This window comes from Streptomyces curacoi, assembly GCF_001513975.1.
In the GTDB taxonomy this organism is placed as follows: Bacteria; Actinomycetota; Actinomycetes; order Streptomycetales; family Streptomycetaceae; genus Streptomyces; species Streptomyces curacoi.
On sequence record NZ_KQ947989.1, the window covers coordinates 1 to 228905 of the forward strand.

At 71.7% G+C, this 228905-nt stretch carries 198 protein-coding genes and 6 pseudogenes (1 of these 204 running past the window's edge); 110 read left to right on the forward strand and 94 right to left on the reverse strand.

Annotated elements, in window-relative coordinates:
• From AQI70_RS20235 to glgB, 4 genes are all read left to right on the forward strand, one after another.
• On the forward strand, positions 1-328 hold a 328-nt coding region (locus tag AQI70_RS20235; protein ID WP_244181751.1), incomplete at its 5' end, for an alpha-glucosidase C-terminal domain-containing protein.
• A gap of 5 nt (positions 329-333) precedes the next feature.
• A complete protein-coding gene (gene treS, locus AQI70_RS20240; protein ID WP_062152048.1) occupies positions 334-2052 on the forward strand; it encodes a maltose alpha-D-glucosyltransferase in 1719 nt (572 codons plus the stop codon).
• A 41-nt stretch (positions 2053-2093) separates the two neighbouring features.
• The gene (locus AQI70_RS20245) at positions 2094-3455 is read left to right on the forward strand and encodes a maltokinase N-terminal cap-like domain-containing protein (protein WP_062152050.1); all 1362 of its coding nucleotides are present in this window, start codon (positions 2094-2096) and stop codon (positions 3453-3455) included.
• 4 nt (positions 3456-3459) lie between these two features.
• Positions 3460-5673 carry a 1,4-alpha-glucan branching enzyme gene (gene glgB, locus AQI70_RS20250; protein ID WP_062152053.1) on the forward strand — a complete coding sequence of 738 codons (2214 nt, stop codon included), beginning with the start codon at positions 3460-3462 and terminating at the stop codon, positions 5671-5673.
• A 17-nt stretch (positions 5674-5690) separates the two neighbouring features.
• On the opposite strand, the gene AQI70_RS20255 is transcribed toward glgB, so the two are convergent.
• The gene (locus AQI70_RS20255; protein WP_062152056.1) at positions 5691-5960 is read right to left on the reverse strand and encodes a DUF6480 family protein; all 270 of its coding nucleotides are present in this window, start codon (positions 5958-5960) and stop codon (positions 5691-5693) included.
• Between the two features lie 151 nt (positions 5961-6111).
• Here AQI70_RS20255 and AQI70_RS20260 point away from each other — a divergent pair, with 151 nt between their 5' ends.
• Positions 6112-8019: an AMP-dependent synthetase/ligase gene (locus AQI70_RS20260; protein WP_062152059.1), complete on the forward strand. Its 1908-nt coding sequence runs from the start codon at positions 6112-6114 to the stop codon at positions 8017-8019.
• Positions 8020-8025: 6 nt separating this feature from the next.
• On the opposite strand, the gene AQI70_RS20265 is transcribed toward AQI70_RS20260, so the two are convergent.
• Both AQI70_RS20265 and AQI70_RS20270 read right to left on the reverse strand, forming a co-directional pair.
• A complete protein-coding gene (locus tag AQI70_RS20265; RefSeq protein ID WP_062152063.1) occupies positions 8026-8577 on the reverse strand; it encodes a fibronectin type III domain-containing protein in 552 nt (183 codons plus the stop codon).
• A 10-nt stretch (positions 8578-8587) separates the two neighbouring features.
• Positions 8588-9184: a hypothetical protein gene (locus AQI70_RS20270; RefSeq protein WP_244181752.1), complete on the reverse strand. Its 597-nt coding sequence runs from the start codon at positions 9182-9184 to the stop codon at positions 8588-8590.
• A 330-nt stretch (positions 9185-9514) separates the two neighbouring features.
• Here AQI70_RS20270 and AQI70_RS20275 point away from each other — a divergent pair, with 330 nt between their 5' ends.
• The 4 genes from AQI70_RS20275 to AQI70_RS20290 all read left to right on the forward strand — a co-directional run bounded on the left by AQI70_RS20275 (position 9515) and on the right by AQI70_RS20290 (position 14242).
• Positions 9515-10900, forward strand: a complete 1386-nt coding sequence (locus AQI70_RS20275) for an NAD(P)/FAD-dependent oxidoreductase (RefSeq protein ID WP_062152070.1) — start codon at positions 9515-9517, stop codon at positions 10898-10900.
• A gap of 69 nt (positions 10901-10969) precedes the next feature.
• The gene (locus AQI70_RS20280; RefSeq protein ID WP_208607406.1) at positions 10970-13213 is read left to right on the forward strand and encodes an FUSC family protein; all 2244 of its coding nucleotides are present in this window, start codon (positions 10970-10972) and stop codon (positions 13211-13213) included.
• Between the two features lie 36 nt (positions 13214-13249).
• The gene (locus AQI70_RS20285) at positions 13250-13471 is read left to right on the forward strand and encodes a hypothetical protein (RefSeq protein WP_062152073.1); all 222 of its coding nucleotides are present in this window, start codon (positions 13250-13252) and stop codon (positions 13469-13471) included.
• A 315-nt stretch (positions 13472-13786) separates the two neighbouring features.
• Positions 13787-14242, forward strand: a complete 456-nt coding sequence (locus tag AQI70_RS20290) for a cyclic nucleotide-binding domain-containing protein (protein ID WP_062152076.1) — start codon at positions 13787-13789, stop codon at positions 14240-14242.
• 3 nt (positions 14243-14245) lie between these two features.
• Here the strand turns inward: AQI70_RS20290 and AQI70_RS20295 are convergent, their stop codons facing one another.
• Positions 14246-14491: a hypothetical protein gene (locus AQI70_RS20295; RefSeq protein ID WP_062152078.1), complete on the reverse strand. Its 246-nt coding sequence runs from the start codon at positions 14489-14491 to the stop codon at positions 14246-14248.
• 8 nt (positions 14492-14499) lie between these two features.
• Positions 14500-15114 carry a LysE/ArgO family amino acid transporter gene (locus AQI70_RS20300; protein WP_062152081.1) on the reverse strand — a complete coding sequence of 205 codons (615 nt, stop codon included), beginning with the start codon at positions 15112-15114 and terminating at the stop codon, positions 14500-14502.
• Between the two features lie 104 nt (positions 15115-15218).
• Here AQI70_RS20300 and AQI70_RS20305 point away from each other — a divergent pair, with 104 nt between their 5' ends.
• Complete coding sequence (locus tag AQI70_RS20305; RefSeq protein WP_062152083.1) at positions 15219-16130, forward strand: LysR family transcriptional regulator ArgP; 912 nt, start codon at positions 15219-15221, stop codon at positions 16128-16130.
• 51 nt (positions 16131-16181) lie between these two features.
• Here AQI70_RS20305 and AQI70_RS20310 read toward each other — a convergent pair whose 3' ends face one another.
• A complete protein-coding gene (locus AQI70_RS20310) occupies positions 16182-16880 on the reverse strand; it encodes a TetR/AcrR family transcriptional regulator (RefSeq protein ID WP_062152085.1) in 699 nt (232 codons plus the stop codon).
• Positions 16881-16990: 110 nt separating this feature from the next.
• Between AQI70_RS20310 and AQI70_RS20315 the strand changes: the two genes are divergently transcribed.
• Positions 16991-18208, forward strand: coding sequence for a saccharopine dehydrogenase family protein (locus AQI70_RS20315; protein WP_062152088.1), 1218 nt, complete (start codon positions 16991-16993; stop codon positions 18206-18208).
• Positions 18209-18314: 106 nt separating this feature from the next.
• Positions 18315-18566 (forward strand): WhiB family transcriptional regulator, encoded by a 252-nt coding sequence (locus AQI70_RS20320; protein ID WP_062152091.1) that lies wholly within the window; start codon positions 18315-18317, stop codon positions 18564-18566.
• Positions 18567-18637: 71 nt separating this feature from the next.
• Here the strand turns inward: AQI70_RS20320 and AQI70_RS20325 are convergent, their stop codons facing one another.
• The 4 genes from AQI70_RS20325 to AQI70_RS20340 all read right to left on the reverse strand — a co-directional run bounded on the left by AQI70_RS20325 (position 18638) and on the right by AQI70_RS20340 (position 22465).
• Positions 18638-19087 (reverse strand): DUF6098 family protein, encoded by a 450-nt coding sequence (locus tag AQI70_RS20325; RefSeq protein WP_062152094.1) that lies wholly within the window; start codon positions 19085-19087, stop codon positions 18638-18640.
• Positions 19088-19174: 87 nt separating this feature from the next.
• Complete coding sequence (locus AQI70_RS20330) at positions 19175-20989, reverse strand: sensor histidine kinase (RefSeq protein ID WP_062152097.1); 1815 nt, start codon at positions 20987-20989, stop codon at positions 19175-19177.
• A complete protein-coding gene (locus AQI70_RS20335; protein WP_062152100.1) occupies positions 20986-21690 on the reverse strand; it encodes a response regulator transcription factor in 705 nt (234 codons plus the stop codon). The genes AQI70_RS20330 and AQI70_RS20335 overlap by 4 nt, the downstream gene beginning before the upstream one ends.
• A gap of 28 nt (positions 21691-21718) precedes the next feature.
• On the reverse strand, positions 21719-22465 hold the full coding sequence (locus AQI70_RS20340) for a hypothetical protein (protein WP_062152103.1): 747 nt from the start codon (positions 22463-22465) through the stop codon (positions 21719-21721).
• Between the two features lie 79 nt (positions 22466-22544).
• On the opposite strand from AQI70_RS20340, the gene AQI70_RS20345 reads away from it, so the two are divergent.
• Complete coding sequence (locus AQI70_RS20345) at positions 22545-22895, forward strand: DUF488 domain-containing protein (protein WP_062152106.1); 351 nt, start codon at positions 22545-22547, stop codon at positions 22893-22895.
• Between the two features lie 30 nt (positions 22896-22925).
• On the opposite strand, the gene AQI70_RS20350 is transcribed toward AQI70_RS20345, so the two are convergent.
• Both AQI70_RS20350 and AQI70_RS20355 read right to left on the reverse strand, forming a co-directional pair.
• Positions 22926-24599 (reverse strand): FAD-binding dehydrogenase, encoded by a 1674-nt coding sequence (locus AQI70_RS20350; protein ID WP_062152109.1) that lies wholly within the window; start codon positions 24597-24599, stop codon positions 22926-22928.
• 16 nt (positions 24600-24615) lie between these two features.
• Positions 24616-25242: a TetR/AcrR family transcriptional regulator gene (locus tag AQI70_RS20355; protein ID WP_062152111.1), complete on the reverse strand. Its 627-nt coding sequence runs from the start codon at positions 25240-25242 to the stop codon at positions 24616-24618.
• Between the two features lie 116 nt (positions 25243-25358).
• Between AQI70_RS20355 and AQI70_RS20360 the strand changes: the two genes are divergently transcribed.
• The 4 genes from AQI70_RS20360 to AQI70_RS20375 all read left to right on the forward strand — a co-directional run bounded on the left by AQI70_RS20360 (position 25359) and on the right by AQI70_RS20375 (position 29344).
• A complete protein-coding gene (locus tag AQI70_RS20360) occupies positions 25359-25988 on the forward strand; it encodes an alpha-ketoglutarate-dependent dioxygenase AlkB (RefSeq protein WP_062152114.1) in 630 nt (209 codons plus the stop codon).
• 108 nt (positions 25989-26096) lie between these two features.
• On the forward strand, positions 26097-27272 hold the full coding sequence (locus tag AQI70_RS20365) for an acyltransferase family protein (RefSeq protein WP_107117046.1): 1176 nt from the start codon (positions 26097-26099) through the stop codon (positions 27270-27272).
• Positions 27273-27320: 48 nt separating this feature from the next.
• Entirely contained in the window at positions 27321-28067 is a 747-nt protein-coding gene (locus AQI70_RS20370; protein WP_062152120.1) for an MBL fold metallo-hydrolase, read from the forward strand.
• A 41-nt stretch (positions 28068-28108) separates the two neighbouring features.
• Positions 28109-29344, forward strand: coding sequence for a DUF4032 domain-containing protein (locus AQI70_RS20375; protein ID WP_062152123.1), 1236 nt, complete (start codon positions 28109-28111; stop codon positions 29342-29344).
• Position 29345: 1 nt separating this feature from the next.
• Here the strand turns inward: AQI70_RS20375 and AQI70_RS20380 are convergent, their stop codons facing one another.
• Entirely contained in the window at positions 29346-30218 is an 873-nt protein-coding gene (locus AQI70_RS20380; RefSeq protein ID WP_062152126.1) for a universal stress protein, read from the reverse strand.
• A 62-nt stretch (positions 30219-30280) separates the two neighbouring features.
• On the opposite strand from AQI70_RS20380, the gene AQI70_RS20385 reads away from it, so the two are divergent.
• The 5 genes and pseudogenes from AQI70_RS20385 to AQI70_RS37595 all read left to right on the forward strand — a co-directional run bounded on the left by AQI70_RS20385 (position 30281) and on the right by AQI70_RS37595 (position 35575).
• The gene (locus AQI70_RS20385; protein WP_062152129.1) at positions 30281-30634 is read left to right on the forward strand and encodes a VOC family protein; all 354 of its coding nucleotides are present in this window, start codon (positions 30281-30283) and stop codon (positions 30632-30634) included.
• Positions 30635-30797: 163 nt separating this feature from the next.
• Complete coding sequence (locus AQI70_RS20390; RefSeq protein WP_062152132.1) at positions 30798-32474, forward strand: NAD(P)/FAD-dependent oxidoreductase; 1677 nt, start codon at positions 30798-30800, stop codon at positions 32472-32474.
• Positions 32471-33916, forward strand: coding sequence for an ATP-binding protein (locus tag AQI70_RS20395; RefSeq protein WP_062152134.1), 1446 nt, complete (start codon positions 32471-32473; stop codon positions 33914-33916). The genes AQI70_RS20390 and AQI70_RS20395 overlap by 4 nt, the downstream gene beginning before the upstream one ends.
• Positions 33913-34266: a UBP-type zinc finger domain-containing protein gene (locus AQI70_RS20400; protein ID WP_062152136.1), complete on the forward strand. Its 354-nt coding sequence runs from the start codon at positions 33913-33915 to the stop codon at positions 34264-34266. The genes AQI70_RS20395 and AQI70_RS20400 overlap by 4 nt, the downstream gene beginning before the upstream one ends.
• 108 nt (positions 34267-34374) lie before the next feature.
• A pseudogene (locus AQI70_RS37595) lies at positions 34375-35575 on the forward strand (AAA family ATPase).
• A 16-nt stretch (positions 35576-35591) separates the two neighbouring features.
• Here the strand turns inward: AQI70_RS37595 and AQI70_RS20415 are convergent.
• Genes AQI70_RS20415 through AQI70_RS20430 form a run of 4 tightly spaced genes read right to left on the reverse strand, consistent with a single transcriptional unit; the run spans position 35592 to position 42266 of the window.
• On the reverse strand, positions 35592-36788 hold the full coding sequence (locus tag AQI70_RS20415) for an SGNH/GDSL hydrolase family protein (protein ID WP_062152142.1): 1197 nt from the start codon (positions 36786-36788) through the stop codon (positions 35592-35594).
• Complete coding sequence (locus AQI70_RS20420; RefSeq protein ID WP_062152144.1) at positions 36785-39148, reverse strand: glycosyl hydrolase family 95 catalytic domain-containing protein; 2364 nt, start codon at positions 39146-39148, stop codon at positions 36785-36787. Before AQI70_RS20420 ends, AQI70_RS20415 begins: the two co-directional genes overlap by 4 nt.
• Positions 39149-39189: 41 nt before the next feature.
• On the reverse strand, positions 39190-41055 hold the full coding sequence (locus tag AQI70_RS20425; RefSeq protein WP_062152147.1) for an alpha-galactosidase D: 1866 nt from the start codon (positions 41053-41055) through the stop codon (positions 39190-39192).
• 32 nt (positions 41056-41087) lie between these two features.
• Positions 41088-42266, reverse strand: a complete 1179-nt coding sequence (locus AQI70_RS20430) for an ROK family transcriptional regulator (protein ID WP_062152149.1) — start codon at positions 42264-42266, stop codon at positions 41088-41090.
• 196 nt (positions 42267-42462) lie between these two features.
• Between AQI70_RS20430 and AQI70_RS20435 the strand changes: the two genes are divergently transcribed.
• From AQI70_RS20435 to AQI70_RS20465, 7 genes are all read left to right on the forward strand, one after another.
• Positions 42463-43707, forward strand: coding sequence for a serine hydrolase domain-containing protein (locus tag AQI70_RS20435; protein ID WP_079051391.1), 1245 nt, complete (start codon positions 42463-42465; stop codon positions 43705-43707).
• 118 nt (positions 43708-43825) lie between these two features.
• Positions 43826-45265, forward strand: a complete 1440-nt coding sequence (locus AQI70_RS20440; RefSeq protein WP_062152150.1) for a CAP domain-containing protein — start codon at positions 43826-43828, stop codon at positions 45263-45265.
• Positions 45266-45329: 64 nt separating this feature from the next.
• The gene (locus AQI70_RS20445) at positions 45330-46007 is read left to right on the forward strand and encodes an AIM24 family protein (RefSeq protein ID WP_062152151.1); all 678 of its coding nucleotides are present in this window, start codon (positions 45330-45332) and stop codon (positions 46005-46007) included.
• 194 nt (positions 46008-46201) lie between these two features.
• Entirely contained in the window at positions 46202-47266 is a 1065-nt protein-coding gene (locus AQI70_RS20450; protein ID WP_062152153.1) for a tetratricopeptide repeat protein, read from the forward strand.
• A complete protein-coding gene (locus AQI70_RS20455; protein WP_079051392.1) occupies positions 47263-48342 on the forward strand; it encodes a polyprenyl synthetase family protein in 1080 nt (359 codons plus the stop codon). Before AQI70_RS20450 ends, AQI70_RS20455 begins: the two co-directional genes overlap by 4 nt.
• A gap of 138 nt (positions 48343-48480) precedes the next feature.
• Complete coding sequence (locus AQI70_RS20460) at positions 48481-49440, forward strand: threonine/serine dehydratase family protein (protein ID WP_062152155.1); 960 nt, start codon at positions 48481-48483, stop codon at positions 49438-49440.
• 156 nt (positions 49441-49596) lie between these two features.
• Complete coding sequence (locus AQI70_RS20465) at positions 49597-51195, forward strand: serine/threonine protein kinase (RefSeq protein WP_062152157.1); 1599 nt, start codon at positions 49597-49599, stop codon at positions 51193-51195.
• On the opposite strand, the gene AQI70_RS20470 is transcribed toward AQI70_RS20465, so the two are convergent.
• Positions 51196-52632: a serine hydrolase domain-containing protein gene (locus tag AQI70_RS20470; protein WP_062152159.1), complete on the reverse strand. Its 1437-nt coding sequence runs from the start codon at positions 52630-52632 to the stop codon at positions 51196-51198.
• Positions 52633-52744: 112 nt separating this feature from the next.
• On the opposite strand from AQI70_RS20470, the gene AQI70_RS20475 reads away from it, so the two are divergent.
• Both AQI70_RS20475 and AQI70_RS20480 read left to right on the forward strand, forming a co-directional pair.
• The gene (locus AQI70_RS20475; protein ID WP_062152161.1) at positions 52745-53716 is read left to right on the forward strand and encodes an LLM class F420-dependent oxidoreductase; all 972 of its coding nucleotides are present in this window, start codon (positions 52745-52747) and stop codon (positions 53714-53716) included.
• Positions 53717-53833: 117 nt separating this feature from the next.
• Positions 53834-54868, forward strand: a complete 1035-nt coding sequence (locus AQI70_RS20480; RefSeq protein ID WP_062152163.1) for a hypothetical protein — start codon at positions 53834-53836, stop codon at positions 54866-54868.
• A gap of 22 nt (positions 54869-54890) precedes the next feature.
• On the opposite strand, the gene AQI70_RS20485 is transcribed toward AQI70_RS20480, so the two are convergent.
• Positions 54891-55397, reverse strand: coding sequence for a DUF6328 family protein (locus AQI70_RS20485; protein WP_062152165.1), 507 nt, complete (start codon positions 55395-55397; stop codon positions 54891-54893).
• Positions 55398-55495: 98 nt separating this feature from the next.
• Positions 55496-56479: an aldo/keto reductase gene (locus AQI70_RS20490; protein WP_062152167.1), complete on the reverse strand. Its 984-nt coding sequence runs from the start codon at positions 56477-56479 to the stop codon at positions 55496-55498.
• Between the two features lie 137 nt (positions 56480-56616).
• Between AQI70_RS20490 and AQI70_RS20495 the strand changes: the two genes are divergently transcribed.
• The gene (locus tag AQI70_RS20495) at positions 56617-58308 is read left to right on the forward strand and encodes a cholesterol oxidase substrate-binding domain-containing protein (protein WP_062152169.1); all 1692 of its coding nucleotides are present in this window, start codon (positions 56617-56619) and stop codon (positions 58306-58308) included.
• Positions 58309-58315: 7 nt separating this feature from the next.
• Here AQI70_RS20495 and AQI70_RS20500 read toward each other — a convergent pair whose 3' ends face one another.
• Positions 58316-59527, reverse strand: a complete 1212-nt coding sequence (locus tag AQI70_RS20500; protein WP_062152171.1) for an FAD-dependent monooxygenase — start codon at positions 59525-59527, stop codon at positions 58316-58318.
• Positions 59528-59873: 346 nt separating this feature from the next.
• Between AQI70_RS20500 and melC1 the strand changes: the two genes are divergently transcribed.
• Both melC1 and melC2 read left to right on the forward strand, forming a co-directional pair.
• Positions 59874-60245, forward strand: coding sequence for an apotyrosinase chaperone MelC1 (gene melC1, locus AQI70_RS20505; RefSeq protein ID WP_062152173.1), 372 nt, complete (start codon positions 59874-59876; stop codon positions 60243-60245).
• A 34-nt stretch (positions 60246-60279) separates the two neighbouring features.
• Entirely contained in the window at positions 60280-61104 is an 825-nt protein-coding gene (gene melC2, locus AQI70_RS20510; RefSeq protein WP_062152175.1) for a tyrosinase MelC2, read from the forward strand.
• 21 nt (positions 61105-61125) lie between these two features.
• On the opposite strand, the gene AQI70_RS20515 is transcribed toward melC2, so the two are convergent.
• Together AQI70_RS20515 and AQI70_RS20520 are read right to left on the reverse strand one after the other, a co-directional pair.
• Positions 61126-61818, reverse strand: coding sequence for a ribonuclease H family protein (locus AQI70_RS20515; RefSeq protein WP_062152177.1), 693 nt, complete (start codon positions 61816-61818; stop codon positions 61126-61128).
• Positions 61819-61848: 30 nt separating this feature from the next.
• A complete protein-coding gene (locus AQI70_RS20520) occupies positions 61849-62649 on the reverse strand; it encodes a VOC family protein (RefSeq protein ID WP_062152179.1) in 801 nt (266 codons plus the stop codon).
• A gap of 151 nt (positions 62650-62800) precedes the next feature.
• Between AQI70_RS20520 and AQI70_RS20525 the strand changes: the two genes are divergently transcribed.
• From AQI70_RS20525 to AQI70_RS20545, 5 genes are all read left to right on the forward strand, one after another.
• Complete coding sequence (locus AQI70_RS20525) at positions 62801-63808, forward strand: zinc-binding alcohol dehydrogenase family protein (protein ID WP_208607417.1); 1008 nt, start codon at positions 62801-62803, stop codon at positions 63806-63808.
• 189 nt (positions 63809-63997) lie between these two features.
• Positions 63998-65440: a family 2B encapsulin nanocompartment shell protein gene (locus AQI70_RS20530; RefSeq protein ID WP_062152182.1), complete on the forward strand. Its 1443-nt coding sequence runs from the start codon at positions 63998-64000 to the stop codon at positions 65438-65440.
• A gap of 16 nt (positions 65441-65456) precedes the next feature.
• On the forward strand, positions 65457-66503 hold the full coding sequence (locus AQI70_RS20535; RefSeq protein ID WP_062152184.1) for a family 2 encapsulin nanocompartment cargo protein terpene cyclase: 1047 nt from the start codon (positions 65457-65459) through the stop codon (positions 66501-66503).
• 50 nt (positions 66504-66553) lie between these two features.
• Positions 66554-67432 carry a geranyl diphosphate 2-C-methyltransferase gene (locus AQI70_RS20540; protein ID WP_062152186.1) on the forward strand — a complete coding sequence of 293 codons (879 nt, stop codon included), beginning with the start codon at positions 66554-66556 and terminating at the stop codon, positions 67430-67432.
• Positions 67433-67684: 252 nt separating this feature from the next.
• On the forward strand, positions 67685-68593 hold the full coding sequence (locus tag AQI70_RS20545; protein WP_062152188.1) for an SGNH/GDSL hydrolase family protein: 909 nt from the start codon (positions 67685-67687) through the stop codon (positions 68591-68593).
• A 7-nt stretch (positions 68594-68600) separates the two neighbouring features.
• On the opposite strand, the gene AQI70_RS20550 is transcribed toward AQI70_RS20545, so the two are convergent.
• Positions 68601-69083, reverse strand: a complete 483-nt coding sequence (locus AQI70_RS20550; protein WP_062152190.1) for a VOC family protein — start codon at positions 69081-69083, stop codon at positions 68601-68603.
• Between the two features lie 124 nt (positions 69084-69207).
• Between AQI70_RS20550 and AQI70_RS20555 the strand changes: the two genes are divergently transcribed.
• From AQI70_RS20555 to AQI70_RS20565, 3 genes are all read left to right on the forward strand, one after another.
• Complete coding sequence (locus tag AQI70_RS20555) at positions 69208-70413, forward strand: epoxide hydrolase family protein (RefSeq protein ID WP_062152192.1); 1206 nt, start codon at positions 69208-69210, stop codon at positions 70411-70413.
• Positions 70414-70593: 180 nt separating this feature from the next.
• The gene (locus tag AQI70_RS20560; RefSeq protein WP_062152194.1) at positions 70594-71232 is read left to right on the forward strand and encodes a ClpP family protease; all 639 of its coding nucleotides are present in this window, start codon (positions 70594-70596) and stop codon (positions 71230-71232) included.
• Position 71233: 1 nt separating this feature from the next.
• The gene (locus tag AQI70_RS20565) at positions 71234-71836 is read left to right on the forward strand and encodes a ClpP family protease (protein WP_062152196.1); all 603 of its coding nucleotides are present in this window, start codon (positions 71234-71236) and stop codon (positions 71834-71836) included.
• A gap of 15 nt (positions 71837-71851) precedes the next feature.
• Here the strand turns inward: AQI70_RS20565 and AQI70_RS40685 are convergent, their stop codons facing one another.
• Positions 71852-72364, reverse strand: coding sequence for a helix-turn-helix domain-containing protein (locus AQI70_RS40685; protein ID WP_062152198.1), 513 nt, complete (start codon positions 72362-72364; stop codon positions 71852-71854).
• Between the two features lie 295 nt (positions 72365-72659).
• Complete coding sequence (locus tag AQI70_RS20575; protein ID WP_062152200.1) at positions 72660-73115, reverse strand: ATP-binding protein; 456 nt, start codon at positions 73113-73115, stop codon at positions 72660-72662.
• 166 nt (positions 73116-73281) lie between these two features.
• Here AQI70_RS20575 and AQI70_RS20580 point away from each other — a divergent pair, with 166 nt between their 5' ends.
• A complete protein-coding gene (locus AQI70_RS20580; RefSeq protein WP_425264623.1) occupies positions 73282-74601 on the forward strand; it encodes a streptophobe family protein in 1320 nt (439 codons plus the stop codon).
• Positions 74602-74740: 139 nt separating this feature from the next.
• On the opposite strand, the pseudogene AQI70_RS40250 reads toward AQI70_RS20580, so the two are convergent.
• Positions 74741-74851 (reverse strand): annotated as a pseudogene (locus AQI70_RS40250) (FHA domain-containing protein); the annotation flags it as partial.
• Positions 74852-74892: 41 nt separating this feature from the next.
• Complete coding sequence (locus AQI70_RS20585) at positions 74893-75303, reverse strand: hypothetical protein (RefSeq protein WP_062152204.1); 411 nt, start codon at positions 75301-75303, stop codon at positions 74893-74895.
• Between the two features lie 338 nt (positions 75304-75641).
• Between AQI70_RS20585 and AQI70_RS20590 the strand changes: the two genes are divergently transcribed.
• Together AQI70_RS20590 and AQI70_RS20595 are read left to right on the forward strand one after the other, a co-directional pair.
• A complete protein-coding gene (locus tag AQI70_RS20590; protein WP_062152206.1) occupies positions 75642-76043 on the forward strand; it encodes a nuclear transport factor 2 family protein in 402 nt (133 codons plus the stop codon).
• 71 nt (positions 76044-76114) lie between these two features.
• A complete protein-coding gene (locus AQI70_RS20595; RefSeq protein WP_062152208.1) occupies positions 76115-76402 on the forward strand; it encodes a DUF1905 domain-containing protein in 288 nt (95 codons plus the stop codon).
• Here the strand turns inward: AQI70_RS20595 and mgrA are convergent.
• On the reverse strand, positions 76392-77387 hold the full coding sequence (gene mgrA / locus AQI70_RS20600; protein ID WP_062152210.1) for an L-glyceraldehyde 3-phosphate reductase: 996 nt from the start codon (positions 77385-77387) through the stop codon (positions 76392-76394). The genes AQI70_RS20595 and mgrA overlap by 11 nt on opposite strands.
• Positions 77388-77534: 147 nt before the next feature.
• Here mgrA and AQI70_RS20605 point away from each other — a divergent pair, with 147 nt between their 5' ends.
• Entirely contained in the window at positions 77535-78425 is an 891-nt protein-coding gene (locus AQI70_RS20605) for a LysR family transcriptional regulator (RefSeq protein ID WP_062152212.1), read from the forward strand.
• Between the two features lie 139 nt (positions 78426-78564).
• Entirely contained in the window at positions 78565-79074 is a 510-nt protein-coding gene (locus AQI70_RS20610) for a mycothiol transferase (RefSeq protein WP_159042686.1), read from the forward strand.
• A 14-nt stretch (positions 79075-79088) separates the two neighbouring features.
• Here AQI70_RS20610 and AQI70_RS20615 read toward each other — a convergent pair whose 3' ends face one another.
• Both AQI70_RS20615 and AQI70_RS20620 read right to left on the reverse strand, forming a co-directional pair.
• The gene (locus AQI70_RS20615; protein ID WP_062152216.1) at positions 79089-80159 is read right to left on the reverse strand and encodes an adenosine deaminase; all 1071 of its coding nucleotides are present in this window, start codon (positions 80157-80159) and stop codon (positions 79089-79091) included.
• Positions 80160-80246: 87 nt separating this feature from the next.
• Positions 80247-80633, reverse strand: coding sequence for a VOC family protein (locus tag AQI70_RS20620; RefSeq protein WP_062152218.1), 387 nt, complete (start codon positions 80631-80633; stop codon positions 80247-80249).
• Between the two features lie 151 nt (positions 80634-80784).
• Here AQI70_RS20620 and AQI70_RS20625 point away from each other — a divergent pair, with 151 nt between their 5' ends.
• Positions 80785-81243 (forward strand): pyridoxamine 5'-phosphate oxidase family protein, encoded by a 459-nt coding sequence (locus AQI70_RS20625; RefSeq protein ID WP_062152220.1) that lies wholly within the window; start codon positions 80785-80787, stop codon positions 81241-81243.
• Between the two features lie 122 nt (positions 81244-81365).
• On the forward strand, positions 81366-82352 hold the full coding sequence (gene sph / locus AQI70_RS20630) for a sphingomyelin phosphodiesterase (RefSeq protein WP_062152222.1): 987 nt from the start codon (positions 81366-81368) through the stop codon (positions 82350-82352).
• 19 nt (positions 82353-82371) lie between these two features.
• Here sph and AQI70_RS20635 read toward each other — a convergent pair whose 3' ends face one another.
• Complete coding sequence (locus AQI70_RS20635) at positions 82372-83277, reverse strand: aldo/keto reductase (RefSeq protein WP_062152223.1); 906 nt, start codon at positions 83275-83277, stop codon at positions 82372-82374.
• Positions 83278-83448: 171 nt separating this feature from the next.
• On the opposite strand from AQI70_RS20635, the gene AQI70_RS20640 reads away from it, so the two are divergent.
• A complete protein-coding gene (locus tag AQI70_RS20640; protein WP_062152225.1) occupies positions 83449-85044 on the forward strand; it encodes a glycoside hydrolase family 43 protein in 1596 nt (531 codons plus the stop codon).
• Here AQI70_RS20640 and AQI70_RS20645 read toward each other — a convergent pair.
• The 5 genes and pseudogenes from AQI70_RS20645 to AQI70_RS37605 form a co-directional block, all read right to left on the reverse strand.
• A complete protein-coding gene (locus tag AQI70_RS20645) occupies positions 85035-86006 on the reverse strand; it encodes an aldo/keto reductase (protein WP_062152227.1) in 972 nt (323 codons plus the stop codon). The two genes, AQI70_RS20640 and AQI70_RS20645, sit on opposite strands and share 10 nt — an antisense overlap.
• A 160-nt stretch (positions 86007-86166) precedes the next feature.
• The gene (locus AQI70_RS20650; protein ID WP_062152229.1) at positions 86167-87186 is read right to left on the reverse strand and encodes a LacI family DNA-binding transcriptional regulator; all 1020 of its coding nucleotides are present in this window, start codon (positions 87184-87186) and stop codon (positions 86167-86169) included.
• A gap of 59 nt (positions 87187-87245) precedes the next feature.
• A complete protein-coding gene (locus AQI70_RS20655) occupies positions 87246-87542 on the reverse strand; it encodes a GNAT family N-acetyltransferase (RefSeq protein ID WP_062153069.1) in 297 nt (98 codons plus the stop codon).
• 183 nt (positions 87543-87725) lie between these two features.
• Positions 87726-87902, reverse strand: a complete 177-nt coding sequence (locus tag AQI70_RS39630; protein ID WP_167358909.1) for a hypothetical protein — start codon at positions 87900-87902, stop codon at positions 87726-87728.
• A 16-nt stretch (positions 87903-87918) separates the two neighbouring features.
• Positions 87919-88676: pseudogene (locus tag AQI70_RS37605) on the reverse strand (pirin family protein); the annotation flags it as partial.
• A 56-nt stretch (positions 88677-88732) separates the two neighbouring features.
• On the opposite strand from AQI70_RS37605, the gene AQI70_RS38620 reads away from it, so the two are divergent.
• Positions 88733-88951, forward strand: coding sequence for a DoxX family protein (locus AQI70_RS38620; protein ID WP_107117047.1), 219 nt, complete (start codon positions 88733-88735; stop codon positions 88949-88951).
• A 72-nt stretch (positions 88952-89023) separates the two neighbouring features.
• On the opposite strand, the gene AQI70_RS20675 is transcribed toward AQI70_RS38620, so the two are convergent.
• Complete coding sequence (locus AQI70_RS20675) at positions 89024-89491, reverse strand: MarR family winged helix-turn-helix transcriptional regulator (protein ID WP_062152237.1); 468 nt, start codon at positions 89489-89491, stop codon at positions 89024-89026.
• Between the two features lie 226 nt (positions 89492-89717).
• Here AQI70_RS20675 and AQI70_RS20680 point away from each other — a divergent pair.
• Positions 89718-91529 (forward strand): annotated as a pseudogene (locus tag AQI70_RS20680) (RICIN domain-containing protein); the annotation flags it as partial.
• 378 nt (positions 91530-91907) lie between these two features.
• On the opposite strand, the gene AQI70_RS20685 reads toward AQI70_RS20680, so the two are convergent.
• The 4 genes and pseudogenes from AQI70_RS20685 to AQI70_RS20700 all read right to left on the reverse strand — a co-directional run.
• On the reverse strand, positions 91908-93008 hold the full coding sequence (locus AQI70_RS20685; RefSeq protein ID WP_244181754.1) for a PP2C family protein-serine/threonine phosphatase: 1101 nt from the start codon (positions 93006-93008) through the stop codon (positions 91908-91910).
• 224 nt (positions 93009-93232) lie between these two features.
• On the reverse strand, positions 93233-94231 hold the full coding sequence (gap, locus tag AQI70_RS20690; protein ID WP_062152243.1) for a type I glyceraldehyde-3-phosphate dehydrogenase: 999 nt from the start codon (positions 94229-94231) through the stop codon (positions 93233-93235).
• Positions 94232-94333: 102 nt separating this feature from the next.
• Positions 94334-95290, reverse strand: coding sequence for a GlxA family transcriptional regulator (locus tag AQI70_RS20695; RefSeq protein WP_079051394.1), 957 nt, complete (start codon positions 95288-95290; stop codon positions 94334-94336).
• Between the two features lie 182 nt (positions 95291-95472).
• A pseudogene (locus AQI70_RS20700) lies at positions 95473-95897 on the reverse strand (LysR family transcriptional regulator); the annotation flags it as partial.
• Between the two features lie 149 nt (positions 95898-96046).
• Between AQI70_RS20700 and AQI70_RS20705 the strand changes: the two are divergent.
• Positions 96047-97369 carry a cytochrome P450 gene (locus AQI70_RS20705; protein WP_244181756.1) on the forward strand — a complete coding sequence of 441 codons (1323 nt, stop codon included), beginning with the start codon at positions 96047-96049 and terminating at the stop codon, positions 97367-97369.
• Between the two features lie 3 nt (positions 97370-97372).
• On the opposite strand, the gene AQI70_RS20710 is transcribed toward AQI70_RS20705, so the two are convergent.
• The 6 genes from AQI70_RS20710 to AQI70_RS20735 all read right to left on the reverse strand — a co-directional run bounded on the left by AQI70_RS20710 (position 97373) and on the right by AQI70_RS20735 (position 105265).
• Positions 97373-99487, reverse strand: a complete 2115-nt coding sequence (locus AQI70_RS20710; protein WP_062152247.1) for a beta-galactosidase — start codon at positions 99485-99487, stop codon at positions 97373-97375.
• Between the two features lie 26 nt (positions 99488-99513).
• Complete coding sequence (locus AQI70_RS20715; protein WP_079051395.1) at positions 99514-100440, reverse strand: carbohydrate ABC transporter permease; 927 nt, start codon at positions 100438-100440, stop codon at positions 99514-99516.
• On the reverse strand, positions 100437-101339 hold the full coding sequence (locus AQI70_RS20720; protein WP_062152249.1) for a carbohydrate ABC transporter permease: 903 nt from the start codon (positions 101337-101339) through the stop codon (positions 100437-100439). Before AQI70_RS20720 ends, AQI70_RS20715 begins: the two co-directional genes overlap by 4 nt.
• 2 nt (positions 101340-101341) lie before the next feature.
• Positions 101342-102730, reverse strand: coding sequence for an ABC transporter substrate-binding protein (locus AQI70_RS20725; RefSeq protein WP_062152251.1), 1389 nt, complete (start codon positions 102728-102730; stop codon positions 101342-101344).
• A 298-nt stretch (positions 102731-103028) separates the two neighbouring features.
• The gene (locus AQI70_RS20730) at positions 103029-104156 is read right to left on the reverse strand and encodes a LacI family DNA-binding transcriptional regulator (protein WP_062152255.1); all 1128 of its coding nucleotides are present in this window, start codon (positions 104154-104156) and stop codon (positions 103029-103031) included.
• A gap of 257 nt (positions 104157-104413) precedes the next feature.
• Entirely contained in the window at positions 104414-105265 is an 852-nt protein-coding gene (locus AQI70_RS20735) for an NmrA family NAD(P)-binding protein (protein WP_244181757.1), read from the reverse strand.
• Here AQI70_RS20735 and AQI70_RS20740 point away from each other — a divergent pair.
• Both AQI70_RS20740 and AQI70_RS20745 read left to right on the forward strand, forming a co-directional pair.
• Entirely contained in the window at positions 105252-105479 is a 228-nt protein-coding gene (locus AQI70_RS20740; RefSeq protein WP_062152258.1) for a hypothetical protein, read from the forward strand. The genes AQI70_RS20735 and AQI70_RS20740 overlap by 14 nt on opposite strands.
• Before the next feature lie 196 nt (positions 105480-105675).
• Complete coding sequence (locus tag AQI70_RS20745) at positions 105676-106089, forward strand: hypothetical protein (protein WP_159042687.1); 414 nt, start codon at positions 105676-105678, stop codon at positions 106087-106089.
• Positions 106090-106134: 45 nt separating this feature from the next.
• Here AQI70_RS20745 and AQI70_RS20750 read toward each other — a convergent pair whose 3' ends face one another.
• The 3 genes from AQI70_RS20750 to AQI70_RS20760 form a co-directional block, all read right to left on the reverse strand.
• Positions 106135-106845: a chitinase gene (locus tag AQI70_RS20750; protein WP_062152263.1), complete on the reverse strand. Its 711-nt coding sequence runs from the start codon at positions 106843-106845 to the stop codon at positions 106135-106137.
• Positions 106846-107146: 301 nt separating this feature from the next.
• On the reverse strand, positions 107147-108340 hold the full coding sequence (locus AQI70_RS20755) for an RNA polymerase sigma factor (RefSeq protein ID WP_062152265.1): 1194 nt from the start codon (positions 108338-108340) through the stop codon (positions 107147-107149).
• Positions 108337-108690, reverse strand: coding sequence for a YciI family protein (locus tag AQI70_RS20760; RefSeq protein ID WP_062152266.1), 354 nt, complete (start codon positions 108688-108690; stop codon positions 108337-108339). Before AQI70_RS20760 ends, AQI70_RS20755 begins: the two co-directional genes overlap by 4 nt.
• Positions 108691-108927: 237 nt before the next feature.
• On the opposite strand from AQI70_RS20760, the gene AQI70_RS20765 reads away from it, so the two are divergent.
• On the forward strand, positions 108928-109368 hold the full coding sequence (locus tag AQI70_RS20765; protein ID WP_062152268.1) for an SPW repeat protein: 441 nt from the start codon (positions 108928-108930) through the stop codon (positions 109366-109368).
• A 241-nt stretch (positions 109369-109609) separates the two neighbouring features.
• On the forward strand, positions 109610-110251 hold the full coding sequence (locus tag AQI70_RS20770) for a hypothetical protein (RefSeq protein WP_062152270.1): 642 nt from the start codon (positions 109610-109612) through the stop codon (positions 110249-110251).
• 77 nt (positions 110252-110328) lie between these two features.
• On the opposite strand, the gene AQI70_RS20775 is transcribed toward AQI70_RS20770, so the two are convergent.
• Positions 110329-111069 (reverse strand): phosphotransferase family protein, encoded by a 741-nt coding sequence (locus AQI70_RS20775; RefSeq protein ID WP_062152272.1) that lies wholly within the window; start codon positions 111067-111069, stop codon positions 110329-110331.
• Between the two features lie 164 nt (positions 111070-111233).
• On the opposite strand from AQI70_RS20775, the gene AQI70_RS20780 reads away from it, so the two are divergent.
• Positions 111234-111497 carry a GlsB/YeaQ/YmgE family stress response membrane protein gene (locus AQI70_RS20780; protein WP_062152274.1) on the forward strand — a complete coding sequence of 88 codons (264 nt, stop codon included), beginning with the start codon at positions 111234-111236 and terminating at the stop codon, positions 111495-111497.
• A gap of 102 nt (positions 111498-111599) precedes the next feature.
• Here the strand turns inward: AQI70_RS20780 and AQI70_RS20785 are convergent, their stop codons facing one another.
• A complete protein-coding gene (locus AQI70_RS20785) occupies positions 111600-112562 on the reverse strand; it encodes an NAD-dependent epimerase/dehydratase family protein (RefSeq protein WP_062153075.1) in 963 nt (320 codons plus the stop codon).
• Between the two features lie 57 nt (positions 112563-112619).
• Positions 112620-113396 carry a GNAT family N-acetyltransferase gene (locus AQI70_RS20790; RefSeq protein ID WP_062152276.1) on the reverse strand — a complete coding sequence of 259 codons (777 nt, stop codon included), beginning with the start codon at positions 113394-113396 and terminating at the stop codon, positions 112620-112622.
• Between the two features lie 176 nt (positions 113397-113572).
• Here AQI70_RS20790 and AQI70_RS20795 point away from each other — a divergent pair, with 176 nt between their 5' ends.
• A complete protein-coding gene (locus AQI70_RS20795; RefSeq protein WP_425264624.1) occupies positions 113573-117895 on the forward strand; it encodes an aminotransferase class I/II-fold pyridoxal phosphate-dependent enzyme in 4323 nt (1440 codons plus the stop codon).
• Entirely contained in the window at positions 117892-118620 is a 729-nt protein-coding gene (locus AQI70_RS20800) for a hypothetical protein (RefSeq protein WP_062152278.1), read from the forward strand. Before AQI70_RS20795 ends, AQI70_RS20800 begins: the two co-directional genes overlap by 4 nt.
• On the opposite strand, the gene AQI70_RS20805 is transcribed toward AQI70_RS20800, so the two are convergent.
• Both AQI70_RS20805 and AQI70_RS20810 read right to left on the reverse strand, forming a co-directional pair.
• A complete protein-coding gene (locus tag AQI70_RS20805; protein WP_062152280.1) occupies positions 118617-119471 on the reverse strand; it encodes a GNAT family N-acetyltransferase in 855 nt (284 codons plus the stop codon). The genes AQI70_RS20800 and AQI70_RS20805 overlap by 4 nt on opposite strands.
• A gap of 490 nt (positions 119472-119961) precedes the next feature.
• Positions 119962-120615 carry a chaplin gene (locus tag AQI70_RS20810; RefSeq protein ID WP_062152282.1) on the reverse strand — a complete coding sequence of 218 codons (654 nt, stop codon included), beginning with the start codon at positions 120613-120615 and terminating at the stop codon, positions 119962-119964.
• Between the two features lie 271 nt (positions 120616-120886).
• Between AQI70_RS20810 and AQI70_RS20815 the strand changes: the two genes are divergently transcribed.
• Complete coding sequence (locus tag AQI70_RS20815; protein ID WP_062152284.1) at positions 120887-122479, forward strand: alpha/beta hydrolase; 1593 nt, start codon at positions 120887-120889, stop codon at positions 122477-122479.
• A 76-nt stretch (positions 122480-122555) separates the two neighbouring features.
• The gene (locus AQI70_RS20820) at positions 122556-123653 is read left to right on the forward strand and encodes a baeRF3 domain-containing protein (protein ID WP_062152286.1); all 1098 of its coding nucleotides are present in this window, start codon (positions 122556-122558) and stop codon (positions 123651-123653) included.
• 46 nt (positions 123654-123699) lie between these two features.
• Here the strand turns inward: AQI70_RS20820 and AQI70_RS20825 are convergent, their stop codons facing one another.
• Positions 123700-124113 carry an SsgA family sporulation/cell division regulator gene (locus AQI70_RS20825; RefSeq protein WP_062152289.1) on the reverse strand — a complete coding sequence of 138 codons (414 nt, stop codon included), beginning with the start codon at positions 124111-124113 and terminating at the stop codon, positions 123700-123702.
• A 431-nt stretch (positions 124114-124544) separates the two neighbouring features.
• Here AQI70_RS20825 and AQI70_RS20830 point away from each other — a divergent pair, with 431 nt between their 5' ends.
• A complete protein-coding gene (locus tag AQI70_RS20830) occupies positions 124545-125975 on the forward strand; it encodes a PP2C family protein-serine/threonine phosphatase (RefSeq protein WP_062152291.1) in 1431 nt (476 codons plus the stop codon).
• A 56-nt stretch (positions 125976-126031) separates the two neighbouring features.
• On the opposite strand, the gene AQI70_RS20835 is transcribed toward AQI70_RS20830, so the two are convergent.
• Positions 126032-127525, reverse strand: coding sequence for a DNA-binding protein NsdB (locus tag AQI70_RS20835; RefSeq protein ID WP_062152293.1), 1494 nt, complete (start codon positions 127523-127525; stop codon positions 126032-126034).
• Positions 127526-127770: 245 nt separating this feature from the next.
• Between AQI70_RS20835 and AQI70_RS20840 the strand changes: the two genes are divergently transcribed.
• Together AQI70_RS20840 and AQI70_RS20845 are read left to right on the forward strand one after the other, a co-directional pair.
• Complete coding sequence (locus AQI70_RS20840) at positions 127771-128913, forward strand: aminoglycoside phosphotransferase family protein (protein ID WP_062152296.1); 1143 nt, start codon at positions 127771-127773, stop codon at positions 128911-128913.
• Positions 128914-129142: 229 nt separating this feature from the next.
• On the forward strand, positions 129143-131110 hold the full coding sequence (locus AQI70_RS20845; RefSeq protein ID WP_062152298.1) for an N-acetylmuramoyl-L-alanine amidase: 1968 nt from the start codon (positions 129143-129145) through the stop codon (positions 131108-131110).
• Between the two features lie 17 nt (positions 131111-131127).
• Here AQI70_RS20845 and AQI70_RS20850 read toward each other — a convergent pair whose 3' ends face one another.
• The 8 genes from AQI70_RS20850 to AQI70_RS20885 form a co-directional block, all read right to left on the reverse strand.
• Positions 131128-133362 carry a glycoside hydrolase family 95 protein gene (locus AQI70_RS20850; RefSeq protein WP_062152301.1) on the reverse strand — a complete coding sequence of 745 codons (2235 nt, stop codon included), beginning with the start codon at positions 133360-133362 and terminating at the stop codon, positions 131128-131130.
• A 230-nt stretch (positions 133363-133592) separates the two neighbouring features.
• Complete coding sequence (locus tag AQI70_RS20855; RefSeq protein WP_062152303.1) at positions 133593-134090, reverse strand: hypothetical protein; 498 nt, start codon at positions 134088-134090, stop codon at positions 133593-133595.
• 385 nt (positions 134091-134475) lie between these two features.
• Complete coding sequence (locus tag AQI70_RS20860) at positions 134476-135381, reverse strand: universal stress protein (RefSeq protein WP_062152305.1); 906 nt, start codon at positions 135379-135381, stop codon at positions 134476-134478.
• Positions 135382-135559: 178 nt separating this feature from the next.
• Positions 135560-135802 (reverse strand): DUF397 domain-containing protein, encoded by a 243-nt coding sequence (locus AQI70_RS20865; protein ID WP_004003905.1) that lies wholly within the window; start codon positions 135800-135802, stop codon positions 135560-135562.
• A gap of 117 nt (positions 135803-135919) precedes the next feature.
• Entirely contained in the window at positions 135920-137086 is a 1167-nt protein-coding gene (locus tag AQI70_RS20870) for a thiolase domain-containing protein (RefSeq protein ID WP_062152307.1), read from the reverse strand.
• Entirely contained in the window at positions 137083-138132 is a 1050-nt protein-coding gene (locus AQI70_RS20875) for a thiolase domain-containing protein (RefSeq protein ID WP_062152309.1), read from the reverse strand. Before AQI70_RS20875 ends, AQI70_RS20870 begins: the two co-directional genes overlap by 4 nt.
• The gene (locus AQI70_RS20880; RefSeq protein ID WP_062152311.1) at positions 138129-139100 is read right to left on the reverse strand and encodes a Zn-ribbon domain-containing OB-fold protein; all 972 of its coding nucleotides are present in this window, start codon (positions 139098-139100) and stop codon (positions 138129-138131) included. The genes AQI70_RS20875 and AQI70_RS20880 overlap by 4 nt, the downstream gene beginning before the upstream one ends.
• A gap of 13 nt (positions 139101-139113) precedes the next feature.
• Positions 139114-139914 carry a crotonase/enoyl-CoA hydratase family protein gene (locus AQI70_RS20885; protein ID WP_062152314.1) on the reverse strand — a complete coding sequence of 267 codons (801 nt, stop codon included), beginning with the start codon at positions 139912-139914 and terminating at the stop codon, positions 139114-139116.
• Positions 139915-140091: 177 nt separating this feature from the next.
• Between AQI70_RS20885 and AQI70_RS20890 the strand changes: the two genes are divergently transcribed.
• Both AQI70_RS20890 and AQI70_RS20895 read left to right on the forward strand, forming a co-directional pair.
• Complete coding sequence (locus AQI70_RS20890) at positions 140092-141747, forward strand: acyl-CoA synthetase (RefSeq protein ID WP_062152316.1); 1656 nt, start codon at positions 140092-140094, stop codon at positions 141745-141747.
• 95 nt (positions 141748-141842) lie between these two features.
• A complete protein-coding gene (locus AQI70_RS20895; protein ID WP_062152318.1) occupies positions 141843-143681 on the forward strand; it encodes an alkaline phosphatase family protein in 1839 nt (612 codons plus the stop codon).
• A 61-nt stretch (positions 143682-143742) separates the two neighbouring features.
• On the opposite strand, the gene AQI70_RS20900 is transcribed toward AQI70_RS20895, so the two are convergent.
• On the reverse strand, positions 143743-144606 hold the full coding sequence (locus AQI70_RS20900; RefSeq protein ID WP_062152320.1) for an alpha/beta fold hydrolase: 864 nt from the start codon (positions 144604-144606) through the stop codon (positions 143743-143745).
• Positions 144607-144873: 267 nt separating this feature from the next.
• Between AQI70_RS20900 and paaK the strand changes: the two genes are divergently transcribed.
• Positions 144874-146181: a phenylacetate--CoA ligase PaaK gene (gene paaK / locus AQI70_RS20905; protein ID WP_062152322.1), complete on the forward strand. Its 1308-nt coding sequence runs from the start codon at positions 144874-144876 to the stop codon at positions 146179-146181.
• A gap of 63 nt (positions 146182-146244) precedes the next feature.
• Here paaK and AQI70_RS20910 read toward each other — a convergent pair whose 3' ends face one another.
• On the reverse strand, positions 146245-147744 hold the full coding sequence (locus tag AQI70_RS20910) for an acyl-CoA synthetase (protein WP_062152324.1): 1500 nt from the start codon (positions 147742-147744) through the stop codon (positions 146245-146247).
• A gap of 120 nt (positions 147745-147864) precedes the next feature.
• Here AQI70_RS20910 and AQI70_RS20915 point away from each other — a divergent pair, with 120 nt between their 5' ends.
• The 4 genes from AQI70_RS20915 (at position 147865) to AQI70_RS20930 (ending at position 156196) form a co-directional block, all read left to right on the forward strand.
• Entirely contained in the window at positions 147865-150303 is a 2439-nt protein-coding gene (locus AQI70_RS20915) for a penicillin acylase family protein (protein ID WP_062152326.1), read from the forward strand.
• A 204-nt stretch (positions 150304-150507) separates the two neighbouring features.
• Entirely contained in the window at positions 150508-151983 is a 1476-nt protein-coding gene (locus AQI70_RS20920) for a cytochrome P450 (RefSeq protein WP_079051398.1), read from the forward strand.
• The gene (locus tag AQI70_RS20925; protein ID WP_244181759.1) at positions 151967-152974 is read left to right on the forward strand and encodes a (-)-alpha-amorphene synthase; all 1008 of its coding nucleotides are present in this window, start codon (positions 151967-151969) and stop codon (positions 152972-152974) included. Before AQI70_RS20920 ends, AQI70_RS20925 begins: the two co-directional genes overlap by 17 nt.
• 312 nt (positions 152975-153286) lie before the next feature.
• A complete protein-coding gene (locus AQI70_RS20930; RefSeq protein WP_062152327.1) occupies positions 153287-156196 on the forward strand; it encodes an ATP-binding protein in 2910 nt (969 codons plus the stop codon).
• Positions 156197-156242: 46 nt separating this feature from the next.
• Here AQI70_RS20930 and AQI70_RS20935 read toward each other — a convergent pair whose 3' ends face one another.
• Both AQI70_RS20935 and AQI70_RS20940 read right to left on the reverse strand, forming a co-directional pair.
• A complete protein-coding gene (locus tag AQI70_RS20935) occupies positions 156243-157796 on the reverse strand; it encodes an acyl-CoA synthetase (RefSeq protein WP_062152330.1) in 1554 nt (517 codons plus the stop codon).
• Positions 157793-158902, reverse strand: coding sequence for an NAD(P)H-dependent flavin oxidoreductase (locus AQI70_RS20940; RefSeq protein ID WP_062152331.1), 1110 nt, complete (start codon positions 158900-158902; stop codon positions 157793-157795). The genes AQI70_RS20935 and AQI70_RS20940 overlap by 4 nt, the downstream gene beginning before the upstream one ends.
• A gap of 197 nt (positions 158903-159099) precedes the next feature.
• Here AQI70_RS20940 and AQI70_RS20945 point away from each other — a divergent pair, with 197 nt between their 5' ends.
• On the forward strand, positions 159100-160875 hold the full coding sequence (locus tag AQI70_RS20945; RefSeq protein WP_062152333.1) for a serine hydrolase domain-containing protein: 1776 nt from the start codon (positions 159100-159102) through the stop codon (positions 160873-160875).
• 119 nt (positions 160876-160994) lie between these two features.
• Here AQI70_RS20945 and AQI70_RS20950 read toward each other — a convergent pair whose 3' ends face one another.
• The 6 genes from AQI70_RS20950 to AQI70_RS20975 all read right to left on the reverse strand — a co-directional run bounded on the left by AQI70_RS20950 (position 160995) and on the right by AQI70_RS20975 (position 167800).
• The gene (locus AQI70_RS20950) at positions 160995-161186 is read right to left on the reverse strand and encodes a DUF2795 domain-containing protein (protein WP_062152335.1); all 192 of its coding nucleotides are present in this window, start codon (positions 161184-161186) and stop codon (positions 160995-160997) included.
• 70 nt (positions 161187-161256) lie between these two features.
• Complete coding sequence (locus tag AQI70_RS20955) at positions 161257-162834, reverse strand: phytoene desaturase family protein (RefSeq protein WP_208607407.1); 1578 nt, start codon at positions 162832-162834, stop codon at positions 161257-161259.
• 54 nt (positions 162835-162888) lie between these two features.
• Positions 162889-165129 carry a serine/threonine-protein kinase gene (locus AQI70_RS20960; RefSeq protein ID WP_062152339.1) on the reverse strand — a complete coding sequence of 747 codons (2241 nt, stop codon included), beginning with the start codon at positions 165127-165129 and terminating at the stop codon, positions 162889-162891.
• Positions 165130-165192: 63 nt separating this feature from the next.
• Positions 165193-166035 carry an oxygenase MpaB family protein gene (locus AQI70_RS20965; RefSeq protein ID WP_062152341.1) on the reverse strand — a complete coding sequence of 281 codons (843 nt, stop codon included), beginning with the start codon at positions 166033-166035 and terminating at the stop codon, positions 165193-165195.
• Positions 166036-166044: 9 nt separating this feature from the next.
• Positions 166045-167223: an acyl-CoA dehydrogenase family protein gene (locus tag AQI70_RS20970; RefSeq protein ID WP_062152343.1), complete on the reverse strand. Its 1179-nt coding sequence runs from the start codon at positions 167221-167223 to the stop codon at positions 166045-166047.
• A gap of 202 nt (positions 167224-167425) precedes the next feature.
• Entirely contained in the window at positions 167426-167800 is a 375-nt protein-coding gene (locus AQI70_RS20975; RefSeq protein WP_004003864.1) for a four-helix bundle copper-binding protein, read from the reverse strand.
• Between the two features lie 126 nt (positions 167801-167926).
• On the opposite strand from AQI70_RS20975, the gene AQI70_RS20980 reads away from it, so the two are divergent.
• The 4 genes from AQI70_RS20980 (at position 167927) to qcrB (ending at position 170816) form a co-directional block, all read left to right on the forward strand.
• On the forward strand, positions 167927-168331 hold the full coding sequence (locus tag AQI70_RS20980) for a ChaB family protein (protein WP_062152346.1): 405 nt from the start codon (positions 167927-167929) through the stop codon (positions 168329-168331).
• Between the two features lie 37 nt (positions 168332-168368).
• Positions 168369-168731 carry a DUF6479 family protein gene (locus AQI70_RS20985; protein ID WP_062152348.1) on the forward strand — a complete coding sequence of 121 codons (363 nt, stop codon included), beginning with the start codon at positions 168369-168371 and terminating at the stop codon, positions 168729-168731.
• 85 nt (positions 168732-168816) lie between these two features.
• Complete coding sequence (locus AQI70_RS20990; protein WP_062152350.1) at positions 168817-169167, forward strand: DUF8129 domain-containing protein; 351 nt, start codon at positions 168817-168819, stop codon at positions 169165-169167.
• A gap of 41 nt (positions 169168-169208) precedes the next feature.
• Positions 169209-170816 carry a cytochrome bc1 complex cytochrome b subunit gene (gene qcrB, locus AQI70_RS20995; RefSeq protein WP_062152352.1) on the forward strand — a complete coding sequence of 536 codons (1608 nt, stop codon included), beginning with the start codon at positions 169209-169211 and terminating at the stop codon, positions 170814-170816.
• On the opposite strand, the gene AQI70_RS21000 is transcribed toward qcrB, so the two are convergent.
• Positions 170750-171202 (reverse strand): cytochrome c oxidase subunit 4, encoded by a 453-nt coding sequence (locus tag AQI70_RS21000; protein WP_062152354.1) that lies wholly within the window; start codon positions 171200-171202, stop codon positions 170750-170752. The genes qcrB and AQI70_RS21000 overlap by 67 nt on opposite strands.
• Complete coding sequence (ctaD, locus tag AQI70_RS21005; RefSeq protein ID WP_062152356.1) at positions 171199-172869, reverse strand: aa3-type cytochrome oxidase subunit I; 1671 nt, start codon at positions 172867-172869, stop codon at positions 171199-171201. The genes AQI70_RS21000 and ctaD overlap by 4 nt, the downstream gene beginning before the upstream one ends.
• Positions 172870-173018: 149 nt before the next feature.
• Between ctaD and ppk2 the strand changes: the two genes are divergently transcribed.
• Positions 173019-173822, forward strand: coding sequence for a polyphosphate kinase 2 (ppk2, locus tag AQI70_RS21010; RefSeq protein WP_062152359.1), 804 nt, complete (start codon positions 173019-173021; stop codon positions 173820-173822).
• Between the two features lie 111 nt (positions 173823-173933).
• Here ppk2 and AQI70_RS21015 read toward each other — a convergent pair whose 3' ends face one another.
• Positions 173934-174857 (reverse strand): carbamate kinase, encoded by a 924-nt coding sequence (locus tag AQI70_RS21015; RefSeq protein ID WP_062152361.1) that lies wholly within the window; start codon positions 174855-174857, stop codon positions 173934-173936.
• Positions 174858-175061: 204 nt separating this feature from the next.
• Positions 175062-175940 carry a universal stress protein gene (locus AQI70_RS21020; protein ID WP_062152363.1) on the reverse strand — a complete coding sequence of 293 codons (879 nt, stop codon included), beginning with the start codon at positions 175938-175940 and terminating at the stop codon, positions 175062-175064.
• A 180-nt stretch (positions 175941-176120) separates the two neighbouring features.
• On the opposite strand from AQI70_RS21020, the gene AQI70_RS21025 reads away from it, so the two are divergent.
• Entirely contained in the window at positions 176121-176987 is an 867-nt protein-coding gene (locus AQI70_RS21025) for a universal stress protein (protein ID WP_062152365.1), read from the forward strand.
• 41 nt (positions 176988-177028) lie between these two features.
• On the opposite strand, the gene AQI70_RS21030 is transcribed toward AQI70_RS21025, so the two are convergent.
• Genes AQI70_RS21030 through AQI70_RS21040 form a run of 3 tightly spaced genes read right to left on the reverse strand, consistent with a single transcriptional unit; the run spans position 177029 to position 181046 of the window.
• Positions 177029-179398, reverse strand: coding sequence for a glycoside hydrolase family 65 protein (locus AQI70_RS21030; RefSeq protein WP_062152367.1), 2370 nt, complete (start codon positions 179396-179398; stop codon positions 177029-177031).
• Positions 179395-180174, reverse strand: coding sequence for an HAD family hydrolase (locus AQI70_RS21035; protein WP_062152369.1), 780 nt, complete (start codon positions 180172-180174; stop codon positions 179395-179397). The genes AQI70_RS21030 and AQI70_RS21035 overlap by 4 nt, the downstream gene beginning before the upstream one ends.
• Positions 180171-181046 (reverse strand): universal stress protein, encoded by an 876-nt coding sequence (locus tag AQI70_RS21040; protein WP_079051399.1) that lies wholly within the window; start codon positions 181044-181046, stop codon positions 180171-180173. The genes AQI70_RS21035 and AQI70_RS21040 overlap by 4 nt, the downstream gene beginning before the upstream one ends.
• 898 nt (positions 181047-181944) lie before the next feature.
• Here AQI70_RS21040 and AQI70_RS21045 point away from each other — a divergent pair.
• The 6 genes from AQI70_RS21045 to AQI70_RS21070 all read left to right on the forward strand — a co-directional run bounded on the left by AQI70_RS21045 (position 181945) and on the right by AQI70_RS21070 (position 187980).
• The gene (locus AQI70_RS21045) at positions 181945-183174 is read left to right on the forward strand and encodes an NAD(P)/FAD-dependent oxidoreductase (RefSeq protein ID WP_079051400.1); all 1230 of its coding nucleotides are present in this window, start codon (positions 181945-181947) and stop codon (positions 183172-183174) included.
• Positions 183175-183335: 161 nt separating this feature from the next.
• Positions 183336-184757, forward strand: a complete 1422-nt coding sequence (locus AQI70_RS21050) for a rhodanese-like domain-containing protein (protein ID WP_062152373.1) — start codon at positions 183336-183338, stop codon at positions 184755-184757.
• 78 nt (positions 184758-184835) lie between these two features.
• Positions 184836-185420 carry a rhodanese-like domain-containing protein gene (locus AQI70_RS21055; RefSeq protein ID WP_062152375.1) on the forward strand — a complete coding sequence of 195 codons (585 nt, stop codon included), beginning with the start codon at positions 184836-184838 and terminating at the stop codon, positions 185418-185420.
• Positions 185417-186310, forward strand: coding sequence for a sulfite exporter TauE/SafE family protein (locus AQI70_RS21060; RefSeq protein ID WP_062152377.1), 894 nt, complete (start codon positions 185417-185419; stop codon positions 186308-186310). The genes AQI70_RS21055 and AQI70_RS21060 overlap by 4 nt, the downstream gene beginning before the upstream one ends.
• 70 nt (positions 186311-186380) lie before the next feature.
• Positions 186381-186668: a metal-sensitive transcriptional regulator gene (locus AQI70_RS21065; RefSeq protein ID WP_037891627.1), complete on the forward strand. Its 288-nt coding sequence runs from the start codon at positions 186381-186383 to the stop codon at positions 186666-186668.
• A gap of 286 nt (positions 186669-186954) precedes the next feature.
• On the forward strand, positions 186955-187980 hold the full coding sequence (locus AQI70_RS21070; RefSeq protein ID WP_062152379.1) for a 6-phosphofructokinase: 1026 nt from the start codon (positions 186955-186957) through the stop codon (positions 187978-187980).
• A 30-nt stretch (positions 187981-188010) separates the two neighbouring features.
• On the opposite strand, the gene AQI70_RS21075 is transcribed toward AQI70_RS21070, so the two are convergent.
• On the reverse strand, positions 188011-188910 hold the full coding sequence (locus AQI70_RS21075; RefSeq protein WP_062152381.1) for a universal stress protein: 900 nt from the start codon (positions 188908-188910) through the stop codon (positions 188011-188013).
• A 126-nt stretch (positions 188911-189036) separates the two neighbouring features.
• Positions 189037-189891, reverse strand: a complete 855-nt coding sequence (locus AQI70_RS21080; RefSeq protein WP_062152383.1) for a LysR family transcriptional regulator — start codon at positions 189889-189891, stop codon at positions 189037-189039.
• Between the two features lie 68 nt (positions 189892-189959).
• On the opposite strand from AQI70_RS21080, the gene AQI70_RS21085 reads away from it, so the two are divergent.
• Both AQI70_RS21085 and AQI70_RS21090 read left to right on the forward strand, forming a co-directional pair.
• Complete coding sequence (locus tag AQI70_RS21085) at positions 189960-190907, forward strand: EamA family transporter (protein ID WP_244181761.1); 948 nt, start codon at positions 189960-189962, stop codon at positions 190905-190907.
• A 407-nt stretch (positions 190908-191314) separates the two neighbouring features.
• The gene (locus AQI70_RS21090; protein ID WP_062152387.1) at positions 191315-191884 is read left to right on the forward strand and encodes a DinB family protein; all 570 of its coding nucleotides are present in this window, start codon (positions 191315-191317) and stop codon (positions 191882-191884) included.
• 69 nt (positions 191885-191953) lie between these two features.
• Here AQI70_RS21090 and AQI70_RS21095 read toward each other — a convergent pair whose 3' ends face one another.
• On the reverse strand, positions 191954-193387 hold the full coding sequence (locus AQI70_RS21095) for an MFS transporter (protein WP_062152388.1): 1434 nt from the start codon (positions 193385-193387) through the stop codon (positions 191954-191956).
• A 162-nt stretch (positions 193388-193549) separates the two neighbouring features.
• Between AQI70_RS21095 and AQI70_RS21100 the strand changes: the two genes are divergently transcribed.
• The 5 genes from AQI70_RS21100 to AQI70_RS21120 all read left to right on the forward strand — a co-directional run bounded on the left by AQI70_RS21100 (position 193550) and on the right by AQI70_RS21120 (position 201128).
• Entirely contained in the window at positions 193550-194200 is a 651-nt protein-coding gene (locus AQI70_RS21100) for a TetR/AcrR family transcriptional regulator (protein WP_062152391.1), read from the forward strand.
• Positions 194201-194375: 175 nt separating this feature from the next.
• Positions 194376-197132 carry a class III lanthionine synthetase LanKC gene (lanKC, locus tag AQI70_RS21105; RefSeq protein WP_062152393.1) on the forward strand — a complete coding sequence of 919 codons (2757 nt, stop codon included), beginning with the start codon at positions 194376-194378 and terminating at the stop codon, positions 197130-197132.
• 60 nt (positions 197133-197192) lie between these two features.
• Positions 197193-197303, forward strand: a complete 111-nt coding sequence (locus AQI70_RS21110; protein WP_004003840.1) for a SapB/AmfS family lanthipeptide — start codon at positions 197193-197195, stop codon at positions 197301-197303.
• 100 nt (positions 197304-197403) lie between these two features.
• The gene (locus AQI70_RS21115; protein WP_062152395.1) at positions 197404-199146 is read left to right on the forward strand and encodes an ABC transporter ATP-binding protein; all 1743 of its coding nucleotides are present in this window, start codon (positions 197404-197406) and stop codon (positions 199144-199146) included.
• Positions 199146-201128: an ATP-binding cassette domain-containing protein gene (locus AQI70_RS21120; protein WP_062152397.1), complete on the forward strand. Its 1983-nt coding sequence runs from the start codon at positions 199146-199148 to the stop codon at positions 201126-201128. The genes AQI70_RS21115 and AQI70_RS21120 overlap by 1 nt, the downstream gene beginning before the upstream one ends.
• Here the strand turns inward: AQI70_RS21120 and AQI70_RS40255 are convergent.
• Positions 201054-201632: pseudogene (locus AQI70_RS40255) on the reverse strand (LuxR C-terminal-related transcriptional regulator); the annotation flags it as partial. The gene AQI70_RS21120 and the pseudogene AQI70_RS40255 sit on opposite strands and share 75 nt — an antisense overlap.
• 291 nt (positions 201633-201923) lie before the next feature.
• Between AQI70_RS40255 and AQI70_RS21125 the strand changes: the two are divergent.
• The 3 genes from AQI70_RS21125 (at position 201924) to AQI70_RS21135 (ending at position 207506) form a co-directional block, all read left to right on the forward strand.
• Positions 201924-203063 carry a DUF475 domain-containing protein gene (locus tag AQI70_RS21125; protein ID WP_062152399.1) on the forward strand — a complete coding sequence of 380 codons (1140 nt, stop codon included), beginning with the start codon at positions 201924-201926 and terminating at the stop codon, positions 203061-203063.
• 280 nt (positions 203064-203343) lie between these two features.
• Complete coding sequence (locus AQI70_RS21130; protein WP_062152401.1) at positions 203344-206199, forward strand: carbohydrate binding domain-containing protein; 2856 nt, start codon at positions 203344-203346, stop codon at positions 206197-206199.
• A gap of 179 nt (positions 206200-206378) precedes the next feature.
• Positions 206379-207506 carry a LacI family DNA-binding transcriptional regulator gene (locus AQI70_RS21135; RefSeq protein ID WP_079051403.1) on the forward strand — a complete coding sequence of 376 codons (1128 nt, stop codon included), beginning with the start codon at positions 206379-206381 and terminating at the stop codon, positions 207504-207506.
• 35 nt (positions 207507-207541) lie between these two features.
• On the opposite strand, the gene AQI70_RS21140 is transcribed toward AQI70_RS21135, so the two are convergent.
• Complete coding sequence (locus AQI70_RS21140; RefSeq protein ID WP_062152404.1) at positions 207542-208876, reverse strand: alpha/beta fold hydrolase; 1335 nt, start codon at positions 208874-208876, stop codon at positions 207542-207544.
• A gap of 68 nt (positions 208877-208944) precedes the next feature.
• On the opposite strand from AQI70_RS21140, the gene AQI70_RS21145 reads away from it, so the two are divergent.
• From AQI70_RS21145 to AQI70_RS21190, 10 genes are all read left to right on the forward strand, one after another.
• A complete protein-coding gene (locus AQI70_RS21145) occupies positions 208945-209562 on the forward strand; it encodes a TetR-like C-terminal domain-containing protein (RefSeq protein ID WP_062152406.1) in 618 nt (205 codons plus the stop codon).
• Between the two features lie 306 nt (positions 209563-209868).
• The gene (locus tag AQI70_RS21150; RefSeq protein WP_062152409.1) at positions 209869-210708 is read left to right on the forward strand and encodes a DUF1206 domain-containing protein; all 840 of its coding nucleotides are present in this window, start codon (positions 209869-209871) and stop codon (positions 210706-210708) included.
• Between the two features lie 28 nt (positions 210709-210736).
• Positions 210737-211171, forward strand: coding sequence for a hypothetical protein (locus AQI70_RS21155; protein WP_062152411.1), 435 nt, complete (start codon positions 210737-210739; stop codon positions 211169-211171).
• 140 nt (positions 211172-211311) lie between these two features.
• Complete coding sequence (locus AQI70_RS21160; RefSeq protein ID WP_062152413.1) at positions 211312-211875, forward strand: dihydrofolate reductase family protein; 564 nt, start codon at positions 211312-211314, stop codon at positions 211873-211875.
• A 95-nt stretch (positions 211876-211970) separates the two neighbouring features.
• A complete protein-coding gene (locus tag AQI70_RS21165) occupies positions 211971-212693 on the forward strand; it encodes a VanZ family protein (RefSeq protein ID WP_062152415.1) in 723 nt (240 codons plus the stop codon).
• A gap of 67 nt (positions 212694-212760) precedes the next feature.
• Complete coding sequence (locus tag AQI70_RS21170) at positions 212761-213456, forward strand: response regulator transcription factor (protein WP_062152417.1); 696 nt, start codon at positions 212761-212763, stop codon at positions 213454-213456.
• The gene (locus AQI70_RS21175; protein ID WP_062152419.1) at positions 213449-214528 is read left to right on the forward strand and encodes a sensor histidine kinase; all 1080 of its coding nucleotides are present in this window, start codon (positions 213449-213451) and stop codon (positions 214526-214528) included. The genes AQI70_RS21170 and AQI70_RS21175 overlap by 8 nt, the downstream gene beginning before the upstream one ends.
• Positions 214529-214733: 205 nt before the next feature.
• Positions 214734-215726 (forward strand): dihydroxyacetone kinase subunit DhaK, encoded by a 993-nt coding sequence (dhaK, locus tag AQI70_RS21180; RefSeq protein WP_062152421.1) that lies wholly within the window; start codon positions 214734-214736, stop codon positions 215724-215726.
• 49 nt (positions 215727-215775) lie between these two features.
• On the forward strand, positions 215776-216375 hold the full coding sequence (dhaL, locus tag AQI70_RS21185; protein WP_062152424.1) for a dihydroxyacetone kinase subunit DhaL: 600 nt from the start codon (positions 215776-215778) through the stop codon (positions 216373-216375).
• Positions 216368-216787 carry a PTS-dependent dihydroxyacetone kinase phosphotransferase subunit DhaM gene (locus AQI70_RS21190; RefSeq protein ID WP_062152426.1) on the forward strand — a complete coding sequence of 140 codons (420 nt, stop codon included), beginning with the start codon at positions 216368-216370 and terminating at the stop codon, positions 216785-216787. Before dhaL ends, AQI70_RS21190 begins: the two co-directional genes overlap by 8 nt.
• A gap of 154 nt (positions 216788-216941) precedes the next feature.
• Here the strand turns inward: AQI70_RS21190 and AQI70_RS21195 are convergent, their stop codons facing one another.
• The gene (locus AQI70_RS21195) at positions 216942-217580 is read right to left on the reverse strand and encodes a TetR/AcrR family transcriptional regulator (protein ID WP_062152428.1); all 639 of its coding nucleotides are present in this window, start codon (positions 217578-217580) and stop codon (positions 216942-216944) included.
• A gap of 160 nt (positions 217581-217740) precedes the next feature.
• On the opposite strand from AQI70_RS21195, the gene AQI70_RS21200 reads away from it, so the two are divergent.
• Positions 217741-218502, forward strand: a complete 762-nt coding sequence (locus AQI70_RS21200; RefSeq protein ID WP_062152430.1) for an SDR family NAD(P)-dependent oxidoreductase — start codon at positions 217741-217743, stop codon at positions 218500-218502.
• A gap of 51 nt (positions 218503-218553) precedes the next feature.
• Here AQI70_RS21200 and AQI70_RS21205 read toward each other — a convergent pair whose 3' ends face one another.
• A complete protein-coding gene (locus tag AQI70_RS21205; RefSeq protein ID WP_062152432.1) occupies positions 218554-219249 on the reverse strand; it encodes a glycoside hydrolase family 75 protein in 696 nt (231 codons plus the stop codon).
• A 386-nt stretch (positions 219250-219635) separates the two neighbouring features.
• On the opposite strand from AQI70_RS21205, the gene AQI70_RS21210 reads away from it, so the two are divergent.
• Both AQI70_RS21210 and AQI70_RS21215 read left to right on the forward strand, forming a co-directional pair.
• Positions 219636-220613 carry a fibronectin type III domain-containing protein gene (locus tag AQI70_RS21210; RefSeq protein ID WP_062152434.1) on the forward strand — a complete coding sequence of 326 codons (978 nt, stop codon included), beginning with the start codon at positions 219636-219638 and terminating at the stop codon, positions 220611-220613.
• 168 nt (positions 220614-220781) lie between these two features.
• Positions 220782-221324 (forward strand): hypothetical protein, encoded by a 543-nt coding sequence (locus tag AQI70_RS21215; protein WP_037891620.1) that lies wholly within the window; start codon positions 220782-220784, stop codon positions 221322-221324.
• A 42-nt stretch (positions 221325-221366) separates the two neighbouring features.
• Here AQI70_RS21215 and AQI70_RS21220 read toward each other — a convergent pair whose 3' ends face one another.
• Positions 221367-221918, reverse strand: coding sequence for a PadR family transcriptional regulator (locus AQI70_RS21220; protein WP_004003823.1), 552 nt, complete (start codon positions 221916-221918; stop codon positions 221367-221369).
• A gap of 31 nt (positions 221919-221949) precedes the next feature.
• Positions 221950-223965: an NADPH-dependent 2,4-dienoyl-CoA reductase gene (locus tag AQI70_RS21225; RefSeq protein WP_062152436.1), complete on the reverse strand. Its 2016-nt coding sequence runs from the start codon at positions 223963-223965 to the stop codon at positions 221950-221952.
• A 119-nt stretch (positions 223966-224084) separates the two neighbouring features.
• Between AQI70_RS21225 and AQI70_RS21230 the strand changes: the two genes are divergently transcribed.
• Complete coding sequence (locus AQI70_RS21230; RefSeq protein ID WP_062152438.1) at positions 224085-225245, forward strand: M20 family metallopeptidase; 1161 nt, start codon at positions 224085-224087, stop codon at positions 225243-225245.
• 6 nt (positions 225246-225251) lie between these two features.
• On the opposite strand, the gene AQI70_RS21235 is transcribed toward AQI70_RS21230, so the two are convergent.
• Together AQI70_RS21235 and AQI70_RS21240 are read right to left on the reverse strand one after the other, a co-directional pair.
• Positions 225252-225620: a hypothetical protein gene (locus tag AQI70_RS21235; RefSeq protein WP_062152440.1), complete on the reverse strand. Its 369-nt coding sequence runs from the start codon at positions 225618-225620 to the stop codon at positions 225252-225254.
• 123 nt (positions 225621-225743) lie between these two features.
• Complete coding sequence (locus AQI70_RS21240) at positions 225744-226616, reverse strand: hypothetical protein (protein WP_062152442.1); 873 nt, start codon at positions 226614-226616, stop codon at positions 225744-225746.
• Positions 226617-226884: 268 nt separating this feature from the next.
• Between AQI70_RS21240 and AQI70_RS21245 the strand changes: the two genes are divergently transcribed.
• Positions 226885-228905, forward strand: partial view of a SpoIIE family protein phosphatase gene (locus tag AQI70_RS21245; protein ID WP_062152444.1) — the 5' portion only. 58 nt of this gene lie beyond the right edge of the window; the window shows 2021 of its 2079 coding nt (coding positions 1-2021); its start codon is at positions 226885-226887; its stop codon lies beyond the right edge, outside the window.

Sequence of the window (228905 nt, forward strand, 5' to 3'; positions counted from 1 at the left end):
CAGGAGCCACCCCGCCCTCCACCGGCTCCGGAACCTCCGCTTCCACCACACCGACAACGACGCGCTCATCGCGTACAGCAAACGCACGGGCCCGGACACGGTGCTGGTGGTCGCGAACCTTGATCCTCACCACACCCAGGAGGCCACGGTCTCGTTGGACATGCCGCAACTCGGCCTGGACTGGGATGCCTCCCTGTCCGTGCACGACGAACTGACGGGTGAGACCTACCGCTGGGGCAGAACCAACTACGTCCGCCTGGCGCCCGGCAGGGCGCCCGCGCACGTGCTCCACGTCCAGGCATCGCCACCCCAGATCGGAGGGTCCTGAGCGTCATGACCGTCAACGAGCCCGTGCCGGACACCTTCGAGGACACTCCCGCCAAGGACCGCGACCCGGACTGGTTCAAACGCGCCGTCTTCTACGAGGTCCTGGTCCGCTCCTTCCAGGACAGCAACGGCGACGGCGTCGGCGACCTCAAAGGCCTGACCGCCAAACTCGACTACCTGCAATGGCTCGGCGTCGACTGCCTGTGGCTGCCGCCCTTCTTCAAATCACCCCTGCGCGACGGCGGCTACGACGTCTCCGACTACACCTCCGTCCTGCCCGAGTTCGGCGACCTCGCCGACTTCGTGGAATTCGTCGACGCCGCCCACCAGCGCGGTATGCGCGTCATCATCGACTTCGTCATGAACCACACCAGCGACCAGCACCCGTGGTTCCAGGAGTCGAGGAAAAACCCCGACGGCCCCTACGGCGACTACTACATGTGGGCCGACGACGACAAGGCATACGCCGACGCCCGCATCATCTTCGTCGACACCGAAGCCTCCAACTGGACCTTCGATCCCGTCCGCAAGCAGTACTTCTTCCACCGCTTCTTCTCCCACCAGCCCGACCTCAACTACGAGAACCCGGCCGTGCAGGAGGAGATCCTGGCCGCCCTCCGTTTCTGGCTGGACCTGGGAATCGACGGCTTCCGGCTCGATGCCGTGCCCTATCTCTATGCGGAAGAAGGCACGAACTGCGAGAACCTGCCCGCCACCCATGAATTTCTGAAACGCGTCCGCCGAGAGATCGACGCGATGTACCCGGACACGGTGCTGCTGGCGGAGGCCAACCAGTGGCCGGAGGACGTGGTCGACTACTTCGGCGACTTCCAGTCCGGCGGCGACGAGTGCCACATGGCCTTCCACTTCCCCGTCATGCCGCGGATCTTCATGGCTGTCCGACGGGAATCGCGCTACCCGGTCTCGGAAATCCTCGCCAAGACCCCGGCCATTCCCTCCGGCTGCCAATGGGGCATCTTCCTGCGCAACCACGACGAGCTGACCCTCGAAATGGTCACCGACGAGGAACGCGACTACATGTGGGCGGAATACGCCAAGGACCCCCGCATGCGCGCCAACATCGGCATCCGCAGGCGGCTCGCCCCGCTGCTGGACAACGACCGTCACTCGATCGAGCTCTTCACCGCCCTGCTGCTCTCCCTCCCGGGCAGCCCGATCCTCTACTACGGCGACGAGATCGGCATGGGCGACAACATCTGGCTCGGCGACCGCGACGCCGTCCGCACCCCCATGCAGTGGACCCCGGACCGCAACGCCGGCTTCTCCACCTGCGACCCGGGACGGCTGTATCTGCCGACCATCATGGACCCGGTCTACGGCTACCAGGTCACCAACGTCGAGGCCTCCATGGCCTCCCCGTCCTCGCTCCTGCACTGGACCCGCCGGATGATCGAGATCCGCAAGCAGAACCCGGCCTTCGGACTCGGCTCCTACACCGAGCTGCACTCCTCCAACCCGGCGGTCCTCGCCTTCCTGCGCGAGTACGAGGACGACCTGGTGCTGTGTGTGAACAACTTCGCGCGCTTCGCGCAGCCCACCGAGCTCGACCTGCGTGAGTTCAGCGGACGTCACCCGGTCGAGCTGTTCGGCGGGGTCCGTTTCCCGGCCATCGGCGAACTGCCGTATCTGCTGACCCTCGGGGGCCACGGCTTCTACTGGTTCCGGCTCACCCGAGTCGCATCCCGCATCGGCCGACGACTTTGAGCGTGAGCTTCGAGCGTGTGCCGAGGAAAGGACGCGTCACCATGCAGAAGACCGCATCTCCCCGACCGAGCCGTACGGTCGACGCCAGCCCGATGGCCTCGCTCGCCGGACTGCTGCGCGAATGGCTGCCACGGCAGCGCTGGTTCGCGGGCAAGGACCGGCCCGTCACGGACCTCGCGCTGCTGTCGATGACGGAGCTGTTCCCGGGCTGTCTGCATCTGCTGGTGCACGCCGGTCACTCGGCGGTCCCCGCGCCGGGTGGCGCTCCGCCCACCGGTGACTGCTACCAGCTGGTGCTCGGCGTGCGGCAGCACCTGTCGCCGCGGCTCGGCCGGGCGCTCATCGGGCGGGCGGAGGAGGGGCCGCTGGCCGGTCTGACGATCTTCGACGCGTTGCAGGACCCCCGGTCGGCCCAACTGCTCCTGGAACGGCTGCGGCACCCCGGGGCGGCGGGCCCGCTGCGCTTCGAGGCGGACCCGTCCGTGCCGGTGCCGGCCGGGCTCGTGCCGCGGCTGCTGGACGCCGAGCAGTCCAACTCCTCGCTGGTGTACGGAGACACGTTCATCCTGAAGCTCTTCCGGCGCATCCAGCCCGGCGTCAACCCCGACCTGGAGCTGTCCGGCGCGCTCGCCGGGCAGGGCTGCCGTCGCGTCCCGGCCCCGGTGGCCTGGTTCCGCACGACGCACCCCTGGGAGGCGACGCTCGGCGTACTGCAGCCGTTCCTGCGGGACGCCTCCGACGGCTGGACGCTGGCGCTGGACGCGCTGGCCTCGGGTGCCGACTTCACGGCGGAGGCCCGTCAGCTGGGGCGGGCGACGGCGGAGGTGCACCTGGCACTGGCATCCGCCTTCCCCTCCCTGTCCCGTGGCGAGAACGGCCGTACGGCGGCGGCGATGACCGAGCGCCTGGAGATCGCCGCGCACTTCGTCCCGGCGCTCCAGCCGTACGTCCCCGGCCTGCGCACCGCCTTCGGCGCGCTCGCCACCTGCGATCCCGGGCCGCCCGCCCAACGCATCCACGGCGACCTGCACCTGGGTCAGGTGCTGCGGGCCGGCCGTGAGTGGTTCGTCATCGACTTCGAGGGCGAGCCGTCCCGCCCGCTCGCCGAGCGGCGCGGTGTCCACTCGCCGGTGCGGGACATCGCCGGCATGCTGCGCTCCTTCGACTACGCCGCCCGGCAGCGCCGCCCGTGGCGTCCGGAGTGGGCGCGCCGCTGCCGGGAGGCCTACTGCGCGGGCTATGCCTCCCTCGCCGGATGGGATCCCCGCAAGAAGCACGGGTTGCTGCGTGCGTACGAGACGGACCGCGCCGTGTACGAGGTCCTGTACGAGGCCCGGCACCGACCCGACTGGTTGCCCGTACCTATGGCGGCGATCGAACGCCTCGCCGTGAGAGGAAGTTGACCCGATGGCCCTGCACGAGACCTCGCCCCCCGAGCCGGCCGGACCCGGCCGGTGCGCCACCGCGCCCGCCCTCGACCCGGCCGACCGTGAGCGCCTGCTGGCGGGCGCCCACCACGATCCGCACGCGCTGCTCGGCGCGCATCCGGTCCCGGGCGGCATCGCCTTCCGGGCGCTGCGCCCGTTCGCGCGTGCGGTGAGCGTCGTGGTCGGCGGCGAGCGCACCCGGCTCGTGTCGGAGGGCGGCGGCCTCTTCTCCGGCGTTCTTCCGCTGGCCGCGATCCCGGCGTACACGCTGCTGGTGGCGTACGCCGAGGACGAGTCCGACGAGCGCGAGGTCCACGATCCCTACCGCTTCCTGCCGGCCCTCGGCGAGCTCGACCTCCATCTCATCCGCGAGGGCCGGCACGAGCAGCTGTGGAAGGCGCTCGGCGCCGAGCCGATGACCCACCAGGGCGTGACCGGCACCCGGTTCACGGTCTGGGCGCCGAACGCCCGGGGCGTGCGGGTGGCCGGGGACTTCTGCCACTGGGACGGCACGGCGTTCCCGATGCGGTCCCTCGGGGCGTCCGGTGTGTGGGAGCTGTTCCTGCCGGGGATCGGCGAGGGCACCCGGTACAAGTTCGAGATCACCTCCCGGTACGGCGGCCGGTTCCTGAAGGCCGACCCGATGGCCCGCCGTGCGGAGGTCCCGCCGGACACGGCGTCGATCGTGCACGCCTCGCACTACGAGTGGGGCGACGAGCAGTGGATGGCGCACCGGGGCGACGTCGCGGTGCACCAGGCCCCCTTCTCGGTCTACGAGGTCCATCTCCCGTCCTGGCGACCCGGACTGACGTACCGTCAACTGGCCGAACAGCTTCCGGCCTACGTGAAGGACCTCGGCTTCACCCATGTCGAGTTCATGCCGGTGGCGCAGCATCCCTTCGCCGGTTCCTGGGGCTATCAGGTCACCGGTTTCTACGCGCCCATGGCCCGCCTCGGCACGCCCGACGACTTCAAGTACCTGGTCGACGCCCTGCACCGGGCCGGCCTCGGCGTGATCATGGACTGGGTGCCGGCCCATTTCCCCAAGGACGACTGGGCGCTGAGCCGGTTCGACGGGGACCCGCTGTACGAACCCGGGGACGCGCGGCGGGCCGAGCACCCGGACTGGGGGACGTACGAGTTCGACTACGGACGTACCGAGGTGCGCAACTTCCTCGTCGCCAACGCCACGTACTGGTGCGAGGAGTTCCACATCGACGGGCTGCGGGTGGACGCCGTCGCCTCGATGCTCTACCTGGACTACTCGCGGGAGTCCGGCCAGTGGGCGCCGAACGCCTACGGTGGGCGCGAGGACCTGGACGCGATGCGGTTCCTGCAGGAGATGAACGCGACCGTGTACCGGCGCAACCCCGGGGTCGTCACGATCGCGGAGGAGTCGACCGCCTGGGGCGGGGTGACCCGGCCGACCGACAGCGGCGGGCTGGGCTTCGGGCTGAAGTGGAACATGGGCTGGATGCACGACTCGCTGGAGTACATCGCCAAGGAGCCGGTGCACCGCAAGTACCACCACAACGAGATGACCTTCTCGATGGTGTACGCCTACAGCGAGAACTACGTCCTGCCGATCTCCCACGACGAGGTGGTGCACGGCAAGCAGGCGCTGGTCTCCAAGATGCCCGGCGACTGGTGGCAGCGACGTGCCAACCACCGCGCCTACCTGGGCTTCATGTGGGCCCACCCCGGCAAGCAGCTGCTGTTCATGGGGCAGGAGTTCGCGCAGGGTGCCGAATGGTCGCAGGCGCACGGGCCCGAGTGGTGGCTGCTGGATCCGGGGTACGCGTCCGCGGGCGACCATCGGGGTGTGCAGGACCTGGTCCGTGACCTCAACACGCTCTACCGGGCGACCCCGGCCCTCTGGGAGCGGGACACCGACCCCGGCGGCTTCCAGTGGTCCCTCGGGGACGCGGCCGACGACAACGTCTTCGCCTTCCTGCGGTACGACGCCGAGGGCGACGCCCTGCTGTGCGTCTCCAACTTCTCCCCCGTCGTCCGCCACGACTACCGCCTCTGGGTGCCGGACCACGTCAACGCCTGGCAGGAGACCCTCAACACCGACGCCGCGCGCTACGGCGGCAGTGACGTCACCAACCCCGATCCGGTCAAGCCGGAGGACGGCCGCGTTCGCCTGACGTTGCCTCCGCTGGCCACGGTGTACCTGTCCCCCTGCCCCTGATGTGCCCGGGCAGGGGCTCAGACGATCAGGACGATGGCGTAGATCAGGAAGAACGCGGCGATCACGACCACGAGGAGGAGGATCAGGGTCAGGGGCGCCTTGGCCCAGCCCGTGGGCGGGTTGTGCGTCTCGCGGGGGCCCGCGCCGGGCATGCTGCTCTCCGCGGGCGGGGTCTCGCCCGGGGGTACGCCGCCGCCGGGTTCCAGGCCGGTGGTGCTGTCCGGCTCCGGATCGGGGTTCGGACGGCGGTCCGGGTCGGCATTCGGATCAGGGTTCGGGTACGTCATGCCTCCCGGGTTCCCCCATGGCGCCGAGATCACCAAACGAGGTCAATTGTCAGTTCCCGGCACCGGGCGCTCGCAGCTGGGTTAGATTCGGGCACCGCCGATAACCGTACTCATCGGTGATGTCACACCCGGTACACATCAGGAGCAGCGCATGCGCGACCTCGGCCTCGCTCCCCGGACCGTCACGCCGCTGAGCGGCGGGCTCGCCGACAGCGTCTTCGAGACGGCGGCCCTCCATCCCACGCTGCCGATGCTCGCGCGCCGCCCCGATCCCTCCGCCGGCACGTGGGAGGAGGTGACCGCCGTGGAACTGCGCGACGAGGTGACCGATCTGGCCAAGGGGCTGATCGCCTCCGGGATCTCTCCGGGTCGGCGCGTGGCCATCATGGCGCGCACGCGCTACGAGTGGACGGTGCTCAGCTACGCGCTGTGGGCGGTGGGCGCGGAAGTGGTCCCCATCTATCCCACGGCCTCGCGCGACCAGGTCGAGTGGATCCTGCGGGACGCCGAATGCGTGGCCGTGGTGGTCGAGGACGAGCAGGCCGTCATGACGGTGGGCTCCGTGTGCGGATCGCTGCCGCAACTGCGCCATGTGTGGCAGCTGGACGCGGGCGGGCTCGGGCAGCTCGTGGAGCGGGGCGAGTTCGTGCCGCTCACCACGGTCGAGTCGCTGCGCCGTATCGTGCTGCCGGACTCCACCGCCGCCGTCATGTACACCTCCGGCACCACCGGCCGTCCCCTGGGCTGCGCGCTGAGCCACCGCAATCTGGCGAGCCCCTGCGACACGCTCCTGGCGGGCTGGGGCCACCTGGTGATCCCGCCCGGCCGGCAGCAGGGATCGCTGCTCGCCTTCCTGCCCTTCTCCCATGTGTACGGTCTCCTGGTCCAGACCCTGTGCGTCCGCGGCGGAATCCTGATGGGGCACGAGCCCGACCTGAGCGAGACGGCGCTGTCGTCGGCCCTGCGCACCTTCCGCCCGACCTATATCTGTGCCGTACCGTCGATCTTCGAGAAGATCTACAAGAACTTCCTGCGTACGGCTCAGCAGGCGGGCCGCGGCGCGCTGTTCCAGCGGGCCGCCGACACGGCGCGGGACTTCGCGGCGGCGCTGGAACGGCAGCGGCAGGGCGGCGGGGCCGGGCCCGGCTTCGATCTGCGGCTGCAGCACGCCCTGTACGAGCGGACGGTGTACCGCAAACTGCGGGCCGCGCTGGGCGGCAGGGTGATGTACGCGACGTCCGGCGGCTCGTCCCTGAACCGTGAACTCTGCCTGTTCTACGAGGGGATCGGCATCTATGTGAACGACGGATACGGCCTCACCGAGACCTGCGGCGCGGTCACGGCGCAGCCGGTGGGCCGGGAGCTGTCGGGGACGGTCGGCCGGGCGCTGCCGGGCGTGGACATCCGGGTGGCCGACGACGGGGAGATCCTGGTGCGGGGGCCGTCGGTGTTCCAGGGCTACGTCAACGACGAGGCCGCGACACGGGCGGCGCTGCGCGGCGGCTGGCTGGCCACCGGGGACCTCGGGCGGCTGGACTCCGACGGCTATCTGACGATCACCGGCCGCAAGAAGGACGTCATCATCACGAGCAGCGGCAAGAGCGTCTCCCCGGCGCTGCTGGAGCAGCGGCTCCGGATGCATCCGCTGGTCCACCAGGCGGTGGTGGTGGGTGACAACCGGCCCTGTGTCGGGGCGCTGATCACGCTGGACCCGGACTTCCTGGCGTACTGGCGCGAGGGTCTCGCGGTGCGCAGCAACGCGCGGGTCCGGGAGGCACGGGAGGAGAACGCGCTGCGGGAGGAGATCGCCCGGGCCGTGGCCGCCGCCAACAGCGCGGTGTCGCGCTCGGAGTCCATTCGCGTCTTCCGCGTGCTGCCCGAGCCGTTCGACATGGCCAGGGGCTTGCTGACGCCGTCGATGAAGCTGCGCCGGGACGCGATCGTGCGGCACTACGCGCCGCAGATCGACGCGATGTACCAGGCTCGCTCGCGCGCGTCCCGGGAGCATGTGTCGGAGGAGTCGGCACTCTGGGACGACGCGGACAACGTCTTCGGCTGAGCGCGCCTACTCGCCCGTGGTGAGGCGTACGACGTTGGAGTGCTCGCCCAGGACGAAGGCGCGGATCCGGAAGGAGGCGCGCTTCTCACCGGGCAGGGTGACCAGTGTGGTGGCGGTGATGTCCGGGCCGGCCACGGCGACGGGTTCGTATCCGGTGCTGTCCGCCGTGCGCATCTCCAGAAGGAATCCGTCCTCGTCGGATGAGCGGTCGGTCCAGGTGAAGCGGATGCCGTCCGGCCGGTCGGCCCGGGCCGGACGGACGGTTGGACCTCGGTAGGACCGCAGCCTGTAGTGGAAGGTGGTGTGCGGCATGAGGTCGGGGTGGCGGTAGTGCGTCACGTGCGGGGCGAGGTACTGCAGGACGGTGTAGGGCCCGCCCGCCTCGGTCGCGAACTCCAGGACATGGCCGGCGACCTCGTTCCCGGCGTCCCGCCAGTGCAGATCGATGTCGGTGGGTGTCGTGAGGACGCCTCGTAGGGGCTGTCCGGTGTCGGCCGAGCAGGCCGGCAGCGCCAGGATCAGCGCTGCCGACGCCGCGATGCGTGCTCTGCCTCGCATACGGCGGCCGCTACTTGCGCCAGAAGCGGATGTTGCTCCACTCCACGGTGGCCGGTCCGCTGCCGCTGTTGGTGCGATAGGCGCCGAACTTGTCGTAGAAGCTGCCACCGGGGCTGGCGTAGGTGTGCTTGAGGGAGCCGTTGATGTAGGTGCGGTGCTCGGCGCCGACCTGGTGGACCGTGTTGACGCGCACGGTCGCTCCGACGGTTCCGGCGTGGGAGAGGGTCGCGCCGCCGTGCACCGCGTACAGCCTGCCGCCGCGCTCGACGGCGAGCATGAAGTAGGGACCGGGGGCGGACTCGTGGAACGTCTGCTTGAGGCTGATCCGGGTGCCGGTGAGGCTGGTGATGCGGAAGTAGCCCTCGAACTGGCGCGTTCCTCCGGTGTAGGTGGCATAGCGCCGTTCAGCCCGTTGGTCGCCGCCGGCGGTGGAGCAGGTGAGCCGGAAGGTCAGTCCGTCGACCTGGCCGCAGCCCCGCTCCTGCACGGTGTGTCCGGGGGACACCGACTGCCAGCCGCCGGGCTCGACTTCGGCGAAGGCGTGCGGGGCGGCGAGCAAGGACGTGGCGCACAGCGCCGTGGTGACGGTGAAGGTGCGCAGGCGCATGAGCATCCGGCCTCCTGTCGGCTGTGGGGGGGTGGACCGCACGCACGCACAAATGGTCACGTACATGAACTGCGGCCCCTGATCTGGGCGAGCGACTCGGACGCTAGGTCCAGACCAATAAACCGTCAAGAGATCGCGCGTACACGTCTTTCACTTCCGAACCGGTGTGCCCACGCGGCCGTTGGGGCAGGGTGGCTCACGACGGGTTCATCTGCCTGCTGCTCCCGGCTGGCGGAACGACCGGTGGCGCGGTGGGATCGATGCGTGCGAAGCAGCGATCCAGGGGCAGGCGAACGACGTCGAGGCAGACCGCCTGGAGCCGCAGAAGGGATGATCACCGTGACACGACCCAGGATCCTGGTGGTTGGCGCAGGCTTCGCCGGAGTCGGCTGCGTTCGCCGGCTGGAACGCAGACTCTCCCCCGACGAGGCCGAGATCACCTTGGTGACGCCGTCCTCCTACCAGCTCTACCTGCCGCTGCTGCCCCAGGTCGCCTCCGGCGTCCTGACGCCTCAGTCGATCGCTCTGTCGCTGCGCCGCAGCCGCAGGTACCGCACCCGGATCATCCCGGGCGGCGCCATCGGTGTGGACCTCGCGGCCAAGGTCTGCGTGGTGCGCACCATCACCGACCGGATCGTGAACGAGCCGTACGACTACATCGTGCTGGCCCCCGGCAGCGTCACCCGCACCTTCGACATCCCCGGACTCGTCGACAACGCGTACGGCATGAAGACGCTCGCGGAGGCCGCCTACCTCCGCGACCACGTCATCTCCCAGCTGGACCTCGCCGACGCGAGCCAGGATCCGGCCGAGCGCGCCGCGCGGCTGCAGTTCGTGGTGGTCGGCGGCGGTTACGCGGGCACGGAGACCGCCGCGTGTCTGCAGCAGCTGACCCACAACGCGGTCAAGCGCTATCCGCGGCTCGACCCGAGCCTCATCAAGTGGCATCTGATCGACATCGCGCCGCGGCTGATGCCCGAGCTCGGCGAGAAACTGGGCCGGGACGCCCAGGAGATCCTGCGCAGGCGCGGCATCGAGATCTCCCTGGGGGTGTCCATCGCGAAGGCGGGTCCCGAGGAGGTCACCTTCACCGACGGGCGGGTGATTCCCACCCGCACGCTGATCTGGACCGCCGGCGTCGTCGCCAGCCCGCTGATCGGCACGCTCGGCGCCGAGACGGTCCGCGGGCGGCTCGCGGTCACCGCCGAGATGAACCTGCCCGGGAACGACGGCGTGTTCGCGCTCGGCGACGCCGCCGCCGTCCCCGACCTGGCCAAGGACGAGGAGGGCGCCATCTGCCCGCCCACGGCCCAGCACGCCATGCGCCAGGCCAAGGTCGTGGCCGACAACGTCATCGCGACCCTGCGCAACCAGCCGCTGCGGCCGTACGAGCACAAGGACCTCGGGCTGGTCGTCGATCTCGGCGGCCGCGACGCCGTCTCCAAGCCGCTCGGCATCGAGCTGAAGGGCCTGCCCGCCCTGGCCGTCGCCCGCGGCTACCACTGGGGGGCGCTGCGCACCAACGTCGCCAAGACGCGCGTCATGACGAACTGGCTGCTCAACGCCGTCGCCGGGGACGACTTCGTGCGCACCGGATTCCAGTCCCGCAGTCCCGCCAAGCTGAAGGACTTCGAGTTCATCCACGCGTATCTGACGCCGGAGCAGCTGCGGGCGCACGTCGCCGGGCAGGACGGGCCCGCGGGGACGGCCGAGTGAGGTGACGGCCTCGGGCGGGCCGGGCCGGGGGCGCGAACGGGGACGGAGCGGGAGAGAGAGTACGACGGCGTGAGGGCAGCGGGACGGCCGGTCCGGGCGCGGCTGCGGGACCGGGTCGCGGCGTCGGACCCCGGGCTGCTGCGGCTGACCGCCGGGCTGCGGACGGCGGGCGCGATCGCCCTCGCGGTCGCCGTGCTCGCGCTGCTGGGGACCGATGTGGCCCACCTGGTGGCGGGGGCCATGGCGGCGATGGTCGCCACCTTCGCCATCCGGGAGAAGCAGCGCGGGCAGCAGGCCGTCACGCTCGCCCTGGGCCTGCCGGTGGCGCTGGCCGCCATGAGCCTGGCGGCGCTGCTGCACCGCCATCTGGTGGCCGGCGACCTGTTCTTCGTCGCGCTCATCTTCTGCGCCGTCTACGGCCGCAGGTTCGGCGACCGCGGCACCGCGCTCGGGCTGATCGGCTTCCAGATCTACTTCGTGTCCCTCTTCGTCGGCGCCACCGTCGCCGACCTGCCCGAGCTGTGCGGTGCGGTCGCCGTGGCCTTCGTCTGCAGCGCGCTGGTGCGTTTCGCCGTCGTGCCCGAGACGCCGACGGGAGTGCTGCGGCGGCTGCGCGCGGCCTTTCGCGCCCGGCTGGCCCAGCTGCTGTCCGCGCAGCTCGACCTGCTGGACGCCGGTCCCGAGGAGGCCGACCGGGCGCTGGAGCGTGTGCGCGAGGGCACCGCGCGCCTGCACGAGACGGCCCTGCTGATCCAGGGCCGGCTGGCGGAGGGGACCACCGACGAGGCGGTGGCCCGGCTCGTCCAGCGGCGCGTCGCGGACGCCGAGATCGCCGCCGAGCGTCTGGGGCTGGCGCTGCTGCGCGCCCGCGGCGCCGAGCGGGCGGACACGCTGGCCCTGCATCTGCCGGGCGCGCCCGTGCCCGCGGGCGGGCGGCTGCCCGTACGGGACGAGGCGACCGTCGCGCTGCGCCGTGATCTCAGGGCGCTGCGCCTGCTCGTCCTGCGTCCCGTCGGCCGGGCGCCCGGGGCCGCGCTGTCCCATGTCCGCAACCGGCTCCTCGGCTATCGCGACGAGGAGAGTCTGCCGGACGCGTCGCCCGCCGTGCAGGACGTCTTCCGGGGCATCGGCGAGGCCGCCCGCGCGGTCCTCGGGCTGCGGATCGCGCTCGACGGGCCGCAGGACGAGTCGGACGACACCCCCGCCACGGCACGCTCGCGCGAGGAGCTGGACGCCGAGGACGCCGTCCTCGACGCCGACGAGGAGGAGCCTCCGGAGGAGCCCACGGGGCTGCGGCGGCCCACCACGCGGGCCGCGGTGCAGGTCGCCGTGGGGTCGTCGCTGGCGATCGTCGGCGGTGAGCTGCTGTCCCGGGACCGCTGGTACTGGGCGGTGCTGACCTGCTGGATCGTGTTCCTCAACACCGCTTCCACGGGCGAGATCCTGGTCAAGGGCTATCGCCGTCTGCTGGGCACCGTGCTCGGCGTCCTGGCCGGCATCGTGCTGGCGGGCGCCGTCGGCCGCCACACCTGGACGGCCTTCGCGCTGGTCCTGCTGTTCGTCTTCGCGATGTTCTACTCGGCGCCGCTCTCCTACACGCTGGTGTCCTTCTTCGTCACCGCGGCGCTGGGGCTGCTCTACACCCTGCTGCACACCTACAGCCTCTCGGTACTCGTGCTGCGCATCGAGGAGACGGCGCTCGGCGCGGCCTGCGGGGTGATCGCGGCCGCGTTCGTGCTGCCGGTGCGGACGGACCGCCGTACGAACGAACTCCTCGCCACCGTCCTGGACCGGCTCGGCGAGGTCACCCGCGGCGCCGTGGACCAGCTCAGCGGCGGGGCGCCCGTCGATCTGCTGGAGCAGGCCCGCGACCTGGACCAGGCGCTGGCCGATCTGCGGGCCGCCACGCAGCCGCTCACCCATCCGGTGACGCCGCTGCGGGCCCGGCGGGAGACCGCCCGCTATGTCGTCGCGCTGCTGGAGACCTGCGCGTACCACGCGCGTGCCCTGGCCGCGACCGCCGAGCTGCTGCCCACACATCCCTCGATCGCGGCGGACCCCCGGCTGCGCCGGGCCGCCGGGCGCATCGCGCACAACATCGAGGCGATCGCCGCCCATGTCACCGACGAGCACGCCACGGCCCGGATCGAGACGGGGCCGAGCATCGCCTCGCTCCTGGGACGGGCCGTCCCGGGCGCGCCGCGCTACGGCCGGGTCACCGACCGGGTCCTGCGGCATCTGCAGCGCCTGGACGAGGGGGTGGCCGGTCTGGCCCGTCCCCTGGAGGTGCCCGTGAAGCCACTGGACAAGTGACGGCACATCGGGGCGATACCGGGGTACGCGGAAGTCATGACCGATGTCGTGGACTCAGACGAACTGCTGCGGCGCATGCAGCGCGCCCGGGCCTGTGCCCGGCAGGAGGAGCGGATATGGCGGGCGCGGAGCGAGAAGCTGAGGTCGGCCGACCCCGAGGGGGCCCGCGACGCCGCCGTACGGACAGTGGCCTACGAAGCCGTGCTCACGGTGCTGGAGGAGATCCTCACCCCGGGCAAGCACTACGAGGAGGCCTGAGGGGCGGTGAAACACGGAGCGGAGTGAAACCGGTCACGTACCCCGCTCTCAGCTACGCACAATCCCCGTAGATGGTTTACCGTTCATCCATACGTGGTCACGGGGTGGACCGGATTCGTCCCCCGTGCACCACCACCTACGGCCCTGGCTGGTCTCCCCCGTCCAGCCAGGGCTTTTTCATACCCTCGGCGACGCGCCGCCCGCAGATCCCCGGCGGAAACCGCCCTCCGCCGAGGTGCTCAGCGCGGCGGCAGCGGCTGAAATGGACGCAGGGAAAGCCCCGGAACCCCAGTCGCCGGCGAGGAGCCCCGTGTCATGACCAAAGCGATCAAACTGCTCACCGCCCTTCCGCCGCCTCAGCGCGAGCGCCTGATGTCGCTGGCCCGGGAGGTCGCCTTCCCCGAGGACGCCCGGATCTTCGAGGCGGGCGGCACGGCCGACCGCTTCTGGGTCATCCGCTCGGGCGCCGTCTCCCTCGACCAGCGCGTGACGTCCCTGCAGCGGGTCACGGTCGCCAGCCTCGGCGCGGGGGACCTGCTCGGCTGGTCCTGGCTGTTCCCGCCGTACCAGTGGGACTTCGGCGCCGAGGCCTTCAGCCCGGTACGCGCCTACGAGTTCGACGCGGCGGCGGTGCGCCGGCTGTGCGAGGAGGAGCCGGCGCTCGGACTGTCGCTCGTGCGGCACGTCGCCGAAATCCTGGCGCACCGGCTGGAGATGACCCGGGGCAGGCTGATGGAGCAGTACGGCCAGAATCGGCGCAGTGTGCTCTGAGGCTCAGACGCGGTAGCGGCGCAGGGCCGGCACCGCGGCGGCCAGGCCCAGCATGAGGACGACGACCAGCAGCCCGCCGCCCACGGTCGCCGTACGCGCGCCGAAGGCCGAACCCGCCGTGCCGTGCAGCACGTCGGCGAGGCGCGGCCCGCCCGCGACCACGACCATGAAGACGCCCTGCATTCTGCCGCGCATCTCGTCGTCGGCGGCGGACTGCAGGATCGCCCCGCGGAAGACCGTCGAGACCATGTCGGCGATCAGGCGCCCGCGATGAGCATGACGCCGAGCGCGATCATGGTCGCGGCGACCAGCCCGTCCAGGACGCGCCAGGCGGCGGGCTTCGCGAGGTGGCGGCTGAGCAGCCGCGCCCCGAAGCCGAGCGCGGTGAACCAGCACACGCTGGCGAGCACGGCGCCGAGGCCGAACGTCCAGCGCAGCGGGCCGCGGTCGGCGGCGACGGTGCCCAGCAGGAACACGGTGTCGAGGTAGACGTGCGGGTTGAGCCAGGTCATCGCGAGACAGGTCAGCACCGCCCGCCGCCGGGACCCCGCCGCCTCGCCGTCCGTCAGCAGGGCGCCGCCCGGCCGGAACACCCGGCGGGCGGCGAGCGCGCCGTAGCAGAGCAGGAACGCCCCGCCGACCCACGCGACCGCCGTCAGCACCCCGGGCCACGCCACGACCACCGCGCCGACGCCGGCCACGCCCAGGGCGATCAGGAGCGCGTCGGACAGGGCGCAGATGCCGACGACGGCGAGGACCGCGTCGCGGCGGATCCCCTGGCGCAGGACGAAGGCGTTCTGGGCGCCGATGGCGACGATGAGCGAGAGGCCGGTGCCGAATCCGGCGGCCGCGGCGGTCAGGGCGTTGGTCATGGCATCGACGCTAAGGAAACGATCACTGCGAGTACAGCTAAAGATTCTTACGTATCCTTAGCGCTCGTGAAGAACTAGGGCTTGTGAAGACAGGGACGGCAGGGATGGCGCGGACCGAGCTGACGGAGCTCCCCCTCGACCAGGTGCGGACGCTGCTCGCGGTGGTGGACGAGGGCACCTTCGACGCGGCAGCCGCCGCGCTGCATGTGACGCCGTCGGCGGTGAGCCAGCGGGTGAAGGCGCTGGAGCAGCGCACGGGGCGGGTGCTGCTGGTGCGGACGAAGCCGGTGCGGCCGACGGAGTCGGGCGAGGTCGTCGTCCGGTTCGCCCGCCAGCTGGCCCGGCTGGAGCGGGATGCGCGGGCCGAGCTCGGCATGAGCGGCGAGGGGGAGGCGACCCGGGTGTCGATCGCCGTCAACGCCGACTCGCTGGCGACCTGGTTCCTGGCGGCCCTCACCCGCGTACCGGAGGAGCCGCGGCTCGCCTTCGAGCTGCGGCGGGAGGACGAGAGCCGTACGGCGACGCTGCTGCGGGAGGGCCTGGTGATGGCCGCGGTGACCTCCTCGCCGGAGCCCGTGGCGGGGTGTTCCGTGCGTCCGCTGGGGCGGATGCGGTATCTCGCCGCGGCGAGCCCGGAGTTCGCGGAGCGGTATGCCGGCGGCTCGCTGCGGGACGCGCTCGTGCGGGCGCCGGTGCTGGTCTTCGACCGGAGCGACGACCTCCAGGACGCGTTCGTGCGCAGGCTGCGGCACGGGCGGACCGGCGCGAGCGCGGTACGGCACCACGTCCCCACCTCGGAGGGCTTTCTGTCGGCCGTGGCCGCCGGACTGGGCTGGGGCTTGATCCCTGAAGTGCAGGCGGAACCGCTCCTCGGGGACGGCCGCCTGGTGCAGCTCGCCCCGCAGCGGCCGGTCGACGTGCCGCTGTACTGGCAGCAGTGGAAGCTGGACTCCCCGGCGCTGGCCGCGGTGACGGAAGCGGTGACCGCCACGGCCGCCGAGGCACTGCGGGTCTGAGCGGATCGGGGCGGCTCGGCAGCGCTCCCAAGGGCGCGGGAACGCGGAGCACTAGGCCGCAAGCTGGGCGGCCACGCTGTCCAGCAGCATCTCCAGCGCGGTCGGATAGGCACTGGTCACCATCCGGGTCGCCAGGAGGGGCGCCGCCTCGGCGATCCGGGGATAGGTGCTGCGGGGCAGCCGCGCGTAGGTCGAGCGCCACATGTCCTCGTCGGCGCGCAGCGACGCGCTCGGCAGCGCCAGCGACGCGGCGTCGAGCGCGGCGAAGGCCAGCGTCTGGTCGATGAAGGCGTGGTAGACGCGCACGGTGTCCGGCAGCGGGAGTCCGGCCGTGCGCAGGATGTCCAGCACGGCCTCGTCGGCGGCGAGTTCGTTGGCCCGGCCGGTGACGCGGCTCGTCGTCAGTACGGCGGCTTGCGGATGGGAGACGTAGGCGCCGTGGATGCGCAACCCGACCTCGCGCAGGTCCGCCCGCCACTCCCCCGTCGGCTCCCAGCCTTCCAGCGCCCGGCCGATGAGGGCGTCGCCGATGGCGAGGGTGAGGTCGTCCATGCCGCGGAAGTACCGGTACAGCGTGCTCGGGTCGGCGTCGAGGGCCAGGCCGAGGCGGCGGGCGGTCAGGCCGGCGCTGCCGTGTTCGCGCAGCATGCGCAGCGCCGTCTCGACGATGAGCCGCTCCGACAGCACGGTGCCGCTCTTGGTGGGACGGCGGCGTCGCCGCTTCTCCTCCGGAACGACCGGTTTCGGCACCCTGCCCTCCCACGCTTATGCCAACGCCATTGACCTTACGGGAACGGGCGGCGTTGTATCTCCGGCGGGGCCCCACCACGTCGTAGACCTTCAGCCGAGGGAGTCTTGTCATGCGTGTACTGCTCGTGGGCGCCGGCGGGGTGGGTACCGCCGTCACCCGGATCGCGGCCCGGCGGCCGTTCTTCGCGGCGATGGTGGTGGCGGACCACGACCTCGGGCGCGCCGAGGCGGCGGTGGCGGCCCTCGGCGGCGACGCCCGGTTCCGGGCCGAGCGCGTCGACGCCGGGGATGAGGCGGCGGTGACCGCGCTGCTGGAGCGGCACGCGTGCGACGTGCTCCTGAACGCCACCGACCCGCGGTTCGTGATGCCGCTGTTCCGGGCCGCGCGCACGGCCGGGGCCACGTATGTCGACATGGCGATGTCGCTGTCGCGGCCGCATCCGGAGCGGCCGTACGAGGAGTGCGGGGTCAAGCTGGGCGACACCCAGTTCGCGCAGGCGGCCGACTGGGAGAAGGCGGGGGCGCTGGCCCTCGTCGGCATGGGCGTGGAGCCGGGTCTGTCGGACGTCTTCGCCCGGCACGCGGCCGACGAACTCTTCGACGAGATCGAGGAGATCGGCGTCCGCGACGGCGCGAACCTCACCGTGGACGGCTACGACTTCGCGCCGTCCTTCAGCATCTGGACCACGATCGAGGAGTGCCTCAATCCGCCGGTGGTCTACGAGGCCGGGCGCGGCTGGTTCACCACCGAGCCCTTCAGCGAGCCCGAGGTGTTCGATTTCCCCGAAGGCATCGGCCCGGTCGAGTGTGTGAACGTGGAGCACGAGGAGGTGCTGCTGGTCCCGCGCTGGGTCGACGCGCGCCGGGTGACGTTCAAGTACGGGCTGGGCGAGGAGTTCGTCCGCACCCTGAAGACGCTGCACCTGCTGGGCCTGGACCGCACCGAGCCGGTGACCGTGCCGAGCCCGGCGGGACCGGTGCGGGTGTCGCCCCGGGACGTGGTCGCCGCGTGTCTGCCGGACCCGGCGACGCTGGGCGAGCGGATGCACGGCAGGACCTGCGCGGGCACCTGGGTGCGGGGCGTCAAGGACGGGAGGCCGCGGGAGTTGTACCTGTACCACGTGGTCGACAACCAGTGGTCCATGGCGGAGTACGGCTGCCAGGCCGTGGTGTGGCAGACCGCGGTGAACCCCGTCATCGCCCTCGAACTCCTCGCCACCGGTGCCTGGTCGGGCGCGGGCGTGCTGGGGCCGGAGGCCTTCCCCGCCCGGCCCTTCCTGGATCTGCTCACCGCGTACGGCTCCCCGTGGGGCATGCGGGAACAGTGACCGAATTCGCCGGGATCCCACGGGGTTTCACTCGCGCATCGACAGGCGACTCGCAAACGAGTAATGCATCCACCGAGGGCACGTACGACGATCGCAGGTGACTTTGATGGACGACTGGCGAGACCACTCGGCCTGCCGCCATGAGGACCCCGACCTCTTCTACCCGATCGGCACCTCCGGCCCGGCCCTGCTGCAGACCGAGCAGGCCAAGGCCGTGTGCCGGCGCTGCCCCGTTCAGGAGCAGTGCCTCGACTGGGCGCTGGACACGGGGCAGTCCATCGGTGTCTGGGGCGGGACGAGCGAGACGGAGCGGCGCGCTCTGCGGCGACGCACGGCCGCCGGGCGCCCCTGGGGCTGACCTTCCCGCCGGCCCGCACGGAGCTTCGGGACCCTGGCCGGGCCCCGGTGCCCGTGCGGCCGGCCCGGGCTTCAGCGGCCGCTGCGGCGCAGCGGCCCCCACGGGTTCTCCTGCCGGGACACCTCCGCCTTCGCCTCGTCGATCACCTGCTGGTCGATCCAGCACATCGGCCGGGCGTCGGTGACCAGCGGCTCGTTGTCGGGTCCGCGGGCGGTCTCCTTGCCCGCGAGCACCCAGGGCAGCACCCCGGGCCCCTTCTCGTGCGGCAGATGGGCGTAGTCGTGCAGGCGGCGGGCCACCCACACGTGGACGGGGCGGTCCTCCCACCACTCCTCGACATCGAGCGGGTTGGCGGACAGTCCCGGCATGGGCACGCCCGTGAGGTCGTCGGTGCTGGAGACGTCGGGGAGATCGGTCTCCGGGCCGCGCGACCAGCGGACGTACAGGCCCTGGTGCCGTTCGACGAGCTCGGTGAGTTCGGCGAGTGTGCGCACCACCGGCAGGTCGTCCGATCGGCTCATGACGTGACCTCCCTGTTCGCCTCGTGCCTCGTGCGTTGCGCGCAGACGGGGTACCCGTACGGCGGGAAGGGAATCGGACCGCCCCGGTCACTCCCGGGCCCCGGGCAGCCGCAGCGTGAAGACGCTGCCGGTGCCGGGCTCGCTGACGGCGCGGGCCGTGCCCCCGTGGGCGGCGACCAGGTGGCGGACGATCGGCAGGCCCAGGCCGCTGCCGCCGGTGCGGCGGCTGCGGGACTTCTCCGCCCGCCAGAACCGGTCGAAGACGTGCGGCAGGTCCTCGGGTGCGATACCGGTGCCCGTGTCGGTGACCTCCAGCAGCACGTCATCGCCGTCGCGGCGCGCGGACAGCGTGACCGTGCCGCCGGCCGGCGTGTGGCGCAGCGCGTTGGAGACCAGGTTGCCGAGTGCCTGCCGCATGCGCACCGGGTCGGCGTCCAGGCAGGGTGTCCCGTCCACCGTCGTGCGCAGGGTCACCCCTGCCGCGTCGGCGGCGACCCGGTGGGCCGCGGCGACCTGGGCGAGGATCTCGTCGCACCGCACCGCCTCCCGGTGCAGGCGCAGGGTGCCGGCGTCGGCGTCCGCGAGGTCGCGCAGGTCGTCGATGACGCGCTGGAGGAGGAGCGCCTCTTCGTGGAGGGCGGCGAGCAGGTCGGGGTCCGGGTCGACGACGCCGTCACGGACGACTTCCAGCCAGCCACGGATGTTGGTGAGCGGGCTGCGCAGCTCATGGGCGATGTCGCTGACCATCGCCTTGCGCTGGGCCTCCAACCGCTCGCGCCGCTCGGTCAGTTCGTTGAAGGCGGCGGCGAGGATGCCGGTCTCGTCGCGGGTGGTGACGGGGACGCGCACATGCAGCTCGGGCGGCTGCTGGGCCGCCGCCGTCAGCGCCCGCAGCGGCCGGACGAGCCGGGTGGCGACCACGGCGGTCACGGCCACGGTGACGGCCAGGACGAGCCCGGCGGCCCCGACGACCTTGGCCTTGTTGGCCGGGGACATGTCGAACCGTACGGCGGTGGTGTCCCCGACGCCCAGAAAGAGTTCGGCCACGGGGGCGACGTAAGGGTCCAGTTGGGCGCGGCGCGCGGCGTCGACACAGCTCTCGGCCTCGCGTACGGACCCGCTGTCGCCCGGTCTGAACTTGCCCATGAGGTACCGGGTGCCGAGGCGCTGCTCGGTCACGTCGACCGCGACGAAGGGTGTCACGCCGGTGCTCAGGCCGTGCCGGTCCAGGCAGGCGCGGGAGCGCTCGGCCAGTTCGGCCAGGGCCTTCTCCTCGGTGGGCGTCGGGGTGTTGAGCAGCCCGTCGGCGCACTCTTCGGGCACCTGGCCCGCGGAGACGGGGCCGTCGTGGTCCGTGACGACGGGGCGGCCGCTCGGAGTCTGGACGACGTCGGCCTCGTAGCCGTTGCGGGCGAAGCACTTCTGCCGGATCAGGGCGAGCTTGTCCAGCCGGGCCCGCTCCTTGTCCGTCACCCGGTACGGGCCCACCACGCGCGGATCGATGCCGCTGCGCTGTGCCCCACGCTCGGTGTAGGTGTCGGTGCGCAGGGGGTCCACCGTGGCGGCGGCGCGCGGCGGCAGGGCGGTGCCGGACGGCGCGGAGTCGGCGATGGTCCTGCGCTCCGGGGTCGTCAGGGCGATACGGCGCCCGGTCCGCTCGGACAGCGCACGGACGGTCTTCTCGACTCCCGTCCAGTCGGAGTGGGTCGCGGCGTAGCCGCTGAGCCGCGCGAGGACGTCCATGTCCTCCGCGAGGACCTGCCCCTGTTCCTCCCGCAGCGCCCGGGTGGTGGTCTCCACGGCCAGCCAGGCCGTCGCCGCCACCGAGCACACGGCGATCAGCACCGTCGCGATCAGCAACCTGACCAGGAGGCGCTTGCGCAGCGGGATGCGCCGGCTCATCCGCGGCCGCCACTGAGCTTGTAGCCGACGCCGAACACGGTCAGCAGCCGCACGGGCCTGCGCGGGTCGGTCTCGATCTTCTTGCGCAGGTTCATGATGTGGACGTCGACGGCCCGTTCGGTGGAGGCCCGGTCGGTGCCCCGGGTGCACTCCAGCAACTGCCGCCGGGAAAAGACCCGTTCGGGTTCGGCGGTCATGGCCAGCAGGATCTCGAACTCGGCCGGCGTGCACTCCACGGGCGCCCCGTCGCACCGCACCTCGTGCCGCACGGGGTCGACGGCGATCCCGGCGGCGCGTACGACGGGGTCCTCGCGCCGGTCGGCGGTGCGTCCGCTGCGCCGCAGCACCGTGCGGATGCGGGCCATCAGCTCGCGCGGGCTGTACGGCTTGGTCATGTAGTCGTCGGCGCCGAGTTCGAGGCCGAGCAGGACGTCGTCCTCCGTCGACCGGGCCGTCAGCATCAGCACGGGGATGTCTGGATCTTCGGGGTTCCGGCGCAGCACCCGGCACACCCCGAGGCCGTCGATCACGGGCAGCATCAGGTCGAGCACGACGAGGTCGGGCCGTTGCCGCCGGACCGCGTCGAGGGCGGCCGGCCCGTCGTGGACGACGGTGGCGGTGTGTCCCTCCGACAGCAGGGAGCGGCGTATGAGTTCGGCCTGCATCTCGTCGTCCTCGGCGACCAGCACATGTGCGCACACGCGGCGGATCCTAAGCGGTCGGGGAATTTCAGCGGGCCAGCGACTTGGCGTCGCCCATGACGACTACGGGGTGGAGGTCCGGGTTCAGCGCCAGCAGCAGTTCCTTCATGTGCTCCTTCGCGATGCTGACACAGCCCTGTGTCGGCCCGTCGTGGTCGACGTGCAGCCATATCCCGCCGCCGCGTCCGGCGCCGAGCGGGCGGGTCCAGTCGAGGGGTGTGGTGCCGGGCTTACGGTTGTAGTCGATGGCGATCACGTAGTCGAAGGAGCCCGCGAGGGGCTCGCCCTCGAAGCCGGTGCCGGTGGCGGTGAAACCGGAGCCGTGGTCGTACGGCAGCCTGGTGCCGGGGTCGCGGAGCAGGCCTCCGGCGTCGGTGAGCGTGAAGACCCCGATGGGTGAGCGCAGATCGCCGGCGCGATGGTGGTCGGTCCAGCCGCGCACGGCGTTGTGGGCGGGCCAGGTGTCGCCGGCCTCCCAGCCGACGTCGCTGCGCTCGTACAGCACGACCGTGGACTGCGAGGAGTTCTTGCCGCTTCCGGTCACGACGACGGCCTGCCGGGCGTCGGACGGCACCTGGGCCCAGGTCTTGGGTCCCAGGCCGGGGAGTTGCTGTGGGGCCACTTCGAGGGGGATCTCGGGTGTGGGGGTGCTCGTCGTCGCCGTGGCCGCGGCCGACTCAGGTGCGTGGCCCGCCGTGGCCACGGCGCCACCGCCGCATCCGGTCAGCAGCAAAGAGGCGGCCAGGAACGCGACACGAGGTCTGTGCGTGATCATGCCTCGACCTTGGCGGACACTTGTGAGGAACTCGTCAGGTTCCACGAGGTGCCGCCCGTCGCGTGAGAAAGGCCCGGCCATGAGCGTCCGAATCCGTCGCGTCTACGAAGCCCCCGAGCCCGAGGACGGTGTGCGCGTCCTGGTCGACCGGCTGTGGCCGCGCGGTCTGGCGAAGGACGCGGCCCGCGTGGACGAGTGGCCGAAGGCGATCACGCCGTCGACGGAGCTGCGCCGCTGGTACCACGCGGGTGAGGGGTCGTACGAGGAGTTCGCCGACCGCTACGAGGCGGAGCTGGCCGCGCCCGAGGCGGCCGAACTCCTGGATCATGTGCGGGAGTTGGCGGGCAAGGGCGACGTGACCCTGCTGACCTCGTCGAAGTCCCCCGAGCAGAGTCACGCCGCCGTGCTGGCCCGTCTCCTGCGGGCCTGACGCCTTCGTCGCGCCCGCGGGAGACGACCGTCAGTCCGTCTGCCGCGCCGCGGCCCGTCCGGCCGCCCGGCCGGAGAAGAGACAGCCGCCGAGGAAGGTGCCCTCCAGGGCGTTGTAGCCGTGGACGCCGCCGCCGCCGAAACCGGCGACCTCGCCGGCCGCGTACAGACCGTCGATGGGCGTCCCGTCGGTGGCGAGGGCGCGCGCGTCCAGGTCGGTCTGGATGCCGCCGAGGGTCTTGCGGGTCAGGATGTGCAGCTTGACACCGATCAGGGGCCCGGCCGCCGGGTCGAGGATGCGGTGCGGGGTGGCCACCCGGCCGAGGCGGTCGCCGATGTAGCGGCGGGCGTTGCGGATGCCCTGCACCTGGGCGTCCTTGCTGTAGGGGTTGGCGATCTGCAGGTCGCGGGCCTCGATCTGGCGGCGGATGCCGTCCGCGTCCAGGAGCGGCTTGTCCGTCAGCTGGTTCATTTTCTCGACCAGTTGCCCCAGGTTCGGGGCGGTCACGAAGTCCGCGCCGTTGCGCAGGAACGCCGCCACGGGTCCGGGGGCGCCCTTGCCGAGCACCCGTTCCTTCAGGAAGCCCACGCGGTCCTTGGCGGTGATGTCGGGGTTCTGCTCGGAGCCCGACAGCGCGAACTCCTTCTCGATGATCTTCTGGGTGAGGATGAACCAGGAGTGGTCGTAGCCGGCGATGTCCGCGTCGGTGCGCAGGTACTTGAGGGTGTTCAGGGTGTCGTAGCCCGGCAGGCACGGGTCGGGCAGGCGGCGGCCGAGGGCGTCGAACCACATCGAGGACGGTCCGGGCAGGATGCGGATGCCGTGACCGGGCCAGATGGGGTCCCAGTTCCGCAGGCCCTCGGTGTAGTGCCACATGCGGTCGCGGTTGACCAGGCGTACACCCGCCTGAGCGCTGATGTCGAGCATCCGGCCGTCGACGTAGGCGGGGACGCCGGTGACCATCTCGGTGGGCGGGGTGCCGAGGCGTTCGGGCCAGTAGCGGCGCACTATGTCGTGGTTGGCGCCGATGCCGCCGGTGGTGACGACGACGGCCTGCGCGGTGAGTTCGAACTCGCCCACACGGTCGCGGTTGGAGGCGACACCGCGGGGCGAGTTGTCCTCGGCCAGGACGGTGCCGCGCACGCCGCGCGCCGCGCCCTGCTCGATGACCAGTTCGTCGACCTGGTGCCGGTGGTAGAAGGTGAGCAGCCCGTCACGCGCGGCCTGCTTGGCGTACCGCGCGAACGGCTCCACCACGCCCGTGCCCGTGCCCCACGCGATGTGGAACCGGGGCACGGAATTGCCGTGGCCGTGGGCGCGCAGGTCACCGCGCTCGGCCCAGCCCACCGTGGGCAGGAACTTGATGCCGTGCCCGTCGAGCCAGGACCGCTTCCCGCCGGCCGCGAACTCGACGTACGCGCGCGCCCAGCGCACCGCCCAGGAGTCCTCGTCGTCCACCCGGTCGAACTGGGCGCTGCCCTGCCAGTCGCTCCAGGCGAGGTCGAAGGAGTCCTTGATGCCCAGGCGCCGCTGCTCCGGGGAGTCGACGAGGAACAGCCCGCCGAAGGACCAGAACGCCTGTCCGCCGAGGTTGGCGGCGTTCTCCTGGTCCACCAGCGCGACCCTGCGGCCCCGGCTGGTCAGTTCGTGCGCGGCGACCAGGCCCGCGAGTCCCGCTCCGACGACGATGACGTCGGCATCCATGGCGACCTTCCCTTCCTCATTCGGTGGTGTCGCTGCCGTCGGTGAGCAGCGCGGTGAGCAGTTGCTTCAGCCAGCCGCGGGCGTGCTCGACGTCCTTGTCCAGCAGCAGTTGGGTGGTGACTCCGTCGTACGCGGCGACCACAGCGTGGGCGGCGCCGTCGATGTCGCCGAGCACGGCGGGCAGTGCGGTGTGCCCCCGGGCCCGGGCGAGCCGGTCGGCGATCGCCCCGCGCAGGCGGGCGCGGTGTTCCAGCAGGGTCTGTGCGACGGCCGGGTCACGGGCGGCGTGGACCAGGAAGTCCGTCTTGACCAGGAGCCAGTCGTGGTCCAGGAGCAGCACTTCGGTGACGCGGTCCACGGCGGCGGGTACGTCGAGGTCGGGTCCGTCGACGGCGAGCGCTCCGGACACCTGCTCCGCGATCAGGTCCGCGCGCTGCCGGTACAGGGCGAAGAACAGTTCGTCCAGGCTGTCGAAGTTGGAGTAGAAGGCGCCTCTGCTGTATCCGGCGGCCTCGCAGATCTCCTCGATCGAGACCCGGCCGAAGCCCTTGGCGGCGAACACCTCGAACGCGGCGTCGAGGAGATTGGCCCGGGTGCGCACCCGGCGCCTGGTGACGCGCCTGGTCGTTCCCTCCACCGCCATGTCCGGACCTCCGTTCGATACAGAAATGTATCCGATACATGAGTGTATCCAAAGGGCTAGGGCGAAGATCCCAATCCAATGGGAACAGGCATTCGATTCAGGGGTACGCTGGAACCATGACCAGGCACCTCCAGGGCTCCCTGTTCGACCAGACGGACGAGGTGCGGCTCGGGTCCCTCGCCGGGATCCGCCGTACCCAGCTGGGCCTCGGCGCCTGGATCGACGTCCTGCCCGGCTGGCTCAGCGGGGCCGACGTCCTGTTCGAACAGCTGGTCGCGGAGGTGCCGTGGCGTGCGGAGCGGCGCACGATGTACGACCACGTGGTCGACGTCCCCCGGCTGCTCGCCTTCTACGGCGCGGACGACCGGCTCCCCCACCCCGTGCTGGCACAGGCGCGCGACGCGCTGTCCGCGCACTACGCCGGGGAACTGGGCGAGCCGTTCACCACGGCCGGGCTCTGCTACTACCGCGACGGCCGGGACAGCGTCGCCTGGCACGGGGACCGGATCGGGCGGGGCGCGCGCGAGGACACGATGGTGGCCATCCTCTCCGTGGGCGCGCCCCGGGATCTGCTGCTGCGCCCGATGCGGGGCGGCGGCGGGACGGTTCGCCGTCCGCTGGGGCACGGCGACCTCATCGTGATGGGCGGCTCCTGCCAGCGGACCTGGGAGCACTCGATACCGAAGACGACCCGTGCCACGGGACCGCGCATCAGCATCCAGTTCCGCCCGCACGGCGTGCAGTGAGGCTTTCGAGGCGACCGCTTCGGGTGCGCGCGGGCCGTCTCCGGGTGACGGCGCCGGAGGCGGCGCTTCCTCTGGGCGCGGGTCCGTGGTGCCTCCACACTGGGGCGGGTGAGCGCGGAACCGCAGGCCACGGCTCCCCGGCGCGGCGAGCTGGACGCGCTCCGGGTCTTCGTCGTGGTTGGGCTGGTCTTCTTCCACTCGGGCCTCGTCTTCGCGCCGGAGGACGACTTCTACGTCAAGAACGCGCAGACGAGCGACGCCGTGACCGTGCTCGCCGGGTTCGGGGTCGTGTGGGCGATGCCCATGCTGTTCCTCGTCGCCGGGCTCGGCTCCCGGTACTCGATCCGCCGGCGGGGGCCCGCCCGCTTCAGCCGTGAGCGCCTGGTACGCCTGGGTGTTCCGCTGGTCTTCGCGACGCTCGTCCTGTGCCCACTCCCCCAGTGGCTGCGGCTGCGGGCCGCCGATCCCGGATACGACGAGTCGTACTGGCGCTTCTGGCCCCGCTTCCTCACCGTCCGCCCGGACGCGGCCGACTTCCCCTTCGTCCTCGAAGGGGAGCATTTCGAGACCGGCCACCTGTGGTTCGTCGTACTGCTCCTCGTCTTCAGCCTGTTCCTCGCCCCGGTCGCGGCGCCGTTGGCGGCTTGGGCGGAGCCCGTGGGACAGGCGGTGGCGCTGCACCCGGCCCTGCTGCTCCTGCCCGCCCTGCCGCTCGCCGCGATCAACGCGTTCCTGGGCATGGAGGAGGGCTTCGCCGGCTGGAACCGCTGGGCCTACCTGGTGTTCTTCCTCTTCGGTTACGCCCTCGCCGACGACGGACGCGTCCGTGCCGCGCTGCGCGGACTCGCCGTTCCGGTGGGCGTGTTCGGGCTCGTCCTGTTCGCGGGGACCGCGCCCGGGTTCCTCTCCCTGGACGACCCGTTCACCGAGTGGGCCCCGTTCGCCCTGGTGACCCGGGCGGTGTTCGGCGCCGCGGGCCGGTGCTGGGTGGTGGCGATCCTCGGGCTGCTGGACCGGCCGCGCGCGGCCCGGCCGCCGTCACGCACGATGGTGTACCTCGGGCTTGCCGCCCTGCCGCTGTACGTGCTCCACCAGCCGGTCGTGGTCGCGCTCGCGTACGGCGTGGTGGGCCGGCCGGCGCCGATCGTGATCAAGTACGTGGTGATCGTGGCCGGTTCACTGGCGGTGCTCCTCCTGCTGTACGAGTTCGTGGTGCGCAGAACCCGCTTGACGCGGTTTCTGTTCGGGATGCGCTCCGACCCGCCCGTCGGGCCCGCCTCCTGATCTGCTTTGCTGTGTCCGTCGGGCACGGACCCACCACGCGGGACGATCATGCGGGCAGATGTGCAGCAAGTCGCGGACGGCACCTATCTGGTGCACGGCAGCAACACCAACTGGGTGATCCTGACCGAGGGGGACGCGGCCACGCTGGTGGACACCGGCTATCCCGGGGACCGGGCCCTGCTGCTCGCCTCGCTCGCCCAGGTGGGGAGTTCACCGGAGGCGGTCAAGGCCGTACTGATCACGCACGCGCACACCGACCACCTGGGCAACGCCGAGCATCTGCGCGCCACGTACGGCACGCCGATATACCTGCACGAGGCCGAAGTGCCGCACGCCCGGCGGGAGTTCCTGCACCAGGTGAACGTGGGGACGGTCCTGAGGAACGGCTGGCGGCCGGGCGTCCTGCCCTGGGCGATACACGCGCTCCGCTCCGGCGGCACCGCGCACGTCCCCGTCACCGCCCCCGAGCCGTTCCCGTCGCAGGGCCCGCTCGACCTGCCGGGCCGGCCCGTCCCGGTGCACACCCCCGGCCACACCGACGGCCACTGCGCCTACCATCTCCCGGAAGCCGGGGTGGTGATCGCGGGCGACGCCCTGGTCAGCGGGCACCCCACCTCGCGCATCAAGGGGCCGCAGCTGCTGCCGGACATGTTCCACCGCGAGCGGACCCGCGCCGTGGCCTCCCTGGACGTCCTCGAAGGCCTCAAGGGCGATGTGCTGCTGCCCGGGCACGGACCCGTGCACCAGGGCTCGGTGCCGGACGCTGCTCTTCAGGCCCGGGAGCGCGCGCTCTAAGGTGAGGTGACGATCACCGGCTAGGCGAGGACGAACGGCCCATGGCACTGCAGATCAGCGCGACGAATCCGGAGCACCCCGCGCTCCTGCTGGAGCTGCCCTGGCATGTGCCCCTGGAGGAGTGGCCGGAGAAGGTCCTGGTCCCGCTGCCGCGCGGTATCTCCCGGCACGTGGTGCGCTACGCCCGAGCCGGCAGCGAGGTGATCGCGGTCAAGGAGCTCGCCGAGCGCCCCGCGCTGCGTGAGTACGAGCTCCTGCGCGACCTGGACCGCCTCGGCATCCCGGCGGTGGACCCGCTGGCCGTGGTCACCGGACGCACCGACGCCGACGGCGGCCCGCTGGAGTCGGTCCTGGTCACCCGGCACCTGCGCGGCTCGCAGCCGTACCGCTCGATGTTCGAGACGACGATGCGCCCGGCGACCATGCACCGTCTGATGGACGCGCTGGCCGTGCTCCTGGTCCGCCTCCACCTCGCCGGTTTCGCCTGGGGCGACTGCTCGCTGTCCAACACGCTGTTCCGGCGCGACGCGGGCGCGTACGCCGCGTATCTGGTGGACGCCGAGACCGGCGACCTGCATGACCGGCTGAGCGACGGCCAGCGCGACTACGACCTGGACCTCGCCCGGGTCAACATCAGCGGCGAGCTGCTGGACCTGGAGGCGTCCGGGGCGCTGCACCCGTCGGTGGACCCGATCGACTTCGGCACCGAGATCTGCGCCCGCTACCAGGGCCTGTGGCAGGAGCTGACCCGCACCTCGGTCTATCCGGCGGGCAAGTACCACTACATAGAGCGCCGGATACGCCGCCTGAACGACCTCGGTTTCGACGTGGCCGAGATGCAGATCGAGCACGCCACGAACGGCGACACCGTCACCTTCGTGCCGAAGGTCGTCGACGCCGGGCACCACCAGCGGCAGCTGCTGCGCCTGACGGGCCTGGACACCGAGGAGAACCAGGCCCGCCGGCTCCTGAACGACCTGGAGAGCTGGATGGCCACCCAGGACGACTACGCCCCGGGCGATCCCCTCGGCGCCCGCCCCGAGGTGCTCGCGCACCGCTGGGTGCGCGACGTCTTCCGGCCCACCGTGCGGGCCGTACCGCCGGAGCTGCGCGGGTCCATGGACGCGGCCGAGATCTACCACGAGCTGCTGGAACACCGCTGGTACCTGTCCGAGCGGGCGCAGCACGACATCGGCCTGGACGCGGTGGTCGAGGACTACATCAAGAACATCCTGCCCAAGGCACGGGAGACGCTGCAGCCGACGACGGCCGACTGACTCAGTCGTGCGGCACCACGGCCACCGGGCAGTCCGCGTGGTGCAGCACACCGTGGGCGACCGAGCCGATCCGGGCGCCCACGGCCGTGCGGCGGGCGCGCCGCCCGACGACCATCAGCTGGGCCCGTCCGGCCACCGACAGCAGCACCTGCCCGGCGCTGCCCATCTCCACGTGCTCGACCACCGGGACGTCCGGGAAGCGCTCCCGCCACGGCCGCAGCGCCTCCTCCAGGGCCTTCTTCTCGTACGGCTCCAGTCCCCCGGCCTCGTCGAGGAGCTTCAGTGAGCCCGGGCTGTAGGCGAACAGCGGCGGCAGGGTCCACGCCCGTACGGCCCGCACCCGGGCGCCGCGCGCCGCCGCGGTCTCGAACGCGAACCGCAGCGCGGCCGCGCTGTCCTCCGGGTCGCCCTGCTGGCCCACGACGATCTCGCGCCCGGCGGCCTCGGCGGACGCCTGGTCCCCGGCTCGTACGAGGACGACGGGCCGCGTCGCCCCGGCGAGCACCTGCTGCCCGACGGAGCCGAGCAGGAACCCGACGACCGCGCCGTGGCCCCGCGAGCCCAGCACCAGCATCTCGGCGTCCGCGGTGGCGGCCACCAGCGTCTCGGCGGGCCCACCGTCGAGGACGTCGGTGGTCACCTCCAGGCCCGGGTGCCGCTCGGTGACGGAACGCGCGGCCTCCGCCAGCCCCTCCCGCGCCCACCTGGCCTGGGTGTCCACGTCCCCCGCGTCGATCGCCTCGTGCGGCTGGAACCGCCAGGCGTGCACCACCCGCAGGGCGAGCCCCCGGCGGACCGCCTCCCGGGCCGCCCAGCCGAGAGCCGCGAGGCTCTCCTCCGATCCGTCCACCCCTGCCGTGATCGGGCGCGTCATTCCGGCTGCCTCCTCGTGTCGCGGTCACGTCCGTGGGGCCCAGTCTTCACTACGCTCGGCGCATGGCTTTGCAGTGGGAGCAGGTGACCGTCGACGCCGCCGACCCGGTGGCCCTGGGGCGCTGGTGGGCCGAGGCGCTCGGCTGGGTCGTGCTGAACGACTCGGCCGACGAGTACGAGATCCGGCCCGACCAGGACCGGCTGCCCGGGCTGATCTTCGCTCCGGTCCCGGAGGGCAAGACCGTCAAGAACCGCCTCCACCTCGACTTCCGCCCCGACGACCAGCGGGCGGAGGTCGCCCGCCTGATCGCGCTCGGCGCGCGCCACGCGGACATCGGCCAGGGCGAGCAGCCGTGGGTGGTGCTCGCGGATCCGGAGGGCAACGAGTTCTGCGTGCTCGCCGCCCGGCACGGCTGAGCACCGGTCACGGTGCGGCCCGCCCGGATGAACAGCGCCGCCTCCCGCATACCCGAGCGAACCAGACGGATCGAACATACGATGGGCCGGAGTCGGCGCGGCGACGGCGGCTTCCGGACACTTTCGCCGTGCCGGGAACGTGGACCCTCGGGGTGGGAGACGTATGGCACAGGCCGCCGACGCAGCGCGGACCGTCATCCTGACCGTGGACGACGACCCGGGGGTCTCCCGTGCCGTCGCCCGTGACCTGCGGCGGCGCTACGGCGAGTCGCATCGGATCGTGCGCGCGGAGTCCGGCGAGTCCGCGCTGCAGGCGCTGCGTGAACTGAAACTCCGCGGCGACCTCGTCGCCGTGATCCTGGCCGATTACCGCATGCCGCAGATGAACGGCATCGAGTTCCTCGAACAGGCCCTGGACGTGTATCCCGGCGCCCGCCGCGTGCTGCTGACCGCCTACGCGGACACGAACGCGGCGATCGACGCGATCAACGTCGTCGATCTTGATCATTATCTGCTCAAGCCGTGGGATCCGCCCGAGGAGAAGCTCTACCCGGTCCTGGACGAGCTGCTGGAGGCGTGGCGGCGCAGTGACTACCGGCCGGTGCCCAGCACCAAGGTGGTCGGGCACCGCTGGTCGGCGCGCTCCTCGGAGGTGCGGGAGTTCCTGGCCCGCAATCAGGTGCCGTACCGCTGGTACTCGGCCGACGAGCCCGAGGGGCAGCGGCTGCTCGCCGCGGCCGGGGAGGACGGGCAGCGGCTGCCGCTGGTGATCACCCCGGACGGGACGCCCCTGGTGGCGCCGGAGGCACCCGAGCTCGCCGCGAAGGTGGGTCTGGCCACCACGCCGACGGCCGACTTCTACGACCTCGTCGTCATCGGCGGCGGACCGGCCGGGCTCGGCGCGGCCGTGTACGGGGCGTCGGAGGGGCTGCGGACCGTGCTGGTGGAGCGGTCGGCGACCGGTGGCCAGGCCGGGCAGAGCTCCCGGATCGAGAACTACCTCGGCTTCCCGGACGGCGTGTCGGGGGTGCAGCTCACCGACCGGGCGCGCCGGCAGGCGGCGAAGTTCGGCGCGGAGATCCTCACGGCGCGCGAGGTCACGGGACTGGAGGCCGGCGGCGCCGCACGGATCGTACGGTTCTCGGACGGCTCGGCGGTCGCCGCGCACAGCGTGATCCTGGCGACCGGCGTGTCCTACCGGCAGCTGGAGGCGCCCGGCACCGCCGAGCTGACCGGCTGCGGGGTGTTCTACGGCTCGTCGCTCACGGAGGCGCCCGCCTGCCACGGCCAGGACGTGTACATCGTCGGCGGCGCCAACTCCGCGGGGCAGGCGGCGATGTACCTGTCGCGGGGCGCGAAGTCGGTCACGCTGCTGGTGCGCGGGCCGGATCTGTCCGCGTCCATGTCGCACTACCTGATCCAGCAGATCGACGAGGCGCCCAACATCTCGGTGCGCACCCGCACGGTCGTCGAGGCCGCGCACGGCTCCGACCACCTGGAACAGCTGACGCTGCGCGACGTGGACAGCGGGCGGACCGAACGCGTCGACGCCCAGTGGATGTTCGTGTTCATCGGCGCGGCCCCCCTCACCGACTGGCTGGGCGATACGGTGCTGCGCGACGAGCGCGGGTTCATCCTGGCCGGCCCCGACCTGACCCCCGACGGGCGGCCACCGGCCGGCTGGGAGCTGGACCGGCCGCCGTACCACCTGGAGACCAACATCCCCGGCGTGTTCGTGGCGGGCGACGCCCGCGCCGAGTCCGCCAAGCGGGTCGCGTCCGCCGTCGGCGAGGGAGCCATGGCCGTGATGCTCGTCCACCGGTATCTGGAGCAGTCATGAGCGGGCAGTCGATGCCGTGCGACCCGGGCGAGATCGGATCGCTGTTCCTCTTCGAGAAGCTCACCCCCGAGCAGCTCGGCAGGCTGTGCAGCGAGGGGCGGGTGGAGAGATTCGAGCCCGGCCCCGTCTACCGCGAGGGCGAACCCGCGACCTGTTTCTACGTCATGATCGAGGGCACCGTCGTGCTGTCCCGGCGGGTCGGCGGCGACGACGTGGAGGTCAACCGGACCTCCCAGCGCGGGGTGTACTCCGGGGCCTGGCAGGCCTATCTCGGGGACCGGGTGCCGCAGGTGTACAACAGCTCGATGCGGGTGACGGAGCCGACCCGCTTCTTCGTGCTGCCCGCCGAGACCTTCGCGGACGTGATCCGCGACTGGTTCCCGATGGCCCTGCATCTGCTGGAAGGCCTCTTCTTCGGCCAGAAGAGCACCCAGTCGGCCATCAACCAACGCGAACGGCTGCTGGCGCTCGGCTCGTTGTCCGCCGGTCTCACGCACGAGCTCAACAATCCCGCGGCGGCGGCCGTACGGGCGACCTCGACGCTGCGGGAACGGGTGGCGAAGATGCGGCACAAGCTCGCGATCATCGCCCAGGGCTCCTACTCGCCCGAGACCCTGGCGGACCTCATCGAGATCCAGGAGCGCACCGCCGAACGGGTCGCCAAGGCGCCCGCGCTGAGCCCGCTGGAGGCCTCGGACCGGGAGGACGCCGTCACCGACTGGCTCGACGACCACGGCATCCCGGAGGGCTGGCGGATCGCGCCGACCTTCGTGCAGGCCGGTCTCGACGAGGACTGGCTGGACCAGGTCGCGGCGGCCGTGGACGAGGAGATCCTGCCCAGCGCGATCGGGTGGCTCAACTACACCGTCGAGACCGAGCTGTTGATGGACGAGATCAACGACTCGACCACCCGCATCTCGCACCTCGTCGACGCCGCCAAGCAGTACTCCCAGCTCGACCGCGCGCCCTTCCAGAACGCCGACGTGCACGAACTCCTCGACAGCACCCTGCTGATGCTGTCGGGCAAGATCGGCCCGCGGATCAAGGTCGTCAAACAGTACGACCGTACGCTGCCGAGGATCCCGGCCTACCCGGCCGAGCTGAACCAGGTGTGGACCAACCTGATCGACAACGCGGTCTCCGCCATCAACAGCGCGGGCGGGGAAGGGACGTTGACCGTGCGGACGGCGCCCGATCACGACCGGCTGCTGGTGGAGTTCCGGGACACGGGGATCGGCATCCCGGCCGAGCACCGGGGGCGGATCTTCGATCCGTTCTTCACGACCAAGCCCGTGGGTGAGGGCACCGGGCTCGGGCTGGACATCTCCTGGCGGATCGTCGTCAACAAACACCACGGCAGCATCCAGGTGGAGTCGGAGCCGGGGAACACCCGCTTCCGGGTGCTGCTGCCGCTCACATCGGTCGAGGAGGGCTCCGTATGACCGGCGACAACGGAATCGATCCGAGCGTCCCGCCGAGTGGCAGCGGATGCGTCGAGTGCGACGCGGCGGGTGGGTGGTGGTTCCATCTGCGGCGGTGTGCGCAGTGCGGGCATGTGGGGTGCTGCGACAGTTCGCCCGCGAAGCACGCGACGGCGCACTTCCGGGAGACCGGGCATCCGTTCGTGCAGAGCTTCGAGCCGGGTGAGGAGTGGTTCTGGGACTACGCCACCAACGAGTTGTACGAGTCGGGGCCTGAGCTGGCGCCTCCGGTGAGCCATCCCGCGGACCAGCCGTCGCCGGGGCCGGCGGGGCGGGTGCCGGCTGACTGGGCGAAGACCTTGCGCGCCTGAGAGCCCGGACCTCCTGTCAGTTCGAAGTGACAAGATGTGTTCGTGTCACAGACCTCATCGGGTGCGCCGATCATCGGGCGGGAAGGCGAGCTTGCCCGGCTCTGCGATGTGCTGGAACGTACCCGGGGTGGTGAGGCCCGGGCCGTGCTGGTCGCCGGGGACGCCGGAGTCGGCAGGACCCGGGTACTGGACGAGGTCGCGGGCCGGGCCGCCGCGGCGGGCATGACCGTGCTGACCGGGCACTGTGTCGATCTCGGTGATGTCGGGCTGCCGTATTTGCCGTTCACCGAGGTGCTCGGGGCGCTCGCCGGTGACGAGCGGCTCGCGGACGTTCTCGGGGCTCATCCCGTGGTCGACCGGCTGCTGGGGGGCGGGGCGGACGCCGTGAGTGACCGGCTGCGGCTGTTCGAGGGCATCGCCGGGCTGCTGGCCGATCTGGCGGACCTCGCGCCGGTGCTCCTCGTGCTGGAGGATCTGCACTGGGCCGACCAGTCGTCCAGGGATCTGCTGCGGTTCCTGCTCACCGACGCCGCCGCACTGCGCGGAGACGCCGAGGCGGCGGTGGAGCGGATGCGGTCCACCGTCACGGCCCTCACCGACGACGCGGGCACGCCGCCCGACGCCACGGTCCGGCTCGCCGCCCTCGCGCTGTCCGCGGTCGCCGACCGGGCCACCGAGCTGCGCCTGACCGGTGACGAGGCGGGGGTGCGCCACTGGGCGGACACGGCGAGCGAGCTGGTCGAGCCGGCGCGGACGACGGCCGTACGCGGCGTGGACGGCACGCGGCAGGGCCCGGAAGGCATGGCGTGGCTGGCCCGCGCGGAGGCGGAGTGGGCGCGGGCGGTGTCCGGGCCGGATGTGTCGGCGTGGGCGAAGGCGGTGGCCGCGTTCGACTACGGCGACGAGTACGAGCCGGGCGCGGTGCCGGCTGCGCCACGCCGAAGCCCTGTTGGCGGCGGACGACCGCGAGTCGGCGGCCACCGAGGCCCGGGCGGCACGGGAGACGGCCACCCGGCTCGGCGCGACGCCGCTGCTCCAGCGGCTGGACGCCCTGATCCGCCGGGGCCGCCTCGCGCAAGCCGCCGCCGACCGTTCCTTGGCGCTCACGGCCCGCGGGCAGGACGTCCTGCGCCTCCTCGCCCTCGGCCGCAGCAACCGGCAGATCGGCGAGGAGCTGTACATCACCGGCAAGACGGCGAGCGTCCATGTCTCCAACATCCTCGCCAAGCTGGGCGCCGCGAGCCGCACGGAGGCGGTGGCGGTCGCCTGTCGCAAGGGCCTCGTCTCGCGCGAGGAGACGGTGGGCTGAGGCCCTGCCGCGCCCGTCAGCGGGTGGTGCCGCAGTCGAGGGCGGTCAGGTCGACGGCGTCGGCCATCGCCTGCATGCCCTTGTCGTTGGGGTGGATGTGGTCGCCGCCGTCGAGGGCGGGAAGCATCCTTCCGGGGTCGTAGGGGCTGCGCAGGACGCGGTCGAAGTCGGTGACGGCGTCGAACACTCCGCCGGTGCGGATGAACGCGTTGACCTCCTGACGTACGGCCTCGGCGGCTGGGTCCCATTCGTGCCAGCCCTTGAAGGGGCCGACGGTCGCGCCGACGACGCACTTGCCGGCCGCGTGCGCACGTTCGACGATCTCGCGGTAGCCGTCGATCAGGTCCTCGGCGGTGACGCCGGTATGGGCCTTGATGTCGTTCACGCCCTGGAAGAGGAACACGGTGCGCACGCCCGGCTGGGACAGGACGTCCCGCTCCAGCCGGTTCAGCGCGCTCTGGCCGGGGCCGTCCGCGAGGACCTTGTTGCCCGACATGCCTTCGTTGGCGACGCCCTTCACCGCCGTGTCCGCTCGTTGCAGACGGCGGGCGAGGTAGTCGGGCCAGCGGCGGTTCAGGTCGGCGGTGGACTGCCAGCCGTCGGTGATGGAGTCGCCGAGGGCGGCCACCGCCCCGGTGCCCGCGCGGGCGCGCACGGAGACGGCGTCGAGGTGGAACCAGGAGCCGGTCGGGATCGTCCAGGCGGCGCCGCTCTCCTCGGCGGTGTGGTCGCCCTGGGTCGCGTACGACCTCTGCAGGGCCATCCAGTGGCCGGTCGCCGGGCCGCCCGCGTCGGGGCTGTGCAGGCTGACGACGAGGTTCGTCGCGGCGGGCAGCCTGCCGGGCAGCGGGTCGCTCCACACGGTGCTGCCCGCCGGCACGGTGACCGTGCGTGCCCCGCCGAAGGTCAGGCGACGGTTGCTGCCCGGCCGCAGCTCGGCGCCCTGTTTCTGGCTGCCCGCGTAGACGTTGTCGAAGGTCAGCGGCCGGTCGCCGAAGGCGTTGGAGAGCCGGATCCGCAGGTCGGTGCCGCCCACGCTGGTGTGCACGACGAGCCGGTAGCTGCGGCCGGCGACACCGTCGCCCATGCGGTCGGCGCTCGCCGCCCAGGTGACGACGCCGCTCGGGTCGCCGGTCGCCCCGGCGGGCGCGGGCGCGGACTGGCAGGCGGCGACCGTCAGCAGGAGGGCGGCCAGCGGGAGTCCTGCCCTCATCGGGTGAAGTCCTTCAGCGTGACGGACGCGCCCGGCCGCAGCGTGACCGTGCGGGACACAGCGCCGTGCGCGACCGTCGTGGTGCGCCCGCCGACGCTGTGGATCCGGGCCTCGGCCGGCCGCCCGTCGCGCCAGCGCAGGTCGATCTCGAAGCCGCCGCGCGCGGCGACGCCCCTGACATAGCCCGAGGCGGCCCAGGCGTCGGGGAGCGCCGGGAGGAGTTCGATGTGTCCGGGTCGGGAGTACAGCAGCATTTCCATCATCGCGGCTGGAGTACCCAGGTTGGCGTCGATCTGGAAGATGCCCCGGCCGCGTTCGACTTCGTAGATGTCGAAAAGGTTGGGTGCGGTGCCGTTGCTGCCGCCGGTCGACGGGCGGAGGTTGTTGACGACCAGCTGGTAGGCGTTCTCGGCGTTCTTCAGGCGGGCCCAGCACAGGCTGCGCCAGGCGTTGGCCCAGCCGAAGCTCTCCATGCCGCGCGCGGTGAGCAGGGCGGTCGCGCCGGCGACGATGTCGGCCGGGGTGGAGCCGTCGGGGCGGACGCGGTCGCCGGGGAACAGGCCGACCAGCGGGGACAGGTGGCGGTGCGTGGTCTCGCCGAGGTTGTCGGGGGACATCCACTCCTCCAGCCAGCCGGTGCTCGGGCTGACTCGCGGCAGGTACAGCTTTCTGCGCAGTGCGGCGATCGTATCCGCGTAGGCGGTGTCCGTGCGCAGCTCCGCCGCCGCGGTGCAGTAGTTCCCGAACAGCGCCCACACCAGTTCCTGGGCGTAGGTGATGCCCTTGGCGTCGAGCGGGCCGTGCTCCGGTGACCAGTCGCTGTCGGCGACGAGCACCTCCCGGGTGGTGCCCGGGAGGGTGGTGGTGAGCAGTCGCGCCTCCCAGAACTCGCAGGCTCCCTTGAGCAAGGGGTAGATCTTCTCCAGAAGTTCCCGCGACCCGGTGTACTCGTAGTGCTCCCACAGGGTGATGCACAGCCAGGCGTTGCCCGCCGGGTGCCACCACCAGCCGCCTCCGCCGTGGGGGTTGGTGGAGATGGCGACGGTCCAGCCGGCGTTGTTGCCGGTGGAGTTGCGGTAGCGGTTGCGCGGGTCGTTGAAGAGGCGGCGGGTGAGGTCGGTCCAGGACGGGAGCTGGGCGAGGCAGTAGTCGGTGAGGGCGTCGAAGCACGGCGACAGGCCCGTCCGGTCGGCCATCCAGTAGTTCATCTGGATGTTGATGTCGGTGTGGTAGTCGCCCATCCAGTCCGGGTCGTTGCCGTCGAGCCACAGCCCTTGCAGGGCGAGGGGCAGGCTGCCTCGCGATCCGGAGATCATCAGGTACCGGCCGAACTGGGCATAGGAGGCCTCCAGTTCGGGATCGGGTTCGCCGTCCCGGGCCCGGGCCCTGAGCCGTTCCCAGGTGTCCAGGGAGCGCTGCGCGGCGGACGACGTGCCGAGCGAGAGGTCCATCCGCCCGAACAGGGTCTGGTAGTCGGCGACATGGGTGCGCAGCAGGGTGTCGGCCGAGTGGGCGGCGGCGTCGCGGATCTTGCCGCGGGCGAGCCTTGGCGGGTCGAGGGACGGGTCGCGATAGTCCTTGGCCGCGTCGGGCGCGTAGTCGGTGCCGCCGCTCACCACCACGGTCAGCTCCCGGCAGCCGGCGAAGTCGATCCGCGAGCCGCCGACGGTGACGCGTCCGCCGGTGCCGTACGCGGTGACGGCGGCCCCGTACCGCAGACCGTTGGGGAAGGCCCCGCCGAACGACACCGCGGCGCCCTCGCCGTGCGTGCCCTCCAGCGCCACGGTGCCGGTGTAGCGGCCGCCGCCGCTCTGGGTGAAGTGCAGGACGATCACGTCATCGGGGCGGCTGGCGAAGACCCGCCTGCGGTACGTCACTCCGGAGCGGGTGTACGACGTGGTCACCAGGCCCTGCGCCAGGTCGAGGGTGCGGCGGTAGCCGTGGACGGCGGACAGATCGTGGTCGGGGAGGTCGACGGTGAGGCGGGCGAGCAGGGTGAAGGAGCCGAAGTTCGCGCGGTCGTAGGGGAACTGGCCGTCGGCGTCGAGGGTGTCGTTGCGGCCGCCGGTCCACATCGTGGCGTCGGTGATCAGGAGGAGTTCGCGGCCGGGGTCGTTCCCGACGAGGGCGCCGAGGCGGCCGTTGCCGACGGGCAGGCCCTGTTCGATCATGGAGTGGTCGTCGGCGGGGGCCTGCCACCACAGCTGGTGGCGTGAACTGCCGGTGGTGACAGGCAAGTCGGTGAGGCGTCGCGGTGCGGCCGTCGCCGTGAAGGCGGGCAGACCGGTCAGGGCTCCGGTCGCCGCGGCGAGGGCGAGCAGGCCGCGTCTGGGCAGGCGGTCGGACGGGGTGGTGTCCATGGCGGCTCCTGGCAGTCGTTCTTCGGGCTCCTGGAGGTGGTTCAGGACGACTTCGGTACGTCGATCCGGTCGATGTCCGGTGCGTAGCCGGTGCCGCTGTCGAAGGTGATCGTGTTGGCGCCCGCCTTGAGGGTCACGGGCACGCTGACGGTCTCGGGGGTTCCCCAGTCGCCGGTGGAGGGGAACTTGTGGCGGGTGGCGCCGCCGCCGTTCGCAAAGACGTCGACCGACCGGGGGTCGCCGCTGACGTAGGCCACCTTGATCAAGTACGTCCCGGCCTTGTCGACGACGATGTCGTTGAAGCGGAGGGTGCCGCCGAGGTAGAGGTTGCCGACCTTGCGGCCGTCGGAGCAGGCCGGGCAGTCGGCGACGGAGGCGTTGCCGCCGAGCGTGTTCGACGGGGACTCGGCCTCGTGGGCGGTCGTGGTGAGGGCGCTGCCGCGCGGGGTGACGGTGAACAGGCGGGAGCCGTGGGCGGGCAGGGCCTCAGTGATCCTGTTCCGGTACGTGCCGAGGTTCTCGTGGTTCCACAGGTCGCGGACCGCGGCCTTGCCGGTGAAGCCGAGGGACGCCCAGTGGGCGGTGACGGCGGCGGGGGCGTCGGCTAGGTTGAACAGGGCGACGGTGTAGGTGCCGTCGGGGTTCCTCGCGGCCCAGACCTGCTGGGGGTCGGAGGGTGTGACGGGGCGTGCGGGCGGCGTGGCTCCCTGGTTGACGGCGATGACCTCGCGGTTGGTCAGCAGGGACAGGCCGTAGGGGTCGAGGCGGGTGAGGTCGTCGCCGGTGTACAGCGGGGACTTGGCGATGGCCCACAGGGTGGCGTAGCTCTGCCGCTCGGCCTTGGTGAGGCCGTCCATCTCGCCGTTGCCGACGTCGAGGGAGTCGAGGTCGTTCCAGCCGCCGGGGCCGGCGTGCCGGGTCCAGCCGGGGGCGTCGTCCCAGCGGTCGTCGACGGAGTTCTCCCAGCTGACGAGGGTGTTGCAGTAGCACTCGACGTCGGTGTCGATGCGCCAGCCCTGGGAGTGCCTCTTCCAGTCGGCGACGCGGCCGATGTCGAGCGACCAGGACAGCTCCAGATGGATGGGGCGGCCGGTGGCCGCTATGGCCTTTTGCCAGGCGGCCACGTCGGCAACGTTGTCGTACTGGTCGCCGCTCTTGCCGGAGCCGGGTCCGACGCCGTCGAGTTTGAGGAAGTCGTAGCCCCAGTCGGCGAACATCCGTGCCTGGGAGTCGATGTACTTCTGCGCACACGGGTTGGCGAAGTCGAGCTTGTAGGCGCTGTCCCAGCCGTTGGTGGTGCGCAGGTCTTCGTACACGATGTCGGCGGTGGTGCAGCCGTCGGCGTTCCAGATCGCCACCCTGCCGTCGCCGTACGCCTCCTTCTCCAGGCCGACCGGCAGATAGATGCCCGCCTTGAGGCCCTTGGCGTGGATGCGGTCGGCGACGGCCTTCATGCCGCTGGGGAAGCGGACGGGGTCGGCCTGCTGGCGGCCGTGCTGGTCGAAGCGGGGCTTCCAGGTGTTGTCGCGCCACCAGCCGGCGTCGATGTTGACGTACTCGTAGCCGTACTTCTTCAGCTTGGCGGCCAGGGCGTCGGCCTGCTTCAGGACGTTCGCCTCGGTCAGGTAGCTGTAGTCGCCGTCCGGGTTGAGGCCGGGGTACTTCGACGACTGCATGCTCCAACTGGACCAGCCCATGTAGGGCTTGGCCGCGAGGGCGGGGGCCGCGGCCTCGGGCACGGCGGTCTGGGCGGGCACGGCGGTCTGGGTGGGCACGGCGGTCTGGGCGGAGGCGGCGGTCTCCGCCCGCGCGGCGGGGACGGCGGCGGTGGCGCCGGCGGTGAGGGCCAGGACGATCGCGGCTCTCAGGGCGCGTGCGGGCATGACGCAGTACGAGGATGACCGCATGGGTCGTACCTCCCGGGGTCGGTCCAGCGGCTCTACCGCTGGTCGTCGGCTCTGATGAAGGACTGGATCGCGGTGGCGGCGGCCCCGCGTGCCCACTCCTCGAAGGGGAGCGGGCGGGTCTGTACGTCGCACTGGGCGGCGGAGCCGAACGCGGCCGCGGCGAAGGCGTCGCGGATCTGTTCGGCGAACAGGTCGTGGGCGGCGAGTCCCTCGCCGGAGATGATCACGCGTTCGGGGCCGAGCAGGTTGGCCACGGTGGCGATGCCCCGGCCGATCGCCTCGCCGGCCCGCGCGTAGGCCTCGCGCGCTCCGGCGGCCCCGTCGTGGGCGAGCGCCACGGCCTGAGCGGTGTCGGCGACCTCGACGCCCGTCGTCTCGCGGATCCGCCGGCGGATCGCGGCGTCCCCCGCGATCGCCTCCACGCAGCCGCGGTTGCCGCAGTGGCAGGGCGGGCCGGCCGGGTCGACGGTCACATGCCCGATCTCCCCGGCCACGCCGTGCGCACCGGCGACCACCCGGCCGTGCACCACGAGACCGCAGCCGATGCCCGCGCCGACCGTGACCACCGCGAAGTCGGACAGCCCCACACCGGCGCCGAACCACTGCTCGGCGACGGTCAGGGCGCGGACGTCGTTGTCGACGGTGACCGGCAACCCGGTGGTCTGGGCGGCGAGTTCGGCGAGCGGGACGTCCCGCCACTCCAGGAACGGCGAGTAGCGGACGACTCCCTCACCGCGGTCCACGTCACCGGAGACGGCGATGCCGAGGCCGAGGACCGGGACGTCCGCGTCGCCGGCGGTCGCGAGCAGTTCGCCCACCAGCTCGGCGACCGAGGCCAGCACGGCCTTGGGCGCACGGTGCGGGAGCGGGGCGTGGCGGGCGACGCGGATACGGCAGCACAGGTCGGTGAGGACACCGATGATCTCGTCGCCGGTCACCTTGACGCCGATGAACAGGGCCCGTCCCCCGTCGACCCGCACGGGGTTGGCCGGGCGGCCCAGCGCGGGGCGGGCCGGCTCGTCCACGTCCTCGACCAGGTATCCGGCCTCGATGAGGGGCCGGACCGCCTTCGTGACGGCAGCCGGGGACAGCCCCGCCCGCCGGGCCGCCTCCAGGCGGGTGAGGGGCCCGTGGCACAGGACCGTGGTGAAGATCTGCGAGGCGGCCGGCGTGTTCGCCGGGAACGTCTCGGCGCGGCGGATCGAGGGCATGCCCGGAACCTAGAGCCCTTATTTTCCGCCGTCAATAAAAGAAGCAGGATTCGCTGAAGGACTCCCACCCGGTGGACCGGCGGCCTTCCAACTGCGCGTCGTCCGTGGCGAGGTGACGGGGTGCGAGAACGTTGCCCCGAGCGAAGGTGATCGTTCTCGTATCAGCAGCGCGTCGGCGGGATCGGGAGGAAGCCGGATGGTCTCAGCAACGGTGGTCAGAGGTACGGCGGCAGCGGCGGCCCTCGTGTCGCTCCTGGCGGTTCCCGCACACGCCGCGCCCCGGGAACCCGGCGTCCGCCCGTCCGCCGCCTCGGCGGGAGCCCTGCCCGCACCCGATGTCGCGGGGCTGTGGGACGTCCTGCGCGCGGCGCGGCGGCAGGGCGCCCCGGGCGCGATGGCGCGGCTCGACGACCGGGACACGGTCCACTGGGCCGCCACGGGAGTCGCCGACCGCGGGACCCGACGGCCCATCAGCAACGCCGACCGGTTCCGCATCGGCAGTGTCACCAAGATCTTCTCGGCGGTCGTCCTGCTGCAACTGGCCGACGAGAGGAAGCTGAAGCTGGACGCCCCGGTCAACCGCTATCTGCCGGGACTGCTGCCCGACGACCGGATCACGGTGCGTCATGTGCTCAGCCACCGCAGCGGCCTGCACGACTACACCAACGAGATGTTCGCCCGGACGGTTCCCGGCTTCGAGGCGGTCCGCACCAAGGTCTTCACCCACCGGCAGCTGGTGAACCGGTCCCTGAGCAAGCCCCGGACCACCGGGCCCGGCGGCGCGTACTCCTACTCCAACACCAACTTCGTCGTCGCCGGAATGCTCATCGAGAAGCTGACCGGCCACTCCGTACGGACCGAGTACCAGAACCGGATCATCGACCCGCTGAGGCTGCGCGACACCTTCTACGTGCATCCCCGCACGACGATCCCCGGCCGTCACGCCCGCGGCTATCTCACGCCGGACACCGCCGGCGCGGCGCTCGTCGACTCCACCGAGCAGACGGTGTCCTGGGCGCAGAGCGCGGGCGCTGTCATCTCCAGCACCCGGGACCTCAACACCTTCCTGTCGGCGCTGCTCGGCGGCCGGCTGACCTCCCCGGCGCAGCTGGCCCAGATGCAGCGGTGGGTACCGGCGGGCGGCTCACAGGCGTACGGGCTGGGGCTGCGGCGCCGCGATCTGTCGTGCGGGGTCTCCGTGTACGGTCACACAGGCGCGGTGCAGGGCTACTACACATACGCGTTCGCGTCCAAGGACGGCAGGCGCAGCCTCGCGGCGCTCGCCAACACCTCCAACAACAGCACGGTCCTCAACTCCATGCTGGGCACGCTGGAGTCCGCGTTCTGCGGCAAGGAGGCCAAGCCCCGGCGCGGCTCCGCGCTCGGCGAGATGTACGAGGACGTCGCACCGGGCATCCCCGTGGTCCCGGACCGGAACTGAGGGCGGCCGTCGGACGGGAACCCACGCGATCCGGTGGACGTTTTCCCGACATCCCCACCGGATCCCGAACCACCGAGCAGGACGGCGCGATGAGCGAGTCGGTTCCCAGGACGGCACGATGAGCGAGTTGGTTCCCGGGGGCAATCTGCCCCTCCCGGGCGGCAGCGTGACCGTCCGGGTACCCGGCCCCTTCGACGTGTCCGCGCTCATCACCGACGACAGCGGCAAGGTCCGGGGCGACGCCGACTTCGTGTTCTACAACCAGCCGTCCGCTCCGGGCGCCCGGCTCCACGGCGAGACCCTGACCGTCGACCCGCCGCGCCTGCGTTCCGGAGCCACCCGGGTCACGGTGGTCGTCAGCCCCGCCGACCCCGGTACTCCCCTGGGCCGCCTGCCCGCACCCACGCTGCACGTCACCGCCGCGGACGGCCGTGCCGTCGCCCGGTTCGCGCCGCAGGGCCCGCGGCAGGAGACCGTGCTGCTGCTCGCGGAGATCTACCGGCGCGGCGACGGCTGGAAGCTGCGGACCCTGGGGCAGGGGTACGCGGACGGGCTGGCGGGCCTGGCGCGCGATTTCGGGGTGGACGTCATCGAGGACGCCACTCCGTCCCCGGCGCCACAGCCACCACCCGCCGCCCGGCCCCTGTCCTCCGCACGGCCCACGCCCACCGCAGGGCCCACGCCCACCGCACGGTCCGCGTCCACCGCACGGTCCGCGTCCACCGCATGGTCCACGATCCACACTCCGTCCGCCGTCGCCGCCCCACCGGTCCCGTCCTCCGACCCGGACGGATTCCTCGGGCTGGTCAACTCCGCCCGCGCCGACGCCGGTTCGCCGCCCGTCACCCTCGACGCCCGCCTCGCCTCCGCCGCTCGGGCGCATGCCGCCGCCATGGCCGCGGCAGGACGGCTCGGCGTCGAAGGCCGCGACGGAGTCTCCGTGTACCAGCGCGTCACCGCCGCCGGGTACACGTACCTCACGATCGGCGAGCACCTCGTGTCCGGCCCGCGCACACCCGCCGAGTTCGTCGCGTACTGCCTGCGCACCGACCGGCCCCGCCGCACCCTGCACGACCCGGCCTTCACCCATGCCGGCCTGGGGCACGTCACGGGGGGCCGCTCGGGCGACACCTACTGGACCGCTCTGTGGGCCGCGCCGCTCATGCCGGGCGACCTGTCCCGCACGGCGGCCGAGGTCGTCGATCTCACCAACCTCGAGCGTGCCAGGGCGGGGTTGCTGCCCCTGGCCGTCGACTCCGCGCTGACCACCGCCGCGCAGACCTACAGCGCCGACATGGCGGCCCGCGCCTTCTACTCCCACACCTCGCCCGAGGGAAGCCGGCCCTGGGACCGGGCGGCCGCCGCCGGCTCCCGTATGCGCGCGATCGGCGAGAACATCGCGTGTGGCCAGCGCTCCCCCGCCGAGGTGGTGGAGGGCTGGATGAACAGCCCGGGTCACCGCGCGAACATCCTCAAGCGCGATTTCACGCACATAGGCATCGGCTTCGCGGGCGGCGGCCCGGCGGGCACGTACTGGACGCAGCTCTTCGGCGCCTGACCTCCGGCGAGGCCGACGTGCGGCGATCTGGCCGGAACGGGACCGTCCGGGACAGGATGCCCACATGAAGGGTGACCTCTTTTCCAGCGAGCACATGGTCCAGCCCGCCACCGCGCCGGGCATGACGATCGAGAACGCCAAGTGCATCAAGTACGCGGTGAACGGCGAGATGCACGCCCGCCAGGGCGCGATGGTCGCCTACCGCGGCAACCTCCAGTTCGAGCGCAAGGGCCAGGGCGTGGGCGGCATGCTCAAGCGGGCGATGACCGGTGAGGGGCTGCCGCTGATGGCGGTGCGCGGGCAGGGCGAGGCCTGGTTCGCGCACGAGGCGCAGAACTGCTTCGTCGTCGACGTCGACCCCGGCGACGAGTTCACGGTCAACGGCCGCAACGTCCTGTGTTTCGACGCCTCGTTGTCGTACCGGATCGCGACGGTGAAGGGCGCGGGCATCGCCGGCGGCGGCCTGTTCAACAGTGTCTTCACCGGGCACGGCAGGCTGGGCCTGGTGTGCGACGGCAGTCCTCTGGTCATCCCGGTCTCGCCGCAGTACCCGGTGTACGTCGACACGGACGCGGTGGTCGGCTGGACCGCCGGGCTGGAGACCTCGCTGCACCGCTCGCAGTCCCTCGGCTCGATGCTGCGCGGCGGCTCCGGGGAGGCCGTACAGCTGATGCTGCAGGGGCAGGGCTATGTCGTCGTCCGGCCGAGCGAGGTGACGCCGCCGAAGGCCCAGCAGCACTGACGCCCGGGGTGATCTGCGCCTCACGGGCAACCCACTCGGTCGTGTCCGCGTCTTGATCGGCAACAGGTGAAGCCCTGGCCCAAGGGCCAGGGCTCCTTTTCAACGCTCTATACGCACGGCGTATACACAGAGAGTATACGCCGTGTGTATACATCCAGCGTATACGGGACATGTCCATCAACCGAGAGGGATCGATGTACGGCAAGGCATTCGCCCCCGAGTACCAGGGCGCGCTCACCGCGCTGTCCGTCAACTCGTCACTCACCGACGTACTGGCCGCCGGCACCGAACAACTGCGGGCGGCCGAGCGGGCCGGGCAGCACGGCGAGGCGGCGCGCTCGGGGCTCGCGGTCGCCGAGGCGCACCGCCGGCTCGGGCAGGTCGGGGACGCGGACCGGGCATGGAAGGCAAGCTACCGCGCCGCCCGGCAGGCCGGGGACACCGCGGCGATGGCCTGGGCGCTGTGGAGCGGCGGCACGCTGGCCCGGCAGCGCGGCGCGTTCGCCCTGGCCCGGCGGCTGCTGCAACTCGCGGCCGAGCTCGGCGAACGCGGCGGCGACGTCGTCGTACGCGGCTACTCACTGGCCGGCCTGGCCGAGACCGGCCGTATCCAGGGCGACTACGAGGCCGTCCACCGGCTGCACGAGCAGCTGCTGGCCGAGGCCCGGCGGCGCGGCGAGGCGCGACACACGGTGTGGGCGTTGGAGGGCATCGCCCAGATCCACCGCAACACCGGCTCGTACGACAGGGCGTACGCCCTGTTCGAGGAGGCGGCCGAGATCGCCGCGCGTGCCGACGACCGGCGCGGCCACGCCTGGGCGCTGCGCGGGCTCGCCGACATCGTCTCCGTACGCGACGGCGACACGGAGCGCGCCCTTGCCCTGCTGTCCGAGGCGGAGGCCACCTGCCGGGCGATGAAGCTGTCCAGCGCGCTGGCCTACAACCACAAGATGCGCGGCAACGTCCTGTACCGCGCCGGGCGTTACGCCGCGGCCCGGGCCCTGTACGAGCAGGCGCTCGCGGAGTTCCGCGCCATGAGCGAGCCGCGCGGGGAGGCGCTGTCCCGGCTGGGACTGGTCAAGGCGCGGGCGCGGCTGGGGCGCGACCGGGCCGAGACCACCGCCGAACTGGCCGAGCTGGCCGAGGTGCTGGAGCGGATCGGGCTGCGGCACGCGCGGGAGATGGTGACGCGGGCGCAGGAGGAGCTGGGCGCCGTGGAGGATGCCGCACAGCGCGCCGGGGCGGTGGCCGTACGGTGACGGCGTTCCCTCCCGCGGTCCGTACCCCGGCCGACGCCCACCGCCTCGCCTCGCCGGAGCACCCTCCGGCCGACGCCCGCCAGATCCTCGAACGCTGCCGCGCCTTGGTGCGCCCCGCGCTGCGGGAGGCCGTGGGGCGCACGCATCCATGGGTGGGCGAGATGGCGGCGTACTCCTTCGGCTGGTGCGAGGTGGGCGGCGCACCGGCCACCGTCTCGGGCGGCAAGGGCGTACGGCAGGCGCTGGCCGTGCTCGGTGCCGAGGCGGCGGGTGCGCCGGGGCGTGTCGCGGTCCCCGGGGCGGTCGCGGTGGAGCTGGTGCACGTCTTCTCCCTGCTGCACGACGACATCATGGACGGCGACACGACCCGGCGCCGCCGCCCCACCGTGTGGAAGGCGTACGGCACGGGCCCCGCCGTTCTCGCGGGGGACGCGTTGTTCGCGCTGGCCGTCGAGACGCTCGCCCTGGCACCGGCGGGCCCGCGGGCCGTACGGCTGCTGTCCGCGGCGTTGCAGGACCTGGTGCGCGGGCAGGCGGAGGACCTGCTGTTCGCCACGCGTCCCTGGACCGGGCCGGAGCGGGTGCGGGCGGCGGAGTACCGGACGATGGCCGAGCACAAGACCGGCGCCCTGCTGGGCTGTGCGGCCGCGCTGGGTGCCCTGCTCGGCGGGGCGCCGCCCGCGATCGTCTCCGCCCTCGACCGGGCGGGCCGGCATCTGGGCATCGCCTTCCAGGTGGTCGACGATCTGCTGGGCATCTGGGGCGACCCTGCCGTCACCGGCAAGCCGGTCCACGGCGACCTGCGGGAGCGGAAGAAGACGTTCCCCGTGCTGGCCGCGCTCGACTCCCCGGTGGCGGGACGGCTTTCGGCGGTGCTGGAATCGGCCGGTGAGGGCGCCGACCCCGGCGCGGCGGCCGCGCTGATCGAGGAGGCGGGCGGGCGTGCGGCCGCGCTCGCGGAGGCGCGGCGCCAGGTGACCGCCGTGGCGGCCGCTCTGGCGGACGTGCCGCTGGAGGCGGGGCCCGCGCGGGAGCTGCGGTCGCTGCTGGACTTCCTCGTGCGGCGCGATCTGTGAAAGCGCGGTGCGGGGCGGTACGGCGGTGGTCCGCGCGTCACCGCGCCGCCCCCGGCGAAACGAGTTGACCGGCGGCATCTCCCGCGTCAGGGTGCCAGACGGCGTGGAACCCCGTCCCGCGCCGGAAAGGTGACTGCCTTGATCGGGATCTCGGACGTAGCAGCCGCGGCCGAACTCATCGCCGGACATGTCGTGCGCACCCCGACCGTGCCCAGCCCCGGCCTGTCGGACCTGCTCGGGGTGCCGGTGACGGCCAAGCTGGAACTGCTCCAGCGCACCGGTTCGTTCAAGGCCCGCGGGGCGACGGCGAAGCTGCTCTCGCTGAGCGACGCCCAGCGCGCCGCCGGGGTCGTGGCGGTCAGCGGGGGCAACCACGGGATCGCCCTGGCGATGACGGCCGCCGCCCTCGATGTGAAGGCCACTGTGGTGATGCCGCGTTCGGCACCCGCACGCGCGGTCGGGATCGCCCGGGATGCCGGGGCCTCGGTGCGCCTGACGGACGACATGGACGGCGCGTTCTCGCTCGTCACGCGGATGCGGGACGAGGGGCTGACGCTCGTCCATCCCTTCGACGACCCCTTGGTGATCGCCGGCCAGGGCACCGTCGGGCTTGAGCTGGCCGACGACGCCGGTGACCTCACGGACGTGCTCGTCAGCGTCGGGGGCGGCGGGCTCGTCGCCGGTGTGGCGGTGGCGCTGCGGGCCCGCCGGCCGGACGTGCGGATCTGGGGGGTGGAGACGGAGGGCGCCCAGGCCATGTCCGAGGCGCTGGCGGCCGGCGGCCCGGTGCCGGTCGCCCTGTCGTCGATCGTGTCCACGCTGAGCGCGCCGTCCGTGTCGCAACTGACGTACGACCATGTGTCCGCCCTGGTCGACGACGTGCTCGTGGTCCCGGACCGGGAGGCGGTACAGGGCGTGCTCGACCTCGCCGAACACGCCAAGGTGTGGACCGAGCCGGCCGCCGGCTGTCTGCTGCCCGCCGCCCGGCGCGTCCTGACGCGGGTCGGGGGCGGCGCGCGACTGGGGCTGGTGGTGTGCGGGGGCAACGCGACGACCGGGGATGTGCTGCGGTGGGCGGCGGATTTCGGTCTCCGCTGAACCGGTCCGGCTCAATTCCCGTGCCTTTTCGAAAACTTACTCACGCGTCAGCAGCAAAGGAAAGGAGAAGTCTTTTAGTTGGGGATTTCGTTGAACACACCCTGTCGCGCTCTCCGTACTTCCTGTGGGAAATGAGAACCAGGGGTTCAGCGAGGGATGGCCATGGTCAAGGCGCGCGTCTCCACAGCCGAGTTGGTCGCCGGAAGGTACCGGCTCGTCGATGTCGTCCAGCGCGAGACCAACCGCGTCAGTTACTACGGCGAGGACATGGAGACCGAACGTCCGTGCCTCCTCACCCAGATCGGGCTCCCCGACGATCCCTGCCCGGACGCCGGGCGCCGGACCACCTCGCGCATTCTGCGGACGTCCGAACGGATGGCGTTGCTGCGCCCGGGCCGGGTCGCCACCGTCCTGGACGCCGTCGAGGAGTCCGGGAGCCTGTGGATCGTCACCGAGTGGATCGACGGTACGCCGCTGGGCGAACTCCTCACCCAGCAGGGCACGTTCCACTTCGTCCGGGCCGCGCGCATCAGCCTCGAACTGCTCGACGTGCTGGAAGCAGCGCACGTCGCGGGCATCACGCACGGCGAGCTGAGCCCGGGCCAGGTCTTCGTCCGCGACGAGGGCTCGGTCGTGGTGACCGGCTTCGGGCTGGCCGGCGCGACCCTGGCGCCCCGGGTCGCCGCGCCGTCGTACGCCTCGCCCGAACAGGCCCGCGACGAGCGCATCGGGCCGGCGTCCGATCTGTGGGCGCTCGGCGTGATCCTCTACACCATGGTCGAGGGGCGCCCGCCGTATCGGGAACGGGACCGGCCCGAGGCCACGCTGAAGGGCGTGGACCGGCTGCCGCTGCGCGCCCCGATGCGCGCCGGGCCGCTCACCCAGGCCGTGCAGGGGCTGCTGCGCAAGGACTCCCGGGAGCGGCTGAGCCGGCCGGTGGTCCGTGAGGCGTTCGTCCGCGTCCTCAACGAGGACCCCGAGGCGGCCCCGCAGTCGGCACCGCGCCCCCGGCTGCGCGGCCTGTACGCCGTCGGGCCGGGCTGGGGAAGGCGCGCCATGGTCGCCGGGACCGCCCTCGCCGTGGTCACCGTGGTGGCGGCCGTCCTGGTGGTGACCAGCGGCCGGCCGGACGACTCGGGCCCCTCGGCGGCCGATACGGCGCCCGGACCGTCGGCCGCCACCGAGGAGCCCACCAGCCCGGCCCCCAGCACGGCGTCCCCCGCCCCGGAGCCCACCCCGTCCCCCACGGCGGAGCCGACGCCCACCGCCTCCGCCTCGGACACGGCTCTGCCCCCGGGTTTCCGGACGTACAGGTCACCGGAGGGCTTCTCCCTCGCCCTCCCGAAGGGCTGGGCACCCCTGCGCACCACGCGCGCCTCCGACCTGGCGTACCGGGTGACCTTCGGCGCCGAGGACGATCCGCGCACCCTCGCGGTCACCTACAGCGAACGCGTCGGCCCGGACCCCGTCACCGTGTGGCGCGACGATGTGGAGCCCGGTCTGCGGCAGGCCGGCACGTTCCGGCGGATCGGCGAGATCAAGGCGACCACGTACCAGGGGTACGAGGCCGCCGACATGCAGTGGCTCTCCAAGGCCGACGGCACCGAGGTCCGCACCTTCGGCCGCGGCTTTCTGATCGGCGACCATCGCGGCTACTCCCTGCGCTGGACGACCCCGGAGGCCGACTGGGAGGAGTCTGCCAACCGGCAGGCGCTGGACGTCTTCCTCACGACGTTCCGGGTGCCCGAGGACTGATCAGGCCGACGCGCGGGGTGCGCGCATCGCCCGCAGGGGCAGGCCGTGCAGCGGGTCCGTGCGCCAACGCGCCGTGAAGGTCCGGTCCTTGGCCGAGCACGTCACGTCGAGATGGTGCGGGGTCTCCAGGAAGGCGATGTCCACGGCGAGGGTGTCCGCGTCGGTCCAGCCGCCGCTCACCGCGGTGGGCACCGGCTCCTCGGAGACGGTCCACCCGGCCTGCCCGAGCCCCAGCCGAAGCGGATGGCCGTCCTCGGTGAGCGTCAGGGTCCAGCCGTCCGCGCCCGGCATGAGGTCGACCGCGGTCAGCCCGGGCAGGTGCCCGCAGACCCCGCCGGAGGGGGTGAAGGCGCCGGTGGACCAGGCCTGGGCCCGCTCGGGCGGTGCGGGTTTGCCGGCCGCGGGCGGCACCGCCAGTCCCGCCAGCCGCTCCGCCAGGGCCACGTCCGCCGCCTCGCCGCCGGTCAGGGGTGCGGGCCGGAAGGCGGGCAGCAGATGCTCCCAGACCAGGTTCAGCAGCGTCTGCATGTCCCAGGTGTCCGCGGTCGTCGCGATCACGGCGTCCTGCTCGGGCAGCACCAGGCAGAACTGGCCGAACGCGCCGTCCCCGCGGTATCCGTGCCGGGACATCCAGAACTTGAAGCCGTAGCCGCGTTGCCAGTCGTCCCCGGGCATGACACCGGCGTTCGGGATCTGCGGGCGCGTGGCCTCGGCCACCCACCACTCGGGCAGCAGCCGCTCGCCCTCCCACACCCCGCCCCGCAGATACAGCCGGCCGAGCCGGGCGATCGCGTCGGTGGTGGCGTGCAGCCCGCTGAAGCCGAGCTCCCGGCCGCTGCGGTCGCGCAGCCACGAGACCTCGCCGATGCCCAGCGGGTCCAGCAGCCGCGGCCGCAGGTACTCGGTCAGTGACTGGCCGCTCACGCGCTGGACGATGGCGGCGAGCGTGAAGGTGGCGGGCTGGTTGTACGCGAAGACGGTTCCGGGATCGCGGGCCGGGGGTACCAGGAGGAACCCGCGGACGAGATCCTCGCGGTCGAGGTCGCGCGCCGCGAAGATCGTGTCGGTCTCGTGCCCGCTGGCCATGGACGCCACGTGCCGCACGAGCATCGCGCGGCTGCGCGGATCGGTGATGTCGGCGTCGAGCTCGGGGAAGTACGAGATCACCGGGTCGTCCAGCCGTATCAGCCCCTCGGCGGCGGCGATCCCGGCGGCGGTCGCGGTGAAGCTCTTGCTGATGGAGTAGAGCAGGTGCGGGCGCTGAGGGGTGTACGGCGCCCACCAGCCGGACGCGACGAGATGCTCGTGCCGCATGATCATCAGGCTGTGCGGCTCGATGCCGGGGGCGGCGTCGAGGGCGTCGAGGAAGGCGAGGACACCGGAGGCGTCGACGCCCTGGGCGGCGGGGGCGCTCGAAGGCAGCGGGCGAACACTCATGCGGTCATCCTCTCCCGGGGCTCGTCCGGCAACCGGGAGGTCGTGCGGCCCCGGGCCGCGGCCTGCCCCGTCCGTCCCGTTTTCCCCACGGCTGTCCGGGGACTCGGGCCGCATGGTGCAGATCGGATACACGATGATGACCGAGCAGGCCGGCCCCCGGGAGCTGGTGGACCACCTGGTCCGCGCCGAGGAGGCGGGCTTCGACTTCTCCGTGACGTCGGATCACTACTTTCCGTGGCTGCGCACGCAGGGCCACTCCCCGTACGCGTGGAGCGTGCTCGGCGCCGCCGCCCAGGCGACCTCGCGGATCCCGCTGATGACGTACGTCACCTGTCCGACCTTCCGCTACCACCCGGCGGTGGTGGCCCAGAAGGCGGCCACGATGCAGCTGCTGTCCCAGGGCCGGTTCCGGCTGGGCCTCGGCTCCGGGGAGAACCTCAACGAACACGTGGTGGGCGGTGGCTGGCCTTCTGTCGATGTGCGGCACGAGATGCTGGAGGAGGCCGTGGAGATCATCCGCGCGCTCTTCAAGGGCGGCCATGTGAACCACCGGGGCACCCACTTCGACGTGGAGTCGGCCCGGCTGTGGGACCTGCCCGACGAGCCGCCGCCCCTCGGTATCGCCGTCTCGGGCGAGCAGTCGTGCGCTCTCGCGGGCCGGCTCGCCGACCTGGTCATCGCCACGGAGCCGCAGTCGGGTCTGCTGGAGGCGTTCGACCGGCACGGCGGAGCGGGCAAGCCACGCGTGGGGCAGCTGCCGGTCTGTCACGACCCGGACCGGGACACGGCCGTGAAGCGGGCACACGCCCAGTTCCGCTGGTTCGGCGGCGGCTGGAAGGTCAACTCGGAGCTGCCCCACCCCGACTCCTTCGAGTCGGCCACGCAGTACGTCACACCCGACGACGTGGCGTCCTCGATCCCGTGCGGCGACGACCCGGAGGAGTTCGTCGAAGCGGTACGCCCGTACGCGGAGGCCGGGTTCACCGAGATCGCCCTGGTGCAGATCGGGGGCGATGCGCAGTTGCCGTATCTCGACTGGGCGGAGAAGACGCTGCTGCCCGCGCTGCGGGACGCCCTCGGCTGACCGCGCCGCTCGCACGGCGCCGGGCCGCGCCCCGGGCGGCGGTAGCGCCGTCCGCCGGTGCCATAAGCTCTGGTCTGCACTTTTGCAGTCCGAGCAGCCCGTACAGGAGAGTCATCCGTGAGTCTGGCGACCGCCCCGTCCGAGACGTCCCCCGCGCCCTTGTCCGAACTCGTCGCGCGGGACGCGCGCGAGTTCGGGGTCTACGCGCGGACCGGAGGATGGGCCTTCGGCCTGAGGGTGGCGCGCAGCGTGCGGCCCGGCGGCCAGAGCGCGGGCGAGACACCGAAGGTGTCCGCGAAGGAGTTCGCCGAACTCGCCGGGTGCTCTCCCGAGCGTGTCATGCGCTACTACAAGGCCTGGGACCGGGCCGCCGACGACGGACTCGTCCCGCATTTCGAGGCGCTCGCCCCCGGTCAGGAGGTGGAGCTGCCGGACGCCGACGTGTGGCTCAGCTACTACGTCTCCCGCAGCAGCGCCGGCTCCGAGCGCGGCACCGCCATCGCCGAGGCCGCCGAGGCCGAGGGCATTCGCCCCACCAAGGCCCTGGAGGTCGCCGAGAACCCCACCGCGCTGCGCGCCGCGATCCTCGCCGACCCCTCGACCGCCCGCGCGGCCCGCCAGGCGCTGCTCGACCGGGTCCGCGAAGACCCGGAGCTGCAGGCCGAGTTGGCGCGGGACGTCGTGCGCACCGACGACCTGAAGAAGGCCGTCGCCAGTGAGAGCCGGGCCGCCGACCGGATCGGCTATGTCCGCCAGATTGCCGAGTCGGGCCAGATCAGGACCCCGGCCGGGCAGACCGTCGAGGCGCCCGCCGACCTGCGCGAGGAGGCGGAGCGGCATCTGTCGCTCATCGAAGAGCTGGAGGAGGACGAGGACTCCGGCGAGTGGGCCACCGAGGCCTACGACACCCTGAAGTCCCTGGTCGTCGAGGCCGTGGAGGCCGATCCCGAGCTGCGTGTCCAGGAGCGGCGGACGAAGTTCTACAGCAGCCTGCAGAAGGCGACGAAGGTCTTCGAGGAGCTGACCTTCGACGATGTGCAGGAGTTCGTCGAGGACGACATGGTCCAGCAGCTGGAGGAGCTCCAGCAGGCCATCTCCACGTGCATCACGGCACTGCGCGGGGCACGGTCGGGCGCGGCCCGGCCCGAGTAGTCGGGCTCATGCCGCCGGCGCGTCACCGCTCACGCTCTGTGTAGCGGTGACGTGTCCACAGCGGCAGCACGAACCAGCACAGGACGTACCACAGGACCACCGCCGCGACCAGCCAGGGCACATAGCCGTCCTGTGTGGCGACCCGCAGGATCAGCAGGAGCGAGGCCGCCATGGTGACGAGGAGCAGGACCAGGCCGACGAAGGTCAGCCGGGAGGCCCACTCCACGGCCTTCGGCTTGATGCGCCGCCCGGACACCAGCCGGTGCAGGGACACGGGGCCGATCAGGGCGCCGGTGGCGGCGGCGCCCAGCACGACCGTCACGATGTAGATGGTCCGGTCCGTGGGCTCCAGGTCGTTGTACTTCGGGGTGAAGACGACGGTGAGTAGGAACCCGAACAGGATCTGCACGCCCATCTGGGCCACGCGGACCTCCTGCAGGAGCTCGACCCACATGCGGTCGGCTCTCTCCTCCGCGGTCTCGTTGCGTCCCCTGCGCCTGGCTGCACCGCCTTCGGTGGCCGTCACCATGTCCTCCCGGGTTCGAACGACCTGAGTCCCTCAGTCCCGCGAGTACCCGCTGAGCGGGGATTCTGTCCGGCCCACCGGGCGGTTGCCCCACCACTGACCTACCAGCGGCCCTCCACCTGACCCTTGATCCGCCGGTCGTAGAGGCCCCGGATCGCGGTGAGCGTGTCCTCGGACAGCTCCGGAAGACCGGCGGCGGCCGCGTTGGCGCGGGCCTGCTCGGGCGAGCGGGCGCCCGGGATCACGGTGGTCACGCCCGGCTGCTGGATGATCCAGCGCAGCGCCAGCTGGGCCGGTGTGAAGCCCTCCGGCGCGAGGCCGGCGAACTCGACTGCGGCCTCCACACCCGACTCGTAGTCGACGCCCGAGAAGGTCTCGCCCTGGTCGAAGGACTCACCGTGCCGGTTGTAGGTGCGGTGGTCGTTGGCGGGGAAGACGGTGTCCTTGGTGTACTTGCCCGACAGCAGGCCGGAGGCCAGCGGGACCCGGGCGATGATGCCCACGCCCGCCTCCTGGGCGGCGGGCAGCACCTCGCGCAGGGGCTTCATGCGGAACGGGTTCAGGATGATCTGCACGCTGGCCACGCCCGGCCGGGCGATGGCGGTCAGCGCCTCGGCGCAGGTCTCCACGCTGACGCCGTAGGCGGCGATGCGCTCCTCCTCGACCAGGGTGTCCAGGGCGTCGAACACCTCGTCCGTCGAGTAGACGGGCGTTGGCGGGCAGTGCAGCTGGACCAGGTCGAGGCGGTCCACGCCGAGGTTGCGCCGGGAACGGTCGTTCCAGGCACGGAAGTTGTCGAGGACGTAGTTCTCGGGGATCTGGTCGACGCGGCGGCCCATCTTGGTCGCGACCAGGATGTCCAGGTCGGGCCTGCCGCTCAGGAAGCGGGCGATGGTCTGCTCGCTGAGTCCGTCGCCGTACACGTCGGCCGTGTCGAAGAAGGTCACCCCCGACTCGACCGCCGCCTCCAGCACCGCCAGGGCTTCCTTCTCGTCGACGTCTCCCCAGTCGGCGCCCAGCTGCCACGTACCGAGACCCACGACGGACGCCCGCTGACCCGACCTACCGATTGCACGCTCTTCCATGGCGTCAGTGTGTCATTCGTCATGTACCTGCGCGGAGCCGCCCCCGCCGTGTGTCCGCCTGCGCGTCCGTCACTCACACGAGTGAATCAGTTCGACAGTCGGGCGACGCGTGTCAAGGGGGTCCCTAGCGTGGCCGCGTGACCGACGACTTCAGCCGCAGGGGCTTCCTCCGCACCGCCGCCGCCCTGGCCGCCGTACCGGCCCTTCTTCCGGCGGATCCGGCCGTCGCGGCACAGGAGTTGCCCGACTTCCCGGCGGATGTGGCCCTGTACCGCTCGGCGTACCGGAACTGGGTCGGCGAGATCACCGCCGACGGACTGTGGGCCTGTGCCCCGGGCACCCCGGAGCAGGTGGTCGCCGTCGTCAACTGGGCGTGGCGGCACGGCTGGAGAGTGCGCGCCCGGGGCGCCTCGCACGGCTGGTCACCGCTGACGGTCACACAGGGCCTGCCGTCGGACGCGCCGGTCCTCCTCGTCGACACCGCCGCTCATCTCACCGGCCTGTCCCTCCGGTCGCCGTCCTCCGTGCGCGCCGGCACCGGCGTCACCCTGGAGGCCCTGCTCACCTACCTGGAGGAGCACGGCCTCGGCGTCACCGCCGCGCCCGCACCCGGCAACCTCACCCTGGGCGGCGCCCTGGCCGTCGACGCGCACGGCACCGCCGTACCGGCGCGGGGCGAACAGCGCCTCCCCGGCCACACGTACGGCTCGCTGAGCAACCTGGTGCTGTCGCTGACGGCCGTCGTCTGGGACGAGGCCAGTGGCGCGTACGCGCTGCGGACGTACCACCGCGACGAGGCGGACTGCGCCGCGCTGCTCACCCATCTCGGCCGCTCCCTGGTCACCGAGGTCGTGCTGCGCGTGGGCGCGAACACCGGCCTGCGGTGCGTCAGCCGTACGGACATCCCGGCCGGCGAGCTCTTCGCCGCGCCCGGCGCCGGCGGACGCACCTTCGCGAGCTTCCTGGACCGGGCCGGGCGCGCCGAGGCGATCTGGTTCGCCTTCACCGAGTACCCGTGGCTGAAGGTGTGGAGCGTCTCCCCCACCCGGCCGCTGACCTCGCGGCATGTGACGACGCCGTACAACTACCCCTTCTCCGACAGCGTCCCGCGCCCGGTGGCGGAGCTGGTCGGGCACATGGTGTCGGACGGGGCCTGGTATCTGGCGCCGGTGCTCGGCAACGCGCAGTACGACGCGGCCGAGCTCGGGCTGGTGGCGACGCTGTCGGCGGACATCTGGGGGCCGTCGAAGAACACGCTGCTGTATCTGAGGCCGACGACGCTGAGGATCGCCACGAACGGGTACGCGGTGCTCACCAGCCGGGCGCAGGTTCAGCAGGTGGTCGCCGAGTTCACCGCGTTCTACCGGGAGCGGCTCGCGGCGTACGCCGGCCGGGGGCAGTTCCCGGTCAACGGCTCGGTGGAGATCCGGGTGACGGGCCTCGACGATCCCGCGGACGTGGGCCTGGACGGGGCGCGGACCCCGCTGCTGTCGGCGATCGGGCCGCGCGGTGACCGCCCCGAGTGGGACACCGCCGTGTGGCTGAACATCCTGACGCTGCCCGGGACACCGTACGCGGAGGCGTTCCTGAGCCAGATCGAGCGGTTCCTGCTGCGCACCTTCGACGGCGGGTACGCCATGACCCGTGTCGAGTGGTCGAAGGGCTGGGCCTACACGAAGGACTCCGCCTGGAGCGACGGCGAGGTGCTGGGCACCGTCGTGCCCGGCACCTTCGGGGAGGACGCGTGGGCGCAGGCGTCAGGGGCGCTGGACCGGCTCGATCCCCATGGGGTGTTCGGAAACGCCTTCCTGGACCGGTTGTTCCGGTGAGGTACGGCTACTCGCGGGATGCCAGTGCCCTGGCGTGCACGGCGCGAGCGACCTTCGGACCGAGCCGGCGTCTGAGGCGGCGCAGGGCCTCCAGTCGCCCGGCCGCCCGGTCGATCCGGTAGTACAGCCGGGGCGGCACGTGGGGCAGCAGGGGCGAGTGGCGCTGGCCGAGCAGGGCGAACATCTGGTGTGGCGGCAGATGGATGTAGCGGGGCAGGTTCTCGTACCAGTGGGCGCTGTAGCGGGCCGCGCTCTGGAGGGACAACAGGGCCTGCCTGCGCTGCTGTTCGTAGCGGGTGAGGGCCTGGGCGAGGGCGGCGTGCTCGTGCAGTGAGCGGGCGAGGGCGATGGCGTCCTCCAGCGCCAGGGTGGTACCGGCGCCGACGGAGTAGTGGGTGGTGTGGGCGGCGTCGCCGAGCAGGACGAGATTGCCGCGGTGCCAGGTGCGGTTGGTGAGGGTGCGGAAGGTCAGCCACTGCGCGCTGCCGTCGGCGCGGGAGCGGCCGAGGAGGGGGTGGCCGTCGAGGACGTCGGCGAAGAGCTTCTCCAGCAGGGCGAGTCCGTCGGCCTCGTCCGCGGTGTGGAGGCTGAGGCCGGTCCATGTCTTTGGGGCGCACTCGATTACGCAGGTGCTGCCTTCGGGGCCGAAGGCGTAGCCGTAGCACCAGATCCAGCCGTGGTCGGTCTCGACGAAGGCGAAGGTGAAGGCGTCGAAGACCTTGGTGGTGCCGAGCCAGATGTAGTGGTCGCGCCCGGCTCTGATGTCCGTGCCGAAGTGGTCGGCGTGCCGGGTGCGCAGGGCGCTGTGGACGCCGTCGGCCGCCACGACCAGGTCGGCGACGGGCAGGTTCTCCGGCCTGACCTCGTGCTCGAACTCCAGCCGTACGCCCAGCGAGCGGGCGCGTTCGGCGAGGATCGCCAGCAGCCGGTGGCGGCCGATGCCGTGCCCCTCGTCACCGGCCCTGCGGGTCGTCAGTCCCCGGACGTGGGCGACGCCCTCGCTCCAGCGGACCGAGCTCTCCTCGATGGCACGCGCCGACTCGGGGTCCTGTTCGCGCAGCTTGTCGAGCAGTCCGCGCCAGTAGGTGACGCCCCAGCCGTAGGTGGAGCCCTCCGGGTCGCGTTCGTGGACGGTGATGTCGTGGGACGGGTCCCGCAGCTTCAGCAGGACCGAGAGATAGAGGCCGGCGGGCCCGCCGCCGACGCAGGCAACCTTCACTCATACCCCCACTAATTCTATAAATCGGTCATTTTACTTCGGGAGGGTAGCAGCGCGGGCGCGGCACCTCGCGCATGCCGGATCGCGCCAGTTTCGAGGGGTGAGGCAGACCACTCGCGACACGGGCAATCGCGAGAGATCACCCGAGACGGGGGCTCCAGGAGAAGGAATTCCTCATTCCGCGGACACGCGGGCACAGTTCCCAGCAAGATCATCTTCGTTCAATCTTCTATGACATGTGGGCACTTGTCCGGATCGGAGCCAACCACTCCCGACCGATTTCTCCCGCTCTCCCCCGGCCCGATAGGCATGCGGAGTCATCAGCTGAACGATCCAGGAGCTCCGCATGCCAGAGATAAGCCGTCGCCGTGCGCTCACCGCCGCGGCCGTGTTCGCCACCGCGGCCGGTGTTCAGACGGTCCTCGCCCCCACCGCGCCCGCCGCCGGGCACGACCACCACTCCCCGCAGTCCTTCGACGAGGTCTACAAGGGCCGCCGAATACAGGGCCGGCCGGTCTCCGGCGGCGGCCACCAGCATCACGGCGCCGGATACGCCGTGTTCGTCGACGGGGTGGAGCTGCATGTGATGCGCAACGCCGACGGCAGCTGGATCAGCGTCGTCAGCCACTACGACCCGGTGCCCACGCCGCGCGCCGCCGCCCGCGCCGCCGTGGACGAGCTGCAGGGCGCCCCACTCCTGCCCTTCCCCGCCAACTGACCTGCCCCACACGCACTTTGGAGCACCTGCGACCATGACCGTCCGCAAGAACCAGGCCCTGCTGACCGCCGACGAGAAGCGCCGATTCGTCGCCGCCCTGCTGGAGTTGAAGCGCAGCGGCCGCTACGACGAGTTCGTCACCACGCACAACGCCTTCATCGTCGGCGACACCGACAACGGGGAACGCACCGGCCACCGCTCACCGTCCTTCCTGCCCTGGCACCGCAGATTCCTGCTCGAGTTCGAGCGCGCCCTGCAGGAGGTGGACGCCTCGGTCGCACTGCCTTACTGGGACTGGAGCGCCGACCGCTCGATACGCTCCTCGCTGTGGGGGCCCGACTTCCTCGGCGGCACCGGGCGCAGCCTCGACGGCCAGGTGATGGACGGGCCGTTCGCCGCGTCGACCGGCAACTGGCCGATCAATGTGCGCGTCGACGGCCGTACGTTCCTGCGCCGCTCGCTCGGCACCGCCGTACGGGAGCTGCCGACCCGGGCCGAGGTGGAGTCCGTGCTCGCCATGCCGACGTACGACATGGCGCCCTGGAACAGCGCCTCGGACGGCTTCCGCAACCACCTGGAGGGCTGGCGCGGCGTCAATCTGCACAACCGCGTCCATGTGTGGGTCGGCGGGCAGATGGCGACCGGGGTGTCCCCCAACGACCCGGTGTTCTGGCTGCACCACGCCTACATCGACAAGCTGTGGGCGGACTGGCAGCGGCGGCACCCCCGCTCCGGCTATGTGCCGGCCGTCGGGACGCCGAACGTGGTCGACCTCAACGACACGATGAAGCCCTGGAACGACGTGCGCCCCGCCGACCTGCTGGACCACACCGCGCACTACACCTTCGACGCGGCCTGAGCCGTCCGTCCGGTCCGCCGGTCAGACCTCGGCGGTACGGCACTCCGGGTGACCCCAGCCCTGGGCGTTCTTGGCGATGGGCTCGCCCGCCGCGTAGGAGCGACCGCAGACACAGCGGCCGGGAAACTTGGCCTTGATGGTGCGCGCGGAGCCGCCGTTCTTCCGGGCGGCCGGGGAGCGGCGGCGCGGAGCCTTGGCCGGCGGGGTGTCCGGCGAGGGCGGCGGCTCCGGTGAGCCGAGGTCGCTGCCCGCGGCCTCCTGCACGGTGGCGGCCTGGCTGGCGGCGCGGTCGGCGAAGTCGTTGAGCGGGTCGCCGTCGACCTGGTGGGCGGGGACGTAGCGGAACTCGACGGTACGGCCGTCGAGCAGTTCGTCGATGTGTACCACCAGGTCCTGGTTGGCGACCGGCTTGCCGGCGGCCGTCTTCCAGCCGTTGCGCTTCCAGTTCGGCAGCCAGGTGGTGACGGCCTTCATGGCGTACTGCGAGTCCATGCGGATCTCCAGCGGTACGCCGGGGTCGGTCGCCGTGAGCAGCCGTTCCAGTGCGGTGAGTTCCGCGACGTTGTTGGTCGCCTTGCCGAGCGGCCCGGCCTCCCAGCGGACCGGAGCCTGAGTCTCGTCGGCGACGACCCAGGCCCAGCCCGCCGGCCCGGGGTTTCCCTTCGAAGCCCCGTCGCACGCGGCCACAACACGTTCACGCATGGGATCGATCATGCCATGGCCGCGTGAGGGCTCCGAAACGCTCTAGGAGACGTCGGTGCTCTGCGGCATCTCCCCGGCCGTCGTCCTGATGTCGATCACCGAGAAGTTCGCGCCCTGAGGGTCGCTGAGGGCGGCGAACCGGCCGAAGGGGCTGTCCATCGGGCCGAAGCGCAGCTGGGCGCCCAGCTTGGTGGCCCTGGCGACCGCGTCGTCGCAGTTGTCGACGGTGAAGTACACGTTGATGTACGAGGGGATCTCGGGCGGGAACTCCTCGGTCATCCTCATCCGGCCGAGGACGGTCTTGTCGCCGAGGTTGAACATGCGGAAGTCGATCGCGTCGTCCTGCATCTGCTTCATCGAGTACGGGAAGACGGCGGACAGGAACGCGTCGGCCTTCTCGGGCTCGCGGGTGAAGACCTCGGCCCAGCAGAACGCGCCCGGCTGCTCCATCGACGCCTCGAAGCCCTCGTGGGTGCCGGCCTGCCAGACGCCGAAGACGGCGCCGCTGGGCTCGCGGGCCAGGCACATGGTGCCGAACTCGCCGACCTGCATCGGCTCCATCAGCACCTCGCCGCCGCGCTCCCGGATCTTCTCGGCGGTGGCGGCGGCGTCGGACGCGGCGAAGTACAGGCACCACGCCGACTGGCCCTCCTGGCCGGGCATGGGCGGCACGACGGCGGCGACCGCCTTGCCGTCCGCGTAGGCCTGGGTGTAGTTGCCGTACTCCGACGACGCCTCGCCGAAGGTCCAGCCGAGGACGTCGCCGTAGAAGCTCTTGGCTCCCTCGACGTCGCTGAACATCGCATCAACCCAACAGGGCGTTCCCTCTGGTTGTACGGCCATGACTGCGGACCTTTCCGAATCGGCGGTTGTCCGGTTCCTCACGCTAGTCATCGCCTCGTCCGGCCGCGCGCCGAATGCGTCCCTCCGTTACAGACTGGGGGGGACACGGCGGCTCTGCGACGGATCGGGGCGCGGTATGGCGGACGGGACGATGCGCGCGTGGTCGGTGCTGAAGCCGGGGCCGGTGGCGGAGGGCGGTCTGCGGCTGGTCGAGAAGCCGGTCCCCGTGCCGGGGGACGAAGAGCTGCTCGTGCGGGTGCGCGCGTGCGGGGTGTGCCGCACGGACCTGCATGTCACCGAGGGTGATCTGCCGGTCCACCGGCCCGGTGTGACACCCGGGCACGAGGTCGTCGGCGTGGTCGCGGGGTCCGGGGCGGCGGTGCGCGGCTTCGCCGTCGGGGAGCGGGTGGGGGTGGCCTGGCTGCGGTGGACCGACGGGACGTGCGCCTACTGCGCGCGTGGGGCGGAGAACCTCTGTCCGGCCTCGCGCTACACGGGCTGGGACGCCGACGGAGGTTACGCGGAGTACACGACCGTGCCGGCCGCGTTCGCCTACCGGCTGCCCGGCGGGCTCGACGACGTGGCGTGCGCGCCGCTGCTGTGCGCCGGGATCATCGGCTACCGGGCGCTGCGGCGGGCCGCGCTGCCGCCGGGCGGGCGGCTCGGGCTGTACGGCTTCGGGGGCAGCGCTCATCTGTGCGCGCAGGTGGCCCTCGCCGAGGGCGCCACCGTGCACGTTCTGACGCGGGGCGCCGCCGCCCGGAGGCTGGCGCTGGACCTGGGGGCCGCCTCGGCGCGCGATGCGTACCAGATGCCGCCCGAGCCGCTGGACAGCGCGATCCTGTTCGCCCCGGTCGGCGATCTGGTCCCGGTCGCGCTGCGGGCCCTGGACCGGGGCGGGGTGCTGTCGATCGCCGGGATCCATCTGAGCGACGTACCGCCGCTGCGCTACGAGAGCGAGCTGTTCTACGAGAAGGAGCTGCGCAGCGTCACCTCCAACACGCGGGAGGACGGGCGGGAGTTCCTGGCACTGGCCGCTCGGCACGGTGTGCGCGCGACCACGCACATCTATCCGCTCTCGCGGGCCTCGGACGCCTTGCGGGATCTGGGACAGGGCCGCTTCGACGGGGCCGCCGTGCTGGTGAACGACCTGTCATGAACAGCGCCTCACGGCGCGCGGAAGCACCCAAGAGGTGTGAGAACCCACAAGGTGCGCCAACCGCACCATCCGGCATGTTTTCGCCTCCAGGGAGCGAACCCGCCCCTTTCGCGCCCTGACCCGGCCGCCGTCACGGCTGTTTGGCTGGAGCACGCGCTTGGCCAGCCCGCTCACCTCCTGGGAGGGAATGTGTCCACACCGGACGGCGCCACCGGTCCCACCATCGACGAACCTGCTCCCGATCCCCGGTCCGACGGTCAGCTCACCAGCCTCAGCACCCAGGCTGCCCGGCAGCTCACCACGACCACCAAGTCCGAACCCCAGATGCAGGCCATCAGCTCGCGCTGGCTGCTGCGCATGCTGCCCTGGGTGGACGTGAAGGGCGGCGCCTACCGGGTCAACCGCCGTCTGCAGCTCCGCGTGGGCCGGGGGCGGGTGCAGTTCGAGCACAACGGCGCCGACGACATCAAGGTCATCCCCGAGACCCTCACCGAACTGCCGGTGCTGCGCGGCTACGCCGACACCGAGGTCCTCAGGGAGGTCGCCACCCGGTTCCGGGTCCGGGAGGTCCGCGCCGGCCAGGTGCTGGTCGAGGCCGGGCAGCCCGTGACGGAGGCGTACCTCGTCGTGCACGGCAGGTTCACCCGCTTCGCGGAGGGAAAGTACGGCGAGGAGGAGATCCTCGGCGTCGTCACCGACGGCGACCAGATCGGCGACGAGGCCATCAGCCGGCCCGACCCCCTGTGGCTGAGCTCGGTGCGGGCGGAGACCGCCGGCGTGCTGCTGGTGCTCCCCTGGGCCGTGGTCCAGGAGTTCACCGAGCGGGTGCCGTCCCTCGCGGCGCACCTGGAGGCCTACGCCGCGCGTCAGAGCCTGCCCATGAACCGCAAGGGCGAGGCAGACGTCCCGGTGCAGGCCGGGCATGTCGGCGAGCCGACCATCAGCGGCGGCTTCGTGGACTACGAACTCGCCCCGCGCGAGTACGAGCTGTCCCTGACGCAGACCGTGCTGCGCGTCCACACCCGGGTCGCGGACCTCTACAACGACCCGATGAACCAGACCGAGCAGCAGCTGAGGCTGACCATCGAGGAGATCCGCGAACGCCAGGAGTGGGAGCTGGTCAACAACCGGGAGTTCGGGCTGCTGCACAGCGCCGACTACGGGCAGCGCATCAGCACCTTCGCCGGACCGCCGACCCCCGACGACCTGGACGAACTGCTGTCCATGCGGCGCAAGACCAAGCTGTTCCTCGCCCACCCGAAGGCGATCGCGGCGTTCTTCCGGCAGTGCAACCGGCGTGGCCTGGTACCCGGCACGGCGAGTGTCGAAGGGCACGAGATCCCGGCGTGGCGCGGTGTCCCGATCTTCCCCTGCAACAAGATCCCGATCAGCCCGCAGAACACCAGCAGCATCATCGCGCTGCGCACCGGCGAGGGCGACCAGGGCACCATCGGGCTGTACCAGACCGGGATCCCGGAGGAGTACCAGCCCGGTCTGAACGTGCGGTTCATGGGCATCGACGGCAACTCGATCATCCGCTACCTCGTCACCGCCTACTACTCGATGGCGATCCTCGTCCCCGACGCGGTCGGGATCCTCGAGAACGCCCAGATCGGCCGGACGGCCGAGTGACCGCGTGGAGCACCCCATGAGCACGTCGTCCGCCTTCTGTCCGCCGGGCCCGCCGAATGTGGCGAGCACCCTGCGCACCCGGCGCGGCGGGGCGATTCCAGGGCTGCGGCACCGGCAGGTCGCCCCCGCCGACCCCGAGAAGGCCGCGGAGGTCGACCGCAGGCTGGAGGCCTGGGCCCGGCGCCTGGAGCTGTTCCCCGAGGCCTGGAAGGGGGACTTCTCGGGGTTCCAGTTCGGCCGGGCCGTGGTGCTCCAGCACCCGGAGGCGGCCGATCTGGAACGGCTGACCGTCGCCGGGGAGCTGCTGCTCGCCGAGAACGTCGTCGACTCCTGCTACTGCGAGGAGGACGAGGGCCGGGGCGGCGCGCGCCGGGGCCTCGGGGGCCGGCTGATCATGGCCCAGTCGGCGATCGACCCGTACCACGGCATCCCCGAGCTGGAGGAGGAGTGGCGCCACGGCGTGCGGGCCGACGGTCCGCTGCGCTCGTACCACTTCGCCCTGAAGGACTACGCCGCCTTCGCCACGCCCAGTCAGACCGACCGCTTCGTGCACGACATCGCCCGGCTGCATCTGGGCTATCTTGCCGAGGCCGCCTGGGCGGAGACCCGGTATGTGCCACGGGTCTGGGAGTACCTGGTGATGCGGCAGTTCAACAACTTCCGTCCCTGTCTGTCGATCGTGGACGCCGTGGACGGCTACGAACTGCCCGAGGCGGTCTACGTTCGCCCCGAGATCCAGCGGATCACGGCGCTCGCCTGCAACGCGACCACGATCGTCAACGACCTGTACTCCTTCACCAAGGAGCTGGCGAGCGATCCGACGCACCTCAACCTGCCGCAGGTCATCGCGGCCAACGAGCGGTGCGGGCTCAAGGCCGCCTATCTGAAGGCCGTCGAGATCCACAACCGGATCATGGCGGCCTTCGAGGAGGAGTCGGCCCTGCTGTCCGCCGCCTCGCCCCTCGTCGAGCGCTACACCCGGAGCCTGTCCGACTGGGTGGCCGGCAACCACGAGTGGCACGCCACCAACAGCCACCGCTACCACCTGCCCAACTACTGGTAGAGCGCCATCGAATGACAGAGCGTCACCGTCCCCAGCACGAGGAGTCACCGTTGACCATCGCCCCCGAAGCCGGCACCACCACCGCCCCGGTGCCGTCCCAGTCCACGTATCAGACCCGGGTCGCGGACTACTGGAACGCCGAGGAGAACCCGGTCAACCTCGAACTCGGAAAGATCGACGACCTGTACCACCATCACTACGGCATCGGCGAGGCCGACCGCTCCGTGCTCGACGAACCCGACTCCCTGCGGCGCCGGGAGCGCATCACCGCCGAACTGCACCGGCTGGAACACGCCCAGGCGGAACTGCTCGCCGAACGGCTCGGCCCGCTGACGCCCGCCGACCGGGTCTTCGACGCCGGGTGCGGACGCGGCGGCGGCAGTGTCGTGGCGCATCTGCGGTACGGCTGCCAGGCCGACGGCGTCACGATCTCGGCCAAGCAGGCCGAGTTCGCCAACGAGCAGGCCCGCAAGCGGGACATCGACGACCAGGTGCGCTACCACTGCCGCAACATGCTCGACACCGGGCTGCCGTCCGGGGCGTTCGCGGCCTCGTGGAACAACGAGTCCACCATGTACGTCGAGCTGGACCTGCTGTTCGCCGAGCACGCCCGGCTGCTGCGCCGCGGCGGCCGCTACGTGGTGATCACCGGCTGCTACAACGACACCTACGGGCGCGCCTCCCGCGAGGTGTCCCTCATCAACGCCCACTACATCTGCGACATCCATCCGCGCTCGGCGTACTTCCGGGCCATGGCCCGCAACCGGCTCGTCCCGGTCCATGTGCAGGACCTGACCGAGGCGACCCTGCCCTACTGGGAGTTGCGCCGCGAGGCGGACCACCTGGTGACGGGCATCGAGGACACGTTCCTGACCGCGTACCGCAACGGCAGTTTCCAGTACCTGCTGATCGCGGCGGACCGCGTGTGAGGCGCAGTCCTCGGACACGTGCCCGGCCACCGCCGCGTCGAGCACGGTCGCCATCCGGCGCGGCTCGGCCCGGGGGCGTCCTCGACCTGGATCTCGATGCGCACGGGGGCTCCCCCTGTCGTGTTCCGGTTGACGGCCGACATGGGTGCTCCCTGTCGCGTTCCGGCTGGAGGCCGACATGGGTCTTCCCCCTCGGGCCCTGCTGTGCTTGCCTGGGGAGCCGTTTTCGGTGTCCGGGGCGGGAGTTGCCGTATGCGGAAGCCGTGGATCGTGGGGTTGGTGCTGGCCGGTGTGCTGCTCGGCGCGTGCGGGGACCCGGCGTCCGGGCCCGAGGCCGCGCCGCCTTCGGAGGTCCCGGAGGCGGCGGGCACCACACAGCAGCGGGCGCCCGCCTCGCCGAGCGGTGCGGGGAAGGCTTCGCGTGCGCCCGTGACGGCACCGGCCGTGCTGTACCTGGGCGACTCGCTCGCCATGGAGGCCCAGGAGGTGGTGGGGCGTGAGCTGCGCCGCGAGGTGCGGGCGGAGTACACCAGCGCCCCCTACTCGGGCACCACGCCGTGCGACTACCTGGAGGGCACGGGCGAGCGGTCCCTCGTGCCGGTCCAGGACAAGGCGGCCGCCCTGGTGCGCAGGCTGCGGCCGGACTTCGTGGTGCTGCAGTTCTGGGGGAACGCCTGGGGTTACACGCCCTGCATGGACGGCATCACCCATGACGCCTCCCCGGAGAAGTACTTCCAGCGGTACCAGGCCGACCTGAAGCGGCTCGCCGACCAGATCGCCGCGGCCGGGGACGCACGGATCGTCTGGGTGCTCCAGGGCCCGGACCCGATCACCCCCGACCGGATCCGGCGCGTCAACGCCCTGTACGAGCTGCGGGCCGACGCCTCGGGCGACCTGGTGGCCGACGCGGGCAGGGCGGTGAGTGCGGCAGGGGCCCGCTACTCCTGGGTCCAGTACCTGCCGTGCACGGCGTACGAGCAGGAACACGCCGAGTACTGCACCCAGCCGGACCGTGGCCGGACGGCCCTGCACCGCGACGACGACTACCTGCACTTCTGTCTGGCGCCCACGACCTCGACGCCGAAGCCGTGCCCGGTCCGCTCCCCCGGGATCCTGCGGATGGCCCGGGAGATCACGCGGGTGGTCCGCGAGCACCTGTAGGGCGGGCTCACTCGCCCGCGTGGGCCTTCTCCAGGGCGGCGATGTCGAGCTTGTGCATCGACAGCATCGCCGTCATGGCACGCTGCGCCTTCGCCGGGTCCGGGTCGCCGACCAGGTCGTCGAGCCGGTCCGGGATGACCTGCCAGGACACCCCGTACCTGTCCTTGAGCCAGCCGCACGGGCCGGGCTCGCCGCCGTTCTCGGTGAGCTTGGTCCAGTAGTGGTCGATCTCCTCCTGGTTCTCGCAGAAGATCTGGAAGGAGATCGCCTCGTTGAACTTGAACTCGGGGCCGCCGTTCAGCGCGACGAACTTCTGGCCGTTGGCCGTGAACTCGACGGTCAGCACGGTGCCGGCCGGGCGCGGGGCGCCCTCGGGGTAGCGGGCGACCTTGCCGACGCTGGAGTTCTTGAAGACCGAGACGTAGTAGTGGGCGGCTTCCTCGGCCTCGTTGTCGAACCAGAGACACGTGGTGAATCCGTCGGTGGCCATGAGTACCTCCTGGGCGTGCGGAACGCTGTCACCTGTGTCGACCGGTCCTGGCCGCGAAACTCATCGGTTGCGTGGCCGATCAATCCAGGTGGCCGTTACACCGTTCGGACCTAGCATCGCGGTCATGACGACTGCGCCCGCCCACAACGGCATCCATCCCTTCCGCATCGACATCCCGCAGAGCGACCTCGACGACCTGCACGACCGCCTCGACCGCACCCGGTGGCCCGACGAGCTGCCCGGAGTGGGATGGGCGTACGGCGTGCCGTCGGACTACCTGCGCGAGCTGGTGCGCTACTGGCGGCACGAGTACGACTGGCGGGCGGCGGAGGCGCGGCTGAACGAGTGGCCGCAGTTCACCACCGAGATCGACGGCGCGCACGTGCACTTCGCACACATCCGCTCACCCGAGCCCGACGCCACCCCGCTGATCATCACGCACGGCTGGCCGGGGTCGATCGTCGAGTTCCTGGACGTCGTCGGTCCGTTGACGGACCCGGCCGCGCACGGCGGCGACCCCGCCGACGCCTTCCATGTGGTCCTGCCGAGCATCCCCGGCTTCGGGTTCTCCGGCCCCACCCGGGAGACCGGCTGGGAGGCCCGCCGGATCGCCGACGCGTGGGCCGAGCTGATGACGCGCCTCGGCTACGAGCGGTTCGGCGTCCAGGGCGGCGACTGGGGTGCGGCCATCTCCCGCGAGCTGGGCCGGGTCCACCCCGGCCGGGTCATCGGCATCCACCTCAATCTGCTGCCCGGCGCGCAGGCGGCCACCGAGCCGACCCCCGAGGAACTGGCGGCGCTGAGCCCCGCGGAGCGGGAGCGGACGCTCACCTCGTGGCGCCGGTGGGCGCAGTGGTTCCGGGACGGGACGGGCTACTTCCATGTGCAGTCCACCCGGCCGCAGACCCTGTCGTACGCGCTGACGGACTCGCCGGTCGGCCAACTCGCCTGGATCGTGGAGAAGTTCCGGGAGTGGACCGACTCCGAGCAGCTGCCCGAGGAGGCCGTGGACCGGGACCTGATGCTCACGAACGTGATGCTGTACTGGCTGACGGGCACGGCGGGTTCGTCCGCCCGGGTCTACTACGAGCGCGCCCACGCCAAGGGCGACCGGGTCGCCGCCCCGCACGAGCCCTCGACCGCCCCGACCGCGGTGGCGTCCTTCCCCGGCGACCCGCAGATCCCGCTGCGCCACAAGGCGGAGCGCACGGAGAACATCGTCCGCTGGACCGAGCTCGACCGGGGCGGGCACTTCGCGGCCATGGAGGAGCCCGACCTGCTCGTGGACGACGTACGCGCCTTCTTCCGGCAACTGCGCGAGAAGGGCTGACGGCCAGTGTGTGAGCAGGGCTGACCCACTGTGTGAGCAGGGCTGACGGCCAGTGTGTGAGCAGGGCTGAGTGCCCGCTCTGCCCGCAGCGAATCTGCCGCGGGCAGAGAATCCGCATCCCGGCCCCGTCCGAGGTCGACAGTGGAGTCGACGGCATTCCCCGCCACACGAGGAGAACCGATGACTCCACTCACCACGCTCACGCCCCGGGCCGAGGACGGTGACACCCCGCCGACGCGCCTCGACGACCACCTCGCCGCCCAACTGCTCGGCCAGCGCATCGTGTTCCTCGGCACCGAGGTCACCGAGGCCTCCGCCAACCGGGTCTGCGCCCAGCTGCTCCTGCTGTCGGCGGAGGACCCGCGCACCGACATCAGCCTGTACATCAACAGCCCGGGCGGGTCGGTGTACGCGGGCCTGGCCATCTACGACACGATGCGGCTGATCCCCAACGACGTCTCGACGCTCGCCATGGGCTTCGCGGCGAGCATGGGCCAGTTCCTGCTCTGCGGCGGCACGCCCGGCAAGCGGTACGCCCTGCCCAACGCGCGGATCATGATGCACCAGGGGTCGGCGGGCATCGGTGGCACCACCGCCGACATCGAGATCCAGGCGGAGAACCTGGAGCACAGCAAGCGGACCATGGAGCGGCTCCTCGCCGAGAACACGGGCCAGAGCCCGGAGACCATCGCCCGGGACGGCGACCGCGACCGCTGGTTCACGGCCGAGGAGGCCAGGGAGTACGGCATGGTTGACCGGGTCCTGGAGTCGCTCGCCGACGTCCGCCCGGCCGCCTCGAAGCGACGGATGGGGCTGTGACATGGGGAACTACACGATTCCGTACGTCGTCGAGCGGACCGCGCACGGCGAGCGCTCCTCCGACGTCTTCAGCCGGCTGCTGTCGGAACGGATCATCTTCCTCGGCACCGAGATCGACGACGGCGTCGCCAACGTCGTCATCGCCCAACTCCTCCATCTGGAGTCGGCGGCGCCGGAGAGCGAGATCGCGATCTACATCAACTCCCCCGGCGGCTCGTTCACTTCGCTCATGGCGATCTACGACACCATGACGTACGTACAGGCGCCGATCTCCACGTTCTGCGTGGGGCAGGCGGCGTCCACGGCCGCCGTACTGCTGGCCGGAGGGGATCCGGGGCGGCGGTTCGTGCTGGAGCACGCGCGTGTGCTGCTCGGTCAGCCCGCCACCGGCGGCAGCCGGGGCGCGATCTCCGACCTCACCCTCCAGGCCAAGGAGATGGTGCGGATCCGCTCGCAGGTCGAGGAGGTGCTGGCCCGGCACACCCACCACGACATCGCGACGCTGCGCGCGGACATGGACCGCGACAAGGTGTTCACCGCGCCGGAGGCGGTGGCGTACGGCCTGGCCGACGAGGTGGTGAGCCGGCGCCTCGTGGGGGTCTGAGACGCCGGCGCGCGCTCACGCCGCCAGGCACAGCCCGTCGTGCGGCGCACCGGTCCTGCCGCGGCTGCCGCCCGGCACCCGGCGGCCGGCGAGCCGGACGAGCTCGCCCTGCGCCAGCGACAGCAGGTCGCCGAGGCCGAGCCCGAGGGCGTGGGCGGCGGCCGCGAGGACCTCCGAGGAGGCCTCCTTGCGGCCCCGCTCGACCTCCGAGAGGTACGGCATGGAGATCCTGGCCGCGTCGGCCACGTCCTTGAGCGTGCGCTCCTGGGCGAGGCGCTCGCGGCGCAGGACGTCGCCGATCAGGTCGCGCCACAGGGGTTCCCTGGGCGCGGGTGCCTGGGGCGCTGCGGGCGGTGTGGCGGCAGGCGCCGACGGTGTGGCGGCGGGCGCGGGCGCCGCGGTGGCAGGGCGTTCGGACGCGGGGCGGGTCGTTCCCGGGCGCCTGGCCGACGGACGTACGGCGGGCGGGCGAGCGGCGGGCGGGCGCAGGGGAATGACGCGGGCTTCGTTCGGCGCTTGTTTGCTCACCTGCCCAGCCTAGGAGCCCTGGCCGCCAGGGGAAGGCATCGGCGTTCCGCCCTGGGAAAAATCGAGCGCCGGGCGAGGAGCGGGACGGGACAGGTCAACTCCTGGCTCCGCCGAAGGACTTGGCGGACCGTCCGCGGGGGTGCGCTGCTATTGCCCGACCCGGCCGTCGATCCGCTCCCGCAAGGTGCTCGACGCCGGCGAGATGGCGTTCATCTCGAACGTCAGCCGCTGGTCGCTCAGGTATCCGACGAGGTGGTCGCCATCCGGGCCGCCACCGATTTTCCGGACGCGACCGTCACTCGTCGGTCAGCCGCAGCACCGCACGTACCCGCTTGCCGACCGGTACGCGTTCCACGGCGATTTCCGCGGCCAGCGCGTGCACTATCTCCAGCCCGTGCCGGCCGACCCGCTCCGGATCCCTGGGGTAGCGCAGGGGCAGGGCGGAGCTGCTGTCGTACACGCAGACGGCCACCGCGTCGTCCGTGCCCTCCAGCTCCAGGATGTACGGACCGTTGCTGTGCCGGTCGGCGTTGGTGACCAGCTCGCTGACCACGAGGAGCACCTTGTCCTCGGCGGGTGCCTCGATCGTGGCGCACCACTCCGTCCTGAGCCGGCCGAGGAACCGCGCCGCGAAGGACCGCGCTTCGGCGATGCACCCTGGTTCGCCGCTGTAGTGCGCCGCCCGCCGAAGCGGTTCCACGGGCACGTCGAAACCAGTCGGAATCACTGTCCCGTCCACGTGCTCGATCATGCGTTTCTCTCTCGGAAGCCGGACCTGGCCGGACGCTGCTGCATCTGTCCTCGTACCCAGCGCGAAGCCGCGCAGTCACGGTACAGGTCGCGCCGTACGTCACAACGCCCGCAAAGCCGACGCGGACGGACCTCCCGGCGGGCGCGTCGCGGGGGCGCTGCTTAGCGTGGGCAGGGTGAGCTCGCTGTCCCTCTCTCGTCCGGCCGTGGCCCGGCATGGCTGGGCGCAGGCTTTCGGCGCGGTGCTGGCCGGGCTGGTCGCGATGGGGGTGGTCGCCGCGCTGGGGCTGTGGGCGGCCGGGGCCGCGGAACTCCCGGACAACGCCTTCCCGCGGGTCGTCGCGGCGACCGTGGTCACGGCGGTCGGCGGCACGGTCGAGCTCTCCGGTAACGCCGGATGGCTGGCGGAGTCCGACGCCGGGCTGACCGTGATCCCGCTGTCCGTCACGCTGGCCGGCGCCCTCGTCCTGGCCGCCGGTTTTCTGCGGCCGCTGCGGCACCGGGCGGTGGCCGGCGCGGGGGAACTGGCCGGATGGGCCGCGAGGATCGCCGTCCTGTGGCTGCTCGCTCTGCTGGGGTTGTCCTTCGCCGCCCGCAAGACCTTCTCCCTCTCCCTCGGCGACCTCGGCGAGGACGCGCTGAGCGACCTCGGCGACCTGTTCGGCATCTCACTGCGGGTCGGCTTCACCACGAACGTCCCGGCGACCGCGTTCTTCGGTCTGCTGTGGCTGGCGGGCGTGCTGGTGCTGGCCCTGCTGGTGTCGCGCGGTGCTCCGCTGCCGGGCCGGCTGCTGCGTTTCCAGGAGTCGGTGCGGCCGGCCGCGTACGCCATGGTGGTGCTGCTGCTCGCCTACGTCGGGCTGGGCGTCGTGATCGGCCTGGTCGTCGCGGCGACCCGCGGGCACCCGGCCGACACGTTCGCGGTGATCCTGCTCGGTATGCCGAACCTGGTGTGGCTCGCCCTGACGATCGGGCTCGGCGCGACCTGGAACGGCCGGGTGGACGGGCCGTTCGGGCTGCCCATGCCGCATGTGCTCGACGAGGTGCTGCGCGGCCGGGAGACCGCCGAGCTGAATCTGGGCACGCTCGCCGACCACGACGGCCGGGTGTGGTGGCTGGTCGCCGTCGACGCGGTGCTGTTGCTGGCCGCCGCGTTCGTGATGGCGAAGCGTTCACCGGCCCGGATGCGTTCCTGGCAGCACGCCGTGCACATGGCGGTCGCGCTGGCGCTCACAGTGCTGATGATCTGCCTCGTCGGCCGGATCGACACCCATCACGGCCTGTCGGTCCTGGGCATCGGCGACCTGGGCGGCGGTCTGAGCGGTGAGCTGTTCCTGCGGCCCGAGGTGTGGACCGCTGTGGGGCTCGCGCTGCTGTGGGGGCTGCTCGCCGGGTTCCTCGGCGGGCTGCCGGCGCGGCCGGCACGGCACAGGGGCCAGGTCACCGAGGCCCCTCCAGGAGACGGCGCCCATGGGCCGGGGCGATGACGGTCAGGGCCGTGCTCACCGCTGGAAGACGGGCTCGGCCCAGCGGGGGTGGCGGTTTCGGCGCGTCCTTCGCGGACTCTCGCCGGTGTCGACGTACTCCAGGAGCTCGTCCCCGACCAGGCAGAACGCGGAGTGGCCGATGGTCGGCCTCGGGCCGCGGCACCGCGTGGTGCCAGGAGACGCGGGTGTCGTCGATGACGATGTCGCTGCGCGGGTCGCGTCCGACGTGATGGTCACGGCCCGGGATCATCGGGGTGGGATTCCATCGATCTGTCGATGGGTCCGCCCGGCTCAGGCGACGGGGACGACGAGCACCGGAATGGTCCGCTGCATCCGCAGGGCGTCGACGGATTCCGCCAGCAGCTCGTACTCGGTGGTGTCGTCGCTGACGGCGATCCGCACCAGCCGCCCGGCGGCCAACTCATCGGCGACCAGCTCCTGCCGGCCGACGTCCCCGCACCACGCACGCAGTACGGCGGGCACGTCGGGCACCGTGTCGGCGACGGGGACGAGGGCGGCGGGCGGTAAGTGCTCGGCGTCGGGCTGCGGGTCCAATCGTTCCGCGATCCAGGAGGCCCGGTCCCGTAACCACCACAGAGCCAGGGCCAGGGTCGGCGCCCGGTAGGTTCCCAGCGGTACGCCGATACGCCGGCCCCCGCAGACGCCGTACGCGGTGACATGGCACAGGAACTCGTCGTGCACGTGGCTCTCTCCCGTGTCGCTCTTGTTCGGCTGTCGGCCGGGCCTCGCTTTCCGTGCGGCTGGTGAGCGGTGCGTGAGGGCGCCGTCGCCCCATGTGAAGCGCTCTCGCTGTCGAGTATGTTCACGACTGAATCACTGTCACCATGAATTTCCGGCCAGTCTCCTGGCATATTCACCACCAGTGATGGCCGAAACACGACAGGTGCACATCAAGCCGGGTCATTACGTCCGGGGTAATCGAGCTTTCCGGCGTGCGCGGGCAAGGTTGCGGTACCGGGTCACCGCGAGCGGGATCCGGTTCCGACTAGCAACGACGACCTCGTGGAGGCCGATTCACCATGCCCGCATCCACCGACCGCTACCGGACCGCCGTAGCCCGCTACTTCGAGGCCTGGAACGCCCGCGAGCCCGAGGCGCTGGCCCGGGCGATCGCCACCGCGTGGGCCCCGCAGGGCAGTTACACCGACCCCCTGGCCGATGTCCGCGGCCTCGAAGGGATCACGGCCGTCATCGCGGCGGCCCACGCGCAGTTCCCCGGCTTCGTCTTCCGGCTCACCGGCGCCGTCGACGGCCACCACGACACGGCGCGCTTCTCCTGGGAGCTGGTGAGCGAGGCCGGGGGTGCCTCCTCCGGGGGAGGTTCGGCGCCGGTGGCCGGGTCCGATGTGATCACGCTGGACCCCGATGGACGGATCACGTCGGTCCTCGGCTTCCTGGACCGGGCGCCCGCCGCGGTCTGACCGATGAGTTCCACGCCGCGCGGCGGTCTGACCACTGAGAGCCGGAAAGACCGCCGCACACGGAGGACACCATGACCACCAGCGGGAAAGTGGACGCGGAATTCACCGCGGTCCTGCGCAAGAGCCCGAGCAAGGGCGGCTGGACCTATGTCGTCTGGCCGGAGTCCGTCGACTTCTTCGGCACCCGCGGACTGGTCAAGATCCGCGGGACGATCGACGGACATCCGTTCCAGAGTTCGTTCATGGCCCTCGGAGACGGCACCCACAAGCTCCCCGTCAAGGCCGATGTCCGCAAGGCCATCGGGAAGCAGGAGGGCGACTCCGTGACCGTTCACCTGACGGAACGGCTCAGCCCTTGATCACCGCGTCGATCCGGGCCAGTTCCTCCGCGTCGAAGTCGAGGTTGCGGGTGGCGGCGACGCTGTCCTCGATCTGCTGCGCGCTGCTCGCGCCGACGAGCGCGGAGGTCACCCGGCCGCCACGCAGGACCCAGGCCAGGGCCAGCTGGGCCAGGGTCTGGCCGCGGGACTTGGCGATGTCGTTGAGCTCGCGCAGCTTGCCCACCAGGTCCTCGGTGAGCGCGTCCGAGCTCAGGAAGGGGCTGTCGCTCGCGGCCCGCGAGTCCTCCGGGATGCCGTCGAGGTAGCGGCCGGTCAGCAGGCCCTGCTCCAGCGGGGAGAACACGATCGAGCCGACCTGGAGCTCGTCCAGGGCGTCGAGGAGGCCCTCGTCCTCGGGGCGGCGGTCGAGCATCGAGTAGCGCGGCTGGTGGATCAGCAGCGGGGTGCCCAGCTCGCCGAGGATGCGGGCCGCCTCGCGGGTCTGCTCGGCCGAGTAGTTGGAGATGCCGACGTACAGCGCCTTGCCCTGCTGGACCGCCGAGTGCAGGGCGCCCATCGTCTCCTCCAGCGGAGTCTGCGGGTCGGGGCGGTGCGAGTAGAAGATGTCGACGTAGTCCAGGCCCATCCGCTTCAGGCTCTGGTCGAGCGAGGACAGCAGGTACTTGCGCGAGCCCCACTCGCCGTACGGGCCGGGCCACATCAGATAGCCGGCCTTGGTGGAGATGACCAGCTCGTCCCGGTACGGCGCGAAGTCGGCCTTCAGTGCCTCACCGAAGGCGGACTCGGCGGCCCCGGGCGGCGGGCCGTAGTTGTTGGCCAGGTCGAAGTGGGTGACACCGAGGTCGAAGGCGCGGCGCAGGATGGACCGCTGGGTCTCGACCGTGCGGTCCGCCGGACCGAAGTTGTGCCACAGTCCGAGCGAGATCGCAGGGAGCTTGAGGCCGCTGCGGCCGGTGCGCCGGTAGGGCATGTCCGCGTAGCGGTCGGGGTGTGCGGTGTACAACGCGACTCCAGAGGGGTTGGCACACGAATGCCGGTTCCGAAGAACCGGTTCCCGTCGGTATTCCAGTCGGTAACCACTCTTTCGCGACCTGGGGGCAGTGGTCCAACAGGTAAATCCGATGGGATTCAGCGGATACGCTGCTCAATCATGGAACTGCGCCATCTCCAGCACTTCGTGGCCGTCGCCGAGGACCAGCACTTCACCCGGGCGGCCGAACGCCTCATGGTGTCCCAGTCGGGTCTGTCGGCCTCGATCCGGGCACTGGAGCGGGAGTTGCAGACCCCGTTGTTCGTGCGGACGACCCGCCGGGTGACGCTCACCCCGGCCGGTCGGGCGCTGCTGGGCGAGGCGGAGCGGATCCTGGCGCAGGTGCGGGCGGCCCATGAGGCGGTGGCCGCGGTGCAGGGCGTGCTGCGCGGGATGCTGGCGCTCGGGTCCGAGCAGTGCATCGCCGGAGTGCATGTGGCGGGGCTGCTCGCGGCCTTCCGGCGGCAGCATCCGGACGTGGAGATCTGTCTGCGGCAGGCGGGCGCGGGCGCGCTCGCGGAGGAGGTCGCGGCCGGGCGCCTGGACCTGGCGTTCGCGGTGCGGACGGCCGGGGAGGACACCGACCAGCTGCGGGCCGTGCCGCTGACCAGCGAGCCGATGACCGTCCTGTGCCATCCGAGCCACCGGCTCGCGGCCGCCGGCGCCGCGGTCACTCCGGAGGATCTGGGCAGGGAGGTCTTCGTCGACTTCCACCCCGACTGGGGGCCGCGCCGCACCACGGACGCCGCGTTCGCCGCCGCGGGCGTCCGGCGGAGCGTCGCGCTGGAGGTCAACGACGTGCACAGCCTGCTGGACCTGGTGGACGAGAACCTGGGCATCGCCGTCGTACCGCGCCACTTCCGGCACAAACGGCCGTCACTGACGGCGCTGCCCGTGAAGGGCACCGGCGAGACCGTCTACGAGACGGTCGCCCTGCTGCCGCCCGCACAGGCCACGAGCCCGGCGGCCCGGGCACTGATGGCGCTGCTGGACTCATCGGCACCCGACTGAGTGCTCGTCCCGGCACCTGACTGAGTAGTCGCCGGACCTGACCGAGTGCTCGCCGGCACCTGGCTCAGCGCTCGCCGGACCTGACTGAGTGCCCGGCTCAGCGGGCGCACGGCGGACCGCTTTGCGCGAAGGTGGATGCATGCATGCCAAGGACATCCTCATCGACGGGTACAACCGCATCCAGGAAGAGGTCCACGCCGCCGTCGAGGGCCTCGGCCCGGACGACCTCATCGCCCGGCCCTCCCCCGACGCCAACTCCATCGCCTGGCTGATCTGGCATCTCACCCGGGTCCAGGACGACCACATCGCCGACGCCTTCGACCTCGACCAGGTGTGGCTGACCCAGGACTTCCAGAAGACCTTCGGACTGGACCTGCCGCGCCACGACACCGGCTACGGCCACACCGCCGCCAAGGTCGCCAAGGTGCGGGTCGACTCCGGTGACCTGCTGACCGGCTACTACGACGCCGTGCACGAGCAGACCCTCCAGGCCCTGCGCGGGACGACCGCGGCGGATCTGGAACGCATCGTGGACGAGCGCTGGGATCCGCCGGTCAGCCTCGGCGTACGGCTGGTCAGCGTCCTGTCCGACGATCTGCAGCACGTCGGACAGGCCGCCTACGTCCGTGGACTGCTCGCGGGCTCGTAGACCCACGGGCTGCTTCAGAGCGCGGCGTCGTAACCCGGCAGGACGACGTCCTCGATCAGGGCCTTGCGCTCGTCGAACGGGATGAACGCGCTCTTCACCGCGTTCACCGTGACCGTGCGCAGGTCCTCGACCGTCCACCCGGCCTGCTCGACCAGCAGGGACATCTCGCGCGTCATCGTCGTCCCCGACACCAGGCGGTTGTCGGTGTTGAGGGTGACGCGGAAACCGAGGTCCTTCAGCGCGGTGATCGGGTGCTCGGCGATGGAGGTGGCGGCGCCGGTCTGGAGGTTGGAGGTCGGGCACATCTCCAGGGCGATACGGCGGTCGCGCACCCAGCCCGCCAGACGGCCGAGCTTGCCGTCCACGATGTCCTCGGTGATGCGCACGCCGTGACCTATGCGCTGGGCGCCGCACACCTGCAGGGCCTGGTGGATGCTGGGCAGGCCGTGCGCCTCGCCGGCGTGGATGGTGAACGGCACGCTCTCGCGGCGCAGGTGCTCGAAGGCGTCGAGGTGGTCGGCGGGCGGGAAGCCGTCCTCGGCACCGGCGATGTCGAAGCCGACGACACCGGCGTCCCGGAAGGCGACGGCAAGGTCGGCGGCCTCGCGGACGCGGTCGAACATCCGCATGCCGCACAGCAGGGTGCCGACCCGGACGGGCGTCCCGGCGGCGGCCGCCTTGGCCATGCCGGCGGCGAGGCCCTCCTGGACCGTCTCCACGACCTCGCTCATCGTCAGCCCGCCCCTGGTGTTCAGCTCGGGGGCGTAGCGCACCTCGCCGTAGACGACGCCGTCCTCGGCCAGGTCGAGGACGTACTCCTCGGCGGTGCGCAGCAGGCCTTCGCGGGTCTGCATCACGGCGAGGGTGTGCTCGAAGGTGGCGATGTAGCGGACCAGGTCGCCGGAGTTCGCGGCCTCGAAGTACCAGGCGGCGAGCTCGTCGGGGTCGGTGGTGGGCAGGGTGTGGCCGACCGCCTCCGCGAGCTCGACCACGGTGGCGGGGCGCAGGCCGCCGTCGAGGTGGTCGTGCAGGACGGCCTTGGGGAGGCGGCGGATCACTTCGGCGTCTACGCGCGTAGCAGTCATGGCGGGGTCTTTCCTTGAGCGGGACTGTTCGGAGCGGCGGGGAAGGTCGGCCGGCAGAGAGAAGGCCAGTCGGCCGGGGGCGGGAGGTCAGTCGGCGGGCTGGAGCAGGTCCCAGCGATTGCCGTACAGGTCCTGGAAGACGGCGACCGAGCCGTACGGCTCGTGCCGGGGCTCCTCCAGGAAGGTCACGCCCGCGGCGAGCATGCGGGCGTGGTCGCGGGCGAAGTCGTCGGTGTGCAGGAAGAACCCGACGCGCCCGCCGGTCTGGTCGCCGACCCGGGCCCGCTGCTGGTCGCCCCTGGCCCGGGCGAGCAGCAGTCCGGTGCCCTGATCGCCGGGCACCACGACGACCCAGCGGGACCCGTCCGGGTGCGGGGTGTCCTCGACGAGCCGGAAGCCGAGGGCTTCGGTGTAGAAGCGGATCGCCTCGTCGTAGTCGTCGACGACGAGGGTGACCAGGGCGATGCGTCTCATCGGGGCCTTCCGGGAGGTGCGATTGACGGGAGAGGTTATACGTAAAACCCTTCGGACGCCAGTCGCTCCGAGGACCTAGGACTCACGCCCGAACCGAGGCCGGACGCGGGCCCGATCCGCACGACCCACTCCCCCCGGTACGGTCCCCGCCATGAAGATCACCGAGCCGCCCCGCAGCCCCGAACGGCGCAAACACGATCTCCTGGCCCGACTGGACCGGGAGATGGACGTATGGGTCGCCACGGCCGACCCCGACGGACTGCCGTGCCTGGTCCCGCTCTGGTTCGTGTGGGACGGCGAATCCCTGTGGCTCTCGACCCGGCCGACCACCGCGACCGGCCGCAACCTGCGCGACGGCGGCCGGGCCCGGCTGGCGCTCGGGGACACCCTGGACGTCGTACTCGTCGACGGTGACGCGGAGATGTACGGCGCCGACGAGGTGCCGGCCGCGGCGGCGGAGGCGTTCCTGGCGAAGACGGGCTGGGACCCCCGCGCGGACGAGGCCCCGTACGTCTACTTCCGGGTGCGTCCGCGCACGGTACAGGCGCGGAACGGCGAGCACGAGATGCGCGGCCGGTATCTCATGCGGGACGGGGTGTGGGTGGTCTGAGCCGGGCGCCCCGGGTGTACCGCCTCCCGACATTCTTTTCCCGCACGGGAGTTACCTGGGAGTAATCCCCGATGGTTTGATGTGCGGCGCCACTCAACCCCCCTCACCCTCAGGGAGATCCAGTGACGCTCTTTGCACCGCGCCGCACCCAGGGCGCGGCCGTGCTGGCCCTCGCGCTCGCCGCCACCGGGCTCGCCGGTGCCGCGCCCACCGCGGCGGCCGCCGAACAGGCACCGCCGCTGCGGGTGCTGTCGTACAACGTGTTTCTGTTCAGCAAGACCCTCCACCCGAACTGGGGCCAGGACCACCGGGCGGCGGAGATCGCGAAGGCGTCCTTCTTCCGCGGGAACGACGTCGTGGTGGTGCAGGAGGCGTTCGACAACTCCTCGTCGGACGCGCTGAAGTCCGCGGTGGCGGGCGAGTATCCGTATCAGACGCCGGTGGTGGGGCGGAGCAGGGACGGCTGGGACGCGACGGGCGGCGCGTACTCGGCGACGACGCCCGAGGACGGCGGGGTCACGGTCCTCAGCAAGTGGCCGGTGCTGCGCAAGGAGCAGTACGTGTACAAGGACGCGTGCGGGGCGGACTGGTGGTCCAACAAGGGCTTCGCGTATGTGGTGTTGAACGTGAACGGCGCCAAGGTGCACGTCGTCGGCACGCACGCCCAGTCGACCGACCCGGGCTGTGCCGCGGGTGAGGCGGCGGCGATGCGCAGCCGGCAGTTCAAGGCGATCGACGCCTTCCTTGACGCGAAGAGCATCCCGGCGGGCGAACAGGTCGTGGTCGCCGGTGATCTGAACGTCGACTCGCGCACGCCCGAGTACGCCTCGATGCTCGCGGACGGGGGGCTGGTGGGCGCCGACACGCGCACCGGGCACCCGTACTCCTTCGACACACAGGACAACTCCATCGCCCGTGACCGCTACCCCGACGACCCGCGCGAGGACCTGGACTACGTCCTGCACCGCGCGGGTCACGCCCGGCCGAGCGTCTGGAAGAACGAGGTCGTCAAGGAGCGGAGCGCGCCCTGGACGGTGACGAGTTGGGGCACGGACTACACGTACACCAACCTCTCCGACCACTACCCGGTGATCGGGTACGCGGGCTGAGCGACGCCCGGTGCCCGGCTCAACCGCCGTGCCGACGTGCCGCGTTGAGCCGGGCCAGCTCGTCGTCGGTGAGGCGGAGCGCGCCCGCGGCCACGTTCTCCACGAGGTGGTCGGGGTTGCCGGTGCCGGGGATGGCGAGGACGTGCGGGCCCTGGTGCAGGGTCCAGGCGATGCGGACCTGGGTGGGACTCGCGCCGTGCGCCCGGGCGACCGCGAGCACCTCCGCGTCGTGGGCGGTGGTCGCGCCCTCCGCCCCCGCCTCACCGGCCACGGCGTAGAAGGGCACGAAGGCGATGCCCTGCTCTCCGCAGAGGCGCAGGACCTCGTCGTCCACGGGGTCGGGGCGGTCGACGGCGTACCGGTTCTGCACGCACACCACGGGCGCGATGGCCCGCGCCTCGGCGAGGTGCCGGGGCTCGACGGCGGAGACTCCGAGGTGCCGGATCAGGCCTGCCTCGCGCAGCTCGGCCAGCGCACCGAAGTGCTCGGCGATGGAGTCCTGCCGCATGCGGCGCAGGTATACGACGTCGAGGTGGTCGCGGCCGAGCTGGCGCAGGTTCTCCTCGACGTGGCCGCGCAGTTGGTCGGGCCGGGCCGAGGTGCCCCACTCCCCGTGGTAGTCGCGGTAGGGACCGACCTTCGCGGCGATGACCAGGTCGTCCGCGTACGGCGCCAGCGCGCTGTTGATGAGTTCGTTGGCCGAGCGGAGGGCGGAGAAGTAGAAGGCGGCCGTGTCGATGTGGTTGACGCCGAGTTCGATCGCCTTGCGCAGGACGGCCATTGAGCGCTCGCGGTCGCTCGGTGTGCCGTGGTGGAAGGCGGCGCTGCCGGTCAGCCGCATCGCGCCGAGTCCGACGCGGTTGACGGAGAGATCGCCGAGCTTCCAGCTGCCCGCGGCGTCCGCGGTGATCGTTGCGGAGGTCATCGGCGGAGTCTCGCACACGTCGTGGGCGGTGCGAGGGCTGGAGCGGGGGCGTGCGGGCCAGGGCCCCTTGGGCATCGCCGCGATGTTAACGTTAACATCGCCTTTCCCGCCTCTGCCTGCCGCAACGAATCCCGCACGCATCCCACCCCACCCCGCCTCGGAGTGCGCCCCGTGCCGACCTTCGCCAACCCCGTTCTCGCCGGCTGTCATCCGGACCCGTCGGTCTGCCGCGTCGGGGAGGACTACTACCTGGTCACGTCATCGTTCGCGTACTACCCCGGCATCCCGGTCTTCCACAGCCGTGACCTGGTGCGCTGGCGCCCGCTGGGTCATGTGGTGCATCGGTCCCCCCAGTTGTCGCTGACCGGGCTGGACGTCTCCGACGGCATCTGGGCTCCCACCATCCGCCATCACGAGGGCACCTTCTACGTGGTCTCGACCCTGGCGAGGGGCCGCCAGGGCAGCGTCACGTTCCTCGCCACCGCCTCCGACGCCGCCGGCCCCTGGTCGGATCCGGTCGTGCTGGAGGCGGAGGGCATCGACCCGTCGCTGTTCTTCGACGAGGACGGCCGCTGCTGGTTCACCGCCTGCCGCGACGCCGCGCACCCGGACGCGGGCGGTCCCGGCGAGCTGTGGATGCGTGAGCTCGACCTCGGGAGCCTGGCCCTGACCGGCCCGACCCACGTCCTGTGGCACGGGGCGATGCGTGGCGCCTGGGTGGAGGCGCCGCATGTGTACCGACGCGATGGCCTGTACTACCTGATCGCCGCGGAGGGAGGCACCGAGAGCAATCACGCCGTGACCGCGGCTCGTGCCGAGGCCGTCACCGGCCCCTACTCCACGGACCCCAGGAGCCCTCTGCTCACCCATCGCCATCATGGGCCGGCGGAACCCATACAGAACGTCGGCCACGTCGACCTCGTCGACACCCCCGCCGGGGAGACCTGGGCCGTGACGCTGGGCGTGCGGCCGATCGACGGCACGCACACGCTCGGCCGCGAGGTCTTCCTCGTGCCGGTCGAATGGACCCCCAGGGGGCCCGTCTTCGCACCGGACACCGGACGGGTGACGCTGTCGGAGCGGCTGCCCGCGGGCATCCCTGCCGCGGCCGGGCGACCACACCAGGACGGGCCCGTGCGGGACGACTTCACCGGCACGGCGCTCGGCCCGGAGTGGAACAGCCTGCGCGGGCCGGTCGACAGCCTCGTCCAACTCCGCCCGGGCGAAGGCGGCCTGACCATCCGGCTGTCCCCGGAGCCCCTCACCACCACAGGCACCCCCGCGTTCATCGGGCGCCGCCAGCAGCATCTTCGTCTGCGCGTCAGCACCCGCATCCGCTTCACCGCCACGGCGCCGACGCAGGAGGCTGGACTGACCGTCTTCCAGAGCCACAGGCAGCACGCCACTCTGGCCCTGACCGTCGACGCCTCCGGAACCCCGCACGCCGTGCTCACCGCCCGTGAGGCAGGTGTCGGTACCCGCCTGGCGGCCGTCGCCGTGGCGGACAGCGAGGTGATCTTGGCAGTAGACAGCGACGAGTCCGGTTACACCTTCCACGTCGAGGACGACTCCACGCGGACCACCCTCGGCAGCATCGAGCGGCCCTTCTTCAGCACGGAACGCGCCGGCGGTTTCGTCGGCGTCCACATCGGCCTGTACGGCACCGGCAGCGCCGAGGCCGGCCCGGCCGAGGCAGATGTGCGCTGGTTCGACTACGCGCCGGTCGCGAGCTCCCGGGGGGCGGGCTCGGGACCGGATCAGCTGTAGAAGTTCTTGGACCAGCGATGCCTGGCCAACAGCGCGAGTTCCCGAGTGGTCAGCGGGGGTGAGTCGGCGACCGCGGCATTGCGTTCCACGTTCGCCAGTGAGCGCATCCCGACGATGACCGTGGAGACCGCCTGCCCGGCAAGCGCGAACCGCAGGGCCGTGGACGGCAGCTCGTCGACTCCGATCCCCAGGTCGGCGACGAGCGCGTCCACGCGCTTCTCGACCCGGGCGGGCCGGTCGTCCCTGAAGTACCAGTTGCGCCAGTCGCCCTCCGGGAAGGTGACACCCGGCCGGATCGAGCCCGTCAGGGCACCTTCGTCGAGGACGACCCGCCCGATCACGCCCACGCCGTACTCGGCACAGGCGGGCAGCAGGGCGTCGGCGGGCGTCTGCTCGAAGATGTTGTAGATGACCTGGACCGCGTCCAGGACCCCGGTCCGCAGCAGTGTGAGCACGTTCTCGGGCTGGTGGTCCTTGACGGAGATCCCGAAGAACCTGATCCTGCCCTCCCGTTTGAGGGCCTCCACCGTCTCCAGCCAGTCGCCGCGGCCGGTCCACTCGTCCTCCCAGGTGTGCAGCTGAAGGAGATCGACGTGGTCGCGGCCCAGCTCGCGCAGGCTGGTCTCCAGGCTCTCGCGCAGGTGCGAGCCGGGGAAGGCGTCCATGACGTCGAGCCCGCTGGGCGCCAGCGACACCGGGACCTTCGGCCCGGCCTTCGTCGCCACGTACACGCCGTCACCGCCGCCCGGGAGTTCCCTGAGCGCACGGCCTACGACGCGCTCGCTGCGGTCGTACGCCCTGGCGGTGTCGATGAAGTTGACGCCCAGATCGAGGGCACGGCGCAGGGCGCGCACCCCGGAGTCGTCGTCGGCGCCGACCCAGGCTCCCTGGCCCAACCCCCAGGCTCCGTAGCCGATCTCGGACACGCTCAGACCGGTCCGGCCGAGTTCCCGGTAACGCATGTGCTCTCTGGACTCCCTGGGTGACGGCCGCCGACCGGGGCCGCTTTCCGTGCGCCTCCGGGCAGCCTCAAGGGGCCCGTGCGGAGCACGACTTGCCCGCACGACGCTACCGACGGCGGCCTACTGTTCACCAGCTCGGCAGGACAGCGAAACTTTCGGATCAGCGCGAACGGGGAGCGGCGGTGCTGCGCCGCACGACGAGCTCCGGCGTGATCTTCTGCCGTGCCGCCCGCTCCCCGCGCAGCATCCGCACCAGCAGCTCGATGGCACTGCTGCCGAGGTGACCGAAGTCCTGTCGTACGGTGGTCAGGGCGGGCACCAGGTAACCGGCCCCCTTGATGTCGTCGAACCCGACCACCGACACGTCCTGCGGCACGTGCACGCCCCGTTCCGCGAACGCCGCCAGCACTCCCATGGCCATCTGGTCGTTGCCCGCGAAGACGGCAGTCGGCAGGGCGGTGCCGTCCGCACAGAGGCGATGGGCGAGGCGGAACCCGCTCTCCGCGGTGAAGTCCCCTTCCAGTTCCAGTACGACCTCGTCCGCCCCGGCGGCGGCGATCTCGGCCCGCCAGCCCTCGACGCGTGCCCGTGCGTCGAAGGTGCGCAGGTCACCGGTGAGGTGGGCGATCCGCCGGTGCCCGAGGTCGAGGAGATGCCGTACCGCCAGGCGCGCGCCGAGCTCCTGATCGACCTCGACGAAGCTCAGTTCGGGGTTGGGCGCGCTTCCGGACATCACCACCGCCACCGGCACGTCGAGGACGAGGCCGGACAGCGCCTCCACCGCGGCAGGGCGGTCGGCGACCACCGCGATCGCCTCCACCGCCTGGTCCGTGAGCCGCCGCAGTGTCTCCACCAGGTCACCGGTGCTGCTGCCGCCCTGCCGGCTCGCCAGGCTCACCCAGTAGCCGGCTCGCTCGGCGGCCGTCTCCACTCCCCGCAGGATGCGGGGCAGTTCGTACAGCTCAGAGCCGACGATCACCACACCGATCGTTGAGGAACGGCGGCTCTTGAGGGCCCTGGCCACACTGTTGCGGCGATAGCCCAGCTTCCGGATCGCGGCCTCGACCCGGCTCCGGGTCTCCGGCCGCACCGACGGATGGCCGTTGATGACGCGGGAGACGGTGATGTGCGAGACGCCGGCCTCCCGTGCCACGTCCATCATCCCCGGCGGCCGGTTCATGTCGCTCGTTCCTCTGCCCTCGACGCCGGCATACGGCCTTGCGCTCACCGCCGATACTGTCACAGGCTCCGGGGCCGTTGCGCCTGGTGGAGCAGGTCCTGGTAGTCCGGGTGGCGGGCTATCCAGCCGCTGTAGAAGGGGCAGGTGGCGAGCACGCGCAGGCCCGCGGCACGCGCTTCGTCCAGCGAGGCCCGCACGAGCGCGGACCCCGCTCGCCTGCCCTCGTACCGGGGGGCGGCCTCGGTGTGCACGAAGGCGATGAGCTCCGGCGTGCGGATGTACTCCGCGAACCCCGCGATGCCGGACTCCCCTTCGACACGAGCCTCGTACCGGTGTGCCTCGGGGACGTCACTTATCCCGATCACCCTGGTGCCTCCTTGTCCTCAGTGCCGGTACTCGGCTTGTCCCTTGCAGAGCCACGACACGTCCGTGCGACGCACAACACGCCGGGCTGGGGTTCAGACCGTATGCCTCGGCCGCCCGCCACAGCGGCATGACGGCCTTGACCGGCTGATACATCAAGCGCCACGCCTCGCCGCTCAGTCATGGATGGGCGAAGGCTGCTTCTGCACGTGCTCGACGATCCGGTCCGCGACGCAGGCGAACGCCCGGAGCTCCTCCGGAGTCAGGGGTTCGATGCACAGGCGGCGCACCGCCCCCACATGGCGGGGCGCGGCCTCCGCGATCACCTGCCGCCCCTCGGGGGTGAGGACCACGAACGCGCCGCGCCCCGACGACCCCGAAGCGATCCGAAGAGGCCTCCCAGTCCTCTCGCGCCCGGACGATGTCGTCATGACTGCGGCCGACGAAGTTCCACCATATGACGATCTCCTCCTCGAACGGGGTGCCGCCGAGCAGGATCGTCCGCGCCGGAGCGTCCGACTCGTTCACCAGCGTCAGAGCGTCGACGCCGGGGTGGACATAGCCCAGCTCCGCCGGACGCAGCCCGGTGTCGGCCACGCGGACGTCCCCGCTGTCCACGAGAACCCTGTGCTCGAAGTCACCGTCCAGGGCTAGGGTGATCGTCGCGCGCGGTCGCGAGGACGATCTCGGCACCGAGCAGAGGCGTGAAGGTCCGCACCGGGGAGGTGTCTCCGGCGAGCGAGCCCAGGAAGACCCTGATCTCCGCCCCGTCGATCCGCAGGGGTTCGGGGACGTGGTGCTGGAAGGGCGTCCCGAGACTGTCGGTGTGCTCCACCTCCCCGCTGAACAGCCGGCTCACTGTCTGCAGGCCGGTGTGCGGATGCGGCGGTACGTCCATGCCCCTGGTCGCGGCCACGTCGTTCGGACCGTAGTGGTCGGCGAAGCACCAGGCTCCGATCAGGGTTCGCGTACGGTGCGGCAGGGTGCGTCGCACCGTCATCGCGCGGGCCGCCCAGGGGAGCCTCTCGCGCGGAGATCACGTCCACGCGCGGCACGTCGCCCGGCTGCCGCTCGTCCACCAGCGCTCCGCATCTCACCGCCGCCGGCTTGGTTTCCACATTGCTCACCCAGAGCGCCTCCCCCCAATTTCGTTGCCACATCAACTATCATGGGAGAGGCTTAGTTGACTCATCAACTGCAACACCGAGGTGGCCGCGGCCATGACCTGGCCGTGGGTCTCTCCTGGCAGCCGCTGGGCATCGCGGCCGCCGTCGGCTTCGGTAACACGATGATCGGCGCGGTGGCGTTCCATGCTGAGGCCGGCGACTACGCCAACGCCGCCACCCGGGGGAACGTGATGGCGCCCATCATCCTCACGCCGACCTCCGTACCACCGCCGTGACGCTCGACCTGGCCATGTGAGCCCGGTCCACGGCTCGGCTTCCGGCCGCCCCGGTGGCGGCCGGAAGCCGACTCAGGACTGGTCCTCGTCCAGCTTCGCGACCACGCGCTCGGAGACCTCGCCCAGCGTCCGCAGCTCCGCCGGAGTGACATGGTCGAGAAACAGCGAACGCACCGCCTCCACATGGAGCGGAGCCGCCGCTTCGATCGCCGCACGCCCCGCCGCCGTGATGACCACGAAGGCACCGCGGGCGTCCTCAAGGCACTCCTCGCGCACGACCAGTCCCCGCCCGGCCATCCGCGCGATGTGATGGGACATCCGGCTCTTCTCCCACTCCAGTTCCCGAGCCAGGTCCTGGTAGCGCTGCCGCCCCTCCGGCACATCCGTCAGCTGGACCAGTACCGCGAAGTCGGCGGCCGACAGTTTCGACTGCGTCTGCAGCAAGCGCGCCAACCGACCGCCGAGCTTCTCGTGCAGCCGGACGAAGCTCCGCCAAGCGTGCTGCTCCTCCGACGTCAACCATCGCGCCGTCTCTTCCATGCGGAAAGTGTAAGCGTCGTTGACAGATCACCTAAATGCCTGAATGGCGTCGCCGGACCCGCACCTCGCAAGTGCAGGCGTCTGCCGCACCGTCAACCGGCTCCCCCGCCACGGCAGAACCACCGGATCCACTAATTGCCGACCGCGTCTTGACTGCGCAGTCATACCGGGTTCAGAGTCTCTGACTGCGCAGTCATGCACTGGCCCCACATCGCCGAGGAGAGTCATGAAGAGACGAAAGCCGGGGAGGATTCCGGGGGTCTTCCTCGCGGCGTCCGCGACGCTGGTCGCCCCCGCGTTCACCGCGGTCCCCGCACATGCGTACAACCCGACGGGCGGCATCCTGTACCAACTCGGCGACGAGCCCTGCCTCAAGGGCCGGGGCAACTGCGCCATCTACCCCAAGTCCGCACAGCTGCCGAGCGGGCGCCTGGTCGCCTCGTTCGAGAAGGCCACGGTCGTTCCCGCCACGGGCGGAGCCGCCGGAGAGACGCTGCCGATCTACAAGAGCGACGACTACGGCACGTCCTGGCAGCCGCTGTCGGAGCTCAAGGCTCCGGCCTACCTCTCCGACGACCCCAAGTACGCGAAGTACACGAGCAACTGGACGAACCCCTACCTCTACGTCCTTCCGCAGGACGTCGGGAACCTCAAGGCGGGCACCCTGCTGCTCGCCAGTGTCGTGTCGGGCGAGGACCACTACTACAAGGAGCACAAGGCGGCCGATCCGAACTGGACGCCGTCGAACGACGGCGACCGCGAGGACCTGGCGATCGCCCTGTTCTCCAGCACCGACGAGGGCACCACGTGGAACGTCGTCAACGTCGTCGCGACCGGCGGCTGGCAGGGCGGCAGCGCGGGCGCGATCGGTCGGAACGTCGCCGCCGCGAACACGTACAAGCAGGTGGATCCCCTCTGGGAGCCGTACCTGATGGTCCACGACGGCAGACTCGTCTGCTACTACTCGGACGAGAACGACTACCTCGGCTTCGATCCGGTCACCGGCGTCCCGCGGCTGGACCCGGACAACGACACGGCCACCGACTCGCACGGCCAGATCCTCGTCCACAAGACCTGGGACGGCAGCAGCGCGCGCTGGAGCGATCCCGTGGTCGATGTCGCGGGACTGACGCAGAGCATGGGCGGCGGCAAGACACAGATCGGCGGCGGACGCCCGGGCATGACGAACGTCGTCCGGACGACGGACGGCAAGTGGCTGATCACGTACGAGTATTGGGGCGGCGGAACCAACGTCAGGTACAAGGTCGCCGACGATCCGCTGAAGTTCTCCGCGGACGGCGACAACGTCGGCAAGGCCGTCACCTCCCTGCCGGTCGACGCCGGCTCCCGTGCCCTGACCACGAACGGCAGCCCGGTCGTCATCCGGCTTCCCGACGGGCGGCTCGTCTACAACGCCGCCGGCAGCGGCAACGTCTGGGTCAACGACAGCGGGCGCAGCGACGGCGTGTGGAAGGAGTACCAGACGACCGTGGGCCCCGGCTACAGCCGCAACCTCCAGTACGTCGAGGGCACCGGCCGTATCGCCATCCTGCGCAACCAGGGCATTTCCACGATCGCCTACGGCGAGGTCGACCTCGGACGTTCGGACGGGGCGTACTACCGGCTGGTGAACCGGAAGACCGGCCAGGTGATCGGCACCGGGAACAGGACCAACGACGCCAACATCGGCAACGGGGACGTCCCCGACGTCCGGCTGGAGGACGCGGGGGCGGCGGCGAACAAGGACACGCAGTACTGGCATGTGGTCACCAAGGCCGATGGCGCCGTGACGCTGCTGAACAAGTCGGGCGGCCGTGCCGCGGCCATCTGGACGGCGAATCCGACCGTCGGCCAGCGGATCGGCCAGTGGGTCGACGACACCCCGGCGGGTCTGTGGAACCTCATCAGGACCGATGACGGGTACGTCAGGTTGCAGGCGGCCAGGAACACCGGCGTGTACTTGACCGGCGCGCCGGCGGGGGCGTCCCTCACCTTGCAGAACGCGGCCGACGACGGCTCGCAGGACTGGCTGCTCGTCCCGGAGGCTCCGGCCGCGGCGGATCTGACGCGGGGCACACGGTCCAGGAAGCTGATCGCGGCGGACCCGGTCGGGCGGAAGGCGACGGTGCGGCTGGACGCCACGGCATTCGACCCCGCGGGCACCGCCTTGCACGCGAACACGACGGGCCGTGCCTACGTGTTCGTGGGCGGCGGAAGCGCCACGGATCTGGGCCCGGTCTCCTTCGACGAGAACCAGAAAGGCAGCGTGACGCTGCCGAGGACGATATCCATCGGGAAGACGTTCAGGATCGCCGTGGTCTTCGACGACACCCCGATGATGTGGGACACGGCCACGGTGCGGGCTCCGGCCCGTGCGGGGCGCGGATGACCGGCAGCCAGGCGTCGCGCGAACGCCCTAGCCTCGGGGCTCATCGGGAAGGCGGTATGCGGCGAGGGCGGCGATGTCGTCGTCGAGGCTCCCGCTGCTGTAGGCGAGCAGGTCCTGGTGCAGGTGGTCGAGGAGTTCGCGGGGAGGGAGGGTGGCCCAGGCCCGGATGCGCTCGGTGAGCGGGTAGAAGGATCCGGTGGGGTCGCGCGTCTCGGTTACGCCGTCGGTGTACAGCAGCAGCCGGTCACCGGGATGGAAGGGCTCGACGTCCACGCGATAGCCGTCGCCGAGCAGAATGCCGAGGTTGATGGGTAGCGCCGGGTCGGCCGAGTCCAGTTCGGTGACCCCGTCGGGGCCCAGCCGCAGGGGCGGCGGGTGGCCGCAGTTGACGATGCGGACCAAGGGTTCGTGATCGGGAACCTCGGCGAACACGGCGGTGACGAAGCGCTCCGCCGCTTCGCTGCCCGGTAGCAGGGCGGCCCGGCGGCTCATGCTCTGTTCGACACGATGCGCCACCCCGGCCAGATCGGGCTCGTCGTAGGCGGCCTCACGGAAGGCGCCGAGCATCGTGGCGGCCGTTTCCACCGCGAGCAGACCCTTGCCCCGGACATCGCCGATGAGCAGACGGACTCCGTGTGCGGTGGGCACCGCCTCGTACAGGTCACCGCCGATGCGTGCCTCGGCGGCAGCGGACAGGTAGAGGGCCTCCATCGAGATCCGGCCGAGGCGGCGGGGCACCGGGCGCAGCAGCACGCGCTGCGCGGTCTCGGCCACGGAGCGCACGCTCGCCAGCGTGCGCTCGCGGCGCGTTCGGTGGGCGGCCATGATCGTGCCGAGGACGCCGACCAGGGCGGTGCAGACGTAGGCGCCCACATAGTGACGGTCCCACAGGTGACCCACCATGCGCCCCGCACAACACGGAGTGCCGGCCAGAACGCCTTCGAACACGACGGCGAACGCCGCGATGGCTGCGACACCGACCGGTGGATGGGCGTAGGCGGCGACCACGGGAAGCGCGATGAGCAGGAAGCTCACCGGCCACTGCACCGGAGTGAGCGGCTCGAGCACCAGGATGCCCGCGACGTAGAAGGCCGGCAGCCAGCGCATCCATGCCGGCGGGGCAGGCACCTGCGGGCCCCTTCCGCTCGCCCGCGCCGCACGGCGGCCCTCGGCCCTACGGCGGCCGGGCCATCTCACCGCTCACTCACAAGAACTCCTGGCAGACCTCGACCACCTTGTCATGATCTTCATCGTAATTCCATGACATGGGCGATTCATGGTGGCCACCACGAGCGACCACCGCCACCACGGCGAGCTTTCGCCGTGGCATCCGGTCAAGCCGCGGCATCCGATCAACCGGTGGCGAGGAGTTCGAGCGTGTCGATCACGCGGTTCGAGAAGCCCCACTCGTTGTCGTACCAGGCGACCACCTTGACGTGGCGTCCGTCGACGCGGGTGAGGGCCGAGTCGAAGATGGACGAGGCCGGGTTGCCCGTGATGTCGGACGACACGAGCGGGTCGTCCGAGTACTCGAGGATGCCGGCCAGCGGCCCCTGCGCCGCGGCGCGGTACGCCGCCAGCACGTCGTCGCGCGTCACGTCGCGGGCGACGGTCGTGTTGAGTTCGACGATCGAGCCCACCGGAACCGGCACCCGGATCGAGTCGCCCGACAGCTTTCCGTCGAGGTTCGGCAGCACGAGGCCGATCGCCTTGGCGGCGCCCGTCGTGGTCGGCACGATGTTGACGGCCGCCGCTCGGGCGCGGCGGGCGTCGCGGTGCGGACCGTCCTGCAGGTTCTGCTCCTGCGTGTAGGCGTGCACGGTCGTCATGAAGCCGTGCTCGATGCCGGCGAGTTCGTCGAGCACGGCGGCCAGCGGCGCGAGCGCGTTGGTCGTGCAGGAGGCGTTCGAGACGATCGTGTGCACGGCCGGGTCGTAGGCGTCGGTGTTGACCCCGAACGCGAGCGTGACGTCGGCGCCGTCCGAGGGCGCGCTGACGAGCACCTTCTTCGCGCCCGCGTCGAGGTGTGCGCGAGCGGCCTTGGCCGAGGTGAAGCGGCCGGTCGCCTCCAGCACGATGTCCACGCCGAGTTCGGCCCACGGCAGCTGCGCCGGTTCGCGCTCGGCGAGCACGGTGATGCGGCGTCCGTCGACGACGAGGGCGTCCCTGTCGACGGTCACCGGGCGACCGAGCCGACCGGCCGTCGAGTCGTAGGCGAGCAGCCGCGCGAGGGTCGCGGGCTCTGTGAGGTCGTTGACGGCGACGACCTCCAGGTCGCTGGTGCGTTCGAGCAGCGCGCGCAGCACATTGCGTCCGATGCGGCCGAATCCGTTGACGGCGATACGAGTCATGAGAGCTCTCCCCTTCGGTTCGCCACCAGCCTCGCGTACCGCCTTCGGCCGTGACCGCGGCGTAAGCGCCACGGTTCGAAAGGATCTCGCCAGGCGGCCCGGCTACTCGCCCTGGGCGAACGTGCGCCGGTACTCGCTCGGGGTGGTGCCGAGGATGCGCTGGAAGTGCAGCCGCAGATTCGTGCCGGTGCCCAGACCCACGTCGGCGGCGATCTGTTCGACGCTCCGTTCCGAGCGCTCCAGCAGCTCACGGGCCATGTCGATGCGGGCGCGCATGACCCACTGCATCGGCGTGTACCCGGTGTCCTCGACGAAGCGCCTTGAGAAGGTGCGCGGCGAGACCGCCGCGTGCCGGGCGAGCACATCGAGGGTGAGGGGCTCGCCGAGCCGGTGCAGGGCCCACTCTCGGGTGGTGGCGAACCGCTCGCCGAGCGGCTCGGGCAGGCTGCGCGGCACGTACTGTGCCTGACCGCCGCTGCGGTAGGGAGCCGCGACCAGCCGCCGGGCCGCGTGATTCGACGCGGCCACCCCGAGGTCTCCGCGCAGAACATGCAGGCACAGGTCGATGCCGGAGGCGGCGCCGGCCGACGTCAGCACGCTGCCCTCGTCGACGAACAGGACGTTCTCGTCGACTCGGACGAGTGGATGCTTCGCCTTGAGCGCCTGTGAGTAATGCCAGTGCGTCGTGGCGCGCTTGCCGTCGAGCAGACCCGTGGCGGCGAGCGCGAAGGCGCCCGTGGAGATGGCGGCGAGCCGCGCGCCCCGATCGTGGGCGGCGAGCAGCGCGTCGACGACGGCCGATGGCGGATCGTCGCGGTCCGGAGACCGGTACCCGGGGATGAAGACGATATCGGCCCACGCCAGCGCGTCGAGGCCGTCGGCGACGTGGTAGGACAGGCCGTCGCCGCCGGTCACCAGACCGGTCTCCGCGCCGCAGACCCGCACCTCGTACGGCATGCTCGCCCGGGTGGTGAACACCTGCGCGGGAATGCCGACGTCGAGCGGCTTCGCACCCTCCAGCACAAGGACGGCGACACGATGGAGGCGGGTGGATGGCACGGGTAACAGGGTACGAGGGGCTTTTGGTGGTCAGTCGGCCCGGGCGATCGCAGAGTCCACCGTGACGGCCCTGGGCCACGCCGTCGGCGTCGGCCTCGGAGGTGGACTGAGCAGGGGGAATGTACGTGCCTCCTGCTGGGGCCTTCCGCGCCAACGCCGTGTGGTCTTCACCACGGCCACCGCACGTGGCCGGTGCGCACCATGTCGATGACGTCCCGCGCGGTGAAGGCAGCGCGGACGCACACCCGCACTCCGGGATGGCGGCCGGCGAAGGAACGGATCATCGAGGTGAGGGGCTCCACGGCCGGGGGGGCATCGCGGCGATGTCGAGCCTGCCGGTGCGGAGTTCGTGGACGGCGTCGACGCCGGCGCGCGCGGTCTCCATGCTGCGTACGGCGGCACGGGCGGGCTCGATCAGAGCGGTCCCCGCCTCCGTGAGCACGGTCCGCTTGCCGAGGCGGTGGAACAGGTCGGTGCCCAGGTCCCGCTCCAGTGACCGAACCGTCTGCGACAGCGCCGGCTGCGAGACGTACGGCGCCGCGGCCGCCCGGTTGAAACCGCCGTGGTCGACGATCGCGAGGAAGAACTCCAGCTGCCGGATGTCCATACGGCGATTCTCACTCCCCGACAGGCCGCCGACGGCACCACGCTGCGGCATCCGACGCTCCCTCAAGAGCACAGCACGGGAGCTTCGCAACCGAGTGATGCCGCGCACACACCCTCTGAGCTGCGCCTGGCGCGTGTTAGCGTCCCGCCGTGATTTTCCCGGCTCTGGACACACCCGCACCCGACAGCGGAGCAACAGGGGGCGGTCCGGCGGCCGGCCCCGGATCCGCGGACGCCCCTGATCCGCTCGGTCTGCTCGACCTGTTCGGCGACCCCTTCGTCCGCGACCCCTACCCCTGGCTGGACCTCCTGCGGTCCGAGTCTCCGGTGCACCACGACCCCGTGACGGGGCTTTGGCTGGTCAGCCGCCACCAGGACGTGCGCCGGGTACTGCTGGACCCGGATGCCTTCCTTCCGGACAACGCCCAGAACGCCGTCACCCCGCTGCCCGTCCCCGTGCTGCGGGTACTCGCCCGGGCCGGCTTCACCCTTCCTCCCGCGCTCGCCAACAACGGCACCCCGAGCCATCCCGGACTGCGCCGAGTGGTCACCCGGTTCTTCAACGCACGGCGTGTCGAGGCCGCCGTGCCGGTGATCGAGCGCATCGCCGGTGAACTGCTCGACGGGGTGCGGGCGCAGCTCGACTCGACCGGCGGCTGCGACCTGTTCACCGCATACGCCCAGGTCCTCCCGTGCAGGGTGCTGATGGAACTCCTCGGTATCCGGGGCGTCGACCCGGCCACGCTCATCCGCTGGAGCGACGCCTCCCTGGAACTGTTCTGGGGCAGGCCCGCGCTCGAACGCCAACTCGAACTGGTGGAGCTCGTCGCGGCCTTCCACCAGTGGCTCACCGAGACCGTGCGCAGCGGCACGGCCCCTGCCGACTCCTTCATCGGGGCGCTGGCCCGCCATCATCTGCCCGACGGCAGGCCGCTGGACGTCGCGACCGCGGTCGGCGCGTGCTTCTTCGTCTTCGTCGCCGGGCAGTCCACCACCGGGCAGCTCATCGCCACGGTGCTGCGCCGGGCGCTGGCCGAGTCCGGCATGTGGCCGCGCGTGGCCGCGGAAGCGGGCCTGGCCGAGGCCTGGGTGGAAGAGACCCTGCGGCGCGAGCCGCCGGTGACCACCTGGCGCAGGGTCACCGCGCGGACCACGGAACTGGGCGGGGCGCAGCTGCCGGCGGACGCACAGCTGCTGCTGATGCTCATGGGCACCGGATCCGACCCGGAGGTCTTCCCGCAGCCGGAACGGATGTGCCCGCACCGCGAGAACGTCCGCCACCACCTGGCCTTCGGCGTCGGCCGCCACCGCTGCCCGGGCGCGTCGCTCGCGCGCACGGAGGCGGCGGTGGCCCTGCGGGCGGCATCCCGCGCCCTCCCGGAAGTCCGGCCGGCAGCGGAGGCGGCGGAGCCGCCTATGCTCGGGCTGCTGTCCTTCAGGGCACCGCTGAAGGTGGCGGTGGAACCGCGGTAATCGTCAGGCGAACACGCGCACGTCCCATGCCGCCAGTTCCAGCTCGGTGCCCGCGGGGACCCTGCCGTCGCCCAGTACGTCGGTCAGGTCCACCGGGGCGACGACAGCGGCCGGCTCCCAGCTCCAGTTGTGGACGACGTGGACACGGCGGCCGTCGGCGGAGGTGCCGGTCGTCACGGTCACGGATGCCGGGAGGTCGCCCCAGCCGTGGCGGGCGGCGGGTGCCAGCCACTCGGCCAGCGCCCGTGCGAGGCCACGACCGGGCACCGTGCCGACGCGGGTGACGCGGCCCGCGCCGTGGCGGCGGGTGGTGACCGCCGCCCAGCGGCCGAAGTGGGGGTGGTCGTACTCGGCGAGCACCTCGGCGTCGGCGACGTTCAGGCACTCGATCCAGTGCGTCGCCGCCCCGCCCCGCGGAAGGCCGAGCGGACCGTGCGCCGCCGCGCGCACCGGGACCTCACCCTGAAGGTTGCTGAATTCGTCGTACGTCACCCCCGCCACGTCGGCCAGCCGCCCCGGCGCCGGTTCCAGTCGCGCCCGCGCCTCGTGGTCGGCGTACCCGGTGCGCGGGCCGAGGACCAGATGGCCGCCCGCCTGCGCGTAGGCGGCGAGCCAGTCGAGGGTCGAGTCGTCGGCGATGTACAGCGCCGGGGCCACCAGCACCGGGTGACGCAGTACGGCCGCCTCAGGACTCGTCCGCGGCAGCTGCCGCGCGTGCACGATCCGCACCTGGCGGCCCGCGTCGAAGGCACCCCGGTAGAACGGGTCGAAGATCCGGTGGTACGCGGCCGAGTCGGGACCGCCGTCGGGGGTCGCGAGCGGCGGGTGCTTCTGCATCAGCCACTTGCTGGGCGTCGAGTAGACCATCGCGAGGTCGGCGTCCGGTTCGATCCCGGCCACGAGCGAGCCCGCCTTGTCGAACTCGGCGCCGCATCGGGCCAGTTCGGCATATGTACGGCCGGGCCGGCCGCTGTGCGGCAGGACACCGCCCCAGTACGTCTCCGCGCCGAAGCGCAGCGTCTGCCACTGCCAGTACTCGATCATCCGCGCGCCACGCGCCACGTGGGCCCAGGCGGCCTGGCGCCACTGTCCGTCGTAGCCGGGGCGGTTGTCCCAGGCGAAGCCGATGGACTGGGCGTTGGTCTCGGTGACGAGGAACGGCTCCTGGCGGGAGGAGTACATCCAGTCCGCGGTCCGGTACATGGACCACACGCCGGTGGTCTTCCAGATCTGTTCGTGGTCGTCGGGTGTGGGGTCGGGCAGGAGCAGGCCGTCCTGCATGTCGTAGTACGGGTTGCCGGAGGCGATGTCGAGCCGGGCGGAGAGTTCGTCGTCGGCCACGCCCTGGCGGGTGTAGGAGATGCAGGTGGTGACGAACTGGCCGGGGCGGGCGTACTCGCGGACGATGTCGGCCTGCCAGCCGATGAACTCCGTGACCTGACGGGACTGGAACTCCCGCCAGGCGACGTCGTACTGGGGCTGGGCGTTGCCGTCCGGGGTCCACAGGTCGGCCCACGTCGACAGGCGGTGCGACCAGTAGACCAGGCCCCACTCGCGGTTGAGGGTCTCGACGTCGCCGTACTTGTCGCGCAGGTGGTCCACGAAGCGCTGGAAGACGCCGTGGTTGTGGAAGAGGTGCAGGCCCGGTTCGTTGTCGACCTGCCAGCCGATGACCGCCGGATGTTCGGCGTACCGTGCGACGATCTTGCGGATGACCCGCTCGGCGTGGAAACGGAAGGCGGGGTGGGTGAAGTCGGCCTCCTGGCGTCCGCCCCAGCCGAAGCGCTGACCGGTGGCGAACTCGCCGGTGATCTCCGGGTACTGGCGGGCCAGCCACGGCGGCACGGCGTACGTCGGGGTGCCGAGGATGACGGAGATGCCGCGTTCGTGGACGCCGTCGAGGACGGGTTGGAGCCAGTCCAGGTGGAAGCTGCCGTTCTCCGGTTCCCATGTCGACCACACCGACTCGCCCACGCGGATCACGGTGAAGTGCGCCTCGGCCATGAGGTCGAGGTCGGTCTTGAGCCGTTCGTCGGGCCGCAGTTCGGGGTCGTAGGCGGGCGTGTACTCGTGGTAGTACGCGGCGCCGAACAGGACGCGGGCGGGCAGATCCGCCATAGGGAGAACCTCCGAGGAAGAGTGGGTCACTGCTTGACGCTTCCGGTGGACAGACCGCTCTGCCAGTAGCGCTGGAGCAGGAGGAAGGCGATGACGAGGGGGACGATCGAGATCAGGGATCCCGTCACGACCAGCGGGAGCATGTCGCCGCTGGCGCCCGCGCCGCCGTTCTGGGCCTGGGCGGCCCAGGAGGAGAGCCCGACCGTGATGGGGTACAGGTTCGGGTCGTTGAGCATGATCAGCGGCAGGAAGTAGTTGTTCCAGGTCGCCACGAGCGTGAAGAGGATGACGGTCACGAGGCCCGGCGCCAGCAGCCTGAGGGCGATCCGGAAGAAGATCCGCGCCTCCCCCGCCCCGTCGATCCGGGCCGCCTCCAGGACGCTGTCCGGTACGGCGTCGGCCGCGTAGACGCGCATCAGGTAGAGGCCGAAGGGGTTGACGAGCGAGGGCAGGATGATCGCCCACGGGGTGTTGACCAGGCCCACTTTGGCGAAGAGGAGGTAGGTCGGGATCGCCAGGGCCGTGGCGGGGACCATGATGGCGCCGAGGACGAGATTGAAGGCGGCGCGGTCGCCGCGGAAGCGGAACTTGGCGAAGCCGTATCCGGCGGCGGCTGCGAGCAGGGCGGCGCCGAGTGCGCTGACGACGGCGTACACGGCGGTGTTGAGCAGCCAGTGCACGAAGACGCCGTCGTCCTGGGTGAAGGTCGCCTTGATGTTCGTCAGCAGCTGCGGGGCGCGGGAGAACCACAGGCCGAAGCTGTTGATCAGGTCCTGGGTGTTCTTGGTGGCGGCGACCAGCAGCCAGAAGAGCGGCAGCAGGAAGTAGGCCAGGGCGGCCAGCATGGCGATCGTGAGCGGGGTGCTGCGGCGGCGGGTCGGGGGGCGGCGCCGTGCATTGTGCGCGGGGGGTGCCTGCTCCAGCGGCGGGGCGATGACGGTTGTGGTCGTCACGGGGTCCTCCTGCGGTTCGCGGTGAGCAGGACGGCGTAGGACGCGATCACGATGACCAGGCCCAGGAGGAAGGAGACCGTTGCCGCGTAGTTGAGCTGGTTGCCGGTGAAGGCGAGGGTGTAGGCGTAGAGGTTGGCGGTGTAGGAGCTGCTGATGACTTCCGGGGCGATCTTCATCAGCAGGTTGGGTTCGTTGAAGAGCTGGAAGCTGCCGATCACGGAGAACAGCAGGGTCAGCAGGAGCGCCGGCCTGAGCGCGGGCAGCTTGATGGACCAGGCGATCCGCCAGGCACCGGCCCCGTCCATCGCGGCCGCCTCGTACAGGTCGTGCGGTATGGTCCGCAGGGCGGCGTACAGGATGATCATGTTGTAGCCGACGAACTCCCAGGTCACGATGTTCGCGAGGCTGCCGAGCATCCAGCCCTCGCTGAGGAACTGCGGGGCGGGCAGGTCCAGTTCGCGGGTGAGCTGGGCGAAGGGCCCGAAGTCCGGGCCGTACAGGTAGCCCCACATGAGCGTGGCGACCACGCTCGGGACGGCGTACGGCACGAAGATGCCCAGCCGGATCACGCGCGCGAGCCGCAGCAGGCCGCTGTCGAGCGCGAGGGCGAAGAGCAGGGCCAGCACCAGCATCAGCGGGACCTGGATCAGGAAGAAGAGCGCGACTCGGCCGACGCCGTGGAGGAGGAGCGGGTCCTTGAGGGCGGTGACGTAGTTGTCGAGGCCGACGAAGACCGTTCCGCCGATGAGGCGTTGCTGGAAGAGGCTGAGGTAGGCGGCGTAGCCGAGCGGGGCGAGGAAGAGGAGCAGGAACAGCACCAGGAAGGGCGCGACGAACAGGGGGCCCGCGGCACCGCGGCGCACGCGTTTGCGGGCCCTGGGAGAGGCCACGGTCGTCATGATCAGGCTCCCTTGACGGTGAAGCCCTGGTTCTTGGCGTACGTCGTGATGCGCGACTGCCACGTGCCGAGCGCGGCGACGGTGTCGGCCCGGTCGGCGAGGGACTTGCCGACGGTCTCGGTCCAGTCGGTGGCGACCTGGTCGAGGAACGGCGGCCACTGGAAGGAGGTGGAGACCGTGTCGCTGATGTCGGCGAAGACCTGGTTGACCTTCTGGCCGCCGTAGAAGTCGAGTGCGTCGCCGGTGAAGCTCGGGTCCGCGAGCAGGGACTTGGTCGCCGGGAAGAAGAACTGCTTGGTGGCGAACATCTTGGCGCTGGCGGGGTCGCTGTTGAGGAACTGCGCGAACATCGCCGCCGCGATGGGGTTCTTGGTCGACTTGATGACCGCGGTCGTGGAGCCGCCCCAGTTGCCCGAGACCGGCTTGGCGGCGTCCCACTGCGGCAGTGGCGCCGCCCGCCAGTTGCCCGCGGTGGCCTTGGCCGACCCGGAGAGGAAGGCCGGGCCCCAGGCCGCGGTGAGCCAGGTGGCGTACTTGCCCTTGTTGAACCCGGCGTACCACCCGTCGGTGAAGTCCGGGTCGGTGCTGATGACGCCCTCCTTGGCGAGCCCGCCCCAGTACGCGGCGAGCTTCCCCGAGACGGCGTCGTCGACGCTGATCGCGAGGGTGCTCTCGCCCGATGCGGCGTACGGCTTCGCGCCCGCCTGCCAGAGCAGGCCGTGCCAGGCGGCGGGCTCGTTCGCCGCGAGGTTGGTGAGGTAGACGTCCGGGTCGGCCTTGTGCAGCTTGCGTGCCGCCGCCGCGAACTCGTGCCAGGTCTTCGGCACTTGGATGCCGTGCTCGTCGAAGATGTCCTTGCGGTACAGCATGCCCATCGGGCCGGTGTCCTGCGGGATCGCCCAGATCTGGCCGTCGGGTCCGCTGACCTGCGCCCAGGTCCAGTCGACGAACTGGTCCTTCAGGGCGGATGCGCCGTACGGGCGCAGGTCCAGCAGGCTGTCCGTGATCGTGTAGGTGGGCACCGCCTGGTACTCGATCTGTGCCAGGTCCGGGGCGCCGGTCCCGGCCTTGAGGGCGGTGCGCAGCTTGGTGTAGTGCTGCACGCCCTGGCCCGCGTTGACGACCTTGACCTTGATGGCCGGGTACTTCTTCTCGAAGAGCGCGATCTCCTGCGCGATGTCCGGGACCCAGGTCCAGAACGTCAGCTCGGTCGGGGTCTTCATCGCCTTGTCGATGTCGGCCTGGCCGACCGGCTTCGCGGAGGCGGACGAGCCGCCGGAGCCGCTGTCGTCGCTGCACGCGGACAGCGCGGCGCCGAGCGACACGGCTCCGGTCGCGGTGAGGAACCGCCGGCGGCTCATGGAGGACGTGGAGGGGGAGGAACTGGGCATGGTGAACTCCCGCCGATGGGCGTAGGGGACGGCACGCCTGGCGAGGGCGCGTCGCGCGGGTGGGATGGAGGAGGTGCGTGGAGGGTGAGACGCGGACGTCGCCATCAGGGCATCGGGTCGCCCTGTGCCGGGTACGCCACACGGGCCGATCGGCATGTGCTGTGTGCCGTACAGCGAAGTCCGCGGTCGCGGAGGGCTGTGAAGGGCAGTGAGGCCCAGGCGAGGACAGTGAAGCCCAGGCGGGTTCACTCATCACCGGCCTCAAGCGGGTGCCGCTCGGGCCGGTGTGCGTTTTTGGTCAGTCGGTGCTGGAGGCTTCGTCGGCGGCCGGGGGTGCGTGCGCTCCCCCGCGCGGGCCGGACGCCGTACTCCGCGTGCTTCTGCCGGTCTTCCGGGGCGACGGGGGTGCGGTCGAGGCGCGGAGGACGAGTTCGACCGGCGGATCGTTCGGCGGCGGCAGCTCCACGTCCGGCTTCTCGATGGCCTGCACCAGCAGCCGGAGTCCGTCGTGCGCCACGGCGTCGAACGGCTGGCGCACCGTGGTCAGCGGAGGGGTCACGTAGGCGGACACGGGGATGTCGTCGAAGCCGACCACACTGACATCGTCCGGCACACGCAGGCCGGCGTCCGCCAGCGCGCGGATCAGGCCGATGGCCATGTCGTCGTTGGCCGCGAACACCGCGGTCAGGCTGCTGTCGTGGGCGAGTTCGCGTCCCGCCGCGTACCCCGACGCCGCCGACCAGTCGCCCTCGATCACGGGCGGCTGTTCCCTGTCGCGTGCGGTGAGGGCGGCGCGCCAGCCGTGGAGGCGGTCCCGGGCGGCGAACCACCGCTGGGGGCCAGCGAGGTGATGGACCGTCACATGGCCGAGGTCCAGCAGGTGTTCGGTGGCCGCCCGCGCCAGGAGTTCGGCGCCGACCCCCGCGGCCACGACCCGGGGTCCGCCGAACGCCGCCGGCGCGCCGAGCACGAGGACGGGGACGTCGACGCTGAGGGAGACGGCTCCCTCGTCGATGGGCTCGGACACGACGATGCCGTCGACGCCCTGTTCGAGGAGCGACTCCACGGCGCCGACGACTCCTCCGGGGTCGCCTTCGAGAGTGTTGACCACCCGGAGCGCATACCCCGCGTCCCGGGCGGCCCGCTCGATGCCGATGAGCAGCGAGGCGGGCCCGTAGAGGGCGGTTCCCAGCGTGACCACGCCGATGGAGCGGGTGCGGCCGGAGGCCAGGGCCCGGGCCGCGTTGTTCAAGCGGTAGCCGAGCTCCTCGGCGGCTTCGAGTACGCGCCGACGCACCTCGTCGGAGACGTACCGCTCCCCGTTGAGGACCCTCGACACGGTCTTCTGCGAGACGCCGGCCAACCGGGCCACGTCCACGCTGCGCGGCGCCGCGGGGCCTGTGCCCCGTCCTCCCACTCGCGTCATTGGTGTCTCCCGAAGTCCGGCAGTCCGAATCCTAGCCAGCCACGGGCATCGGTCCACAGCCGGCCGGCTGTGTGACTGCGCTGTCATGACTGCGCAGTCATATCTACGCAGCGGAGTCGGCCGCGTCAAGACCTCACGCAATATCTCCGGGGACTCGGCGGGCCGGGCACCACTGGCGCGGGCATCGGTGACGACGAAGGGCGAAGAGGCTGCCGGATCGAAGTGATCCCGCCTCTTCGCCCCTGCACCGCAACGGCTCAGCTCACCTGGATCTTCGAGGCGTTCTCGGCCAGCCAGGCGTCGAAGCTCTTCAGCGCCGGGTTGATCTCCCGCAGCCGGTCGAGGTCACGGGCGCCGGTGAACTCCCGGTCGAAGTCGCCGTAGTACTGGAACATGTTGGCGATCTCCTCGCCCGCCGGAACGCCGAGGGAGCGGAAGACGTCGTAGGGCACCGACTGGAAACGCACCGGCTCGCCGAGCGCGCCCCCGAGCTTCTGTGCGTACTGCGCACCGGTCAGATGGTCACCGGCCAGGCCGACGGTGCCGCCGATGAACTGCTCGCCGCCCTTGAGGATGGCGTGAGCCGTCCGGCCGATGTCCGCCACGTCCACGCCGGCGAGGCGCTTGCCGTCCTCGAACGGCAGGGTCAGCGTCAGCACGCCGTCCTCGGCGCGCTTGGGGGTCATGGTCTGGAGGAAGGCCTTGAAGAAGAAGGTCGTGTTCAGGAAGGTGGTCGGCACACCGGCCCGCCGGAACAGCTCGTTCCCCTCCCCCTTGGCGTCGAAGTGCGGGACGTTGCACTTGCCCTGCAGGACGGGCATCCGGTCGTCGTCCAGCGGCAGCAGCTCGCGGGTGTCCTCCAGCGTGGACCACACGACGTGTCGCAGGCCCGTGGCCGCGGCGGTCCGGGCGAGGACCTCGATCTCCTCCGTCTCCTTGGCCGCCGAGCCGTGCGCCCAGAAGTTGGTGACGAGGAAGGCGCCGTAGGCACCCTCGAACGCCTTGTGCACGCTCGGCTCGTCATAGAAGTCCGCCCGTACGACCTCCGCCCCGAGCTCGGCCAGCTCCTTGGCGGCGGGCGAGTCCGGATTCCGGGTGAGCGCGCGCACCGTGAAGCCCGACTCCGGGTCGGCGAGGATCGCCCCCGCGGTCGCCGGAGCAGCACAGTTGTCGCATCAACTTCTTGCCAGGGCGCACAACGAGCGCCGAACAGGACAGGAGTGGGCGGCCTCGCTCAGCGAGGACGAGCTGCACACCCTCGTCGACCTGCCAGGGAAACTGACCGCCCATTCCACGCACTTCGACGCCCGGCACCGGGCGTGACGGTACGCCGCCGCTGACGACGCCGACGATGATGCCGCCGCGCCGGACGGACAGGGCTGGGCCGGGAACAGCAGGTCATCGGGCGTTGCCGCGGTCGGCCCGGCGCAGTGCCCGGTCGGGATCTGCCGCGCCGCACGGGGCAGGTCCTCTCGCTGGTCTTCCTCGCGGCATGGATCCTCATCACCGTGCGCGGCGGATGGTTCATGAACGTCACCGACACCGCCGGGCGGGCAGTTGGGGCCTTCCGCTCTACTTCACGGCGATGGCGGCGGCGATCGGGCTCTACGTGGTCGCGCTGCGGGCGGCCAGTACCCGGGAAGGACGCCGGCATCTGGACGCGGGCATCCGGCTCATCGCGACCCTGCTCGCCGTCCTCGTCCTCTCCTACTACGGCGGGTTCGGCCCCTTGCAGACACCGGAGATCGCCTATCCGTACGACCTCCTCGTCCTGCTGGCTGTCTCCCTGGCCGCCCACTGGTGGTCCCAGCGCAGCGGCTTCCGCACGGAACAGCTCGACCGGGCGCTCGCTGAGGACTACCCGTCGGCCGCCGCGCCACAGGCCGACGCGTTCCCCCAGCGGTCGTGGGTGAACGATGAACGGCCGGGCTGAGCCCGGCCGTTCACCCGCGCCCGTGCCGCCCGGGGCACGGAGCCGTCAGCAGTACAGGTTGCCGCCCGGGGAGACGCCGAGGATCTGCGTGAACCTCTGGTAGGCGTTGACACGGCTCTGGACCTGCGCCGGGTTCTTGCCGTCGCACTCCAGGGCGCCGTTGATGCTGCGGATGGTCTGGCCGAAACCGGCCTGGTTGACCATGGCGTTGTGGGGGGTCATGGTGCCCGGGCCGGTCTGGGTGTTCCAGTACCACAGGCCGGTCTTCCAGGCGACGGCCGCCTCGTTCTGCACCCGCCAGGGGTTGTTGAGCAGGTCGATGCCGAGCGCGTCGCCGGCGGCCTTGTAGTTGAAGTTCCAGCTGAGCTGGATGGGGCCGCGGCCGTAGTAGGCGTCCTGGCCCGCGGGGCAGCCGTACGGCCGGCTGCGGTCGCAGTAGTGGGGGTAGTTGGCCTGGTTCTGCTCGACGATGTGGACCAGGCCGCCGGTTTCGTGGTTGACGTTGGCGAGGAACGCGGCGGCCTCCTGCTTCTTCACCGTGTCGCTGCCGGTGTTGGCGAAGCCGGGGTAGGCGCTGAGGGCGGCGGTGAGCCCGCTGTAGGTGTAGAAGGGGTTGCGGTTCGGGAACATCTGGTTGAACTGCGACTCGCTGACGACGAAGCCGGCGGCGGACGCGCTCGGTGCCGGCTGGAGCACCAGGGCTGCGCTGCCCAGGGCGAGTGAGGACAGGACTGCGGCTGTGCGGCGCCTCGACAAGGGATCAACTCCTCTGCGGAGCACGGCCGCTCCCGGTCAAGGGCAGGGCGAAGCAGAGCCTTGTGCGCACGCGCCGACAGGGTCGGCCACGGCGTGGGGGCGGCCGTGGTGGGGGGTGTGGAGGCACACTCAACCGCGTTGGTCTGTACCAGTCAAGGGTGTAGACCAGTTGACCTGGGCGGGATTTCGGACACTCTCCACCACCGTGCGGGCCCGCTCCCCGGCGGCCGACGGCGACAACTCGCCCTTCGCCGCGTGTCGGTGACGGAGCATCGGCCGCCGCTCCAGGTGCGGGAGACCCTCAGCGCGTGACGGTCCGCATGCGCCGCTGAAGGAAGGCGCGCTCCGCCGGACTCCCGGTGAGCGCGAGGGCCGCCTCGTACGCCCGCACGGCCTCCGTGCCCCGCCCCAGCCGACGCAGAAGGTCGGCACGGACGGCGTGGAAGACGCGGTAGCCGTCGAGGTCCAGGGCGTCCACGAGGTCCAGGGCCTGCCGCGGGCCCTCGACCTCTGCGACGGCGACCGCCCGGTTCAGGGCCACCACAGGACTGGGGGCGATGGCCATGAGCTGGTCGTACAGCTGCAGGATCTGGCCCCAGTCCGTGGCCTCGGCGGTCGGCGCGTCGCTGTGCACGGCCTGGACGGCGGCCTGGATCTGGTACGGGCCCGGCCGGTTCCGCCGCAGACAGCGCCGGACGAGCCCCTGCCCCTCGGCGATCAGCTCCCGGTCCCACCGGTCACGGTCCTGCTCGGGAAGCGGCACCAGCTCGCCGTGGCCGCCGCGGCGGGCGTCCCGGCGCGACTCGACCAGGAGCATCAGGGCGAGCAGACCGGTGACCTCGGGTTCGTCCGGCATGAGCTCGGCCAGCAGACGTCCGAGGCGCAGGGCCTCCTCGCACAGGCCCGCCTCACCCTCGTACCCCTGGTTGAAGATCAGGTAGACCACGGCCAGGACGCCCGTGAGCCGGTCCGGCAGGTCGGCGTCGCGGGGCACGCGGTAAGGGATCCCGGCGTTGCGGATCTTCGCCTTGGCCCGCACGAGGCGCTGGGCCATGGTCGACTCGGGCACCAGGAAGGCGCGGGCGATCTGGGCGGTGGTGAGCCCGCCGAGCAGCCGCAGGGTGAGGGCGACCCTCGCCTGCATGGCGAGGGCCGGATGGCAGCAGGTGAAGATGAGCCGGAGCCGGTCGTCGCGCACGGGGCCCTCCTCGGGCGGTGCGTCGGGGGCGTGCAGCAGAGCCGCCTGGGCGTGGCGTTCGTCCCGGGTGGCCTCGCGGCGCAGCCGGTCCACGGCACGGTTGCGGGCGGTGGTGATGATCCAGCCGGCCGGGCTGGGCGGCAGGCCGGTCTCCGGCCAGCGCCGCAGGGCCGTGGCGAAGGCGTCCTGGACCGCTTCCTCGGCGATGTCGATGTCGCCGAGGAAGCGGACGAGGACGGCGACCGCGCGGCCGTACTCCGCGCGGAAGACGGCCTCGATGTCCGGGCCCGTCATCATTCCCCGGCTTCGCCCAGGAACGGCCGCACCTCGATCGGCAGGGTGGTCGCGAGGGCCAGCTTGCGGCCCCAGGCGAGGGCGGCGTCCAGGTCGGGGGCCTTGATGAGGCTGATGCCGCCGAGCATCTCCTTGCCCTCGGCGTACGGGCCGTCGGTGACCAGGACGTCGCCGTCGCGGGGCCGCAGCACGGTGGAGGACTCCGGGCCGTGCAGTCCCCCGGCGAAGACCCAGGCGCCCGCCTCCCGCAGCTCCCGGTTGAGGGCGTCGAGCCGCTTCTCGATCTCGCCGAGGACGTCCGGGCCGGGCGGTTCCCCGACGGGCTGCATCACATTGAGCAGGTAGTACTTCATGGCGGCCTCCTCGGGCGTCGTGGTGGTCTCTCACCTCCTACACGAACGGCACGCCCCGGGATCGACAGCCCGCGCCGCCGAAGCGGAGGAGATTTCCGGAGAGCGACTCCGCTTATATCGTCATGAACCCGACGAGCTCTACACATAAAGACCAAATAAGCGCAGAATGACCCTAGGCGGTGCTTACCGCATACCGCACCAGACGCGGCCAGGCCTGCGAGTCAAAGGAGACGAGTCATGGCCAATGTGCAGCCCACCAGAGGCGACATAACCGCCCACCCTGATGTATCCGAAATGCGGGATCGCTACGACCGCATGCTCGGTGGTCGTGATGTGGCGCTCGTGGACGGACCGGTGTTCCTGCTCGGTCTGTACTGCGCGGTGTCCCCGTGGATCCTCCACTACACGACCAGCCAGCCCCCGCTCGTGACCCACAACCTGATCGTGGGCATCGCGATCGGCCTGCTGGCCCTCGGGTTCACCCGGGCTCCGGAGCGCATGTACGGCCTGAGCTGGGCGTGCAGCGCGATCGGCGTCTGGATGATCATCGCGCCGTGGGTCGTCGGGGACAGCCCGGACACCGGCGTCATCGTGAACAACATCATCGTCGGCGCGCTGGCCGTGATCCTGGGGCTGTTGTGCGCCGCTACGGCGGCCAAGAGCTCCCCCAGGCCGTAGCGGCACACCGGAGAGGACGACAGCCGGCCGGTCCGCATCGCGGACCGGCCTTCCCGCGTCCCGCCCCGGCTCGGCGCGCCGCACGACCGGGCCACGGCGAGACGGACGATGCCGGAGGTGGGTTTACCCGTTTCGAGTCATATGCGTCGAGAGTCTGTTACATGACGTATGGGTCGCCTTGATGGTTGGTGCGTAGCTTCGAACGCGTCGCAACGAACCCCACCGAAGGAACGACTCACTGATGCGTGCTCCCCGCACCCTGCGCACCGCCTTCGTCGCCGCCGGTGTCAGCGCCGCGCTGGGCGTCTCCGCCGCCGGCGCCTTCGCCGGCGACACGCCCGACACCGCGCCCCTCACATCCGTTGCCCCCCATTCCAAGGCCAAGCGTGTCCATGTGAAGACGGTGAAGCTCGCGGACAGGGTCAGCCGGGCGAAGGTCTACAAGACCGGCAAGCACCGCTACGAGGCGGAGATCTGGGCCAGGGGTGTGAAGTACGGCACCCTGCACGCCCAGGGCAAGACCGCGCGCGGCCTGAACAACGGGCTGCACATCACCCTCCACCCGGACGGCAAGGTGACGTCCTGGGTCGAGCGGGACGAGCCCCGCCCGAAGCCCGAGCCCGTCGTCCAGCGGATCCTGGTCGCCACGCCGACACTGGCGGACGGGGTGACGACGGCGAAGCTCTACCGGCTCACGGCCGACCACTACGAGGCCGACATCTTCGCGAACGGCGTGCGGCTCGACACGCTCGTTTCCGACGGCCGCGCCGCCTACGGCGAGCACAACGGGCTGCACGTCGCCCTGCAGCCGGACGGCCGGCTGGCCTCGTGGCTCGACGACGCCTCGGCCACGCCGGACGCACTCCCGACCGCCACGCACTGACGACGACCGACGACCGTCGTTCGCGCGTCGGAGAACGGCCAAGGGCCCGCTCCGGCGCGCACCCCGCGCCCACGGCCTCAGCGCAGGAAGGCCTCCAGCTCGCGCCGGTGCTCGGCCACCCATGCGTAGGCGTTCCGCACCTCGTCCACGGCACCGCCCTCCCGCAGGCCCACCATGGCGGGCTCGCCGCGCGCCGCGCCGGCCTCGATGCCCCGCGCGCAGCGGTCCTGCCACCACAGGATCACGTCGACGATCTCCGCACCGCGCCGGACCGGCCCGTACGCCTCGCGGACGAGCGCGATCCGCCGGGCCGCCTCGGACACATCGGTGACGCCCGGCCCGAGATCCAGGTACTGCCAGCACACATGGGCGAGGTCATGGACGCGCTCACCGGGCGCGGCGAGGTCCCAGTCGACGAACGCGGTCGGCCACCACTCGGCGCCGTCGACCGTGTAGACCGTGTTCTTCGGGGCGAGGTCGTTGTGGCACACGACGTCCTGGCCCCCGGCCAGCGGGGTTCCGTGCGTCATGTCGTGGAAGGCGCGGACGAGTCGGGCAACCCGTACGAGCCCCTCGTCGGTGCACGCCGCGGCCCGCTCCCGAGGAGTGACGGCGGCACGTCCCTGGAGGTATCCGAACACCTCACGCCCCCGCTCGTCCTTCCCGATGTACCGCGGGGCCCCCTCCCACCCCCGGTCCTCGAAGAGCGCGAGCAACTCCCGTACATATCCCGCGCGTTCGGACGGCGTACGCCGCACGGTCGTCCCTACCCGCACGACCTCGTTGACGGCCCCGCCACCGAGCACCCGCTCCTCCATCCGCACCTCCGTCGATCATCACGAGCACGAGCCGAAACCACTCGCCCATCCTGCCCGCATCCGTGCCCGCCGCCCCTGGATCGGGGCTGGTCGAAACGGAACGGACTGTCCCTCCCGCCAGAGGGAACTCGCATGACTGCGGGGAGAGGAGGAAGAGGAACGAAATGGAGATCTCGGGCATCATCAGTGCCATCGTGATCGGCATCGTCATCGGTGTGCTGGGGCGGCTCGTGGTTCCGGGCCGCCAGCGCATCGGGATCCTGTGGACGATCCTCGTCGGCATCGTGGCCGCACTGCTCGGTTCGGCGCTCGCGGCCGGCCTCGACGTGGCGGACACCGACGGCGTCGACTGGATCGAGTGGCTCATCCAGATCGGTCTCGCCGCACTGGGCGTGGCCGCACTGGACCGGACGAAGGTGGGCCGCTGACGCCCTACGACCACGAGACGCGAAGGGCATCACAGGGAAGGCGGCCCGCACCCAGGCATCCGGGCCGGACGGGCGGCGCGCCGAGGACACACGGCGCGCCGTTCAGGTGAGGCCCTCGGCGGCTCGCATCGCGGCGAGGCCGTCATGGACCGTCGGGTGGGCCGGCGACCAGCCGAGTTCCCGCTCCGCCCTGGCGGTGGAGACCCGCAGCGTCGTCGACATCACCGTGTGCGCGTACGACATGGGCCGCATCAGCCACAGCGGTACGGTCATCGGCCTCGGCAGCCCGAACTCCTCGGCCACGCACCGGACATGGGCCCCGAAACCCATCGGAGTGCGGTCCGCGATGTTGTACGCCTGGCCGGGGCGCTCGCGCTCGACGGCCGCCACCACCGCGCGGGCGGCGTCGGTGAGTTCGATCCAGGGCAGGACCCGGCCATGGTCCGCGGGAACGGGCAGCTGCCGCTTGCGCAGCATGGGCAGGAGTCCGTCGGTGCCGCCGGGGCCGTAGAACAGGCCGAAGCGAAGGGCGATGCCCGCCATGTCGGTGGCGCCGAAGGTGAGCCGTTCCTTGACCCGCATCGCCGCGATGTGCCCCTCCAGCTCCGGGGAGCGGCCGCGCGGGCCGAAGGGGTCGGCCTCGGTGATCACATGGTCGCCGTGGTCGCCGTAGCCGTATCCGAAGACCATGGACTCGGCCAGGAACCGCCGGGCGCCGGTGGCCCGCGCGGCCTCGATCAGGTGGGCGGTCCCGTCGGTGCGCAGCGCGTTCGTGGCGTGCATGTCGCGGTGGCGCATGGGTGGCTTGCTCAGGGCGGTGGCGGCGTGGATCACCGTGTCGAAGTGGTGCCCCTCGACGGCGCGCAGCAGGGCGTCGCGGTTCATCAGGTCGGCCTGGAGGTCGTTGCGCCGGCCGCGGCCGAGACCGGTGACCTTGTGGCCCGCCTCGGTCAGGGCGCGGGTGATGTGCCGGCCGAGGACGCCGCCGGCGCCCGCGAGGAGGATGCTCTGGCTCTGGTGGCTCGGGGGGCTCTGGAGGCTCTCGTGGCTCTGGTTCGTCGTCATGACCATGCGACGGATCGGGTGGGCGCGGATGTGACATCCGCGGGCGGAGGCCGTCGTCTACGGCATGTGGAGATACGGCGTCGTGGTGGTCACCGGCGCGAAGCCGAGCCGCTCCAGGATGGGGCGGCTGGTGCTCATGGCGTCGACCTGGAGGTAGTGGTAGCCGCGCTCCGCGGCGGCGCGGGCCCGGTGGGCGACCAGGGCGCGGTAGATGCCCCGACCGCGCCAGGCCTCGACGGTGCCGCCGCCCCACAGCCCGGCGAACCGGGTGCCGGGCACCAGCTCCATGCGGGCCGCGCTCACCGGTGTGCCGTCTGCCAGCGCGACCACGGCGACCACGGTGTCGGGGTCGGCCGCGAGGCGGGCGAGCAGTTGGTGGCGCAGCCGGGAGCTGTCGGTGCCGAACGCCTTCTCGTGCACCTCCACGACCAGGTCGACGCCCGCCGCGTCGGTCACGGGAAGGATGCGGACGCCCTCCGGCGGCTCGGCGTCCAGGACCGGACCGGCGGCTTCGCCGATCATCAGCGTCTCCTCGGGCTGGGCCGTGAACCCGGCGTCACTGAGCCGTCGGCCGAGGTCCGCGGGCGCGTCGTGGCCGTAGAGCTTCCACTCGAACTCGCGGCCGAACCCGGTGAAGTGGGCGATCTGTTCGGCGATCGCCGCGTCGGCGCTCGCCTCGTCCAGGTCGGTCCACAGGACGCCGTTCCATCCATGGGCCGAGGAGACCTGGCGGACCACGCGCCCGACCCGCTCGACCCGGGCGTCCGGGCTGTCCGGCTGTGCGCCTTCCCGCAGGTCCCGGTCGTACAGGGCCAGTATCGCGACATGATCCATGGGTCCACTCCAGCATCGGGCCTGGCCCACAGCAAGTGATTTACCGGTCCCCACGGCCCGTCCGGCCAAGATGCAGGCGGCAGTCCGCGGCGCCTACGATCGACACAGGACCGAGCGAAACGGAACCCGGACCAGTGGACGGCCCGGTCTCCTCCGAAGGGGGGAGGCGCTGCCTCTTGCTGCCGGCTCAGCGGCTGATGACCGCCTACATCACTCTGGTCGCGCTCGCCACGATCGTCTACATGACGGTCCCCGCCGCCCGTACCCCCGTGTGGGCCGTCATCGGTCTCGCCGGTGTCGCCGCCGTGCCGGCCGGCACGCATCTGTACCGCCCCGCCCACCGCTGGCCGTGGTGGTTCCTGGCGGCCGGTCTGTTCACCTTCGTCGCGGGCGACACGTACTACAACGTGATGGAGGAGTACTTCGCGGCCTCCAACCCCTTCCCCTCCCCCGCCGACGCCTGTTACCTCACCACCTACCCGCTCTTCGCCGTCGGTCTGTCCGGCCTGGTGCGGTACCGCTGGGAGGGCCATGACCTGCCCAGCCTGCTCGACGCACTGATCTTCACCGCCGGACTCGCGCTGCCGGTGTGGGTGTTCCTGGTCCAGCCGCTGACCGAGATCCCGGGGCTGACCTGGCAGCAGCGGGCGATCAGCATCGCGTACCCCCTCGGTGACGTGCTGGTGCTGGCCCTGCTGGCCAGGTTGCTGACACCGAGCCCGGTGACCGGGCACAACCGGTCGGTGGGCCTGCTGGTCGTCGGCACTCTGACGCTGCTCTGCTTCGACATCGCGTACGGGATCCTGCAGCTCAACAGCATGTGGCAGGCGGGGACACTGGTGGACTCCGGGTGGATCGTCTTCTACACCGCGTGGGGCCTGGCCGCCCTGCACCCCGCCATGGTCGAGCTCACCGCCTCCGTGCCCGTGCGCGAGTCCCTGCTGCCGCCGCCGCACCGGTTGCTGATGCTGGCCCTGGCCACCTTCATCGCCCCGGCGATCCTGCTGAACCAGGGGCTGAAGGAAAGGCCGCACGGCGTGCCCGTGATCGCCATCTTCTCCGGTCTGCTGTTCCTGCTGGTCATCCTGCGCCTCACGGGCATGGTCGTGGCCCATCGCAGGGCGGTGACCCGGGAACTGGCGCTCCGCTCGGCGGGGGCCTCGCTGGTCTCCGCGGGCCGGCAGGAGGAGGTCGCGCGCTCCTGCGAGGCGGCCGTCGACCGGCTGCTGGGCCCGAACGTGCGCCACCGCACGCTGCTCCTGCCGACCGAGCGGGCGGTCGGGCTCGCCCGGCCCCGCGCCGAGTTGGTCGCCACCGACACCCTGAACCCCGACGTCGTGGCCGAGCTGGGCGGCCTCCCCTCGGTCCTCGTGTGCCCCTTGACCCCGCCCGACCGTCCGGCCGGGGACATCCCGGGCGTGCTGCTGGTCGCCGGGCCGCCCGGGCGGCTGTCCGAGACGCGGAGCTCCCTGGAGATCCTCGCCTCGCACGCCGGCCTCGCCACGGAACGCGTCGCACTGCGTCAGGAGGTCATCCGCCGGGAGAGCGAGGCGTACTTCCGCACCCTCGTGCGCAACGCCTCCGACGTGATCCTGATCCTGGAGGACGACGACACGATCCGGTACGCGAGCCCGTCCGCCACGTCCGTGTTCGGCGGCACGGACCTGGTCGGCCGGCCGCTGCCGGAGCTGGTCGATCCCCGGCACCGGCACCGGGCGGCCCGGCAGCTGACGGCCGTACGGCAGATCGGGCCGCGGGCGACCCACGACCACTGGTGGGTGCGGCGCCCGGACGGGCAGGTCGAGGTGGAGGTGCGGTGCAGCGACTTCCGCGACGAGCGCACGGTGGCCGGGCTGGTCGTCACCCTGCGGGACGTGACCGAGCAACGCCGGCTGGAGCACGAGCTGACCGAGCGCGCCTTCCACGACTCGCTGACCGGTCTGCCCAACCGGACGCTGCTGCGGGAGCGCATCGAGCGCGCCCTGCTGCGCGGCCGCCGCCAGTCCTCGCTGACCTGTCTGCTCTTCATCGACCTGGACGACTTCAAGCTGGTCAACGACACGCTGGGGCACTCGGCCGGCGACCAGTTGCTGAGGGACGTCGGTGCCCGGCTGTCGCAGACGCTGCGGCGCACCGACACCGCGGCCCGGCTGGGCGGCGACGAGTTCGCCGTGCTGATGGAGGACGCACACCGGCCGCTCGACGCCGAGATGCTGGCCGCGCAGGTGATCCAGACCCTGAGCAGGCCGTTCGCACAGGGCGAGGAGTCGGTGACCGTCTCCGCCAGCGTGGGTGTGGCGACGGCGCACGACAGCACGGACGCCGACGAACTGCTGGGCCACGCCGACCTCGCGCTCTACGCGGCGAAGTCGGCGGGCAAGCGGCAGTGGCGCCGCTTCCAGCCCCTGCTCCGCACCCGCATGCTCCAACGGCACGACCTGCAGAGCCGGCTCGCCCAGGCGGTCGCCGGAAGGAAGTTCGCGCTGCGCTACCAGCCCGTCGTGGACATCACCAAGGGCGAGGTCGTCGGCTTCGAGGCACTGGTCCGCTGGCCGCGCGCCCCGGACCGGCCGGTGCCCCCGGAGCAGTTCATCACTCTGGCCGAGGAGACCGGGCACATCGCCGTGCTGGGGTCGTGGGTGCTGGAGAACGCCGTCAACGACATCGCGGGGCTGCAGCGGCTGTGTCGGCCGGACAGCCCGCCTTACGTCAGTGTGAACGTCTCCGCCCGCCAGTTCCGTGACAGCGGGTTCGTGGACCAGGTCGGCCAGGCGCTGCGGACACCGGGGCTGGCGCCCGGCTCGCTCCAACTGGAGCTCACCGAGACGGTGCTGCTGCGCCGCGACGCCCAGATCCAGGCGGTGCTGCATGCCCTGAAGGAACTGGGCGTGCACATCGCGGTCGACGACTTCGGCACCGGATTCTCCTCGCTGCGGTATCTGCGGGACTTCCCCATCGACGTGCTGAAGATCGACAAGTCGTTCATCGACGACATCGCCCGCGACGCCCAGCAGGTCGCCCTCGTCGAGGGCATCGTCCGCATCGCCGACACGCTGGGACTGCAGGTCATCGCCGAGGGGATCGAGGACGCGGCCCAGCGGGACATCCTCGCGGGCATGGGGTGCCGGTTCGGGCAGGGCTTCCTGTTCGCGCGGCCGCTGACGGTGGAGCAGAGCCGGCAGGTGCTGCGGCGGGACGGAAACCGTTTCGCCCCGGGGTCCGGCGTCCCGGAACGGCCGCCGGACCACCCGGACCTGCCGCTGCGCAGCCGGCGGGAGGTGCGCTGGGCGGACCTCGACCATCTGCGGCGCACCAGCCCCATGAGCGACGCCGTCCTCGACGAGGTGCGGGGCCGGCACATCCGCAGCCGGGACCACTGGCTGATCGACTTCGCCTCCTGCAACTACCTCGGTTTCGACTGGGACCCGGAGATCGCCGCCCGGATCGGGCCCGCCGTACGGCGGTGGGGGACGCACCCGAGCTGGTCGCGGCTGCTGGGCAGTCCGCGGCTGTACCCGCAGATCGAGGAACGGCTCTCGGCGCTGCTGGGCGCCCCGGACACGCTGCTGCTGCCGACGCTGACCCTGATCCACGCCTCGGTGATCCCGGTCCTGGCGGAGGAGGGGCACGTCTTCGTCGAGGCGACCGCGCACCGGACGGTGTACGACGGCTGCCTCGTGGCCCGCGGCCAGGGCGCGACCCTGCGCCGCTTCCACGCCGAACGGCCCGACGAACTCGACGCGCTGCTGGCCTCGGTGCCCGTCGGCGCGCCCCGCCTGGTGTGCCTGGACGGTGTCGACAGCATGACCGGCAACATCGCCGACCTGCCGACGCTGGCCGCGGTGTGCCGCGACCGGGACGCCACGCTGTACATCGACGACGCGCACGGCTTCGGCGTCATCGGCGAGCGCGGCCCCGGCGAGCTCTGTCCGTACGGGATGCGCGGCAACGGTCTGGTCCGGCACACCGGCGAGTCCTACGACCGTATCGTCCTGGTCGCCGGTTTCTCCAAGGCGTACTCCTCCCTGCTGGCGTTCCTCGCCCTGCCGGCCGACCTGAAGAACCGGCTGAAGACGGCCGCCGCGCCCTACCTCTACTCGGGCCCCTCCCCCACGGCGTCCCTGGCCACCGCGCTCGCCGGGCTCGACGTCAACGAGCGGCGCGGTGACGCCCTGCGCGCCGACCTGTACCGCCGGACGGTCCGGGTGCTCGACCACCTGGACGCCCTGGGTGTGGGCACCCTCAACCGCGACCGGCTGCCCATCGTCGAGATCCCGCTCGCCGACCCGGCCGACCTCGACTCGGTCGCGGCGTTCCTGTGGGAGGAAGGCATCTATGTGACGCTGGCCGCCTATCCCCTCGTGCCGCGCGACCGGGTGGGTTTCCGCGTCCAGATCACGGCGCTCAACTCGGACGACGACATCGGCCGGCTGACCGCCACCCTGACCCGTCTGTCCGCGCGCTTCCCACTGCGCCCGAAGAGCTGGGCCGGACGATGATCACGCACAACGACGACGTGGACTGGGACCGCTGGCCGGTGGCGGACTATCTGGCGGAGAACTACCGCGACCTGCACCCCGCCGACGCGGCCGTCATCGCCCATCACTCGGCGTTCTACCGACGCCTCGCACCCCGTTCCCTCGGCTGTTCGGTGGAGTTCGGGGCCGGCCCCAACCTGTATCCGCTCATCCTCGCGTCCGCCGCGAGCCGGCGGATCGACGCCGTGGAGGCGGGGGCCGGCAATGTCGCCTATCTGGAACGGCAGATCCTCGACGAGCCCGACGCGAGCTGGCTGCCGTTCCACGCGCTGTGTCGCCGGCTGAACCCCGGCCTGCCCGCCACCCTGGCCGGGGCGCTGGCTCAGGTGAACGTCGTGCACGCGGACGTCCGTGCCCTCCCGCCCGGCGGCTACGACCTGGCGTCCATGCACTTCGTCGCCGAGGGTGCCACCGAGGACCGCGCCGAGTTCGCCGACTTCTGCCGGGCGTTCGTCCGCTGTGTGGTGCCGGGCGGGTACCTGGTGGCGGCCTTCATGGAGAACATGCCGACCTACCGCGTCGGACCCGCCTCACGCTGGCCGGGCTGCCCGGTGAACCCGGACATCGTCCGGGAGGTCTTCACACCGCTGACCCGCGAGCTGAGCGTCACCCGCATCGACGCCGACCCGACGCTGCCGGACTACGGGGACACCGGAATGGTGCTGCTGGAGGGACGTACCCGCTAGCCCAGTTCCAGGGTGGTGACGCCGAAGACGCGCTCTTGGGCGTACGGCCGTACCGGGCCCGTGTACATACGGGCCGTCTCGAAGGAGGGCGTGAAGCCGGCCTCCTCGGCGAGGGCGAGGGCCGCCGGGTTGGTCTCGGGCACGTCGATGGCGACCTCGCGGCCGGCCGCCTCGGCGGTCAGGGCGGCGAACAGGGCCCGTGCGTCCTCGGCGGTGTCGGCGAAGAGCGGGCCGATGCGCGGGCAGTGGTGGCCGGGGCGGATCACGCCGTAGCCGGTGACGCGGTCGCCGGTACGGCGGACGACGGCGTGGTGTCCGGGGCCGGTGAGCCAGTGCGCGAGGAAGCGGGGGCGGTCGGCGGGGGTGCAGGTGCCGTCGTACGCGGTGAGGTCGTCGACGTCCTCGGGCCGTACGACCCGGATGCCCGCCGGCGCCTCGGCGGTGGGCGCGGTTCCGGTGTACCGGATGGTGCGGTGGGCGGGCTCGAAGCCGGAGCGGCGGTAGTTGTCCTGCTGGGCGACGACTCCGTCGAGGCCGATCGTGCGGCTTCCGGCGTGGGCCAGGGCGGTCTTCCAGGTGGTGAGGCCGTGGCCGCGGCCGCGCAGGTCGGGGCGGACCAGATAGCAGCCGAGGAAGGCGTAGTCGGTGCCGTAGTTGACGACGGAGATCGCGGAGACGGGCTCGCCGTCGATCCGGCCGAGGAAGAACCCGTCGGGATCCTGCGCGAAGAAGGCCGGTCCGTCGGCGAGTCCCGGGTTCCAGCCCTCGTCGGCGGCCCATCCGCTGATCACCGGCCAGTCCGCGAGGCGGGCCCGGGTGACGACGAGCTCTTCGGGGGCCGCAGAGGCCATGGGTGCGCTCCATTCCGTGGGGGGTCGCGTGCGCGCGGTGACCGACCGCGCCCGCAGCATCCTCGCGGATCACCGGGGAGGTCGTCACGGCATGATCAAGCCGTTGCCGCTCCAGGGGGCATGGTCGGACAGACGTTCGCACGACGACCGACCCCACCGTCCATCCGCCCGGTGGTGCCGGCACTGACCCCACGCACACCAGGGCCACGGCCGGCCAAGCGTCCGCACGACGGCCGACCCCACCGTCCATCCGCCCGGTGGTGCCGGTCGCGCCGCGCGAGGCGTGAGGTCACGCACCGCCTTCGGGCGGAAGCGCCGATACAGGACAGCCCCGCCCGGGAAGCCACGAGGGCCGGCCGCGGCCGGCACCCCTTCGGCAGTGCACTGACCCCACGCACACCAGGGCCACGGTCGGCCAAACGTCCGCACGACGACCGGCCCCACCGTTCGTTCACCCGGTAGGGCCGGTCGCACTGCGCGAAGCGTGAGGTCAGCGCACCGCCTTCGGGCGGAAGCGCCGGTACAGGACGGCTCCGCCCAGGACGAGGACCGCGCTGCCCGCCACGGCGGAGAGGGCCTGGTCCGCTCCCGTGTGGGCGAGCGAGACCTCGGGGCCGCGGGGGGCGGGCGCGGGCGGCGCCGGCCGGGGCTGGCGCGTCTTCGGCGGTGTGGACGGCTTCGGCGTCGGCCGCGTGGTGGGAGGGCGGTCGCCCGGGGTGTTCACGGACTCGTTGCCGGTCGCCGGGTTGCCGACGCCGACCACGTTCACCGAGTTGCCGCTGACGTTCACCGGGAGGTGGACCGGGAGCTGCACGACGTTGCCGGACGCGACTCCGGGTGAATCCTTTCCGCGTCCTTCGGCCGTGGCGCCGCTGGACGAGGCACCGCCCGGCTTGCTTGCCGCGCCCTTGTTGGCGCAGCTGTTGCCCGTGGCCGGGTTGAGCAGCCCCACCACGTTCACGGTGTTCCCGCACACGTTCACCGGGACGTGCACCGGGAGCTGGATGGTGTTGCCGGAGATCAGCCCGGGCGAGTCGGCCGCGGCACCGTGCGCGGCCGAGTCGGCGAACGCCGGCATCGTCACGGCCATCGCGCCCGAGGCGGCGGCAATGGCGATCACACCGTTTCGGGTAACCCGTCTCATAGGTTCCCTGCCTTCCAGACATGGTCGCGGGCACTCACCCGCACCGGATAAAACGCAGGCGAACCATCCGAGTTATGGCTTATCGGCCATTCACCCCATCGAGTGGCAGGGTTGTCGAACTAGCGGTAAAAACATCCGTTGGCCGCGCAAAGGGCGAAGCGTACGACGGCCCGGGCGGTCCCGCTCGTCCGGAGGCGCGTGTTCCAGGGCCCGCTTATCGTGATCGAGGACGCCGCTTCCCGGTCCGCGACGGGCGTCCCAGGAGGCTTCGATGCTCGCCAAGCTGTCAACGCGGCCCACGCTGAGGCGCTGCGCGGTCACCGGCGCGCTCGGCCTGGCCCTGCTCGGCACGGGCCTGCCGGCGGCCAGGGACAAGGCCGAACCCGACCTCACCCGCTTCTACCGGCAGAAGGTCACCTGGGCCAAGTGCCCGGGCGACGGCCTGCCGAAGGATCTGCAGTGCGGCAAGGTCACGGTCCCCCTCGACTACGCCCGCCCCCGCGCGGGGACGCTCGATCTGGCGCTCGCCCGCTACCGGGCCACCGGCGACAAACAGGGCTCGGTGCTGCTCAACTTCGGCGGGCCGGGCGGCGCGGGCATCCCCGAATTCGCCTCCGGCGGCAAGGACTTCATGGAGCTGACCGACGGCTACGACATCGTGACCTTCGATCCGCGCGGCGTCGGCAGGTCCTCGCCGGTCAGCTGCGGGGACGGCGAGGAGAACGTCGACGTGCCGGAGGACGGCACGGACCTCGGCCGCGATCCGCGGTCCGTCCTCGACCAGTTGAAGAAGGCGGCCGAGGCATGCGCCCGGCACTCCGGGCCGGTGCTCCCCCACATCGGCACGGTCAACGCCTCGCGCGACCTGGACGTGATCCGCCAGGCCCTCGGCGACAAGAGGCTCAACTACCTGGGTTTCTCCTACGGAACGCGGCTCGGCGCGGTGTACGCCGCCCAGTTCCCCGAAAAGGTCGGCCGGTTGGTGCTCGACGGCGTGGACACGCTGACCGAACCGCTGACCGAACAGGGAGTCGCGGGCGCCAAGGGACAGCAGAAGGCGCTGGAGGAGTTCATCAACTGGTGCGTGAAGGACATCGCCTGCCCGTTCGGACAGGACGCGCGCGAGGCCCGCAAGCAGGTCGTACGCCTCGTCGACTCGCTGGACGAGGACCCGGTCCCCACGGCCTTCGGTGAGCCCTTCACCGGGCAGGACCTGGTCGGCGCCATAGGACAGGCGCTCTACAGCGAGGAGTTGTGGCCCTCCCTGGAGCGGGCGCTCGCCTCGCTGGTCGAGGACGGCGACACGCACGCCATCGAGTCCTTCGCCACCGGCGGGGCCGCGCCTGCCGAGCCCGGGAGCCGGGAGGAGACCGAGGAGCCCGACGGCGGTCTCGTCGCCGACGAGGAGATCCCCCTCGACAACGCCCCCGCTGCCCTGATGGCGATCAACTGCGCGGACGACCCCGACCGCCCCACCGCCGAGCAGATCATCGGCGGTCTCGACCGGCTGCGCGCCGAGTACGAGCAGGCGTCGCCGGTCTTCGGCCACTACCGGCTCACCGGGGTGCTGATGTGCTACGGCCGCCCCCGGGGCACGGACTTCATCCGCGACGAGGTGAAGAACGTGGACACGCCGAAGATGCTCCTGGTGGGCACCCGCGGCGACCCGGCGACGCCGTACCGCTGGACCGAGGAGACGGCCAGGCGCCTGGGCTCCTCGGCCGTGGTCCTCGACAACAAGGGCAGCGGCCACACCGGATACGCCTCGTCCAAGTGCGTGCACCGCAAGGTCGACGCATTCCTGCTGTACGGCACGCTGCCGCCCGACGGCAGCTCCTGCGGGCCGGAGGACGGCCGGGAGTAGGCCCGGGAGCAGGCCCCGGACGTGCGAGGGAATTGCCCCTAATGCCCGATCGGTGAATCGGTCCTATCGTGCTGTTATGGAGCACGCACTCAGTCCCACGACCCTCACCGAGCTGCGGCGCCCGCGCCCCTATCCGGCCGTGTCCGTGCTGACGCCCACCCATCGCCGAGAGCCCTATCGGGCCCAGGACCAGGTCCGGCTGCGCAATGTCGTGGCCGAGGCGAAGAAACAGCTGGAGGCCGATCCCTCGGTCACCCGCGAACGACGGGCGGAGGTCGAGCGACAGCTCGACCAGGCCCTCGCCGAGGTCGATCTCACCTATGCCGAGGACGGTCTGGTGATCTTCGCCGCTCCGGGCGAACACCAGGTGTGGTCCCTCGCCCGCACGGTGCCCGAGCGCGTGGTGCTCTCGGACACCTTCCTGACCCGCAACCTCGTCTCCGCGCACGCCGCCGAGCGGCCGTACTGGGTGCTCTCGGTCTCCGCCGACCGCGTCACCCTGTGGAACGGCACCCTGGACCGCGTCACCGAGGCCCGCGTCGGCGGCTTCCCGCTGACCAGGGGCGTCGAGAACTTCGACGCCGAGCGCCAGGAGCGGATCGGCGACATGCCGAGCACGTTCCGCGACGAGGGCACCCGCCACTTCCTCAAGGACGCGGACTCCGCCATGAGCGCGATCCTCCGGCGCGATCCACGGCCGGTGTACATCACCGGCGAGCCGGCGGCGCTGTCCCTGCTGGACGAGATCGGCGGCGTCACCAAGGACGCCGTGCACATCCAGCACGGCGGGCTCGCGCACGGCACGCGCGAGGCGGTGTGGCAGGCCGTCCGGCCGCGGATCACCGCCGAGAACCGCAGGAACGCCGACGCGGTGACGCGGGAACTCGTCGCCGCCCGTGGCCGCAAGGCGTTCGCGGCCGGTGTCGACGAGGTCTGGCGCAGCGCCCGCGAGGGCCGGATCCGCCTGCTGGCCGTCGAGGAGAACTACCGGGTGACGGTGCGCGCCGAGGGCGGCGACCATCTGATCCCGGCCGACAGCGGCGACCTCGACGCCCGCGAGGACATCGTGGACGAGATCGTCGAGCAGTGCCTGGAGACCGGTGCCGAGGTCCGTTTCGTACCGGACGGCACGCTGAGCGACACCCAGGGGATCGCCGGGGTGCTGCGGTACTGACACGGGAGCGGCGAGGAGGCGGCGGCAGCAGCAGCCCGGCGCCTCCTCACACGCTGCCGAAGAGCGCGCTGAGGCCCCGCTCGACGACCGCCCCGAGGTCCTCCTCGCCGGCCGCGACCACCGCGTACGTCCGCAGCAGGAAGCGGTTGAGGGCGGCGGTGTCGAACTGGAGCAGGGCCATGCCGTAGGGCGAGTGCAGCTCCAGGACCGTACGCTCCTCACCGCACGGCCAGATGTGCACGTCACCGTCACCGGCCGGCCCGCGCAGCCCCGTCTCCAGCAGGCTGCGGGCGAAGGTCCAGGTGGCGCCCCGGCCGTCGAGAGAGACCTCGCCCGGGAAGTCGATGTGCACCGCCAGCGGGTCCGTGGAGGCGTAGCGCAGCTTGGCGGGGACGGGGAGTTCACGCTCCCCGCCGGTGATCAGGCGGGCACGGGCGGGCTGCTCGAGGGCGATGTCCATGGGCGGTCTCCCCTGCGGTCGGAGGTCGGACGGTGATTGCCGCTGTGCCTTTAGGACCCCGCAGACGCCCTTCGCATTACACCGAAGCGGACATCATTTATGTGAGCTGCATCACCCCCGAAGAATGCAACCCCCGAACCGACGCCCTGCGCCGCCACACCCCTGGAACATCCGACCGTCGAACACTCGAATGAGCGCCGCACAATCGGCCCAACGGACCGTCAAATCACGTACCGGGCCTACGACTTGATCCACCGCGTGACGTACGCCATGCGCAGGCCGCGACCCCTCCGTGGAGACTCTGGCATATGCCGGACGCACCACCGTATCGGGTGTTGCCAAATCCCTTACAGGGCGTCGCGGGCTGTGCAACAGTCGTAACCGGTCCTTCCGTCAGCCTTGGTCGTACCGTCCTCGCATCGGAGTGCGTCATGCCGTCCCATCTCTCTGCGGACCGCCCCGCCGCTCAGCCGCCCGGACGCGGCTCGGTCGACGCGCTCATATCGCAGACGCGACGGCTCAGGGGCGATGTCGACGCCGTACGACGGGACACGCAGAGCGACGGTTCGGACCCGCGGGAGCGCTGGCAGCGGGCGCTGTGCGACCTCGCACTGCACCAGCTCAACGACCTCGACGAGCACCTGGCGCAACTGCGGGACGGCCCGGCCCCCGGCTCCCCGGCACCCGTGGAACCGTCCACCGACCGGGCCGTGCCGTCCGCTCCCCGGCGTGGCTCGCTGCTCAGCCGGGTCGGCAGCGCGGAGTGGAACCTGCTGACGGACGAGGTGAGTTGGTCCGGCGAGCTCTACCAGATCCTCGGGCGGGACCCCGCCGCTCCGCCGCTCACGCTGGACGAGCTGCCGTCCCTGGTGTTCGAGGAGGACCGGCCGAAGCTGACGGCGATGGTCACCGGCTGCCTCGTCGACGCCAAGCCCATCGACGGGGAGTTCCGGATCGTCCGGCCGGACGGCGAGGTCCGGACGGTGCACATGATGGGCGAGCCCGTGCTCGACACTGACGGCAGCACCGCCTCGATGTGGGCCGTGCTGCGGGACGTCAGCGAACTGCGCCGCAGCCAGCGGGCGGTGAGCGAGACCCGTGACTCGCTCCAGCGCCACCGGCACCAGGCGCAGACCGAGCACCGGCTCGCGGTCGAGCTGCAGGAAGCCGTGCTACCGCCATGGCGCGGCTCCCTGCGGCTCCCGCACCAGGGGCCTCGGACACTGGACCTCGCGGCCCACCGGCTGCCGTCGTCGACCAGCGCGCTGATCGGCGGCGACTGGTACGACACGCTCGAACTGGCCGACGGCCAAACCCTGTTGAGCGTCGGCGACCTCACCGGCCACGGCGTCGCCGTCGCGTCGGGCATGGCGACCCTGCTGGGCGCCGTGCGCGGCATGGCGATGGCGGGGACCCAGCCCGGGCAACTGATGTCCTGGCTCAACCAGTTACTCGACGCCACCGTCCAGCCCGCCCTCGGCAGCGCCGTCTGCTGCCGCTACCGACCGCAGACCCGCACCCTGACCTGGGCGCAGGCCGGACACCCCGCCCCGCTGCTGTTCCGCGACGGGACGGGGCGCAGCCTGAACGCGCCGAACGGCGTCCTGCTCGGCGCCACCTCGGGCGCCGTCTACACACAGGCCGAAGAGACCCTGGAGGTGGGCGACCTGCTCCTGCTGCACACGGGCGGACTGGTGCCGGGGCACAGCGGAGCCGACTCCGCGAACCGCATCCTCGACCTGGGCCCACGCTTCGCCGAGGCACGTACCGCACAGGACTGCCTGCGGCTGGTCGTGGAGGAGTTCGGCGAGAGCGAGCGCGAGGACGACGCCTGCGTGCTCGTGGCCAGGGTGACGTCCTAGAACTCACCGGAAGCAAGGCCTGGAACTTACGGGAACCGAGCAGGCGCACAGTCCCCCTATGCCTGTGCGCTTTCGCCGCCGGGCTTCTTCGCCTTGGGCAGCGCCAACCGGATCTCCTCCCGCAGTTCGTGGATCTTCGGATAGCTGGAGTACTCCGCGGTGAGCCGGTACATCTGCCGCAGCCGGTCCCAGGTGCGCCCTGAGGAGTTCGAGCCCATCGACATCAGGGCCAGCCGTGCGTACCGGTCCGCCTGTTCGGGGTCGTCCGCGATGAAGCAGGCGGACGCCATGGACAGATGGTCGAAGATCTTCGACCGCTCCCGGCCGTCGACCCGCAGGGCAAGGGCCTTCTCCGCGTAGTGCTGGGCGTGCACGGCCGCGCCCGGCTCGAACTCGGCCAGCGTGCGGTAGGCCAGGGCCTGCATGCCGTACAGATCCTCGTCCTTGAAGGTCTGCATCCAGCTCGGTGGCGGTACGTCGCTCCTGTCGGAGACGAAGAGGTCCTCCGCCTGACCCAGGGTGCGGCGCATGGCCTGGCCCTTGCCCATCGACGCCTGTGCCCAGGCCTCGATGGTGTGGAACATCGCCTTGGTGCGCGGCAGTACCTGGTCGCCGGAGCCGGACTGGGCGAGTTTCATCAGGTCGAGTGCGTCGTCGGGCCGGCCCAGGTGCACCATCTGGCGAGCCGCTCGGGAGAGCGCCTCCCCGGCGCGGGGCCGGTCGCCGCCCTCTCTCGCGGCATGGGCGGCGATGACGAAGTACTTCTGGGCCGTGGGTTCCAGGCCGACGTCGTGCGACATCCAGCCCGCGAGGACGGCGAGGTTGGCGGCGACGCCCCACAGGCGCCGCTGCAGATGGTCGGGGTGACGGTAGGCGAGCATGCCGCCCACCTCGTTGAGTTGCCCTACGACTGCCTTGCGCTGCAGCCCGCCGCCGCGGGCCGCGTCCCAGGCCCGGAACACCTCGACCGAGCGCTCCAGTTCCTCGATCTCCTGGGACCCGATGGGGGCGGCCTCGTAGCGGTCGAACCCGGCGGGGTCGGCGTGCAGGGGGTCGTCGAACTGGGGGGCGTCGGCCTTGAGGGCCGGGTCGGTGTGCAGCCAGTCGTGCATGGCGCTGCTGAGTGCGGATCCCGCGGCGAGCGCGGCACCCGCGCCCACCAAGCCGCGTCGGTTGAGCATGAGGTCCATTCCCGTGAATTCGGTGAGGACCGCGGCGGTCCGTTCGGGCGCCCACGGCACACCGTCGGGATGCTCCACACTCCCGCCGTCCTGCCGTTTCCCCGCACGCCCGTGCCGGACCAGACCGAGGTCCTCGATGGTCACGACACGGCCGAGACGCTCGGTGAACAGGGCCGCCAGCACCCGCGGCACGGGATCGCGCGGGATCTCTCCCATGTCGATCCACCGCCGCACCCGCGAGGTGTCGGTCGCCAGCTGGGGGTGGCCCATGGCCGCCGCCTGCCGGTTGACCAGCCTCGCGAGTTCGCCCTTGGACCAGCCGGCCAGGCCGAACAGGTCCGCCAGGCGGGTGTTGGGTTCTCCGCTCACGTCAAGCCCCCAGGTTCTCGGCTGAGTTGACAGTAGCCCGGTGCAAGTTGCCCCGGGACTATTCGCCAGGGTTCGCCAGGGTGCGCCAGATGGTCTGCCACCGGGCATCGGGTGTCAGGTAGGAACGCGCCACCCCGACCCGGTCGCCTTCTCGCTACGGCTGGTGCATTCCCCAGGGTGCACCCGGGCGGCCGGTTCGGGCAGCGCTTTGACGTCGCAGGCACACGAAGGGATCTGTATCTCCCATGTACGCAGCATCGTCCTCCGTGTCCGCCCCGCCCCGGCCGCTGCGTGCCCGCCCGGCGGGCAGCGGCCCCTACCTCGATCCCGCGCGGCCGGCGGCCGCTCCCGTGCTCGGTGCGGGCCGGGCGCGGCGCCCCGCGGGGCTCGGCACCCAACCGCTCAGCGGGAGACTCGACTTGTCCGGCCCTCAGGGCGCCCAGCTGCGTACGGCGATCGCGTCGGTGCACCGGATCTGCCCGGAGTTCGCCCCGGTGCAGGTACTGCGCCGCAGCGGACGGTCCGTGCTCCTGGTCGGCACGACCGGACGCAGCACGGCCGTCGCCAAGTGTTTACTGGACCACTCCCCAGTGTGGGCCGAGCGGATCCGGCACGAGATAGCTGCATACCGCTCGTTCGTCCGGCACCGCCCCCCGGTGCGGGTGCCGAGACTGATCGCGGCGGATCCGGACAACTGCACACTGGTCATCGAGCGGATGCCGGGCCGGGTGGCGGCACTGCAGCGGCACCCGCTGGAGACGCCGCCGCGTGCGGACATCAGGGCGGCACTCGGAGCGATCTGCCGGCTCAACGCGTGGCGCCCGCCGGCGGGCACGTTCGACGCACCGCTGGACTACGCGACCCGGATCTCCCGCTATCACGAGCTGGGGCTGCTCACCGACCGGGACCTGGGTGATCTGCAGAAGCTGCTGCACGGCATCGCCAAGAGCGCGGGCCGGCAGGGCATGGGCCAGTTCTGCCACGGCGACGCACTGCTCTCGAACATCCTGCTCTCACCGGCCGGTCCAGTGCTGGTGGACTGGGAGCACGCGGGCTGGTACCTGCCGGGCTACGACCTGGCGACGCTGTGGGCGGTGCTCGGGGACGCGCCGGTGGCCCGGCGGCAGATCAGCCAGATCGCCCAGTCGGCGGGTCCGGCTTCCCGGGACGCGTTCCTGGTGAACCTGATGCTCGTGCTGACCCGGGAGATCCGTACCTATGAGACGGCCGTGCAGCGTTCGATGCACGACACGGCCCCGGCGGCACCGGGTCAGGCCCACCCGGGTGCTGCGCCGTCCGGCGAGGAACAGCGGCTGCTGCTGAGGCGGCTGCACGACGACTGCCAACTGGCCCGACGGGCCGTGCGCGCGGCGGTCGGCACTCGCTGACGGGGACGGTGGCCCGCGGTGCGCCCTGGACATCGGCGCACCGCGGGCCTTCGTATGTACGGCGGAATCGTCGACCCCGGGTCCGCCGCCACGAAACTCCCGGAGACCTGGGTTTCCCAGGGATTCGCCTCCCTCTGGGCATGATTGACGGATAGTCGGACCGTCGGTGCCACTGACGCACGCCCGGCCCCGTACGGCTCATCGCGCCCGACCGTCCCAGGAGGCTGCATTGCGAGGATCCGTCACCGCCCCCGACCGAGCGGCCGGGCGCAGACGTACGCGGGCCACGGCCGGCGCCCTGGCCACGGCGGCACTGCTGTTCCCGCTGCTGGGCGCCGCCCCGTCCGAGGCGCGGAGCTCGGCGAACGGCCTGCAGTCGGCCTTCGCCTCGGCCGCCGCCGAGTACCACGTGCCGCAGAGCGTCCTGCTCGGCGTCTCCTATCTGCAGTCCCGCTGGGACACGCACGGCGGTGCGCCCAGCATGACCGGCGGCTACGGGCCGATGCACCTCACCGACGCCCGCACCGCGCTCGCCGGGGCCACGCCGCACCACAGCGAGGGCTCGGAGGACGCGCGCGGCGACAATGCCCGACCGCCCCTGCTCCCCGCGGCGAAGCTGCCGCGGACCTCGGCGATTCCGGCCCGCCTCAGGACGCTGCCGAAGGCGGCGAAGCTGACCGGGCTGAGCCCGCGGGAGCTGCGTACGGATCCGGCCGCCAATGTGGCCGGCGGTGCCGCCCTGCTCGCCGACGCGCAGCAGGAGCTGGGCGAACCGCTGAGCTCCGATCCGGCGGACTGGTACGGCGCGGTGGCCCGCTTCTCGGGCGCGGACGACTCGGCTACGGCGGCGGCGTACGCCAACGACGTCTACGACGTGCTGCGCACCGGCCGCGAGCGCGCCACGGACACGGGCCAACGGGTCGTCCTGGCCGCGCAGCCGGGGCTCTCCCCCAGGACCGCCCAACTGAGGCGGGCCGGGCTGCGGACCCCCGACGCCGGTGGGACCGAGTGCCCTGGGACGGTGTCCTGCGAGTGGATCCCGGCGCCCTACAAGCAGTTCGGGGAGGGCGACTACGGCAACCACGACCTGGGCGACCGTCCCACCTCCCAGGACATCGACTACATCGTCGTCCATGACACGGAGGGCGCCTGGGAGGGTGTCCTCACCATGGTCCAGGACCCTGCCTATGTGTCCTGGAACTACACGCTGCGCTCCACCGACGGCCATATCGCCCAGCATGTGAAGGCCAAGGACGTGGCCTGGCACGCGGGCAACTGGTACGTCAACGCCAAGTCGATCGGCCTGGAACACGAGGGCTTCCTGGCGAGGCCGGACGCCTGGTACACGGAGGCGATGTACCGGTCCTCGGCACGTCTGGTGACCTACCTCGCCCAGAAGTACGACATCCCGCTGGACCGGCAGCACATCCTCGGCCATGACACCGTGCCGGGCCCGACCGCGTCGACGATCAGGGGGATGCACACCGACCCGGGCCCGTACTGGGACTGGCGGCACTACTTCGAGCTGCTCGGCCGCCCGTTCGAGTCGACCGCGGGCCCGGACAGCGGTGTGGTGACGATCCGCCCGGACTACGCCGCCAACCGGCCGAGGTACACCGGCTGTGTCTCGGCGGGCGCCCCCTGCGCGGACCACGGATCGAGCGCGGTGCGGCTGTACTCCGGGCCCGGCGAGTCATATCCCCTGGTCAAGGACATCGGTCTGGGCACGACCCCGACCACCGGGGTGAACGACCTGTCCTCCCGGGTCTCCACCGGGCAGCAGTACGCGGTCGCCGACCGGAAGGGCGACTGGACGGCGATCTGGTACCTCGGGCAGAAGGCGTGGTTCCGGAACCCGAAGCAGAACCCGACCGCCGTGAACGCCACCGGCCGTACGGTGACGCCCAGGGACGGTCTGAAGAGCGTCCCGGTCTACGGGCGCGCCTACCCCGAGGCCTCCGCCTATCCGGCGGGAGTGCCCGCCCAGCCGGTGTCGCCGCTGCCGTACACCTTGCCCGCGGGCCAGCGGTATGTGGTCGGCGACCGGCTGCCGGGCCAGTACTACTACGCAGTGGGCTTCGACGCGGCCTCCCACCGGGTCGTCGTCGGGAAGGACCAGTACTACGAGATCCAGTTCGGCCACCGGGTCGGGTTCGTGCGGGCGGCGGATGTGCGGGTGGTGCCGTCGGGCTCCTGACGGCACGTCCGCGAGGGTCAGTCCTCCCTCTGCCAGGTGTACCGTCGCCCGGCGACCGCCTTGAAGGTCAGCTCGCCCTCCTCGAAGAGGTCGCTGTGCACGGTGAGTTCACGGGTCCTTGACGCCTTCAGGGCGATGCGGGTCGCCCGGCCGTCGGCCCACTCGATGTCGAGGGTGGCGCCGCCGCGGGCGCGCAGGCCGCGCACCGAGCCGGTCGGCCAGGCGGCGGGCAGGGCGGGCAGCGCCTCGATGATGTCGTGCTGGCTCTGCAGGAGCATCTCCACGATGCCGGAGGTGGCGCCGAAGTTGCCGTCGATCTGGAACGGCGGGTGGGTGTCCCAGAGGTTGGGCAGCGTGGAGTACTTGAGCTGTTCGCCGAGCATCTTGTGGGCGTGGTCGCCGTCCCGCAGCCGCGCCCAGAAGTTGATCTTCCAGGCCTTGGACCAGCCGGTGCCGCCGTCGCCGCGTGCGGTGAGGGAGACCTTGGCGGCCTCGGCCCACTTGCTGCCGGGTTCGATCTGCCGTCCGGGGTGGAGGGCGAACAGGTGCGAGACGTGCCGGTGGGTGTCGGTGGGGTCGTCCAGGTCCGCCTTCCACTCCTGGAGCTGTCCCCAGGAGCCGATGCGCAAGCCCGGGTCGAGCCGGTTCAGCGCCGCCTCGACGCGGCGGCGGAAGTCGGGGGCGTCGCCCAGGATCCGGGCCGCTTCGAGGGTGCTGGTGAACAGGTCGTGGACGATCTGCTGCGACATGGCGGCGCCGGCCGTGAAGTCGCCGTGCTCGGGTGAGTAGCTGGGGGTGACGACGAGGGTTCCGTCGCGCGGGTCGGTGCGCAGGTTGTCCAGCCAGAACTCGGTGGCTTCCTTCATCGCGGGGTACGCGGTGGTGCGCAGGTAGTCGGTGGAGCCTCCGAACCGGTAGTGCTCGTACAGCTGTTGGGTGAGCCAGGCCGCCGCCTCGGGGAACCAGAAGGCGGTCGCCCAGTCGTGTACGCCGGTGAAGCCGTAGGGGTTGGTCTCGTTGTGCACGACCCAGCCGCGTGAGCCGAACATCTCCTGTGCCGTACGGCGTCCGGGCGCGCGCAGGGCCTCGACGAAGCGGTCGTACGGCGGCGTCGTCTCGGCGAGGTTCGCGGCCTCGGCGGGCCAGTAGTTCATCTGGATGTTGATGTTGGTGTGGTAGTCCGCCGACCACGGTGGCGTGGTGCTGTTGTTCCAGACGCCCTGGAGGTTGGCGGGCAGCGAGCCGGGGCGTGAGGAGGCGATGAGCAGGTAGCGGCCGTACTGGAAGTAGAGGGCTTCCAGGGCGCGGTCCGCCGCGCCGGCGCCGCCGGCGTACGTGGCCAGCAGGCGGTCCGTGGGGACGTCCGCGGGGAGCGACTGGCCGATGTCGAGAACCACTCGGCGGAACAGGGCTCGGTGGTCGCGGACATGCCGGGCGAGCAGGGCCTCGTAGCGGTCGCCCGCCTGTCGCACGGCGCGGCCGACGGCGGCGTGTGGGTCCGGGCCGCGGTAGTCGGGGTAGGTGTCGGCGTAGTCCGTGCCCGCGGCCAGGACGAACCAGGCGCTGTCCGCCCCGGTCACGGTGATGGTGCCGTTCGCGTCGGAGGTGACGGTGCCGCCGCGGCTGCGCACCCGGACCTGTGCCTCGAAGCGGAGCCCGTTGTCGGCGAGCGCGCCGCGCACGGTGAGGGTGCCGTCGGCCGCGGTGGCGGTGAAGTCGGCGCGTGGGGAGGTGTAGCGCAGGGTGAAGGTGACGCTGCCGGGCCGGTCGGCGTGGAGCCGGCCCGCGATCACACCGTCCGGGTGGGAGGCGAAGAAGTCCCTTTGGTGGCGGACGCCTTGGTGGGTGTAGCCGACCGAGGCGACGGCGTTGTCGAGGTCGAGCTCGCGGCGGTAGTCCGCCGGGGGCGTCGTCGGCGCGCCGGGTATGTCGAGGTGGAGGTCGCCGAAGGTCTGATGGGCGCCGTAGCCGATGCGTGGCTGGCCGAGCCGGTCGGCCACCGCTTCGGGGTCGAGGGTGGTCCGCGCGTCGAGGTCGTCCTGGACGGCGGTGATCGCGTCGGTGCGGGGAGTGCGCCAGTTGCCGTGGTCGTAGCCCTGCGCGGAACCGGGCCCGCCGGTCCAGAGGGTCTTCTCGTTGAACTGCAACCGTTCGGAGGGCAGGGTGCCGAACACCATGGCACCGAGTGCGCCGTTGCCGATGGGCAGGGCCTCACGCTCCCAGTCGGCGGCGGGGGCGGCGTACCAGAGCACCGATGACTCCCGGGATACATCGGAGGAATCAGCGACTGCAGCCTCGGCGGTTCCGGCACTCAGGACAAGCCCCCCAACCCCTCCTGCCGTGGCCCTTAACGTAGTTCTCCGCGTGATCCCATGCGACTCATACGACATGACCCTCGACGCTAGAGGTCCGATGACTCAGCGGCAAGGGTCATGACAAAAACGGGGTCAGGCTCGAACGGCAGGGGCCGTCGGTGGACGCTTCAGCCCTGCTGGAAGAGCTCCGCGGGCAGCGGCTTCAGGAGGGCGTACAGGTCGTCGGTGATGGGGCGGTCCCAGGCGGCGATGGTGACCAGGATGTTGTCGCTGCGGTCGAACTGCACGCAGGAGATCCGGCTCTCGGACAGCTTCAGACGGCGCACGATCAGCAGGTTGTCGCCCTGCATCACGGGGACGTCCTCGCTGCCGACGACGGTGACGTCCTCGTCGTTCTCCAGCGCCAGCAGCAGCTGGGCGACCTCGAACGGGATCTCGCCCTCTGCGACCTCGCGGGCCGGCGAGCCCTCCGGAAGGTTGCCGATGATCATCGCGGGGCCGCGGCCGCCGAAGAGGTCGTAGCGCAGGAAGACGCCCTGGCAGCTGCCGTCGGGGGCGGGCAGCAGCCCGGCGCCCAGATTGCCGGGCCAGTCGCCCGGATCCATGGCCAGTACGTCGAAGTCGGGCCCGGCGGGCGTGGCACTGCGGCGGCGGAGGAACGACATGTCGCCATGGTACGTGGCCGGACCTGTTCCGTGACGTGCGGGCATCGGTTCGGGGCGGCTCCCGGGCGAACGGGGGCAAGGGCGAGGGCGACGGCGTCCTGTGGTCCCGATCATGCTGCCAAGGGTGGAAACAGCCGAGGAGGGGACACCGTCGTCCCCGACGACACGTGATGCGGCCCTCAGCGGCGGGCCCGGCCCGGCGACTGGGGCGCGTTCATGGACGGGCAGGCAGCGCGACGGCGCCGTGGAGCAGCAGCGCGGGCAGTCGTACGGCACCGCCTTCGACCCGGCCCAGCTGCTCACGCACACGTGGCTGCACGTGCACACCACTCTGCCCCGGTACATACGGGAGTTGGACGCACCGGCTGACAGGGCGCCCGGTCCCTCACTCCTCCGGCGGGGAAGGCGGCACCACCGCCACCGGGCTTGCGGCATGCAGCAGGACCGCCTGGGCCACCGAGCCCATCATGCGGGTGGGGGCCAGCAGGCGGCGCCGGTGACGGCCCACGACGACCAGGTTCGCGTCCCTGGAGGCCGCGACCAGCTGGCCGGCCGCGTCGCCCGGGGCGATGTACGCCTCGGCGTGGACCTGCGGGTGGCGTTTGCGGTGCAGGGCGAGGAACCCCTCGGCGAGGGCGCGGGTCTCATTCTCCACGGCGTCCTGGTCCACGGCCGGAGGCACGATCTGGCCGGGGGCCGCCGTCCAGATGTGCAGGGGCCATGAGTAGGCGGCGACCGCCTGGAGCCGGGCGCCGCGCAGGGCAGCCTCGGTGAAGGCGAAGGAAAGGGTGGCCTCGTCGGGGCTCTCGACCTGCAGACCGACGACGACCCTCGGCCCCGGCTCGATCGGCATCCCTTCGTGGACCTCGCGGCCCGGCTTGGGCACGATGACGACCGGGCACTCGGCGTCACGTGCGGCGGCCATGCCGTTGGAGCCGAGCAGCAGACTGGCGAAGCCACCGCGGCCCCAGGAGCCGAGCACCAACAGCTGGGCGTCGGAGCCCAGTTCGGGCAGCACCGCACTGGGCGTGCCCTCCAGGGCGAGGTAGCCGGTCTCCGGGCGCTCGGTCCGCCCCGCCAGATACCGGCGTACCCGGTCGAGCACCGGATCGTCCTCCGGGGCCGGCCGTCCGGCGGGCAGGACGCCGGGCTTGGCCCAGGCGGGGTACTGCTGCACATGGGCGACGCGCAGCGGTGCCTCGCGCACCAGGGCGGCGTCGAAGGCCCAGTCCAACGCGACCAGGCTGTCGTCCGAACCGTCGACCGCCGCGATGACCGGCAGGGTGCTCATGGGTTCCTCACCTCCGGAGTACGACTTTTCCCCGCCCGGGGCCAGCCTGGCTCAGGCATCGACCCCAGGGGGGTTCTCAAGGTCGCGTGTCCGGAAAAACGGGCGGAACACACCCGGATCGGCCCGAAGGCTGCCGACGCGCGGTACGACCGCACGCCGGCTCACCTCCGCGCACGCGTCACGTCAGGTCGAACTCGCCCTCCCTCGCGTTTGACACGAAGGCACCCCACTCGGCGGGGGTGAAGATCAGGGAAGGGCTCTCCGGGCGGCCGCTGTTGCGCATCGCGATGAATCCCTCGACAAAGGCGATCTGGACATCGCCCATGCCACGGCTGCTCGAGTGCCACTCGGCGCTGCTGAGGTCCAGCTCCGGCTTGTCCCAGCCCGCGAACGGCTGCTGCTGGATGGTGCTCTCGGCCACGTCCGTGCTCCTCCCGGTTCGTCGTCCGCGGCCAGCCTAGCGATCGGTTCCGGGTGCCGACAGGCCACGTGAGGGGGACCTTTGCGGAGCGCTCTCCACCGCCGTGGGTCAGTGCCCTCAGGAGTCGGGGGGCTCGGACCCCACGAGCCACATGGCGAAGAACTGCGAGCCACCGCCGTAGGCGTGCCCGAGCACCTTGCGGGCCCCCTCCACCTGGTGTTCCCCGGCCTGTCCGCGCACCTGGAGGGCCGCCTCCGCGAACCGGATCAGGCCGGAGGCCCCGATGGGGTTGGTGGACAGGACACCGCCCGACATGTTGACGGGCAGGTCCCCGTCGAGTTCGGTCACCCCGGCCTCGGTGAGCTTCCAGCCCTCGCCCTCGTCGGCGAAGCCGAGGTTCTCCAGCCACATCGGCTCGTACCAGGAGAACGGCACGTAGATCTCGGCCCCGTCGATCTCGCGGCGCGGGTCGGTGATCCCGGCCTGCCGGTACACGTCGGCCGCGCAGTCCTTGCCGGCCTGGGGCGAGACGACGTCCTTGCCCGCGAACATGGTGGGCTCGCTGCGCATCGCGCCGCCGAGCATCCAGGCGGGCGGGCGGGGCGCGCGGGCGGCGCCGGCCCGGTCGGTCAGGACCATCGCGCAGGCGCCGTCGGAGGACGGGCAGGTCTCCGAGTAGCGGATCGGGTCCCAGAGCATGGGCGAGGCCTGGACCTTCTCCAGCGTGATGTCGTGCTCGTGGAGGTGCGCGTAGGGGTTCTTCAGCGCGTTGCGCCGGTCCTTGTACGCGACCAGGGAGCCGATCGTGTCGGGCGCGCCGCTGCGCCGCATGTACGCGCGCACGTGCGGCGCGAAGAACCCGCCGGCCCCGGCCAGCAGGGGCTGCTGGAAGGGGATCGGCAGGGACAGGCCCCACATGGCGTTCGACTCGGACTGCTTCTCGAAGGCGAGCGTCAGCACGGTGCCGTGCACCCGGGCCGCGACCAGGTTGGCGGCGACGAGGGCGGTGGAGCCGCCGACCGAGCCGGCCGTGTGCACCCGGAGCATGGGCTTTCCCACCGCGCCGAGCGCGTCGGCGAGGTAGAGCTCCGGCATCATGACGCCCTCGAAGAAGTCGGGCGCCTTGCCGATGACGACGGCGTCGATGTCCGCCCACGTCAACTCGGCGTCGTCGAGCGCCCGTCGCGCGGCCTCCCGGACGAGCCCGGCGATCGACACGTCCCGGCGCGCGGCGACGTGCTTGGTCTGGCCGATGCCTACGACGGCCACGGGCTCCTTGCTCATCGCGGATCCCCTTCGAGTACGGCGACCAGGTTCTGTTGGAGGCAGGGGCCGGACGTGGCATGCGCGAGCGCCCGGTCGGACTCGCCCCGGTGGATACGGGCGGCGGCCTCCCCGATGCGGATGAGCCCGGCGGCCATGACGGGATTGGCGGCGAGCGCCCCGCCGGACGGATTGACGCGCACGCCGTCGCCGAGCTTCAGCGCCTTGCGCAGGACGACCTCCTGGGAGGTGAAGGGCGCGTGCAACTCGGCGGTGTCGACGGGCCGTTCGAAGGCACCGGCCCGCTCGGCGGCGAGGCGGGTGGAGGGTGAGTCGGTCAGGTCGCGGACGCCGAGGGAGTGGGCCTCGATGCGGTGGTCGACACCGCGGATCCAGGCGGGCCGTGCGCACAGCTCGCGGGCCCGCTGCCCCGCCGCGAGGATCACCGCGGCGGCTCCGTCGCCGATGGGCGGGCAGTCTCCGGTACGCAGCGGTCGTACGACGTACTCGCCGTGCGGCACCGAACCCCTCAGTTGCGCATGGGAGTTGGCGGCGGCGTCGGCTCGGCTGCGGGCGGCGACCGCTGCGAGCGCGGGCTCGTCCGTGTCGCCCGCGTCGATGAGCGCCTGCGCCTGGAGGGCGGCCAGGGCGACGGAGTCGGGCCAGAGGGGGGCGACGTAGTAGGGGTCGAGCTGCCGGGTCAGGACGTCGCGCAGGGGGCCGGGTGAGGACTTGCCGTAGGAGTAGACGAGCGCGGTGTCGGCGTCGCCCGTGAGCAGCTTGGTCCATGCCTCGTACAGGGCCCAGGCGCCGTCCATCTCGACGTGCGACTCGGAGATCGGCGGCCAGGCACCGACGCCGTCGAGGGCGAGGGTGAAGGAGAAGGCGCGGCCGGCGAGATAGTCGCTGGAGCCGGAGCAGGTGAAGCCGATGTCGGCGGTCTTCAGGCCGGTCCGCCCCAGTACGTCGTGCAGGACCGGCATGAGCATCTCGACCTCGGAGAGCTCCTCGCTGGTGCGCCGGTGGTCGGTCTGCGCGAAGGCGACGACGGCGATCTCGCGGTTCACAGCAGCTCCCTGTAGGTGTCGTAGTCCGCGTCGGGCTCGCCCGTGGGCCGGTAGTGGTCGGGGTAGCGGGCGCCTTCCGTCCACACCGGTTCGACGCGCAGGCCCATGCGCACCTGGTCGTAGGGGATGCCGCCGATCCGGCCGTGCAGGGCGAGGTCGGCGCCGTCGAGGGCGATGTGGGCGTAGACGTACGGCACTTCGATGTCGAGGTTCTTCGCCTTGAGGTTGACGATGCAGAACGTGGTGACTGTGCCGCGGGGACCCACTTCGACCTGTTCCAATGTGGCGACCCCACATGTGGGGCACGCACCCCTCGGCGGGACGTACACCTTGCGGCAGGACGGGCAGCACTCGCCGACGTTGCGGTGGTCGGCCAGGGCGTTGATGTAGGCGGACTGGGCGCGCCCGGGTGAGTAGGTGTAGTCGAGACGGGCCGGGGCGACGATGCCGGTGATCGGGTTCTCGAACTCGGCGGCCTGGCGGGCGGGTTCGGCCGGATCACCGTCGTACGGCTCGCTGTCGTACGACCCGCTGTCGTACGGCTCGAAGCAGGCGATGTCCGTGATGGCGCCGGTGCGTTCCTCGGCCCAGCGGACGCGGACGCGCATGCCGGTGTGCACGGCGTCGGGGCCGGGGGCGTCGAGGGCGTGCAGGAGGGCGGTGTCGGCGCCGTCGAGGCGGACCAGGGCCCAGGCGAACGGGGTGTCGAGCGGCTGGTCGCGGCGCGGGGCGTGGTTCCAGGCCCAGGTGGTGACCGTGCCGGTGGGGGCGACCTCGACCAGGTCTCGGATCTCCTCGGCGGTGACGGGGTCGTACTCGACGGGCGGGACGAGCGTCCGGCCGTTCCTGGTGCGCACGCCGAGCACGACGCGTTCGCGCAGGCCGGTGAGGAAGGCGCTCTGGACGGGGCCGAGGGAGCGGGTGAAGGGGAACTCGACGACCAGGGGGGCTTTGAGGACTTCGGGCACGGTGACTCCCTCGTCAGGAACGTTTGTAGACAGGTGGCCGCTTCTCCGCAAAGGCGCGGGCTCCCTCCTTGGCGTCGGCGGTGTCGAAGATCGGCCAGCCGCGCTTCAGTTCGGCGGCGAGGCCGTCGGTCTCGGTCATCTCGGCGGTCTCGTAGACGGACGCCTTGACGGCCTCGACGGCCAGCGGGCCGCAGGCGTTGATCTGCTCGGCGATCTCCAGGGCCTTGGTCAGTGCCGTGCCGTCGGGGACGACGTGGCCGATCAGGCCGATGCCGGCGGCCTCGCGGGCGCTGTAGGGGCGGCCGGTGAGCAGCATCTCCAGGGCGTGGGTGCGGGGGATCTGGCGCTGGAGGCGGACCGTGGAGCCGCCGATCGGGAACAGGCCCCGCTTGACCTCGAAGAGCCCGAAGGTGGCCGATTCGCCCGCGACTCGAATGTCCGTGCCCTGGAGCATCTCGGTGCCGCCCGCGACGCAGTGTCCCTCGACGGCGGCGATCACCGGCTTGCGCGGGCGATGGTGGCGGAGCATCGCCTTCCAGTGCAGGTCGGGATCGGCCTTGAGGCGGTCGCGGTAGTGCTCCCCCGTCATGCCGTTCCCGGCGAGGGCCTTGAGGTCCATGCCCGCGCAGAAGCAGCCCCCCGCTCCGGTGAACACGATCGAGCGGATCGAGTCGTCGGCGTCGGCCTCGACCCAGCCGTCGTACAGACCGACCAGCATCGGCAGCGAGAGGGCGTTCTTGGCCTCCGGCCGGTTGAGCGTGAGCACCAGTGTGGCGCCCTCGCGCCGCACGGTGAGGTGTTCCGTCCCACCCATGACCCGTCTCCCCTCTGACAGAACGAGAACAGGTTGCAGTAGGCGGCGGAGCACTTCAAGGGTTTTCTGACAGACAGTCAGATTCTTTTGCGCGGAGGCTTCACAGTTGTGCCGCCCTTTGCTCTGATGACCGGCGAACCGTCACACAGCCAGGCCCTGCCGAGGTCAGGAGGAGCGGTGGAGTACAACCTTGCCGACCTGTTCGAGTCGGTCGTCGACGCGGTTCCGGGCCGCGAGGCCCTGGTGTACATCGACCACCCGGGCACGGGCGCGGAGCGCCGGCTGACGTACGCGGAGCTGGACGCGGCCGCAAACCGCATCGGCCACCATCTGCTCGACAGCGGGGTACGCCCCGGCGAGCACGTCGGGCTCCACCTCTACAACGGCGTCGAGTACCTGCAGACCGTGCTGGGCTGCCTGAAGGCGCGGATCGTGCCGGTCAACGTCAACTACCGGTACGTCGAAGAGGAGCTGGTGTACCTCTACCGGGACGCGGATCTGGTGGCCCTGGTCTTCGACGCGGAGTTCACGGGCCGGGTGGCGGCGGCGCTGCCGCAGGTGGACGGAGTGCGGCATCTGGTGCGAGTCGGGACTCCCGGGCCGGGGCCGGGGGCGACCGAGGCGCCGGCGCTGCCGGTCGTGGCGTTCACGGACGCCGAGGCCGCCGGGTCGCCCGAGCGCGGGTTCCCTCTGCGGTCCGGCGACGACCAGTTCATCATCTACACCGGCGGCACCACCGGGATGCCCAAGGGCGTGATGTGGCGCCAGGAGGACCTGTTCTTCTCGGGGCTCGGCGGCGGTGCGCCGACCGGTGAGCCGGTACAGAAGCCGGAGGAACTCGCCGAGCGCGTGGCGGCGGGCGGCGACGGGATCACCTTCTTCCCCACCGCGCCGCTGATGCACGGGACGTCCACGCTGACCGCCTTCATCGGCTTCAACTTCGGCCAACGCGTGGTGATCCACCGCAAGTTCGTGCCGCAGGAGGTGCTGCGGACCATCGAGAGGGAGAAGGTCACCAGCGTGTCGCTGGTCGGCGACGCGATGCTGCGACCGCTGGTCGACGCGCTCAGCGGGCCCATGAAGGGCACGGACTGCTCGTCCATGTTCAGCGTGTCGTCGTCCGGCGCGATCATGTCCGACACGGTGCGCCGGCAGTTCCAGGAACTCGTCCCGAACGTGCTGCTGCTGAACAACTTCGGCTCCTCGGAGTCCGGCTTCAACGGCACGGCGACCGAGGACTCCGGCCCCGAGCGCGGCTTCCGCATCCGCGTCAACTCCCGTACCCAGGTGGTCGATCCGGCCACACACGAGCCTGTCGCCGTCGGCGAGGTGGGCCGGGTCGCGCAGTGCGGTCATGTGCCGCTCGGCTACTACAACGACCCGGCGAAGACCGCCGAGACCTTCTTCGAGAAGGACGGCGAGCGCTGGGTGCTGCTCGGCGACATGGCCACGGTCGACGAGGAGGGCGTCGTGACCGTGCTGGGCCGCGGGTCCCAGTGCATCAACACCGGGGGCGAGAAGGTGTACCCCGAGGAGGTCGAGCAGGCGCTCAAGTCCCACCCCGACGTGTATGACGCGCTGGTGGCCGGGGTGCCCGACGCGAAGTGGGGGCATCATGTGGCGGCCGTGGTGCAGTTGCGGGCGGGTGCGGTACGGCCGTCACTGGCCGACATCCAGACGCACTGCCGCTCCCACCTGGCGGGGTACAAGATCCCACGCCAGCTGGTGATCACGGAGTCGATCCGGCGCTCGCCCAGCGGCAAGGCGGACTACCGGTGGGCGCGAGAGGTGGCGGTGGCGGCGGACGGGTCAATTCCGGTCAGGTCCGATTGAACCTAAGGTGACGTGCGGACGTACTGGTGGTGGCAGGCCCGGTCACCGGGCGCTGTTCGCCATGCCATCGCAAGACCGCACGGGAGGACCTCCGGGTGTCGCAGGAGGCAACAGAGGCAGTACCACAGGAGACGGAAGAAGCGGGGACGACGGAGACGACCGAGGCGGTCGAGGCGATCGGGACCGCCGACGCGGCGGCCGAGACGACGGAGGCGGAGGCGGCTGCCGAGACCGCCGAGGCGACCAAGGCTGCCGACCCCGCGGAGCCGTCCGGTACCGCGCCCGGCTGGTTCCGCTGGCGGCGCCGCTACCCCCGTACGGCACACGGCGTCACCGTGGGGACGACGGTCCTCGCCGGCGCGCTCGTGCTCTTCGCGCTCCTCCTGCCGAACCGCCTCGAACGGATCGGCCCCGAGGCCTTCTTCCGCCTCCCCGCCGAGGGGATCCTGCTCGCGGGCCTGCTGCTGGCGCTGCCACCGCGGTCACGGCGGCTGATGGCGGCGGTCTCCGGTGTGCTCCTCGGTCTGCTCACCGTCCTGAAGTTCGTCGACATGGGCTTCTACCAGGTGCTGGCCCGCCCGTTCGACCTGGTGCTGGACTGGATCCTGCTCGACGACGCGGCGGAGTTCGTCCGGGAGTCCTTCGGACGCACCGGCCAGGTGCTCGCGGTGGTCGGGGTGATCGTCCTGATCGTCGCCGTGCTGGTCCTCATGACGCTCGCGACAGTGCGGGTGACGCACCTGATGGTCCGCCACCACGCCGTTGCCGCGCGCACGACGCTGGTCCTCGGCACGGCGTGGATCACCTGTATGACCCTGAGCATCCAGATCACCGGCGTCCCGCTCGCCACCAAGGGCAACGCGGAGCTGCTCAACAACCGTGTCGAGCAGGTGCGCGCGGGGCTCCGGGACGGGCGGATCTTCCAGAAGCAGGCGGCGGTGGACGCCTTCGCGAAGACGCCGCCGGACCAGCTGCTGACGGGGCTGCGCGGCAAGGACGTGCTGTTCACGTTCATCGAGAGCTACGGCCGGGTCGCCATCGACGACCCGGCGATGGCGCCGTATCTCGACTCGTCCCTGAAGGAGGGCACCGACACCCTCAAGGCCGCCGGGTTCGAGTCACGCAGCGGGTGGCTCAGGTCGCCGGTGACGGGCGCCGGCAGCTGGCTCGCCCACTCGACCTTCCTGTCCGGACTGTGGATCAAGAACCAGCAGCGTTACCGGAGTCTGACCACCAGCGACCGGGCGACCCTCAACAGCTACTTCCGCAAGACCGGCGCATGGCGCACGGTCGGCATCGTGCCCGGGGTGCGCCGGGCCTGGCCGGAGGGCAGGTACTTCGCCCTCGACCACATCTACGACTCCGAGCATCTGGGCTACCACGGGCCGTACTTCAGCTGGACGCCCGTGCCCGACCAGTTCAGCCTGGAGGCCTTCCAGCGTCTGGAGCACGGCAAGAAGGACCGCGAGCCGATCATGGCGGAGATCATCCTGGCCTCCAGCCACAACCCCTGGTCCCCCATCGCCCGCATGATCGACTGGGACGACCTCGGCGACGGCTCGGTCTTCCACCAGATCAAGAAGGAGGGCACGGACCCCAAGGAGGTCTGGAAGGACGCGGAGAAGGTCCGCACCGAGTACCGCCGGGCCATCGAGTACTCGCTCCACAGCCTCACCGAGTGGGTCGAACGCTACGGCACCGATGACACGGTCCTCGTCTTCCTCGGCGACCACCAGCCCGTCCCGACCGTCACCGCCGGCAGCACGAGCAAGGACGTCCCCGTCACGATCGTCGCCCGCGACCGGAAGGTCCTGGACCGAATCGCCGACTGGGGTTGGACGGACGGCCTGAAGCCCGCCGAGCACGCACCGACCTGGGGCATGGACAAGTTCCGCGACCGCTTCATGACGGCGTACGGGCCCCAGAGGGACTGAGCGCCATCCGGGCCTCGGGGATCAGGCCGGCGGAGTGGGGGGCGAGAGGGCCGGCCCGCGTTCACCGCACCGCTGCCGGGGGCACTCTCCGCCCGGACAGGAAAGCGACGAGACGTCCCACGAACCACTCCGGGTCGTCCAGCCACGGATAGTGTCCGGCGCCGGGTTGCACGGCGACTTCGGCGTGGGGGAAGACATCGGCGGTGCGGTGGGCGGTCTCGGGGCGGGGGCTTCCGTCGAGTTCGCCGGCCAGGACGAGGACCGGGGCGGTGAGCCGGGAGAGTGCGTCGCGGGTGGCGGGCGGGTCGTAGGCGCCGTCGGAGCCGTAGACGTCGCCGGCTTCGTCGTTGAACTGGTCGTCGCCGCGCGCGTGGTGTTCCCGCGCCACGTCGTCCCAGCGCCCGTAGAAGAAGGGCGCGAGCGCGGGCTCGAAGTCACCCCTCCCCTCCAGCCAGGCCTCGAACACCGGGAACGTCTCCGCGAACCACGGCTCGCCCTCCCTCAACCGGGCGGCGGCCAGCCGGTCCTCGGCGGTGGGCGGCATCCCCAGTGCCCAGGGCGTCGCGGTCACCAGGGCCAGCCGCGCCACCCGCTGCGGATACCGGGCGGCGTACAGCATGGCCAGACTCCCGCCCGCCGAGTGCGCGAGCAGATCCATATGGGCGAGCCCCATGTGGGCCCGCAACATCTCCACGTCGTCCACCAGGTGGTCGCAGCGGTACGTCGCCGCGTCCGCCGGCACGACCGAGTCCCCGGTGCCCCGCAGGTCGAGCAGCACCAGCTGCCGGTGCGCGGCGAGTCCGCCGAGATCACCCAGATAGGCGGAGGCCTGCATCGGCCCGCCGGGCAGGACGACGAGCGGTTCGCCCTCCCCCCGCAGGTGGTAGGCGATCTCGGTCCCGTCGGAGGCGGTGAAGGTCGGCATGGCCACGATCTTGGTCGTCGGCCGTTCTCAATGCAACGGAGTTGCCTCACGAGGCGACGGGGCGACGAGGCAGTGAGCCAAGACCGCGACCTCGATGCAGGCAGCAGCTCAGGTCGCAGATCCTCGGGCCCCGTTCCGCGCGGCCACGTGCGGAAAATGCGGGCCGCCCCCTTGCCTGATCATTCGCCGCCTGGATTACTGATCACGAGCACCCGGACCGAATGATCGGTCGTCCGGATTGACGCGGTTGGCGAGGGAGAACTCCCCATGACGGATGCGACGGAGCTGCTGGACTCGGGGGAACGGCTCGATGCGGAGGCGCTGCGGGCGTTGCAGCTGGAGCGGCTGCGGACATCGCTGCGGCACGCGTACGACAACGTGCCGTTCTACCGCGAGTCCTTCGACAAGGCCGGCGTACGGCCCGACGACTGCCGTTCGCTCGCCGATCTGGCCCGCTTCCCGTTCACGACCAAGGCCGACCTGCGCGAGAACTACCCGTACGGGATGTTCGCCGTGCCCCAGGACCGTATCCGCCGCATCCACGCGTCCAGCGGCACCACCGGGCGGCCCACGGTCGTCGGCTACACCGAGGCCGACCTTTCCCTGTGGTCCGACATGGTGGCCCGTTCCATCCGGGCGGCGGGCGGTCGGCCCGGGGACAAGGTGCATGTGGCCTACGGCTATGGGCTGTTCACGGGCGGGCTCGGCGCGCACTACGGGGCCGAACGGCTCGGCTGTACGGTCATCCCCGCGTCGGGCGGTATGACGGCCCGTCAGGTCCAGCTGATCCAGGACCTGAGGCCCGAGATCATCATGGTGACCCCGTCGTACATGCTCACCCTCCTCGACGAGTTCGAACGGCGGGGCGTCGATCCGCGCGGCACCTCGCTGCGCGTGGGCATCTTCGGCGCCGAGCCCTGGACCGAGCGGATGCGTGCGGAGATCGAGGAGCGGTTCGCGATCGACGCCGTCGACATATACGGGCTGTCCGAGGTGATCGGGCCGGGGGTGGCTCAGGAGTGCGTGGAGACCAAGGACGGACTGCATGTGTGGGAGGACCACTTCCTGCCCGAGATCGTCGACCCGATCAGCGGTGAGGTGCTGCCCGACGGTGAGAAGGGCGAGCTGGTGTTCACCTCGCTCACCAAGGAGGCCATGCCGGTCATCCGGTACCGCACGCGGGACTTGACGCGGCTGCTGCCGGGCACCGCCCGGGTGTTCCGGCGGATGGAGAAGGTCACCGGGCGCAGTGACGACATGGTCATCCTGCGCGGGGTCAATCTGTTCCCCACGCAGATCGAGGAGATCGTGCTCCGGACACCGGGTGTGGCACCCCACTTCCAGTTGCGTCTCAGCCGGGAGGGCCGCCTCGACGCGCTCACCGTGCGGGCGGAAGCCCGCCCCAACGCCGCTCCCGAGTCCCGGGAGGCCGCCGCGCGGGCGATCGCGGCGGCGGTGAAGGACGGCATCGGGGTCTCGGTCGGCGTCGAGATCGTCGACCCCGAGTCGCTGGAGCGGTCCGTGGGCAAGATCCGGCGGATCGTGGACGAACGGCCGGACAGAGCGCGCGGCTGAGACGGCCGCCGGCGCGGGCGGCCCCGGTCTCCCGCGTCTCACGGACCGCCGGTGGCGAGATCGTCAGCCGTCCCGGAGCCGGTCCCGCAGCTCCCGTTTGAGGATCTTCCCGCTGGCGTTGCGCGGAAGCTCGTCCACGAACACCACCCGCTTCGGCGCCTTGAAGTGGGCGAGTCTCTCGCGGGCGTGGTCGATCAGTTCGGCCTCGGTCACCTCGCCGCGCGGGACGACGACCGCCGTGACCGCCTCGATCCACCGCTCGTCGGGCAGACCGATCACGGCGGCCTCGGCGACGCCCTCGTGCGTGTACAGCGCGTCCTCGACCTGCCGAGAAGCGACCAGTACGCCACCGGAGTTGATGACGTCCTTCACCCGGTCGACGATCGTGAAGTAGCCGTGCGCGTCCCGCACCGCCAGGTCGCCGGAGCGGAACCAGCCGTCCCGGAAGGCCTCGGCGGTCTCCTCGGGCTTGTCCCAGTAGCCCTCGCACAACTGCGGTGAGCGGTAGACGATCTCGCCGGGTGTGCCGTCGGGCACGTCCTTGCCGTCCTCGTCGACCACCCGGGCGTCCACGAACAGGACGGTACGGCCGCAGGAGTCCATCCGGCCCTTGTGCTCATCGGGTGCCAGCACCGTCGCCAGCGGGCCGATCTCGCTCTGGCCGAAGCAGTTGTAGAAGGCGAGCTTCGGCCAGCGCGCACGCAGTCGCTCCAGGACCGGCACCGGCATGATCGAGGCGCCGTAGTACGCCTTGCGCAGTCCGTCGAGGTCGCGGGTGGTGAAGTCGGGGCGGCCCGCGAGGGCGATCCACACCGTGGGCGGCGCGAAGAGGCTGTCCGCGCGGCCCGCCTCGATCAGGTCGAAGAGCTGGTCGCCGTCGGGTGCGTCGAGGATCGTGTTGGTGGCGCCGACGGCGAGATACGGCAGCAGGAACACATGCATCTGGGCCGAGTGGTACAGCGGCAGTGAGTGCACGGGACGGTCGCCGGCGCTGAGGTCCAGGGCGGTGATGGCGCTGAGGTACTCGTGCACCAGGGCGCGGTGGGTCATCATCGCGCCCTTCGGCAGGGCTGTCGTACCGGAGGTGTAGAGCAGCTGCACCAGGTCCTCGCCGCGCGGCTCGGGGCCGTCGTGGGCGGGGGCGGTGGCCTGTCGCGCGAGCAGTGAGTCGTCGGCGTCGCGCAGCGGCAGCGTACGGACACCGTCCGGGAGGCGGTCCGTCAGTTCCGGGTCGGCGAGGACGAGGGAGCTGCCGGACTGGCCGACGATGTACGCGAGGTCGTCGCCGGTGAGGTTCTGGTTGACCGGGACATGGACGAGGCCCGCGCGGGAGCAGGCGAGGAAGGCGATCAGATAGGCGTCCGAGTTGTGGCCGTAGGCGCCGACCCGGTCGCCCGGTGCGAGCCCCTGGTCGAGCAGGACGCTCGCCGCGCGCGAGACGGCCGCGTCGAGTTCCTCGTACGTCCAGGAGCGGTCGCGGTAGTCGATCGCGACGCGCGCCGGGGTGCGCCGGGCGCTGCGTCGCAGCACCCCGTCAACCGTGCTGCCGTGTGCAGGCGTCATGACACATGATCCTCGGTGCGTCGCACAGACAGGTCAAGCACCACCGCAGGACACCCATCAGGGATACATACCCGTTGGTACGCTCAACGGCTCCTTCCCTCAATGACGTTGGGAGGCACGATGCGCACCCGCCCCAGACGGCTCGTCGTCGCGGCCGTCGCCCTGCTCGCCGCCACGGCCGGGTTACCCGCGACCGCGGCCGAGCGGCAGGACCGGCAGGACCGGCAGGACCGGCAGGAACAGCTCTCGCACGGCGGTCTGTCCGCCGTCATCCGTTACACCGAGTACGGCATTCCGCACATCGTCGCCAAGGACTACAAGGACCTTGGCTTCGGCACCGGTTGGGCGCAGGCCGCCGACCAGGTGTGCACGCTCGCCGACGGGTTCGTGACCGTGCGCGGCGAGCGCTCGCGGTTCTTCGGGCCGGACGCGGCGACCGACTTCTCCCTCTCCTCGGCCACCAGGAACCTCTCCAGCGACCTGTACTTCCGCGGCGTACGTCAGACCCGCACGGTGGAAAGGCTGCTCGCCGAACCGGCACCGCGCGGCCCGAGCCGTCAGGTCGAGGACCTCATGCGTGGCTTCGCGGCCGGATACAACGCCTGGCTGAAGCAGAACCGGATCTCCGACCCCGCCTGCCAGGGGGCCGCCTGGGTGCGGCCGGTCACCCCGTTGGACGTGGCCGCCCGCTTCTACGCCATCGCCGTGCTCGGCGGCCAGGGCGGCGCCGTGGACGACATCACGTCCGCCCGGCCGCCCACCGGATCCGCCGCCCGCGCCAAGGGCGGGGGGACCGGTCCGGCCGCCGAGGCCCTGATCCGGGCCGTGCGCGAACGGACCGACGGCGCCGCCATGGGATCGAACGCGGTCGCCTTCCACGGTGCCACCACGGCGAGCGGCCGCGGTCTGCTGCTGGGCAATCCGCACTATCCGTGGCACGGCGGACGCCGTTTCTGGCAGGCGCAGCAGACGATTCCCGGCGAGCTGAACGTGGCAGGCGCCTCGCTGCTCGGCTCGCCGACGGTCTCCATCGGTTACAACGCCCATGTGGCGTGGAGCCACACCGTCTCGACCGGCGTCCCGTTCAATCTGCACCAGCTGACGCTGGATCCGGCCGACCCCACCGTCTACCTCGTGGACGGCAAGCCCGAGCGGATGACGAAGCGCACCGTGACCGTCGCGGTCAAGGGTGGCACGCCGGTGACCCGCACCCAGTGGTGGACCCGGTACGGCCCGGTCGTCGCCTCGGCCGACGGCGAGCTCCCGCTGCCGTGGACCGCCACGACGGCGTACGCGCTGAACGACCCCAACGCGGGGAACCTGCGGTTCGCCGACACCTCGCTGGGCTTCGGCAAGGCGCGCGGCACGGCCGACGTCCTCGCCTCCCTCGCGCGGCACCAGGGCCTGCCGTGGGTGAACACCATCGCCGCGGACTCCTCCGGGCACTCCCTCTACACCCAGTCGCAGGTGCTGCCCCGGATCACCGACGACCTGGCGGCGCGGTGTTCCACGGCCCTCGGCAGGGCCACCTATCCGGCGGCCGGCCTCGCGGTGGTCGACGGCGCCCGCGGCGACTGCGCGCTCGGCAGCGACGCCGACGCGGTCCAGCCCGGTGTCTTCGGGCCGGCCCGGATGCCGACACTGAAGGACGCGCCGTACGCGGAGAACTCCAACGACAGCGCGTGGCTGGCCAACGCCGACCGGCCGCTCACCGGATACGAGCGGGTCTTCGGGACCATCGGTACGCAGCGCTCACTGCGCACCCGTGGCGCGATCGAGGACGTGGCGGCGATGGCCGAGCGGGGCGGTCTGACCGTCCGCGATCTGCAGCGGCAGCAGTTCGTGAACCGGGTGCCGGCGGCCGACCTGGCCGCGGGCGACGCGGCCGAGGCGTGTGCCGCGCTGCCCGGCGGTGCGGCGACCGGCAGCGACGGCAGGGCCGTTGACGTGTCCGAGGCCTGCCCGGTGCTCGCCGCCTGGGACCGCACCATGGACACCGGCAGCCGCGGGGCCCTGCTCTACGACCGGTTCTGGCGCAAGCTGGTGACGAAGGTGCCGGCCGCCCAGCGGTGGAAGGTGCCGTTCTCGGCGGCGGACCCCGTCCGCACCCCGCACACCCTCAACACCGGCGCCCCGGGCTTCGCCACGGCCCTCGCGGACACGGTCGCGGAGCTGAGGGCGGCGGGCATCGCGCTCGACTCCCGCCTCGGTGAGCACCAGTTCGTCGAACGGAACGGTCAGCGCATCCCCGTTCCGGGCGGCACCGAGGGGCTGGGCGTGTGGAACAAGATCGAGCCCGTGTGGGACCAGGCGCGCGGCGGCTACCGGGAGGTGTCGATGGGCTCCAGTCATATCCAGGCGGTGGGCTGGGACGGCAGCCGCTGTCCGGTTGCCCGTACTCTGCTGACATACTCGCAGTCCTCGAATCCCGGCTCGCCGCATTACCGCGACCAGACGCGGCTGTTCTCCCAGGAGAAGTGGGTGAAGTTCCGCTTCTGTGAGAAGGACATCCTGTCGTCGCCCGCGCTGAGCGTGCTCCGGGTGAGCGACAAGCTTTGACGACGAGTGGTCCCGCGGTGACGCGGGACCACTTTCCGATCGCCGCGAATTCAGCCCTGTGCCTCTCTGTGCTCCCGTGCGCCCCCCTGCAGAAAGGATCCAAGGCAACAAACACCGGTTCGGATTGGGCAGGACATTACTCAGGGACCAAGTCAATGTAATGCCCATCGATTTCGCGTGTCGAATGAGGCAGGGGGGTATTCGATGAACCGTGTCGCGCCTGAACGAGAACACGCATGGCGGGTGGGTACTGCGCCGGGCATATTCCCGTTCATCGGCCACGGTATCGCTTTGTACCGTCGCCCGCTGGCTTTTCTGAATTCATTGCGCGCTCACGGGGACCTGGTCGAGATACGGCTGGGTCCGCAGCGCGCCTGGATGGTGTGTCACCCGGAGTTGGTCCACCGGGTGCTCATGGACTCACGCACGTTCGACAAGGGAGGCCCGCTCTACGACAGGCTGCGGCCGCTGCTGGGTGACGGGGTCGGCACCTGCCGCCATCAGGAGCACCGGCGCCAGCGCAGGCTGCTCCAGCCGGACTTCCGTACGGCCCGCGTCGCCGACCACACGGCTTGGATGGGCGAGGAAGTGGAGTCGGTGTGCCGTGAGTGGCGGGCCGGCCGGCAGGTCGACGTCAGCGCGACCATGCTGGCACTGACGACGCGGGTGGTCAGCCGTGTCCTGTTCTGCGACTCGCTCGACGCCACGACGGCCGCCGAGATGCGCGGCTGCCTCGCCACCATCGTCCGCGGCCTGTTCGTCCGGACGGTGGTGCCGGTCGACGCCCTCTTCCGCGTTCCCACGCCCGCGAACCGTCGTTACCGGCGTGCGGAAGACCGCCTGCACGCGATCGTCGACGCGGCCATCGCCGAACGCCGAGGGGGCACTTCGGACCGGACCGACGTGCTGGGGACTCTGCTGGCGGCCACGCGGGACCAGGGCGCAACGGCGATCACCGAACAGGAGGTCCACGACCAGCTCATCACACTCCTGTTCGCGGGGGCCGAGACCACCGCCCTGTGTCTCACCTCCGCCCTGGACATGCTGGCGCGGCATCCGGAGGAGGAGCGCCGGCTGCACGCCGAGGTCGACGCCGTGCTCGACGCGGGCCGGCTGCCCGGTCCCCACGAGCTGCCGCGCCTGGTCCGCACCCGGCTCGTCCTCACCGAGACACTTCGCCACCGTCCGCCGGGCTGGCTCTTCACCCGCGTCACCACCAAGGAAACGGAGCTGGCCGGCCACCGTCTCCCTCGGGGCGCCACCGTCCTGTACAGCCCGTACCTCCTGCACCACGACCCCGCCTCGTTCCCCGACCCCGACCGCTTCCGCCCCGACCGCTGGCTGCCGGGGCAGGCCGTCGGCGTCCCGCACAAAGCGATGATTCCGTTCGCCGCGGGCAGCCGTAAGTGCATCGGCGACACTTTCGCCATGGCGGAGGCAACCCTGGCGCTGGCGTTCGTCGCGCGGAACTGGCGGCTGCGCCACCTGCCCGGACACGTGGAGCGGCTGCGTCCCGCGGCGACCCTGGGGCCGAGGTCACTGGTGATGGTCTGCGAACCACGGGCACCCCGACCGACCGGCACACCGCCTCCGGCGGACTCCCCCAAATCCCGGGCAGTTGCGGCGCCCGGCGTACACGACCCCCGAACGGCAGGTGGCGACTGTGTCGACGACGCATGAGGAAGTCACGCTCACCCCGCAGAACGGAATTCCGGCCTCCAACCTGACGCAACTGATCGACGCCCATCTCCATATGCCGTTCCCGTTCCTGAGCAATCGCCACGCGTCCGAAGCGGCCGCCGGCGTCGACGCATGGTTACGCGCATGCGGGCTGACCGGCGAACTGGGGGTGACGGCGATGATCGCCTTCACTCGGCCGGCCGAACTCGCGTCCTACAACAGTCCGACGGTGGAGTTGGACATCCTCCAGATCGTGGCCAACCAAATCGCCTATCAATTCATCTTCGACGACCGGGCGGAAGAGATCGGCCGGCGGTCACCGGGCGGCCTGCTGCCCATGCTGAGCGAGAGCATCGCAATCCTGCGCGACGACGCCCCGCCCAGCACGCGCCTCGGGGCGGCGCTGGCCGACCTCCACCGGCAGGTCCGAGAACGGTGCACCCCCGCGCAGGCCGCGCGCTGGGCCTGGAAGAGCCGCGAATACGTGCACGGCCTCCTGTACGAGGCGGTGGCCCAGGCCCATCCCCGCCCCCCACGCATGGGACTGAGCACCTCGATACGTTCCCTCACCGCGGGCGTCGAGCCCTTCTACCCGTTGGCCGAAGCGGCGCAACCGTGCGAGCTGTCCGCCGAGGAGCTCCATCACCCCGTCGTACAACGCCTGAGCCGGCTGTCCGCCGACGCGGCCGTGTGGATACCCGACCTCTTCTCCGCGGTGAAGGAGCAGCGGGCGGGCGGAATGATCAATCTGGCCCTCGCCCACCAGCGGGCGCACCGGTGCTCCCTGCCGACGGCCGTCATGCTGGCCATCCGGCAGATCAACAGCACGATCAGGGAGTTCGAGCGGCTCTTCGAGGAGATCAAACCCGAGTTGAGCCCTGCCGGGATCGGCTACGTGGAAGGCATGGCCGGCTGGATCCGCGGGTGTTACTACTGGTCCCGCACCGTGCCGCGCTACGCCGACGCGGCGCTGACGCCCGCCCTCGTGTGAGGCCTCGTGCGCCCGCCGAAGCCGCGCGGCGGGCGCACGGGGCCAAGCACAGCCACAGCCACAGCCACAGCCACAGCCACAGCCACAGCCACAGCCACAGCCACAGCCACGACCGATTGTCCTCGACGGCCGCGCCTCCGAAAGGCACTCATTCGGACCTGACTACCCGAACGGCGGAGAACACAACCACTTCCGCACAGGATTTCACCCGTATCTGTCATCCCCGTACCCGAATGCACCCACCGGGCGCTCACCATGGGCGTACGCTCTGCGCTGTCCTCCGAGGATCAACGACAGGAAGCGGTAGGGCACATGGCGCATGGGTCGCGGCAACCGGACACCGAGCCCCGCCCGTTGCTGGAACGCCAGCGGGAACTCCATGCGCTCGACTCCGCCTTGTCGGACCTGCGCGACGCCGCCGACGGCCTGCAGCGGGCACGGCCCAGCGGACTGCTCGCCTTCACCGGCCCGGCCGGGCTGGGCAAGACGGCGCTGCTCACCGAGGCACGCGCCCGCGCCGCGGCCCGTGGGTTCACGGTGCTCTCGGCATGGGGTGGCGAGAAGGAACAGGAGCCGGCGTTCCGGCTGGTGCGCCAGCTCATCCAGCCCACCCTGGCCACGATGGACGAGGCCCGACGGCGGGACTTCCTGGGAAGTTGGTACGACATCATCGCCGCCGCGCTCGGCCTGGAGGCGACGGACACCGCCCGCGCGCCGGACCCGACCGGGGTGCGCGACGGCCTCGACTGGGTCATGACGCGTCTCGCGGCGATGAAGGCGCCCCTCGTCCTGCTCCTGGACGACCTGCACTGGGCCGATCTCGAGTCGCTCGGCTGGCTGGCCTCGTTCGCTCCGCGGGCCGCCGGTCTGCCGCTCCTGCTCGTCACCGCCTACCGGCCCGACGAACTGCCGCCCGAGGCGGCGCCCTTCCGCACGGTCGTCGAACGTCACGGGAACCGCCCGTACCCGCTGGCGCGGCTCAGCGCCGCCGGCGTGGCCCGGATCGTACGGAACGAACTGGGCGAGGGAGCCGAGGACGAGTTCTGCGACGAGTGCTGGTCGGTCACCGGCGGGAGCCCGTTCGAGACCGTGGAACTCGCCATCAGGCTCGCGGAGCGGAATCTGAAGGGCGCTCAGCACGAGTTGCCCGCGATGCGGGACCTGGCCACCGCGGTCAAGGGCCCTGGACTGATCGAGAGCCTGCGCGCGCTCGGCACGACCACGGTCCGGTTCGCCCATGCCGCAGCCGTGCTGGGTCCGCCGGTGTCGCAGGAACTCGCCGCCACGCTCGCGGTGATCGGCAGCGAGGACGCCGTACAGGCGACCGAGAAGCTGCGCGCCGCGCGGATCCTGGCCGACGCGGAAGGGCCCGGGGGCGGTCTCGAGTTCGTCCACCCGCTGATCGCCACGACGATCTACCGGTCCATCCCCTCAAGTCTGCGGGTCGGCCTGCACGACCGGGCCGCGGAGGCCGTCCGCGCGGCGGGGTTCGGGCCGACCGCGGCCGCCCGGCATCTGCTGGAGGTCCCCTGCGAAGGCAGGCCCGAGGTGGTCTCGTGCCTGCGGGACGCCGCCCGCGAGTACCTTCGGGCCGGGGCTCCGGAGGCTGCCCGGCGTGTCCTGTCCCGAGCGCTGCAGGAGCCACCGCTTCCGGAGGACCGGGCCGCCCTGCTGCATGAGCTCGCGTGCTCGACCTTCCTGATCGAGCCCACGGCCACGGTCAGCCATCTCCAGGAGGCGCTGGCGGAGCCCGGGGTGGATCCCCGGCTGCGGGCCTCCATCGTCTACCGGCTCACCCAGGCGCTGGCCCACACGGACCGGCTGGCCGAGGCGGCGACCGTGTCCGCCGACGAGGCCCGGCTCGCCACGCATCCACGGATCCGGCTGCGCATGCAGGCCGATCACTTCGTCTGGAGCGCCTTCCGCGCCGACGAGCCCGACTCGTTCGCCCGCTCGCGCCGGCTGGCACGGCTGGCCGAGCGACTGACCGGCCGCCATCTGGAGGAGCGGTACATCCTGGGGCTGCGGGCGTGGGACGCCATGGTGCGCGGCGAGCCCCGCCAGACGGTCCTCGGATGCGCCGAGGAGGCCCTGCGCGGCGGTCTGAGCTGGACGGACGAGAACCGGGGCTTCGAGGTGCCCGTATCGGTCGCCCTGGTGTTCATGTACTGCGACCAGCCGCGGCGGGCCGAAGAGCTGTTCACCAAGGGCATGGCCGAGTGCCAGCGGATGGGCTGGCGCGGCTCCCACCTGGCGCAGGGGCAGACTCTCCTCGGCTACATCCGCTACCGCCGCGGCTGCCTCCCCGAGGCGGAGGAGTTCGTGCGGGCCGGGCTGCGCACCGCCAACCGTGTGGCGGGGGCCGTACCCGCGCAGTGGTTCGCCATCGGCATCCTCATCCAGACCCTGCTCGCCCGGGGCCGCACCGCCGACGCGCGTCACCTCGCCGACTCCTATCACTACGGCGAGGTCGTCCCGAACGCCGTCATCTACCCCGATCCCCGCACGGTGTACGCCGAACTGCTCCTGGCCGAGGGCCGGCATGACGAAGCGGAGCGCCTTCTGTCCGACGTCGGGGAATGGCTGGACGCACGGGGCTCGTGCAACCCCTCTTGGTGCCCCTGGCAGCTGCATCTGGCGTCCGCCGTCGCGCCCACCGCCCCCGACCGTGCGCTCTGCCTCGCCCGGGACGCCGTCAAGCGGGCCCGGGACTTCGGTGCCGCGTCGATGATCGGGCAGGCGCTCCGCGTCGAGGCCGAGGTGACCGGCGGAGCGGCGGCGCTCGAACTGCACGCGGAGGCCGTGGACCACCTGGAACAGTCACCCGCCTCCTACGAGCTCGCCCGTGCCCAGGTCGGCCTCGGCGCCGCCCTGTCCCGCAACGGCCGGGTGCAGGAGGCCGCCGATCAGCTCTACCGAGGCCTGGAAGGTGCCGTCCACTGCGGGGCCGAGGCGCTCGCCGCCCGGGCCAGGGAAGAGCTGTCGGCGGCCGGGCTGCGCCCGCTGCCGCTGCGCTATGCGCAGGCGGACACCCTGTCCGCGCAGGAACGCCGTACCGCCGAACTGGCCGTCCAGGGCCAACCGGTGGCAGTGATCGCCAAGGAACTGCGTCTCACCGAGCAGGGCGTGCGGCAGTTGCTGTCCTGCGTCTACCGCAAGGTCGGCACCGACGCCGCCGGTCTCGCCAAGGCCCTGGAGAGCTTCCCTCGCCCTCGCCCCTGAGGCCTCCCGTCCGGCCGCCGGACTCGGTGTCCGTGCCGGGCCTCGGTCACACGGGCCGCGCGCGTCCCTCCCAGTACGGGTCCCGCAACCGCCGTTTGTACAGCTTGCCGTTGGGGTCGCGCGGCATCTCGGTGATGAAGTCGACGCTCTTGGGCCGTTTGTAGCCGGCGAGCCGCTCGGCGCAGTGGTCGAGGACGGCGGCGGCGAGGGCGGGGCCCGGTTCGTGGCCGGGGGCCGGTTCGACCACCGCCTTGACCTCCTCGCCCCAGTCGTCGTGCGGGATGCCGAAGGCGGCGGCGTCGGCGACGGCCGGGTGGGCGAGGAGGACGGATTCGATCTCGGCCGGGTAGATGTTGACGCCACCGGAGATGATCATGTCGATCTTGCGGTCGCGGAGGAAGAGGTAGCCGTCCTCGTCGAGGTAGCCGAGGTCGCCGACGGTGAAGAAGTCGCCGATGCGGTTCTTCCGCGTCTTGGCCTCGTCCTTGTGGTAGGCGAAGCCGCCGGTGTTCATCTTCAGGTAGACGGTGCCGAGTTCGCCGGGCGGGAGCCGGTTGCCGTCGTCGTCGAAGACGGCGAGTTCGCTGATGGGCCAGGCCTTGCCGACGGTGCCGGGCTTCTTCAGCCAGTCCTCCGCGGTGGCGAAGGCGCCGCCGCCCTCGCTGGCCGCGTAGTACTCCTCCACGCACGGCCCCCACCAGTCGAGCATGGCCCGCTTCACGTGGTCGGGGCAGGGGGCGGCGCCGTGGATGGCGTGCCGCATGGAGGAGACGTCGTAGCGGGCCCGTACCTCCTCGGGCAGGGCGAGCAGGCGGTGGAACTGGGTCGGGACCATGTGGGTGTGAGTGCACTTCTCCCGGTCGATCAGCCGGAGCATCTCCTCGGGCGTCCACTTGTCCATCAGGACGAGGCGGTGGCCGATGTGCAGGGACGCGCCCGCGAACTGGAGGACGGCCGTGTGGTAGAGCGGCGAGCAGACCAGGTGCACGTTGTCGTCGAACGGGCGGATGCCGAAGATGCCGAGGAATCCGCCGAGGTACGCCTCCTCGGGCGGCTTGCCGGGCAGAGGGCGCCGGATGCCGCGGGGGCGGCCGGTGGTGCCGGAGGTGTAGTTCATGACCCAGCCGAGGGTGCGGGATGCGGGCGGCGACTGCGGTTGCCCGTCGAGGAGTTCGGCGTACGGCCGGAAGCCCTCGACCGTGCCGATCGCGTACCGGTGGGTGGCGGGCAGGCCGGCCTCGTCGGCGGCGTGGCGGGCGGGGGCGGCGAAGCGTTCGTGGGCGAGGAGCACCTTGGCGCCGGAGTCGGCGACGATCCAGGCGATCTCGGGGCCGACGAAGTGGTGGTTGATCGGGACCAGGTAGAACCCGGCCTGGCTGGCGGCGAGGTACGCGGCGAAGAACTCGGCACTGTTGGGCAGGACGACCGCGAAGGCGTCGCCGCGTTCCATTCCGGCGGCGCGCAGGCCGTGGACGAGGCGGTTGGCGGCGGCGTGCAGCCGGCCGGCGGTCCATTCCTCGCCGTCGGGGGCGATGAGGACCGTGCGGTCGGGATCGGCCGCGGCCTGGGCCCAGAAGCCCGGGGGAGGTGTGCTCGTCACTGGCCGCTCCTTCCGGCGATGCGGTTGATGCGATCGACGGCTCGCTCGAAGCCGCGGGTGAGGTCGTCGAAGACGGCCTGGACGCTGCGTTCGCTGTTCATCCGGCCGACGATCTGGCCGACGGGGGTGCCGAGCAGCGGCTCGACCTCGTACTTCTGGATGCGGGAGACGGCTTCGGCGACCAGCAGGCCCTGCAGGGGCATGGGCAGGATGCCGGGCCCGTTCGCGTCGTCCCAGGCGTCGGTCCACTCGGTGCGCAGCTGACGTGCGGGCTTGCCGGTGAGGGCGCGGGAGCGCACGGTGTCGCCGGAGCCGGCGGCGAGCAGTTTGCGGGTCAGGGCGGGTGAGTGCAGATCGGCCTCTGTGGTGGTCAGCCATATGGAGCCCAGCCACACACCTTGGGCGCCGAGGGTGAGTGCGGCGGCCACCTGTTGGCCGCTCCCGATGCCGCCGGCCGCCAGCACGGGCAGCGGGTCGACCGCCTCCACGACCTCGGGGGTGAGCACCATGGAGGCGATCTCACCGGTGTGGCCGCCGGCCTCGTAGCCCTGGGCCACCACGATGTCGATGCCGCGTTCCTTGTGCTTGACGGCGTGCCGGGCGCTTCCGGCGAGCGCGGCGACGAGCACGCCCCGGTCATGGGCGCGGTCCACCACGTCGGCGGGCGGTGAGCCCAGGGCGTTGGCCAGCAGCCTGATCGGATAGTCGAAGGCTACGTCCAGCTGGGTGCGGGCGACCTGCTCCATCCATCCGGTGATGCGCCAGCCGGACGCCTCCCCCTCGGCGAGTTCGGGCACGCCGTACTTGGCGAGGGTGTCCTTGACGAACTGCCGGTGCCCTTCGGGGATCATCGCCTCGACGTCGGCCTCGCTGACGCCTTCCACCTTCTTGGCGGGCATGACGACGTCCAGTCCGTAGGGCCGCCCGTCGACATGGGCCTCGGTCCAGTCAAGGTCGCGTTTGAGGTCGTCGGGGGCCGTGTAGCGGACCGCGCCGAGCACTCCGAAGCCGCCGGCCCGGCTGATGGCAGCGGCGACGGCGGGGAACGGCGTGAAGCCGAAAAGGGCGTGCTCGACTCCCAGTTTCTTGCTCAGCTCCGTCTGCATGGGCGCAGGATGCCGCAGTCCCCTGGACGACGGAAGACCAATTCTGATGCTGCGTCAGATTTCTGGACGCCCCGCAGCACCCTCGCGAGAACCTCCGGGGGTCGCCCGCCCCATTGACACATCCCGCACCTGACGGGAAAGTTTCACCGCGCAAGGAGATCCCGGAAAGATACTTTCAGATCACGGGAGGTCCCTGGATGGCCGCTGCAGGTGCGAGAGGACTGACCCGCCGCCAACTGGGCCGCAGCGCACTGGCCTTGGGCGGTGCCGTGGCCGTCGCGCCCTTCCCCGCCGGTCCGGCCGAGGCCGCGCCCGCATCCGGCCGTCACCCCACCCTGCGCCACGGCTCCGCCGAGCGCGCCGGCCTCCTCTCCGCCCACCTCCGCCGACTCGTCACCGACGCGCAGGCGTTCCTCGGCCCCTCCCCCAAGCACCCCTGGTACGCGGGCGCCGTACTGCTCGCCGGGCGCGGCGGCACCGTGGCCCTGCACCGGCCCATCGGGGCGGCGGTGCGCTACCAGGCGTACGACGAGACGACCGACACCGGCGTGGAGTTCCCGGCCGGTCAGCAGATCGCGATGGCCGAGGACACCGTCTTCGATCTGGCCTCGGTGTCCAAGCTGTTCACCTCGATCCTCGCCGTGCAGCAGATCGAGCGGGGCGCGCTGGCGCTGGAGGCGACGGTCGCCTCCTACCTGCCGGACTTCGGCCGTGCGGGCAAGCAGGACATCACCGTCCGTCAGCTCCTCACCCACACCTCGGGACTGCGCGCCTGGATCCCGCTGTACAACGCACCGACCCACGAGGAGAAGCTCCAGCTCATCTGGGACGAGCCGCCGCTGAACCCGCCGGGCAGCAAGTACCTCTACTCCGACCTGAACCTGATCTCCCTCCAACTGGTCCTGGAGAAGATCACCGGCCGTACGCTGGACACCCTCCTGCACGACGAGATCACCGCTCCGCTCGGCATGCACCGCACCCGGTTCAACCCGCCCGCCGCCTGGAAACCGAGGATCGCGGCCACCGAGGACGCCCGCAAACCCTGGTCCGGGCTGGACCGCGGGCTCGTGTGGGGCGAGGTGCACGACGAGAACGCCTTCAGCCTCGGCGGAGTCGCCGGCCACGCGGGCGTGTTCTCGAACGCCTGGGACCTCGCGGTCCTCGGCCGGACCCTGCTCAACGGCGGCGCCTACGGCAGCTCCCGCATTCTTCAGAAGGAGTCGGTGGAGCTGATGTTCACCGACTTCAACACCGCGTTCCCGGGGGACGAGCACGGCCTCGGCTTCGAGCTCTACCAGCACTGGTACATGGGAGCGATGGCCACCCCGCGCACCGCGGGCCACACCGGCTTCACCGGCACCTCGCTGGTCCTCGACCCGACGACCGACTCCTTCCTCGTCGTGCTCGGCAACTCCGTCCATCCGGTACGCAGTTGGCGCTCCGGCTCCGCGCCCCGGGTGGCCGCCGCCGACAACATGGCGCGGGCCGTTCCCGTCCGCCCACGGCACGGTCGTACCGCATGGTTCTCCGGAATGGCGAGCGCCACGACCGCAAGCCTCGCGCTCCCCGCGCTCGACACGTCCTGCGGCGACGCACGACTGCGGTGCGCCCTGTGGTGGGACACAGAGCCCCGGTCGGACGTCCTCACCCTGGAGGCGTCGACCGACGGGGGCACCAGCTGGCAGCCGCTCGCCTTCACGACGGCGCGCCACGGCGAGCCGCCGCAGGAGCATCCGACGGGCACGGTCACCGGCTGGTCGGGCCGCGTCTGGCACCGGCTCACGGCACAACTCCCGCCGCACCGGCAGCTGGTGCTCCGCTGGCGGTACGCGACCGACCGGCTGTACGTGGGCCGCGGCGCGTACGTCGACGGGCTGCGCGTCGAGGCGTCGGACACCGTCCTCTTCGACGAGGCCCGCCCGGCGGACGCGGCGCGGATCACGGCGAGCGGCTGGACCGCCGCCGCGAACTGACCGGCTCCGCGAGCCGACCGGCTCGGCGCGGCACGTGCACCGGCCCGTTCGGGCGGGTCACCGGACCCGCTCATCCGTCGGGGCCGGACTCCTGGAGAGCCCGGCCCCGGCGTTGCTCGCTACTCGTTGAAGACGGCCTTCTGGACGTCGTTCGGCCCGTCGAAGCGGTCGCGCTTCATGCCGTCGAGGCGGCTGACGATCTTCTCGTCGGCCTTGTTCTTGCGGGCGCGCTCCACCAGGTGCTGCTTGTCGGTCGGGTAGTCGGCACCGCGGAGGGCTTTCTGCAGGTCAGTGGGGCTGAGATCGGCCATGGCAGCCTCCCCGTGAGTCGTACGAATTGTCCGTTCTGCCCAGTACCCCTCCTCGCCGGAGGCATGTGCGTCATTCCTCGCCGGCCTCCAGGACGGCCATCGCCGCGTTGTGCCCCGGCACCCCGCTCACCCCTCCCCCGCGCACCGCGCCCGCCCCGCACAGCAGCACATTCGCCTGCCGGGTCTCCACGCCCCAGCGCCCGGTGCCCTCCTGGGCGTACGGCCAGGCCAGCTCGCGGTGGAAGATGTTGCCGCCGGGCAGGCGCAGGTCGCGCTCCAGGTCCAGCGGGCTCCTGGCCTCGATACAGGGGCGCCCGTCGGCGTCGGTCGCCAGGCAGTCGGCGAGCGGCTCGGCGAGGTGGGCGTCCAGCTGGGCGAGCGTCGACTTCAGCAGTTCCTCGCGTACGGCGTCGTTGTCCCGTGCGAAGAGCCGGGCCGGGGTGTGCAGGCCGAAGAGGGTGAGCGTGTGGTAGCCCTGGGCGACGAGGCCGGGTCCGAGGATGGTCGGGTCCGTCAGCGAGTGGCAGTAGATCTCGGACGGCGGCGCGGCGGGGAGTTCCCCGGCGGCGGCCTGGGCGTGGGCGGCGGCCAGTTGGTCGTAGCCCTCGGCGATGTGGAAGGTGCCGGAGAACGCCTCGCGGGGGTTCACGGAGCTGTCGCGCAGCCGGGGCAGGCGCTTGAGCAGCATGTTCACCTTGAGCTGGGCGCCCTCGGCGGGGGGCGGGGGCGCGTCGCCGGTGAGGGCGGCCAGTTCCTGCGGGGAGGCGTTCACCAGGACGTGCCGGGCCGCGGCGACGGCCTCGCCGTCCGCGGTCCGGTAGGTGATCTCCGCGGTACGGCCGTCCGTGTCGATCCGTACCGCCTCGTGACCGGTGGCGATGATCGCGCCCGCCTCGCGCGCCGCCGTGGCCAGGGCGTCGGTGAGGGCGCCCATGCCGCCGACGGGCACGTCCCAGGCGCCGGTGCCGCCGCCGATCACGTGGTAGAGGAAGCAGCGGTTCTGCTTCAGTGACGGATCGTGGGCGTCGGTGAAGGTGCCGATGAGCGCGTCGGTGAGGACCACCCCCCGGACCAGGTCGTCGGCGAACCGGTCCTCGATCGCGACACCGATCGGTTCCTCGAAGAGGGTCCGCCAGGCCTCCTCGTCGTCCACCCGGCGGCGCAGCTCCTCCCGGCTCGGCAGCGGTTCGGTGAGGGTCGGGAACACCCGCTGGGCGACCTCGCCGGTCATGCCGTAGAAGCGCCGCCAGGCCGCGTACTCGCGCTCGCCGCCGGTCAGCCGGGCGAACGCCTCCCTGGTGCGCCGCTCCCCGCCGCCGACCAGCAGTCCGGTCGGCCGTCCGGCCCGTTCCACGGGCGTGTACGAGGAGACGTCGCGGGTGCGGACCCGGAAGTCCAGGCCGAGGTCGCGCACGATCTTCCTGGGCAGCAGGCTGACCAGGTACGAGTAGCGCGACAGCCGCGCGTCCACACCGGCGAACGGGCGCGTGGAGACGGCGGCGCCCCCGGTGTGGTCCAGCCGCTCCAGCACCAGCACGGACCTGCCGGCCCGGGCCAGGTAGGCGGCGGCGACCAGGCCGTTGTGCCCTCCGCCGACGATGACGGCGTCGTACGTACGGTGTCCGGGGCGTCCCTCGTGTGCAGGCATGGTTCTTCGTAACACGTGATGATCTAGGTCGGCCATAGGTGCGGGCGTCCGGAGTCACGAGCCTCCGGTCGCCCGCTGCTGCCGCAGCACCGCCACCCTCCGGTACAGCTCGACCGCCTCCGCGCCCCGCCCGAGCTGCTGCAGGCAGTGAGCCTCGTCGTTGCGGCTGGCGAGGGTGTCGGGGTGGGCGGCGCCCAGGACGCGCTCACGGGCGGCGGCCACCCGGCGGTACTCGGCGAGGGCGTCCGGCCAGCGGCCCAGCCAGCCGAGGCTCACGGCGACCTCGCGCCGGCTGACCAGGGTGTCGGGGTGGTCGGGGCCCAGCACGCGCTCGCGGATCGCGCACACGTCGCGTGATTCGGCGAGCGCCTCCTCCCAGCGGCCGAGGCGGCCGAGGTTGACGCCCAGGCCGTGGCGGGCGCGCAGGGTCTCGGGGTGGGCCGGGCCGTGGACACGGGTGCGGTCGTCGATGAGCTCCCGGTAGAGCTGGAGCGCCTCCGCACTGCGGCCGAGACGGCCGAGGCTGATGCCGACCTCGTAGCGGGCGGCGAGGGTGTCGGAGTGGTCGGGGCCGAGGGCCTGGGCGCGGGCCTCGGCGACCTCCCGGTATGTCTGCAGGGCCTCCGCCCAGCGGCCGAGCTGGCCGAGCGCGTAGGCGACTTCGTAGCGGGTGACCAGGGTGTCGGGGTGGTGCGGGCCGAGGACGCGGGCGCGGGCGGCGGCGACCTCGCCCGCCATGCGGTACGAGTCCTCCAGGCGGCCGAGCCGGCTGAGGTTGAAGGCGAGGTTGTGGCGGCAGCGCAGGGTGTCGGGGTGCTCGGCACCCATGATGCGTTCGCGGGCGGTGAGCACGGACGTGTAGACCTGGTGCGCGTCGAAGTGGCGCCCCAACTGGCCGAGCACATACGCCATTTCCTGGCGGGCGGCGAGCGTGTCGGGGTGGTCCGGGCCGAGGGCGAGGCTGCGGGCGCGGGCGACGTGCTTGTACTCGCGCAGGGCGTCGGCGGCGCGGCCGGTGCGGCTGAGGGCGAAGGCGACCTCGTAGCGGCTGGCGAGGGTGTCGGGGTGGTCGCGGCCGAGCAGGTGCTCGCGCTCGGCGGCGACGGCCCGGTGCACCTCGCCCGCCTCGGTCCAGCGGCCGAGGCGGCCCAGGCTGAGCCCGGCGTTGTGCCGTCCGGCCAGCGCGGTGAGCGTCGCCGTGGACGGGGCGGGAGGTTCGTCGGGTGCGGCGGTCTCCTCGGGCCGGCCGGTGGCCGGGCGGGGGATCCACTCGCCGGTGAGTCCGGCTCCGGCGTCGGGGGGTGTGGTGCGCAGTCCGGCGCCGGTGGCCTTGTGGCCGGTGGTCATGCCACGGGTCCAGGAGGGCAGGCGGGGCTCGCGGGCCACGGGGTCCGGGGGCCTGAGGGCCGGCTGGGGGGTCACCACGGTCGGCACGTACGTCGGTGTCGTACGGCCCAGGCCGATTCTGCGGCCCAACTCGCGTCCGTCGTGCGGGCGTTCCTCGGGGCGTTTGGCCAGCAGGTCCAGGATGATCTTCTCGAAGTACTCGGGCAGTTCGGCGCGGTGGCTGCGCGGGGGCCGGGGCGGGGTGTCACGGTGGCCGACGAGGATGGCCCAGGGGTCGTCGAGGTCGAACGGCGGGACGCCGGTGGCGATCTCGTACAGGACGCAGCCCAGCGAGTACAGGTCGCTGCGCTGGTCCACCTCGTCCCCGCCGATCTGCTCCGGCGACATGTAGTGCGGGGTGCCCATCGCTATTCCGGTGCCGGTCAGCCGGGAGGTGAAGCCGATGTCGTGGCCGAGGCGGGCTATGCCGAAGTCGCAGATCTTCACGGTGCCGTCGGCCAGCCGCATGATGTTCGCGGGTTTGAGGTCCCGGTGCACGATGCCCTGCCGGTGGGTGTAGGCGAGGGCGGCGGCGACCTGGTCGGCGATGTCGACGACCTCGGGGACGGGCAGCGGGTGGTGCTTGTTGTCCTCCAGCAGCTGGCTGAGGTTGCGGCCCTCCAGCAGCTCCATGACCAGGAACAGGACGCCGTCGGACTCGCCGAAGTCGTGGACGACGGTCACCCCGCGGTGCTGGAGGGCCGCGGCCACCCGGGCCTCGCGGCGAAACCGCTCCCGCAGGACCCGGGTGAAGGACTGGTCGTGGTGCGGTCCCAGCGGCTTGAGGCACTTCACGGCGACCTGCCGGCCCAGCGATTCGTCGCGCGCACGCCACACCTCGCCCATTCCGCCCCGCCCGATCGGTTCGAGCAGCCGGTACCGGCCCTGAATCAGCCTGCTGTCCCCCATCTGCCGCGATCGCCCCCCGTCACGGTCCGCCCCGCCCTGGCCCGGCTCGTTCAGTATGGCGAGCTATCGTCCGAGTTTGTACGGTGCCGGGCGGGAGCCCGGGCCGAGGCGGGCCATGGCGCGCAGGATGTGTTTGGGCGGGAGTTGCCAGCGCAGACGTGCGGGAACGCAGCGCAGCAGGGTGCCTGTGGCACGCAACTGACGGGTGACGGCGGCGGGTCCCGGGGCCGGTCTGCCGTACAGCTCGTGGGCGTACGGCGGCAGGGCGGCGTACGCCAACTGCGCCACGCGCCGCCACAGCACCTCGCGCGCCGGTATGAGCAGGGGATGCGTCGGCGGTCGGAGCAGGAAGTCGTCCACCGCGCGCGCCTCCGGTCCGCAGGCGAGCTCGGGCCGCACCTTCTCGAAGTACTCCGCCATCTCCTCCTGGTTCGCCGGTACGGCGTCGAGGTCGAGGCCCACCAGGCGGGCGCTGACGCGCTGTTCGGTGATGTAGCGGTCGGCCTGCGCGTCGCTGAGGCGGAGCCCGGAGCGGCGGGCGACCTGCAGATAGGAGTCGATCTCGGCACAGTGCACCCACAGCAGCAGGCCGGGTTCGTCGACGCCGTAACGCTCCCCCGTGTCGGGGTCGGTCGCCCCCAGCATGCTGTGGATCTTCCGCACGCGGGCGCCGGCCTTCTCGGCGGCCTCCGTGGTGCCGTAGGTGATGGTGCCGACGAAGTTGGCGGTGCGCAGCAGCCGGCCCCAGGCGTCGCGCCGGAAGTCGGAGTTCTGCATGACGCCGCGCACCGCGCGCGGGTGCAGGGCCTGCAGGTAGAGCGCGCGGATTCCGGCGACCCACATGATGGGGTCGCCGTGCATCTGCCAGGTGACGGAGTTGGGGGTGAACAGCCCGGGATCGCCCATGCCCGCAGGCTAACGCCGTACCCTCGGCATCCCCAGACCGATCCAGGAGATGATCTCGCGCTGGATCTCGTTGTTGCCGCCGCCGAAGGTGAAGATGACGGCCGAGCGGTAGCCGCGCTCCAGCTCTCCGTGCAGTACCGCCCCCGCCGAGCCCTCCTTCAACGCCCCCGGTGCGGCGACGATCTCCATCAGCCAGGCATACGCGTCCCGGCGGGCCTCGGAGCCGTACACCTTCACGGCGGAGGCGTCCTGCGGGGTGAGCGTGCCGTCCTGGACGGCGCTGACCATCTTCCAGTTGAGGAGCTTGAGGGCGTCGAGCCTGGTGTGGGTCTGGGCGAGGCGGCGGCGCACCCAGGGCAGGTCGATCACCCGGCGGCCGTCGGCGAGCTTGGTCTCCGCCGCCCAGCGCTGCACGTCGTGCAGGGCGCGGATGGCCATGGTGCCGTGGGCGGCGAGGGTGACGCGCTCGTGGTTGAGCTGGTTGGTGATCAGGCGCCAGCCCTGGTTCTCCGCCCCGACACGGCGGGAGACGGGGACGCGGATGTTCTCGTAGTAGCTGGCCGTGGTGTCGTGCGAGGCGAGGATGTTGATGAGGGTGCAGGAGTAGCCGGGGTCGGTGGTCGGCACCAGCAGCATGGTGATGCCCTTGTGCGGCGGGGCGTCCGGGTCGGTGCGGACGGCCAGCCAGACCCAGTCGGCGGTGTCGCCGTTGGTCGTCCAGATCTTCTGCCCGTTGACGATGTACTCGTCGCCGTCCCGCACGGCGCGTGTCCTGAGCGAGGCCAGGTCGGTCCCCGCGTCGGGCTCGCTGTAGCCGATCGCGAAGTCGATCTCGCCGGAGAGGATCTTCGGCAGGAAGTACGCCTTCTGCTCTTCGGTGCCGTACTGCATGATCGTCGGGCCGACGGTGTTGAGCGCCATCAGCGGCAGCGGTACGCCCGCCTGGGCCGCCTCGTCGAAGAAGATGAACTGTTCCATCGCGGTCAGGCCGCGTCCGCCGTACTCCTTGGGCCAGCCCACGCCGAGCCAGCCGTCCGCGCCGAGCCGTCGGACGGTCCTGCGGTAGTGGCGCTTCTGGGCCGCCGGGTCGGTGAAGCGGGTCTGTGCGAGGTCCGGCACCAGCTCGGCGAAGTAGTCGCGCAGTTCGCTGCGCAGCCGCTGCTGCTCGGGCGTGTATTCGAGGTGCACGGCGCCTCCAGGCTCCCCAAGGCCGGTGCTGACGGCGCACACCGTAGAACGTGTTCCAGAAATTGGGAATGGCGAGGAGCGGCGGGATGCGCTGCGGTGCGCGAAAAGGCCTACGGAGGCGCGTGGGCGGAGTGCGCAGGGCGAGCGAGCGGAGGGCGAGCGAGCGGAGGGCGAGCGAGCGGTGACGGATGCGCGGGGCGCCTCAGTCGAGCGTGCTCATGAAGTCCGTGCACGCCCGCGCGCAGTCCCGGCACGCCTTCGCGGCGTCCTCGGCGCCCGGATACCGGTCGAACACGTGCGCGCACTCCAGGCACACCGTCCGGGTCCACTCCAGCTGGACCCGCAAGGACGCCTCGTCCAGGTGGTTCTGCTCGGCCAGCACCCGGCAGGTCGCATCGCACACCTCCGCGCACAGGATGCCCTTGCGGCGCAGAAGTTCCTGATCCTCGGTTCCGTCCGGATCCACCAGACTCGCGCGCAGGGCACAGGCCCGAGCGCACTCGGTGCAGGCCTGCGCGCACGCGAAGCGGTCTTCGAGGAACTGGACGAGCTGCTGCTGGGACGTTGTCGGTGTCACCCCGCTCGGGTAGCCGGTCCCAGGGACCCCAAACCCGGTGCTCGCAAGGGTTCCGGCCGGTTTTTCGCAGCCGCGTGCCGGGCACTCGGTCGGCCCGAGGAACGACGACAGACGGAGGTGGGCGCAGTGCCCGGACGACAGGAGCTGCCGTCGACCCTGGAGCGCTCCGCCAAGGACGCCCAGCGGACCTGGATCAAGGCGCACGACTCGGCCGTCGAGCAGTACGGCGAGGGCGAGCGGGCCCACCGGGTGGCGTACGGCGCGCTGAAGCACAAGTACGAGAAGGTCGGCGACCACTGGCAGCGCAAGGAGGGCGGCCGCAAGGGCCCCTCGGATCCGCAGTCCGCCCGGCCCCGTGGGCAGGGCGGGCGCAGCGGCGAGGGCGTGGACGAGCAGGCCTCGAAGCAGCACCTCTACGACCTGGCCCGCGAACTGGACATCGACGGGCGGTCCCGGATGTCGAAGGCGGAGCTGCTCGACGCGATCCGCAAGGCGAACCGCTCGAAGACCCGCGCGGCGCGGTCGCGGTGATCGGGTTCACGTGGGGTGCCAGGGGTACTCGCGTGCCATGAACATCGCATGGATGGAGATGGCCGCGGAAGGTGCGCTCGGCATCGGACTGCTCGTCGCCGGTCTGGTCGTCGTGGCGCTGCTCATCGGCGCTTTTGTGCTGGGCGTCCGGGTCAGGCGCCGGGAGCCGGCCCCACCACGCCCCGAGGAGCAGCCCCAGGTGCCCGAGGGAGGTCCGGTCGGCGAGGTCCGGGAGAACCGGGTGGCCGACGAGATGCCCAGGAGCGACCACCGGCTGACACCGCACGAGCTGCCCGCCCACGGCAACATTCCCTCCCGCCCCAGCCCGTCGAAGGAGCGGCCCCGCTGGGACGAGGGCAGCAGCGGGTCGTTCGGCAGCGGGGGCTCGGGCAGAACCTGACCCCCGGCTGCGGCACGAGCTGTGAGCCGTCGCCGCCCCCCATCGTCCGGCCCTCGTACACGTCGTACACAGGGAAGTGAGAACCATGGCCGACCCCGCGCGCAACACGCTGCCGCTGCCCGACTACGACCACCTGCCGATCGGCGGTCTGGAGAGCCGCGTGCGGTCGCTGACCGCCGAGGAGGTCGAGGAACTGCTGGCCTACGAGCGGTCGCACGCCGACCGGCTTCCGGTGACCGAGCTGCTGGCCGCCCGGCTGGAGCAGCTCCAGTCCGGTGCCGAGCCGACGTCCGGCGATCCCGGCGCCCTGCGTCCGGAGCAGAGCGCGGGCCGGGCGGGCTCCCCGGTGTCCCCCGCGACCTCGTCGCAGCCCTTCAGCCCGCCGCCGCACGGCACCCCCGACCAGCGGGGGAAGCCGAAGGGTGATCGTATGTGACGGTCCGTTTCCCGGCCCGGACACGAGGGCACTCGTGATCCGTGCTGTGGAGGAGGAGAAGGGCCCGTGCCGGAGCGCGGGCCCGTCATGCCACTGAGCGCACCACCGACTACATCGACGGACGACTGCCGCTCCTGGAGGGCGGCGGTCTGCTGCGCAAGGCCTTCCCCGACCACTGGTCGTTCCTGCTGGGCGAGATCGCCCTCTACAGCTTCGTCGTCCTGCTGCTGACCGGCGTCTGGCTGACGCTGTTCTTCCACCCGTCGATGACGGAGGTCGTCTACCACGGCTCCTACCGGCCGCTCGAAGGCGTGCGCATGTCGGCGGCGTACGAGTCGACGCTGGACATCAGCTTCGAGGTGCGCGGCGGTCTGCTGATCCGCCAACTGCACCACTGGGCGGCCCTGGTGTTCCTCGCCGCCATCGGGCTGCACCTGCTGCGGATCTTCTTCACGGGCGCGTTCCGCCGGCCCCGCGAGGTCAACTGGCTGATCGGCGTGACCCTGTTCCTGCTGGCGCTCGCCGAGGGCTTCGCCGGCTACTCGCTGCCGGACGACCTGCTGTCGGGCACGGGCCTGCGGATCGCCCAGGGCATCATGCTGTCGATCCCGGTGGTGGGGACGTATGTGAGCATGTTCGCCTTCGGCGGCGAGTTCCCGGGCGAGGACCTGATCCCGAGGCTGTACTCACTGCACATCCTGCTGCTCCCCGGACTGCTGCTCGCGCTGATCGCCGTGCACCTGATCCTGGTCTTCCACCTCAAGCACACCCAGTGGGCGGGCCGGGGCCGCACGAACCGCAACGCCGTGGGCAAGCCCATGTTCCCGCAGTTCATCGCGACTTCCGGCGGCCTGTTCTTCATGGTCTTCGGCGTGCTGACGCTGCTGTCGGGGGTGGCGCAGATCAACCCGGTCTGGGCGTACGGCCCCTACCGCGCGGACGTCGTGTCGACGGGTTCGCAGCCGGACTGGTACGTGGGCTTCCTGGAGGGCTCGCTGCGGCTGGTGCCGCCCTGGGAGACGGCGGTGGCCGGGCACACGGTGATGTGGAACGTGCTGCTGCCCGCGGTGGTGCTGCCGGGGGCCCTGTTCGCGGTGCTGTACGCGTACCCGTTCGTCGAGCGGTGGGTGAGCGGTGACAGGGGGGAGCACCATCTGTGCGACCGGCCCCGCGACAACCCCGTGCGCACGGGGCTCGGTGTCGCGGCCATCAGCTGCTACGGCGTCCTGCTGGCGGCCGGCGGCAACGACGTCATCGCCCATGCCTTCAGGATCTCGGTGAACACGCTGACCTGGGTGTTCCGGATCGCCTTCGTGCTACTGCCGCCGCTCGCGTTCATGGTGACCAAGCGGATCTGTGTGGCGCTGCAGGAGGCGGACCGGGAGCGGCTGACCGAGGGCGAGGAGACCGGCGAGGTGCGGCAGACGATCGCGGGCGGATACCAGGAGAGCCATGAGCCGCTCGACGAGGAGCGACGGTATGTGCTGCGGGCCCGGGTGCCCGCCGAGCCCCCGGCGCCCGCGGAGGCCGAGGGGGAAGTGCCGCGGGCACGGCGGCTCAGGGCCACGCTCAGCACCTGGTACTACGGCGACCGGGTGGTGCCCGAGGAGGGGGAACGGGAGTCGTCCGCGGACGAGTTGGAGCGCTGACCGTCCCGGTCCGCGTACTGGAAGACCATGCCCAGCACCCCCTGGCCGAGCACGCCGATGCCCAGCAGGAACAGCCACAGGCCGTAGACCACGCCGAGGGCCGCGAGGACGGATCCCAGTGCCGTGGTGATCGGCCAGGGGCTGTGCGGCGGGAAGAAGTCGAGCGGGCCGGCGGTGTCGACGACTTCGGCGTCCGGGCGGTCCTGGGCCCTGAGGCCGCGCCTGCGGTACTGCGTGTGCAGGAAGAAGGCGACGAGCGCGGCCATCAGGAAGGCGATGACCAGGACGGCCGTACCGGCGGGCTCCTTGGAACGCCAGCCGTAGCCGACGGCGGTGACGAGGAAGAACCCCGCCACGCCGATGAACAGACGGGCCTCGGTCTTCACTGTTCCAGCCTCTGGTCGTGGCGAGTGATGTCCGGGTGATGCAGGTCGAACGCGGGGGACTCGGAGCGGATCCGGGGCAGCGCCGTGAAGTTGTGGCGCGGGGGCGGGCAGGAGGTGGCCCATTCGAGGGAGCGGCCGTAGCCCCAGGGGTCGTTGCGGTCCACCCGCTGTCCGTGGTGTGCGGTGCGCCAGATGTTGTAGAGGAACGGCAGGGTGGACAGGCCGAGCAGGAACGCTCCGATCGAGCTGATGGTGTTCAGGAGCGTGAAGCCGTCCGCGGCCAGGTAGTCGGCGTAGCGGCGGGGCATGCCCTGTTCGCCGAGCCAGTGCTGGACCAGGAAGGTGGTCTGGAAGCCGACGAAGAGGGTCCAGAAGTGGATCTTGCCGAGGCGCTCGTCGAGCATCTTCCCGGTGAGCTTCGGCCACCAGAAGTAGAAGCCCCCGAACATCGCGAAGACGACGGTGCCGAACAGCACGTAGTGCAGGTGGGCGACGATGAAGTACGAGTCGGTGAGATGGAAGTCCAGCGGCGGGGAGGCGATGATGACGCCGCTCATGCCGCCGAGCAGGAACGTCACCAGGAAGCCGCAGGCCCACAGCATGGGTGTCTCGAAGGACAGGGAGCCGTGCCGCATGGTGCCGATCCAGTTGAAGAACTTCACGCCGGTCGGCACCGCGATGAGGAACGACATCAGGGAGAAGAACGGCAGCAGGACGGCGCCGGTGGCGAACATGTGGTGGGCCCACACCACGGCGGACAGCATGGTGATGGCGATGGTGGCGCCGATGAGGCTGAGGTAGCCGAAGATCGGTTTGCGGCTGAACACCGGGATGATCTCGGAGATGATCCCGAAGAACGGCAGCGCGACGATGTACACCTCGGGGTGGCCGAAGAACCAGAACAGGTGCTGCCACAGCAGCGCGCCGCCGCTCGCCGCGTCGTAGATGTGCGCCCCGAACTTGCGGTCCGCCTCCAGGGCGAGCAGGGCGGCGGTGAGGACGGGGAACGCGGGCAGCACGAGGATCGAGGTGAACAGCACGTTCCAGGTGAACAGCGGCATCCGGAACATGGTCATGCCGGGGGCGCGCAGGCACAGGATGGTGGTGATGAAGTTGACCGCGCCGAGGGTGGTGGACACACCGGTCACCACCAGGCCCATGGTCCACAGGTCGCCGCCCGAGCCGGGGGTGCGCACCGCGCTGTTGAGGGGCGCGTAGGCGAACCAGCCGAAGCTCGCCGCTCCCCCGGGCACGACGAACCCGGCCACGACCATCAGGCCGCCGAACAGGTACAGCCAGTACGACAGGGCGTTGAGCCGCGGGAACGCCACGTCCGGGGCGCCGATCTGCAGCGGCATGACGGCGTTGGCGAACCCGGCGAACAAGGGGGTGGCGAACAGCAGCATCATGACCGTGCCGTGCACGGTGAACAGCTGGTTGTACTGGTCGTTGCTGAACAACTGGAGCCCGGGGCGGGCGAGTTCGGCCCGCATCAGCAGGGCGAGGACGCCACCGAGGAGGAAGAAGCCGAAGGCGGTCGTCAGATAGAGGTTGCCGATCACCTTGTGGTCGGTCGTCGTCGCCCATCGCACGAGCGCCCGGCCGAGTCTCCCGCGCGGCCGGGGTGGCGTCGCCCGCGCCGGGTCGGTCCTGCTGTCCACCGCCATGCGCCGCTGGGTACCCCCGCAGCGGTGGCGTCAGTCCTCCGCCCCGGGGCATTCACCCGTGCGCTGCACCTGCCGCCGCCGGCCCCGTTCCAGGGTGCGCGGCTCGTCCTCGGTCAGTACGGTGCTGTCATCGGGCGGTGGGAGGCGGCATGGGCGGCGACAGGGCGGAGAAGCTGCCGCGCAAGACGTACGAGAAGGAACTGCTGCGCCTGCAGACGGAGTTGGCGAAGCTGCAGGAGTGGGTACGCGCGGAGGGCGCCCGTCTCGTCGTCGTCTTCGAGGGGCGGGACGCGGCGGGCAAGGGCGGCACCATCAAGCGGGTCACGGAGCATCTGAACCCTCGGGTGGCGCGCATCGTGGCCCTGCCGAAGCCGACCGAGCGCGAGCGCACCCAGTGGTACTTCCAGCGGTACATCGGGCATCTGCCGGCCGCCGGGGAGATCGTGCTGTTCGACCGCAGCTGGTACAACCGGGCCGGCGTCGAGCACGTCATGGGCTTCTGCACCAAGGAGGAGTACCAGCTCTTCCTGCGGCAGTGCCCGATCTTCGAGCGGATGCTGGTGGAGGACGGGATCCTGCTGCGCAAGTACTGGTTCTCGGTGAGCGACGAGGAGCAGCAGGAACGCTTCCGGCGCCGCCTGGAGGACCCCCTGCGGCGCTGGAAGCTGTCGCCGATGGACCTGGAGTCGATCACCCGGTGGGAGGACTACTCCCGGGCCAAGGACGAGATGATGGTGCACACCGACATCGCCGAGGCCCCGTGGTTCGTCGTCGAGAGCGACGACAAGCGCCGGGCCCGGCTGAACATGATCGCCCATCTGCTGGACTCCGTGCCGTACAAGGACGTGCTCCCGCCGGTCCTGGAGCTGCCCGACCGGCCGGAGTCGACCGGCTACCAGCGCCCCCCGCGTGATCTGCAGACCTTCGTCCCGGACCACGCCGAGAACCTCTGAGCCGGCCAGGGCCGCGGTACGACGGCGAATCGGGCCGGAGCCGACCTCCCCGCGCTGCCGACGCCCGTGGCGGGGCGCCGGGGCCGTGGTGCCGGGAGCGCTGAGCGGGTGTCAGGTGACCGGCAGGTCGGGCCGCACGAGGGTTCCGGAGCGGCCGTGGACGATCTCGTACGCCGCGTCCAGCGCCCCGATCGCGGCCAGGTGGCCGGTGTTCTCCACGAAGCGGGCGGCGGCCTCCGCCTTGGGGCCCATCGACTCCACCGGGTAGTGGGCGTCGCGCAGTTCGGCGGGCGTCGCGTCCAGGACGGGCCGCTGGTCGGGGGTGCCGTAGCCGGCGTAGACGTTCGGCACGTCGGTGAGGACCAGCAGGAAGTCGGCCTTCAGGTCCTCGGCCAGCCGGGCGGCGGCCAGGTCCTTGTCGACGACCGCGTCGACGCCGTGCAGGGCCCCGGTGGCCCAGTCGGCGACGACGGGGATGCCTCCGCCGCCCGCGCACACCACCAGGGTCCCCGACTCCAGCAGTGCCCGGACGGTGTCGGCCTCCAGGATCCGCTCGGGCGAGGGCGCGGGCACCACGCGCCGCCAGCCGTGCCGGTCCTCGGCCATGTGCCAGCCGTGTCGCTCGGCCAGGAACCGGGCCGGCTTCTCGGGATAGACGGGCCCGACCAGCTCTGTGGGGTGTGCGAAGGCGGGGTCGTCCACGCGTACCCGGGTGTGCGTGACGAGCGTGACGACCCTGCGTCCGGGCAGCACGTCATGCAGGGCGCGGGCCAGGAGGGTGCCGATCACGCCCTGGGTCTGGGCGCCGAGCAGATCCAGCGGGTAGGGGGCGGTGAGGGCCGCGTCGGCCGTGCTCTGGGCGGCGAGGAGGTCGAGCTGGGGTGTGTTGCCATGGGTGACGACGAGGTCGTGGTCGTGGGCGAGGGCGGCGATCGCGGTGGCCACCCGGACGGTGTTGGCGCGCTGGACGTCCGCGTCGGGGCGTTCGCCTCGGTGCAGCAGGGCGTTGCCGCCGAGGGCGACGACGATGCGCATGGTCTCCGCCTCTCTGCTCGCCTTCTCCTTGTCGAGTCTGCGCCCAGAGGCACTGTCCTCTCCAGCATCGAACAGCGGGCCACCTGGCCGCACCGGGTGCCGACAGGACTCCCCGGACCGCCGAGCCGAGCCGCCCGCCTGCGCGGGAGCCGGCTGACGGACGCCCGCCACAGGGCCGGTTCCGCCGGCACCGGCCGCGCACCGTCACTTCTCGCGTGTCCGGACGACGGCGACCGGGCAGTGCGCGTGGTGCAGCAGGGCCTGGCTGACCGAGCCCAGCAGCAGCCCGGTGAAGCCGCCCCGGCCGCGCGCCCCGACCACGACGAGTCCGGCGTCGGCGCTGGCCTCGATGAGGGTGTGGCGGATACGGCCGCGCACCAGCCTGCGGTGCACGGTGACGTCCGGGTACCTCTCCCCCAGCCCGCCCAGCGCCTCGGCGAGCACCCGCTGCTCCTCGTCGCGCAACCGGTCCTCGTCGTAGGTGACGAAGGGCGGGTCGCCGGGACCGTCGTAGGCGCGCTCGGTGTGGGTGCTCCAGGCGTGCAGCGCGATCAGGTCGGTGCCGTGCAGGGAGGCCTCCGCGAAGGCGAACTCGACGGCCCCGTGGGCCGCGGGCGATCCGTCGACGGCCAGGAGGACGGGCCCGGCCGCGGCCGGTCTGCCGCGCACCACCAGCACCGGGCAGGCGGCATGTGCGGCCAGATGGCCGGCGGTGGAGCCGAGGAGCAGGGTGCCGAACCGGCTCAGCCCCCGGCTGCCGACCACCGCCAGGGAGGCGGTGCGCGACTCGATCTCCAGGACCATCACGGGTTCACCGACGACGACCTCGCGCATGACCTCGATCCCGGGCGCGGCCTGGTGGGCGCGCCGCTCGGCCTTGACGAGCGTGCCGTCGATCAGCTCGCGCAGTCCGGCGCCGCTCGGTTCCCAGGGCCGCCCGGGCGGCACGTGCGCGGCCGGCCAGCCGAAGGCGTGCACCAGCCGGAGCCCCACCCCACGCAGACCGGCCTCGCGTGCCGCGACCTCCACGGCCGCCATGCTCGACGGTGACCCGTCCACCCCCACCACAACCGGCCCGTTCATCACGCTCCCCTTTCCGGTCCCCGCCCGCGGGCGCCGTACGGCTGCTCCGGGCGGGCGGCCTCGGCGCGGCGGCCTCTTCTCGCCGCTGTTCTTCCAGCCTCACTCCGCCGGCTGGAACCCGCACAGGGCCGTACGGGCCGAGAGGGGTACTCGGTGTCGTGCCGACACCGGAGGTGCGTCATGACCGGACCTGTCGTCGTCGGACTCGACGGCTCACCCGCGAGCATGACGGCCGCCTGGTGGGCCGCCCACGAGGCGGCGGACCAGCGGCTGCCCGTCGAGTTGCTGTACTCGTGGACCACACAGCCCCTGGACGTGCCCGTCCGGCAGGAGGCGGACATCAGGCAGCGCCACGGCCGTGATGTGCTGCGACGGACGGCGGCCGAACTGCTGCGCCGCCGCGGGGAGCTGCGGCTGACCACCGAACTGGTCTCGGCCCCCGCCGCGCAGGCGCTCCTGGAACGCGGCGCGAAGGCGTCGATGCTGGTACTCGGCTCACGCGGGTACGGCTCCGTGGCGAGCTTCCTGCTCGGTTCCATCAGCCTGCACGTGCTGGGCCTGGCCCCCTGCCCGGCCATTGCCGTGCGGGCGGGTGACCCCGCCGTCGAGGCGGGCTGGAACCACCCGGCGGCGGCGGACCGTGACGAGGTCGTCGTCGGGCTGGCCGAGTGCGGCGCGGCAGCCGACCCGCTGCTGGAGTTCGCCTTCGCCGTGGCCGCGCCGCGCGGCTGGCGCGTGCGCGCGGTGCGTGCCCTGCCGCTGTCCGCCCTCGCCCCCGTCCGGGACGAGGACGCCGAGGCCGAAGAGCGCGTGCGGCTGGCGCAGGCCCTGGCGCCGTGGGGGGAAAGGTTTCCCGGGGTCCCCGTCACCGGGCACGTCGCCACGGGCCCCGCCGCGCAGGTGCTGCTGACGGCCTCCGCGCGCGGCTGCCTCACCGTCGTGGGGCGCAGGCGCCACCCGTCCCGTCTGACGTGGAAGCTCGGCCCCGTCTCGCACGCGGCCCTGCATCACGTGCCCTGCCCGATCGCCGTCGTGCCACACGACTGAGCCCACCGGTGCCGCCGGCCCGCTCGGCGGGGCCGCACGGGTCAGTCCGGGAGCTCCAGCCGGGCGGTCTCCCCCGGCTGGACGCGCACCGCGCGGTCCGGCAGCCGTACGTCGATCGGGGACGCGTCGGAGGACGGTACGGCGATGTCCAGCTTGCCGCGCTCCAGGTGCAGCCGTACGCCCCAGTTCCCCTGGTAGCGCAGGGCGAACCCGTACGCGGACAGCTCCGGGAGCGGTACCGGGTCGAGCCACAGCGCGCCGCCGCGGGTCTCCAGGCCGGTCAGTCCGCGCTGGACCAGGTCGAGGGTGCCGGCCATCGCGCCCAGGTGGATGCCCTCGCCGGTGGTGCCGCCCTGTACGTCGGCGATGTCGCCCTGGAGGGCCTCCTGGCAGAACTTCCACGCCTCGGCGCGGCGGCACCGGGCCAGCACCCAGCCGTGGACCAGTCCGCTGAGGGTGGAGCCGTGGCTGGTGCGGTGCAGGTAGTAGTCGACGGTGCGCCGCCAGGTCTCCTCCTCCAGCCGCAGCCCCAGCCGGTGGAACAGGCCCTGCAGTTCGGCCGGTGAGAACAGGTAGCCGAGCATCAGGACGTCGGCCTGCTTGGAGGCCTGGTAGCGGTTGACGGTGTCGCCCTCCGCCTCCAGGATGCGGTCCAGGCGGCGGATGTCGCCGTAGCGCCTGCGGTAGCCGTCCCAGTCGAGTTCGGCGAGCTTGCCGTAGCCCTCGAACTGGCTGATGACGTCCTCGTGGAAGGGGACGTGCAGCGTGTGGGAGACCTCCTCCCAGAGTTCGCGTTCGCCGCCGTCGAGCCCGATGCGCTCGACGAGTTCGCGGCGGCGGGGCTCGGGCAGCGTGTCCAGGAGCTCCAGTGCGCGGGTGAGCACCCAGGCGGCGGTGACGTTGGTGTACGCGTTGTCGTCCAGGCCCGGGACGTCGGCGTCCGGATACGCCTCGTGGTACTCGTCGGGGCCGACCACGCCCTTGATGCGGTGCCGGCCGAGACTCTCGTCGTAGACGGCCTTGTCCGCCCAGAAGCGGGCGATCTGCAGCAGCATCTCGGCGCCCTTGGTGTGCAGGAACTCCATGTCGCCGCTGGCCTCGCAGTACTGCCACACGTTGTAGGCGATGGCCGAGCCGACGTGGTGCTGGAGGTGGGAGTGGTCGGGCAGCCAGCGCCCCGAGCGCGGGTTGAGGTGGAGCTGCTGGGTCTCCTCGCGTCCGTCGCTGCCGCTCTGCCAGGGGTACATCGCGCCCAGGCGGCCGGCTCGGCGGGCCGCGGTGCAGGCCTGTTCCAGGCGCCGGTGGCGGTAGTGGAGGAGGGCTCGGGAGACCTCGGGGAGGTGCAGGTTGAGGTAGGGCAGGACGAACAGTTCGTCCCAGAAGACGTGGCCGCGGTAGGCCTCGCCGTGCAGTCCCCGCGCGGGCACGCCGACGTCCAGGTCGGCGGTGTGCGGGGACAGCGTCTGCAGGACGTGGAAGAGGTGCAGCCGCAGGATGCGGCCCGACTCCCCGGGGACGTCGAGCTCGGCCCGGCGCCAGAGCTGGTCCCAGGCGGTGAGGTGCGACCGGAGCAGGTCGTCGAAGCCGGGGACGCGGCCGGCCCGGTCGACGGCGGCGTGCAGCGGATCGCTGATCGCGGGGTCGCGGGAGGTGTGCAGGGCGACGATCTTGTCGACGGTGACGGTGCGGCCGGCGGCCAGGTCGAGGGTCACCTGCTGGACGGCGCACGGCAGCTCGTGGCGGACGGTGACGGGCGCCTCGGTGGTGAGCCGGGCCGCCATGCCGACTCGGATGTCGGAGGTGCGGGTACGGCAGCGCAGCCACACGGTGTCGGGGGCGGCGGTGCCGGTGTGCACATGGGTGAGGTGACGGCCGTCCAGGTCCCGGTAGCGGGGCACTCCGGCGTTGGTGACCCCGCCGTCGAGGGCGGCCTCCACTTCGAGCGGCCCGGAGAATCCCTCGGCCGTGAACTCGGTGCGCAGGGCGGCCAGATGGGGGTCGGCCATGTGCACCAGCCGCCGCTGGCGTACGACCAGCACCCGGCCGCCGCCGAGGCCGTACCGTGTCCGGCGCTCCAGCAGCCCGGCGGACAGGTGCAGCAGCTGCCGGTGGTCGAGCACGGTCGCGTTGTCCGGGGTGAGCCAGTGCCCTTCCGGGAGGCGGAAACGCAGGGGCAGCCAGTTCGGGACGTTGACCAGGTCCTCGTTCTCGACCTGTCGGCCCCCCACCTCGGAGGTGAGCCGGTTGTAGATGCCGGCCACATAGGTCCCGGGGTAGTGGATCTCGTCGGCCACGCACTCCGGCAGCGCTCCGCGGGTGGCGAAGTAGCCGTTGCCGAGGACGCACAGCGACTCCCGCAGGCGTTCGTCGGCGGGCTCGTAGCCCTCGTACTCCCAGCTCCAGCCCGTCACTTCGGTGCTCCTCCCGAGCAGAGTTCCGCGAGGTCGTGTACGACGATGTCGGCGCCGTGCCGCAGCAGCCGCGCCCCGGTGTCCGCGCCCGCGGCCCGGTCCACGCCGACCACCAGGGCGAATCCACCGCGCCGGCCCGCCGCCACGCCCGCCAGGGCGTCCTCGACGACGGCGGCACGGTCGGCGGGGGCACCGAGCCGGCGGACCGCCTCCAGGAACAGGTCGGGCTCCGGTTTGCCCGCGAGGCCCAGCCGGGCCGCCTCTGCGCCGTCCACGAGGACGTCGAACAGATCCAGTACCCCGGCCCGGCTCAGCAGCTCGCCCGCGTGCCGGGACGCGGAGGCGGCGGCGCGGGGCACTCCGGCGTCGCGCAGCGCCCGCACCAGCCGTACGGTCCCCGGATAGGCGTCGACGCCGTGCTCGCGCAGCCGCTCGGTGAAGAGGCGTTCCTTGTCCGCCGCGACGGCTCGCACCGTGTCCGGCGAGGCCTCGATGCCGCGTGCGGCGAGGAAGGCCGCGGCGCCGTCGAGGCGGGACCTGCCGTCCACGTGGCGCAGATACTCCTCGTGCTCGTCGAAGGGGCGGCGCATGTCGGGGTCCGCGGGCGGGTGGGCGCGCAGGAAGGCGTCGAAGGCCGTCTTCCAGGCGGCGGCGTGCACCCGGGCCGAGTCGGTGATCACTCCGTCGGTGTCGAACACGACGGCGTGTACGTCCCGCAGGACCGGGGCGAGCGTGGCGGGGGCCGTCTCCGGGCCGGCCGGGCGGCGCATGATCATGCCCGCTGCGGTACGACGGCGACCGGGCAGTCCGCCTGGTGCAGCAGCGTGTGCGCCACCCGGCCGAGGTGGTGGCCGGCGTGGCCATGCCGCAGCCGGGCGCCGATGATCAGCAGATCCGCGGCGGCCGACCGGGCGACCAGCACCTTGCCGGCGGACCCCTCGACGGTGACCCGGCGCAGCCGGACGGAGGGGTGGTCCGTCGCCGCGTCGTGCAGCGCGGCGTCGAGTTCCTCGGACGCCCGCTGATGGTGGTGATGCTCCGGGCTCCCGGTGAGCAGGGGGTGGGGGACGGTGTCGCGTGCGGGGCGGCGCCACGCGCGTACGGCGTCCAGGGTGCATCCGCGCACTTCTGCCTCACGGAACGCGAACCGCACGGCTTCCTCACCTCCGCTCGACGGATCTCCCGCGCCCAGCACGATCCGCTCATGGGTACCCGCGAGGCCCGCCTTGTCACCTCGGACCACGACGACCGGGCAGTGGGCACGGCCCGCGACTGCCAGCGAGACCGAGCCCAGCAGCAGGCCGGCCAGTTCACCGCGGCCGCGGGATCCGGTCACGACGGCGAAGGCGTGGTGGCTTTCCCGCAGCAGCGCGGGCACCGCGCCGTCGGGCACCACCTCGGCGGAGACCTTCACATCGGGGTCACCGCGCCGGGCGCGTTCCGTGGCGGTGCCCAGGATGTGTTCGGCCACCGCCCGCTCGGACGGTTCCTCGTCGGCGGCCGGGCCCGCGCCTTCGTACCGTTCCCACAGGGAGGCGTACACCAGCCGCAGGGGCAGTCCGTGCCGGGCCGCCTCGGCCACGGCCCAGTCGACCGCCTGGCGGCTCGGTTCCGACCCGTCGACGCCCACGACCAGGGGCAGCTCCATGGCACCCACCGCCTCTCGACCGGCCGCAGCGTGGTGCGGCGTGGGGTCCCCCTCCACCGTCGCACGCGCGGCCGAGCCGTAGTAGGGGTGAGTCGGCCGCCCGGGGCCCTCGGACCCGAACGCGGGCAGCGCGGTGCACCACCGCAGCCGGCTCGCCCCCGCTGGAGCGAGGGAGACCCTCGTGGCCAACTCCGGAACGGCGGGCGGCACATGAGCCACCCGGGCCGATCGTGGGGCCGGAGCGGCCCTGCCCTGACGGCGCCGGGCCTCCTTCGCGGCCGGTCGATCGGCCCTGGTGGTTTCCCGGCTCCTGTGGTGTGCTTGAGATGACGGGAAGGACCCGACTCCAGACGCGGAGAAGCGGCTCCGGGCCGCGCACCGCGCAATCAGGATCCGCGAGAAGCGGATGGGTCCTTTCCGCCCCGTCTCTGCCGAGCCCTGGTCCCGGCGCCGCCACGCACTGAGCGTCCCCGCCGGGCCGCGGTGGCCGCGGTGACAGCCGCCCGGGTGAGCCGTCCCGCCGGTTCTGCCCCGGTTCGAACTGGCCCGACTGGTCTCGACGTTCCGCGCGCCAGTGCCTCGTACTCCATCCCACGCCCTCGTCACCGCAGCCTGCGGCCCGGCCCCCCGGGAGCCCTCCCCCTGGCAGGCCGCCGACGCACGCACCCGCCGGATGTTGCCTCTGCGGCAAATACCCCCAGGGGTATTTGACGGGTGTCGCTGAGCCGCCGTACTCTCCCCGCAGGAAACCCCCCGGGGTATTTGAGGAGGCAACGAAGTGGCTCGCGAAGCGCCACCGGAGGCGTTCGCCGCGGCGACCGGCTCCCGCGAGCCCGCAGCCCGACCCCGGCCGCGCACCGCACCCGTATCGAGGTCACAGCTGGGAAGGAGTTCCGCCTTGGCCGCCACCCCCTCACCCACCGACGAACCGATATCCGGCCGTCACCGCGTCGCCGTCGTCGGCGGCGGCAGCGCCGGCATCAGCGTCGCCGCCCGCCTGCGCCGAGCCGGCGTCACCGACATCACCCTCGTCGAACCGTCCGACGCCCACTGGTACCAGCCGCTGTGGACCCTGGTCGGTGGCGGCCAGGCACCCCTGCGGGCCTCCCGCCGCCCGGAAGGGGCGGTCATCCCGGACGGGGTGCGCTGGATCCGCCGACGCGCGGTGGCCGTCGATCCCGACACCCGTACGGTCACCCTCTCCGGTGGCGCCGAACTCGCCTACGAGTACCTGGTCATGGCCCCCGGACTGCAGCTGGACTGGCGCGGCGTGCCGGGCCTGTCCGAGGCGGTCGGGCATGACCGGGTGAGCAGCAACTACGCACCCGAGTACGCCCCGCGCACCTGGGAGCTGATCAAGCAGATGCGGTCGGGCACGGCCGTCTTCACCCATCCGGCGACCCCGCTGAAGTGCGGCGGCGCCCCGCAGAAGATCGCCTATCTGGCCGCCGACCACTGGCGCAGACAGCGGGTGCTCGACGACATCCGGATCATCCTGGTCATCCCCGATCCGGCGCTGTTCAAGGTGCCCGCCTGGTCGCGGGTCCTGGAGCGGGTCGCGGCCCGGTACGGCATCGAGGTGCGGCTGCGCTCCGAGGTGACCGCCGTCGACGGCGACTGCCGCGAACTCGTCATCACCGACCACACCGACGGCACCAAGGAGACCGTCGGCTACGACTTCCTGCACGCCGTGCCGCCGCAGAGCGCGCCCGACTGGGTCAAGGGCGGCCCACTCGCCGACCCGGCCAGCCCCCAGGGGTTCGTCGCCGCCGACAAGCACACCCTGCAACACCCGCACCACGGCAATGTCTTCGCCCTCGGCGACGTGGCGAACCTTCCCACGTCCAAGACCGGGGCCGCCGTGCGCAAACAGGCGCCGGTGGTGGCCGCCAACCTGCTCGCGGCGATGCGGGGCAGGACCCCGACCCACCGGTACGACGGCTACACCTCCTGCCCGCTGGTGACCGCCCGCGACCGGATGCTGCTCGCGGAGTTCGACTACGACCTGCGGCCCGCGCCCACGTTCCCGCTGATCGACACATTCAAGGAACGCCGCGACATGTGGCTGTTCAAGCGGTACGGGCTGCCGCTCGTGTACTGGCACGGCATGCTCACCGGCCGCCTCTGACCGGCCCTTCGACCGGCCGGCCCAGGACCTCCCCCGACCCGGGCCGGCCACCCTCCCGTCCGCACCCAGGGCGGACTCGAAGCCTTTATATACCCCCGGGGGTATGAGCATCAGGGGTCGGGCATCAGGCCGACCCTTGCGACCTGGAGGTCACCCCGACCATGTTCTTCGCCCAGTACTACCTCGACTGCCTCTCCCAGGCGTCGTACATGATCGCCGACGAGACCACCGGCAAGGCGGTCGTCGTCGACCCGCGCCGCGACGTCTCCGACTACCTCACCGACGCACAGACCCACGGTTTCACCGTCGAGGCCGTCCTCAACACCCACTTCCACGCCGATTTCGTCGCCGGGCACCTGGAGTTGGCCGACCGCACCGGCGCGTGGATCGGCTACGGCCGGCGCGCCGAGGCCGAGTACCCCATCCGCAGGCTGGCCGACGGCGAGCGGATCAGCCTCGGCGACGTCACGCTGCGGATCCTCGAAACCCCCGGCCACACCCCGGAGTCGATCAGCGTCCTGGTGTACGAACACGCCGCCGACACCGTCCCCTACGGCGTCCTCACGGGCGACGCACTGTTCGTCGGCGACGTGGGCCGGCCCGATCTGCTGGCCTCGGTCGGTGCCACGGCCGACGAACTCGGCCGGATGCTGTACGACAGCGTCCAGAACAAGCTGATGGCCCTGCCCGACGCCGTCCGCGTCTTCCCCGCGCACGGCGCCGGTTCCGCGTGCGGCAAGAACCTCTCCACCCAGCGGCAGTCCACCATCGGCGAGCAGCGCGCCACCAACTACGCCTGCCGGCCCATGAGCGAGGAGCGGTTCGTCGAGCTGGTGATCGCCGGGCAGCCCGCCGCACCCGCCTACTTCGGCTACGACGCCGTCCTCAACCGCAAGGAGCACGGCCTGTTCGACACGGCCGACGCACCCCGGCCGCTGTCCGCCGAGGAATTCCTGCGGCGCCGGGCGGCCGGGGCGGTCGTCGTCGACGCCCGCTCCCCGCAGGACTTCGCCGCCGGGCACCTGGCGGGCTCGGTCAACGTGCCCGCCGACGGGCGCTTCGCCGAGCAGGCCGGCATGGTGGTCGCCCCGGACGACGAGATCGTCGTCATCGCACCGCGGGGCCGGGAGGAGGAGATCGTCACCCGGCTCGCCCGGATCGGCTTCGACAAGGTCGGCGGCCATCTGCACGAACCCGAGCGCGCCTTTCCCGCCCTCGCGGACGAGATACGGCAGGCCGGCCGTGTGACGGCGGACGAGTTGCGTCGGCTGCTGGCCGGTGACGACGCGCCGCTGGTGCTGGACGTGCGCAACCCCGCCGAGCGCGAAGAGGGCTTCATCGAGAGCTCGTTGCACATCCCGCTGGCCGAACTGGCCCGCCGTACGCACGAGATCCCGGCCGGCCGGCCGCTGGTGGTGCACTGCGCGGGCGGCCACCGCTCCTCCATCGCCGCCAGTCTGCTGCGGCACCGGGGCCGCACCGACGTCTCCGACCTGCTCGGCGGCTTCGGCGCCTGGCTCACCCACCCCTCCCCCACGCTCGGCGGCGCCGGCGCGGTGGGAGCCCCGTCGGCCGACGCCTGACGCACCGCACTCCGGGCGGCGGCCCCGAGGCACCGGCCGCCGCCCGGCCCGGCCACTTCGACGACAGCGAGGAACCCCATGACCACCCATGCCCACAACACCCCACGGCTCGACCCCGCCGCGCTGCGCGACCTGCTCCAGGGCGGGCCCGGCCCACGCCTGCTGGACGTGCGCACGCCCGGCGAGTTCCACACCGCCCACATCCCCGGCTCCTGCAACGTCCCCCTCGACACCCTGCGCGAACACCGCGCCGAACTGCTGCGGCACCTCGACCAGGACGCCGTCCTCATCTGCCGCTCCGGCACCCGCGCCGCCCAGGCCGAACAGGCCCTCGCCGAAGCCGGGCTGCCCGGCCTGCGCGTTCTCGCCGGCGGGGTGACGGCATGGGAGGCCGCCGGAGGTCCGCTCACGCGCGGCCCGGAACGCTGGGCCCTGGAGCGCCAGGTCCGCCTTGTCGCCGGCACCCTGGTGCTGGTGACGGGCGTCGCCGGTCTCGCCCTGCCCGGCCTGCACCTGATCGGCACGGCCGTCGGCGCCGGGCTGACCGTCGCCGCGCTCACGAACACCTGCGCGATGGGCGTACTGCTGTCGAAGCTGCCCTACAACCGCGGCCCGCGCACCGGCCTCGACACCGTCGTCGCCGCGCTGCGGGGCCCGTCGTGATCGCCCTGGTCGTCGCGGCGTCGCTGCTCATCGGGGCCAGTCTCGGCGTGCTGGGGGGCGGCGGCTCCATCCTGACCGTGCCCATGCTGGTCTACCTGGCCGGCACACAGACCAAGGAGGCCATCGCCACCTCACTGTTCGTCGTCGGCGTCACCAGCGCCGCCGGGGTGGTCACGCACGCCCGCGCGGGGCGCATCCGCTGGCGTACGGGACTGCTGTTCGGTCTGGCCGGAATGGCCGGCGCCCATGCGGGCGGCCGGCTGGCCGAGTCCGTCCCCGGCACCGTCCTGCTGATCGCGTTCGCCCTCATGATGATCGCCACCGCCGGCGCGATGATCCGAGGCCGCCGAGGCGAGCGGAAGCAGCCGCACCGCGAACTCCCCGTCCTCCACGTCCTGTCGGAGGGCGTCGTGGTGGGTTTCGTGACCGGCCTGGTCGGCGCCGGCGGAGGCTTCCTCGTCGTGCCCGCCCTCGCGCTGCTCGGCGGGTTGCCGATGACCGTCGCGGTCGGCACCTCACTGCTGGTCATCGCGATGAACTCGTTCGCCGGGCTGGCCGGTCACCTCACCGGGGCGCGCATCGACTGGGGCCTCGCGGCCCTCGTCACCGCGACCGCCGTGGTCGGCAGCCAGCTCGGCTGCCGCCTCACGGGGCGCATCCCGCAGGACGCGCTGCGCAGGTCCTTCGGCTGGTTCGTCGCCGTCATGGGCGTCTTCGTCCTCGGCGGCCAGCTGCCCCCCGGCCTGCGCCACACACTGCTCACCAGCCCCTGGACCTGGGCGTTCGGGGCCGCGGCGGGGATCGCGGTCAGCTGGTCCATGCTGCGCAGGACCGAACGGTCGACGCCGGGCCGCGCCGACGGCCCCGGCCCCCCGCGTACCCTCGAATGATCATCAATGGTCGACGTCGCCCCGAACCGGGACGTACAGTACCCCTAGGGGTATGTCCTGAGGAGTGATCGTGGAACTGGAGCTCGAGGGTGCGGACCTGAAGGCCGTACTGAACCGGCTGCGCCGGGCGCAGGGTCAGATCTCCGGTGTGATCCGGATGATCGAGGAGGGGCGCGACTGCGAGGACGTAGTCACCCAGCTCGCCGCCGCCTCCCGTGCGCTCGACCGGGCCGGTTTCGCGATCATCGCGACCGGCTTGCAGCGGTGCGTGACGGACATCGAGTCCGGCCGCAGGAACGGCGAGGACACGGAAGCCATGCGTGCCCGTCTGGAGAAGCTGTTCCTGTCCCTGGCATAGGCGTCCCTGGCACTGGCAGCCCTGGCATCGGCGTCCCTGGCATTGGCGTCCCTGGCTAGGACCCGCCGGGGCGAGGCTCCGCCGAATCAGCCGAAGCTCCCCCCTGTGGCAGGCCCCGGGGTAGGTCGCCGACAGGGCCGCCTGCGCTCATGATGGAAGGAGAGTCCAGGGCTCTTCGAGTTCAGCGCGAGGACGTCCTCAAGCGGCTGAACCGGCTCCTTCAGTCCGCGGCGCCGTCTTGATCGGGCAGGACATGCCGCCACTCTCGCAGAAGAGGGAGGAAGCCATGAAGGTCGCAGTGCTGACCGGCGGCGGTGACTGTCCCGGCCTCAACGCCGTGATCCGCAGTGCCGTCCGCAAGGGCATCCAGGAGTACGCCTTCGACTTCGTCGGCCTGCGCGACGGCTGGCGCGGCGCGATCCAGGGGAAGGTCGTACCGCTGGACATCTCCAGTGTGCGGGGCATCCTGCCCCGCGGCGGAACCATCCTCGGCTCCTCCCGTACCAACCCGCTCAAACACGAGGACGGCGTGCGGCGCATCCAGGACACCCTCGCCACGCACGAGGTGGACGCGCTCATCGTGATCGGCGGCGAGGACACGCTCGGTGCGGCCACCGAACTGAGCCGACAGGGCATCCGCCTGGTCGGCGTGCCCAAGACCATCGACAACGACGTGGCCGGCACCGACTGCACCTTCGGCTTCGACACGGCCGTGGGCATCGCGACGGAGGCCATCGACCGTCTCCACACCACGGCCGAGTCGCACATGCGCACCCTGGTGGTGGAGGTGATGGGCCGACACTCCGGCTGGATCGCCCTGCGCGCCGGCGTCGCGGGCGGCGCCAACGTGATCCTCATCCCTGAGCGGCCGTTCGACATCGACCAGGTCTGCGCGTGGGTGAAGAGCCGATTCAGGATCAACTACGCGCCGATCGTCGTCGCCGCCGAGGGAGCCGTGCCCAAGGAAGGGCAGATGATCCTCAAGGACCGGTCGGTGGACGAGTACGGCCATGTCCGGCTGTCCGGCATCGGCGAGTGGCTGGCTCGGGAGATCTCGGAACGCACCGGCACGGACGCCCGCACGACGGTGCTCGGTCATATCCAGCGCGGCGGCACGCCGAGCTCCTTCGACAGGTGGCTGGCCACGCGCTTCGGGCTGCACGCCGTCGACGCCGTCAAGGACGGTGACTTCGGCAAGATGGTGGCCCTGCGGAGCACCGACATCGTCCGTGTGCCCCTCGCCGACTCGACGAGCACGACCAAGCGGGTCGATCCCGCGCTGTACGACGAGTTCGAGGTGTTCTTCGGCTGACCCTCGCCGCGGTCAGCCGTCATGCCGCGGTCAGCCGTCATGCGGTACGACCGCCACCGGGCAGCGGGCGTGGTGCAGCACGGCGTGGGTCACCGGTCCCAACCGGCCCTCGGCCGCCCGGGGGTCGGTGCGGCGGCCCACGACCAGCAGGTCCGCTCCCGGGGACGTGTGCAGCAGTGCCTGCGCGGCGTGGAGCAGGAGGACATCGGTGCCGACCGTCACCTCCGGGTACTTCTCCCGCCACGCCCGCATCGCGTCGGAGAGCCGCAGGACCTCCTGGTCCTCCCAGGTGGCGCGGTCCTCCTCGGTCACGAACAGCGTCCGGGGAGACACGGCCTCGGCGGGCAGAGCCCAGGCCTGAACCGCCCGCAGACGCGCCCCGCGCGCCTGGGCGGCCGCGAACGCGAAGTCCGCCACCTCGCCGACCGGACGGTGTGCGTCGAAACCCACCACGACCTGGGCCGGACCGCGGGTCGTCCACGCCCGGTCCCCGAACCCCCCGGCCGGCGGTTCGGGCACGAGGACGACGGGGCAGGGGGCTGCCGCCGCCGAGCGAAGGGCCACCGAACCGACCGCGAGCCCGTCGAAGCCGCCCGAGCCTCGCGCACCGACCACGAGGAGCCCGGCGCCGCGCGCCGCGGCGAGGAGCGCGGTGGCCGGGGCCGCGTCGGCCTGCTCGCCCCGCACCTGGAGGTCCGGGTGGCGGGCGCCGAGGTCGGCGATCGCACGCTGGACGATGTGGTCACCGACCTGGCGCAGCGTCTCCAGGGCCGTAGCCGGGACGACGTCACCCGGGTCGCCCGGAAGCGGCGGGGAGACATGCAGCAGCCGCAGCGGAACGCCACGCAGCACCGCTTCCCGCGCGGCCCAGGCGGCGGCGACCAGGCTCCGCTCGGACCCGTCGACACCCGCCAGCACCGGGTGACTCATCGCGCCCTCCTTCGCCGACCGTGCACTTCCGCAGGAGCGCCACGCGTGCCTTTCGCCGCTTCTTCCACTGTTCCACGGTGGGCGCACTGTTCCACGGTGGGCGCCGGACCGGCCGAACCGCGGAGGTCAGTCGCCCCGGTACAGGGCGGTGAGCAGTTCGATCGCCGCCTGGGCGGCGGGATGCGGGTCGTCGCGCCACCAGGCCAGCCGTACGGCGATGGGTTCCGCGTCCCGCACCGGCCGGTAGACCACGCCGGGCCGCGGGTACTGGTGGGCGGTGGCCTCGGCGGTGACCCCGATGCAGCGGCCCGTGGAGATCACGGTCAGCCAGTCGTCGACGTCGTGCGTCGCCTCGGTCGCCGGGCGGGAGTCCGGCGGCCACAGATCGGTGGTCGTGGTGCCGGTACGGCGGTCGACGAGCAGGGTACGGGCGCTGAGGTCGGCCAGCCGGACCGAGCGGCGCCGGGCCAGCGGATCGTCCGCGGCCACGGCGCACAGCCGCCGCTCCAGTCCGACGATGGCGGAGTCGAAGCGGCGGTCGTCCACCGGCCGGCGTACGACGGACAGCTCGCAGGCTCCCTCCGCGAGGCCCGCGGTCGCGGAGTTGACGCGGACGAGTTGCAGGTCGGTCCCGGGATGGGCGGCGGTCCAGCGGCGCTGGAAGGCCGGGGTGTGCCGGCCGAGCGCCGCCCAGGCGTAGCCCATCCGCAGCCGGGCCGCTCCGGACGTAGCCTCCCGGACCAGGTCGTCGACCTCGCCGAGCACCCGACGGGCGTGCGCCAGGACGCGCAGCCCGGTGCCCGTCGGGGTCACCTCGCGGGAGGTCCGGCGCAACAGCCGTACGCCCAGGGCGCGTTCGAGCGAGGCGAGCGAGCGGGACACGGCGGCCTGGGAGACGCCGAGGGCGATCGCGGCGTCGGTGAAACTGCCCTCGTCGACGATCGCGACCAGACAGCGCAACTGCCTCAACTCCACATCCATGAGCCAAGCGTATAGATGGCCCGTCGGCTGCATTTTGCGCAAAGATCGAGGGGCCGCACGATCAGCGCATGCGCGACCGAACCGCAGCCGCACCCACACCCGCACCCGCACCGACCCCTGCCCCTGCCCCTGGTGCCCCCGCCTCCGTACCCGGAGCCCCGTCGCCGCGGGCCCCGAAGCCGGCCGGCGCGGGCCTCGCCGGTGTGGCCGCGATGATCGGCAGTGGCCTGTCCAACCAGACCGGTGCCGCGATCGGCTCCCTCGCCTTCCCCGTCCTCGGCCCGGTCGGGGTCGTCGCGGTACGCCAGTACGTCGCCGCCCTCGTCCTGCTGACCGTGGGTCGGCCCCGGCTGCGGACGTTCACGTGGGGTCAGTGGTGGCCGGTGGCCTTGCTGGCCGTGGTGTTCGGCACCATGAACCTGTCGCTGTACAGCGCCGTCGAGCGGCTGGGGCTGGGCCTGGCGGTGACCCTGGAGTTCCTGGGGCCGCTCACCCTCGCCCTGGCCACCTCGCGCCGGCGCACGGACGCGTGCTGCGCGGTGATCGCCGCGGCGGGCGTCGTCGTCCTGATGCGGCCCCAGCCCTCCGCCGACTACCCGGGCATGGCCCTGGGCCTCCTGGCCGCCGCCTGCTGGGCGTCGTACATCCTGCTCAACCGCACGGTCGGCCGACGTATCCCCGGAGCCCAGGGCGCGGCGGCCGCCGCCGGGCTGTCCGCCCTGATGTTTCTGCCGATCGGCCTCGCCGTGGCTGTCCGGCACCCTCCGACGGCGGGCGCGCTCGGCTGTGCGATCGCCGCCGGCGTCCTCTCCTCGGCCGTCCCTTACCTGGCGGACCTGTTCACCCTGCGCCATGTACCGGCCCGGGCCTTCGGCCTGTTCATGAGCGTCAACCCGGTCCTGGCCGCCCTGGTCGGCTGGATCGGCCTCGGCCAGGGGCTCGGCCCGACGGAGTGGGCGAGCATCGGGGCCATCGTCGCCGCCAACGCGCTGAGCATTCTCACGTCACGGAGCTGATGGCGGGTCATACGGCGGGTACGGCACCGCGGAAGTCACGCCCGCGCTGCCGTACTCCGCGAGCCGGGCCGGCCCGCCCCGTTCAGTGAGTCTTCGCCATCTTCGAACATGAAGGTCGCAGGCTCTGGCGTGGCGCTCGCTCGGGATACTCATGCTGATCTCGGGCGGGGGTCTGTGGTCTTGATCATCCGTCATGTCATCGCTCTCAAGGCCGTCACATTTGGGTCATAGAACCCAACCCGGCCAGCCGGGTTGTCAATGTCAAACAGCCGCTCGCGGCGGCGCGGGCCGAAGGGCACATCGACCCCCAGCGTCATCTCCCGGTGCGGTACGCTCTCGCGGCCCACGGCCGGCGACGGCGTCCGCGAGGGTCGCAGCCAGGTCTCCGTCGTATGTAGTGTGCGGAAATGACAAGAAGCGAGCGGCTCGCGGACCAGTTGGACCGGCACTGGCACAAGAACCTGCGGCCGCGGCTGCACGGTCTTGCCGATGAGGAGTACTTCTGGGAGCCGGTGCGCGGCTGCTGGAGCATCCGCCCACGTGGCACGTCGGCCGCACCGATGTCGGCAGGTTCGGGGGAATGGACGATGGACTCCGCGTCTCCTGACCCGGCGCCGGCGCCGGCGCCGGTGACCACGATTGCCTGGCGGCTGGCGCACATCATCGTCTCCTGCCTGGGCTATCGGGTCGGATGGCACTTCGGCGGCCAGGACGTCGACTCCCGGACATTCGCCTACGCGGGGACCGCTGACGAGGCGCTGAAACAGCTCGATGAGATGTACGGGAGATGGAACGCGGGGGTCCGCGAACTCTCGGACGCCGACCTGGAGAATCCGCCCACGGTGGGTCCCGAGCGGTTTCCCATGGAGGGCATCGTCCTGCACGTCAACAGGGAGCTGATCCATCACGGCGCCGAGATTTCCCTGCTGCGCGACCTCTACCGATGGCAGGACGGAGCCGTACCGCGCCGAATATGACTTTCCGGTAACCGGCGATCGAGCTTCGGAAACTTTCATGGACTCCGTGACGCTCCGTGGCTGCGAGCTTCAGTGCACGTGGGGTCCGCCGGTCAGTTGCGGCCTGCCGCGCGGGACCAGCCCGACGGCCACGGCCGCGCTGACCCCGGCCGCCACCGCGCACACGGTGAAGGCGTCGGTGAAGCCGCCGACCGTGCCGCGCTCGAAGCCGGAGGCGGCGACGGTGGAGACGACCGCCACGCCGATCGAACCGCCCACCTCGTGGAAGGTGTTGACGACACCGGACGCCAGCCCCGCCTCCCGGTGCCCGACCATGGCGAGCGCCGTGGTGGTGGCGGTGACGAAGGCCGCGCCGAGGCCGAGTGAGGCGACCACGAAGCCCGGCAGGAGGCCGCCGTACACACTGCCGGTGTCGGACAGCCGGGTCAGCGGCACGGTTCCGGCGGCGGCCACCGCCATCGCGGCGACGGCCGTCGTACGGCTCCCGACGGTGCCGACCAGCCGGGAGCCCAGGTGGGCACCGACGCCGGTGGCGACGGCCACGGGCAGGAACACCAACCCGGTCTTCAAGGGGCTGAAGCCACGGATGTGCTGGAGGTAGGCCGAGCCGAGGAAGAAGTGGGCGATCAGCAGCGCGGTCGCCACCAGCATCAGGAACGCTCCGGCGAGCACCGGACGCCGGGTGAACATGCGCAGGTCCATCAGCGGGGCCCGGCTCGCCCGCTCGACCAGGGCGAACAGTGCGTAGGCCACGACCGCGCCGGCCAGCGACGCCAGCGTGGCGGGATCCGCCCACCCGGAGTCGCCCGCCGCCACGAGCCCGTAGATCAGCGCGCCGGTGCCCGCGGTCACCAGCAGCGCACCGGGCACGTCGAGCCGGGCGGGCCGAGGCGCGCGGGCCGCCACGAACGCCGGGACGGCGGCGAGGACGAGGAGACCGACCGGCACGTTGACGTAGAAGACCCACTGCCAGCCGGGCCCGTCGGTGAGCGCGCCGCCGATCAGCACCCCGGCCGCGGCGCCGGACCCGCCGATCGCCGCCCACACGCCGAGTGCCTTGGTGCGCTCCTGGCCGTGGAAGGTGGTCGTGACGATCGACAGCGCGGCGGGCGAAAGCAGGGCGGCGGCGACGCCCTGGGCGATACGTCCGCCCAGCAGGGCCGGGGCGCCGGCGGCCAGGCCGGCGACCAGCGACGCGGCGGTGAACAGGGACAGTCCGGCGAGCAGGGTGCGGCGCGCTCCGAGGGCGTCGGCGAGGCGCCCGCCGAGGAGCATGAGGCCGCCGAAGCAGAGGGTGTACGCGGTGACGACCCAGGTCAGGGTCGCGCGGCCGAGGTCGAGGTCGGCGGCCATGTCGGGCAGGGCGACGTTCACCACGGTGACATCGAGGATCAGCATGAACTGGGCGAGGCAGACCAGCGCCAGCGCCGCCCAGCGGCGGGGGTCGGGGCGCTGGTGATGGTGCTCCGGCGCAGGGGCCGGGTGGGTTTCCGGGTGGGTCACGGCGAGTCCTTAGGGGTGAGGGGCGGGGCGGGAGTCCGCTGGGCGGGACGAGTGGATGAGGGCTGGGTGCACTGTCACCTGGCCACGCATTTGAACTGCACTGTGCAGTTCATCTGAACTCAACTGTACAGTTCAGGTCCCTGCTAGGCTCTCCCCGTGACCATGGAAGGTGTGAAGCAGCCCCCGAGCGGCCCCCGTGCCCAGCTCAAGCGGCAGGCCATCGTCCGGGCGGCCCGCGAGCTGTTTCTGCGGGAGGGCTTCGGCGTCGGCATGGACGCCATCGCCGCCGAGGCCGGCGTGTCCAAAGTGACCGTCTACAACCACTTCGGCAGCAAGGAAGCCCTCTTCACCGCGGTCATCACCGGAGCCCTGGACGAACCCCTCGCCGCGGACGCGTCAGCCGCGCTGGAGAAGCTGGCGGAGGCCGAGGACCTGCGGGCGGCCCTCCTCTACGCGGCCCGCACCTGGGTCCGCTCGGTACGCGCCAACGACGACGTCACCGCCCTGCGCAACCTCGTGGCCGCCGAGTCCCACCGGTTCCCGGAGCTGGGCCGGGCCTGGCGGCACCACGGACCGGAGGGCCACCACCCCGCCGTGGCGAACGCGCTGCGCACCCTCGCGGAGCAGGGCCGGCTGGTCGTCCCCGACCTGGAGGCGGCCATCATCCAGCTCTACGCCCTGCTGGTCTTCCCCCACATGGTCTTCGCCTCCTACGGCACCCACATCGACGACGACCTCACCGACCGGCTCATCACCCAGGGCGTCGACATGTTCCTGAGCCACTACGGCCCCCCGGACGACGTGACCTCCTAACGCCCCGACGAGCGAGTGGACCGCGCGAGTCGAAAGCAGCCGAACATCTCTTAACGCATGCGTACCGCACGGTGACGGCGTGACAGGCGTGACGGATTACTGGTGACAGGCGGGACTGTCCGGTGCCCCCGAGTGGCTGGAAGGCTCGGCGTCACGCCGTCGAGGGGGTTCGCGCATGGACAAGCGGTACGAGGTGTACGCGCTCGCCGACAGACACTTCTACGAGACACCGGACCGGCTGTCGGCCGGTACGGACGCCTCCCCGGCCCGAGGCGGGACCGCTCCCCTGTACGAGCCGGCCCGCCGCCCGGCACCCGACGGCTGGCACGCGGCGAGGATCGGCGACTGGCTCACGCTGACCCCGGTCGACGAGGACGGCCGGCCGCGCTCCGGACCGACCCAGGGCTGGAAGATCCACTGTTCGGCCACCCGGGAGAACGCCGAGCGGATCGCGGCGGCCGTGTGGGACTACTGCGTGCCCCGGCTCATCCCGTTCAAGTTCGTGCCGGGCCCGCACCTGCTGCACCTGCGCAACGCCAAGTACGCGGCGCGCGACAGCAGCGGCAAGTTCGTGACGATCTACCCGTCCGACGAGGAGCAACTTCAGCTCGTCTTATGCGAGTTAGGGGAAATCCTGGCCGGCCTGGAGGGGCCGTACATCCTCACCGACCTGCGCTGGAACGACGGGCCGCTGTATGTCCGGTACGGCGCCTTCGCGCGCTCCTTCGTCGTCGACGAGCGCGGCACGCTCGTCCCGGCGGTCCGCGACGGCGAGGGCAGGCTGGTGCCGGACCGGCGGCAGCCGGCCTTCCAGGTCCCCGAGTGGGTGAGTCTGCCCGCGTTCCTCAAGCCGCAGCTCGCGGCGCGGAACACGACGACGGTCGGCGACCTGCCGTACCGCATCGAGAAGGCGCTGCACTTCTCCAACGGCGGCGGGGTCTACCAGGGCACCGACACCCGCACCGGCCGCAAGGTCGTCCTCAAGGAGGGGCGTCCGCACGCGGGGCTCGCCGCGGACGGGGCCGACGCCATCGCCCGGCTGAAGCGGGAGAAGGACGCCCTGGAACGGCTGGCGGGCCTGGGTGTCGTGCCCGAGGTGCGGGACTGGTTCACGCTCGGCGACCACCGCTTCCTCGTCATGGACTTCGTCGAGGGCCGCCCGCTGAACTCGTTCTTCGCCGAGCGGCACCCGCTGCTCGCACCCGATCCCGAGCCGGGCGCGGTCGCCGCGTACACGGCGTGGGCGCTGCGCGTGCACCGGGCCGTCGAGGAGGCGGTCGAGAAGGTGCACGAGCGCGGGATCGTCTTCAACGACCTGCATGTCTTCAACATCATGGTCGCGCCCGACGAACAATCCGTGTTCCTGCTGGACTTCGAGGCGGCGGCACCGGCCGAGGAGCGGGGCCGGCAGATCGTCGCCCATCCCGGCTTCCTCGCGCCACCGGACCGTACGGGCGCCGACGTCGACCAGTACGCGCTCGCCTGTCTGCGGCTGGCGTTGTTCCTGCCGGTGACCTCGCTGCTGGTGGTGGACCGCGCCAAGGCGGCACATCTGGCCGAGGTGATCACGAGTCAGTTCCCGGATGTGCCGCGGGAGTTCCTCGACCGGGCGGTGGCGGAGATCACCCGCGACGCCGGTCCGGGCCAGGGCGCGCCGACCCGCACCGAGGGCGGCGGGGCGGGCCGGCCCGGGCTTCCTCACTCCGTGGCGATGTCGTCGTTCGCCTCGCTCGCGGAGCCGGGCGACTGGCCGTACAGCCGTGACTCCATGGTCAAGGCGATCCTCGCCTCGGCCACGCCCGAACGCGACGACCGCCTGTTCCCTGGCGACGTGGCGCAGTTCTCGGACGGCGGCGGGCTGGGGCTCGCGTACGGCGCCGCGGGCGTCCTCTACGCGCTCGCCGAGACCGGGGCCGAGCGGTACGACGAGGGCGAGCGCTGGCTGCTCGACCACACCGACCCGGTACCGCTCGGAACCCCGCTGGGCCTCTACGACGGACTCGCGGGCGTCGCGTACGTCCTGGACCGGCTCGGGCACCGGCAGCGGGCGCTGGACCTGGTCGAGCAGATCCTGAGCGAGAAGTGGCAGAAGCTGTCCTCCGACCTGCACGGCGGACTGGCCGGGCTCGGGCTCGTCCTGGGACACCTGGCGGGCACGACCGGCGAGACCGGGCTGCGCGAACAGGCGGCCGAGACCACGCGCCTGCTCGTCCGGCGGCTCGCCGAGCCCCGGCCCGAGGCGCCCCGCCGCCGCGCCGGACTTCTCCGGGGAGCGAGCGGGCCCGCGCTCTTCCTCCTGCGGCAGTACGAGGCGACCGGCGACCCCGCCCTGCTGGACGCGGCGGGAGAGGCGCTGCGGCAGGACCTGGAGTGCTGTGTCGTGCAGGCGGACGGCGCTCTCGCGGTCGACGAGGGGTGGCGCACCATGCCGTACCTCGGGGACGGCAGCGTGGGCGTCGGGATGGTGATCGACGACTACCTGGCGCTCCGGGATCCCAGCGCGTCCCACGCCCTCGATCCCGCGCTCGGCCCTACTCTCGATCCCGCCTTCGAAACCGCCTTCGATCCCGCCTTCGATCCCGCCTTCGAACAGGCCCGCGCCGGCATCCTCACCGCCGCCACCTACCGCTTCTACGCGCAGGCCGGGCTCTTCCAGGGCCGCGCCGGAATGATCCTGCACCTCGGCCGCACGGGTGCGCCCCGGGCGCGGCTCGCCGAACAGATCGCGGGACTCGGCTGGTACGCCATGCCGTACCAGGGCCAACTGGCCTTCCCCGGCCACCACATGATGCGGCTCTCCATGGACCTCGGTACCGGAACGGCCGGTTGCCTGCTGGCGCTCGGCGCGACCCTCGCCGCCGAAGACTCCACCGCGGCCCAGCTGCCGTTCCTGCCGCCGCCCCGACGGCGGCCCACAGACGCGGCTCCGTGACCTGACGGAGTCGTGACGCAACACTCCCGTCCCCATTGAAGGATCAAGAAGGGAATCGACATGGCACTGCTCGACCTGCAGACGATGGAAGCCGACGAGCTGACGGGCGCCCCCAGCTCCCTCAGCGTGCTGTCCTGCGTCAGTGCGGCAAGCATCACCCTCTGCCTCTGAGCGACTTCGTCGTATCGAGGCTCACGGCCCCGGACGGTCCCTCCCGTACCGGGAGGGGCCGCTCGGGGCCTTCCCGCATGCGTGACCGATGCGAGGTGGCATGACCACGCCTGTTCCGGCGGACTGCGCCCCCGCGCTGCTGCGCGCGGCCACCCGCCACAGCGGCGCCCGCTGTGCGGCCCTGGCCCTGGCCGCCCTGGCCGCCACGGGCGCGAACCTCCTGCTGCCCGCAGCACTCGGGCGCGCCCTCGACCTGCTGCTGGCCGGCGCCGCGGACGCGACACGCTGGGTGCTGTGGTGTGCCGCTCTCGTGCTGCTGCTCGCCGTCCTGGACGCGTTCGACACCGTGCTCGACGGCACCACGACCGCCCGGACCACGGCGTGGCTGCGCAGGCGGCTGACGGGCCATGTGCTGGCGGTGGGGCCGCGCGCGGTGGGCCGCTTCGGTTCCGGGGATCTGGTGGCGCGGATCGTCGGCATCGCGGCGCAGGCCGGGACGGCGCCCGCCACCCTGGCCGCCCTGTTCGCGGGGCTGGCCGGTCCGGTCGGCGCGGTGGTGGCGCTCGGGCTGATCAGCCCCTGGCCGGCCGCGGTGCTCCTCGGCGGGGCGCCGGTGCTGGCCCTGTCACTGCGGGTCCTCGCCCGGGACTCCTCGGGGTGCGCGGAGCGCTACCAGCAGGTCCAGGGGCGGATGGCGAGTGCCCTGTCCGAGGCGATCGAAGGCCACCGTACGATCGCCGCCGCCGGGACGGCGGACCGGACGGTGGCGCGCATCCTGCGTCCGCTGCCCGAACTCTCCCGCGCGGGTCACCGCATGTGGCGGGTCCAGGGCCGCGCCGCCGCACAGGCGGCCGCCGTGGCACCGCTGCTCCAGGTGGGAGTGCTGGCGGTGGCGGGCTTCCTGCTCGCCCGACAGCGCCTGACCGTGGGCGAGTTGCTCGCCGCCTCCCGGTACGCCGTGCTGGCCGCGGGCATCGGCGTACTGGTCGGGCAGCTGTCCGGCCTGGTGCAGGCGCGGACGGCGGCCCGACGTCTCGACGAGGTCCTGGCCGAACCCGCCGCCTCCTACGGCGTACGCCATCTCCCGCCCGGGGATGGAGAGTTGGAGCTGCGCGGCATCACCGTCCGGCGCGGCGGGCGCACGGTACTGGACGGCGTCGACCTCGTCGTTCCGGCGGGGACCACACTGGCCGTGGTCGGCCGCTCAGGGACGGGCAAGTCGCTGCTCGCCGCCGTCGCCGGCCGGCTGACGGACCCGGACGAGGGTGAAGTACGGCTCGACGGAGTCCCCCTGACCGAGCTGGACCGCGGCGCACTGCGCCGGGCGATCGCCTACGCCTTCGAACGCCCCGCGCTGCTCGGCGAGTCGGTCGAGGACACGATCGCCTTCGGTGTCCCCCGCCCCGACCGGGCCCGCGTCCGTGAGGCCGCTCTGGCCGCCCGCGCCGACGCGTTCGTCCGCCGTCTCCCCGACGGGTACGCCACCCCCGTCGCCGATGCCCCCCTGTCGGGCGGCGAGGCCCAACGGCTCGGCCTCGCCCGGGCGTTCGCCCGCGACAGCCGGGTCCTCATTCTCGACGACGCCCTGTCCAGCCTCGACACGATCACCGAGCAGCACATCACCGAGGCCCTCCTCCACCACACCGCGAGCCGCACCCGTCTGCTGGTCGCCCACCGCGCCTCGACGGCGTCCCGCGCGGACGCCGTGGCGTGGCTGGACGGAGGCCAGGTGCGGGCGGTGGGCCCGCACTCCGAGCTGTGGCAACTGGCGGGCTACCGCGAGGTGTTCGGGGCGCGCCCCGAGGGCGTTGCCCGAGCACGGTCGTACGGCGGAGGGGGCTGATGCGCGGGTCCGGTGTGCACCGACGAGGGCTGCGGTTCGTGCGGCGGCGGTGGCGGGTCGTCGTACGCCTCGTCCTGTGGTCGGCGCTGGAGACCGCGCAGGCCTTTCTCCTGGGGTACGCCCTGGCCCGCGCCCTCGACGACGGGTTCCTGGCCGGCCGCACCGACGTCGGGCTCGGCTGGCTCGGGGCGGGGGCGGGCGCCGTGCTCGTGGGGGCGTACGGGACGGGCCGGGTCTACGCGGGTGTCGCCGGGCTGGTCGAGCCGTTGCGGGACCGGCTGGTGCGCGGGGTGGTCGAGCGGGGGGTGCGGGAGGCGGACGGCGGGGCGCTGTCGGGGTTCACCCAGCAGGTGGAGATCGCCCGGGACACCTTCGCGGGGCTGGTGTTGGTCTCCCGCTCGTTCGTGTTCACCGCCGCCGGGGCGCTGATCGGACTGTTCTCGCTCGCGCCGCCGCTGCTGCTCGTGGTCGCTCCGCCGCTCGCCGCCGGGGTGGCTCTGTTCGCGGCGGCCCTGCGGCCACTGGCCCGCAGGCAGGAGCGGTTCCTCGTCGCGGACGAGGCCCTCGCCGCCCACCTGGACACCGTCTGCCCGGGGTTGCGGGACATCACGGCGGGCGGCGCGGAGGAGCGGATCGCCACGGCGACGGACGCCCGCGTGGATGCCGAGTTCCGAGCGGCGCGCTCGCTGGCCCGTTGGAGCGTCCTGCGGGTGGCCTCTCTCGCGATCGGCGGACAGTTCCCGATCGTGCTGCTCCTCGCCACCGCGCCCTGGCTCCTGGACCACGGGGTCACTCCGGGCGCCCTCGTCGGTGCCCTCGCCTACGTCACCCAGTCCCTGCTGCCCGCGCTGCAGAACCTGGTGCACGGCCTGGGCGCGAGCGGCTCGCGACTCGCAGTCGTACTGCGGCGACTGGCACCGCCCGAGGAGGGGGGCGAGACGAAGGCGGCAGCACCGGAGGTGCCGGGCGGCACGGAGAAAGCAGCATCCGAGGCGCCCGGCGACACGGTGAAGGCAGCATCCGAGGAGCTGGGCGGCACAAAGGCGACAGGACCCGAGGATCGGCACGGCTCAAAAGCGACGGCGCCCTCCTCCGCCACCCCCGACGCCCTCACCCTCACCTCCCTCACTTTCGCCTATGGCCCCACCAGCGCTCCCGTCATCGAGGACCTCACCGTCCGCGTCGCCCAGGGCACCCACCTCGCCGTCGTGGGCCCCAGCGGCATCGGCAAGTCCACCCTCACCGCTGTCGTCGCGGGCCTCCTGGACCCCCGGCACGGCACGGTCCACTTGTGTGGGCACCCGGTACCCGGCGACACAGCCCGGGCACACCGGGTCCTCATTCCGCAGGAGGCGTACGTCTTCAGGGGATCCCTGGCCGAGAACGTCGGCGATCTGCGGCCGAAACCCATACCGGAACGCGAACTTCGCGCCGCCGCGGACGCCGTGGGACTCACCGCTCTGATGGAACGGCTCGGCGGCCCCGAGGCCGAGGTCGACCCGGGCGCGCTGTCCGCCGGGGAGCGGCAGCTCATCGCGCTGACCCGGGCGTATCTGTCGTACGCGCCCGTCGTCCTGCTCGACGAGGCGACCTGTCACCTCGACGCGGAGGCGGAGGAGCGCGCGGAGCGTGCCTTCGTCGAGCGCCCCGGCACCACCCTGGTCGTGGTCGCCCACCGGGTCGGCTCGGCGCGGCGGGCGGACCGGGTGCTGGTCATGGACGGCCGGCGCGTTGCGTACGGGCACCACGACGACCTGCTGGAACGCTCACCGCTCTACCGCGAACTGGTCCTCGGCACCCGGGAGCCCGCCGGGCAGCAGCCGCTACAGCCAGCCCTCCCCCTGCGAGATACGGATGGCGTCGATTCTGTTGCGGGCGCCGGTCTTGCGGGTGATGGCCGCCATGTAGTTGCGCACGGTCCCGTGGGACAGGTGCAGGCTCCCGGCGATCTCCGCCACCGACGCACCCTCGGCGGCCAGTGACAGCACGCTCAACTCACGTCTGGTCAGCGGCATCTGGGCGGCCTTGAGAAAGCCGAAGCCCAGGGAGTCGTCGACAAAACGTTTTCCCTGGGCGACCTCGCGTATCGCGGACACCAGCCGCTCGGGCGCGCCCTCCTTGTCCACAAAGCCCAGGGCCCCGGCCTCCGCCGCCCGTTTCAGCAGTCCCGGCCTGCTCGCCTGGGCCAGCACCAGTAATCGCGGCGCGGGGCCGGCCGCGCCGCGCACGCACAGGTCGGCGACGGGTGGGATGCCGTACGCGTCCGCGCAGTCCAGGTCGGCCGCGCAGACGTCGGGCCGGATCGACCTGACCCGCTTGCCAGCGCCGCGCCACGAGCAGTCGTCCACCTTCAACTCCGGTTCCCCGCGGAGCCACTCCGCCAGGACCGACCGCACCAGACACGCGTCGTGCACGAGAAGTACCCGGATCACATCGCCCCCTCCAGCCTCACGTTTGCCGGTTGCTCCGTCTTCGCGCGTGCCCATTGTTCGCGGCTGCCACCGCCACCGGCCGCGAAGATCCGGCCAACGGGGTGCGCGGGGGCGCACAGCAGCGCCCGAGCGCAACCGAACGCCCCAACTGAGGGGGCATGTCTTCGGGCGGAGGGGGTACCGAGGACGACTCACAGACGGTGAGCAAAACGAGAATTTATGAACACAAAGAGCAAAAATCCTGCACCTGTTGAAGCTTCCGAACTTCGCTTAGGCTGTCCGCCGTTTCGTGAAGCCGCGCACGGCGCGCGGGCGGGGGGACCCGCACGGACGATTGGGTAGTCAGTGCTTCTTAGAACCTTCGGCTGGTCCTTCGGCGTCACCGCCGCGGGACTCGCCTTGGCCGCCGTCCTCTGGGGGTGGGAGGGCTTCGCCGTGGTGGCGATCCTGAGCATCCTGGAGATCTCGCTGTCCTTCGACAACGCGGTCGTGAACGCGGGCGTGCTGAAGAAGATGAACGCCTTCTGGCAGAAGATCTTCCTCACCATCGGCATTCTCGTCGCCGTGTTCGGCATGCGTCTGGTCTTCCCGGTCGTGATCGTCGCCGTCACCGCCCAGCTCGGGCCCATCGAGGCCGTACGGCTGGCGATCGACGACGCCGACCGGTACCAGCAGCTGGTCACCGACGCACACCCCGCCATCGCGGCCTTCGGCGGGATGTTCCTGCTGATGATCTTCCTCGACTTCATCTTCGAGGAGCGCGACCACACCTGGCTGGGCCCGCTGGAGCGACCGCTGGCCAGGCTGGGCCGCGTCGACGGGCTGTCGGTGTGCATCGCGCTGATCGCCCTGCTGGTCACCGCGACCACCATCGCCACGCAGGCCGCACAGCACGGCGGCGCGCACGTCGACAAGTCGGCAACGGTACTGCTGTCCGGCGTCGCCGGCCTGGTCACGTACCTCATCGTCGGGGGTCTGTCGGGACACTTCGAGAACAAGCTCGAAGAAGAGGAGGAGAAGGAGCACGAGGCCGAGGAGGAGGCCCGCAAGGCCGGCAAGCAGCCCTCGGTGGTCGCGCTCGCGGGCAAGGCCGCGTTCTTCATGTTCCTCTACCTGGAGGTGCTGGACGCGTCCTTCTCCTTCGACGGTGTCATCGGCGCCTTCGCCATCACCAACGACATCTTCTGGATGGCGCTCGGCCTCGGCATCGGCGCGATGTACGTCCGGTCCCTGACGGTCTACCTCGTCCGGCAGGGGACCTTGGACGACTACGTCTACCTGGAGCACGGCGCGCACTACGCCATCGGCGCCCTGGCCGTGCTGCTGCTCGTCAGCATCAGGTGGCACATCAACGAGGTCGTCACCGGCCTCATCGGCGTGGCCCTGATCGCCGCCTCCTTCTGGTCCTCGGTGCGCCGCAACCGCGCGCTGGCGACGGCCGAGCAGGAGTCCGGCGAGAAGTCCGAGGTGATGTCGGGAGTCTGACGCCCCGACACCCCTGAAACAGCACCTGTGGTCGTGACCTACGACCGCAGGTGCTTTTGCATGCGGTTCCGGCGCTTCCGCCGGTAACCGTTTACACAAAGACGCGTCTGTGCCCACTCCTCCATTCCCCCAGCCGGCGCTCCCTGCAAGCTGAGGCTCAGCACCGCGCGGCCGTTGACCGGCTCACACCGCTCTCACTAGCGTGGAATACGTTTACTGCCGCCTCGCTGCCCGGACCTCTCCGACTGCCTCCCCGCAGAGCCGAAAGGAACCGCCCCCAGTGTCCGAACCGCTCCAGCGCAGATCCCTGCTCAAGTTGGCCGTAGGCACCGCAGCCACCGGATGGCTGTGGCAGGGCGTCGGCACCGCCCAGGCCGCCGCCGACGCCACGCCCACCACCGCGCCCCCGGCCGCCGGCCCGCTCGACACACTGGTCTTCGGGAACACCGCGTCGGAGAGCGCGCACGGCCTGACCGCCACCCTCTCCGACGTCGTCACGGGCGGCCTCGACCAGCCCGCCCGCGTGCTCAACGTCCCTGAGAGCGCGGGCTTCTGGGGCGGCACGCTGTCCGCGACGATGGCGTGCAGGCCCAGGGGCGCCACCTACGTCACCATCAAGCTGTGGGGCTCGGAGAGCGGCGCGGAACTCGGCCGGCTCCAGCTCTTCGCCGAGGGCAAGCAGGTCGGCCACTACCATCTGGGCGCCGTCGACCCCCTCGACATCGCGAGCGAGGATCCGCGTACGCCGGAGCGGTTCTTCTTCCACACGCTGCCGCTGCCCCTCGATCTCACCGAGGGAAAGGAGTCCGTCTCCCTGGAGATCCGGTCCATGGGACGAATCGCCGGGTACGCCACGTCGGCCGACTCCTACTACAAGGCCATGGAAGGCCCGAGCCGCACGGTCTACCGCCTCTACACCCACGACGAGCCGTACTTCGCCCTCGCCGACGGCGACGTCACCGGCACCCTGCCGCCCACGACCACGCGCACCTCCCCCGGCAGCGAGATCGTCGACACGATCAACGCCCGCATACTCGCCAGGGCCGCGTCCGAGGCGTCCCGCACCAGCCCCCAACTCGACCTGTGGTACCTGGACTTCCTGGCCCGCGCGTACGGCATGCCGGCTACGGCCGCCCACGCGAACATCGCCGTTCCGCCGCAGATCGCGCGGAGCCTCGACGGCATCTACTGGAGATACCGTGCCGACTCCGCCGTGATGACCAACTCCAGCCAGCAGTGGATGGGCCTGGGCCGGTCGGGCCTGGTCATGCTGGCGCTCGCCGACGTTCTGGCGCCGCTGCTCGACGAGCCGGTCCTCGGTTCGCCGTACGGCCTCACCAACCCGGGCTTCGAGTTCGGCACCACGGGCTGGAGGTCGTCCACCTGGTCCGGCAGCGGCACCGCGTCCCGGGACACCACCGTGTACCGCACCGGCCACGCCTCCGCGAAGGTGACGGTCCCCACCGCGGGCACGGTCGGCTACACCACCTCCGCCAGGATCCCGGTGGACCAGGGCACTTACACCTACGGCGGGTGGATCAGGACCGCCGGCGTCGGCACCCGCAGTGCCTACCTGGACATCCTCTTCCACGACGCGAACGGCGCCGTCGTCGGCACCGACAACAAGGTCCACGCCTCGGCCGGCACCCATGACTGGGAGCATGTGACGGCCTCCCTCACCACACCGGGCACGGCCACCCACGTCACCCTCAGCGTCCGCCTGTCGGGCGCGGGCACCGCCTGGTTCGACGACCTGACCATGGTCGAGCCGGAGGGCTCGGCGTACGCGCCGGTCGTCCGCCGGGACGCCTGGGCCAGGATGCTGCTGGACAGCCGCGAGTACTGGCGGCAGAACTTCCCGCAGTACACGAACCAGGCCATCATCTGCGCCATCGGCCTCTACCTCGCCGACCGCGGACTCACCTACCTCGGCTCGGCCGACGCCTGGGGCGAGAAGAAGGCCCGCGACTACATCTACCAGTCCGTCGGCCTCGTCCCCTGGCTCGGCCCGGAGAAGCCGGACGGCACCCCGACCAGACCGCTGGGCGGCTCGTACCACCAGGTCACCAAGAAGGGCATCTCCAAGGAGCTCGGCTACGCGGGCAGTTACGGCGAGCTGCAGGAGTGGCTGTCGCTGGTGTACGACGCGGTGACGGGCATCGGCGGCGTCGAGGACGGCACTCTCCGCGACCACCTGGTCAAGATGGCCAAGGCGCGCATGGTCTTCCGCCACCCGTCACTGGACCGCGACGGCCACCGGGCGATGCGCCTGGAGACCGTCGTCGGATGGCGTGACAACGAGTACCCGGGCAAGGTCGCCTACGACCAGGACGCCAAGTGGGACGGCCATGCCCTGAAGATGGCCGCGCAGATCAAGGACCCTGACCTCGTCTCGTACGCGCGGCAGTCCCTCGCGGACGGCCAGGCGTTCCAGTCCCTCGCCGACTCCCACGCGGCGACGGTCTCCGCCCGGACCAACCTCAATCTGCTGAGCACCGCCGACGACTACGCGTACATCAGCAAGGCCACCGGCAGTGGGGCGAAGCTGCCGATGACGCCCGGGGCACCGGACTTCGTCTTCTCCGACGAGGAGAACGGCCTGGTCGCGATCAAGCACGGCGACGAGATCCTGTTCGCGTCCCTGTACTGGCGGGCCCGCTGGGGCGTCAACCGGCTGGCCCGCGTCCATCACCTCACGGCCGAGGGCACCGAGCGGTCGGCCACCGTCTGGCAGGAGGTCAAGTACCTCGCGGACGGGCGGACGTTCACTGAACCGGACTGGGTCAACTGGGAGTTCACGGTGAGCGACCTCGACATCCCGGACGGCGGTTTCACCCCGCCCGGCAACGCCCTGCACCAGGCGTTCGCGGGCCAGGTGCTGCCGCTGGCCAAGGCGCCGGACGACGTGCCGGAGCGGGCCGCGGGCGTCGAGAGCCCCTACGCCGGACGCGCCTCCTTCTACCGGTGCGAGTACGGCCCGTATCTGATCGCCATGAACACCACCGACGACCGTGACCACACCTTCACCACGCGGGGGTTCGGCGCGTCGACGAACCTGGTGACCGGGGCGAAGGTGAGCGGAAACACCGAAGTACGCGTGAAGCCCGGCACGACGGTGGTGCTGCGCAAGCGCTGAGTCTTCCGGCGGAGTCCGATGAACGGCCATGTCGCCCCGGTCGCGCGCGGGGCGCCACGGCCGTGGCCCCCGAGCTCGTCCCAGTGGAGTCCCGACGGCGGAAAACGTTTGTTGCCCCCTCACGTCGGTCGTTCTCCGGCGGCTGCCGCAAGGCGCCCCACATGCAGTAACGTCGAGCCGTGACGGACAGCGGCAACCCCGAGCGCCCCGGCCCCCGAAGGGGCCGAGCCGGGAAACGGAAGCGGACCGACGCGCGGCAGGGGCCCAAGGAGAGGCCGAGCACCATCCGTGACGTCGCCCTCAAGGCGGGGGTTTCGGTAGCAACCGTTTCCCGCACCCTGGCGGGGAACTACCCCGTCTCCGACGAAACCCGGGCCCGCGTCATGGCGGCCGTCGAGTCACTGCACTACGTGGTCAACGTGCACGCCAAGGCGCTCTCCGGGCGGGTCGCGGGCCCGGTCGCCCTGGTCATCAAGGACATCACCGGGCCGTCGCTCGCCCACGTCGCCGCCGGAGTCGAGCAAGAGGCCGCCGACCGGGGCAGGTTGAGCCTGGTGTGCGCCACGCGCGACGACCCGGCCCGAGAGGACGACCTGGTCCAGCTCATGCGGGAGCAGCATGCGGCTGCCGTCCTCCTCGTCGGCGGTGTGGTGCCGGACGCGGCGTACGACCGGCGCATGGCGGGCTACGCGGAGGCGCTGGACGCCGCGGGCTCGCGACTGGTGCTGGTCGGCCGTCCGGCGCCGGCACCGGACCTGCCGGTGACCGTCGTGGACTACGACAACCGGGGCGGCGCCTTCCAGGCCGTCTCGCACCTGCTCGCGTCCGGGCACCGGCGGGTGCTGTTCCTCGGCGGGGAGGCCGGGCTGAGCAGCGCGGACGAGCGCCGGGCCGGGTACCGGGACGCGCTGCGCGCGCACGGCGCCGACCATGCCGAGGAGTTGGACACCACGGGGACGTACACCCGCTCCTCGGGCTACGTCCGCACGCGGGACGCCTTGGGCGCCGGGCTGGAGTTCACCGCGGTGTTCGCCGGCTCCGACATGGTCGCGCTGGGGGCACTCGCCGCACTGCGCGAGGCGGGCCTCGACGTACCGGGTGAGGTGTCCGTCGTGGGCTTCGACGACGTCCCCTTCGCGACCGACCTGACCCCGCCCCTGACCACGGTTCGGGTGCCCTACGAGGAACTCGGCCGTACCGCCGTACGGCTGGCCCTGGAGCGCGAGCAGTACCCCGCCGGCGACGATCACGTGGTGCTCGGTACCCAGTTGGTCATCCGGCAGTCGGTGCGTCGGCTGTCCTGGTAGGAGCCACCTGCTGCCGGCGGGCGGGCTGCAGCGAGTCACTTGTGGTCGCGGAGGAAGGCGGGGATCCCGTCACGGGTCGGGTAGTTCGGCAGGGGGGCCGGCCTGTCCTGAAGGAAGGCGGTGATGACGGCGACAGCTCGGGCGTCGTTGTCGTCGAGGCCGTTCCACATGTGGTGACCGACTCCGGGCATGTACTGCGTGCGCTGGATGGCGGGGTCATGGGCGAGGATACTGGTCGCCCACTGCCGAACCTGGGAGGAGCACTCGGCGATCATCAGCATCGCGGGGGTCCGGGAGCGCCTCAGTTGCGCGGCGATGGAGGGCGACTCCTTGATCGTGTGCTGGACGCGGAGGCTGGCGGCGGGGCTGAAGGAGAAGTTCTGCGCCGTGTCCTCGGCCGGGATGCGGTGGGCGTCGCGCGCGCAGTAGGCGGATGCGGTGTCGCTGCCGAGGTCGGCGGCGGTGAACGCGTTGTCGCCCTCGGCCTGTCCGATCAGCCCGGTGTCGGGGGTGAGCAGCCCCAGGCGCATGAGGCCGAACGCCACGGCGTATCGCGGGACATGCGTCGATCGCGGTCCGGTCATGGCCGGCGCGAGGCCGCGCGCTGATGCTCTGCCCTTGTGCCCGGCGGCCCGCGCGGTGGGGCCGTCCATCGGGCCGGGCTCGGCGATGATCGCCCGGTTCAGGCGCGCGGCGACGCGGGAGTCGGCCAGGGCTCGGGTGAGCACGGCCCCGCCGGAGGAGAAGCCGAGGATGTCGACCTTGCCCTTGTCCAGGCGGTCGACGAAGGCGGCGAGGTCACGGACCGACCTGGAGATCGTGTACTGGTCCATGGGGAGCAGGTCGCTTCGTCCGCCGCCTGCCTGCTCGTAGGCGTAGACGTCGTAGCCCTGGCGCGCCAGGAGCTGCAGGAACCGGTGGTCGAGCACCGAGATGCCGCGGACCGGTCCGCCGTTGAGGTACACGAGCGGAACGGGGCGCCGGGTGCCGGGGTTCGCGGGCGGATAGTGATACACGGCGACCCGGCTGCCGGTGGCGAGACTCCAGTGCTGCGTGGCCACGAACGGCAGGGCGGGCGGGCGTTGCCGGGCCGTCGGCACGGTCGGGATGCACACCGACGCCGTCAACGCCGCCCCGACGAGCACCGGCAGAAACGGCACGAGCCGCGCCGGCCAGGTGCGGCGCCGGGCCCGCCACAGCGCGAGAAGGGTCGCGACCGCAAGGGTCGTCAGCCATGCGGGGAGCCCCGAGCCTGCCCCGTCCGTGACGACGATCAGCGCGAGAAACACGGCGACCAGCGCCACGACGGCGGCCAGGGCCAGCGATAAGCGTCCGGTGAAGCGGACGAGACGTAGGGCGGACGTGGACACGGCGGGCCTCCGGAAGTTTCAGAACGCTGTTTCAAAACGACGTTATCAGAGAAGGTAGGCTGCTGGGCGTGGGTAGGCCGAGAACGAACGACGAGACCGTCAGAGAGCGGCTTGTGGTGTGCGCGACCGAGATGCTCGCCACCCGTCCGCGGGAGTCGGTCACCGTCCGCGCCGTGGCCGCTGCCGCCGACACGTCGACCACAGCGGTGTACTCGCTCTTCGGCGACAAGGACGGACTGATCCGTGCGGTGCGCGACAGAGCCGTCGCCGGTCTCGTCCAGGACCTGTCGGCGGTGCCGACCTCCGCGGACCCGCTCGCCGACCTCTACGCGCTGGGCGTGGCATACCGCCGTTGGGGATGCGCACACCGCCACCTGTACACCGTGCTGTTCGGCGGTGTGCAGTCCTTCGACCCGTCGGGTGAAGTCGGTGCCGGGGACCCCGTCCGCCCGCTCCTCGCGGCGATCGAGCGCGGCCTCGCGGCGTCCGTCCTCGCCGGGGACGCCACGCTGATCGCCCTCTCGATCTGGGGGACCCTGCACGGCCTGGTGACTCTGGAACTGGCTGGGGCCCTCGACGCGGCCACGGCCGACGCCACCTTCCGGCCGACGGTTCACGCCACACTGCGCGGCTGGACGACCCCCGCGGTGTTCCACGGCCTGCGGCACGCCGAGCCCGCCCCGTGACCGCGGTCTCGGCAAACTCCCGCTCTCTCAGGTGACTTGGCCTTCGCGGAAGAGCTCGGAACCGGGGGACAAGAACACGCACCGCTGAGGCGATCGAGCGGGTGGGGCCTCTCGGTGCCGACTTCGCGTACGACATCGGGCCGACGAGCTCTGGCGATGGAGGTGGCGGAACAAGAGCAACTCCGCCACCAGGCCATACCAGGAGTGACCGGAGGCAGCCGACTGCGGCCGCTGCGCGGTGGGGCCGGCGGCAGGGACGCGTGTGTGGCGGCCCTGCCGGGGCATTCGGACTGCCAGGAGGTCTACATGGACACGAGTGCGTTGACATGGACCGGACGGTTCCGTGCCCGGCGGGCGGCGCGGGGTTCGGTCACCGAGGGGGCGGCGCGGGCGGGGCTCGCCGCGCGGGGTGTGATCTATCTGCTCGTCGGTGCGCTGGCGCTGCAGATCGCCTTCGGCGACACGAGCGAACAGGCCGACCGTGGCGGGGCCTTGGCGGAACTGTCACAGAAGCCGTTCGGCGCGGTGCTGCTGTGGGCGCTGGGCCTCGGACTCGTCGGCATGGCGCTGTGGCGGCTCTCGGAGGCGCTCTTCGGCTCCGTCGGGCAGGACGGCCGCGGCGCGCGCAAGCGACTGCTGGCGACCGTCCGCTTCGCGTTCTACGTCTTCGTCGCCTATTCCGTGCTGTCGTTCGCCGTGAGCCGCAACCGGAGCGACGGCGGATCCAGCGACCAGCAGTCCCGGGACGCCACCGCCAGGGCGATGGAGATACCCGCCGGCCAGTGGCTGGTCGGCGCGGCCGGGATCGCCATCGTCGTGGCCGGCGGCTGGATCGGCGTACGGGCCGTCCTGCGCAAGTACCACGACAAGCTCAGGCTCGGGCAGATGAGCCGCCGGACACGGCAGCTGGTGGACATCACCGGCGTGGCCGGCGGCGCCGCCCGCGGGCTGGTGTTCGCCATGGCCGGCGTGTTCGCCGTCCGCGCGGCCGTCGACTACGAACCCGACCGGGCCAAGGGGCTGGACGACACCCTGCGCACCTTCGCCGAGACCCCGCTCGGCCCGTGGCTGCTGGTCTGCGTCGCGGCCGGCCTGGTGCTGTTCGGGGTGTTCTCCTTCGCGATGGCCCGCTGGCGACGGGTCTGAGCGGCGTCCTGCGGGAAACACGATGCGGATGAACGATTTCGAGAAGCCGCATGACGACGGCCGGCCCGTGGACGTGTACCTGGACCTCCTGCGCATCCGGATGGACCCGGAGGACTACCGCCTCCTGCTGCGCATGGTGGAACCGGTCCTCCGAGCGATCGACGAGGAGCGCCTCTCCAACCTCGACGTCGCCCTCGACCCAGGGTCCGGCGACGAACTGCCCCAGGAGGTCAAGGACGAGGCCGCCCTCGTCATCGCCACCGCCGTCACCGGCCGCCTGGACAACGAAGTGATCGAGATCGACGTCGACGAGGCCGGCCCGGTCAGGATCGTCACGGACGCGACCACCGCTTCCGACCCCGTCCGCCTCGGCGAGATCGCCGACCACATCAGGGAACAGCACCGGCAGACGGAAGAGCTGCGGGGCATCGCCGAGGTGAGCGGGCTGCCCACGGACTTCTGAACCGCTCACCTCGCCGGCCTCCCGCTCGCTACGGTGAGAAGCCACGCGACGGGGCTGCGAGCGAGCCGGACGCCGGGCCTCGGGGTGTGCGGAGCGGGCGGCGGTCGTACCGTCGAACCCGTTACCGAGGAGGACCTCTGATGCGCAGCGTGACCTATTCGATGAACGTCTCACTCGACGGCTACATCGTCGGGCCGGACGGCGAATTCGACTGGACGGCACCCGACGAGGAGGTCTTCCGCTTTCACACCGACAAGATCCGAGAGGTGGGCGTCTACCTGCTGGGACGACGGCTGTACGAGACGATGCTGTACTGGGAGACCGCCGACCAGGATCCCTCGCTCGACGACTTGAGGCTCGAGTGGGCCGCGCTCTGGAAGCCGCTCCCGAAGGTGGTGTTCTCCACCACGCTGTCGGCGGTGCGGGGCAATGCCCGCCTTGCCTCCGGCGGCCTGGCGGAGGAGATCGAGCGGTTGCGCGCCGAGCCGGGGGAGCGTGACATCGCGATCGGCGGCGCGACTCTCGCCGCCGAGGCGGCCGCGGCGGGTCTGATCGACGAATACCGGGCCATGACCTACCCGCTGCTGGTCGGCGGTGGCATTCCGTTCTTTCCCCGGCACGAGCGCCGGGTGGATCTCGAACTCGTCGAGAACCGCACCTTCAACTCGAAAGTCGTCTACCTCCGCTATCGCGTGGCGCGCTGACGCGCCAGTTTCTTGATGCGGCGGATTGGCATGTATCGCGGGCGTATCGAAAATCGCATACGCCACCGCAACGCCCCTCACTCTCCCATGGGGGCATGAACCGCAACGCATCCCTGTCCGCACCGCCCCGCCGCACGCGCGGGATCGTGTTCCTCGGCCTGGCGATTCCCGGCATGGCGGGCGCCGCGTTCCTCCTGTGGCGGCCGCTCATGATGTCCGCTCCGAGGTGCATGGCCGGGCGGTGGCACGGCTGCCTCGACACGTTCAACGGTGTGGTGCTCATGACGTTGGTCGCGCTGCCGCCCGCCACGCTGGTGGCGTGGGCTCTGGCGCGCCGTCGGCGTGCCGCCGGGGTCACCGTCGCATCGGCGTGGCGGATGTCGCTGGCCGAGGTGGGGATGGTCCACGGGACGGTGCCGTTCCTGTGGCTGACCATGATGCCGGGCGCCGGGGCCGGCATCGTCCCCGCCCGGGTGAGCCTGGTGCCGTTGCGGGACCTGGTCACGATGGGGCCGCTCGGGGTCGTCGGGAACCTGCTGGTCTTCGCGGCGCTGGGGTTCTTCGCCCCGATGCGGTTCGCGGCGCTGGCGTCCGTGCCGCGGATCCTGGCGCTCGGGGCGGGGTGCTCCGTCCTGGTCGAGACCGCGCAGTACGTCCTGCGGCTCGACCGGGTGTCCTCCGTGGACGACGTACTGGTCAACGCCGCCGGCGCCGTGCTGGCCGCGCTGGCGTCGCGCCGCTGGTGGCGCATCACGGCGCAACCGCCGTCGGACCGGCCTCGCCCCGCGCCGGCACCGGCACCGGCACCGGCAGGCTGAGTCGCGTGCCCGGTGCGCACACGTCCTGCATACGTCGGCGATATGTGGTGCCGCCTAGGCTGCGGACATGCGCGTACTGATCGTGGAGGACGAGCCCTACCTGGCCGAAGCCGTCCGTGACGGTCTGCGGCTGGAGGCGATCGCCGCCGACATCGCGGGCGACGGCGACTGCGCCCTGGAGCTGCTGAGCGTCAACTCCTACGACCTCGCGGTCCTCGACCGCGACATCCCCGGCCCCTCCGGCGACGAGGTCGCCCGGCGCATCGTCGCCTCCGGCAGCGGCATCCCGATCCTCATGCTCACCGCCGCCGACCGGATCGACGACAAGGCGTCCGGGTTCGAGCTCGGTGCCGACGACTACCTCACCAAGCCGTTCGAGCTGCGGGAGCTCGTCCTGCGGCTGCGGGCGCTCGACCGCCGGCGCGCGTACGCCCGGCCCCCGGTCCGCGAGATCGCCGGCCTGCGCCTCGACCCCTTCCGCCGTGAGGTCTTCCGGGACGGGCGCTACGTCGCGCTGACCCGCAAACAGTTCGCCGTGCTCGAAGTCCTCGTCGCCGCCGAGGGCGGGGTCGTCAGCTCCGAAGAGCTGCTGGAGCGGGCCTGGGACGAGAACGCCGACCCCTTCACCAACGCCGTCCGCATCACCGTCTCCGCACTGCGCAAACGGCTCGGCGAACCATGGCTCATCGCCACGGTGCCGGGCGTCGGCTACCGCATAGACACCGGTCCCGACACCACCCGCCCCGGCAGTACGCATGTCTAGACGCCCAGGGCTCAGCGCCCGACTGAAACTCACCCTCAGCTACGCCGGGTTCCTCGCCGTCGCCGGCGCTCTCCTGCTGGCCGTGGTGTGGTGGTTCCTGCTGCGCTACGTACCCGACAATTCCCAGGGCCTGCTCGGGATCTCACCCAACCGCTACCTCCTGGTGCGCACCTTCTTCCCCGCCGCGGCAGTGGCCATGGTCTTCCTGCTCGTGTTCGGCCTCGTCGGGGGATGGATCCTCGCCGGCCGGATGCTCGCACCGCTGACACAGATCGCGGCCGCGGCACGGATGGCCGGGAACGGATCGCTGTCCCACCGGATCCGCATGGCAGGCCGCCAGGACGAGTTCCGTGAACTCGCCGACGCGTTCGACACCATGCTCGAACAACTGGAGTCGCACGTCGCCGAGCAGCAGAGGTTCGCCGCGAACGCCTCCCACGAACTGCGCACCCCGCTGGCCATCTCGCGGACGCTGCTCGACGTCGCCCGCAGGGACCCCACGCGGGACCGAGGCGAACTCTTCGCACGCCTGCAGGCTGTCAACACGCGCGCGATCGACCTCACCGAGGCCCTCCTGCTGCTCAGCCGCAGCGACCGCGGGAACTTCACCCGCGAAAGCGTCGACCTCTCCCTCATCGCCGAAGAGGCCGCCGAAACCCTGCTCCCCCTCGCCGAACAGCGCGGGATCACGCTCGACGTCACCGGCGGAGCGACACGGACCAGCGGCTCCGCGGAGCTCCTGCTGCGGATGGTGACGAACCTCCTCCAGAACGCCATCGTCCACAACCTCCCCGCCTGCGGCACCGTGACGCTCCACACCGAAGCGCAGGGCGACGCGAGCGTGCTGCGGGTCGAGAACACGGGTCATCCGCTCCCGCCGGAACTGGTGCCGACGCTCACCGAACCCTTCCAGCGCGGAACGGAACGCGTACGCACCGACGAGCACGCCGGTGTCGGTCTCGGCCTGGCCATCGTGCGCAGCATCGTCCGCGCCCACGACGGGACCCTCGCCCTCGTCCCCCGCCCCGCCGGCGGTCTCCTCGTCACGGTTCGGCTTCCCGGCACGCCGTAGGCATCGCCGCCCCTGGCACGCCCACGAGCATCCGCACACGTGACCTTCGCTTGCGCAAGGTCGATACTGCCGAGAGCAGCATCAGTACCGCCGGAATCCGCTTCCGACCGCCGTGTACCACCAAGATCGACTACTGACCTGACCCAGTCCGACCCGCAAGAACTCTGGTCATGAGCCCATCTGCCAGCCTCACCAGGAGGTACCCATGAAGATGCTGATCAACGTAGCGGAGACCGTGGTCGCGGACGCGCTGCGCGGGATGGCCGCCGCCCACCCCGAGCTGGTCGTCGATGTGGAGAAGCGGGTGATCGTACGGCGGGACTCGCCCGTGGAGGGCAAGGTCGCCCTCATCTCCGGCGGCGGGTCGGGGCACGAGCCGCTGCACGGTGGCTTCGTGGGGCCCGGGATGCTGTCGGCGGCCTGTCCGGGCGAGGTGTTCACGTCGCCGGTGCCCGACCAGATGGTGCGGGCCGCGGCCGCCGTGGACAGCGGGGCGGGGGTGCTGTTCATCGTGAAGAACTACACAGGTGACGTCCTCAACTTCGACATGGCCGCCGAACTCGCCGAGGACGAGGGCATCCAGGTCGCGAAGGTGCTCGTCAACGATGACGTGGCGGTGACCGACAGCCTTTACACGGCCGGGCGGCGGGGCACGGGCGCGACGCTGTTCGTGGAGAAGATCGCGGGCGCCGCGGCCGAGGAGGGCCGGCCGCTGGAGCGGGTGGAGGCGATCGGGCGGCAGGTCAACGACAGCTCCCGCAGCTTCGGTGTCGCCCTCAGCGCCTGCACCACCCCCGCCAAGGGCAGCCCCACCTTCGATCTGCCGCCCGGGGAGCTGGAGTTGGGCATCGGCATCCACGGGGAGCCCGGCCGGGAGCGGCGGGCGATGATGACGTCGCGTGAGATCGCCGACTTCGCCGTGGGCGCGATCCTGGAGGACATGACCCCGCGCAACCCCGTCCTCGTCCTGGTCAACGGCATGGGCGGGACACCGCTGTTGGAGCTGTACGGCTTCAACGCCGAGGTCCAGCGGGTGCTCGCCGAGCGCGGTGTTCCCGTCGCCCGCACCCTCGTCGGCAATTACGTCACCTCGCTCGACATGGCCGGCGCCTCCGTCACGCTGTGCCAGGTCGACGAGGAACTGCTGCGGCTGTGGGACGCGCCGGTGAAGACACCGGGGCTGCGGTGGGGAATGTGATCCGGCGGAGCAAGACGATCGCAAGGCAACTGTCACGCAAGGAGATCCAGTGCTCGACGCCGATTTCTTCCGCCGTTGGATGACGGCGACCGCCGCCTCCGTCGACCGTGAGGCGGAACGGCTCACCGCTCTCGACTCACCGATCGGGGACGCCGACCACGGCAGCAATCTGCAGCGCGGGTTCACCGCCGTCGCGGCGGCGCTGGAGAAGGAGGCCCCGCAGACGCCCGGCGCGATCCTGACGCTCGCCGGCCGGCAGCTCATCTCGACGGTCGGCGGTGCGTCGGGGCCGTTGTACGGGACGCTGCTGCGCCGGACCGGCAAGGCCCTCGGGGACCCCGGCGAGGTGAGTGAGGACCAGTTCGCCCAGGCGCTGCGGGCGGGTGTGGACGCGGTCATGACGCTCGGTGGTGCCGCGCCGGGCGACAAGACCATGATCGACGCGCTGGTGCCGGCCGTGGACGCGCTCGGCGACGGCTTCGCCGCGGCACGGGCCGCCGCCGAGGAGGGCGCCCTGGCGACGACGCCGTTGCAGGCCCGCAAGGGGCGGGCCAGTTATCTCGGGGAGCGCAGCATCGGGCACCAGGATCCGGGTGCCACGTCGTCGGCGCTGTTGATCGCGGGATTGGCGGAGGCGGCCGGTGAGTGACGACAAGGAGGAGCGGCTCGTCGGCATCGTGCTGGTGTCGCACAGCGCGCAGGTGGCCGCGTCGGTGGCCGAGCTGGCCCGGGGGCTGGCGGGCGGCGCAACGGCGGTCCCGGTGGCCCCGGCGGGCGGCACCGAGGCCGGTGAGCTCGGCACCAGCGCGGAACTGATCGCCGCGGCGGCGGCCTCCGTGGACCGCGGCGCCGGGGTCGCGGTCCTGACCGACCTGGGCAGCGCGGTCCTCACCGTGAAGGCCCTGCTCGCGGAGGGCGACGAACTCCCGGACAACACGCGTCTGGTCGACGCCCCGTTCGTCGAGGGCGCGGTGGCCGCGGTCGTCACGGCGGCCACCGGAGCCGACCTCGCGGCGGTGGAGTCGGCGGCCTCGGAGGCGTACACCTACCGGAAGGTGTGAGGCGGATCGCGGCAGCCGCCGCGCCACGGGCCCCTCGTCCGCGTTCCCGGGTTCGGGTTCGCGCGCCGAGGGGCCCTCGCCGGCACGTCACGACGTGCCCCTGGCTGCCGTATCGCAACGCCCTGGCTGCCGTATCGCGACGCCCTCGCCGCCGCTACGCGAGCCCCTCCCCCGCGGCGGCCAACGCCGAGCGCAGGGTCGCCGCCAGTTCGGTCCGCGCCGTCGAGCGATCGGCGTGGGTACCGGCGGTGTGCCAGGCGTAGTGCTCGACCGCCGCGCGCAGCGCCGCGTTGAACATCGCGGCCTGGATCGTCGGGCGCAGGTCGTCGGCGGGCAGCGCGGCCCGTGCGGCGAGGGCGCGGGCGAACGCCGGTTCGGCCTCGTCGTAGGTCTGGAGCCAGATCGCGCGCAGGCCGGGCTCGGTGCGGGTCAGCCGTACCAGCGCCCCGACGGTCGCGTGGTCGGGTCCGGCGAGCAGGCGGTTCTCGACGGCGAGTTCGCGGTCGAAGAGTTCCTCCAGGGGCTGCCCGGGGCGCCACTGCCGCAGACAGTCGGCGATCAGATCGATACCGGCCGAGAACAGCGGCCGTACGCAGCTCTCCTTGCTCGGGAAGTAGCGCCACACGGTCCGCGCGGAGACTCCGACCGCCGCTCCGATCTGCTCGCCCGTGGTAGCGGCCACGCCCTGGGTGACGAACAGGTCCACCGCCGCCCGGGCGATCTCCAGGCGGATCTCGGCCTTGCGCTCCTCCGTCAGGGGCGGTCGTCCCGTACGTCCACGGGCTGCGGTCATGGGTTCCTCCGGCCGGCGTTGATCGCTCTCCCGGAATTCTCCCCGAAGACTTTATGTCGCTCAGAGACATTAAGTCGTAGGGTGGACTCCCGGGCACGCTCGGCGCCGCCCCTCGGACCCTCGGACCCTCGGACCCACGGACCACGGACAGGAGCACCACATGGCCAGCGGACTGGACGGGCGCACCGTCATCGTCACCGGAGCGGGCTCGGGCATCGGGCGCGCGGCCGCCCTGGCCTTCGCCGAGGAGGGCGCCCGGGTCGTGGCGGCGGACCTGAACGCCGAGGGAGCGCAGGGCGTCGTCAAGGAGATCGAGCGGTCGGGCGGCGCCGCGGTCGCCGTCGTCGGCGATCTGAGCGAGCAGGCCGTCGTCGACCAGGTCGTCGAGACCGCCGTCGAGCGCTTCGGCGGCGTGGACGTGCTGGTGAACAACGCCGGGATCATGGACCGCATGTCGGCGGTGGCGGACGTCACCAACGGCGAGTGGGAGCGCGTCATCCGGGTCAACCTCACCGCTCCCTTCCTGCTCACCCGGGCGGTGCTGCCGCACATGCTCCGGGCGGGCCGCGGCGCGATTGTGAACACGGCGTCCGAGGCCGGCCTGCGCGGCAGCGCGGCCGGCGCCGCGTACACGGCGTCGAAGCACGGTGTGGTGGGACTGACGAAGTCCCTCGCGGTGATGTACCGCAAGCAGGGAATCCGTGCGAACGCGATCGCCCCGGGCGGCACGCGGACCGGCATCGCCGTGGACGCCGTGAAGGACGCGCACGGACCGGCGGTTCTCGGCGGGCACCTCGGCAACAGCGGCAAGCTGGCGCAGCCCGAGGAGCAGGCCGCCGCCATCGTGTTCCTCGCCTCGGACGCGGCGAGCAACATCAACGGCGCGATCCTGCCGGTCGACGACGGCTGGTCGGCGGTCTGACACCTCGGCACCGGCTCCGGCTCCGGCACCGACTCCGGCACCGACACCGGCTCATTCGCCGCGCAGGAAGTTCCTCGCCAGCCGCTTGCCGATCGCCACGGTGGCCGCGTGGTTCTCGATCGGCGTCACCCGTGCGTCCTTGAAGACGATGTAGGTGACGCCGGAGGCCGTGCCACCGGCGCGCGGATCGGGTGGGACACCAAGGGCCCTGGCGGTGGCGTACGACGCTTCGCCGATCATGTCGTGCGGGCCCACGTCGCCGACGACCGCGTACCGCACCCGGTCCCGGTACACCACAGCCGCGATCGAGCCGCCGCGGATGCCGTGGTCGCGGGGGTTCCAGATATCGCTCGGGGCGGGCACGACGATGTACGGGAGGCGTTCGGCGCTCAGGTACCGCCCGTCGGACTGCTGGAAGGCCGTCGCGGCGGAGAAGAACGGATCGGTACGGCGGTTGCAGCGGCGGGTGGTCTGCCCGTCGCAGTCGATGTCCATGTCGGCCTTCCAGAACACCGCGTCCCGCGTTCCGCAGACCGGGATCGTCGCCGGCGCACCGCTGTCGCTGCGATAGCGCCCCTGGGAGACGGAGGCACAGTCACGCACCTTTGTCAGCAGGTCAGCGGCGCTGACGTCGATCTCCGGGCGCGCCCTGGGCCCGTCCTGTGTGGCGGTCGGGGTCGTGGGCACCGTCGTCGGGGCGAGCAGGGCGGCGCTTGCCGCGGCCAGCGTCAGCGACTGGACACGCACGATGAAGAACCCCTCTCGTCGGGGAGAGTGACGGAGACTCAGGAAATCTGATGCTGTTCGGATCATGCTGCCATCAGTGGGGCACCTACGGCCCACACCCAGAAATACGAACAACCGTTCCCGAACTCCCACCAGGGGCCGAGGGCCCGAGTCCGCGACGGGTCCCGGCCCCCGGCCACCCGCGTCCGGCACGGGAACAGCGACGACAGCGGCCCATGCCGAGGGCATGAACTCCCCAGCTCCGGTGGCGAGTTCAGCCGCGAGGAGCTTCAGCATACGTAACGCTCCGGGCCGGTCTCCAACGACCGCCCTCTTGATGTGATCGCGCCAGCCACGCCATATTGGTCCGGACCATTGCCGCGAGGCCGCCCCCGGGAGGCAGAGTCGTGCGACGCGTTCTCGTTCTTGTCTCGGTCATCTGCACGGCGCTCGCACTGCTGTCGTCCTGCGCGTGGAGCGGGGCGGACGAGGACGGCGGCCGGCTGCCCGGGGCACCCACGGGGGTCACGGCCACCGCGGGCAGCGCGACCAGCGTGCACGTCATGTGGAACGCGGTCGCCACGGACCGCGGCATCCGCGGCTACGAGGTGTATCGGGGCCCCACCAAGGTCAAGGAAGTGCCGGGCTCCGCGCACATGGTGGATGTCACCATGCTGCGGCCGTCCACCTCCTACGCCTTCACCGTGCGGGCCCGTGACACCGACGGGCGGCTCGGGCCGCCGAGCAGGATGGTGCGGGCGACGACTCCCGCGGCCGTGGCCGCCGACCACTCGCCCCCGACCCGTCCGGGGACGGCCGAGGGCCGGGCGGTGGGCAGCCGGGCCGTTCAGCTGTCGTGGTCGAGGGCGACGGACAACCGGGATGTGGTGTCGTACGACATCTATCAGGGCGACACAAAGATCCACAGTGTCGGCGGGAACCAGACGGCGACCGTGGTCACGGGGCTGCGGGCGGGCACCCGCTACGCCTTCAAGGTGCGGGCCCGGGACGCGGCCGACAACCTCTCGCCCGCCACGGCCGCCGTCCGCATCACCACGCCCGGCACCGACGACGGGCGCGGCACCGCGCCGACCGGTTTCCGGGCGACGACCCGGCACGCGGACGGGGCGTACCACCTCGATCTGAGCTGGGTTCCGCCGCGCACGGACGGCGTGGTCACGGAGTACCAGGTCCAGCTCGACGGCCGTACGGCCACCTCGCTGGTGTACGGCGGGAGCGCGCCGCGCGAGCGGGCCACATACAGCTTCTATCTGGGGCCGGAGGCCGGGATCGGCCACCGGGTGCGGATCCGGGGCAGGCTGCCGGACGGCACCTGGGGCGGCTTCTCGGCGGAGCGGACGGTGACGACCGGTGCGCCGGGCTGACATCCGGCCCGGCGTACCCCGGACGCAGCAACCCGTCACCTGACCGGGGTACGTCCGCATGCGGGCCGGACCCGGGGCGCGTTGGCTGCCCCTGAGGCAGCACGGGCGTTCCCGACCCTCGGCGGCGCCAGGGATGTACCGCCGACCGTGCCGCCGGAGGGCATCCATATGCGCAAGTCACCGCTATTCCTCCGCTCGGGCCTGACCGTGGCAGCCGCCTCCGCTCTCTTCCTCCCCGTGGCCGCCGGTTCGGCCGCCGCGGTCTCGGGGATCTCCGTGAGCACGACCGGGTCCACGGTCTCCGTCACGACCAGCGCGTGCAGTACCAACATCAACGGCAGCTGGGGCACCGCCTCGCTGCTGAACAGCAGGCAGTCCGACTTCGCCCAGGGGCGCCAGGTCTCCCTCACGGGGACGGCCACGCTGCAGTCGGCGGCCTGGTCGAGCGTGCGCCCGGGCACCTACACCGTCATCGTCGTGTGCGCGAACGGCAGTACCGCGGGCACCCAGTCGGTCGTCGTCTCGGCCCCCTCCCCCACGCCCAGGATCACCGCCACGGCCTCGCCGTCCCGCGGGGTGATGGGCGGCATGGGCGGCGCCTCGACGGACTACGGCACGCTGACGCTGGTGGGCGGCGGCGTGCTGGTGGGCACGGGAGTGCTGGCCACGGCCTGGTACCTGCGCCGCAAGGCGAAGCCGTACCGGCTCTGACGCGGCGACTGAGAGCCCTGCTCGCGCCGCGGGGCGCTCGGCTCAGGCCCTCTCGTGACCCGGCAGCTCCGCGAACTCCTCCAGGGCGCGCGTGAGCCACTGCGTCCAGAAGGTCTCCAGATCGATTCCGGCGCGCAGCACCAGATGCCGCAACCGGTCCTGGGAACTTTCCCTGCCGGGCGGGAAGTCCCGCTTCTCGATCTCCTCGTACTCGGCCAACTGCCGCCGGTGCAGGTCGAGATGGCGCCGCAGATCGGCCTCGATGCCCTCGGTTCCCACCACGGCCGCGGCACGCATCCGCAACAGCAGCGTGTCGCGGTGCGGCCTCGGGTCCTGGGACGCGGCGGTCCAGCGGGCCAGTTCGGCGCGGCCCGCGGGCAGGACCTCGTAGCTCTTCTTCTGCCCGCGGGCCGGCTGCGCCGGGGGAAGCGTCCGGATGAAGCCCTCGGTCTCCAGTTTTCCCAGCTCGCGATAGATCTGCTGATGCGTCGCCGACCAGAAGTAGCCGATCGACTTGTCGAACCGGCGGGTCAGCTCCAGCCCGGACGACGGCTTTTCGAGCAGGGCGGTGAGGATCGCGTGCGGGAGTGACATGGGCTCATCCTAGGGACGCGCTCGGGCGCCCCTACAGGCTCGCCGCCAGTTCCGTGCCCTGCTTGATGGCCCGCTTGGCGTCCAGTTCGGCGGCCACGTCCGCACCGCCGATGAGGTGCGCGCTGCGGCCCGCGGCGAGCAGTTCCTCGTACAGGTCGCGGCGCGGCTCCTGGCCGGTGCACAGCACGATGGTGTCGACCTCCAGGACGGTGCTCTCCTCGCCGACGGTGACATGCAGTCCGGCGTCGTCGATCCGGTCGTAGCGCACGCCCGGGACCATGGTGACGCCGCGGTGCTTGAGCTCGGTGCGGTGGATCCAGCCGGTGGTCTTGCCGAGGCCGGCGCCGACCTTGCTGGTCTTGCGCTGGAGCAGATGGACGGTGCGCGGCGGGGCGGGCCGCTCGGGGGCGGCGAGGCCGCCGGGGGCCGTGTAGTCCATGTCGACGCCCCAGTGGCGGAAGTACGTGGCCGGGTCCTCGCTCGCCTTGTCGCCGCCGTCGGTGAGGAACTCGGCGACGTCGAAGCCGATGCCGCCCGCGCCGAGGACGGCGACGCGGTCGCCGACGGGGGCGCCGTCGCGCAGCACGTCGAGGTAGCCCACGACGCTCGGGTGGTCGACGCCGGGGATGTCCGGGGTGCGCGGGGTGACGCCGGTGGCGACGACGACCTCGTCGTAGCCGGCGAGGTCCGCCGTCGACACCCAGGTGTTCAGCCTTACGTCCACGCCCTGCTCGTCGAGGCGGTGGCGGAAGTAGCGCAGCGTCTCGTCGAACTCCTGCTTGCCGGGGACCTTGCGGGCGACGTTCAGCTGGCCGCCGATCTCGCTGGCGGCGTCGAAGAGGGTGACCTGGTGGCCGCGTTCGGCGGCCGGCACGGCACAGGCGAGCCCGGCCGGGCCGGCCCCCACCACCGCGACCCGCTTGCGCAGCCGGGTCGGGGAGAGCACCAGCTCGGTCTCGTGGCAGGCGCGCGGGTTGACCAGGCAGGAGGTGATCTTGCCGCTGAAGGTGTGGTCGAGGCAGGCCTGGTTGCAGCCGATGCAGGTGTTGATCGCCTCGGGCGTGCCGGCCGCGGCCTTGTTCACGAAGTCGGGGTCGGCGAGCATCGGCCGGGCCATGGAGATCATGTCCGCGCAGCCGTCGGCCAGGAGTTCCTCGGCCAGTTCGGGGGTGTTGATGCGGTTGGTGGTGACCAGCGGGACCGAGACCTCGCCCATCAGCTTCTTCGTGACCCAGGTGTACGCGCCGCGCGGTACCGAGGTGGCGATGGTGGGGATCCGGGCCTCGTGCCAGCCGATGCCGGTGTTGATGATCGTCGCCCCGGCGGCCTCGACGGCCTTCGCCAGGGTGATCACCTCGTCGAGGGTGGAACCGCCCGGGACGAGGTCCAGCATGGACAGGCGGTAGATGATGATGAAGTCCTCGCCCACGGCCTCGCGCACGCGTCGGACGATCTCGACGGGGAAGCGCATGCGGTTCTCGTACGAGCCGCCCCAGCGGTCGGTGCGCCGGTTGGTCTGCGCGGCGATGAACTCGTTGATGAGGTAGCCCTCGGAGCCCATGATCTCCACGCCGTCGTACCCCGCCTGCCGGGCCAGGCGGGCGGCGCGGGCGTAGTCGTCGATGGTCCGCTCGACGTCGGCGTCGGTGAGCTCGCGGGGCGGGAAGGGGCTGATCGGCGCCTGGAGCGGGCTCGGGGCGACGAGGTCCTGGTGGTAGGCGTAGCGGCCGAAGTGCAGGATCTGCATCGCGATCCGGCCGCCCTCGCGGTGCACGGCCTCGGTGATGGCCCGGTGCTGCTCGGCCTCGGCCTCGGTGGTGAGCTTGGCGCCGCCCTCGTACGGGCGCCCCTCGTCGTTGGGCGCGATGCCGCCGGTGACGATCAGGCCCACTCCCCCGCGCGCCCGCTCGGCGTAGAAGGCCGCCATGCGCTCGAAGCCGCGCTCGGCCTCCTCCAGGCCCACGTGCATGGAGCCCATCAGGACGCGGTTGGGCAGCGTGGTGAAGCCCAGGTCGAGCGGGCTCAGCAGGTGCGGGTAACGGCTCATCGGGCCCCTCCGTGCGCGGTGTAGTGCCTAGGTAGTTGTAGAGGACCCCGAGACCTTTGTGCAACTAGTTGCACAACCGGCGGGGCGTGACACTGACCACGCCCGGGCACAGTGGCCCCATGACCGCACTCGCCGACGTGATCGCCCTCGCCCAACGGCTGATCCGCTGCCCCAGCCGCGCCGGGATCGACGACCACGGGCCCGTCCTCGGCGTCCTGGAGGACTGGCTCGCCGGGCGGGCGCTGCCGTATCGCCGCCTGTACGGCGACACGGGCGGCGCCGTCGGTCTGCTGGTCGAGATCACGGGCGGGCGGCCCGGTCGCTGGTGGGCACTGGACGCCTGCGTCGACACCGCGCCCTACGGGGACGAGGGCGCCTGGTCCTTCGCCCCCGACTGCGGCGACGTCGTCGACGGGCGGCTGCGCGGGAGGGGGGCCGCGGACTCCAAGCTGGCCGCGGCGATGTTCTGCGGCATCGCGGAGGAGGTGCACGCGCGCGCCGCCGATCTGCACGGCGGGCTCGCGGTGCTCCTCGACGCCGACGAGCACACCGGCGGCTTCGGCGGCGCCCGCACCTACCTGGCCGACCCGGAGGCGGCCCGCCCGGCCGGGGTGATGATCGGCTACCCGGGGCTCGACGACGTCGTGGTCGGCGGGCGGGGCCTGTGGCGGGCCACGATCGCGGTGCACGCGGCCTCCGGCCACTCGGGGTCCCGCCGTACGACACCCGGTGCCGTCTCCCGGGCGGCGCATCTCGTACGACTCCTGGAGGAGGCCGAACTCCCGGGCGCCGACGGGGAGTTCCCGCTGCCGCCGAAGCTGACGGTGACCTCCTGCCACGGCGGGCAGGGCTTCTCGGTCGTGCCCGGCCGGTGCGAGCTGGGCGTCGACCTCCGCACCACACCGGCCTTCGACGCCCGCGCCGCCGAGCGGCTGGTCCGCGAGGCGGTGCGCGAGCTGGACCTGCGGGTGCCCGCGCCGCGGGCGACCACCCTCACTCCGGTCGCGTCCTGGCCGCCGTACCGACTGGCCGAGGACCAGCAGCCGGCGGCGGCACTGCTGGCGGCCGCCGCGCGGGAAGGCCTTTCCGTCCGGCCGAAGACCGCCGGCCCCTCGAACATCGGCAACCTGCTGGCGGGCGAGGGCATCCCGGCCACGGCGGGCTTCGGCGTCCGGTGCGAGGGGCTGCACGGCGTGGACGAGCGGGCCCGTCTCGGGGACCTGCCCGCCGTGCACGCCGTCTACCGCCGGGCCGCGCTCAGCCTGCTGGGCGCACCCTGACCGGACTCACCGGCTTTCCAGCACCACGTGCAGCTCCCGCTCCTGGTCGCCGGAGGCCGAGGAGAGGTCGTGCACCGTGAAGAGGGAGTCCAGCGTCGTACGGAGCCGTTCGATGGCCCAGTAGCCACCCTGCGCGTCGGCCTCCACGGACGACGACAGCCGGGCGGGCGGCGGGCACGCGTGCGCGTCGGTGACCTCGAACGTGCCGAGCCACACCATGGGCCGGGTCTCATGGAGCTGCTGCGGCACGTCCTCGGGGCTCCGGTCGGACTCGAAGCACGTGCACAGCGCGTCGAACACGATCCGGGCGTCTTCCTTGCTGCATCCGCTGATCTCGACGGAGACGGACTCCTCGTGCGGTCGTTCACGGTCCATCGTGATCGCTCCTCTCGTGGCCGACGCCGTGGTGCCACGGGTTGCCCGCGGAACCGGACCCCAACCCCAAGAAAAGCACCACAGACGGCGGAGCACTACTGGCGGAGCCGCACCTTCCGCGCCTCAGCCGCGGGTGAACCGGTAGGTCCTGCTGTCCGTCAGCACGCAGAAGCCCGGCGACAGGACGATCACGCGCAGGGTGCCCGTACGGCGGTCGTAGTCGATGCCCTCCGTCTCGAACTCGCCCGAGCAGGAGCTGCGCAGGGGGAGCCGGCGCAGCGCCGTGACGTGGCCGGTCACGTCGGAGGTACCGGGCTCGGCCGACAGATCGATCTGCAGCAGCGGCTTGGTCATGCCGAAGAGGGTGCCCGCGGGGTCGTCGGAGGAGCAGAGCAGGGTCGTGGCGCTGAGGAAGTCGCAGCCCTGGATGTCGCGTACGGCGTGGTCCAGCCGGATGGTGGACGTCCAGGGCAGGTTCGCCGACGGTGACGTGGCGGGGTTGACGCCGGGGGTCGGGTGGACCAGCAGGCGGGTCATGGTGCCCCACTCCCCCGAGACCATCCACTGGCCGCCGGGCGCGACGGCGACGAAGGAGTTGTTCAGCGCCTCCCCGGAGCCCAGCGTGTGGACGTACTCCGACCAGGTCCCGTCCGGCGCCTGCACCCGGAACATCTTCGCGTTGCCCGAGTCCGCCTGGTACGGCTCGATGTAGTGGCCGTCGGAGGAGGCGTCGGGGTCACCCACGTGGTTCCAGCCGCGGCTGCTGACCGAGACGGGGATGGTGCCGATGCCGGTGTAGCGGTTGGGGCTGTTCGCCGGGACCTCGACCGAGGTCAGGCCCTGGCTCTCGGTCAGCGGGTCGGCGCGGTCGGAGCCGGTCTCCGTCCAGGTGTCGGCGGCCTGCGCGGGGGTCGCGGTGGAGAGCACGGCGACGGAGGCGAGGGCCAGGAGGCCGGTGAGGACGGCGTGACAACGTTGCCGGGCGCGCAGGGCCATGGAAGCGACTCCTTGGGGGTGGGAGCGTGTCGGCGGACAGTTTGGCGGGCCGATGTGGTCATGTACAGGGCAACTCGGGGAACGTCTGCTGTCCGGTCGGCCACACCCATATGTCCGCGTGATGACTTCGGCGGACGTCCGCCGCCGTGTTGAGGGATGGTGGAGGAGGACGACCGAGGGGGCCCGGAGACGGTTGAACGCGGTAGAACAAGGGGAGTCGGCACGGGGGAACGGCGTGCCGCGAGGATGGGCGAAGGCGGTGCGTGGGATGTATGCAGCCGAATCTCCCGGCCCCGAGGGAGACGAGCCGGTGCGCGGGCCCGTAGGGCCGAGCGGCCTGCTCGACGTGCTGGGCGTGGCCTCGGTGGTGCTGGACACCGAGGGGCGCATCGTGCTGTGGAGCCCCCAGGCCGAGGAGCTGTTCGGCTATCCGGCGCAGGAGGCGCTGGGCCAGTACGCCGCCCGGATCATGGTGCACGAGCAGCACCGCGATCTGGTCGTCAAGCTGTTCGCCGACGTGATGGAGACCGGTGAGGGCTGGGCCGGGGCCTTCCCGATCCGGCGCAAGGACGGCAGCACCCGTCTGGTGGAGTTCCGCAACATGCGGCTGCTGGACGACCAGGGGGACGTCTACGCGCTGGGCCTGTGCGCCGACCAGGCGACGGTCCGCCGGCTGGAGCGGGACGTGGCGCTGTCGACGCGGACGATCGCCCAGGCTCCGGTCGGCCTGGCCGTCCTCGACACCGACCTGCGGTACGTCTCGGTCAACCCGGCGCTGGCCCAGCTCAACGGCATCTCCGCCGAGGACCACATCGGCCGTACGCCGCGCGAGCTGCTGCCGGGTGTCGACACCGACGCCATCGAAGCGGCCCTGCGCGAGGTACTGCGCACCGGTCATCCGCTGATCAACCGGCGCATCGTGGGCCGGACCCCGGCCGACCCCGACCAGGAACACTTCTGGTCCATCTCGCTCTACCGGCTGGAGGACACCGCCGGGACGGTGCTCGGCGTGGCCGGCATGGCCGTGGACATCACCGAGCAGCACCAGGCCGCCGTCGAGGCCGAGACGGCGCGGCGGCGGCTGGCGCTCATCGCCGACGCCTCGGCACGGATCGGCACCACGCTGGAGCTGGACCGCACGGCGCGCGAGCTGGCCGACGTCGCCGTGCCGGAGCTCGCCGACGTCGCGGCCGTCGACCTGCTGGAGGCCGTGGTGGAGGGCAGACGCAGCAGCCTGGGCCCCTCGGAGTCAGCGGTGATCCGCGCCCTGGCCGTCAGGGCGGAGTACGACACGGAGGCCCTGGACGCCGCCGACCAGCCCGGCCAAGTCGCCCGCTACGGCCCCGACCGCCTCGTCACCGAGTGCGTACGCACCGCGGGCCCGGTCATGGTGGCGCAGGTCGAGGAGAAGGACCTGCCGCGCATCGCCCGCTCCCCCGAGGCCGCCGTCCAGCTGGGCCGCGCGGGCGTGCACTCCTATCTGGCGGTACCGCTGATCGCGCGCGGCGAGGTGCTGGGCGCCCTGGACCTGAAACGCACCCGCAATCCGCTGCCGTTCAGCGAGGACGATCTGCTGCTCGCCCGTGAACTGGCCGCCCGCGCGGCCGTGCAGATCGACAACGCCCGCTGGTACCAGAACGCCCGCGACACCGCCCTCACCCTGCAGCGCAGCCTGCTGCCCAGCCATCCGCCGGTGACCGGCGGCCTGGAGGTCGCCTCCCGTTACCAGCCCGCGGGGGCGAGTGCCGAGGTCGGCGGCGACTGGTTCGACGTGATTCCGCTGGATGGCGGCAAGACCGCGCTCGTGGTGGGTGACGTGATGGGCAGCGGCATCGACGCCGCCACGACGATGGGCCGGCTGCGCACCGCGACCCACACGCTGGCCTCCCTCGATCTCGAACCGACCCTGCTCCTGGAACACCTCGACAAGATCACCGAGGGCCTCGACCACTCCATCGCCACCTGCGTCTACGTCGTCCACGACCCGCACCTGCGGCAGTGCCGCATCGCCAACGCCGGGCACCTGCCGCCCGCCCGCGTCCGCCCCGGCCACCCGCCGGAATTCCTCGAACTGCCCACGGGCGCCCCCCTGGGCGTGGGCGGCGTCGCCTTCTCGACGACGACCATCGACCTTGAGCCCGGCGACCAGCTGGTCCTCTACACCGACGGACTCGTCGAGACCCGCCAACACCCGCTCGACGAGCGCCTCGACGCACTCCTGGAGCTCCTCGACGACCCCCACCGCCCGCTGGAGGACTGCTGCGACCTCCTTCTGCGCACCCTGCACCG

Excerpts from the sequence above, each read along its gene's own strand:
- treS (WP_062152048.1), top strand. The coding sequence starts at position 334 with ATGACCGTCAACGAGCCCGTGCCGGACACCTTCGAGGACACTCCCGCC.
- AQI70_RS20245 (WP_062152050.1), top strand. The coding sequence starts at position 2,094 with ATGCAGAAGACCGCATCTCCCCGACCGAGCCGTACGGTCGACGCCAGC.
- glgB (WP_062152053.1), top strand. The coding sequence starts at position 3,460 with ATGGCCCTGCACGAGACCTCGCCCCCCGAGCCGGCCGGACCCGGCCGG.
- AQI70_RS20255 (WP_062152056.1), bottom strand. The coding sequence starts at position 5,960 with ATGACGTACCCGAACCCTGATCCGAATGCCGACCCGGACCGCCGTCCG.
- AQI70_RS20260 (WP_062152059.1), top strand. The coding sequence starts at position 6,112 with ATGCGCGACCTCGGCCTCGCTCCCCGGACCGTCACGCCGCTGAGCGGC.
- AQI70_RS20265 (WP_062152063.1), bottom strand. The coding sequence starts at position 8,577 with ATGCGAGGCAGAGCACGCATCGCGGCGTCGGCAGCGCTGATCCTGGCG.
- AQI70_RS20270 (WP_244181752.1), bottom strand. The coding sequence starts at position 9,184 with ATGCGCCTGCGCACCTTCACCGTCACCACGGCGCTGTGCGCCACGTCC.
- AQI70_RS20275 (WP_062152070.1), top strand. The coding sequence starts at position 9,515 with ATGATCACCGTGACACGACCCAGGATCCTGGTGGTTGGCGCAGGCTTC.
- AQI70_RS20285 (WP_062152073.1), top strand. The coding sequence starts at position 13,250 with ATGACCGATGTCGTGGACTCAGACGAACTGCTGCGGCGCATGCAGCGC.
- AQI70_RS20290 (WP_062152076.1), top strand. The coding sequence starts at position 13,787 with ATGACCAAAGCGATCAAACTGCTCACCGCCCTTCCGCCGCCTCAGCGC.
- AQI70_RS20295 (WP_062152078.1), bottom strand. The coding sequence starts at position 14,491 with ATGGTCTCGACGGTCTTCCGCGGGGCGATCCTGCAGTCCGCCGCCGAC.
- AQI70_RS20300 (WP_062152081.1), bottom strand. The coding sequence starts at position 15,114 with ATGACCAACGCCCTGACCGCCGCGGCCGCCGGATTCGGCACCGGCCTC.
- AQI70_RS20305 (WP_062152083.1), top strand. The coding sequence starts at position 15,219 with ATGGCGCGGACCGAGCTGACGGAGCTCCCCCTCGACCAGGTGCGGACG.
- AQI70_RS20315 (WP_062152088.1), top strand. The coding sequence starts at position 16,991 with ATGCGTGTACTGCTCGTGGGCGCCGGCGGGGTGGGTACCGCCGTCACC.
- AQI70_RS20320 (WP_062152091.1), top strand. The coding sequence starts at position 18,315 with ATGGACGACTGGCGAGACCACTCGGCCTGCCGCCATGAGGACCCCGAC.
- AQI70_RS20325 (WP_062152094.1), bottom strand. The coding sequence starts at position 19,087 with ATGAGCCGATCGGACGACCTGCCGGTGGTGCGCACACTCGCCGAACTC.
- AQI70_RS20330 (WP_062152097.1), bottom strand. The coding sequence starts at position 20,989 with ATGAGCCGGCGCATCCCGCTGCGCAAGCGCCTCCTGGTCAGGTTGCTG.
- AQI70_RS20340 (WP_062152103.1), bottom strand. The coding sequence starts at position 22,465 with ATGATCACGCACAGACCTCGTGTCGCGTTCCTGGCCGCCTCTTTGCTG.
- AQI70_RS20345 (WP_062152106.1), top strand. The coding sequence starts at position 22,545 with ATGAGCGTCCGAATCCGTCGCGTCTACGAAGCCCCCGAGCCCGAGGAC.
- AQI70_RS20350 (WP_062152109.1), bottom strand. The coding sequence starts at position 24,599 with ATGGATGCCGACGTCATCGTCGTCGGAGCGGGACTCGCGGGCCTGGTC.
- AQI70_RS20355 (WP_062152111.1), bottom strand. The coding sequence starts at position 25,242 with ATGGCGGTGGAGGGAACGACCAGGCGCGTCACCAGGCGCCGGGTGCGC.
- AQI70_RS20360 (WP_062152114.1), top strand. The coding sequence starts at position 25,359 with ATGACCAGGCACCTCCAGGGCTCCCTGTTCGACCAGACGGACGAGGTG.
- AQI70_RS20370 (WP_062152120.1), top strand. The coding sequence starts at position 27,321 with ATGCGGGCAGATGTGCAGCAAGTCGCGGACGGCACCTATCTGGTGCAC.
- AQI70_RS20375 (WP_062152123.1), top strand. The coding sequence starts at position 28,109 with ATGGCACTGCAGATCAGCGCGACGAATCCGGAGCACCCCGCGCTCCTG.
- AQI70_RS20380 (WP_062152126.1), bottom strand. The coding sequence starts at position 30,218 with ATGACGCGCCCGATCACGGCAGGGGTGGACGGATCGGAGGAGAGCCTC.
- AQI70_RS20385 (WP_062152129.1), top strand. The coding sequence starts at position 30,281 with ATGGCTTTGCAGTGGGAGCAGGTGACCGTCGACGCCGCCGACCCGGTG.
- AQI70_RS20390 (WP_062152132.1), top strand. The coding sequence starts at position 30,798 with ATGGCACAGGCCGCCGACGCAGCGCGGACCGTCATCCTGACCGTGGAC.
- AQI70_RS20395 (WP_062152134.1), top strand. The coding sequence starts at position 32,471 with ATGAGCGGGCAGTCGATGCCGTGCGACCCGGGCGAGATCGGATCGCTG.
- AQI70_RS20400 (WP_062152136.1), top strand. The coding sequence starts at position 33,913 with ATGACCGGCGACAACGGAATCGATCCGAGCGTCCCGCCGAGTGGCAGC.
- AQI70_RS20415 (WP_062152142.1), bottom strand. The coding sequence starts at position 36,788 with ATGAGGGCAGGACTCCCGCTGGCCGCCCTCCTGCTGACGGTCGCCGCC.
- AQI70_RS20420 (WP_062152144.1), bottom strand. The coding sequence starts at position 39,148 with ATGGACACCACCCCGTCCGACCGCCTGCCCAGACGCGGCCTGCTCGCC.
- AQI70_RS20425 (WP_062152147.1), bottom strand. The coding sequence starts at position 41,055 with ATGCGGTCATCCTCGTACTGCGTCATGCCCGCACGCGCCCTGAGAGCC.
- AQI70_RS20430 (WP_062152149.1), bottom strand. The coding sequence starts at position 42,266 with ATGCCCTCGATCCGCCGCGCCGAGACGTTCCCGGCGAACACGCCGGCC.
- AQI70_RS20435 (WP_079051391.1), top strand. The coding sequence starts at position 42,463 with ATGGTCTCAGCAACGGTGGTCAGAGGTACGGCGGCAGCGGCGGCCCTC.
- AQI70_RS20440 (WP_062152150.1), top strand. The coding sequence starts at position 43,826 with ATGAGCGAGTTGGTTCCCGGGGGCAATCTGCCCCTCCCGGGCGGCAGC.
- AQI70_RS20445 (WP_062152151.1), top strand. The coding sequence starts at position 45,330 with ATGAAGGGTGACCTCTTTTCCAGCGAGCACATGGTCCAGCCCGCCACC.
- AQI70_RS20450 (WP_062152153.1), top strand. The coding sequence starts at position 46,202 with ATGTACGGCAAGGCATTCGCCCCCGAGTACCAGGGCGCGCTCACCGCG.
- AQI70_RS20465 (WP_062152157.1), top strand. The coding sequence starts at position 49,597 with ATGGCCATGGTCAAGGCGCGCGTCTCCACAGCCGAGTTGGTCGCCGGA.
- AQI70_RS20470 (WP_062152159.1), bottom strand. The coding sequence starts at position 52,632 with ATGAGTGTTCGCCCGCTGCCTTCGAGCGCCCCCGCCGCCCAGGGCGTC.
- AQI70_RS20475 (WP_062152161.1), top strand. The coding sequence starts at position 52,745 with ATGGTGCAGATCGGATACACGATGATGACCGAGCAGGCCGGCCCCCGG.
- AQI70_RS20485 (WP_062152165.1), bottom strand. The coding sequence starts at position 55,397 with ATGGTGACGGCCACCGAAGGCGGTGCAGCCAGGCGCAGGGGACGCAAC.
- AQI70_RS20490 (WP_062152167.1), bottom strand. The coding sequence starts at position 56,479 with ATGGAAGAGCGTGCAATCGGTAGGTCGGGTCAGCGGGCGTCCGTCGTG.
- melC1 (WP_062152173.1), top strand. The coding sequence starts at position 59,874 with ATGCCAGAGATAAGCCGTCGCCGTGCGCTCACCGCCGCGGCCGTGTTC.
- melC2 (WP_062152175.1), top strand. The coding sequence starts at position 60,280 with ATGACCGTCCGCAAGAACCAGGCCCTGCTGACCGCCGACGAGAAGCGC.
- AQI70_RS20515 (WP_062152177.1), bottom strand. The coding sequence starts at position 61,818 with ATGATCGATCCCATGCGTGAACGTGTTGTGGCCGCGTGCGACGGGGCT.
- AQI70_RS20520 (WP_062152179.1), bottom strand. The coding sequence starts at position 62,649 with ATGGCCGTACAACCAGAGGGAACGCCCTGTTGGGTTGATGCGATGTTC.
- AQI70_RS20525 (WP_208607417.1), top strand. The coding sequence starts at position 62,801 with ATGCGCGCGTGGTCGGTGCTGAAGCCGGGGCCGGTGGCGGAGGGCGGT.
- AQI70_RS20535 (WP_062152184.1), top strand. The coding sequence starts at position 65,457 with ATGAGCACGTCGTCCGCCTTCTGTCCGCCGGGCCCGCCGAATGTGGCG.
- AQI70_RS20545 (WP_062152188.1), top strand. The coding sequence starts at position 67,685 with ATGCGGAAGCCGTGGATCGTGGGGTTGGTGCTGGCCGGTGTGCTGCTC.
- AQI70_RS20550 (WP_062152190.1), bottom strand. The coding sequence starts at position 69,083 with ATGGCCACCGACGGATTCACCACGTGTCTCTGGTTCGACAACGAGGCC.
- AQI70_RS20555 (WP_062152192.1), top strand. The coding sequence starts at position 69,208 with ATGACGACTGCGCCCGCCCACAACGGCATCCATCCCTTCCGCATCGAC.
- AQI70_RS20560 (WP_062152194.1), top strand. The coding sequence starts at position 70,594 with ATGACTCCACTCACCACGCTCACGCCCCGGGCCGAGGACGGTGACACC.
- AQI70_RS20565 (WP_062152196.1), top strand. The coding sequence starts at position 71,234 with ATGGGGAACTACACGATTCCGTACGTCGTCGAGCGGACCGCGCACGGC.
- AQI70_RS20575 (WP_062152200.1), bottom strand. The coding sequence starts at position 73,115 with ATGATCGAGCACGTGGACGGGACAGTGATTCCGACTGGTTTCGACGTG.
- AQI70_RS20590 (WP_062152206.1), top strand. The coding sequence starts at position 75,642 with ATGCCCGCATCCACCGACCGCTACCGGACCGCCGTAGCCCGCTACTTC.
- AQI70_RS20595 (WP_062152208.1), top strand. The coding sequence starts at position 76,115 with ATGACCACCAGCGGGAAAGTGGACGCGGAATTCACCGCGGTCCTGCGC.
- AQI70_RS20605 (WP_062152212.1), top strand. The coding sequence starts at position 77,535 with ATGGAACTGCGCCATCTCCAGCACTTCGTGGCCGTCGCCGAGGACCAG.
- AQI70_RS20610 (WP_159042686.1), top strand. The coding sequence starts at position 78,565 with ATGCATGCCAAGGACATCCTCATCGACGGGTACAACCGCATCCAGGAA.
- AQI70_RS20615 (WP_062152216.1), bottom strand. The coding sequence starts at position 80,159 with ATGACTGCTACGCGCGTAGACGCCGAAGTGATCCGCCGCCTCCCCAAG.
- AQI70_RS20620 (WP_062152218.1), bottom strand. The coding sequence starts at position 80,633 with ATGAGACGCATCGCCCTGGTCACCCTCGTCGTCGACGACTACGACGAG.
- AQI70_RS20625 (WP_062152220.1), top strand. The coding sequence starts at position 80,785 with ATGAAGATCACCGAGCCGCCCCGCAGCCCCGAACGGCGCAAACACGAT.
- AQI70_RS20635 (WP_062152223.1), bottom strand. The coding sequence starts at position 83,277 with ATGACCTCCGCAACGATCACCGCGGACGCCGCGGGCAGCTGGAAGCTC.
- AQI70_RS20645 (WP_062152227.1), bottom strand. The coding sequence starts at position 86,006 with ATGCGTTACCGGGAACTCGGCCGGACCGGTCTGAGCGTGTCCGAGATC.
- AQI70_RS20650 (WP_062152229.1), bottom strand. The coding sequence starts at position 87,186 with ATGAACCGGCCGCCGGGGATGATGGACGTGGCACGGGAGGCCGGCGTC.
- AQI70_RS20675 (WP_062152237.1), bottom strand. The coding sequence starts at position 89,491 with ATGGAAGAGACGGCGCGATGGTTGACGTCGGAGGAGCAGCACGCTTGG.
- gap (WP_062152243.1), bottom strand. The coding sequence starts at position 94,231 with ATGACTCGTATCGCCGTCAACGGATTCGGCCGCATCGGACGCAATGTG.
- AQI70_RS20710 (WP_062152247.1), bottom strand. The coding sequence starts at position 99,487 with ATGGCGGATCTGCCCGCCCGCGTCCTGTTCGGCGCCGCGTACTACCAC.
- AQI70_RS20720 (WP_062152249.1), bottom strand. The coding sequence starts at position 101,339 with ATGACGACCGTGGCCTCTCCCAGGGCCCGCAAACGCGTGCGCCGCGGT.
- AQI70_RS20725 (WP_062152251.1), bottom strand. The coding sequence starts at position 102,730 with ATGCCCAGTTCCTCCCCCTCCACGTCCTCCATGAGCCGCCGGCGGTTC.
- AQI70_RS20730 (WP_062152255.1), bottom strand. The coding sequence starts at position 104,156 with ATGACGCGAGTGGGAGGACGGGGCACAGGCCCCGCGGCGCCGCGCAGC.
- AQI70_RS20745 (WP_159042687.1), top strand. The coding sequence starts at position 105,676 with ATGGTTCATGAACGTCACCGACACCGCCGGGCGGGCAGTTGGGGCCTT.
- AQI70_RS20755 (WP_062152265.1), bottom strand. The coding sequence starts at position 108,340 with ATGATGACGGGCCCGGACATCGAGGCCGTCTTCCGCGCGGAGTACGGC.
- AQI70_RS20760 (WP_062152266.1), bottom strand. The coding sequence starts at position 108,690 with ATGAAGTACTACCTGCTCAATGTGATGCAGCCCGTCGGGGAACCGCCC.
- AQI70_RS20765 (WP_062152268.1), top strand. The coding sequence starts at position 108,928 with ATGGCCAATGTGCAGCCCACCAGAGGCGACATAACCGCCCACCCTGAT.
- AQI70_RS20770 (WP_062152270.1), top strand. The coding sequence starts at position 109,610 with ATGCGTGCTCCCCGCACCCTGCGCACCGCCTTCGTCGCCGCCGGTGTC.
- AQI70_RS20775 (WP_062152272.1), bottom strand. The coding sequence starts at position 111,069 with ATGGAGGAGCGGGTGCTCGGTGGCGGGGCCGTCAACGAGGTCGTGCGG.
- AQI70_RS20780 (WP_062152274.1), top strand. The coding sequence starts at position 111,234 with ATGGAGATCTCGGGCATCATCAGTGCCATCGTGATCGGCATCGTCATC.
- AQI70_RS20785 (WP_062153075.1), bottom strand. The coding sequence starts at position 112,562 with ATGACGACGAACCAGAGCCACGAGAGCCTCCAGAGCCCCCCGAGCCAC.
- AQI70_RS20790 (WP_062152276.1), bottom strand. The coding sequence starts at position 113,396 with ATGGATCATGTCGCGATACTGGCCCTGTACGACCGGGACCTGCGGGAA.
- AQI70_RS20800 (WP_062152278.1), top strand. The coding sequence starts at position 117,892 with ATGATCACGCACAACGACGACGTGGACTGGGACCGCTGGCCGGTGGCG.
- AQI70_RS20805 (WP_062152280.1), bottom strand. The coding sequence starts at position 119,471 with ATGGCCTCTGCGGCCCCCGAAGAGCTCGTCGTCACCCGGGCCCGCCTC.
- AQI70_RS20810 (WP_062152282.1), bottom strand. The coding sequence starts at position 120,615 with ATGAGACGGGTTACCCGAAACGGTGTGATCGCCATTGCCGCCGCCTCG.
- AQI70_RS20815 (WP_062152284.1), top strand. The coding sequence starts at position 120,887 with ATGCTCGCCAAGCTGTCAACGCGGCCCACGCTGAGGCGCTGCGCGGTC.
- AQI70_RS20820 (WP_062152286.1), top strand. The coding sequence starts at position 122,556 with ATGGAGCACGCACTCAGTCCCACGACCCTCACCGAGCTGCGGCGCCCG.
- AQI70_RS20825 (WP_062152289.1), bottom strand. The coding sequence starts at position 124,113 with ATGGACATCGCCCTCGAGCAGCCCGCCCGTGCCCGCCTGATCACCGGC.
- AQI70_RS20830 (WP_062152291.1), top strand. The coding sequence starts at position 124,545 with ATGCCGTCCCATCTCTCTGCGGACCGCCCCGCCGCTCAGCCGCCCGGA.
- AQI70_RS20840 (WP_062152296.1), top strand. The coding sequence starts at position 127,771 with ATGTACGCAGCATCGTCCTCCGTGTCCGCCCCGCCCCGGCCGCTGCGT.
- AQI70_RS20855 (WP_062152303.1), bottom strand. The coding sequence starts at position 134,090 with ATGTCGTTCCTCCGCCGCCGCAGTGCCACGCCCGCCGGGCCCGACTTC.
- AQI70_RS20860 (WP_062152305.1), bottom strand. The coding sequence starts at position 135,381 with ATGAGCACCCTGCCGGTCATCGCGGCGGTCGACGGTTCGGACGACAGC.
- AQI70_RS20870 (WP_062152307.1), bottom strand. The coding sequence starts at position 137,086 with ATGAGCAAGGAGCCCGTGGCCGTCGTAGGCATCGGCCAGACCAAGCAC.
- AQI70_RS20885 (WP_062152314.1), bottom strand. The coding sequence starts at position 139,914 with ATGGGTGGGACGGAACACCTCACCGTGCGGCGCGAGGGCGCCACACTG.
- AQI70_RS20900 (WP_062152320.1), bottom strand. The coding sequence starts at position 144,606 with ATGCCGACCTTCACCGCCTCCGACGGGACCGAGATCGCCTACCACCTG.
- paaK (WP_062152322.1), top strand. The coding sequence starts at position 144,874 with ATGACGGATGCGACGGAGCTGCTGGACTCGGGGGAACGGCTCGATGCG.
- AQI70_RS20910 (WP_062152324.1), bottom strand. The coding sequence starts at position 147,744 with ATGACGCCTGCACACGGCAGCACGGTTGACGGGGTGCTGCGACGCAGC.
- AQI70_RS20915 (WP_062152326.1), top strand. The coding sequence starts at position 147,865 with ATGCGCACCCGCCCCAGACGGCTCGTCGTCGCGGCCGTCGCCCTGCTC.
- AQI70_RS20920 (WP_079051398.1), top strand. The coding sequence starts at position 150,508 with ATGAACCGTGTCGCGCCTGAACGAGAACACGCATGGCGGGTGGGTACT.
- AQI70_RS20930 (WP_062152327.1), top strand. The coding sequence starts at position 153,287 with ATGGCGCATGGGTCGCGGCAACCGGACACCGAGCCCCGCCCGTTGCTG.
- AQI70_RS20940 (WP_062152331.1), bottom strand. The coding sequence starts at position 158,902 with ATGCAGACGGAGCTGAGCAAGAAACTGGGAGTCGAGCACGCCCTTTTC.
- AQI70_RS20945 (WP_062152333.1), top strand. The coding sequence starts at position 159,100 with ATGGCCGCTGCAGGTGCGAGAGGACTGACCCGCCGCCAACTGGGCCGC.
- AQI70_RS20950 (WP_062152335.1), bottom strand. The coding sequence starts at position 161,186 with ATGGCCGATCTCAGCCCCACTGACCTGCAGAAAGCCCTCCGCGGTGCC.
- AQI70_RS20955 (WP_208607407.1), bottom strand. The coding sequence starts at position 162,834 with ATGCCTGCACACGAGGGACGCCCCGGACACCGTACGTACGACGCCGTC.
- AQI70_RS20960 (WP_062152339.1), bottom strand. The coding sequence starts at position 165,129 with ATGGGGGACAGCAGGCTGATTCAGGGCCGGTACCGGCTGCTCGAACCG.
- AQI70_RS20965 (WP_062152341.1), bottom strand. The coding sequence starts at position 166,035 with ATGGGCGATCCCGGGCTGTTCACCCCCAACTCCGTCACCTGGCAGATG.
- AQI70_RS20985 (WP_062152348.1), top strand. The coding sequence starts at position 168,369 with ATGAACATCGCATGGATGGAGATGGCCGCGGAAGGTGCGCTCGGCATC.
- AQI70_RS20990 (WP_062152350.1), top strand. The coding sequence starts at position 168,817 with ATGGCCGACCCCGCGCGCAACACGCTGCCGCTGCCCGACTACGACCAC.
- ctaD (WP_062152356.1), bottom strand. The coding sequence starts at position 172,869 with ATGGCGGTGGACAGCAGGACCGACCCGGCGCGGGCGACGCCACCCCGG.
- ppk2 (WP_062152359.1), top strand. The coding sequence starts at position 173,019 with ATGGGCGGCGACAGGGCGGAGAAGCTGCCGCGCAAGACGTACGAGAAG.
- AQI70_RS21015 (WP_062152361.1), bottom strand. The coding sequence starts at position 174,857 with ATGCGCATCGTCGTCGCCCTCGGCGGCAACGCCCTGCTGCACCGAGGC.
- AQI70_RS21020 (WP_062152363.1), bottom strand. The coding sequence starts at position 175,940 with ATGAACGGGCCGGTTGTGGTGGGGGTGGACGGGTCACCGTCGAGCATG.
- AQI70_RS21025 (WP_062152365.1), top strand. The coding sequence starts at position 176,121 with ATGACCGGACCTGTCGTCGTCGGACTCGACGGCTCACCCGCGAGCATG.
- AQI70_RS21035 (WP_062152369.1), bottom strand. The coding sequence starts at position 180,174 with ATGATCATGCGCCGCCCGGCCGGCCCGGAGACGGCCCCCGCCACGCTC.
- AQI70_RS21040 (WP_079051399.1), bottom strand. The coding sequence starts at position 181,046 with ATGGAGCTGCCCCTGGTCGTGGGCGTCGACGGGTCGGAACCGAGCCGC.
- AQI70_RS21050 (WP_062152373.1), top strand. The coding sequence starts at position 183,336 with ATGTTCTTCGCCCAGTACTACCTCGACTGCCTCTCCCAGGCGTCGTAC.
- AQI70_RS21055 (WP_062152375.1), top strand. The coding sequence starts at position 184,836 with ATGACCACCCATGCCCACAACACCCCACGGCTCGACCCCGCCGCGCTG.
- AQI70_RS21070 (WP_062152379.1), top strand. The coding sequence starts at position 186,955 with ATGAAGGTCGCAGTGCTGACCGGCGGCGGTGACTGTCCCGGCCTCAAC.
- AQI70_RS21075 (WP_062152381.1), bottom strand. The coding sequence starts at position 188,910 with ATGAGTCACCCGGTGCTGGCGGGTGTCGACGGGTCCGAGCGGAGCCTG.
- AQI70_RS21080 (WP_062152383.1), bottom strand. The coding sequence starts at position 189,891 with ATGGATGTGGAGTTGAGGCAGTTGCGCTGTCTGGTCGCGATCGTCGAC.
- AQI70_RS21085 (WP_244181761.1), top strand. The coding sequence starts at position 189,960 with ATGCGCGACCGAACCGCAGCCGCACCCACACCCGCACCCGCACCGACC.
- AQI70_RS21090 (WP_062152387.1), top strand. The coding sequence starts at position 191,315 with ATGACAAGAAGCGAGCGGCTCGCGGACCAGTTGGACCGGCACTGGCAC.
- AQI70_RS21100 (WP_062152391.1), top strand. The coding sequence starts at position 193,550 with ATGGAAGGTGTGAAGCAGCCCCCGAGCGGCCCCCGTGCCCAGCTCAAG.
- lanKC (WP_062152393.1), top strand. The coding sequence starts at position 194,376 with ATGGACAAGCGGTACGAGGTGTACGCGCTCGCCGACAGACACTTCTAC.
- AQI70_RS21110 (WP_004003840.1), top strand. The coding sequence starts at position 197,193 with ATGGCACTGCTCGACCTGCAGACGATGGAAGCCGACGAGCTGACGGGC.
- AQI70_RS21115 (WP_062152395.1), top strand. The coding sequence starts at position 197,404 with ATGACCACGCCTGTTCCGGCGGACTGCGCCCCCGCGCTGCTGCGCGCG.
- AQI70_RS21120 (WP_062152397.1), top strand. The coding sequence starts at position 199,146 with ATGCGCGGGTCCGGTGTGCACCGACGAGGGCTGCGGTTCGTGCGGCGG.
- AQI70_RS21150 (WP_062152409.1), top strand. The coding sequence starts at position 209,869 with ATGGACACGAGTGCGTTGACATGGACCGGACGGTTCCGTGCCCGGCGG.
- AQI70_RS21155 (WP_062152411.1), top strand. The coding sequence starts at position 210,737 with ATGAACGATTTCGAGAAGCCGCATGACGACGGCCGGCCCGTGGACGTG.
- AQI70_RS21160 (WP_062152413.1), top strand. The coding sequence starts at position 211,312 with ATGCGCAGCGTGACCTATTCGATGAACGTCTCACTCGACGGCTACATC.
- AQI70_RS21165 (WP_062152415.1), top strand. The coding sequence starts at position 211,971 with ATGAACCGCAACGCATCCCTGTCCGCACCGCCCCGCCGCACGCGCGGG.
- AQI70_RS21170 (WP_062152417.1), top strand. The coding sequence starts at position 212,761 with ATGCGCGTACTGATCGTGGAGGACGAGCCCTACCTGGCCGAAGCCGTC.
- AQI70_RS21175 (WP_062152419.1), top strand. The coding sequence starts at position 213,449 with ATGTCTAGACGCCCAGGGCTCAGCGCCCGACTGAAACTCACCCTCAGC.
- dhaK (WP_062152421.1), top strand. The coding sequence starts at position 214,734 with ATGAAGATGCTGATCAACGTAGCGGAGACCGTGGTCGCGGACGCGCTG.
- AQI70_RS21195 (WP_062152428.1), bottom strand. The coding sequence starts at position 217,580 with ATGACCGCAGCCCGTGGACGTACGGGACGACCGCCCCTGACGGAGGAG.
- AQI70_RS21200 (WP_062152430.1), top strand. The coding sequence starts at position 217,741 with ATGGCCAGCGGACTGGACGGGCGCACCGTCATCGTCACCGGAGCGGGC.
- AQI70_RS21215 (WP_037891620.1), top strand. The coding sequence starts at position 220,782 with ATGCGCAAGTCACCGCTATTCCTCCGCTCGGGCCTGACCGTGGCAGCC.
- AQI70_RS21220 (WP_004003823.1), bottom strand. The coding sequence starts at position 221,918 with ATGTCACTCCCGCACGCGATCCTCACCGCCCTGCTCGAAAAGCCGTCG.
- AQI70_RS21225 (WP_062152436.1), bottom strand. The coding sequence starts at position 223,965 with ATGAGCCGTTACCCGCACCTGCTGAGCCCGCTCGACCTGGGCTTCACC.
- AQI70_RS21230 (WP_062152438.1), top strand. The coding sequence starts at position 224,085 with ATGACCGCACTCGCCGACGTGATCGCCCTCGCCCAACGGCTGATCCGC.
- AQI70_RS21235 (WP_062152440.1), bottom strand. The coding sequence starts at position 225,620 with ATGGACCGTGAACGACCGCACGAGGAGTCCGTCTCCGTCGAGATCAGC.
- AQI70_RS21240 (WP_062152442.1), bottom strand. The coding sequence starts at position 226,616 with ATGGCCCTGCGCGCCCGGCAACGTTGTCACGCCGTCCTCACCGGCCTC.